General features: G+C 60.4%; 175 protein-coding genes and 6 pseudogenes. 77 read left to right on the top strand and 104 right to left on the bottom strand.

What is annotated here, in order from left to right:
• From KHO31_RS20580 to KHO31_RS20560, 5 genes and pseudogenes are all read right to left on the bottom strand, one after another.
• A pseudogene (locus KHO31_RS20580) lies at positions 1-279 on the bottom strand (ABC transporter substrate-binding protein); the annotation flags it as partial.
• Positions 280-419: 140 nt separating this feature from the next.
• Positions 420-1910 carry an aldehyde dehydrogenase family protein gene (locus KHO31_RS20575; RefSeq protein WP_236071365.1) on the bottom strand — a complete coding sequence of 497 codons (1491 nt, stop codon included), beginning with the start codon at positions 1908-1910 and terminating at the stop codon, positions 420-422.
• A complete protein-coding gene (locus tag KHO31_RS20570; protein ID WP_211624048.1) occupies positions 1907-3601 on the bottom strand; it encodes a 5-guanidino-2-oxopentanoate decarboxylase in 1695 nt (564 codons plus the stop codon). The genes KHO31_RS20575 and KHO31_RS20570 overlap by 4 nt, the downstream gene beginning before the upstream one ends.
• Before the next feature lie 589 nt (positions 3602-4190).
• Positions 4191-5153: a substrate-binding domain-containing protein gene (locus KHO31_RS20565; protein ID WP_211624047.1), complete on the bottom strand. Its 963-nt coding sequence runs from the start codon at positions 5151-5153 to the stop codon at positions 4191-4193.
• A gap of 61 nt (positions 5154-5214) precedes the next feature.
• Positions 5215-6585 carry a leucine-rich repeat-containing protein kinase family protein gene (locus KHO31_RS20560; protein WP_201074205.1) on the bottom strand — a complete coding sequence of 457 codons (1371 nt, stop codon included), beginning with the start codon at positions 6583-6585 and terminating at the stop codon, positions 5215-5217.
• A 213-nt stretch (positions 6586-6798) separates the two neighbouring features.
• Here KHO31_RS20560 and KHO31_RS20555 point away from each other — a divergent pair, with 213 nt between their 5' ends.
• The 6 genes and pseudogenes from KHO31_RS20555 to KHO31_RS20530 all read left to right on the top strand — a co-directional run bounded on the left by KHO31_RS20555 (position 6799) and on the right by KHO31_RS20530 (position 9385).
• Positions 6799-7425: a methylated-DNA--[protein]-cysteine S-methyltransferase gene (locus KHO31_RS20555; protein WP_236071363.1), complete on the top strand. Its 627-nt coding sequence runs from the start codon at positions 6799-6801 to the stop codon at positions 7423-7425.
• 297 nt (positions 7426-7722) lie between these two features.
• Positions 7723-8049, top strand: a complete 327-nt coding sequence (locus KHO31_RS20550) for an ArsR/SmtB family transcription factor (RefSeq protein ID WP_201074203.1) — start codon at positions 7723-7725, stop codon at positions 8047-8049.
• Positions 8050-8063: 14 nt separating this feature from the next.
• Positions 8064-8400: pseudogene (locus tag KHO31_RS20545) on the top strand (arsenic resistance protein); the annotation flags it as partial.
• The gene (arsC, locus tag KHO31_RS20540; protein WP_211624046.1) at positions 8397-8819 is read left to right on the top strand and encodes an arsenate reductase (glutaredoxin); all 423 of its coding nucleotides are present in this window, start codon (positions 8397-8399) and stop codon (positions 8817-8819) included. The pseudogene KHO31_RS20545 and the gene arsC, both read left to right, overlap by 4 nt.
• 39 nt (positions 8820-8858) lie before the next feature.
• Positions 8859-9032, top strand: a pseudogene (locus KHO31_RS20535) (arsenical resistance protein ArsH); the annotation flags it as partial.
• A 47-nt stretch (positions 9033-9079) separates the two neighbouring features.
• Entirely contained in the window at positions 9080-9385 is a 306-nt protein-coding gene (locus KHO31_RS20530; protein ID WP_201074200.1) for a panthothenate synthetase, read from the top strand.
• Positions 9386-9481: 96 nt separating this feature from the next.
• On the opposite strand, the gene KHO31_RS20525 is transcribed toward KHO31_RS20530, so the two are convergent.
• A complete protein-coding gene (locus KHO31_RS20525) occupies positions 9482-10306 on the bottom strand; it encodes a GNAT family N-acetyltransferase (protein ID WP_211624050.1) in 825 nt (274 codons plus the stop codon).
• A 198-nt stretch (positions 10307-10504) separates the two neighbouring features.
• On the opposite strand from KHO31_RS20525, the gene KHO31_RS20520 reads away from it, so the two are divergent.
• On the top strand, positions 10505-11107 hold the full coding sequence (locus tag KHO31_RS20520; RefSeq protein ID WP_201084973.1) for a phosphatase PAP2 family protein: 603 nt from the start codon (positions 10505-10507) through the stop codon (positions 11105-11107).
• A 111-nt stretch (positions 11108-11218) separates the two neighbouring features.
• Here KHO31_RS20520 and KHO31_RS20515 read toward each other — a convergent pair whose 3' ends face one another.
• Positions 11219-12805 carry an alpha/beta hydrolase family protein gene (locus KHO31_RS20515; RefSeq protein ID WP_201084972.1) on the bottom strand — a complete coding sequence of 529 codons (1587 nt, stop codon included), beginning with the start codon at positions 12803-12805 and terminating at the stop codon, positions 11219-11221.
• Between the two features lie 195 nt (positions 12806-13000).
• Positions 13001-13708: a dienelactone hydrolase family protein gene (locus KHO31_RS20510; protein WP_211624044.1), complete on the bottom strand. Its 708-nt coding sequence runs from the start codon at positions 13706-13708 to the stop codon at positions 13001-13003.
• A 262-nt stretch (positions 13709-13970) separates the two neighbouring features.
• Here KHO31_RS20510 and KHO31_RS20505 point away from each other — a divergent pair, with 262 nt between their 5' ends.
• The 5 genes from KHO31_RS20505 to KHO31_RS20485 all read left to right on the top strand — a co-directional run bounded on the left by KHO31_RS20505 (position 13971) and on the right by KHO31_RS20485 (position 20350).
• Positions 13971-14948: an ABC transporter substrate-binding protein gene (locus tag KHO31_RS20505; protein ID WP_211624042.1), complete on the top strand. Its 978-nt coding sequence runs from the start codon at positions 13971-13973 to the stop codon at positions 14946-14948.
• 138 nt (positions 14949-15086) lie between these two features.
• Complete coding sequence (locus KHO31_RS20500; RefSeq protein ID WP_211624041.1) at positions 15087-15485, top strand: hypothetical protein; 399 nt, start codon at positions 15087-15089, stop codon at positions 15483-15485.
• 61 nt (positions 15486-15546) lie between these two features.
• Complete coding sequence (locus KHO31_RS20495; protein WP_211624040.1) at positions 15547-17712, top strand: hybrid sensor histidine kinase/response regulator; 2166 nt, start codon at positions 15547-15549, stop codon at positions 17710-17712.
• Positions 17709-19721, top strand: coding sequence for a hybrid sensor histidine kinase/response regulator (locus KHO31_RS20490; RefSeq protein WP_201074191.1), 2013 nt, complete (start codon positions 17709-17711; stop codon positions 19719-19721). Before KHO31_RS20495 ends, KHO31_RS20490 begins: the two co-directional genes overlap by 4 nt.
• A complete protein-coding gene (locus KHO31_RS20485; protein ID WP_201084969.1) occupies positions 19718-20350 on the top strand; it encodes a response regulator in 633 nt (210 codons plus the stop codon). Before KHO31_RS20490 ends, KHO31_RS20485 begins: the two co-directional genes overlap by 4 nt.
• A gap of 652 nt (positions 20351-21002) precedes the next feature.
• Here KHO31_RS20485 and KHO31_RS20480 read toward each other — a convergent pair.
• Positions 21003-21434: an Lrp/AsnC family transcriptional regulator gene (locus KHO31_RS20480; protein ID WP_201074187.1), complete on the bottom strand. Its 432-nt coding sequence runs from the start codon at positions 21432-21434 to the stop codon at positions 21003-21005.
• A 216-nt stretch (positions 21435-21650) separates the two neighbouring features.
• On the opposite strand from KHO31_RS20480, the gene KHO31_RS20475 reads away from it, so the two are divergent.
• Positions 21651-22727 (top strand): ornithine cyclodeaminase, encoded by a 1077-nt coding sequence (locus KHO31_RS20475; protein WP_211624039.1) that lies wholly within the window; start codon positions 21651-21653, stop codon positions 22725-22727.
• 57 nt (positions 22728-22784) lie between these two features.
• Positions 22785-23723 carry a citrulline utilization hydrolase CtlX gene (gene ctlX / locus KHO31_RS20470; protein ID WP_211624038.1) on the top strand — a complete coding sequence of 313 codons (939 nt, stop codon included), beginning with the start codon at positions 22785-22787 and terminating at the stop codon, positions 23721-23723.
• Between the two features lie 54 nt (positions 23724-23777).
• Here ctlX and KHO31_RS20465 read toward each other — a convergent pair whose 3' ends face one another.
• Both KHO31_RS20465 and KHO31_RS20460 read right to left on the bottom strand, forming a co-directional pair.
• Complete coding sequence (locus KHO31_RS20465) at positions 23778-25019, bottom strand: NAD(P)/FAD-dependent oxidoreductase (RefSeq protein WP_201074182.1); 1242 nt, start codon at positions 25017-25019, stop codon at positions 23778-23780.
• 151 nt (positions 25020-25170) lie between these two features.
• The gene (locus tag KHO31_RS20460; RefSeq protein WP_201074180.1) at positions 25171-25959 is read right to left on the bottom strand and encodes an ABC transporter substrate-binding protein; all 789 of its coding nucleotides are present in this window, start codon (positions 25957-25959) and stop codon (positions 25171-25173) included.
• Positions 25960-26199: 240 nt separating this feature from the next.
• On the opposite strand from KHO31_RS20460, the gene KHO31_RS20455 reads away from it, so the two are divergent.
• The gene (locus KHO31_RS20455; RefSeq protein ID WP_211624037.1) at positions 26200-27171 is read left to right on the top strand and encodes an ornithine cyclodeaminase family protein; all 972 of its coding nucleotides are present in this window, start codon (positions 26200-26202) and stop codon (positions 27169-27171) included.
• A gap of 200 nt (positions 27172-27371) precedes the next feature.
• The gene (locus tag KHO31_RS20450) at positions 27372-28016 is read left to right on the top strand and encodes a helix-turn-helix transcriptional regulator (RefSeq protein WP_201074175.1); all 645 of its coding nucleotides are present in this window, start codon (positions 27372-27374) and stop codon (positions 28014-28016) included.
• A gap of 161 nt (positions 28017-28177) precedes the next feature.
• Here KHO31_RS20450 and KHO31_RS20445 read toward each other — a convergent pair whose 3' ends face one another.
• Positions 28178-29899, bottom strand: coding sequence for a hypothetical protein (locus KHO31_RS20445; protein ID WP_236060735.1), 1722 nt, complete (start codon positions 29897-29899; stop codon positions 28178-28180).
• Between the two features lie 122 nt (positions 29900-30021).
• Here KHO31_RS20445 and KHO31_RS39365 point away from each other — a divergent pair, with 122 nt between their 5' ends.
• Positions 30022-30165 carry a hypothetical protein gene (locus KHO31_RS39365; RefSeq protein ID WP_236071359.1) on the top strand — a complete coding sequence of 48 codons (144 nt, stop codon included), beginning with the start codon at positions 30022-30024 and terminating at the stop codon, positions 30163-30165.
• A 1642-nt stretch (positions 30166-31807) separates the two neighbouring features.
• Here the strand turns inward: KHO31_RS39365 and KHO31_RS20440 are convergent.
• On the bottom strand, positions 31808-32689 hold the full coding sequence (locus KHO31_RS20440; RefSeq protein WP_211624033.1) for a LysR family transcriptional regulator: 882 nt from the start codon (positions 32687-32689) through the stop codon (positions 31808-31810).
• Between the two features lie 115 nt (positions 32690-32804).
• Here KHO31_RS20440 and KHO31_RS20435 point away from each other — a divergent pair, with 115 nt between their 5' ends.
• Complete coding sequence (locus tag KHO31_RS20435; RefSeq protein WP_211624031.1) at positions 32805-33683, top strand: NmrA/HSCARG family protein; 879 nt, start codon at positions 32805-32807, stop codon at positions 33681-33683.
• Positions 33684-33864: 181 nt separating this feature from the next.
• Here the strand turns inward: KHO31_RS20435 and KHO31_RS20430 are convergent, their stop codons facing one another.
• From KHO31_RS20430 to KHO31_RS20400, 7 genes are all read right to left on the bottom strand, one after another.
• Positions 33865-34311: a hypothetical protein gene (locus tag KHO31_RS20430; RefSeq protein ID WP_211624029.1), complete on the bottom strand. Its 447-nt coding sequence runs from the start codon at positions 34309-34311 to the stop codon at positions 33865-33867.
• 211 nt (positions 34312-34522) lie between these two features.
• Entirely contained in the window at positions 34523-36325 is a 1803-nt protein-coding gene (locus tag KHO31_RS20425; protein ID WP_211624027.1) for an NAD(P)/FAD-dependent oxidoreductase, read from the bottom strand.
• A gap of 81 nt (positions 36326-36406) precedes the next feature.
• Positions 36407-37549, bottom strand: coding sequence for a sigma-54-dependent Fis family transcriptional regulator (locus tag KHO31_RS20420; protein WP_201074165.1), 1143 nt, complete (start codon positions 37547-37549; stop codon positions 36407-36409).
• A gap of 234 nt (positions 37550-37783) precedes the next feature.
• On the bottom strand, positions 37784-39022 hold the full coding sequence (locus tag KHO31_RS20415; protein ID WP_201074163.1) for an MFS transporter: 1239 nt from the start codon (positions 39020-39022) through the stop codon (positions 37784-37786).
• A 15-nt stretch (positions 39023-39037) separates the two neighbouring features.
• Complete coding sequence (locus tag KHO31_RS20410) at positions 39038-39592, bottom strand: GAF domain-containing protein (protein WP_201074161.1); 555 nt, start codon at positions 39590-39592, stop codon at positions 39038-39040.
• A gap of 34 nt (positions 39593-39626) precedes the next feature.
• Complete coding sequence (locus KHO31_RS20405) at positions 39627-41039, bottom strand: MFS transporter (RefSeq protein ID WP_201107789.1); 1413 nt, start codon at positions 41037-41039, stop codon at positions 39627-39629.
• Between the two features lie 52 nt (positions 41040-41091).
• Entirely contained in the window at positions 41092-42876 is a 1785-nt protein-coding gene (locus KHO31_RS20400) for a gamma-glutamyltransferase family protein (protein WP_201084963.1), read from the bottom strand.
• Between the two features lie 226 nt (positions 42877-43102).
• Between KHO31_RS20400 and KHO31_RS20395 the strand changes: the two genes are divergently transcribed.
• Positions 43103-43780 carry a FadR/GntR family transcriptional regulator gene (locus KHO31_RS20395; RefSeq protein WP_201084962.1) on the top strand — a complete coding sequence of 226 codons (678 nt, stop codon included), beginning with the start codon at positions 43103-43105 and terminating at the stop codon, positions 43778-43780.
• Between the two features lie 33 nt (positions 43781-43813).
• On the opposite strand, the gene KHO31_RS20390 is transcribed toward KHO31_RS20395, so the two are convergent.
• From KHO31_RS20390 to KHO31_RS20360, 7 genes are all read right to left on the bottom strand, one after another.
• Positions 43814-46612 (bottom strand): bifunctional diguanylate cyclase/phosphodiesterase, encoded by a 2799-nt coding sequence (locus KHO31_RS20390; RefSeq protein WP_201084961.1) that lies wholly within the window; start codon positions 46610-46612, stop codon positions 43814-43816.
• Positions 46609-47403, bottom strand: coding sequence for a substrate-binding periplasmic protein (locus KHO31_RS20385; RefSeq protein WP_201074151.1), 795 nt, complete (start codon positions 47401-47403; stop codon positions 46609-46611). Before KHO31_RS20385 ends, KHO31_RS20390 begins: the two co-directional genes overlap by 4 nt.
• A gap of 414 nt (positions 47404-47817) precedes the next feature.
• On the bottom strand, positions 47818-49299 hold the full coding sequence (locus tag KHO31_RS20380) for an efflux transporter outer membrane subunit (RefSeq protein WP_236071354.1): 1482 nt from the start codon (positions 49297-49299) through the stop codon (positions 47818-47820).
• A complete protein-coding gene (locus KHO31_RS20375; protein ID WP_201074149.1) occupies positions 49296-52607 on the bottom strand; it encodes an efflux RND transporter permease subunit in 3312 nt (1103 codons plus the stop codon). Before KHO31_RS20375 ends, KHO31_RS20380 begins: the two co-directional genes overlap by 4 nt.
• Positions 52604-55711 carry an efflux RND transporter permease subunit gene (locus KHO31_RS20370; RefSeq protein WP_201074147.1) on the bottom strand — a complete coding sequence of 1036 codons (3108 nt, stop codon included), beginning with the start codon at positions 55709-55711 and terminating at the stop codon, positions 52604-52606. The genes KHO31_RS20375 and KHO31_RS20370 overlap by 4 nt, the downstream gene beginning before the upstream one ends.
• A gap of 18 nt (positions 55712-55729) precedes the next feature.
• Positions 55730-56971, bottom strand: a complete 1242-nt coding sequence (locus tag KHO31_RS20365; protein ID WP_201074145.1) for an efflux RND transporter periplasmic adaptor subunit — start codon at positions 56969-56971, stop codon at positions 55730-55732.
• Between the two features lie 172 nt (positions 56972-57143).
• The gene (locus KHO31_RS20360) at positions 57144-57386 is read right to left on the bottom strand and encodes a hypothetical protein (RefSeq protein ID WP_201140232.1); all 243 of its coding nucleotides are present in this window, start codon (positions 57384-57386) and stop codon (positions 57144-57146) included.
• A gap of 304 nt (positions 57387-57690) precedes the next feature.
• Here KHO31_RS20360 and KHO31_RS20355 point away from each other — a divergent pair, with 304 nt between their 5' ends.
• Entirely contained in the window at positions 57691-59199 is a 1509-nt protein-coding gene (locus KHO31_RS20355; RefSeq protein ID WP_201140234.1) for an MFS transporter, read from the top strand.
• Positions 59200-59263: 64 nt separating this feature from the next.
• Here KHO31_RS20355 and kdgD read toward each other — a convergent pair whose 3' ends face one another.
• The 3 genes from kdgD to KHO31_RS20340 all read right to left on the bottom strand — a co-directional run bounded on the left by kdgD (position 59264) and on the right by KHO31_RS20340 (position 63057).
• Positions 59264-60181, bottom strand: a complete 918-nt coding sequence (gene kdgD, locus KHO31_RS20350) for a 5-dehydro-4-deoxyglucarate dehydratase (protein WP_201140236.1) — start codon at positions 60179-60181, stop codon at positions 59264-59266.
• Between the two features lie 69 nt (positions 60182-60250).
• Positions 60251-61600, bottom strand: a complete 1350-nt coding sequence (gene gudD / locus KHO31_RS20345) for a glucarate dehydratase (RefSeq protein WP_201074139.1) — start codon at positions 61598-61600, stop codon at positions 60251-60253.
• A gap of 125 nt (positions 61601-61725) precedes the next feature.
• Entirely contained in the window at positions 61726-63057 is a 1332-nt protein-coding gene (locus tag KHO31_RS20340; RefSeq protein WP_201074137.1) for an MFS transporter, read from the bottom strand.
• A 429-nt stretch (positions 63058-63486) separates the two neighbouring features.
• Here KHO31_RS20340 and KHO31_RS20335 point away from each other — a divergent pair, with 429 nt between their 5' ends.
• Complete coding sequence (locus KHO31_RS20335) at positions 63487-64197, top strand: FadR/GntR family transcriptional regulator (RefSeq protein ID WP_201074135.1); 711 nt, start codon at positions 63487-63489, stop codon at positions 64195-64197.
• A 97-nt stretch (positions 64198-64294) separates the two neighbouring features.
• Here the strand turns inward: KHO31_RS20335 and KHO31_RS20330 are convergent, their stop codons facing one another.
• From KHO31_RS20330 to KHO31_RS20320, 3 genes are read right to left on the bottom strand one after another with little or no spacing between them, the layout of a single operon-like run.
• A complete protein-coding gene (locus KHO31_RS20330) occupies positions 64295-64630 on the bottom strand; it encodes an AtuA-related protein (protein WP_201074133.1) in 336 nt (111 codons plus the stop codon).
• Position 64631: 1 nt separating this feature from the next.
• Entirely contained in the window at positions 64632-65990 is a 1359-nt protein-coding gene (locus tag KHO31_RS20325; RefSeq protein ID WP_201074131.1) for an acyclic terpene utilization AtuA family protein, read from the bottom strand.
• A gap of 33 nt (positions 65991-66023) precedes the next feature.
• Positions 66024-67328, bottom strand: a complete 1305-nt coding sequence (locus tag KHO31_RS20320) for a CitMHS family transporter (protein ID WP_201074129.1) — start codon at positions 67326-67328, stop codon at positions 66024-66026.
• A 99-nt stretch (positions 67329-67427) separates the two neighbouring features.
• On the opposite strand from KHO31_RS20320, the gene KHO31_RS20315 reads away from it, so the two are divergent.
• From KHO31_RS20315 to KHO31_RS20305, 3 genes are all read left to right on the top strand, one after another.
• Positions 67428-68339, top strand: a complete 912-nt coding sequence (locus tag KHO31_RS20315) for a LysR family transcriptional regulator (protein ID WP_201074127.1) — start codon at positions 67428-67430, stop codon at positions 68337-68339.
• Positions 68340-68549: 210 nt separating this feature from the next.
• On the top strand, positions 68550-69056 hold the full coding sequence (locus KHO31_RS20310; RefSeq protein ID WP_236060725.1) for a DUF2844 domain-containing protein: 507 nt from the start codon (positions 68550-68552) through the stop codon (positions 69054-69056).
• A 29-nt stretch (positions 69057-69085) separates the two neighbouring features.
• Positions 69086-70411, top strand: a complete 1326-nt coding sequence (locus KHO31_RS20305; protein ID WP_211624026.1) for a DUF3443 domain-containing protein — start codon at positions 69086-69088, stop codon at positions 70409-70411.
• 80 nt (positions 70412-70491) lie between these two features.
• On the opposite strand, the gene KHO31_RS20300 is transcribed toward KHO31_RS20305, so the two are convergent.
• Positions 70492-71343 (bottom strand): IclR family transcriptional regulator, encoded by an 852-nt coding sequence (locus KHO31_RS20300; protein ID WP_201074123.1) that lies wholly within the window; start codon positions 71341-71343, stop codon positions 70492-70494.
• Positions 71344-71486: 143 nt separating this feature from the next.
• On the opposite strand from KHO31_RS20300, the gene KHO31_RS20295 reads away from it, so the two are divergent.
• The 5 genes from KHO31_RS20295 to KHO31_RS20275 all read left to right on the top strand — a co-directional run bounded on the left by KHO31_RS20295 (position 71487) and on the right by KHO31_RS20275 (position 78116).
• Positions 71487-72695 carry an acyl-CoA dehydrogenase family protein gene (locus KHO31_RS20295; protein WP_201074121.1) on the top strand — a complete coding sequence of 403 codons (1209 nt, stop codon included), beginning with the start codon at positions 71487-71489 and terminating at the stop codon, positions 72693-72695.
• An 8-nt stretch (positions 72696-72703) separates the two neighbouring features.
• Positions 72704-74953 (top strand): acetate--CoA ligase family protein, encoded by a 2250-nt coding sequence (locus KHO31_RS20290; protein ID WP_211624024.1) that lies wholly within the window; start codon positions 72704-72706, stop codon positions 74951-74953.
• 156 nt (positions 74954-75109) lie between these two features.
• The gene (locus KHO31_RS20285) at positions 75110-76504 is read left to right on the top strand and encodes an MFS transporter (RefSeq protein ID WP_236071351.1); all 1395 of its coding nucleotides are present in this window, start codon (positions 75110-75112) and stop codon (positions 76502-76504) included.
• A 172-nt stretch (positions 76505-76676) separates the two neighbouring features.
• Complete coding sequence (locus tag KHO31_RS20280) at positions 76677-77483, top strand: alpha/beta fold hydrolase (RefSeq protein ID WP_211624022.1); 807 nt, start codon at positions 76677-76679, stop codon at positions 77481-77483.
• 405 nt (positions 77484-77888) lie between these two features.
• Positions 77889-78116: a hypothetical protein gene (locus KHO31_RS20275; RefSeq protein WP_201074115.1), complete on the top strand. Its 228-nt coding sequence runs from the start codon at positions 77889-77891 to the stop codon at positions 78114-78116.
• A gap of 152 nt (positions 78117-78268) precedes the next feature.
• Here the strand turns inward: KHO31_RS20275 and KHO31_RS20270 are convergent, their stop codons facing one another.
• Complete coding sequence (locus KHO31_RS20270) at positions 78269-80497, bottom strand: NADP-dependent isocitrate dehydrogenase (RefSeq protein WP_201107792.1); 2229 nt, start codon at positions 80495-80497, stop codon at positions 78269-78271.
• A 406-nt stretch (positions 80498-80903) separates the two neighbouring features.
• Here KHO31_RS20270 and KHO31_RS20265 point away from each other — a divergent pair, with 406 nt between their 5' ends.
• Positions 80904-83096: a TonB-dependent siderophore receptor gene (locus KHO31_RS20265; RefSeq protein ID WP_211624020.1), complete on the top strand. Its 2193-nt coding sequence runs from the start codon at positions 80904-80906 to the stop codon at positions 83094-83096.
• 56 nt (positions 83097-83152) lie between these two features.
• On the opposite strand, the gene KHO31_RS20260 is transcribed toward KHO31_RS20265, so the two are convergent.
• Positions 83153-84070, bottom strand: coding sequence for a LysR family transcriptional regulator (locus KHO31_RS20260; protein WP_211624018.1), 918 nt, complete (start codon positions 84068-84070; stop codon positions 83153-83155).
• Positions 84071-84197: 127 nt separating this feature from the next.
• Here KHO31_RS20260 and KHO31_RS20255 point away from each other — a divergent pair, with 127 nt between their 5' ends.
• Complete coding sequence (locus tag KHO31_RS20255) at positions 84198-85859, top strand: MFS transporter (protein ID WP_201140240.1); 1662 nt, start codon at positions 84198-84200, stop codon at positions 85857-85859.
• A 413-nt stretch (positions 85860-86272) separates the two neighbouring features.
• Here KHO31_RS20255 and KHO31_RS20250 read toward each other — a convergent pair whose 3' ends face one another.
• The 5 genes from KHO31_RS20250 to KHO31_RS20230 all read right to left on the bottom strand — a co-directional run bounded on the left by KHO31_RS20250 (position 86273) and on the right by KHO31_RS20230 (position 105889).
• On the bottom strand, positions 86273-87115 hold the full coding sequence (locus KHO31_RS20250) for a formyltransferase family protein (RefSeq protein ID WP_211624016.1): 843 nt from the start codon (positions 87113-87115) through the stop codon (positions 86273-86275).
• 102 nt (positions 87116-87217) lie between these two features.
• Positions 87218-89437, bottom strand: a complete 2220-nt coding sequence (locus KHO31_RS20245; protein WP_201140256.1) for a TonB-dependent siderophore receptor — start codon at positions 89435-89437, stop codon at positions 87218-87220.
• 45 nt (positions 89438-89482) lie between these two features.
• Entirely contained in the window at positions 89483-90862 is a 1380-nt protein-coding gene (locus KHO31_RS20240) for a lysine N(6)-hydroxylase/L-ornithine N(5)-oxygenase family protein (RefSeq protein ID WP_211624014.1), read from the bottom strand.
• A gap of 78 nt (positions 90863-90940) precedes the next feature.
• Positions 90941-95983: a non-ribosomal peptide synthetase gene (locus KHO31_RS20235; protein ID WP_211624013.1), complete on the bottom strand. Its 5043-nt coding sequence runs from the start codon at positions 95981-95983 to the stop codon at positions 90941-90943.
• Positions 95984-96025: 42 nt separating this feature from the next.
• Positions 96026-105889: a non-ribosomal peptide synthetase gene (locus KHO31_RS20230; protein WP_211624011.1), complete on the bottom strand. Its 9864-nt coding sequence runs from the start codon at positions 105887-105889 to the stop codon at positions 96026-96028.
• 275 nt (positions 105890-106164) lie between these two features.
• On the opposite strand from KHO31_RS20230, the gene KHO31_RS20225 reads away from it, so the two are divergent.
• Positions 106165-107934 (top strand): cyclic peptide export ABC transporter, encoded by a 1770-nt coding sequence (locus tag KHO31_RS20225; protein WP_201084945.1) that lies wholly within the window; start codon positions 106165-106167, stop codon positions 107932-107934.
• A gap of 102 nt (positions 107935-108036) precedes the next feature.
• On the opposite strand, the gene KHO31_RS20220 is transcribed toward KHO31_RS20225, so the two are convergent.
• The 7 genes from KHO31_RS20220 to KHO31_RS20190 form a co-directional block, all read right to left on the bottom strand.
• A complete protein-coding gene (locus KHO31_RS20220) occupies positions 108037-109074 on the bottom strand; it encodes an ABC transporter substrate-binding protein (protein ID WP_201074085.1) in 1038 nt (345 codons plus the stop codon).
• Positions 109075-109127: 53 nt separating this feature from the next.
• Positions 109128-109967, bottom strand: coding sequence for a siderophore-iron reductase FhuF (fhuF, locus tag KHO31_RS20215; RefSeq protein WP_201074083.1), 840 nt, complete (start codon positions 109965-109967; stop codon positions 109128-109130).
• The gene (fhuB, locus tag KHO31_RS20210; protein ID WP_211624009.1) at positions 109967-112075 is read right to left on the bottom strand and encodes a Fe(3+)-hydroxamate ABC transporter permease FhuB; all 2109 of its coding nucleotides are present in this window, start codon (positions 112073-112075) and stop codon (positions 109967-109969) included. Before fhuB ends, fhuF begins: the two co-directional genes overlap by 1 nt.
• Positions 112072-112950 carry an ABC transporter ATP-binding protein gene (locus KHO31_RS20205; protein WP_211624007.1) on the bottom strand — a complete coding sequence of 293 codons (879 nt, stop codon included), beginning with the start codon at positions 112948-112950 and terminating at the stop codon, positions 112072-112074. Before KHO31_RS20205 ends, fhuB begins: the two co-directional genes overlap by 4 nt.
• Entirely contained in the window at positions 112947-114029 is a 1083-nt protein-coding gene (locus tag KHO31_RS20200; RefSeq protein ID WP_236071349.1) for a TauD/TfdA family dioxygenase, read from the bottom strand. The genes KHO31_RS20205 and KHO31_RS20200 overlap by 4 nt, the downstream gene beginning before the upstream one ends.
• Before the next feature lie 54 nt (positions 114030-114083).
• Entirely contained in the window at positions 114084-114341 is a 258-nt protein-coding gene (locus tag KHO31_RS20195; RefSeq protein WP_201074077.1) for an MbtH family protein, read from the bottom strand.
• Between the two features lie 131 nt (positions 114342-114472).
• On the bottom strand, positions 114473-115144 hold the full coding sequence (locus KHO31_RS20190) for an RNA polymerase factor sigma-70 (RefSeq protein WP_236071348.1): 672 nt from the start codon (positions 115142-115144) through the stop codon (positions 114473-114475).
• A 223-nt stretch (positions 115145-115367) separates the two neighbouring features.
• On the opposite strand from KHO31_RS20190, the pseudogene KHO31_RS20185 reads away from it, so the two are divergent.
• From KHO31_RS20185 to KHO31_RS20175, 3 genes and pseudogenes are all read left to right on the top strand, one after another.
• Positions 115368-115559, top strand: a pseudogene (locus KHO31_RS20185) (glycerol-3-phosphate responsive antiterminator); the annotation flags it as partial.
• Between the two features lie 25 nt (positions 115560-115584).
• The gene (locus KHO31_RS20180) at positions 115585-115893 is read left to right on the top strand and encodes a putative quinol monooxygenase (protein ID WP_201084941.1); all 309 of its coding nucleotides are present in this window, start codon (positions 115585-115587) and stop codon (positions 115891-115893) included.
• Positions 115893-117053 (top strand): iron-containing alcohol dehydrogenase, encoded by a 1161-nt coding sequence (locus KHO31_RS20175; protein WP_201085000.1) that lies wholly within the window; start codon positions 115893-115895, stop codon positions 117051-117053. The genes KHO31_RS20180 and KHO31_RS20175 overlap by 1 nt, the downstream gene beginning before the upstream one ends.
• Before the next feature lie 329 nt (positions 117054-117382).
• Here the strand turns inward: KHO31_RS20175 and KHO31_RS39855 are convergent, their stop codons facing one another.
• Complete coding sequence (locus tag KHO31_RS39855; protein WP_328822730.1) at positions 117383-117943, bottom strand: hypothetical protein; 561 nt, start codon at positions 117941-117943, stop codon at positions 117383-117385.
• Here KHO31_RS39855 and KHO31_RS20170 point away from each other — a divergent pair.
• Together KHO31_RS20170 and KHO31_RS20165 are read left to right on the top strand one after the other, a co-directional pair.
• Positions 117837-118991, top strand: coding sequence for a collagen-like triple helix repeat-containing protein (locus KHO31_RS20170; RefSeq protein WP_328822729.1), 1155 nt, complete (start codon positions 117837-117839; stop codon positions 118989-118991). The genes KHO31_RS39855 and KHO31_RS20170 overlap by 107 nt on opposite strands.
• Positions 118992-119068: 77 nt before the next feature.
• Positions 119069-120337 carry an isoprenylcysteine carboxylmethyltransferase family protein gene (locus KHO31_RS20165; protein WP_201074069.1) on the top strand — a complete coding sequence of 423 codons (1269 nt, stop codon included), beginning with the start codon at positions 119069-119071 and terminating at the stop codon, positions 120335-120337.
• 210 nt (positions 120338-120547) lie between these two features.
• Here KHO31_RS20165 and KHO31_RS20160 read toward each other — a convergent pair whose 3' ends face one another.
• A complete protein-coding gene (locus tag KHO31_RS20160; protein ID WP_211624003.1) occupies positions 120548-121435 on the bottom strand; it encodes an EAL domain-containing protein in 888 nt (295 codons plus the stop codon).
• Between the two features lie 434 nt (positions 121436-121869).
• Here KHO31_RS20160 and KHO31_RS20155 point away from each other — a divergent pair, with 434 nt between their 5' ends.
• Positions 121870-122148: a transposase gene (locus KHO31_RS20155; RefSeq protein ID WP_201074065.1), complete on the top strand. Its 279-nt coding sequence runs from the start codon at positions 121870-121872 to the stop codon at positions 122146-122148.
• 89 nt (positions 122149-122237) lie between these two features.
• On the opposite strand, the gene KHO31_RS20150 is transcribed toward KHO31_RS20155, so the two are convergent.
• The 6 genes from KHO31_RS20150 to KHO31_RS20125 form a co-directional block, all read right to left on the bottom strand.
• Positions 122238-122645 carry a histidine kinase gene (locus tag KHO31_RS20150; RefSeq protein WP_201074327.1) on the bottom strand — a complete coding sequence of 136 codons (408 nt, stop codon included), beginning with the start codon at positions 122643-122645 and terminating at the stop codon, positions 122238-122240.
• Between the two features lie 87 nt (positions 122646-122732).
• The gene (locus KHO31_RS20145) at positions 122733-123488 is read right to left on the bottom strand and encodes a COG4705 family protein (RefSeq protein ID WP_211624049.1); all 756 of its coding nucleotides are present in this window, start codon (positions 123486-123488) and stop codon (positions 122733-122735) included.
• A 416-nt stretch (positions 123489-123904) separates the two neighbouring features.
• Positions 123905-124603: a response regulator gene (locus KHO31_RS20140; RefSeq protein ID WP_201074063.1), complete on the bottom strand. Its 699-nt coding sequence runs from the start codon at positions 124601-124603 to the stop codon at positions 123905-123907.
• Between the two features lie 25 nt (positions 124604-124628).
• Positions 124629-126011, bottom strand: a complete 1383-nt coding sequence (locus tag KHO31_RS20135) for a sensor histidine kinase (RefSeq protein WP_201140270.1) — start codon at positions 126009-126011, stop codon at positions 124629-124631.
• A 161-nt stretch (positions 126012-126172) separates the two neighbouring features.
• The gene (locus tag KHO31_RS20130; protein WP_201140272.1) at positions 126173-127570 is read right to left on the bottom strand and encodes a sensor histidine kinase; all 1398 of its coding nucleotides are present in this window, start codon (positions 127568-127570) and stop codon (positions 126173-126175) included.
• Entirely contained in the window at positions 127560-128237 is a 678-nt protein-coding gene (locus KHO31_RS20125; RefSeq protein ID WP_120296568.1) for a response regulator, read from the bottom strand. Before KHO31_RS20125 ends, KHO31_RS20130 begins: the two co-directional genes overlap by 11 nt.
• Positions 128238-128507: 270 nt before the next feature.
• On the opposite strand from KHO31_RS20125, the gene KHO31_RS20120 reads away from it, so the two are divergent.
• The 4 genes from KHO31_RS20120 (at position 128508) to KHO31_RS20105 (ending at position 131780) form a co-directional block, all read left to right on the top strand.
• The gene (locus KHO31_RS20120; RefSeq protein ID WP_201074057.1) at positions 128508-129527 is read left to right on the top strand and encodes an ABC transporter substrate-binding protein; all 1020 of its coding nucleotides are present in this window, start codon (positions 128508-128510) and stop codon (positions 129525-129527) included.
• Between the two features lie 39 nt (positions 129528-129566).
• A complete protein-coding gene (locus KHO31_RS20115) occupies positions 129567-130361 on the top strand; it encodes an ABC transporter ATP-binding protein (RefSeq protein WP_097395642.1) in 795 nt (264 codons plus the stop codon).
• A gap of 16 nt (positions 130362-130377) precedes the next feature.
• The gene (locus KHO31_RS20110; RefSeq protein WP_201140274.1) at positions 130378-131241 is read left to right on the top strand and encodes an ABC transporter permease; all 864 of its coding nucleotides are present in this window, start codon (positions 130378-130380) and stop codon (positions 131239-131241) included.
• Positions 131242-131471: 230 nt separating this feature from the next.
• Positions 131472-131780, top strand: coding sequence for a DUF4148 domain-containing protein (locus KHO31_RS20105; RefSeq protein ID WP_201074053.1), 309 nt, complete (start codon positions 131472-131474; stop codon positions 131778-131780).
• 277 nt (positions 131781-132057) lie between these two features.
• Here the strand turns inward: KHO31_RS20105 and KHO31_RS20100 are convergent, their stop codons facing one another.
• The 7 genes from KHO31_RS20100 to KHO31_RS20070 form a co-directional block, all read right to left on the bottom strand.
• On the bottom strand, positions 132058-132306 hold the full coding sequence (locus KHO31_RS20100; protein WP_201074051.1) for a hypothetical protein: 249 nt from the start codon (positions 132304-132306) through the stop codon (positions 132058-132060).
• Between the two features lie 181 nt (positions 132307-132487).
• Positions 132488-133303, bottom strand: a complete 816-nt coding sequence (locus KHO31_RS20095; RefSeq protein WP_201107809.1) for a hypothetical protein — start codon at positions 133301-133303, stop codon at positions 132488-132490.
• A gap of 36 nt (positions 133304-133339) precedes the next feature.
• Positions 133340-134158 (bottom strand): hypothetical protein, encoded by an 819-nt coding sequence (locus tag KHO31_RS20090; RefSeq protein WP_201074047.1) that lies wholly within the window; start codon positions 134156-134158, stop codon positions 133340-133342.
• 234 nt (positions 134159-134392) lie between these two features.
• A complete protein-coding gene (locus tag KHO31_RS20085) occupies positions 134393-135439 on the bottom strand; it encodes a phytoene/squalene synthase family protein (RefSeq protein WP_201140276.1) in 1047 nt (348 codons plus the stop codon).
• Positions 135440-135548: 109 nt separating this feature from the next.
• A complete protein-coding gene (locus tag KHO31_RS20080; RefSeq protein WP_236555252.1) occupies positions 135549-137462 on the bottom strand; it encodes a feruloyl-CoA synthase in 1914 nt (637 codons plus the stop codon).
• 43 nt (positions 137463-137505) lie between these two features.
• On the bottom strand, positions 137506-138957 hold the full coding sequence (locus KHO31_RS20075) for an aldehyde dehydrogenase (protein ID WP_201074043.1): 1452 nt from the start codon (positions 138955-138957) through the stop codon (positions 137506-137508).
• Between the two features lie 100 nt (positions 138958-139057).
• Positions 139058-139885, bottom strand: a complete 828-nt coding sequence (locus KHO31_RS20070) for a p-hydroxycinnamoyl CoA hydratase/lyase (RefSeq protein ID WP_201084934.1) — start codon at positions 139883-139885, stop codon at positions 139058-139060.
• Positions 139886-140052: 167 nt separating this feature from the next.
• On the opposite strand from KHO31_RS20070, the gene KHO31_RS20065 reads away from it, so the two are divergent.
• The 8 genes and pseudogenes from KHO31_RS20065 (at position 140053) to KHO31_RS20035 (ending at position 148948) form a co-directional block, all read left to right on the top strand.
• Positions 140053-140523 (top strand): MarR family winged helix-turn-helix transcriptional regulator, encoded by a 471-nt coding sequence (locus KHO31_RS20065; protein WP_407945947.1) that lies wholly within the window; start codon positions 140053-140055, stop codon positions 140521-140523.
• A gap of 467 nt (positions 140524-140990) precedes the next feature.
• On the top strand, positions 140991-142151 hold the full coding sequence (gene mhpT / locus KHO31_RS20060) for a 3-(3-hydroxy-phenyl)propionate transporter MhpT (protein ID WP_236060810.1): 1161 nt from the start codon (positions 140991-140993) through the stop codon (positions 142149-142151).
• Positions 142152-142222: 71 nt separating this feature from the next.
• Positions 142223-143362, top strand: a complete 1140-nt coding sequence (locus KHO31_RS20055) for a porin (RefSeq protein ID WP_201074039.1) — start codon at positions 142223-142225, stop codon at positions 143360-143362.
• Positions 143363-143372: 10 nt separating this feature from the next.
• Positions 143373-145106, top strand: a complete 1734-nt coding sequence (locus KHO31_RS20050; RefSeq protein WP_201138769.1) for a tannase/feruloyl esterase family alpha/beta hydrolase — start codon at positions 143373-143375, stop codon at positions 145104-145106.
• 129 nt (positions 145107-145235) lie between these two features.
• Positions 145236-145346: pseudogene (locus KHO31_RS39360) on the top strand (response regulator); the annotation flags it as partial.
• A gap of 122 nt (positions 145347-145468) precedes the next feature.
• On the top strand, positions 145469-146905 hold the full coding sequence (locus tag KHO31_RS20045; RefSeq protein ID WP_236060713.1) for an MFS transporter: 1437 nt from the start codon (positions 145469-145471) through the stop codon (positions 146903-146905).
• A 16-nt stretch (positions 146906-146921) separates the two neighbouring features.
• Positions 146922-148121: a CaiB/BaiF CoA transferase family protein gene (locus KHO31_RS20040; RefSeq protein ID WP_201074037.1), complete on the top strand. Its 1200-nt coding sequence runs from the start codon at positions 146922-146924 to the stop codon at positions 148119-148121.
• Positions 148122-148123: 2 nt separating this feature from the next.
• Positions 148124-148948 carry a citryl-CoA lyase gene (locus KHO31_RS20035; RefSeq protein ID WP_201084932.1) on the top strand — a complete coding sequence of 275 codons (825 nt, stop codon included), beginning with the start codon at positions 148124-148126 and terminating at the stop codon, positions 148946-148948.
• Here the strand turns inward: KHO31_RS20035 and KHO31_RS20030 are convergent.
• Positions 148936-149700 (bottom strand): IclR family transcriptional regulator, encoded by a 765-nt coding sequence (locus KHO31_RS20030; RefSeq protein ID WP_201074033.1) that lies wholly within the window; start codon positions 149698-149700, stop codon positions 148936-148938. The genes KHO31_RS20035 and KHO31_RS20030 overlap by 13 nt on opposite strands.
• A 283-nt stretch (positions 149701-149983) precedes the next feature.
• On the opposite strand from KHO31_RS20030, the gene KHO31_RS20025 reads away from it, so the two are divergent.
• The 11 genes from KHO31_RS20025 (at position 149984) to KHO31_RS19975 (ending at position 164614) form a co-directional block, all read left to right on the top strand.
• Positions 149984-152341, top strand: coding sequence for a type VI secretion system Vgr family protein (locus KHO31_RS20025; protein WP_201140278.1), 2358 nt, complete (start codon positions 149984-149986; stop codon positions 152339-152341).
• A 4-nt stretch (positions 152342-152345) separates the two neighbouring features.
• Complete coding sequence (locus KHO31_RS20020) at positions 152346-154706, top strand: M23 family metallopeptidase (protein WP_201084930.1); 2361 nt, start codon at positions 152346-152348, stop codon at positions 154704-154706.
• The gene (locus KHO31_RS20015) at positions 154703-155191 is read left to right on the top strand and encodes a hypothetical protein (RefSeq protein WP_201074027.1); all 489 of its coding nucleotides are present in this window, start codon (positions 154703-154705) and stop codon (positions 155189-155191) included. Before KHO31_RS20020 ends, KHO31_RS20015 begins: the two co-directional genes overlap by 4 nt.
• A 312-nt stretch (positions 155192-155503) precedes the next feature.
• The gene (locus KHO31_RS20010; protein WP_201084929.1) at positions 155504-156256 is read left to right on the top strand and encodes a hypothetical protein; all 753 of its coding nucleotides are present in this window, start codon (positions 155504-155506) and stop codon (positions 156254-156256) included.
• A gap of 135 nt (positions 156257-156391) precedes the next feature.
• Entirely contained in the window at positions 156392-157087 is a 696-nt protein-coding gene (locus KHO31_RS20005; protein ID WP_201084928.1) for a hypothetical protein, read from the top strand.
• 250 nt (positions 157088-157337) lie between these two features.
• Positions 157338-157973: a hypothetical protein gene (locus tag KHO31_RS20000; RefSeq protein ID WP_201084927.1), complete on the top strand. Its 636-nt coding sequence runs from the start codon at positions 157338-157340 to the stop codon at positions 157971-157973.
• Positions 157974-158046: 73 nt separating this feature from the next.
• Positions 158047-158607 (top strand): hypothetical protein, encoded by a 561-nt coding sequence (locus KHO31_RS19995; RefSeq protein WP_201084926.1) that lies wholly within the window; start codon positions 158047-158049, stop codon positions 158605-158607.
• A gap of 149 nt (positions 158608-158756) precedes the next feature.
• Positions 158757-159311 carry a hypothetical protein gene (locus KHO31_RS19990; protein WP_201084925.1) on the top strand — a complete coding sequence of 185 codons (555 nt, stop codon included), beginning with the start codon at positions 158757-158759 and terminating at the stop codon, positions 159309-159311.
• Positions 159312-159313: 2 nt separating this feature from the next.
• The gene (locus tag KHO31_RS19985) at positions 159314-159574 is read left to right on the top strand and encodes a PAAR domain-containing protein (RefSeq protein ID WP_201084924.1); all 261 of its coding nucleotides are present in this window, start codon (positions 159314-159316) and stop codon (positions 159572-159574) included.
• Positions 159532-160923, top strand: coding sequence for a hypothetical protein (locus KHO31_RS19980; protein WP_236071347.1), 1392 nt, complete (start codon positions 159532-159534; stop codon positions 160921-160923). Before KHO31_RS19985 ends, KHO31_RS19980 begins: the two co-directional genes overlap by 43 nt.
• A complete protein-coding gene (locus KHO31_RS19975; RefSeq protein ID WP_201084923.1) occupies positions 160904-164614 on the top strand; it encodes an ImcF-related family protein in 3711 nt (1236 codons plus the stop codon). The genes KHO31_RS19980 and KHO31_RS19975 overlap by 20 nt, the downstream gene beginning before the upstream one ends.
• 33 nt (positions 164615-164647) lie before the next feature.
• Here the strand turns inward: KHO31_RS19975 and bla are convergent, their stop codons facing one another.
• Positions 164648-165583 carry a class A beta-lactamase gene (gene bla, locus KHO31_RS19970; RefSeq protein WP_201074014.1) on the bottom strand — a complete coding sequence of 312 codons (936 nt, stop codon included), beginning with the start codon at positions 165581-165583 and terminating at the stop codon, positions 164648-164650.
• Positions 165584-165682: 99 nt separating this feature from the next.
• On the opposite strand from bla, the gene KHO31_RS19965 reads away from it, so the two are divergent.
• Entirely contained in the window at positions 165683-166561 is an 879-nt protein-coding gene (locus KHO31_RS19965; protein WP_201074012.1) for a LysR family transcriptional regulator, read from the top strand.
• Here KHO31_RS19965 and KHO31_RS19960 read toward each other — a convergent pair.
• Together KHO31_RS19960 and KHO31_RS19955 are read right to left on the bottom strand one after the other, a co-directional pair.
• Positions 166558-166812, bottom strand: coding sequence for a hypothetical protein (locus KHO31_RS19960; protein WP_201074011.1), 255 nt, complete (start codon positions 166810-166812; stop codon positions 166558-166560). The two genes, KHO31_RS19965 and KHO31_RS19960, sit on opposite strands and share 4 nt — an antisense overlap.
• Positions 166813-166858: 46 nt before the next feature.
• Positions 166859-167362, bottom strand: a complete 504-nt coding sequence (locus KHO31_RS19955; protein ID WP_201074010.1) for a lecithin retinol acyltransferase family protein — start codon at positions 167360-167362, stop codon at positions 166859-166861.
• A gap of 461 nt (positions 167363-167823) precedes the next feature.
• Here KHO31_RS19955 and KHO31_RS19950 point away from each other — a divergent pair, with 461 nt between their 5' ends.
• The 3 genes from KHO31_RS19950 (at position 167824) to KHO31_RS19940 (ending at position 170845) form a co-directional block, all read left to right on the top strand.
• Positions 167824-168111 (top strand): hypothetical protein, encoded by a 288-nt coding sequence (locus tag KHO31_RS19950; protein ID WP_054035641.1) that lies wholly within the window; start codon positions 167824-167826, stop codon positions 168109-168111.
• Between the two features lie 5 nt (positions 168112-168116).
• Positions 168117-168887, top strand: coding sequence for a PP2C family protein-serine/threonine phosphatase (locus KHO31_RS19945; RefSeq protein ID WP_211624002.1), 771 nt, complete (start codon positions 168117-168119; stop codon positions 168885-168887).
• A gap of 377 nt (positions 168888-169264) precedes the next feature.
• Entirely contained in the window at positions 169265-170845 is a 1581-nt protein-coding gene (locus KHO31_RS19940; protein ID WP_201074008.1) for an isocitrate lyase, read from the top strand.
• 96 nt (positions 170846-170941) lie between these two features.
• On the opposite strand, the gene KHO31_RS19935 is transcribed toward KHO31_RS19940, so the two are convergent.
• The 9 genes from KHO31_RS19935 to KHO31_RS19895 all read right to left on the bottom strand — a co-directional run bounded on the left by KHO31_RS19935 (position 170942) and on the right by KHO31_RS19895 (position 183583).
• Positions 170942-172300: a sigma-54 interaction domain-containing protein gene (locus tag KHO31_RS19935; RefSeq protein ID WP_201074007.1), complete on the bottom strand. Its 1359-nt coding sequence runs from the start codon at positions 172298-172300 to the stop codon at positions 170942-170944.
• The gene (locus KHO31_RS19930) at positions 172297-175353 is read right to left on the bottom strand and encodes a peptidase domain-containing ABC transporter (protein WP_201074005.1); all 3057 of its coding nucleotides are present in this window, start codon (positions 175351-175353) and stop codon (positions 172297-172299) included. The genes KHO31_RS19935 and KHO31_RS19930 overlap by 4 nt, the downstream gene beginning before the upstream one ends.
• 86 nt (positions 175354-175439) lie before the next feature.
• Positions 175440-176192 carry a peptidylprolyl isomerase gene (locus KHO31_RS19925; protein WP_201074004.1) on the bottom strand — a complete coding sequence of 251 codons (753 nt, stop codon included), beginning with the start codon at positions 176190-176192 and terminating at the stop codon, positions 175440-175442.
• A gap of 37 nt (positions 176193-176229) precedes the next feature.
• On the bottom strand, positions 176230-177603 hold the full coding sequence (locus KHO31_RS19920; protein ID WP_201074002.1) for an HlyD family efflux transporter periplasmic adaptor subunit: 1374 nt from the start codon (positions 177601-177603) through the stop codon (positions 176230-176232).
• On the bottom strand, positions 177581-180190 hold the full coding sequence (locus KHO31_RS19915; protein ID WP_201138760.1) for an FHA domain-containing protein: 2610 nt from the start codon (positions 180188-180190) through the stop codon (positions 177581-177583). The genes KHO31_RS19920 and KHO31_RS19915 overlap by 23 nt, the downstream gene beginning before the upstream one ends.
• Positions 180191-180412: 222 nt before the next feature.
• Positions 180413-181918 carry an efflux transporter outer membrane subunit gene (locus tag KHO31_RS19910; protein ID WP_407945946.1) on the bottom strand — a complete coding sequence of 502 codons (1506 nt, stop codon included), beginning with the start codon at positions 181916-181918 and terminating at the stop codon, positions 180413-180415.
• 226 nt (positions 181919-182144) lie between these two features.
• On the bottom strand, positions 182145-182429 hold the full coding sequence (locus KHO31_RS19905) for a hypothetical protein (RefSeq protein WP_201073998.1): 285 nt from the start codon (positions 182427-182429) through the stop codon (positions 182145-182147).
• A gap of 285 nt (positions 182430-182714) precedes the next feature.
• On the bottom strand, positions 182715-183149 hold the full coding sequence (locus KHO31_RS19900; RefSeq protein ID WP_201073997.1) for a DUF4399 domain-containing protein: 435 nt from the start codon (positions 183147-183149) through the stop codon (positions 182715-182717).
• A 47-nt stretch (positions 183150-183196) separates the two neighbouring features.
• Positions 183197-183583, bottom strand: a complete 387-nt coding sequence (locus KHO31_RS19895) for a DUF4399 domain-containing protein (protein WP_236060808.1) — start codon at positions 183581-183583, stop codon at positions 183197-183199.
• A 509-nt stretch (positions 183584-184092) separates the two neighbouring features.
• On the opposite strand from KHO31_RS19895, the pseudogene KHO31_RS40035 reads away from it, so the two are divergent.
• Positions 184093-184896 (top strand): annotated as a pseudogene (locus tag KHO31_RS40035) (caspase family protein); the annotation flags it as partial.
• Positions 184897-185418: 522 nt separating this feature from the next.
• Positions 185419-186099: a formylglycine-generating enzyme family protein gene (locus KHO31_RS40030; RefSeq protein WP_407945948.1), complete on the top strand. Its 681-nt coding sequence runs from the start codon at positions 185419-185421 to the stop codon at positions 186097-186099.
• Between the two features lie 84 nt (positions 186100-186183).
• On the opposite strand, the gene KHO31_RS19885 is transcribed toward KHO31_RS40030, so the two are convergent.
• Positions 186184-188343: a serine/threonine protein kinase gene (locus KHO31_RS19885; RefSeq protein WP_201140293.1), complete on the bottom strand. Its 2160-nt coding sequence runs from the start codon at positions 188341-188343 to the stop codon at positions 186184-186186.
• A 415-nt stretch (positions 188344-188758) separates the two neighbouring features.
• Here KHO31_RS19885 and KHO31_RS19880 point away from each other — a divergent pair, with 415 nt between their 5' ends.
• The 5 genes from KHO31_RS19880 to KHO31_RS19860 all read left to right on the top strand — a co-directional run bounded on the left by KHO31_RS19880 (position 188759) and on the right by KHO31_RS19860 (position 192284).
• Complete coding sequence (locus tag KHO31_RS19880; protein WP_201073983.1) at positions 188759-189046, top strand: hypothetical protein; 288 nt, start codon at positions 188759-188761, stop codon at positions 189044-189046.
• A gap of 88 nt (positions 189047-189134) precedes the next feature.
• Positions 189135-189419, top strand: a complete 285-nt coding sequence (locus tag KHO31_RS19875; protein ID WP_201073982.1) for a hypothetical protein — start codon at positions 189135-189137, stop codon at positions 189417-189419.
• A gap of 183 nt (positions 189420-189602) precedes the next feature.
• Positions 189603-189830 (top strand): hypothetical protein, encoded by a 228-nt coding sequence (locus KHO31_RS19870; protein ID WP_201073981.1) that lies wholly within the window; start codon positions 189603-189605, stop codon positions 189828-189830.
• A gap of 485 nt (positions 189831-190315) precedes the next feature.
• On the top strand, positions 190316-190600 hold the full coding sequence (locus KHO31_RS19865) for a DUF3303 domain-containing protein (RefSeq protein ID WP_201073980.1): 285 nt from the start codon (positions 190316-190318) through the stop codon (positions 190598-190600).
• 31 nt (positions 190601-190631) lie between these two features.
• Positions 190632-192284 carry an MFS transporter gene (locus tag KHO31_RS19860; RefSeq protein ID WP_236060707.1) on the top strand — a complete coding sequence of 551 codons (1653 nt, stop codon included), beginning with the start codon at positions 190632-190634 and terminating at the stop codon, positions 192282-192284.
• Positions 192285-192976: 692 nt separating this feature from the next.
• Here KHO31_RS19860 and KHO31_RS19855 read toward each other — a convergent pair.
• From KHO31_RS19855 to KHO31_RS19785, 15 genes are all read right to left on the bottom strand, one after another.
• On the bottom strand, positions 192977-193657 hold the full coding sequence (locus KHO31_RS19855) for a heparin lyase I family protein (RefSeq protein WP_201140295.1): 681 nt from the start codon (positions 193655-193657) through the stop codon (positions 192977-192979).
• An 88-nt stretch (positions 193658-193745) separates the two neighbouring features.
• Entirely contained in the window at positions 193746-194510 is a 765-nt protein-coding gene (locus tag KHO31_RS19850) for a WecB/TagA/CpsF family glycosyltransferase (RefSeq protein WP_201084916.1), read from the bottom strand.
• Positions 194497-195693, bottom strand: coding sequence for an aspartate-semialdehyde dehydrogenase (locus KHO31_RS19845; RefSeq protein ID WP_201084915.1), 1197 nt, complete (start codon positions 195691-195693; stop codon positions 194497-194499). The genes KHO31_RS19850 and KHO31_RS19845 overlap by 14 nt, the downstream gene beginning before the upstream one ends.
• Before the next feature lie 14 nt (positions 195694-195707).
• A complete protein-coding gene (locus KHO31_RS19840; protein WP_201084914.1) occupies positions 195708-196820 on the bottom strand; it encodes a glycosyltransferase family 4 protein in 1113 nt (370 codons plus the stop codon).
• 80 nt (positions 196821-196900) lie between these two features.
• Entirely contained in the window at positions 196901-198187 is a 1287-nt protein-coding gene (locus tag KHO31_RS19835) for a VpsF family polysaccharide biosynthesis protein (RefSeq protein ID WP_201140297.1), read from the bottom strand.
• Positions 198184-199263 (bottom strand): glycosyltransferase, encoded by a 1080-nt coding sequence (locus KHO31_RS19830; protein ID WP_211623998.1) that lies wholly within the window; start codon positions 199261-199263, stop codon positions 198184-198186. Before KHO31_RS19830 ends, KHO31_RS19835 begins: the two co-directional genes overlap by 4 nt.
• Entirely contained in the window at positions 199260-200570 is a 1311-nt protein-coding gene (locus tag KHO31_RS19825) for a lipopolysaccharide biosynthesis protein (protein ID WP_201140301.1), read from the bottom strand. Before KHO31_RS19825 ends, KHO31_RS19830 begins: the two co-directional genes overlap by 4 nt.
• A gap of 109 nt (positions 200571-200679) precedes the next feature.
• Positions 200680-201924, bottom strand: a complete 1245-nt coding sequence (gene wecC, locus KHO31_RS19820; protein WP_201140303.1) for a UDP-N-acetyl-D-mannosamine dehydrogenase — start codon at positions 201922-201924, stop codon at positions 200680-200682.
• 30 nt (positions 201925-201954) lie between these two features.
• A complete protein-coding gene (wecB, locus tag KHO31_RS19815) occupies positions 201955-203133 on the bottom strand; it encodes a non-hydrolyzing UDP-N-acetylglucosamine 2-epimerase (protein ID WP_201140305.1) in 1179 nt (392 codons plus the stop codon).
• A gap of 20 nt (positions 203134-203153) precedes the next feature.
• Positions 203154-205406, bottom strand: coding sequence for a polysaccharide biosynthesis tyrosine autokinase (locus tag KHO31_RS19810; protein WP_321207667.1), 2253 nt, complete (start codon positions 205404-205406; stop codon positions 203154-203156).
• Positions 205407-205450: 44 nt separating this feature from the next.
• Positions 205451-205903: a low molecular weight protein-tyrosine-phosphatase gene (locus KHO31_RS19805; protein WP_201140307.1), complete on the bottom strand. Its 453-nt coding sequence runs from the start codon at positions 205901-205903 to the stop codon at positions 205451-205453.
• A complete protein-coding gene (locus tag KHO31_RS19800; protein WP_236060705.1) occupies positions 205900-207009 on the bottom strand; it encodes a polysaccharide biosynthesis/export family protein in 1110 nt (369 codons plus the stop codon). The genes KHO31_RS19805 and KHO31_RS19800 overlap by 4 nt, the downstream gene beginning before the upstream one ends.
• A gap of 196 nt (positions 207010-207205) precedes the next feature.
• Positions 207206-208621 carry an undecaprenyl-phosphate glucose phosphotransferase gene (locus tag KHO31_RS19795; RefSeq protein ID WP_201140316.1) on the bottom strand — a complete coding sequence of 472 codons (1416 nt, stop codon included), beginning with the start codon at positions 208619-208621 and terminating at the stop codon, positions 207206-207208.
• 715 nt (positions 208622-209336) lie between these two features.
• Positions 209337-210065, bottom strand: coding sequence for a carboxypeptidase regulatory-like domain-containing protein (locus KHO31_RS19790; RefSeq protein ID WP_201140318.1), 729 nt, complete (start codon positions 210063-210065; stop codon positions 209337-209339).
• 20 nt (positions 210066-210085) lie between these two features.
• Positions 210086-212461, bottom strand: a complete 2376-nt coding sequence (locus KHO31_RS19785; RefSeq protein ID WP_201140325.1) for a YjbH domain-containing protein — start codon at positions 212459-212461, stop codon at positions 210086-210088.
• A 903-nt stretch (positions 212462-213364) separates the two neighbouring features.
• Between KHO31_RS19785 and KHO31_RS19780 the strand changes: the two genes are divergently transcribed.
• Both KHO31_RS19780 and KHO31_RS19775 read left to right on the top strand, forming a co-directional pair.
• Positions 213365-213520, top strand: coding sequence for a DUF3309 family protein (locus KHO31_RS19780; protein ID WP_201073954.1), 156 nt, complete (start codon positions 213365-213367; stop codon positions 213518-213520).
• Between the two features lie 589 nt (positions 213521-214109).
• Complete coding sequence (locus KHO31_RS19775) at positions 214110-214481, top strand: hypothetical protein (protein ID WP_201073953.1); 372 nt, start codon at positions 214110-214112, stop codon at positions 214479-214481.
• A gap of 84 nt (positions 214482-214565) precedes the next feature.
• Here the strand turns inward: KHO31_RS19775 and KHO31_RS19770 are convergent, their stop codons facing one another.
• On the bottom strand, positions 214566-215186 hold the full coding sequence (locus KHO31_RS19770) for a LysE family translocator (RefSeq protein WP_201140327.1): 621 nt from the start codon (positions 215184-215186) through the stop codon (positions 214566-214568).
• Between the two features lie 395 nt (positions 215187-215581).
• Between KHO31_RS19770 and KHO31_RS19765 the strand changes: the two genes are divergently transcribed.
• Positions 215582-216055, top strand: coding sequence for an Lrp/AsnC family transcriptional regulator (locus KHO31_RS19765; RefSeq protein ID WP_201073950.1), 474 nt, complete (start codon positions 215582-215584; stop codon positions 216053-216055).
• A gap of 49 nt (positions 216056-216104) precedes the next feature.
• On the opposite strand, the gene KHO31_RS19760 is transcribed toward KHO31_RS19765, so the two are convergent.
• Entirely contained in the window at positions 216105-217340 is a 1236-nt protein-coding gene (locus KHO31_RS19760) for a YbfB/YjiJ family MFS transporter (RefSeq protein ID WP_201084904.1), read from the bottom strand.
• 349 nt (positions 217341-217689) lie between these two features.
• Between KHO31_RS19760 and KHO31_RS19755 the strand changes: the two genes are divergently transcribed.
• Positions 217690-218169 (top strand): hypothetical protein, encoded by a 480-nt coding sequence (locus KHO31_RS19755; RefSeq protein WP_201073947.1) that lies wholly within the window; start codon positions 217690-217692, stop codon positions 218167-218169.
• A gap of 12 nt (positions 218170-218181) precedes the next feature.
• The gene (locus tag KHO31_RS19750) at positions 218182-219018 is read left to right on the top strand and encodes a 4'-phosphopantetheinyl transferase family protein (RefSeq protein WP_201140329.1); all 837 of its coding nucleotides are present in this window, start codon (positions 218182-218184) and stop codon (positions 219016-219018) included.
• On the opposite strand, the gene KHO31_RS19745 is transcribed toward KHO31_RS19750, so the two are convergent.
• The 10 genes from KHO31_RS19745 to KHO31_RS19700 form a co-directional block, all read right to left on the bottom strand.
• Positions 219015-219710, bottom strand: coding sequence for a 4'-phosphopantetheinyl transferase family protein (locus KHO31_RS19745; RefSeq protein WP_201140331.1), 696 nt, complete (start codon positions 219708-219710; stop codon positions 219015-219017). The genes KHO31_RS19750 and KHO31_RS19745 overlap by 4 nt on opposite strands.
• Positions 219711-220072: 362 nt before the next feature.
• Positions 220073-220501 (bottom strand): hypothetical protein, encoded by a 429-nt coding sequence (locus tag KHO31_RS19740; RefSeq protein WP_201140333.1) that lies wholly within the window; start codon positions 220499-220501, stop codon positions 220073-220075.
• Positions 220502-220524: 23 nt separating this feature from the next.
• Positions 220525-221934, bottom strand: coding sequence for a hypothetical protein (locus KHO31_RS19735; protein WP_201140335.1), 1410 nt, complete (start codon positions 221932-221934; stop codon positions 220525-220527).
• A gap of 12 nt (positions 221935-221946) precedes the next feature.
• Complete coding sequence (locus tag KHO31_RS19730; protein ID WP_201140337.1) at positions 221947-222237, bottom strand: PAAR domain-containing protein; 291 nt, start codon at positions 222235-222237, stop codon at positions 221947-221949.
• 1 nt (position 222238) lies between these two features.
• Positions 222239-223552 carry a hypothetical protein gene (locus tag KHO31_RS19725; RefSeq protein WP_236071345.1) on the bottom strand — a complete coding sequence of 438 codons (1314 nt, stop codon included), beginning with the start codon at positions 223550-223552 and terminating at the stop codon, positions 222239-222241.
• A gap of 94 nt (positions 223553-223646) precedes the next feature.
• Positions 223647-223934: a hypothetical protein gene (locus KHO31_RS19720; protein ID WP_236071343.1), complete on the bottom strand. Its 288-nt coding sequence runs from the start codon at positions 223932-223934 to the stop codon at positions 223647-223649.
• Between the two features lie 135 nt (positions 223935-224069).
• Entirely contained in the window at positions 224070-225392 is a 1323-nt protein-coding gene (locus tag KHO31_RS19715) for a hypothetical protein (protein ID WP_236071341.1), read from the bottom strand.
• Positions 225393-225486: 94 nt separating this feature from the next.
• Positions 225487-226179: a PAAR domain-containing protein gene (locus KHO31_RS39355; protein ID WP_236071339.1), complete on the bottom strand. Its 693-nt coding sequence runs from the start codon at positions 226177-226179 to the stop codon at positions 225487-225489.
• 1 nt (position 226180) lies between these two features.
• Positions 226181-227503, bottom strand: a complete 1323-nt coding sequence (locus KHO31_RS19705) for a hypothetical protein (RefSeq protein WP_236071338.1) — start codon at positions 227501-227503, stop codon at positions 226181-226183.
• Positions 227504-227597: 94 nt separating this feature from the next.
• A complete protein-coding gene (locus tag KHO31_RS19700) occupies positions 227598-228236 on the bottom strand; it encodes a PAAR domain-containing protein (RefSeq protein WP_236071336.1) in 639 nt (212 codons plus the stop codon).
• Positions 228237-228356: the final 120 nt, after the last annotated feature.

Below are 228356 nucleotides of genomic sequence, written 5' to 3'. Positions count from 1 at the left end.
GCGGTCGCCCGCGGCCTTGACCTTGGCGACCATGCCGGACGTGCCGTCGGCGCGGTCGGCGATCACCTTCGCGCCGGTTTTCGCCGTGAACGTGGCGGCGATGTTGCGCAAGGCAGCGGCGCCGGTGTCATCGGACCACGTCAACAGACGCAGGGTCTTGCCGGAGAAGTTCTGTTCCTGCGCTCTTAGATTGACGAACGGCATGGGCAGCGCGGACGCTGCGAGTGCTGCACCCAGCGTCTTGATTGCCTGTCTTCTACCTTTTTTGATGTCCTGCATCATCGTCTCCCGTGTGAACAACGCTACTGTCTCTCCCCTCTCCTAACGCGCTTGCGTCGGGACAGCGGACTATGGATTTCCTAAATACACCTAACAAACTTAATCTCTGCCTGAGAACCGTTAAAAATTCTCACGCGCTGTCACTCGCCGTTTCGAGTTGACAGAATCTGCTTGATTTCCTGGAATGCAGCGAGGCCGAACGGTCCAAGCTCACGACCGAGGCTGCTGCGCTTGTAGCCGCCCCAGGAGGTCTGGGGGAAAATAAGCTGCGGGGCGTTGATCCATACAACACCCGCATCCAGCGCATCCGCAACGCGCTTTCCGCGCGCTGTGTCGCTCGTGACGACGGTGGCTACGAGACCAAACTCGCTGTCGTTAGCCGCATCGATTGCGTCCTGCTCGCTGTCAAAGCTGCGTACGCACAGCACCGGCCCGAAGATTTCCTCGCGCCATACGCTGCTGTTAGTCGGCACATCGACGAAAATCGTAGGTCTGACGAAGTAGCCGGCACCCGTCACCGGTTCGTCACCGATCACGAGCCGCGCACCTTCCTCCTTGCCTCGCGCGATATAGCGCTGCACACGTTCGAACTGCGCACGGCTCGTCAACGGTCCCATCTGAACGCCAGGCACGAAGGGATCGCCAACCACCGTCCGGGCGGCGCGATCGACCAGACGTTCAACCAGGGCGTCGGCTATCGATCGATCGACCAGCACGCGGGATGTTGCCGAGCACATTTGCCCGGCATTGAAGAATGCGCCACCCGTCACGAGATCCACAGCGAGATCGAGGTCCGCATCGGCAAACACAATAATCGACGACTTGCCGCCCAGTTCGAGACTCACGCCTTTGAGCGTGTCGGCCGCCGTCTTCATCACCGTCTGGCCAACCCCGGTGCTACCGGTAAACGAGACTTTCGCGACCAGCGGATGCGCGGCAAGCGGCGCACCCACGTCCACGCCGGTACCCGTGACGACATTGAACACGCCAGGCGGCAAGCCGCATTCGGCCACAATCGAGGCCAACTCCAGTTCGGGCAACGGCGTGATTTCGGACGGTTTGAGCACTACCGCGCAGCCAGCAGCAAGCGCTGGCGCAAGTTTCCACGCGGTTGTGACCATCGGAAAATTCCACGGCACGATAAGCCCGACAACACCGGCCGGTTCACGGCGGATAAGTGCCCGATGTTCCGCGCTTGGGATCGTCACCTCGGATTCGCCATTGACGTCAAGACCTTCAGCCAGGCCGGCGTAGTACTCGAACGTTGCGATCACATCGCCGACGTCGATCCGCGCTTCCTCGAGGGGTTTGCCGTTGTTCTGCGACTGCAGCGTGGCGAGCCGCTCGCTGCGGGCTTCGACACCGCGAGCAATCGCTCGCAGATAGCGCGCACGAGTCGAGCCGTTAGTATTCCGCCACGACTTGAAAGCGCGAGCAGCGGCACGTACCGCGCGATCGACGTCGTCGGCGTTACCGGCGTCAACATGCGCGAGCACCTCCTCGGTCGATGGATTGAGAATGGCAAGCTGTGCGCCACCGGCAGCACTGCACCAGCGGCCATCAATGTACAGTTGTGTTTGCAACTGCATTTCGTCTGTTGAATCGACGTGCGATACCTGCGGCGTACTCATGCGGGCACCTGCTCAAACCAGTTGCTCTCGCGGATTTCAATCACCGTCGGAACGTTGCATTGCGTGGCGCGTTGCAATTCGCTGACAAGCACCTCCGGTGAATCTACGCGAACCGCGGCGCACCCGAACCCTCGCGCAAGTGCAATGAAGTCCGGCGTATAGATATCCACGCCGACTGGCGTAATGTCCCGCTCCACCATGTACTTGCGGATCTCGCCGTAACCGAAGTTGTTCCACAACAGAACGATCAGCGGGACCTGCGCTTCGACAGCACTCGCGAGTTCCGGCAACGTGAATTGCAGGCCACCGTCACCAATCAGGCAGACAACCGGACGATCCGGCGCCGCGAGCTTCGCGCCGATACCGGCGGGCAAACCATAGCCAAGCGTTCCATATCCGGTCGAAGAGTTGAACCATGACCGCGGCGCGGGCGCATCGTGAGTGAAGTTGCCGGCATAAACAGGACGCGTCGAGTCACCGACGATGATCACACCGGGAAGCGCGCTCGTGAGCGTGTCGATCAGACGCTTTTGCGACAGCGTCGGGGCGTCGTAACCCGCCGCCACCGCAGCGCGTGTGGCCGCGACGCGGCGCGCGCCCCACCCTTCTCGTACAGGGGCGGGTGGTCGTTCGCGCAACGTCGCGCACAGTGCTGCGAGCGCCTGTTGCGCGTCGGCGGTAATCGCGAGATCCGGGTGGAAATTGCGCATGAGTTGCTGCGCGTCGATGTCGATCCGCACGAGTCGCCCATTGATGGCGAAGCCGCCATCAAACACGACGTCGTAGTCGGTTTCGCCCAGCTCCGTGCCAACCGCAAGCACGACATCTGCCTCGGCAACCAATGCACGCGTCTCTGGAAGCGATTGAGTCGAACCCACCAGCAGCGGATGGCCGCACGGCAGCAATCCTTTGGCGTTGATCGTCAGCGTAACGGGTGCCTGCAGCCGCTCCGCCAATTCGCGCAACTCGTCGGCGGCGCCCACGGCGCCGCCCCCTGCAAGAATCACCGGCCGCTGGGCGCCCGAAAGACAATTCGCGGCGTCGGCAATCGCTCGCGCGTCGGCGGCGGGTCTGGCGGGCAACACCACCGGCGCGATTTGCATCCCACGCGCCGGCGCGACGATCACGTCCAGCGGAATTTCGATATGCACCGGTCGCGGCCGTGCACTCTCGAAAACCGCGAATGCTCTGGCGAGCACCTGGGGCAGTTCGTCGGCACTCAACAGCGTGTGGGAGAACGCGGTAAGGCCAGCGAACACGCCTTGCTGGGACGGCAACTCGTGAAGACGGCCGTCTCCGCTACCGAGTTGGCGCCGCGCATTCACGCTGGAGACGACGAGCATGGGGATCGAATCGGCATACGCCTGGGCCATCGCAGTCGCAATGTTTGTCATGCCCGGCCCGGTGATGATGAAACACACGCCTGGCTTGCCGGTTACGCGGGCATAGCCGTCGGCCATGAAGCCTGCTCCCTGCTCGTGGCGCGGCGTGACGTGACGGATCGAAGAAGCGTCCAGGCCACGATAGAGTTCAACGGTATGGACGCCCGGGATGCCGAACACGCACTGCACTCCGTAACCTTCGAGTAGCGTAACAAGTGCCTCGCCACAGGTCTTGCCTGACGTTAAGGACAAGCAAGTCGTTTTGGTTTCGATCTGGCCGAGGCTGGTGGTACTGTCCGGAAAGTTCATTGGTCGTCAGGCTCTTGATTGGTTTGAACCAGACAGTGGCTGGCTCCAATAAAACTGTTCTTCAACATTCGCTGAAGGCGGGCTACGCAGATTGCTCGGTCGCATCGCAACTCGCCGGTGCGCGGACTACGTTTTCATTGAGCGAATTCTTGCCGTTCGAAGGGACGAGAACAATCGATCATTTTTCATGCAGCGCATGAACTCAATGCATAAGCAAGGGGAAACCCTGATTGGGAAAGCGTTATCGGGTGTGGCGTTTGCCGCGGTCAGGTCGGCTCCAACCCATTCCCAACGCTCATTGCTCCACGCCGGAGGTGCGGCCATCAACATCAAGGTCCAGAGCGATACCTTGGTAGCCGCGATAGCCGAGTCGCTTGAAGAACTTCAATGTATGAAATGTGCGAGCAAGCGATAGCGCGACGCGAGTTCGTTGCGAACTCTCTTTTACACATTTTAGAAGGATTACTTATTATTTACGGGTGCATCGGCGCAATCGCATTTGGTGATCGCCTATGTATTCGTTGTTCGTGCGGTTAAGACCGTTGGGGTATCTGGGTTCTTGCAGGGTCGGAGATCGCCCCTTTTCACCTCAGTGACTCACGCCCGTCACCAGTTGCAGCGGCGTTTCAATGACCCGCGACAATTCGTTCTGTTTTGTCTGTTCAGTGACAGCCTTCAACGCGACGTCAACGCCGAACACAGCTTGCCGGCCGGCAAACTGATTCATCGTCGCGAGCACGCGGCCGTCGGCGAGCAGCGGCTTGATCGCGTCGCTATCGTTATACCCGGTGACATACACACCACCGGTTCTCCCGGCATCGCGAATAGCATCGACCGCACCCATTGCCATATTGTCGTTACCGCACATCAACGCACGGATCTGTGGGTAGTCGACCAACATCCTCGACGCAACGTCCCTTCCTTTCCCATAGTCCCAGTCGCCCGCTTGTATGTTGACGATCTTCATGCCGGCCACATTCATTGCGTCCTTGCTGCCGGCGGTGCGTTGCTGTGCATTGCGGTCAGCGGAAATGCCTTCGATGATCCCAACCTGATCGCCCGTCTTGAGCCGCGCAGCAAGATAGTCGCCCACCTGCTTCGCGCCCTTGCGGTTATTCGGGCCGACGAAGGGCACAGAGATGCGGGCAGCATCCTGCGACGCGTCATCAAGCGGGTTATCGATCGTAACCATGATGATGCCGGCCTGGATCCCCCGCGCCACGATAGCGGTCAGCGCCTTCGAGTCAGTCGGCGCGACGACGATCGCGTTCATCCTGGCCTTGATCAACTCGTCCACCATGCGGATCTGCGCAGCGGTGTCACCCTCCGTTGCGGTTCCGCGAATGGTCAAGCCGAACTGCGACGCATAGTGCTTCTGATAATTCTGTGCAGCGTTCACCATCGCTATCGTGAACGGATCAGACATCGACTTCAACACGAGGGCGATCTTCAGTTTGCCACCCTGCATGGCATCGGCACGAGCCGCACCTGTCAGGCCTGCCGCAGCAAGCGTGCCGGCAAGCAGCACGCGGCGGCGCATCCTCTGCGTCATTGAATTTCTCTCCTTGGACCACACGGACGAATAGTTGCGTGGCGTCCCTACAAAGACCTGATCAACCCGAAGCCGACGCTGCGGCGTCCCGATTGCCGGTGCCCATTAACTGCCGCAAAACGGAAGCGATTTCGTCGAACAATGGCCGGCTGCCAATATCTTCGCTCAAGCAATTCTGTTTCAACGCCACCAGCTTCGCTGCGATGTCCGCTTCGGCATTCGGCCAGTCGCATCGGTCGATCAACTCCTCCAGCAGACAACCATACGCTCTCACTTCGAGACGCTGCAGCGCGGCGCTGAGGTCTCGATCATCGGTGGCATAGAAAGACGCCGCACCAAAATCGCCCAGCAACGCGCGTCCCTGTCCACAGTGCAGAATATTGTGTGCGTACAGATCGCCATGGATGACGCCTTGCCGATGCAGATGGCACGCCGCCGACGCCATGCCGTATGCAATGCTCAACGCCGATGCCAAATCAAAGCGCGTATCCGCGCCGTAGACGTCGCGGGTGCATGACTCGAGGCTCGGTGGTCCGGCAAGGTTGGTGAATTGCGGATCGATCAATTCCATCACCAGGCCATGTGCGTCCGCCGGATGGTCCTTCACCTTGCCCACCACCGGAATCAGGTTCGGATGATCGCCTGCACGAATGCAGGCTGCCATCTCGCAGTCCGGCAATCCATCGCTCGTTACCGCACCCTTGAACAACTTGACCGCCACCGGCCTGCTCGCATCGTCATCATGAGCAAGCAGCGCGGCACGATAAATGACACCGGACGCACCCTCGCCTAACTGCTGTTCAAGTTTTAACTCGTCCCATCGGATATCTGCGATCGGTGTATCGCTCAGTGCCGCCGTTTCCAGCGTTTCGCTGAACGAATTGCCGGCGAAAGCCAGCCAGGAAAGGCGTGGCAAGCGCAGCAACCACGCAGGCAGTCCGCTGAGTTGATTCGCCGCGAGACGCAGCAGTTCGAGCCGCGAGCAGGCAGACAATTCCTCGGGTAGCGTGCGCAACCGGTTGCCGGCAAGCATCAGCTTCTGCAGTTGCGCGCAGGCGCCGATTTCTGGCGGCAGCGCTTCGATCTCGTTGTCGGTGAGAATCAGCCAACGCAGCAGCGGCGGCAGCGACTTACCCGAAACCTCTCGGATACGGTTTGCCTTGAAGCCGACCATGCTCAGCTGCGAACACGCCCCGAGGACCTCCGGTAACTCAGTGAACGGGTTGTCAGACGCAAAGATGGTGTGCAGCTTGCTCAAGCGCGGCAGATCGTCAGGCAACGTCGAGAGTGCATTGCCCGATAGATCGAGAATTTCCAGCGTGTCCGCCAGATCGAAAATTTCGCGTGGAAACTCGCTCAGCCCGCACGCGAGTTTGAGTCGGCGAGTCCCCGCCAGTTGTCCGGCACGCAGTTGTTCGAGAGTGCTTGTCACAGGTGTAGAGAAGATATCCGGTTGCCAGTTAGCGAAGTGCCGAGGGTATCAATTCTACTGAGTCGCAAGCCCTGTGCAGAATTGGATAGCAAGATCCGGCGTGACCTCAGCGAGGCCGAGGTTTAAGCTGTCAGGTATCGGAGCCATTGCGCAGCGCGTTTGCAGCCTCGCATTGAGCCATCCCAGCCTCCAGCTAGCCAGGAACGACGCAAAGTGACATACGCATACAAGTTGATGGATTCGCCCGTCGGCGAGCTGAAGCTCGTCGCAAATGGGAACCGGCTCGCCGCCATTCTGTGGGAGAACGACAAGCCGAACCGGGTGCGCCTGCCGGAACTAGTCGAAGCGGATGACCGCCCGGTCCTGGTCGAAACAGAGCGGCAACTGAACGAATATTTCGCAGGAACGCGAGACCGGTTCGATCTTGAACTCGACTTCCAGGGAACGGACTTCCAGAAGAAGGTTTGGGCTGCGCTCCTGACGATCCCGTTCGGTGAAACGCGCAGCTATTCGGACATCGCCACGCAAATCGGGAACATCAACGCGGTGCGGGCGGTGGGTGCGGCGAACGGTAGAAATCCGATCTCCATCGTGGCGCCGTGCCATCGGGTGATCGGCGCGTCCGGCGACCTGACCGGCTTTGCAGGCGGACTGACGAACAAGATGTTGCTCCTCTCGCTTGAGGCCGGGCAGACTTCGCTGGAAGCGGCCGCGGATTCGACTGTGGCGGCGACAGCGGCTTCCGGCGCCACGCCGGAAATGGCCGGCCGGGAAACGCCGGTGAAACCGGCACGCCCGGCGCCGAGCCGCGGGACGCAGACCTCGTTGTTCGGCAACTGAGCGGATTCGAGGTACTGCGCTGGCCTCGTGCGGTGACGTTGAATACCTCGTGATAGGCCGCATCGTCCGCAGCGCCTTAACGGCCGCACAATTCAACGTTCCTTCATCGATTGGGCTACGCCGAAAATCCCGGCCACGTGCGCTTACTTGACTCGATGCAGTAAGCGCCAGCGCTTCAGTGCGGTTCCGAGAGCGAGAGGGGTTTGGGCGAGGCTGCCCATACCCACGGACTGTATTCGCCCAGCCATCATTTCAACAATACTTGAAATATGGAACCGATCGGCGTATCGTTTGGCCATGGACTCGAACCTCGTTGTACGCGCCCTTGGCGCGCTCGCTCATGAATCGCGGTTGGCGATCTTTCGTTTGCTGGTCGTCGCCGGGCCGGATGGCATGGCCGCCGGCGAAATCGCGCAGCAGCTCGGGCTTTCCCCATCAAGCCTCTCGTTCCACCTCAAGGATCTGTCACATGCCGAACTGGTGAAACCGCGGCAGGACGGGCGCTTCATCATCTATTCGGCGAATTTCGACGCGATGACGGGCCTGATCGCCTTTCTGACTGAAAACTGCTGTGCCGGTGCACCATGCGCCGCAAGCGACCTTCCCGGCTGCTGCGAAACATGAGCACCACTAGCACCGTGGCTCGCGCCGCACGGCCGGCCATGGTGTTCGTCTGGTCGCAACGCTGCAAGGGCGATCCGTATTTCACGCTATCGCAAGTAGCGCTCAACGACGCCATCATGATCGTGGCATTCGCGCCGCTCGTCGCCCTCCTGCTGGATCGGCGCAAGCAATTTCTTCGAGCTTGCGGTGGCCACGGCGATCAGCCTGTTTGGATTTCATTCGGGCGCGGCGCTTGCCACGGTGGTCGGCGTGCTGATCGAAGTGCCGGTGATGCTGCTGGTGGTCGGCGTCGTCAACCGTTCGCAGCACTGGTACGAGGCAAAACCCAGCGTCAAAGGACAACGTGTATGAGCGTCACGATCTATCACAACCCGGATTGCGGCACCTCGCGCCATACGCTGGCAATGATTCGCAATGCCGGCATCGAGCCGCACGTCATCGAGTATCTGAAGAGCCCTCCCGATCGAGCCACGCTGAAGAACCTGATCGAGCGTGCGGGCCTCACCGTGCGCGCCGCGCTGCGCGAGAAGGGCTCGCCGTATGCCGAACTCGGTCTCGCGGACGCGTCCTTGAGCGATGAGCAATTGCTCGATGCGATGCTCGCACATCCGATCCTCATCAATCGCCCGATTGTGGTCACCCCGCTCGGGGTGCGTCTATGCCGCCCTTCCGAAGTCGTTCTCGATATCCTGCCCGCGGCGCAACAAGGGGCTTTTACAAAAGAGGATGGCGAGCAGGTGATCGATAGCGCAGGACGGAGGGTGCGTTAATGCCCGGTAAATCAGATCGACTGGCTACCGCTCGAAAGCGTCGACGTGATGGAGGAACTGTACAAGTTCACATTGCTGGTGCGCGACCGTTCGGACTACCTGACCGATCGCTACAGCGAACGCAAGGAAGCGCAGCCAGAACTGGCGAGCACATTGGCGGCCGCCGCGATGGATCATGACGTGATCAACGCAAACACCAACGCCGACGCATAAAACTCCTATTCTTAAGAGGCCCTTTGGGCATCAACCAGGAGGATGACATGCGCATGCTACTCAACATACGAATTCCGCACGAACCGTTCAACACGCTGGTGCGCGATGGCACTGCCGGCGAAGTGATAGGGAGAATACTCGAAGAAATAAAACCGGAAGCCGCCTACTTCACCGAGCAGAATGGAACACGCGGCGCAATACTCATCGTGAACCTCGACGATCCATCGGGAATTCCCGCACTCGCAGAACCATTTTTCCTGAAATTTAACGCGGACTGCGAAATGCGCGTTGTCATGTTGCCTCAGGACCTCATGAAAGCCGGACTGGAGAATCTCGGCTCAAAATGGAAGTAGCGCATACGCACGTATCAAACGGTATGTTTGCCGCCTGTGGTTCATAAGACGCACCGCAGACGGCAACGCAGACAAAGGCGCAAACCTGCGCCCGGATCATCCGAGTTCGAATGACGTCACGCCGAACATACGTTCGATTTGAATAGCGGGCGGTTCCTGTGTGTACATCCGCGCCGTCTCGAAGACGCTCGTCATGCCATGCCGCTCGGCCAGCGCAACGGCAGCGGGATGGGTCTCCGGCACGTCGAGAACAATGACCTCGCCCGGCATGCGCGCCACCAACGCATCGAACAGATCGCTGGCGATCTCATCGCTATCGGCGAAGAGCGGGCCGATCTTGCATCCCGCTCTACAACGGCGTAGTACGCCATAGCCCGCAACATGACCGTCGTGAACGGCAGCCAGCGCAATGACGTCAGGTTGTCCGAGCCACACGGCAAGAAAACGCTCACGTGCGGCGGGAAAGCAAAAGCGATCGTAGTCAAACAGCCGCTCGAACGGCAGCGCCGATGCATTCAAAATGGTCGAACGCGCCGCGTCGTGCGCGACGGCTTGAACGACCCCCTGAAAGCGAATGTTGCGATACGCAAGCCGAAAGCCAGACTTTCTGTAATTCGCCTGTTGAGCAATAACACCGTCCAATCCGACATTGCGGTTGCGCAGATAGTCCATGCCGTGCTGCCAGACGCGCATGCCGAAGCCTCTACCGCGAAACTCCGGCTTCACGATATACAGGCCGATAAAGCCGAAATGTTCGCCGTAAGCGACCGCGGAAATGCAGGCAACCGGCTCGCCGCGCCACACTCCGATAAAAAAGCCATTAGGGTCCCCGGCGCGAAAGCATTCGGCATCATGCAGGCCAGGGTTCCATCCTTCCGCCGCAGCCCATTCGACCGCCAAAGCCACGTCGTCGGCCGACATGGTGCGCAGGATAAAATCACCACTCGCGTTCAGATCTGTCACGATCGCCTCGCCTTTTTGCCGATATGGATCGACAGATTACACGGCCCGTCACCGGACGATTCTGTCAATCGCTTCCGCCTGCACCTAAGCTGCCCCTAAGCTTGATCCGCTAAGATCGGCAGTTCGATTCAATACACGCCCTTAAAACTTCACCGCATGAATACACTCGAAGCGTTCAATCAGGCGCTGTTTCTGATGATCAACGCCACGCCGTCGACGTCAGCCTGGCAAATCGACATGGCGTGCTCGATCGCCGTGTATGTCATTTATCTCGTGCCGCTGTCCCTAATCGCGATATGGCTCTTCGGCGACGAGCATCAACGCGAAGTCGCAGTACGCGCGTTTTGCGTGACCCTGCTCGCCCTCGGCCTTAGCCAGATTATCGGTCTGGTCTGGCCACATCCCCGGCCTTTCGTGATCGGAATCGGCCGTACGTTTCTGGAGCACGTGCCCGACCCGTCGTTCCCGAGCGACCACGGGACCATCTTCGCCAGCATCGCGCTGACCTTGTTGATGGGCGGCTTGAGACGTTACGGCGTGGCGATCCTGCTGTCCGGTCTCGCGGTAGCGTGGTCGCGCGTGTTTGTCGGCGTCCACTTCCCGCTCGACATGCTGGGCGCCGTCGCCGTGGCAGCCCTGGCGTTCCTGCTGATCGCACCGCTGTGGCGGTGGCGCGGCACCATGCTGACGCGCGGCCTGGTCACGGTGTACCGCAAGCTGCTGGCGTGGCCGATCGGGCGCGGCTGGTTGTCCTCATAGGCCTGCGTGAAGGCGCGGGCCTTCACCATCGGCCTTCGTTGGCAGCCTTCGTTGCCAGCCTTCGTTCCGGTCGCGTCTATCGGTACAACGCCTGGAGGGTCGTCACTCGCCTCAGAAGTTGGTGAAGAAAGCCCGAGCGGCGACCATGCAGAACGATGCGACCAGTTCCCCGTGATAGGCCTGAAGGACAGCCGACGCGCCGCCGTCGGTTGCACCGCCCGCCACAGCCTGACTCGCGAGCGTCGCTTTCGCATTGGCAAAACCCTGCTTGATCGGCGCGTACGGATCATTGGGCCCCGCAACTGGAGAATCCACATCCAGGACCGACGTAAGCCCAGCCGGCACTTTGGCGTTCTGCCAGTAGGCCTGCTCGATGCGCGCGTTGAAGAAAAACACGGTGGGGTCCGAGCCGCCGCCGCACAACAGAACCGGCGCACGCGGCAGCCAGTTGCGTAGGTCATTGCGCTTGAACGCCTGGCGTAGCGGATGCATTGGATTCGCCGCCGGCGTCAGGGCAACCGTGGTATTGGGAAACGCACCATCGGGATTGGCTGCGGCGTCTTCCAGAAGACCCAGGCGATAGGCGTTGCGCACGAGATTGGCGTTGCCGAATCCCGCAGCAAACAAAGGTGTCAGCGAGGGCGGAGCGAGGGGTGGCGACGTTGGCGGCGTCATCGAAGCATATTGCGGCGCGGGAGGAACACTGCTGAAGAGTTGCGTCGAAGGCAGTTTCCCCTTCGCAAATAACGTATCGAGAGGCTGCAGGCTCGGCAGGAGATTCTCGATGCCCGGGGCATACGCCGCTTCATAGAAGTCGGCGGGCTTGCCGTAGATGTTCCCGTAAGCACGCTGGTAGCCCGTCACGATCAAGGTCGTGAAGAGCGTCGAGCCCAGGTTCACCTCGCCTTCGATGAGCGCATCCGCGGTGGCGGCGAGCGCATACGGACCCGATCCCGGCGCGGATGCCGTAACCTTGACGCCGGCCGCCTGCAATGCGCGATGCGTCGCCAGTGCCACGAAGCCGCCTTGCGAATAGCCGGTGACGAAGAGCTTGCCGTTCTCGCGCGTCCTTCTTTCCGGCTTCGTTTCACTCAGTGCGACCCGCGCCGCCCGAAGCGAGTCGACTACATCGGCGGATTGCTGGTCGGCGTTCAGATAGGGGTGATACGTGAGATCGGAGCCGGCATAGCCGGCGTAGTTAGTCGCCACCACGATATAGCCCTGGGCCGCATACATGGCGGCAACGCTAATGCCCTCCCCAGCGCCGTCACCGTTGCCCGGATCCGTTTGCGTGATATCGGCGATGTTGTAGTTGCGGTATGCGGTCGTGCCGTGAGCATAGAGCATCAGCGGACGCGGCCCGCTGCACGCAGCCGACCGGCCGCCCGGAATCATCAGTGCCCCGCTGGCGGTGGTGGGCTCGCCCGCGCCGCCGATAGTCCGGTAGCGGAAGGTCACCATCTCCACGCTGCAAGCGGGCGCGCCGGCGATCTGCGCGAGTTGCTGACCGGATGCATTCGACGCAAGCAATTTTGAAAACGCTGCGGCACTGAGCCGTAACGTGACGCGATGATCGAGTAGCTGGCCGCGGGCTTTGCAGCCCTCATCGCAACCGGAGCCGGCTTGCACATAAGCACTGGCGCCCAACGTGAAACATGTCAGCAGCACGAGGGCCGCGTTTCGTATCGCTACAGGCATGTGAGGCTCCGTCTTGTTGGTATTTCTTGTTGGTATTAATTACGGCGGTTGGGCTGCCTTCAGAGTGAGATGAGTATAGGTAAACAGATTGATGCGCCGCCAGCCTCATCGTTCACGCGTTTTGCCATGGAATGCTTCATGAGGATGCTGTCCACGCTGCCCGGACAGCATGCGACTGGCGACTGCGCTTGCGTGCTACTTCCAGAGCGTGCGGCCGAAGAACGTCAGCGTGCGGTCCCAGGCCTGCTGCGACCAGACCGGATCGAACTGGGTCCTGGAGATACGGCCCGGCCCGACTGCCGTTTCGTTCGCGAACGCGTGGTACGCGAGATAGCGATGAAACTCGACGTCGACATTGGCCGCGGTGAGTTTGGCCTCCAATGCGTCGACCGTTTCAGCCGGAAAGAATTCGTCTTGCGTCGCCCAGTGACCGAGAACCGGAACCTTGATTTTCGATGCGTCGATGTACTCGAGCGGAGGGAAGCCGTACCACACCACCCCGGCCGACACTTCGGGGATATTGCATAGCGCGAGCAAAGTGAGCGCGCCGCCCATGCAATAGCCGGTCACGCCGACGTTCGCCGAATGCTGCTTCAGATACTGGACGGCGCCCCGCACATCCTGAGTCGCGGCGTCGCCGAAGTCGAGTCCGCTCAGCAAATGGTTCGCCTCCGCCTCTTCAACCGTCGACTTGCCGCGGAAGAGATCAGGCACCAGCGCCAGATAGCCGGCCTGCGCGAGCCGGTCCGCCACGCCGCGAATCTGGTCGTTCAAACCCCACCACTCCTGAATCACGACGATGGCAGGCGCGCCCTCCGGTTTCTCCGGCTTGGCCAGATAACCCTGGACATCCTTGCCGTCAGGGCGGCTAAACGTGATCATCGATCCTGCAGTCTGTTTCATCGGTTGCTCCTCGAGGTAGGCGAAGCCACTAGCATAGCGCCAGTGTGGCAGGTCCTGCTGAACCCCGCCCGGTCGAGCGGATCGACACGACTTAACCATACTGATCCGGCAAGAAAACCGGCTAGCTCACCCGCGGCGCCCTCATTCAGGCAAGCAGAACTCCCGAAAGAATCCGCCTCCACACAGCAACTATTGAAGGTGGCCAAAGCAGCCACTCGAACTCATACTGCCGCTTACACGTCGCTTCCGGTTCAGGCCACACATGTTCGTCCTCGATCACTTTAATGGAATCTGTCGATCCAGATCACGCGGCCGCATCAAACTATCTGTGGTGCTCTCCTTCATTGCCGGTGCGCTGTTGAGTCCGGCCTTCGGCGGCACCGTAGCGCCCAATCCGTCGACCGTTGCGGCGCACGCCACCCCGACTCACGTCCGAATTCTTCGCGTATCCGGGGACGTTGTGAGAGAGGGCCGGTGGGCCTTTCTTATCACCGCGCTGAACCGCACCGTCCCGGCCTATGGCCCATACGTCATAGACACCTATTTTTCACCGATGTCGGCCCAACGCGAGATCGACGAGGTGATATCGGGCCGCCTGATCAACGTCCTGGCGAGCGAACCCGGACACCCGGAGCTCGACGCCGCTGCGATTCCGGTGCCGATTCCCATCGACCGTGGCCTGCTCGGCTATCGCGTGGCATTGATCAATCAAGACGAGCAGGCGAAGCTCGACACGATCCACGACCTCCAGGGTCTGCGCACACTCAGCGTCGGCCAGGGGCAGGATTGGGGCGATGTCCCTGTCTATCGCCTAGCCAGTGTTCCGCTTGTCACCGCAAGCCGTTATGACCTTCTCTTTCCGATGCTGGCTGACCACCGCTTCGATATCTTCCCGCGCGGCGTGGTTGAGATCACGCGCGAACTGAAGGCCTTTCAGCCGCGCTATCCAACTATGAGAATCGATTCTCACCTCCTGATCCGATACCCGTATGCGCAGTTCTTCTACGTCAGCAAAACCGAGCCGCTGCTGGCGAAGCGGATTAGAGACGGCCTCGAAGCCATGCTGAAGGATGGAAGTTTTGAGGCGTTATTCCGCGAACACTTCGGGCAAGGAATCGCCGATCTGCACCTCGAGCGCCGCGTGCTGATCGATTTGAAGAATCCCCTGCTCCCGGCATGGGTGCCATTGGATCGCAAAGAACTCTGGCTCGATCCGTTCGACGAAAAGAAACAGAATTGATTCAGTGGACTATAGACGTTAAGGATTTCCTGACCCAAAAATCAGGGAACCAGCCGTGCATAGTCCGGACTGCCTGACGGCGACACGTGGGCCGAGCGTTTAAAGTGGTCCATCACATACCGTCGCCGGGCCACCGTCATGACCGACTATTTTTTGCCGCGCGAGAATACAGTTAAACGCATCGACAAGCTGTGCGTACGTCTATTCGAGCTTTGGTGTGAAGAAAGAAAACCGGTGCCGCTCGCCTATCTTTTGCACTGCTGGCCGTTGACCGGTCACGATCCGGTTGCGGTCAAGCGTCTGGCCGATGCCATGTCGGATCTGTCCCGATTCCAGCCGGGGAAACTCAGTACCCGTGAGTCGATGATGGTCCACGAAGTCATCGGCAGTGCCCACGAAATCGTTGGGGAGCCGTTGCCCCATGGCGCCGCTGCCGCGAACAGCGCGAGCACCATGTGGAAGCGAGTATGGCTCGCCAACGCAGCAGGTCATTCGCAGGCGCTTGCCGGAGCAGATTTCCTCGACGGCCCCTTATAGACCGAGATTCGGCTACGAGTGCAAAATATACCGACAAGAATCACAGCACTCGCGGGGAAATATGGTGGTGAATAGCGTTGGTTCACTCTTTGCCTCGCCCGGCCGATTCCGCCATAGCGTGGTTCTCCGGCTGCTGGCCACCGTGCTGCTGTTCAGTTGCGCGGTAACCTTGTTGCTGACCGCGCTCCAGCTCTATCGCGACTATAGCCGCGGCGTCGAACTGATCGAGACCCGCCTATCGGACATCGACCGAAGCAATCGCGACAGTCTTGGCGAGGGTCTGTGGCAACTCAACCGGACTGAACTTCAGCTTCAACTGAACGGTATCTTGCGGCTTGCCGACATGTGCGCCGCCGAGGTGCGCGAGACCGGATCGAGCGCGACGCCGATGGTGGTGACGGCTGGCGAACGCAGGACGGGCGCCGTGATATCCCGCGAATTTCCGATTTTTTACCGTATCCACGGCGCCCAGCAGAAGATCGGCACGCTCTATGTGCAAGCGACGCTGGCCAATCTCTATCAAGCGCTGACACAAACCGCGCTCGTCATTCTGGTCAGTCAGGCTACCTATACGTTCATCGTTGCGCTGTTCACCATCTACATCTTCTCGCGCCTCGTTACCCGGCATCTCGCCACGATTGCCCGGCAGGTCAGCGAATACGATTTCCGTGCGGCGCCAAAGCCGTTCGTCCTGCCGCGCCGCCGGCCGCGCCGGCCGGACGAGCTCGATCGCGTGGTAAGCGCGTTCAACAGCATGGGCGCACGGCTGCACGACGCCTATCTCGCCGAGCGCGATGCCACGCTGCAGCGGGAAGCGCGGCACCTGGCAGAAGCCGCCAACCGGGCCAAGAGCGAATTCCTCGCGAACATGAGCCATGAACTGCGCACGCCGCTGAACGGCATCCTCGGCTATGCGCAGATCTTGCTGCGCGACGGCAGCCAGAGCGAGCGCCAACGCAATGCGGTCGAAGTGATCCACCGTAGCGGCGAACATCTGCTGACGCTGATCGACGATACGCTCGACTTCGCGCGTATCGAAGCCGGCAAGCTGCGCATTGAGATGGCCGATGTATCGCTGCCGGGCGTCCTCGATGCGATCCGCGACATCATCGGCATGAAGGCAGAGCAAAAGCACCTGCGATTCCTATGCGAGCTGGCCCCCGACCTGGGCTGCGCGGTGCGGGCGGACGAGCGCCGCTTACGGCAGGTTCTGCTTAATCTGCTGGCGAATGCGGTCAGATTCACGGACGCAGGCTGGGTCAGCCTGCAAGTCACCCGTGCGCCTTCAGGCGCAGTGCGCTTCTGCGTGCAGGACTCAGGTATCGGCATTCCGGCCGACAAGCTCGGCGCAATCTTCAGGCCTTTCGAGCAGACCGGCAGCCCCGAACGGCGCGCCGGTGGCGCGGGACTCGGTCTCGCGATCAGCCAGCAATTCGTGCGCGCAATGGGCGGCGAAATCCGCGTGGAAAGCGTGGTCGCGCACGGGAGCGCCTTCTGGTTCGATCTCGCGCCGGCCGTTGCCGATACGTCCACGGCGCCCACCGACCCGGCAGCGCCGACCGCGCAGCGCGTGACGGGTTATACCGGCCCGCGCCGCAAAGTGCTGGTGATCGACGACGAGCCCGTCAATCGAGCCGTGGTGGTCGAGTTTCTGGATCAACTCGGCTTCGACACCCTGGAGGCCGCCGGCGGCCACGAAGGACTCGCGCAGGCGCTAAACGGGAAGCCGTCGCTCGTCATGACCGACATTCTGATGCCGGACATGGATGGACTCGAGACGACGCGCCGATTGCGTCGATTACGAGGACTTGGCGATATTCCGATCATCGTCGTATCGGCGAATCCTTCCTGGAGCGACGAGAAGCGAAGCGCCGACGCAGGCGCGAACGCTTTCCTTGCCAAGCCGGTCGACTTCGGCCGGCTGCAAGCCCATCTGGCGGACTTGCTGGTACTGAAGTGGATTTACTCGCCCGTGACGCGTTCGCCCCAACCTGACGCACCACGCGCAAGCGCTCCCGCCTTGCCCAAAGGCGAGCTCGACAATCTGCATCGTCTCGCCCGCCTGGGCGACATGCGCGCCATCGCCGAATGGGCCGACAGGATGGCGACGCTCGACGCGCGCAATCTCGCATTGACAACGGAGTTACGCGCGCTTGTGAAAGGCTATCAGTCCAAGGCCATCCTGCTGCTCGTGGAGGAACATCTCGAGAGGATGCACAAGCCATGAATGACACGACGATCGTGGCAGAGCCGGCCACAATTCTGGTTGTGGATGACGCGCCGATCAACATCGGCGTCGTGGTCGAAAGTCTCGAGAATAGGGGCTTCCGCGTGCTTGTCGCGCTCGACGGCGAGGAGGCGCTCGAACGTGCGCATTTTTCGCAACCCGACCTGATCCTGCTCGACGTGAAAATGCCGGGTATAGACGGTTTCGAAACCTGTCGCCGGCTCAAGCGCGACGAGCAGACCCGCGAAATTCCGGTGATTTTCATGACGTCGCTCGCCGATACGGACGACCTCGTCGAAGGATTCTCCGCGGGCGGCATCGACTACGTCACTAAACCGTTCCAGGTCGCCGAAATGCTGGCGCGCATTCGCACCCACCTCGCGTTGCGCGCCATGCACAAACAACTCCGTTCGCAAAACGACAGTCTGTCGAGCGAGGTGGCGGTTCGGCAACAGGCGCAAGAAGCGCTCTCACGCGTGCGCGACGAACTCGAAATCCGTGTCGCCGAGCGGACCGATCAACTCGCGCGCGCGAACGCAAACCTGCACGTCGAGATCGACGAGCGCAAACGAACCGAAACGAAACTCGTGTCGAGCGAAGCGCGTTTTCGCACGATCGTCGAAACGAGCCCGGTACCGTTGTGCATTACGTCCATGCTGGATGGGCGGGTCCTATATATGAACGGGCCGTTTCGCTGGCTGTTCGGTTTCGGCGCGGACGATTGCACAGCCACCTACATGGGCGACTTCTATAACGATCCGACAGAGCGCGACAGGACGGTCGAACTGCTGCGCGCCGAAGGCGGATTCACCAACGCTGAAATCCAGTTCAGGAATGCGAAGGGTGAACGCTTCTGGGCGGTGGCGACCGCTCGCATTGCGACGTTCGCCGACGCCCCGGCGATCTATGTCGGCCTCAACGACGTCACGGCGCGCAAACAGGCAGAAGAGAAATTGCGCGCCAGCGAAGCCAGTCTGGCGAACGCCCAGCGGCTGGCCAAACTTGGCGACTGGGAATGGAATGCGGCCGCCGGCGTGACGCACTGGTCGTACGAGATGTACCGGATCCTCGGTCTCGAGCCGACGGGCGTGAGGCCGAGCTATCGAACACTGCGTGCCGCCATTCACCCCGAGGACCGGGCCGCTGTCCGGCAGGCCGTGCGTGCGGTCATCACCGACCGGCAGCCGCATTTCCTCGATTGCCGCCTGACCGGCGCTGACGGCGAACCGCGCATCGTGCAGCTTCACGTCGAAGCCTCCCACGAAGGGCCGGGCTACCCGCTCAAGCTGGTCGGTACGATTCAGGACATGACGGAACGCAAGCGTGTCGAACAGGAACTGCTCGAATCGCGTGAGCGGCTGCGCGAATTATCCGCGTACATGGAGGCGGTTCGCGAAGAAGAAAGAAAACGGATCGCCATGGAAATCCACGACGAACTCGGACAGTTGCTGACCGCATTGAAAATGGATGTATCGCTGTTGCGGATGCGGCTCAACAGCGATTCGGAAGCCGCCAGAAAGACCGAAGACATGCGCGAACTGGTCGAGAAGACGATCTGGATGGTGCGCAATGTCGCCAGCCACCTCAGACCGGCTGCGCTAAACTTCGGCATCCTGTCGGCGCTCGAGTGGCTCGTGGACGACTTCGTTCGACGTAATCGCATGCCGTGCCAGTTGTCGATTCATGGCAGCGAACCGGTTCTGCCGGATGCACATGCAACAGCCGTATTCCGCATCGCGCAGGCCTCGCTCACCAATGTTGCGCGCCACGCTGACGCTTCGCGAGTCGACGTCACGCTAACCGGCGACAACAGTGAGTTAGCCCTCCATATCAGCGACAACGGGTGCGGCTTCGATCTGCCCGCGGCGCGCCGGCGCTATTCCTACGGCTTGCTCGGGATGAGCGAACGCGCGCGGTTGATTGGCGGCACATTGCAGATCGAGAGCGCACCCGGCGCGGGCACGGTCGTCTCCATTCACGTCCCCCTCAGGACAGGGAAAAGCACATGATAAAAATCCTCATTGCAGACGACCATGCGATCGTGCGAGGTGGCCTGAAGCAGATCATCGCGACCACCACCGACATGATCGTCGCCGACGAGGCGGCCGAGGGCGCCGAAGTGCTCGACAAACTACGCGCCCGTTGTCCCGACCTGTTGCTACTTGATATGACGATGCCGGGCATTAGCGGCATCGACCTGATCCGGCGCATCAGGGCTGAGTACACCAGCCTGCCGGTGCTCGTGCTGAGCATTCACAACGAGGCCCAGGTCGTCTCTCGCGCCCTGCGCGCCGGCGCGACCGGCTACCTCACCAAAGACAGCGACCCGGAGATCCTGCTTACCGCGATTCGCAAGCTGGCCGAAGGCGGAAGATTCATCGATCCGAAGCTGGTGGACTCGATGATCTTCGGCACGCACTCCGGCGACACCCCACCGCACGACATCCTGTCCGATCGTGAATTCCAGGTGTTGCAAGCGCTGGCCGCGGGAAAGAGCATCAACGATATCGCGGAAGCGTTCGCGCTCAGCGCGAAGACCATCAGCACACATAAAATGCGCCTCATGCAAAAATTAGGACTTAACAATAATTCGGAATTGATTCGCTACGCGATCCGCCATCACATTAGTATGGAATAGAATTCAATTAAGGAAATCCCTATGCAAATATCGGAATTCCCTGACTGTGGATTCGGCAATGCACGAGTGACCTGTTTTTTTGACATCTTTATGCTGAACTGAGGCTTTTGGTTTATGATCTGCCGCAGTGAAGCCAGCCCACTTAAAGATAACCCTGTTCTGCCGGGCCGCGCCGCTACATTGTTAAATTTAATATGCGGTAAAAATGGCTATGTCTCGCACTACCATCTGCAAAATTGACTGATTGACGTCTCTCAGGTTCTGGCATGCAATCCTCGGACGCCAGAGTCTTTTCAGCCGACACAATGTGTCGGCTTTTTTTTGCCGATTTTTTATCGGAATAGAAATCTCACGCGGCCTATTTCGAGTCCATTAACTAAACAGAGAAATTTCATCTCTCGCAAACCTTTGCAGGGTTAAGTACTTTTCGAACAAGCGCCGTTATACGCGCTAGATGGAGAGCACTGCCGTGACCGGTGGACAGAGTCGTCAGAATTGAGAGAGAAAGATTGATTAACTTTTTCGTATAAAGTGCATGGCATTTATTTGTATGAACAATAGGCGATTGCCTTTACACCTTCCATGCTATCGGCCCCGGCGGCAAAAGCGCGGGCTATTGAGAGGGCGAATGAAGGCTGGATTTCCTGCCAGCTCACATCTTGTGCGTCGATAGAAAGATACTGGTTTCGGTGCTCGCGATTCCGTCAATCAAACGGATCGCGCCGAGCACCCGGTCGAAGTTCTCCAGCGAGTCCGCCCGCAACTCCGCGATGAGGTCCCACCGCCCATTAGTGCTGTGAATGGTCGCGACGTTGGGATGGCCGCGCAGCACCTTTAGCACGTCGGCCGCGCGGCTGCCTTCCACAGCAATCGACATCAGCGCGCGAATCCGGTGCGCCTCGGCCGCCGGCTTCAGCCGCACCGTATAGCCCACGATCACACCACTTTCCTCGAGACGCGTGAGCCGGTTCTGCACCGTCGCGCGCGCCACGCGCAGTTGCTTCGCAAGTGTCACCACTGGCATGCGTGCGTTGTCGCGCAACAGCGAGATGAGCTGCCTGTCGATGTCATCGAGGTTGATCATGGTGGTGACCCGTGTGGCCGGCAACGGCGTTCGCCGTCTGCACGTTCCTGGTGAAGCCTTTGTACGGCAATGTACAAAACGCCATTTAAGCTGAGCATTTTGCCACTTTAGTGGTGAAATTTGCGACGTTTGCTGTCTTTTTGTTGGCGAGGTCGGAAGGAATAATTTCGTTACCGCTCCCGAACTGGAGCCCGCATCGATAACGGAGACATGACCATGACCCGCTTTCTCGACGTACCCGCCACGTACCGACTCGTCGCCGATATCGGCGTGCCGCGATTCCTGAGCGAACTCGCTGAAACCATCCGCGCCGACTATCTTCGATGGCGCGAATTCGACAAGTCTCCGCGCGTTGCATGCCACTCCCAGGCAGGCGTCATCGAATTGATGCCCGTCGCCGATTCGAACCTGTTCGCCTTCAAGTACGTGAACGGCCACCCGATCAATGCCGAGCGCGGCATTCAAACGGTGATGGCGTTCGGCGCACTTGCATCTGTCGATACCGGCTACCCGCTGTTCCTCTCCGAACTCACGCTGACCACGGCCCTGCGCACTGCGGCAACTTCCGCGCTCGTCGCACGAAACCTGGCCCGCCCCGACTCGCAACGCATGGCCTTGATCGGCAACGGCGCGCAAAGCGAATTTCAGGCGATCGCGTTTCACACACTGCTCGGCATCAATGAAATTCGCGTGTTCGATGTCGATGCGCGCGCAACCGATAAGTTGGTGCGCAATCTTGCCGCATGGCCGGCACTGCGCATCGTCCGCGCGACTTCGACCGCCGACGCGGTGCGCGGCGCCGATATCGTCACAACCGTCACCGCAGACAAAACCTATGCGACGATCGTCACGCCCGACATGATCGAGCCCGGCATGCATCTGAACGCAGTTGGAGGGGACTGCCCCGGCAAGACCGAGTTGCACGCGGACGTGCTGCGGATGAGCCGGGTAATCGTCGAATATGAGCCGCAGACGCGTATCGAAGGTGACATTCAGCAACTCCCCGCCGATTCGCCCGTGACCGAACTGTGGCGAGTGCTTGCCGGAGAAGTGGCTGGCCGGGAACACGCGGATCAGGTCACCGTGTTCGATTCCGTCGGCTTCGCACTCGAGGACTACTCGGCGCTCCGCTATCTCCACGCACTTGCACAGCGGCACGACGTAGGCATCGATGTCGCGTTGATCCCGACAGCCAGCGATCCCAAAGACCTGTTCGGCGGTCTGATGCGAACGGCAGCCACGCCGGCCGCCCTCACCCCAAAACAAGCCAACGCGTTCGCATTCGCGCGCTGATCGAGTCTGCCATCCAGCCGCTTCGCCTCACATTTCCGCAACCCGCTAACGAACCCCATGAGCCTTCTGTCGATGCAGGCGCCCGCCGCCGTTGTCATGATTCGCCCTCATCGCTTTCATCCGAATCCGGAGACAGCGGCCGACAATGCTTTCCAGCGTGCCGGCCACGCCCTCGATTTAACAGAAGCGGCCGCGCTCGCCGCGGCGGCGCGCGACGAAGTCAGCGCCGCGGCGGCAAGCCTGGAAGCGGCAGGCGTGCGCGTTCATGTGTTCGACGATAGCGGGAAGAACGAGACACCCGATTCGGTCTTTCCGAACAACTGGTTCTCGACGCACGCGGGCGGTCACGTGGCGCTCTTTCCGATGCACTCGGTCAACCGCCGACGCGAGCGCAGAAGCGATGTGATCGAGATGCTCAAGACGGAGTACCGCGTGCAGGACGTGATCGACTACTCCGGCCTGGAACGCGACGATGTCTTTCTGGAAGGCACCGGCGCGATGGTGCTCGACCACGTCGCACGCGTTGCATACACAGCGCGCTCGCATCGCGCCGACCCGGTGGCGCTCGAACGCTTCTGTACGCATTTCAACTTCGAGCCAATGTGTTTCGATACCGCCGACGCCCACGGCCGTGCGGTCTACCACACCAACGTCATGATGAGCGTGGCGACCGGATTTGCGCTGATCGGGCTGGATCTGATCCGCGACGACAGGCGCCGCGGCGAGATACACAAGCGCCTGCTGGAGAGCGGCCGGACTGTTATCGCGCTCACGCACTCGCAGATCAGCAATTTTGCCGGGAATGCACTGGAGTTGTCGGGGAAGGATGGCCGTGTTCTCGCCTTGTCAGAACGGGCCATGTCGTGCCTGACGGCACCACAGAAAGCGCTCATCGAGCGTTCCGCGCAATTGCTGCCGTTGCGCGTGCCGACGATCGAACTGGCTGGCGGATCGGTGCGCTGCATGCTCGCCGGGATCCACCTGGCTCGGCGTTGAGGCGATCGTTGCCGGGACGTCGCTTCGCCGCAGCGTCAGCGACTGTACGGTTATTTACCGGAACCGCTCAGGACGAAACGGAAAGGGATCGGCAAAAGGCTCGGCACCCGTCATCATTTCCGCCAGCAAGCGGCCCGTCACGGGCCCGAGCGTCAATCCGTGGTGGTTGTGGCCAAACGCGAACCAGAGTCCTCGATGGCGTGGCGCTCGCCCAATGACAGGTCGCATGTCGGGCGTACAAGGACGCAATCCAAGCCACGGCGCTTCGTCCAGCCTGCGGCCCAAACCAAATACCGGGCGGGCAATGCCCTCGGCACGTGCGAGTTGAATACCCGTGGGCGCGGCATCGCGCCGTGCGATTTCAACGCCTGTCGTCAAGCGTAACCGGCCTTCCATCGGCGCCACGACGTACCCGCTCTCTGTGTCGACAAGCGGCACGGAGAGCATCGCCTTGGTGGCTTCGTAGTGCATGTGATAGCCGCGTTTCGCGCGCAACGGGATGCGATAACCGAGCGGCGCAAAAACCTTGTCGGACCACGGGCCGAGCGCGACGACCACCTCTTTGGCACTGATCCTGCCTTGCGTCGTCTGCACGGTCCATGCATCGGCTTCCAAACGTACGGTGGTCGCCTCTCCAATCAGAAGCGTGCCGCCGTCGTCCTTGAACAGTCGGGCATATCCCTTCGTCAACGCCCCAGGATTGGAAATACTCTTCGGGTCCTGCCAATGCAAGGCGCCGCAGAAACCCGCTCCTAAGCCAGGTTCGCGCGCCAGAAGCCGCGCGGCGTCGAGCGGCGCCACGCGCAATCCATATTGACTCGCCGTCACTTCGGCGGCTGCCGCCTGCCGTTCAAATTCCGTTCGCGTGCGAAATGCTTCGAGCCAGCCACCATCATGAGCAAGCCTTTCGAGGCCCGCGCGTGCGATCAGCACGTCGTGCTCGGCGACGCTCGCCCGGATCAACGGGAGCATGTCGCGCGCGGCGGCCTCGAGCCGCTCCGGGGACGACTCCCACCAGAACCGCGCCAGCCACGTGGCGAAAGACGGCAACGCCTTGTAGTCCCAGTAGAGGTCGGTCGACCGATTACGCATGTAGCGCAGCAGCGTACCGAGATCGCGGGGAAAGCCGTAAGGGACCACCGACGAGCGCTCGATCAGACCTGCATTGCCGAAACTGGTCTCTTCACCGGGGCCGCGTCGATCGACGAGGGCCACACGGCGCCCGCGATCCTGCAGATGCAGCGCGGACGACACGCCGACGATCCCGGCTCCCAGCACGATCACATCGAAATCCATAAGCTCGCTCGAATGCCCTTATTTGACGCATGATGGACTCACGAGCCTGCCTTCGACAACGCACGCCCGAGTCCGGCAAAACTCGCTACAAGGTCTGACGGTCCGGCGCGATCTGGCTCGCACCGGGTCATGAACGCATTACTTCGCCGCATTACTTCGCGATAATGTCGCGCTTGAAATACTTCTGCGAAAGATTGCTGAGCGTCCCGTCCTTCTTTAAAGCGTCGAGCGCGGCATCGATCTTTCCAGCCAACGCCTTATCGCCTTTGCGCAAGCCGAAGCCCGTTCCTTCGCCGAGCGTTGCCGGATCGCTGAGCGGCTGGCCGACAATCGCATAGTCATGGCCCGACGGCTTGTTCAGGAACCCATCCTCAACAGTCTGCGCTTCCTGGACCGCAGCATCCAGGCGTCCAGCCACGAGGTCGGCGTACACCTGATCCTGGTCCTGATACGAGACGATCGATACGCCGGCATTCGCCCAGTGGGCCTTGAGGAAATCCTCCTGCGACGATCCCTGCAAGACGCCGACGCGTTTGCCCTGCAGGCTCTTTACATCCGGCAGCAAGGGGGAACCGCGCTTTGCCACCATCACGATCGGCACCACGTAGATGGGCGGCGTGAAATCGATGGACTGTTTGCGCTTGTCCGTGATGTTCATCGCGGAATTGATGACGTCGAATTTGCGCGCCTGCAACGCGGGAATCAGGCCGTCGAACGAATTCTCCACCCACTCGCATTTCACGCGCAGCTTCGCGCAGACCGCAGTGCCGACGTCAACGTCGAATCCCTGCAGTTGCCCGGTCGGCGACTTGCTCTCGAACGGCGGATAGGCCGCCTCGATGCCGAAACGCAAGGTGCTTTGAGTCTCCGCGCTAACGGTACCGACCGAACCGATTAACGCAGCCGCGACGAAAAGTGAGAGTGAAAGCTTCAGAGGCATGGTGGTTCCCAGTGTAGTTAAAGGGTCGCAAATTCAGGGCACGAATGGTCGCTAACTGCGCAACCTCAAGAAGCCGCGTGAGATGCAAAAGAGACTGGCTCTCACACTCGCTCTGGACCCACAGTCTATTCTGGACACTCACAAATGCAAGCGATTTTCAAAATAAAAGTCCAGACTGGACTTTTTGACTTTAGAATTGCGCTGACGCCGCAAGCCGGCAACGATGTGGAGAGCAGGCCCATGAGCAGCACAAACACAGTATTCCCGTTGATCGTCCAGCAGGACGCGGTGCGCAACGCGCTGCCTCATCTCGATGTCCGCGGCGCGTTGACACGCATGTTTCTCGCCCTTGCGAACGACTCCGCGGTGCAACCACCCCAGACCTTCACCCCCTTTCCGCAAGGAGCCGGCGATTTCATTACGTACCTCGGGGTCATGGCGGACGCCAAGGTATTCGGCGCGAAGTTGTCGCCGTACATCGTGACTGAATCGAAACCCGTTATTACGGCGTGGACCGCACTGATGTCGATGGAAACGGGCCAGCCTTTGATGTGGTGCGATGCGGGGTTGCTCACCATCGAGCGCACTGCCGGCGCGACCGCGCTCGCAGTGGATCACCTTGCGGTGGCCGACGCGCGCCGGCTTGCCATCGTCGGCGCAGGCGCGGTGGGACAGGCGCATTTGCGCCACCTCGCGGCGCTACGGCCGTGGGACTCGATCAGCATGTTTTCACCCGAGCTTACGGGGAATGAATCGAAGCGTGCCGCGCTCAGTGCGCTTCATGAACGCGTGCTGGTTTGCACGAGGCTTGAAGATTGCGTGCGCGATGCCGATGTCGTGGCGTTGTGCACGTCCTCAGGCACACCGGTACTGTCGGAAAACATGCTGACGAAGCCGGCGCTCATTACGTCGATCAGCACGAACGTCGCGAATGCACACGAAATTCCGCCCGCGTGGCTTCCGGACATGGACGTCTATTGCGACTACCGTCAAACCACGCCTGCCAGCGCGGGGGAAATGAAATTGGCGGCGCAGTTGCACGACTGGTCGCCGCAAAGCGTGCTCGGCGACCTGTCTGAGTTGGTGTCCGGCAAAGCCAGCAAACCCTCCCGGCGGCAACACGCGTTCTTTCGCTCGATTGGACTCGGACTGGAAGACGTGGCGATCGCCTACGAACTATTCAGGCACGTAGCCGGGCAACGAGGCGATTGAGAAAGCGCAATCTGGCAAGCCGGCGAGCGTCCTGTGAGAAATGAAAATACGGGCTGTCTTCTCCCTGGTTCTTAACGACCGGGTTGAGCGCTGCCGGCTGGCGGGTGCGTCGCTCATGGCAAAATGGCGCACAACAAGCGGATTCGCAGCATCGTGGCGCAACACGTTGCAGACTTTCCGAAAACTGGAATTTGCCCCCTATGCGCAAGACTAAGACAACGGCCGCACGCAAGCTTCTTCTGGATCGATATGGCCGTGTCGCCGACGGTATCGCGCTGCTCTTTTTTCCCTACGTCGAAATCGTTATCCATGACTTGCAAAGTCAGACCGTTGCTTACATAGCGAATAACCTGTCCAAGCGCGAACTGGGCGACGAATCGGCACTGGAAGAAATCGACCATTCGGCGGAATCAGGCACGATCGGTCCATACGAAAAGATCAATTGGGATGGCAGGCGGATGCGCTGTGTCAGCACAGTACTCTTCGACGATGCTGGCGCTGCCGTTGGTGTGATGTGCGTGAACTACAACATCGCGGTCTTTGAAGACATGAAACATGTCATCGACCGCGTAATCTCCGGCGCCGGCGTAATCAAGCAGCCCGAGGAGTTATTCAAGGACGACTGGCAGGAACGTATCAACACGTTTCTCCACGCGTGGCTTCAGGAGCGCCAGCTGGCGCTGAACTCACTGACCCGCGACCATCGTCGCGAACTGGTCGAAGCGCTTTGGGCCGAAGGAGCGTTCAAGGGGAAAAGTGCTGCAAACTATGTGGCAAACGTGCTGGGGATGGGGCGCGCGACCGTGTATCAACACATTAGAGATCTACGAGACACGGCGGCCTGAGAAAGCGCGGATAGGTGCTGCTAATTTCTGATTATGGTGATGAGGCTGCTGCGCGGCCTGATCGCTGCGTCGGCAATGAGCCGGGCGCCCGGCCCTTAGTCTTAACCGGTTGATCGACGCGCCACCGCTCTACCCAGCGGCGCGTCGATACTACTCAGCCCTTATTGGCCAGTATATCCGAGCGGAACAGTCGCATTGGCCTTGGCAACCGTCGCATTGCTCGAGACGATGTACTGCGGCACCTCGGTGAGGGTCAGCGTGACCTGGCCGTTGGTATAGGCAAGCGTGCTGGTATTGCCGTAACCATCGATCTTCGTCACGTTGCCCGATGTACCGGCGCTGTCGACCTGAAGCGTATAGCTCGTCGAGTAGGTCTGGCTATAAAGCCCACTGCTCGCAGGCCATTGCGCATTGCTGTGCGCCCACGCAGCTGTCACCACCTTGCCATTGCCGAGTTGCTGGAACGCATACGCAAAGGTTCCGGACGGTGCACCCGTGACCCGGCCCAATGTATTCGTGCCGTCCAGCACACGCGTCATCGTGGCGAAGGCCATTGCTTCGGGCTTCGGCGAGAGGTTCGTCGCGCCGAACGCGCCTTGCGCGTCATTCAGGTCGAAGAACGAGCCGTATCCCACTTCGCCCGGATAGTCGGGACCGTAGAACAGCGTCGTCAACTGTGCACCACCGCCAAGCGTAATGATGTGCGACCGCACGCCAACCGCGGACTGGGCAAACAGCTGGTTCTGCGACGGCACCGTGGGACCGTAGTTAAGACCCGGATCGTAGCTCGTGCCTGCTTCTGTGACGAAGAGCTTCATGTTCGGCTTACCCGCCTGCATGACCGAACGCAACTGCGAGATCTGGTTATCGAGTGCATTCGCCTGGTTCGCCGTATTCGGGTCGGAGTCCTGCAATTCAGGCGGATGAGCCGGAAACGTGCCCGCATTCCAGTAGCCATGCGTTGAGACTGCATCGATGTAATTCCACAGTCCCAGCGCACCGAGCGTCTGCAGATAGCCAGTTGTGCAGGTGTCGCAATTCGCGGGGAACGGGTTGGTGGGGCCCATCACGACGGCATTCGGATCGGTCGAGTGAATGCCCTGGTACGCGGCCTTGTACATGGCGACGAAGTTCGCATTGCTATCCGCCCAGCCGAGGCTCGGCTCCCACGTCACCTGATAGTAATTATTTTGTTGGTTCGGGTAGTTCGCAGCACGAATCAGGCTCGTATCGGTACCGACCTTGGCCATGAAGCTCTGGAACTCAGGCATGTTCAACGGCGCGTAGTAGCTGTCGTTGAACTGACCCGTCTTCGAATCCCAAGCAGGCAGTCCGTCAAGACGCACGATGCGCATCTGATCAGGATTCGCCTTATAGAACGGATCGAGGTCGTTCACGCTCGGCGTGTACGTGTTGGGGCCGTTGGGTTCCATGGCCGATACTTCGCGGTCGTCGATGGTCCACGAGATGCCCAGATCATGCAGCGCGGCGATGTTGCCGTTGAAGCCCTGCATGCCGAAACGGTGCTGATCCTGATGCGCATACGTGACGGTGCCCAGTACCGGCGTCAGGTTCGGCAACACGCCGAACGTCGCGATACCCACAGGACGCGTTCCGGAGTTCGGCAACGTTCCGCCGTTCGAGCGCAGCGTCGCGGTAAGCGCGCCATAGCCGGACCACGTCGACGAGCACGGGATCGAGTTGGTTTGCACGCCGGCGCTAACCGCAAAACTTCCTTGCGTCTTGATCGCGCCGTTCGAGTCCGCTACGGACCAGACGACCGTATCCGCGCTCGGCGCGTTCGTCGTAATCGTGAGCTTGAACGCTGCGTTGTTCTGGAAAACGCGCAGGCCGTCGGTGGTGGGGGTGTCCGCGCTGATCACGCCGTTGGCGGTTCCGCCAGCCGTGTGTGTCGGCGTGCCGCACGAGAGGGTCGAACTGCCCGGAGCCGGAGTGGGAGCCGGAGTCGGAGCCGGAGTCGGAGTCGGAGTCGGAGTCGGAGTCGGTGTCGGAGCCGGAGCCGGAGCCGGTGCCGGTGCCGGTGCCGGAGTCGGAGTCGGAGTCGGAGTCGGAGTCGGAGTCGGAGTCGGAGCCGGAGCCGGTGCCGGTGCCGGAGTCGGTGCCGGAGTCGGAGTCGGTGCCGGGCTAGCCGAAGCCGCTCTCATCCAGCATGATTTGCCGTAGCCGTATGCGGGGTCCGTCTGCGAAACCGCGCCGACATAGCATCCGACACCGTTGCTGAAGGTAGCAGGGGCCGTCAACATGACCGACGGCGAGTTGGGCGGAACTGCGCCGAACACCACCGAGCCTGTTCCGAGGAAATTGCAGGTGCCGTTCTCTTGCGCGCACAACTTGTATTGCAGTCCTGCGACGGTGATGGTGCTTGTTGCAGCCTGTGCGTTCTCTGCACCAAACCATGCAAACACTGTTGCTGCGGCAACCCCCAGCAGTTTGAAATTTCTCGTCATTGTCCGTATATATCGCTAAAAGCAGGTTATCCCCGAGGAATGAGCAAGATCGATCTAAGTCGTCCCGCTTTGGCGTTCTTTTGAGTACTGAGAGAGTTGAAGCGGCGAACGCGATGATTGCGTTCATTGCTGATGAAGCTGACGCTTCCAATGTGCCGTTATCCGCTGGCAGATACCGTTAGGTATTCGAACGCAGGCCGACCGCCTTCGCGGCGACCACATGCTTGCCATTTCGACCTGTCACCGTTCAACAGATCAATATTACGTAATCCTTACTATTTACCCGAACGATTCACTCGTCGAAGTTCTACCAGTGGTTACACCCTTTGATCTGCCACGCCGAGCATTCAGATCGGCATGTAGCTGCGATTCGCGCGGTACACACCCGCGGTACACACCTATAGCGTGACAAGTTCTGTCAACATCCCGGCTAACGTCACAATCGATTCGATTGACGCACGGACAAAAAACATTCAAAAATGATTTATGGCGTGCAGACGGAGTGGCCGATAACATCCGACCCGTTTCGCGCTAATGGTCCAGCGCACCGTCTAAGTGACAAACAAATTTCCGCTCAGGGCGGGCAATCAATAAATTCAGGATATCTGACAGATTAATCAGACCATTTCGCTTTCGGTCTTGACGGACCATGCCAGTGCGAATCTGGTTATCCACCGCAAGCCGAATCGAGCCAACGACAGAGCAGCTGCGGCCGAAACCCGAAATTAATTGGGTTGCGGGCCTAATTCCACCAATACTGCACTTGTGAACGACACCGACAGATAGCGCTCAGGCGCGACCGATTCGCTCGCCACCGCGTTCTCATGAGGAAAGCTGACCCAGCGCCGCTAGAGCGCCTGCCCACGCAACCTTTACTGGATCGACGATACTTCGGCGCATGCCCGGTATGACTTACAGCAAGATTTTAGGCAGACGAATTATAAACGTTTCATCCGTGTAACGTGGCAACGACCCAAGGTGATAAGTAGTAGTTCAAAGAATCTTCCAAGAAACGCTCCCGACGGTTTTCCAAAGGTAGGGAAATGGAAAATCTCTGCCTCACCGACGTGCTGAAAACGCAAGTCTTTGACTCTTGCCGAAGGACGAAGCGCGGTCGGAACCACGGACAACCTCATTCATTTTCATATTATTAATATCAAATTGCTCAAGCGGTCGACTATCTGTCTGCGATGACTAAAAAACGCTAATTCAGTGAAGTGTGGAACACGCGCCGCGTCGTATTTCGTCTGAACATTTATAGATCTGTCCCGCCGGCATGCTTCGCAAGTTTCTGCGCGCTGACTCTGTTCAAGGATCGCCCCATCAGAACCTGACTGAGTCCGGTTTCAACATGTCCATGAACGCCCGCACCTTCGCACTCAACAAACGGCGCGAACTATAAAGCGCCCAGATTTCCACGGGCGAGCCCGCCTCCGCCCCCCAGCAAACGAGCCGTCCCGTCTGCACATCCTGTTCGACCAGCAAGCGAGGCAGGAGCGCCACTCCCACGCCCTGCAGCACCGCCTCGCGCACCATCAACAGCGATGACATCCGCAGCACCGGCATCGGCTTGATTACGCTCACACCGCCGCCTTCCGTGCACATGTTCCATAGCACACCGGACGACGCCGCCACCGACATGACCGCCGGCACCTCCAGTTCGCCTGCCTCGCTAGCAGGCGTCGACGGTATCGACATGGTCGGCGACGCGACCACGAGGCGCTCATCACCGAGAATGCGCCGCCCGACGAGTTGTTCGTCATGCGGTGGATCGATACGAATCACCAGGTCATAGCCGTCCTCTACCGGATCCGCAACGCGGTCTTCTGCAATGACTTCGAGTTCGACCTGCGGATAGGCAAGCGCAAAACGCGCGGCGATCTGGCACAACGCAACATGCGCAAAAACGACCGGCGCGCTGATACGCAACCGCCCGCGCGGAACCGGCGCACGCGACGCCACCGCTTCACCCGCTTCCTGAATCTCCGTCATGAGCCCACGCGTGCGCTCATGGAGTGCGAGACCTTCCTCAGTCAGACGCAGCCTGCGCGCGCCCCGCTCGATCAGCCGCACACCGAGGTCCTCCTCCAACTCGGCCACACGCCGCGACAGGGTGGCCTTGGGACGGTCGAGCGCGCGACTGGCAGGCCCGAAGCCGCCGTGCAGCGCGACAGCATTGAAATCTGCCAGCGACGTTAAATCCATGATCGTTCCATATGTGAGACGAGATGTCTTAATTCTGGCACTTTCGGCCACCTAATGGAACGACTATTGTTCGTCTCACGGACTAACCCAGTCCATTCAACCCCAGGAGAAAATCATGGCAATCCTTGTAACTGGCAGCACGGGCGTGATCGGCACGCAGGTTCTCAACCATCTGAACGGCAGCGGCGCCGAAGTGCGTGCGCTCACCCGCTCGCCGGAGAAAGGTCAATTTCCCGATGGCGTTACCGCAGTCAAGGGCGACCTGTCCGACATCGACACAGTGCGGCGCGCAATGAACGGAGTCAGCACGTTGTTCCTGCTGGCTCCCAACGCCGCGGACGAACTGACACAGGCGCTGCAGACCCTGAGCGTCGCGCGGGAGGCGGGCGTCAAAGGCATTGTTTATCTGTCGGTTTTCAAGGGCGCGGAGTATGTCGATGTGCCTCACTTCACCGGCAAGCACACGGTCGAGCGCATGATCGAGCACTGCGACCTGCCGGCGACGGTGCTGCGCCCCGCCTACTTCATCCAGAACGACGTCAGGCAGAAAGACCCGCTGCTGACGCACGGTGTCTACGGCATGCCGATTGGCGGCAAAGGCATTTCCATGGTCGATGTCCGCGATATCGGCGAAGCCGCTGCTCGCGAACTCCTACGCCGCGAACGCGCCGCCAATCCGCTGCCGCGTGAAACGTACGAACTCGTCGGCCCTGACGCGTTGACATCAGACACCATCGCTGCGATATGGGCGGAAGCACTGGGACGTCCGGTCCGCTACGGCGGCGACGATCTCGACACGCTCGAACAGCGTCTCAAGGCGGTCGCGCCGGGTTGGCTCGCCTACGACATGCGCCTGATGATGCGCCGGTATCAACAGGACGGCGCAGTCGCATCGAAAGCGGAGGTCGATCGCCTGGCTACGCTGCTCGGGCGGCAGCCGAGAGCCTACCGGGACTTCGCGAATGCCACGGCCGCCGCGTGGGCGAAAGGCTGATTGATCAGGATGGGCGAAGACCGCTGTTGAAAGACTGGCGCGCGAGCCGCGGGCGGTGCTGAAAGGTCCCGCCCGCTAGCACGCATACGTTCGGCCACGATCAGCGCTCGCGATTGCCGTTCAACCGTTCAGGTCAAAAATTCGATTGTCCGCGTCGACTCGATCAGATGACGCACCGGCCTCAATGCCCGTTGCAGAAGACCGCGGTGAGGAGAAACGGAATGACTTCGTGAACGACAGCATCGCTGCCCGCCCGGCGTACGCTCGCCTCAACCGATGTGGCGGAGCCGGTAACCACCACACCGTACGTTGAGGACTTAACCGGCTCGCCACTGCCCTGTTTGAAGATGGGATCGTTTTGCTCGTACCCGAAGACGCTATAAACGTGAAAGCCGAAGGCTGTCAGGTTGCTGCCACGCGTGGGTCGAAATGCGTTGACTGAGTTCGCTTCAATACGCATTGGCTTTGGATCGATCGACTGTTCGTCCAGAAGCGGTGCGATGAAATCATGCGGGCTCGATTGGCAGTCCAGCCGTGGATCGAGCGCATAGGCATTGCACACGGTCGGAAGGAATCCCACGCCCAGCGACGTAAGCGAGGTCAGCATGCAGAGAACGGACCGTTTCATCGTAATGGCGCGATGGTTCTGCTGGGTTACGCGAAAAATTCGAGGACATGCGGCAGCAGATCGTTGAGGCCCCAGAATCGTACGGCTGACCCGGCGAGTCTGTACGCTGACGCTCAGATCGATCCAGTCAGCCGTCGATGCGCGTCGCGCCCCCACCCAGCATGCGTAACACAGGAATCGAAGGGGCGCGCGCACCGATCATACGCAGGTGTCAGGAAAGATGATGCACTTCCTGCAGGCCATAAACCGGCGTCGCAATTCCCTCCATGCGCGCCTTCAATTGCAGAGATAGATATTGGGAGTAGTGGCGTGACTGATGCAGGTTGCCGCCGTGGAACCACAATGCCGGCTGCTGCGTGGGTTTCCACATGTTCCGTTGTTCGCCTTCCCAAGGCCCAGGATCCTTTGTCGTATTCGAACCCAGTCCCCACACCTTGCCCACTTTATCCGCCACGTCGCGCGAGATGAGATCGGCGGCCCAGCCGTTCATGGATCCATAGCCGGTTGCATAGACCACAAGATCCGCCTCGAGCTCGGTGCCGTCGCTTAGCAGGACGCCGTGCTCCTTCAGTTCGACGACATCGACGCCGCTCTTCAGCTTGATCTTGCCGTCCGCTACAAGGTCGGCTGCGCCAACATCGATGTAGTAACCCGACCCGCGCCGAAGATACTTCATGAAGAGCCCCGAGTCGTCATCTCCGAAGTCAAGCATGAAACCCCGTTTTTCCAGACGGTCGTAGAACGCCGCGTCGCGCTCCCTGATCGCGTCGAATACGGGCTTTTGAAATGTGTGCAGGATCTTGTACGGGATCGACGCAAATGTCAGGTCGGCTTTCGACGTCGTCATGCCTGACGCCACCGCGCGCTCGGAGTAAAGATCGCCGAGCGCAAACTCCATCAGCGAATCCGACTTCACGATATGCGTGGACGAACGCTGAACCATCGTGACGTCGACGCCCGCTTCCCACAACGCCGCGCAAATATCATGCGCAGAGTTGTTCGCGCCGATCACCACCACTTTCTTACCCTTGTACGCGTCGGGTCCCGGATGTTTCGACGAATGATGCTGTTCGCCCTTGAACACATCCATGCCTTTGAATGAGGGAAGGTTCGGCTTACCCGACATACCTGTAGCAAGCACGAGCTGTTTTGGCCGCAGCGTTAGTGTCTCACCGTCGTGCTCAACCTCGACCACCCATTCGGCTTTCGCTTCGTCGTATCGCGCCGACTTGCAAATAGTCGATCCCCAATAGTTCAACTCCATAACTTTGGTATACATCTCAAGCCAGTCGCCGATCTTGTCCTTCGGTGTAAACACCGGCCAGTTGTCGGGGAACGGCAAATAGGGCATGTGGTCATACCAGACCGGATCATGCAGACACAGCGACTTGTAGCGGTTACGCCAGGCATCGCCAGGACGCGGATTTTTATCGATGATGATCGTCGGCACACCCAGCTGGCGCAGACGCGCACCCAGTCCAATCCCACCCTGCCCGCCACCCACGATCAAACAGTAGGGTTGCTCCGCGCGACCGAGCGCTTGCGCTTCGGCTTCGCGACGTTCTTTCCAGCTCGTTCGATCCATGCGTGCGCCGTGATCCGCCCCCATCGGGCGCCGGTTGCCTTTGGGTTCCTCATGGCCTTTCAGTTCACCCATGGTGGTCAGCAAGGTCCAGATCAGGCCGTCCTTCACGCGGATAAAACCACTGCCGCGGGCGGCTTCCGTTTCGAACGTGATCCACGCTTGCGCTACGCCACCGGCTTCGGTCGGCACCTCATTTTCAGCAACCCTCAGCCTGGTAGGTTTAATGGCGTCGAGTTGTGCATCGAGCATGGCGCCGATCTGATCCTGGCCCTCCATGGTTTTGATATTCCAGGTGAAAGCAACGAGATCGCGCCAATAGCACTCGGGTTGAAACAACGCGACAGCCGCAGCGGTATCACCGCGTTTAAGCGCCGATTCCATGGATTCCAGAACATGTGTAATAGTCTGGCTTGCATTATTTTCAGGCATGGCTGCTCCTCCATTCGATATGGATTAGTGAAACTTCGAAGTAATGCGCGGGTTCTTTGCCCGCTGGATAACGGTGGACCGCTAGCGCCGGTGAGGCGGGACGATGCCGAACTTCGCGATCCGTCTATAAAGCGTCGCACGCGAGATGCCCAAGGTCCTGGCCGTCTCGTCCGGGTGCCATTTCGCATCCGTCAGAGCCGCGACGATGCGGTCGCGCTCAAGGGCGTCGATATCGGTGAGTGTGGGTTGCGCCTGGGCGGCGGGGTCCCGGGGTTTCGGCGCAGGTTGCCGTTGCGCGCGAATGACGGGTGGACGAACGCGCGCATAAAGAGGCGAGCCGTTGCCCACAAATTTCATCGAGACCATGTCGCGCCCGGGCCTGACATCGAGCAGACGTTCGGCGCGGACATCGAACAGCTCGGAGACAGGTCGCGGCAGCCGATCAAGGCCGGGCACGCACTCTTTTGCCCGGCGATTTGCGGCGACTGCATTCCCGCGAGCATCGAAGGCGATCAGAATCTCCGGTTGCGCTTCCACATAGTGGCGATTCCGGTGCGCCAGCAAAACCCAGTAATGCGTCGTGGCGTTGAGAAAGAAACTGTCTTCGATCAATACCGCGCTATGGCGCACGATATGGTTGATCAGACGCTGGCTCTCGCGTTCGTCAGGCGAGCGAATCGCCGATGCATCCAGCACGCCGATCAGTTCGCCGTCCAGTCCGAAGATGGGTGAAGCACTGCAGGTCAAGGAGGTAAAAGCGGCACGGAAATGATCCGTTTTATGAACCGTGATCGGTTGGGAATCGAGCAACACGGCCGCGACTCCACAGGTTCCCTCTTCCTGCTCGGACCAGCACGAACCTAAATAAAGTCCCGCACGTTTGAAGTCGTGGCGTCGATCCCGGTCAACGCGATAATCGATCGTCACGCCCTGAGCGTCAGTGAGCATCACGCAGTAGTCAGCTTCGCGTACCGTCTCATGCAGACGCGAGAGACACTCGCCTGACGCCCGCAGAACCGACTCTTCCCGGTGTTGTACGTCGCGCAATTCCGGCGCGCTCAGAATGCGCGGACCCTTTGTCAGGCCGGGATCGAGATGATATTGCTCCAGCGAGCGCCAATAGGACGAAACCAGCCGCGTAGCATCGCCGCCGCGATCAGGCATCCGGCCTTCGATCAACCTGCGGATCCGGTCGATGTGTCTCACTTGCGGAACATAGGGCATGAATGTCTCCGGTCAGCTGGGCGCGCGTCGCTGAGTGGCACGCTCAGGATGACTTTTAGCATGCGGGTTCCGGAAGATCACACTGCAGTGCAGCATCGGGCCGGATGAGACGTTTGTCTCAGTGTTCTTTTCGATTTGCGCTTCTACTGGCGCAGTGTTTTACAGCCGCCACGCGTCAAGATTTTGCTACCCTTGCGGCGGCTGCGATGCCGCGGTCCAAAGGCTGATCACAGTTTAACGCTGTGTGTCATACAACCGGTCTGGAATAAAAAACGCGGTTACGCCGCTTAGAAAGAAAACGCCACCGACCACGAGAAATCCGATGCCGATGGAAAACTGGGTGGCAATGTAGCCAATCACGATGGGCGCCGCACCCGAGCAAAAGCGACCGAGGTTATAGGAGCCGCCCACGGCTGTCCCACGGATAGATGTAGCGAAACTCTCGGACATGAAGGTGCCAATCGTCCCCAGCGGCACACCGTACAAAAACCCGAAGACAAGCATCAGGCACGCAATGTTCTCGCGCGTATGCCAGAAGATAATCACCGGCAGAAAGACTGCGGCGCCTACGCAGCCAAGGACATAAACACCACGCCGGCTCCAGCGGTCACCTAGCCATCCCGCCACGATCTTGCCAATGAAGGCGACTACGAAAGTGCCGATCATGTACCCGGCCATTGCGCCGAATTTGATGTGCAATTCCTTTTCGAGGTAAGTCGGCAACCAGTTGTTCAGACCGTAAAATCCGGACAGCGCGAATACGGAGGCTAAGGTCCACAGGATGAACAAGGTTCGCGACTGCCGGTTACTGAAAATCAGATAGTAGCGGTTGGTGCGATGCCCACGTTCGCCCTTGCGGTCGGCCACGCGGCTCGCCTGCCATGTTGCCGGTTCGGGCACGGCAAATTTTATTGCCAGCGCCAGCAGCACAGGAAGTGCCGATACGTAGTAGAGCGTACGCCAGCCGTAGTGCGGCAAAATCCAGTTGCTCAGCGAGATGACAACGATGTAGCCCGCGGAAATGCCCGTTTGCAAGATTCCAAGAATCAGTGAGCGCCGTTCCATGGGCACGTATTCGGCAACGAGTGTGGAGACCAGCACCATGCAACCGATGCCCAACGAACTGATAAACCGTACGACCGCAAATTCCAGAAAACTGTGCGTGAACCCCAGCAGGCCTGCTCCGAGCGAAAATAGCGCAAGTGCCCAGGCTACAACCCGTACCCGCCCGACGCGATCACTAGCCCAACCGCCCAGAATGCCGCCTATGGCCATGCCAACGAGGGTCAAGCTGCCCAACGCCCCCGCTTCGACATTGCTCAATCCAAATTCGTCCTTGATTCGCGTGAGCGTCAGCCCGTACATCATGACGTCTGCACCATCGGCCAGTAACGCAAGGTAGCTCAGGATGAAGACAAACACCCAGGTGTTCTGGGACTCAGCGGATCGGGTCAAGGCGGTTCTTGTAAGCATTTGATCGTAGTGAAGTCAGAGACGCATGACGCTATCGATGTGCATTACGTTGCACCTGATTAGCGCGGGCGCAAGGAAGGAGCCGATCAGCATGCCCATTTCTTCGTGCCTACTCGTGTACCACCCTTCCTTGTGCGTCATGTTCATCGTGCCGACGCAGACCCCGTCGTACGCGATCGGAATGTTCAATATCGATCCGAGTCCCATGCCAGTCATCACAGCGTGATCGTCGAACGCCTCCCGGATGCCTTGCGTCGTTTCTGCGCGAAATGGCCTGAGTTCCTGCAATACCTGGTTTGCCCACGCGGTGCCGTGTTTTCGCTTACGGCCTCCCACCGGGTACACGTCCGGCATGTTTGTATAGATGCGCTCGACCTCCTCGCGTTGCGCGTCGTAAGACATGATCGTGAAAAGGCCGAGGCCGATCACGCTCGCGGCCAGCGCGTGAACTGCACGGAAAATCTCCGTGGGTTGATTCTTCAGACGCATGACTATTGCAAGTCGTTCAAGGTCTGCAATGTCCAGCATTTGCAGGACTGGCGAGATTGGATCGATCGGATTGCCTGGCATTGTCTGTCTGTAAAGGATGGGACATCTCGGGCGCTCAGCCGCGCATTTCGGTCGAACCGAGCGAGCCCGATAAATCCTGGGGCAGGCCGGCGCCGTCCTCTTCAATATCTTCGAGCGACCGGTTGCGGGTCTCGATTCCCAGGAAGAACACCACACAGGCCCCCACTAGTAAGACGGTGGTGGTCATGGCGAACACGCCCAGGAATCCGAGCACCGGATAGATAAGGCCGACCAGAATGGGGGCGCTCACCGAGCCGATCCGGCCGAAAGACGAGGACGATCCCGTACCGGTTGCTCGCACAGCGGTCGGAAAAACTTCAGGGGTGTACGCGTACACGCCGGCGAACGCGCCATTCATGAAGAACGACAGGCAAATGCCTGCAGCCATGATCTGCAACCCGGTGTGGGAAAACGCAAGCGTAATCGCCGCAATCCCGCCCAGCAGCATGTAGGACGCCACGACACCCTTTCGACCGAGCCGCTCATTGAGCCATGCCGCCGAGAAATAACCGGGAATCTGTGCCCCATAAATCGCGATCGAGTAACCAAAGCTTTTCGTCATGGTGAGCCCCTCCTTGAGAAGCAGGCTCGGAATCCAGGAGAAAAACGAGTAATACGCGAACGCGACCGAAAACCACATTAGCCAACTCACTGCGGTCGTACGCGCCAGTCGCGGCGACCACAGCGTCAGCACATTCTGCAGCGCGTTGCCCTTTGCGGGCGCCGATACAGGCACCGTGCCAAAGGAAGCAATGGGCATCAAATGGATGCCTTTACTTGCAAACCATGATTCGATTGCACTCACGATGCTGTCCGCCTCAGCCGCCCGCCCCTGGCTTTCAAGCCAGCGCGGTGATTCGGGCAGGGTTCTTCGCCACCAGAGAAGCATGACGACGGGCAACGAAGTCGCCACCGCCAGATATCGCCAGCCATCGGCAAAGTTGCGCACGACGGTGAAGCCGAGAATGGACGACCCCAGATAGCCGAACGACATGAAGCCGACCAGTGCGCCGCAAAAGATGCCCCGGTAACGCCGCGGCACGAACTCAGCCAGGAACGGCGCAATCACCACCGTCTCCGCGCCAGATCCAAAGCCTGCGACGATGCGTAACGCGAAAAATGTGTGCCAGTCAGTCGCGGTCGCGCTGGCGAGCGACGCACAGCAATAGATCGCCAGCGCGCTCATCATGATGCGGCGACGGCCGATCACATCTGCAAGCACACCCGAGAGAAAGGCCCCAAAAAAATAGCCGATGTAGGTGCTGCTCGCGACGAGGCCGGTCTCGGCACTCGTGAGGTGCCATAGCTTGCTGACGACGGGTAGCAGGAACGCAAGCGATGACGAATCGAGTCCGTCAAACATATACCCTAGCCCGCCGATCAGCAGGAGCTTGCGATGAAAGCCTGATAACGGCAGCCTCTCAAGACGGGCGGCAATAGCAGACACGGCATTTTCTCCCTGACGGAAATGGATACGATTGCTGGGACGAACGCGAAAGTTATCGCCCGATTGCGTATGCCTGCATCTGACGAGGTGTTGCTGCACCACGCATCAAACCGTTTCTGATGCCGACTGCGCAAACACGGCCCAGCGACCAGGGCTCGGCCACGGTCAGGTCATGTCCAAGCGCCCGTAATGCGGCAAGCGTGTCTGCCGGAAAATTGGACTCGGCGGACATCTTGCCCAGTTGCATCGAACGCGGATAAAAGGAGCCGGGGAAATGCGCCGTCTGGAACGAGGGTGAATCCACGGCAGCCTGGAAGTTCATGCCGGCATGCACGTGCCGGAGAAACAGCTGGATCGACCACTGATCCTGCTGGTCGCCGCCCGGTGTGCCAAATGCCGCGTACGGTTTGCCCTCACGGGTGACAAGCGTGGGCGAGAGCGTCGTGCGAGGGCGGCGCCCCGGGCCGAGCGAGGACGGCAGCCCCTCCTCCATCCAGAACATCTGCGCGCGCGTGGTCACGTTAAAGCCGAGACCGGGCACGGCAGGCGAGGCCTGGAGCCAGCCACCCGACGGTGTTGCCGAGACCATGTTGCCCCACCGGTCGACCACGTCGAGATGAACCGTATCGCCGCGCAGTTCAGGCAGCGGTGCAAACGTCGGTTCACCCTGGCCGAAACCGCCGGACTGTTGCCTTCCGGCATTGGCCATAATCAGTGCGGCACGTCGCTCGCTATCGCCCAGCGTGCCAGGACGAAATTCGAACGACGCGCGACCTGGATCGATCAATCGACGACGCTCGTCGTTGTAGGTATCACTCAGAAGCACATCCATCGGCACATGCGCAAACGCGGGATCGCCATAAAACACCTCACGATCGGCGAACGCGAGCTTCGAGCATTCAATGATCGTGTGCACGAAATCCGGTCCCATCGGGTCCATTGCACTGAGATCGAAACCCTTAAGGAGCGCGAGCTGCTGCAGGAACATCGGTCCCTGGCCCCATGGGCCAGTCTTGTGAACGCGTAAGCCCTCATAGTCGTATGAGACCGGATCTTCATAGGACGGCTCCCAACGCGCGAGGTCATCTGCATTGAGCAGACCATGGTTGCGCTGGCCGGAGGTATCGAGAACGGCGGTTGAGCGGAAATAGCGGTCGATCGCCTCGGCCACGAAACCGCGATAAAAGACCTTGCGGGCAAGCTCGCATTGTTCGGCACGATCACCGCGGGTATTGGCCTCTTCCAGAATGCGCCTGTACGACTGCGCAATCGCCGGATTCGCAAACAATTGGTTCGGCATCGGCGCGTCGCCATTGCGCAGCCATTGCTCAGCCGAAGTGGGCCATTCGCTCCGGAAGAAATCCTTGATTGCCAGAATCGAAGACGTCATCCGCGGGAGAACCGGATAGCCGTTCTCCGCATAGCCGATCGCATAGCTCAAGACCTCCTCGAGCGGCAGTTGCCCATAGTCGCGCAGCATGACCATCCAGGCGCCAAATGCTCCAGGTACGACAGCGGGCAACAAGCCCGTACCCGGAACGACTTCCAGACCCAATTCACGCATGCGCGCTATCGTCATTCCCGCTGGCGTCACACCCTGCCCGCACAGTACGCGAACACGTTTTTCGCGAGCACTGTAGAACACGACCGGCAACTCGCCGCCGGGACCATTCAGGTGCGGCTCAACGATCTGCAGAACAAAACCCGCCGCGGCCGCCGCATCGAACGCATTTCCCCCTTTCTCGAGAACGGCCATTGCTGACGCGCTCGCCAGCCAGTGCGTCGAGGCCACCATGCCGAATGTGCCAATCAGCTCCGGACGGGTTGTAAACGACATGCGCAACTCCTTTTTGCAATGACCAGCGATCTGTTATTTATGAACCAATCGACATTGGTACGAACGCCATAAACGATGAGATTACGGTGAACAGCGCCCGGTTGCACGCGGTGTTAACCCGATATGATGCATACACTATCAGATCAAAAAACGTCCACATGCTTCACCTCCGATGGTTTGTCTATGGTATGTTATGAACCAATAAACATTGGTTCGCGCAAGGAAAATGGAAGTTTCGATACTGGACAGACTGCTGACCTATATTGCCGACCATCAACTCAAGGACGGCGATGCACTGCCGCCCGAAAGAACGCTCGCGGAAGACCTTAAAGTCAGCCGGCGGGAGCTGCGCTCGTCGCTTGCATCACTGGAGGCGTCAGGACGTGTATGGCGCGGCGTCGGCCGCGGCACCTATCTGGGAGCGAGGCCGCTGAAATTCGCCCCGACGCTACGTGGACTTCGTGCGGGCGCCAGTCCGGCAGACATCGCGGAAATGCGCCTGCTGTTCGAGCCGGCACTCGCACAGCTCGCCGCCACAAAGGCAAGCCGGGACGACTTGCTAGAACTTGAAAAATGCGCGCGGAAAAACGCCGCTGCAAAAAATGATGAAGAGTGGCAACAATGGGATCATCGATTTCATTTGCTGATCGGGCAGGCCACACGCAATCCCGCACTCATTTCCCTGATGGAAGTGATCAACGGCATGCGTGTCAAACCCGAGGTGCGTGAGAAGACCTCAGCCCAGGAAACACGCCGTTTTTTCGCCCAGCAACACCAGGATATCGTCAGCGCGATGAAGGCCCGCGATGGTGAAGCAGCGGCCCGATGTATGCGCGAGCACCTGCTCAACGTTCAGTGGCGTGCTTCCGCCGGTGGCGACGAAGCGGCCCTTCGCCGCGATTGAAGAGCCTGCGCCGCTATCTTCGATTCAGATTGCTCAGGATACGGTACCTGAATCAACGCGTCTCTCATCACGCCCTGTCGACTGATCTTCCGTCCGGGCATGGGAATTGAATCTGCTCACAAACTGTTCAAAGCCCTGAATCGGCAGCGGTTTGCAAAAGAGGAAACCTTGATAGGCATGGCATCCGGCTACGGCAAGAAAATCTCTTTGTGCTTCCGTCTCGACGCCCTCGGCAATGACACCCAGGTCAAAACTTCGAGCAAGCGCCACGATGGTTCTCGCGATGTCAGCATCGTTGGGGTCGACCAGAATGTCGCGCACGAACGACCGGTCAATCTTTAACTGGTCTAATGGCAAGCGTTTCAGGTAAGCCAGCGAAGAATATCCCGTCCCGAAGTCATCCAGTGAGAACGTCACGCCTCGAGCTCGCAAGGCGGTCATCTTTTCGATAATGTCCTGCACGTTCTCAACGAGAACACTCTCGGTCAGCTCGATCTTCAGCCTGTCCGCCCTCGCCCCAGTCCGGTTGATGACCGCGAGCACACCGTCTACGAAGTCCGGCTCGCGAAATTGCCGGGCGCTTACGTTCACGGCTATCGACAGATGCGCCATCGATGGCCGCGCCGCCCACAGGGCCAGTTGCGCGCACGCGGACGCCAATACGGTTCGCCCCATCTCGAGGATCAGCCCCGACTCCTCGGCGAGCGGAATAAACTCGCCCGGAGGTATCAGGCCGCGCTCAGGATGCTCCCAGCGCGCAAGCGCTTCCGCACCGGTTATGCGATCGCCGTCGACAACCTGCGCCTGATAGTGAAGGACAATCCGGTTCTCCTCAATCGCGCTGCGCAGCCCCACCTCCAGTTCGGCTCGCCTCAGCACGGCCGTCTGCATCGCAGGGTCGAAGAAGCACATGGCATTGCGGCCGCGCTCCTTCGATTTATACATGGCGAGATCGGCCTGCTTGAAAAGCTCGTCGGTGGAAGTCTGCTCCCCATTGAATACGGTCACGCCTATGCTGGCGGTACTCCGGAACTGGACGCCATTGAGCTCGTAGGCACACCCCAGCACGGTGAGAATTCTTTCCCCCGCCGCCTCGGTTTCCGCTGTCGCCACCGCCTTGTCCAGACTCAGATTGCCCAGCACCACAACAAACTCGTCACCGCCGACCCGCGCGACCGTGTCGCCCTCATCGACACTGCTCGACAGGCGATTCGCGACCTGTCGCAGGAGCAGATCGCCTTGGTCATGCCCGAGCGTATCGTTCAGCGTTTTGAAGTGATCGAGATCGATGAACATAAGGGCGCCGCAGACCTTGTTCAGGTGGCTCGCCACCATTGACTGCCTGAGGCGATCCAGAAGCAGCGCGCGATTGGGCAGGCGGGTAAGCGTGTCATAGAAGGCAAGTTCCCGGATCTTCTCCTCCGACTTCTTGCGCTCCGTAATATCGCGGCCGCTGGTACGAAACCCGATGAAGTCTCCCTTCTGATTGCTGATCGGAACCCAGGAGACCGACAGCCAGAGAATCGATCCATCCTTGCGCACGCAACGGAATTCAAGATCGTCGCCGCGAAAGCCCTGAAGCCCCTTTTTGAATTCCGGCGCAACACGCGAAATGTCCTCGGGATGGATCAGCGTGCGGGCGAAGTCGCGCATCGCCATACATTCGGCGACGGTGTAGCCCGTGTAGTGATCGACCGACGGATTGATCCAGCGAGGTTTGCCGTCCGGCCCCCACCAGATTTCCAGGTTCACCGTGCAGTCGGCAATGGCGCGAAACTTCTCTTCGTTTTCGCGCAACTCCCGCGTCATCGCCGACGCCAGCCGTATGGCACGCTCACGTCCCGTCATCATGAGCCACGTGAGAAGCGCCAGCAGCAGACTCAACCCCGTGCCGGCGCCTGCAATTAACGCCTCCGCATTACGTCCTAACCGGGATCGAAATTCGTCGAAGGCGCTCATCGACAACATCCAGTCGTGCCCGTCCACGACCAGATATTCGTTGGCGGATATGAGTGCGGGCCCGTGCCGGTTGTTTGCATCTGAAGTGCGATGCAGCAGCGCTGCCTCCAATGGCTCTACGCCATCGTAAATGGCCAGCGAAACGCCGGGTGGCTGTTCACCGTAGAGACTGGCCATCACATCGCGCATACGGAACGATGCATAGACCCAACCAATAATGTTCGCCCGACGTTGCGCCAGGTTGTCCTGCGCCTTGCCGGACGCGTAGATCGGCAGGTACATGATGAACCCCGGCCGAGGGTCTGCTCCCATGTCGACCGTAAGCCGCACCTTTCCCGAGAGGGTCGCCATGCCGGAGTCCCGGGCCTTCTCCATCGCAGACCGCCGTACCGGTTCGTCCCAGGCGTCAAAGCCAGGCGAGCTGCGTGCGACGCTAATAAAGGGTTCGCGCTGAATGATCGGGGCATAGTCCTGGCGCAGCCCGTCGGGATGAATCGCGTAGTCTGGAATACCGCCCTGCCGCATGCCCGCTATATGGTCCGCTTTACGCGCCACGGGCACCCATTCGATCACCCCGACGGCGTGGACCCCGGAAAAGTTCGCGTCAAGATTGAGCGCGCTCACATAGCGCCGGAACCTGTCGCGATCGATCGTTCCGTTCGCGGCAAACAGGCTCTGCACGCCTCGCAACATAAGCTCGTAGGTCGCCATGCGTTGTTCGACGCGACCTACCGCATCACTCATGGTGTAATTAAACTGAGTGCGAAGCTCTTTGCGAGTCGCTTGCCGTTCGTGATTCCATACGATCCAGGTCACGCAGAGCGACGCGGATAAAACCAGCAACGGCAGCAGGACTGAGCGTACCCTGATCACGGCGACGCCTTGAAGTCGACCATGGAGTTGGCCAGATCTGGCTTGAAGTACTTTTCGAAGATGCGACGCACCGTTCCGTCAGCACGCATTTCATCGACCAGCGCCCGCCATTTCTCCCGTTCGGCGGCCGGAAGCGCTTTCTTCGACATGATCAGACCGTGCGGCACCGAAGGATCGTTGAACTCAAGGATCGTCGTCACGTCGCGTATCTTTTTCTCTTCCAGCGCGGGGTAATCGAAGGGCTCGATAATCATGCCCTGGATCTGCCGAAGAATAAGCGCCTGGTAGAGGGGCTCGAGGCCGCCCGCCTGGCTTACCCGGTTTTCCGACGTCAGCCGGTCGACCAGTTCGTTCGCCGTTGCGCTGTAGCGAAAACTGCGGATCACGCCGAGCTGGGCGTGTTCATTGTGTTCGAAGTCCGCGACATTCTGGATACCGGCGTCCTTGCGCACGAGCAGATAGTATTTATTACTGAAGTACCACGCAAACGAAGCATATTGATTGCGTTCGTCATTCGCAATTCCAGAAAGACTGAAATCGAGTGCACCCGACTCGATCAGTTTCCAGATACGTGCGCGTGACATCAGACTCACCTTGATCTGGCAACCGCTACGCCGGATCAGCTCATCTGCGAAGTCTTTGTCGATACCGGTGTCGGTATCCAGCGAATAGAGCAGACCGTGATCGTGCAATCCAAGCGTAAACGGCCGGGAGCAATCCGGTCCGCCTGCGAAAGCATTACTGACGAAACACACTGCAAAGAACACCCCGCCAAGCCAGTTTCGAATCACAACGCCTCCGTAGCGGAACGACGACCAGTTAAATTCTTATCCGCGATCACAATCCGACGGCATCTTCAGCCAGGTTTTATACCAGCACCTGATTTTTATTACACATTTCGGGATGCTTTCCTGACCCAATGCGTCTTCGACATGCTGCGATCGTTCGAAATTTTCTTTCGCAAAACCTCTATACGCATTGTCGACAATACTCGGCCGTTCTTGAGGGCACCCCGAACGATTTCTTGCCGCGTAATCGCCGGATTTGTCCGGAACCCGTGCGGGTCCCGCTGGCCGACATGAGTCGGTATTCTCCGCTATTTCCAGGACCGGCAGGCGGCCGTTAATAATCAATCTACGGTTCCATTGCGTAAGTCTGCAATACGCATTTCGCGAAGTAACGCGACTTACGCTCAACCAGCAAAATCACGGATTCCCTGCCGACGCTCCGGAACGGCGCGGGTCATGAAGTTCGCTATCCGACCAGCCGCCGCCCAGGTCGCCGATCAGCGACACGGCATCGAGCAGGCGCTGCTGCTGGACGTTCAATGCGGTTTGCTGATCGTTTAACTGGGTCGTCTGGGCGACGGCCACGGTGGTGTAGTCCACAGTGCCGGCCTGGTATTCGTTGAACGCGATCTCGCTGCCGTGGGTCGCGTCGCGCACGGCAGCGTCCAGCACCTCGGCCTGCTGGGCAAGAATCCGCAACCCGGAGAGGTCGTTCTCCACGTTTTCGAATGCCTTCAGCACAGTGCCGCGGTAGTTGGCCAAGGACGCCTCGTACGCCGCCCTGGCCGCGGCCACCTCCCCGCTACGCTCACCGCCGTCGAACAGTGTCTCAGTGGCACTCGCGCCCAGCGACCACACATGATTGGCGATGTGTAGCAGGCCCGCCAACGGCGACTGCGTAAAACCGTCCAGTGCCGAGAGCGAAATGTTCGGGTAGTAAGCCGCCACCGCAACGCCGATCGCCGCGTTCGCCGAGGCCATCTGGCGCTCGGCGGTGGAAATGTCCGGCCGGCGCTGCAGCAGGGTTGAGGGCACGCCGGCCGGAATCGTGGGCAGTGTCGGCAGCGCCGCGCTGTGAGGGATGGACAGGTCTTCCGGATTCTTGCCGACCAGCACCGCAATCGCGTGCGCATACTGGGCCCGCGCGACGCCGAGCGCGATCAGGCTGGACTGGGCGTTTTCGAGCTGGGTGCGTGCGGTAATCAGGTTGGACGGCGGCACCGTGCCCGCCTGGTCCTGATCGGCGACGACGCGCAGATACGCCTGATAGGCATCAACCGTGTGCTGCAGCAGGTCGATGTTGGCGTCGGTGATCCGCAGATCGATCACCGCGGTGGCGAGCGCGGTCTGCTCGGAGAGCGTGGCATTGGCGAGCGTCGCTTCGCTCGCCTGGGCGGTCGCGGCGTTCTCTTCGATGTTGCGGCGGACCAGTCCCCAGAGATCAGGCGCCCAGCTCACATTGCCTTCGAGCGAGCCCGAGTTGTTCACCGACTGGAAGTTGCCGAACCCGGCACTGGCGCCGCTGTTGCCCAGACTGCCGGTCGAACTGCGCTGCCGGGTGACCGAGCCGGTGACACCGACCGTAGGAAACAACGCGCTACGCGCGATACGCACCTCCGCGAGGGCCTGCTGGTAGTTGGCGTAATCCTGACGCACAGTCTGGTTGGAAACGGACACCATGGGTTCGAGCTGATCCAGCAGCGGATCGTTAAAGCCGGTCCACCAGTCGCCCTTGGGTCCTGCGGCGTCCGGCTCGGCTTCTGTCCATCCGGGCGGCAACTCCAGATAGGTCGCCGGCACAGGGACCGGCGGCCGGTGGTAATCCGGGCCAACCATGCAGCCACTCACCAGCAAGGCGAAGGTCGCGGCCAGAAGGGTGCGGGGAGTGTTCATCTTCATGCTCTCGTATCCGTTCGGCGGTTCCACGGCAAGCCGTCGGACCACCTGACAAGCTTGAAACGCAAGCGATCGAGATAAAGGTAGATCACCGGTGTCGTGTACAACGTGAAGACCTGACTCACGAGCAGACCTCCCATTACGGTGACGCCCAGTGGCTGGCGCAGCGAGGCGCCCTGCCCGATGCCTATCGCTAACGGCACCGCGCCGAGCACGGCCGCCGCGGTGGTCATCATGATCGGCCGTAGACGCACCACGGCGGCTTCATGGATGGCCCGCCTCGCGTCCATCCCTTCATTGCGTTGCAACTGGATGGCGACGTCCACCATCATGATCCCGTTTTTCTTGACGATGCCGATCAGCAAAATGATGCCGATCAGCGCGATCACAGAGAACGGCGTGCCGAACACGAGCAGCGCGAGCGTCGCGCCGATCCCGGCCGATGGCAAGGTGGACAGGATGGTGAGCGGGTGGATCGTGTTCTCGTAAAGCACGCCCAGTACGATATAGACAACGACCAGGGCGGCCAGGATCAGCAGCGGCACGGTGCCCATCGACTGCGCGTAGGCTTGCGCCGCGCCGGCGAACGCACCGTGGATCGACGCCGGCATGTTGATGTCCCGCTCGGCTTTCTCGATGATCGCGCCCGCCTGGCTGAGCGAGCCGCCACCCGGCAGGTTGAACGAGACGGTCCCGGCCACGAGGCCGCTCTGATGGTTGACCTGCGTGGCGGTGTGGCTGTTGGCGTAGGTCAGCATCGTCGGAAGCGGTACCATGGTTTCGGCCGCGGTGCTGTCCGCGCTGCCGCTGGAATTGCCGCCCTTGCTGTTGGAAATGCTGTTGGTGAGCTGATTGGCTTCGGCGTCGGCGTTCAGCGCGTTCGTGTTGCTGCTGGCGCTTTGCGACGTGCTCACGGCCACGGCCTGCTTGGGCGCGCTGACGGTGCCGCCCGGCATCTGCGTCTGTTGCGTGCCACTCGGGTTGCCGGCGGCCGCGCTCAGGAAGATCTGGTCGAGGGTTTGCGGATACTGCCAGTATTGCGGCGCCACCTCCATCACCACGAAGTATTGATTGAGCGCGTTATAGATCGTCGAAACGGTGCGCTGGCCGAAAGCGTCGTAGAGCACGTTGTCGATCTGGTTCGGCCGGAAGCCATAGCGTGCCGCCGTGGCACGGCTGATATTGAGGTAGGTTTGCAGACCGTTTTGCTGCAGATCCGAGTTGACGTCGAGCAGTTGCCCGCGGTACTTGCCGAGCTCGGTCACGAGCTTCGGCACCCAGGTAAACAATGCGTCAGCGTCGTCGCTGGTCAGTGTGTACTGATACTCGGCCGCTGCCTGCCGGCCGCCGATCTGCAAGTCCTGCTGGGCCTGCATGAAGAGCCGCGCGCCCGATACCGCATTGAGTTTCGGGCGCAGCCGGTTGACCACCTCGGTGGCCGACCGATGCCGCTCGGCCAGCGGCTTGAGTTCGATAAAGACGTTGGCAGTGTTCAGCGCGCGGCCGCCGGTAAAGCCCGCGACCGAGGCCACCGCGGGGTCCTGTTTAACGATCGACTGCAACTGCGCGAGCTTCTTTTCCATCGCCGGGAACGAGATGCCCTGGTCGGCGATGATCTGCCCGATCAGGATGCCCGTGTCCTGCTCCGGAAAAAAGGTAGCAGGCAGCAGCCTGAACAGAAACACGTTGAGCACGAGCAGCGCGATCAACATGAGCCCGATCAGCAGCGAGTGGTCGAGCACGGCTTCCAGCGAGCGCGAGTAGGCATTCTTGAAGCGCTCGAACTGCGCTTCGAACCAGCGCGCAAAGCGCCCCTGTGAGTGCTTCGCATGCTGATGGCTCAGCACATACGCGCACATGGTCGGCGTAATCGTCAACGAGATCAGCAGCGAAAATAGAATCGCGATGGACAGCGTCACCGCGAATTCATGAAACAGCAAACCGACGATGCCAGGCATCAACAGGATCGGCAAAAACACCGCGATCAGCGACAGGCTCATCGAGATGACCGTGAAACCCACCTCGGCGCTGCCGCGCAGCGCGGCCTCTTTGGGGTCGAGCCCGGCTTCGAGATGGCGCACGATGTTCTCCAGCACCACCACCGCATCGTCGACCACGAAGCCGGTGCCGATCGTCAACGCCATCAGCGAGAGGTTGTCGATGCTGTAGCCGAGCAGGTACATCGGCCCAAACGTGCCGATGATCGACAGCGGCAAGGCGACCGCGGGGATCAGCGTCGCACGCGGCGAAAGCAGGAACACGAAGACCACGCCGACCACCAGCATCACGGCGATACCGAGCGTACGCTCGGTATCGCCCACCGAGGCCCTGACCGATTCGGAGCGGTCGATTGCAACGTTGACGCGGATGGCGCTCGGCAACGCCGCCTCGATCGAAGGCAGGCGTGCTTGAATCTGCGCGACAGTCTTGACCACATTGCTGCCCGGCATCGGATAGACGATCACGAGCACGGCCGACTTGCCGTTGTACAGCCCGGCGTTGCGGATGTTTTCGTTCGAGTCGATCACCTGGGCGACATCGCGCAGCAGCACCGGGGCACCGTCGCGGTACGCGATGACGACGTCACGGTAAGGCGCGGCCTTACTGATCTGATCGTTGGACAGGATCTCGTAGCGCTGCTCGCCCTGGTCGATGTGCCCCTTCGCGCTGTTGGCGTTCGCGGCGCCGATCGCCGCGCGCACGTCTTCGAGGCCGATGCCGTAGCTGTTGAGCTTGCCCGGCTGCAACTCGACCCGCACCGAGGGCAACGCACCGCCGCCCAACGTGATTTGCCCGACACCGTCGATCTGCGAGAGTTGCTGCTGGATCACCGAGTCGGCGGAATCGTAGAGCTGCGCCTTGGTGAGCGTGTCCGACGTCAGCGCGAGCACCATGATCGGCGCCCCCGCCGGGTTGTACTGGCGGTAGGTCGGGTTGCTGCGCAGCGTGGTGGGCAGGTCGGCGCGGGCTGCCTGAATGGCCGCTTCGACGTCGCGCGCCGCACCGTTGATATCGCGGTTCAACCCAAACACGACGACGATCATCGACGAGCCGACGTAGTTGGTCGAAGTCAGCTGGCTCACGTCGGCGATCGTGGCGAGCCGGCGCTCCAGCGGCTCGGCCACCGTGGAGGCCATGATTTGCGGACTGGCGCCCGCCATGTTCGCCTGCACCACGATGACCGGATAGGCGATGTTCGGCAGCGGCGCAACCGGCAGCCGGAAATAGGCGAGTACGCCCGACAGCAGGATCGCGACGGCCAGCAAGGTCGTCGCGACGGGCCGCCGGATGAACAGCGCCGAGATGTTCACGGCTCGCTCCGCGCTGCGCGATCAGCGGCCCTCTGGCGCACGCGCTGGGCAATCCGGTCGAAGCAGAGGTAGATCACCGGCGTGGTGAACAGCGTCAGCATCTGGCTCAAGGTCAGGCCGCCGATGATCGCGAGGCCGAGCGGCCGGCGCAGTTCCGAACCCGTGCCGGTACCGAGCAGCATCGGCAACGCGCCGAGCATGGCGGCGAGGGTCGTCATCAGGATCGGCCGGAAGCGTAACAGCGAGGCTTCGAAGATCGCGTCTCGCGGCGATTTGCCGTGGTTGCGCTCGGCATCGAGCGCGAAGTCCACCATCATGATCGCGTTCTTCTTGACGATGCCGATCAGCAGCACGATGCCGATAATACCGATCACGTCCAGGTCGCTGCCTGCCAGCATCAGCGCGAGCAAGGCGCCGATACCGGCGGAAGGCAAGGTGGACAGGATCGTCACCGGATGGATGTAGCTCTCGTAGAGCACGCCCAGCACGATGTAGACGGCGACCAGCGCCGCGACCAGCAGATACACCTCGCTCTGCAACGAGTCTTCAAACGCCTGGGCCGCGCCCTGGAACGAGGACGTAATCGACGGCGGCAGATTCACCGCCTGTTCGGCCTTGCGTATCTGGTCCACCGCCGTGCTCAACGAGGCGTCCTTCGCCAGGTTGAACGAAATGGTCACGGCGGGGAACTGGGCCAGATGGCTGATCACGAGCGGCGACTTCGTGACCTTGATCGTGGCGATTCCCTTGAGCGGCACCTGGCCGGTGCTGCTGGTCTGGCTGGGCAGATACAGGTTGCCGAGCGACTGCAGATCGGGCAGCGCCTCGGGCTTGGCGACCAGAATGACCCGGTACTGATCGGACTGCTCGAAAATGGTCGAGACGATCCGCTGGCCGAGCGCATCGTAGAGCGCGTTGTCGATGGTCGCCGCCGTGATGCCATAGCGCGCGGCCAGTTGCCGGTTGACCTCGACATTGACGCTCAGGCCCAGGGTATTCAGATCGCTGGTCACGTCGGTGATCGCGGAGATCTGCTTCATCCGCGCAATCAGCGCGGGCACGTACTGGTCGAACGTCTGCTGGTTCGGCCCTCGCAGCACGAACTTGTACTGGTTCGGCGAGACGGTGGTGTCGAGCGTGAGATCCTGCTCGGGCTGGAGATACAGCTTGATGCCCGGTACGTCGGCCACCTCCTGTTGCAGGCGCCGGACGATCTGCTGCGCAGTCAGCGAGCGGTCGTCGCGGGCCCGCAGATTGATCAGGAAGCGGCCGTTGTTCAGCGTGGGATTGGTCCCGTCGATGCCCACGTAGGAGGTAACCGAAGTGACGTTGGGATCCTTGAGAATGGCCTCGGCCAGTGCCGCCTGGCGCACCGCCATCGCTGTGTAGGACACCGAGTTGTCAGCCACGCTGATGCCCTGGATCACACCGATGTCCTGCACCGGAAACAGCCCCTTGGGAATCACGATGTACAGGATCGCCGTGAGCACCACCGTGCCAAGCGCCACCAGCAGCGTCAGGGTCTGGTGATCGAGCACCCAGCGCAGCCCGCGCTCGTAGGCCGAGAGCGTCTTGTCGAACAGGCCCTCGCTGATGCGCTCGAAACGGCTCGGATGCCGTTGGGCCTGCGCGCGCAGAATCCGCGCACAGAGCATCGGCACCACGGTCAGCGAGACCACGGCCGAGATGACGATCGTGACCGCGAGCGTCACCGCGAATTCGCTGAACAGACGCCCGATCACCCCGCCCATGAACAGCAACGGGATCAGCACCGCGATCAGCGAGACCGTCAGCGAAAGAATCGTGAAGCCGATTTGTCCGGCGCCTTCAAGGGCCGCCTCCAGCGGACTCTTACCCTCCTCCAGATAACGCACGACGTTCTCGATCATCACGATCGAGTCGTCGACCACGAAACCGGTGGCGATGATCAGCGCCATCAGCGAGAGGTTGTCGATCGAGTAATTGAGCTCGTACATCACCGCCAGCGTGCCGACCAGCGAAACCGGCACCGAGATGCTGGGGATGATGGTCGCCGGCACATTGCGCAGGAACACGAAGATCACCAGCACCACCAGCACCACCGCCAGCACCAGTTCAAAGGCCGCATCGGAGACCGACGAGCGGATCACGCCGGTGCTGTCCGAGACAACGCTAACCTGCATGCCCGCCGGCAGCGTGGATTCCAGCGCGGGCAACTGCTTCATGATCTGGTTGACCGTGGCGATCACGTTCGCCCCCGGCTGACGCTGCACGTTGAGCACGATCGCCGGCGTGTGGTTGAACCAGGCGCCCCGCTCGACATCCTGCGGCGCCTGGGTGGCCCGCGCGACATCGCGCAGGTACACGGGCGCGCCGTTCTGGTAAGCGATCACCGTGTCCAGATAATCCTTCGGGTCGACGATCTGGTCGTTGGCGTTGATCGTGTAGTCCAGCTCCGGACCGTCGAAATTGCCCTTCGGCTGACTGACGTTGACGTTGGCAAGCAGCGTACGCAGGTCGTCGAGGTTCAGGCCGTAGGCAGCCAGCTTCTGCGGGTCCGCCTCCACCCTGACCGCCGGCACATTGCCGCCGGCGAGGCCGACAAGGCCCACGCCCGGCACCTCGGAGATTTTCGTGGCTAGCCGGTTGTTGGCCGCATCCTCCAACTGGGTCAGCGACATCGATTTGGACGTCACTGCCAGAGTGAGAATAGGCTGGTCCGCGGGGTTCACCTTCGCATAGGTGGGCGGCGCCGGCAGGCCGCTCGGCAGGTAGCTGTTGGATGCGTTGATGGCCTGCTGGACGTTCTGCTCGGCAATGTCGAGACTCAGCGAGAGATCGAACTGCAAGGTGATGACCGACGCCCCTTCCGAGCTATAGGAAATCATCTGTTGCAGGCCAGGAATCTCTCCCAACTGCACTTCAAGCGGCGCAGTCACGGTGGTCGCCATCACGTCCGGGCTCGCGCCTGGATAGAAGGTCTGCACCTGGATCGTCGGGTAGTCGACGGCGGGCAACGAGGAGACCGGCAGAAAGCGTACCGCGACCAGCCCCACCAGCACGAGGGCGATCATCAGCAGCGACGTGGCTACCGGCCGAAGGATGAACAGGCGGGAGAGGTTCATCGGCTCGTCGTCCGCCGCTTACGAGGCTTGCGAGACGCTGGCCGGCACGCTCTTCCCGGGGCCTTGAGGCACACCGGAAGAGGACGCGGCCGATGCACCGCCGGCCGGCACTGGCTGCTTCACCGGGGCGATCTTGATTGGCGCGCCGTCGCTCAGCCGGTCCATGCCGTCGGTTACGACCGTGTTGCCCGCCGCGAGGCCGGACACGATGACCGTGTGCTTGCCGTCGCTCGGGCCCAGTGTGACCTTGTGCACGGACACCGTATGGTTGGCATTGACGAGATAGACATAATCGCCCGGCGCACCGCTCTGCACGGCCGGCGTCGGCACCAGCACGGCGTTCTGCAACGTGTCGACCAGCAGCTTGACGTTGACGAACTCGCTTGGGAAAAGCGCTTCGTCGTCGTTCGCGAACGTCGCGCGTAGCGAGACCGTGCCGGTGCTGGTAGCCATCTGGTTGTTGACGGCATACAGCGTACCGGTCGCCACCAGCGTGCTGTTGTCGCTGCGGTAGGCGGTGACCGGCAGCTTCGCACCGGAATTGACGCGTTGCAGCACCGCGGCGAGCGAGTTCTGCGGCACGGTGAATTCCACCGTGGTCGGCTTCATGGTGGTAATGACCGCGATGCCCGGCTGGCTCGACGCGGTGACGTAGTTGCCGGGGTCGACGAGACGCAGGCCGACCCGGCCGGCAACGGGGGCGGTGATACGGCAATACGCCAGGTCGAGTTCGAACTGCGCGATGTTGGCCTTGTCGGCCTTGATCGCAGCCTCGTTCTGTTGGACGAGGAACCGCTGATCGACATAGGTCTGCTCGGCGATCGACTTTCGCTCGTTCAACTGCGTGTAGCGGACAAGGTCGGAGCGGGCTTGAGCAAGGGCAGCCTGGTCCTTGGCCAGTTGAGCCTCGGCCTGCTGTTTGCTGATCTCGTACTGGCGCGGATCGATCTGGGCGAGAAACTGCCCTTTCTCCACGTCCTGGCCTTCCCGATAGCCGACCGCTGTCAGATAGCCGCTCAATTGAGGCAGCACGGTCACCGTTGCCACGGGCGTAACCGTGCCCAGTTCGCTCAGGACGACCGGCATCTCGCCCTGGGTCACGGCGGCGACCGTCACGACCTGCGGCTCCGCAACGGCCTTCGGTGGCTTTTGGCGAAACAGGTGCACAAGGATCAGGGCGACCAGCGCCAGCACTATCACCGCGAACAGGATTCGCCCGCGTCGGGAACGCTTCGGCTGCGTGGACGTCACTTCGCTCATGCCAACCTCCGAAAACAGCAACTGCCCCACAAACCCAGGGCGCGTCGATTCACCGGACCGGAAAGATTATGCAGTTGAAGTCTAACCAACTGTCGCGTTGTTTTAGGAACATTGTTCTGTATGGATATTCCAATTCGTCACGACAGGCGCTGACGTAACATCGCGTAACACGTTAGTGTGCTTTGTTAGAAAAATCGGCAAGCGTCATCAGATGGGCGAGACGGTGCGGCGAGCTTAACGCGAGCGAGGTCGACAGGATGACAACGGCGATCGTTGTGGGCGCAACCGGGCTGACTGGCTCGGCGTTAGTGAGGCAGTTGCCGGACGATGAGCGGTTGACTTCCGTCACGGCACTCACGCGCCGTTCGATTGGCCTGTCGCACGTGAAACTTCCCGCTGCGAGGTGCTGCAGCATGGAGCGATCTTGAGCGGCTACAAAGGGCGGTATGCGGCTGTCAACAGACATCGCACATCAAACGGCGCTCGCATACGGCACCTTGCTGTGTGCCGCTTTTTCCCGGCTAAAACTGCTGGGAATAGTTTTCACTAAGGGAAAACCCGTATAATGCACGCCTAGAGGTCAGACAACTATAAGACATAATAGTCGTCAAGGCCTTTGCTGCGTCGTGCCGCGCAGCGCCTACCCTGAAAAGCCCTTCTCTCCCTGCCCCGTGAATCCGACCGCGACTGCCCTGCCTTTCCGAAACGCCCTGCTAGCCATGCTCGGCATCGGCCTCGTCAACATGCTGGTCGCACTCGACCAGACCGTCGTCAGCACCGCGTTACCTTCGATCGTCGCCGAACTGCATGGTTTCGAGTACTACGCATGGATTGCCAGCGCGTATCTGTTGGCGTCCGTGGTGACCGTCCCTGTGTTCGGCCGTCTCGGCGACTACTTCGGCCGCAAGCGTTTCGTGATCGCCGCTGTCATCACGTTCACGGTGGCGTCGGTGCTCTGCGGCGTCGCGAACGACATGCTGTTCCTCGTCATCGCGCGCGGTTTGCAAGGAGTCGGCGGCGGGATGATGGTCGGCACGGCGTTCGCGTCGATACCTGACCTTTTCCCCGATCCGCGCGCGCGGGTGCGCTGGCAAGTAGTCATGGCGGCCGCCTACGGGATCGGCACCGCGGCGGGGCCGTCGCTGGGCGGCTGGATGAGCGAGCATTGGGGCTGGCGCTCCACCTTCCTGATCAATTTGCCGGTCGGCGCTGCGGCGCTCTATTTCATCTGGGCGCATCTGCCGAACTTCCGGCGTCCGCTTGAGGGCGACGTCAGGATCGACTGGCTCGGCGCAGCGCTGGTCGCCGCCGTGCTGGGCGGCCTGCAGGCGTTCATCGAAGCGGTGCCGAAACACGGCCTGACGCCCGGCAACCTGGCGCTGGCGGCCTTCGTGATCGTGGGCGCAATCGCGTTGCTAGTGTGCGAGAAACGCGCCACGCACCCGATCATTCCGCTCGACCTGTTCAAGGATGCGCAACTCGTCACGCTATTCATCCTCGGCTTCCTGTCCGGCTTCGTGATGTTCTCGCTGATCTTCTTCGCGCCGCTGCTGTTGCAAGGCGGCTTCGGGCTGTCGCCGCAACAAGCCGGCCTGCTCGCTACGCCGATTGCCGCCTGCATCGCCCTCGGCAGCCTGCTGAATACGCGTATCGTCATTCACATGAAGAAGCCCACGCGGATTCTGTCGATCGGTTTCGCGCTGCTGCTGTTCGCCTCGATCGCGTTGGCGTTTGCCAATCCGGAAACGCCGCATGTATGGATCGAATTGCCGATGGCGGCCGTCGGCATCGGCCTGGGTTTCATCCTGAACAATCTGAATGTGTTCGGCCAGGAGATTGCCGGGCGTGAACGCTTCGGCATCACGACGGCACTGCTGCAGTCCACGCGGATGGTCGGTGGGATGCTGGGCACCAGCATTGTGGCAACCGTGGTGCAGCATCACTACCGCGACGTGGTCACGCGCACGATGAGCGTGCTCGGCGAGCCGGCCGTATCGCAATGGCAGCCGCGCTTCGTCGACTTGCGCATCCTGATCGATGAGGCATTGCGTCTGAAACTGATTGCGGATATGAAGCCGTCGGGACTCAATACGCTGGCGCTGATCGACACGGCACGCGATGCACTGGTGCAGTCGATTCATATCGGCGTGTGGCTGACGGCGGTGGCGGCACTCGCGGCCGCGTTGCTCGTGCAGCGCATCTCGCACGTTGTGTTTCGCCAGAGTTGAGCGCGGCGGTGGCCGCGCTCTGCGCCGCTTATTGGACGGCTTATCGGAACGCTTATTGCGCGGCTTATTGCGCCCCGAGCTTCCTGATCAGCACGTCGAGTTGGGCCATTTCTTCTTCGGTCAGATCGGTCAGCGGTGCGCGCACCGGACCCGCGCTGTGGCCGACCAGCTTCGCACCGGCCTTCACAATACTGACCGCATAACCCTGGCGGCGGTTGCGGATCTCCAGATACGGCAGGAAGAATTCGTCGATCAGCTTGCCGACGGTGGCGTGGTCGTCCGCGGCAATCGCGCGATAGAAATCCATCGCGGTCTTCGGAATGAAGTTGAAGACTGCTGACGAATACACCGGCACGCCCAGCGCCTTGTAAGCCGCGGCGTAGACTTCCGCGGTCGGCAGGCCGCCGAGATACGAAAACCGATCGCCAAGGCGGCGGCGAATCGTCACCATCGCCTCGATTTCACCCACACCGTCCTTGAAGCCGATCAGGTTCGGGCAACTGTCGGCGAGACGTTCGAGCATGTCCGCATTCAGCTTCGAATTCGCGCGGTTATAGACGATCACGCCCATGTTCTTCACCGCCTTGCACACCTGTTCGACGTGCGCGGCAATCCCTTCCTGCGATGCCTCGGTCAGATAGTGCGGCATCAATAGCACGCCGCTTGCGCCGAGTCGCTCGGCTTCCTGTGCGTATTCGATCGCCACGCGCGTCGGGCCGCCCGCGCCCGCGAGAATCGGCACCTTGCCTCTGCAAGTCTCGGTCGCCGTGCGAATCACGTTCGTGTAGTCGCTTTTGGTCAGCGAGAAAAATTCGCCGGTGCCGCCGGCGGCAAACAGTGCAGTCGCGCCATACGGCGCGAGCCATTCCAGGCGCGCGGCATAGGTATCGGCGCGGAAATCGCCCCGTTCGTCGAAGTCGGTAACGGGAAAGGACAGCAGGCCTTCGGAAACGATCGCTTTGAGTTCTTGAGGTGAGGTCATAGCGTGAATAGCGTAAATGGTGGGTGAAAGCGGGCGGCCATACGGGCCGCCGTTCAAATCATGAGAGACTCAGCGCACCAGACACGGGCGCTTGTTATCGAACTTCCAGTTCGGAATCAGGAACTGCATGGCAACGCCGTCGTCGCGCGCGCCCAGGCCATGCTGCTGATACAGCGCGTGGGCCTTCTCGATCTCGTCCATGTCCAGCTCGACACCGAGGCCGGCGGCCTGAGGCACCTTGACCTTGCCGCCGACGATCTGCAGCGGCTCACGCGTCAGACGCTGACCGTCCTGCCAGATCCAGTGCGTGTCGATCGCCGTGATCTTGCCGGGTGCCGCTGCCGCGACATGCGTGAACATCGCAAGCGAAATGTCGAAGTGATTGTTCGAGTGCGAGCCCCAGGTCAGGCCCCACTCGTTGCACATCTGCGCCACGCGCACCGAGCCCTGCATGGTCCAGAAGTGCGGATCGGCAAGCGGAATATCCACGGACTGCAACTGAATTGCGTGACCCATCTGCCGCCAGTCGGTCGCGATCATGTTGGTCGCCGTCGGCAAACCGGTTGCGCGGCGGAATTCGGCCATCACCTCGCGTCCCGAGTAGCCGTTTTCCGCGCCGCACGGATCTTCCGCATAAGCCAGCACGTCGTGCTGGTCGCGGCACAGGCGCACCGCTTCCGCGAGCGACCAAGCGCCATTCGGATCGAGCGTGACGCGGGCGTTGGGGAAGCGTTCAGCGAGCGCCGTGACCGCTTCGATTTCGGCGTCGCCGGGCAGCACGCCGCCCTTGAGCTTGAAATCGTTGAAGCCATAGCGCGCTTGCGCCGCCTCGGCAAGCCGCACCACCGCTTCAGGCGTCATCGCTTCTTCGGTCCGCACGCGCTCCCAATCGTCACGCCCTTCTGCGCCACTGGCATAAGGCAGATCGGTTTTCTTGCGGTCGCCGATATAGAACAGGTAACCGAGCATTTCCACTTCGTCGCGCTGCTGGCCTTCGCCGAGCAGGGCCGCGACGGGCACACCCAGATGCTGGCCAAGCAGATCGAGCAGCGCGGCTTCGAGCGCGGTCACCGCATGAATGGTGGTGCGCAGGTCGAAGGTCTGCAGGCCGCGGCCGCCTGCATCGCGGTCGGCGAATTGCGTGCGTGCTTTGTTCAGGATAGCTTGCAAATTACCGATCGACTGGCCGACGAGGAACGGACGGGCATCGTCGATGGTCTTGCGGATGCTCTCGCCGCCCGGCACTTCGCCGACGCCGGTATGGCCGGCACTGTCGCGCAGAATGACGATGTTGCGCGTGAAGAATGGGCCATGCGCGCCGCTCAGATTCATCAGCATGCTGTCACGGCCGGCGACGGGTACGACACGCAGCTCGGTCACGATCGGCGTAGCGTTCGATTGGGATGAGTTTGTGGACATGAGAATGGGCCCGGTTGAGTTAGCGAGCCAGCAAGTGGGCGTCCGCGCGCTGGATAAGCGTGCTCGGGACCCGTGCCGGAGAGAAAGTGGGAAATGCGTTATTCATGGTCGACGATTTTCGCCAGTCAGTGTGCTTTGCTATGCAAAGCCTCCGGCAGCGCGTCGCGGTTCACGCGGCGATTGCGTGCGAGGAAGCCGGCCGCCGCCGCGATCAGCGAAGCCACGCCCAAGGCATACAAGCCGCCCGTAATCGAACCGGTGTGCTGCTGCAGATAGCCGAACGCGGCCGGCGCGAAGAATCCGCCGAGGTTGCCCACCGAGTTGATCAGCGCAATGACCGCGGCAGCAACGCGTGCGTCCAGATAACCCTGTGGAATCGGCCAGAAGAGCGAAGAAGCGGCCTTGAAACCAATCGCCGAGAAGCAGATCGCCACGAACGACAGCACCGGATTGCTCGAAGTCGAGGCGAACAGCCCGCACGCCGCGATCACGAGCGCCACGGCCAGCCACGCTTGCTGGAAACGCCATTTCGCCGACAACACCGCGAAGCAGTACATCGCGACCATGGCGATGAGCCACGGGATGGTATTGAACATGCCGACTTCGAAGTCCGAGAGTCCACCCATCTTGCGGATGATCGTCGGGAGCCAGAAGGTGGCCGCGTAAATGGTCAATTGAATCGCGAAGTACAGAAAACAGAATAGGAGAATCTGCGGGTCTTTCAGCAGTTTCATCGAGGGCAGATGCGCGCCACCGTGCGCCTCGCGCTCGGCCTGCTCCGCGGCGATCGAGCTTTCGAGAACGGTCTGCTCCTCAGCCGTCAGCCACGAGGCATCGCGAATCCGCGACTTCAGCAACATCCAGCTGACACCGCACAGCACGATCGAGAAACCGCCTTCAATGAGAAACATCCATTGCCAGCCGTGCAGGCCGAGTCCGCTAATGGACAGCAGGCTGCCGGTAATCGGCCCGGACAGCACCGACGCAAGTGCGGAGCCCGAGAGAAAAACCGCGACAGCCTTGCCGCGGTCTTTCTGCGGCAGCCATTGCGTGAAATAAAACACCACGCCCGGGAAGAAGCCGGCCTCAGCGATGCCGAGCAGGAATCGCAGCACGTAGAAGGACGTATCGTTCCAGACGAATGCCATGGCGGCTGCGACAAGCCCCCAGGTGCCCATGATGCGAGTCAGCCAGGCGCGCGCACCGTACTTCTGCATCAGCACATTCGACGGCACCTCGAACAGCGCGTAGCCGACAAAGAACAAACCGCTCCCCAGACCGTAAGCGGCGGCACCGATGCCGAGGTCCGTCTGCATGTGGGAATTGACGAATCCAATGTTCACGCGGTCGATGTAGTTCGCGATGAACATGATCAGAAAAAGCGGCAGCACGTGCCGCTTGACCTTCGAGACCGCGGACTCAAGCGGATCGGCAGCGGTGGCGAGAGCAGATGTCAAGGTTGTCTCCGGTTTCGGCCACGCCAGCGGCCTGATCGAGCGCATCGCGGCGCATTCGAACAGGCCGGGTCATCCGTTTTCGAAATGCGTGATACGTTGTCTGACGACAGTTTATCCGTTTCCGCCCGCTGGTTCCAATGCGGTGTTTACCCTGCCAATCCAGCCATGCGCATCGGGGACCGGCTGCCGAAACAGCATTTCAGTGCTCACATGAGTAAAATGAATTAAGACGTCCGACAACATGTAAGATACGCACTTGCCGAACAGACCATGACTGGCCATTGCGTCATTCCAACCTGCACCAGGAGCGTGAGATTCAGGTCGTTATCGTTCGGACTGACGCTATGATGGCTATGTCGATGCGTCACGTGGCGTCACTCCCACACGCAACGTGTGAATTTCCAGCCGATTAGTCAATAAGCCACAGAAATGAGCAGCCTAACTGAGAAGGTGGTGGCCACCCTTTCCGATGAAATCCGCCGCGGCACCCTAAGGCCGGGAGACCGCATCCCGACAGAAGTCGCGATGATGAAGCAGCTCTCCGTGAGCCGCTCCGTGGTCCGCGAGGCGATTTCGCGCCTGCAGGCGGCCAAAGTGGTCGAGACGCGTCACGGCATCGGCACGTTCGTTCTGGAGCCGGCCACGGAACAGTCCATGCAGCTGCACGCCGCCGACCTGTCCAGCATGCTGGACGTCATGGCTATCATCGAGTTCCGTATCGACGTCGAAGCAGCCTCGGCCGCGCTCGCCGCGGCGCGGCGCACCGAGCAGAATCTCAAGCAGATTCGTGCCGCGCTGGCGCGCTTCGAGTCCGAACTCGAGCGGGGGAGTACCGACACGGTGGCGCACGACATCGAGTTTCATTTGCAGATCGCGCGTGCAAGCGGCAATCGTTATTTCTTCGATGTGCTCAGCCAGCTCGGCCGCGCGGTGAGCCCGCGCACGCGGCTCGGTACCGCCGAGATCGCGGAACTCGACCATATCGAACTCCTGCACAACGTGCTCAGCGAGCATCAGATGATCTATCGGGCAATCGAACGTCAGGACGCGGATGATGCGCGCGCCGCGATGCGGATGCATTTGAGCAATAGCCGCGAGAGACTTCGGCGCGCGCACGAGCTGAGTAAGGCGAGCGGCTGAGCCGGTCGGCCGTGATGCGTGCGCTCAATGATCGCCCGCCTCGCCGACCTCGACCCGCTTAACGCTTCAAGAGCCGCCCGGCTGCCGCACCAGCGGACTAAGGAGCCGACGCGTCTCCAACCGCTGGAGGCTCCTCCACATCCAGGCCCATCAAAGCCGAACTCAATGATTTGCCATGCGCATCGAGCGCAAGCGAGCGCGTCACACCTCCGCCAAGCGCATGGCCGAGTACGAAGTTGAACGCGGCGATGCCAGGCAATTCATAGCGCACGACTTCGCCGCGCACCACGTCGCTCAGATGCACCTTGACCCGCTCCGGTGTCAACACCGCCCGCAGATGCTCATAGTGCTTCGCGTCATAACAGATGACCGAGATATTCAGCGTATTGCCCTTGTCGCCGGTCCGCGAATGAGCAAGCTCACGTAGTTTCATGTCACGCCTCCACGAGCGAGAATGTCGGCTTGGCGTGCTCGCGCGGCAGCAACACCGATTGCACCGCGACGACTTCGCGCGCCGACCTGGTCACACCGCCACCGCCCGCCGGGCCGTTCGTGTAAAGCGTCTCCACCTCGTTGCCGATCCGCACTGCGTGCGCCAGCGATCCGGTGCGCCCCGCGACCCGGGCCCGTACTTCATAAGGCTCGGCGTAACCGCTGGCCAGCGTTTCGCCATGCAATGCGTTCACGCCGATCAGATCGAAGCGCAATTCACGCGTGTCGACACCGGTCAGCGCAAGCCTTTCCCGCACGATATCGAGTGCGAGCCGGGCACGTGCCAGCGCGCCGGGACCCCCGTATGAAATCTGCCCTTCGCCGATATAGCCGTCGAAGTAAGCGACCGACACCTTCAACGTATCGGTACGCGGCGTACCGCGTCCACCGCTCACGCGAATGCGATCCGGCGCTTCCTGCGCGACTCGCACCTGCGTGAAATCGGCGACCACGTCGGGTTGCAAATAGCGCTCCGGATCGTGAATCTCATACAGCAATTGCTCTTTGCAGGTGGCCTCGGTCACCCGGCCGCCGGCCTGCGCGAGCTTGGTGATGACCACCGAGCCGTCCGGCGCGACTTCGGCGATGGGAAAGCCGAGCCGCGCGAGATTGGGAACGTCCTTGAAGCCCGGATCGGCAAAATAGCCACCGGTGATTTGCCCAGCGCATTCGAGCAGGTGGCCGATCACGGTCGCCTGGCCAAGCGTCTGCCAGTCGCCCATCTGCCAGCCGAATTCGTGGATCAGCGGCGCGACGAACAACGACGGATCGGCGACACGTCCGGTCAGGACGATTTGCGCGCCGGCCGCCAGCGCCTCGACAATCGCCGCTGCGCCAAGATACGCATTCGCGGACACCAGGCGATCCTTATAAGACGCGACGCGTTCCCCGGACTCCACGAAGCGGAAATCACCCTGCCGCACGTCATCGAGCACGTCGTCGCCGGTGACGGCGGCAATCTTCACGTCGCCGAGACCGAGCGAGCGCGCGACCTCGGCAGTTTTGCGCGCCGCCGCGAGCGGATTGGCCGCGCCCATGTTCGATACGATCCGCACGCCGTTGCGTATCGCAGCGGGGAGCACGGCCCGCATGCGCGTTTCGAGCAACGGGTCGTAGCCGAGCTCAGGATCTTTGCTGCGCGCCTGCTGCGCGATTGCAATGGTGCGTTCGGCGAGGCACTCGAATACGAGGTAGTCGAGTGCGCCGTGTTCTGCCAGTTCGACCGCGGGCTCGATGCGGTCGCCGGAATACCCCGCGCCCGCGCCGATTCGCACCGTTCGTCTATGTGGAGTGGCTGTCATGGTGGTCACATCCGTTCAGTAGAGCCGTGCAGCTCACAGTGAGAATATCCCCAGCACGACGCACGCAATCGTCATCACGATCGAGGCGCCGAACAGCAAAGGGAACGTGAATTTCTGATGGTCGGCGAGATCGATGCCGCACAGGCCGACCACGAGGAACGTCGCCGGCGTCAGCGGGCTGACCGGAAAGCCGGTCGTCATCTGGCCGAGCAGCGCAGCCTGGCCGACATGCACGGCGGGCACGCCGAGTTGGCCGGCCACTTCGGCGATCACCGGCAGCACGCCGAAGTAGAACGAGTCGGGGTCGAACAGCATGCTCAGCGGCATCGACATCAAGCCGAGCGCGACGGGGATATGGCCCGCCATCGCGGGCGGCACGAAACCGACTGCCGCCTGCGCCATGGCTTTCAGCATGCCGCTGCCCTGCATCACACCGGTGAAGACCCCGGCCGCAAGCAGAATGCCGGCCATCATCAACGCAGCACGTGCGTGAGCGTCGATCCGCTTACGCTGCATGTCGACGTTCGGATAGTTCACCATCAGCGCGATACACAGCCCGACCATGAACATGATCGCCGGCGGAATCTTCTCGCCCATCACGACCATCGTACCGAGTACGACCAGCGTCAAGACGATGTTGAACCAGAAGTTCTTCGGCCGCCGCAAGGCTTGTTCCTCGGGTGTCAACTCGCGTTTTGGCATCGGCACGGAAGCGCTCGCCGCCGTGAGGCCGAGCCGCTTTTCCTCGCGCCGCCCGAGCCAGAACGCCATGCTGAAGACGAACACCAAGCCGATCACCTGCACGGGGATCAGCGGGTTGAACAAGGCCGAAATCGGCAGATGCAGCGACGCCGACGCGCGGATCATCGGCCCCGTCCACGGCAGAAAATTGATGCCGGCGGCCATCGAAACCGCCGCAGCCAGCACGCGCCGGTCCATTTTCAGGCGATCGTAGAGCGGCAGCATCGCGGGAATCGTGACGAGAAAACACACCGCGCCGGAACCGTCCAGGTGAATCAGCAGTGCCAGCAAGGTGGTGCCCATCACGATGCGCGTGGGCCGCGTGCCGACGGCCCGCAAAATACGGTCGATGATCGGATCGAGCGTGCCGGCGTCGGTGATGGTGCCGAAGTACAGAATCGCGAATACGAACATCCCGACCACGGGCGCGAGACTCTTGAGCCCGTCGATCACGAATTTGCTTGTCTGAAAGCCGAAGCCGCCGATGAGCGACGCCGCAATCGGCACGATGATGAGCGCCACGAGCGGCGACATCCGTTTCGACAGAATCGCGCCGAGCAGCACGACGATGGTAGCGAGCCCCAGTAATGGCAGCATGTGCTTGTCTCCAATGTTGTTTTCTACTGCGATCCAGCGTAAGTTCGAAGCAGCAATAAAACAATTGAAATGAATTGATCGCAGCAATTACAAATCATCATGGATCTGAATCTTCGGGACATCCGCGCGTTCATCGCCGTCGCGCAAACAGGCAGCTTCACGCGGGCGGCGACACGCTTGCATCTTTCCCAACCGGCCTTGACGGTGCAGATTCGCCGCCTCGAGGAAACGCTGGGCATGCGGCTCTTCGATCGCAACAGCCGCAATGTCGCGCTCACGCCGACCGGCCGCGAGCTGCTGCCGCTGCTGCAGAAATCGCTGCACGACATGGAACATGTGCTGGTCGACGCACGTGCGCTCGGCGAGGGAACCAGCGGTACGGTGCGGATCGCGTGCCTGCCGACTTTCGCGGCCAGCGTCTTGCCCGAACTCGTACAAGAGATGAAGAAGGCGGTGCCGCGCGTGAGCTTCCATGTGCGCGACGTGGTCGCCAGCATGGTCAACACACTGGTACGCAATGAAGAGGTCGATATCGGGCTAACCGGCGGCGAACTGGACGACACCGGCTTCGAGGTGCTGCATGCGGGCATTGATCGCCTGGTGGCGGTTTTTCCGAAGCGCCACGCGCTGGCACGGCGACGGCGCATCACGCTGGCCGACCTCGCCGCCCTGCCGCTCGTGTTGACCGCACAAGGCACGAGCGTGCGGGCCGTGGTTGACGGCGCCTTTGCAAACGCCCGCTGTGTGCCGGAGATCGCGTGTGAGCCGACCTACATGATGAGCGCGGTCGCCATGGTGCGCGCCGGGCTCGGCGTGACCATCCTTCCGGCATCGGCCCGCGAGGTCAGAGCGGAACCTGATCTCGTGGTCCGCCCCGTCGACGATCCGGCGTTCACCCGCCCTATCGCCCTCATCAAGAAGCGCGGCAGGACCCTGCCCCCCGTCACGGAAACCTTCGTTGCGGTGTTGATCGAAAAGCTCGGCAAGATTTCAACGTCCGGGCAGACGTGAGATCGAGGCACGGCAGACAGGCGCTGCGCAATATGAGGTTTAAAGTCCGGCTCGCCTGGTTTCCGGCAAGCGGCCTTTCACTTTCAAACAGAGCCCAAATCGCCTCGCTATTCGTCTGCTTTAACCGGGCCGTCACACGCTAGTATTAACTTCGCGCGGGCGCGAGGAAACGTTCGCGTGCATTTTCCGAAAAACTTCGAAAAGCAAAAAATGATAATCAGTAAATTTCGAATGCTCGTGGTGGCCGCGGCCTCGTTCGCCACGATCGCTCCAGCGTACGCAGGATTAGGCGGCGCACCGACTTACCCCGTAACGGCCGGCAGTACCCGCGCAGGAGCGGCCAGCCAGGGCGGCGCCGCAGTGGCACGCTACGCGGCAAGCGCCAATGCGGCTGCGCCGGCTTACACCGTGAGTCAGACCACGCTGCCGTCCGGCACGGTGGTGAACGAGTACATCGCGGCGGGCAACACCGTGTTCGCATTGAGCTGGGAAGGCCCGACCATGCCGCCGCTCAACACGCTGCTCGCCACTTACTTCCCGTCTTATGTACAGGCCCTCACCGACGCGCACGCGACGCAAGGCGCCGGCTACGGGGCCGCTGTCGTGCGTCAGGCGGCTCTGGTCGTGGAGACCGGCGGCCATATGGGCGCCTTTGTGGGTCGAGCCTATCTGCCGCAAGCGTTGCCGCAAGGCCTTAGCGCTGACGATATCAAGTAAGTCTATTAAAACTAATCGAGAGAATAAAAGTGCGCAAAATCGCATGGATCATTGCCGCGGCGCTCGGGCTGAGTCTGGCTGGCTGCGGTGGGGGTGGCGGCGGGGATAGCAGCAGTAACAACAACACGACGATAAACGCACCGGCCGGCGCAAGTTCGCCCACAACGACGAACGGAACCAGTTCTTCGTCCAACACCAATAACTCGACGCCCAACGTCCTCGCGGCCGACGCGACAGCGGTGCCGACCGCCGCCGGTCCAGGCAACACGGTAGCGGTAACGGTAACCCGAACGGGCATCCACAATCAGCCCATGGTCAGCGTCACGCTCTGTACCGGTGGGTCTAACGCCCAAGCTAACTGCGCGACGATCCCGAATGTGATCGTCGATACCGCGTCGTTCGGGCTGCGCCTGGTTAGCTCGGCCATTCCGACCACCACCCTCAATGCGCTCGCAGTCGAAAAAGATCAGACGAGCAAGCTCCCGCTCGCGGAATGCGCGTTGTTCGGCAGCGGCTACGCATGGGGTACCGTCCATCTCGCAGACGTCGCGATTTCCGGTGAGATCGCCCCGAATTTGCCGATCCAGGTGATCGGCGATACAGCGCTGACCGTCCCCGCGCCGACCGAGTGCCAGGTTGGCCGTGCGCTGGTCACCACGAGCGATCTCGGCGCAAACGGTATTCTCGGCATCGGCGTAAGCCCAACCGACTGCGGCCTGGCGTGCCAGCAGGCACCGGTATCGACGTACTACTACACCAACGCCGGCACGGTTACCTCGGTGCCCCTCAGCGGACAGATCGCCAATCCGGTCACCCTGTTCGGGCAGGACAGCAATGGTGTAATTCTGGAGATGGCTCAGGTTTCCGACACCGGCAGCGCAACGGCTCAGGGCACGCTGGTGTTCGGTATCGACACGCAGGCCAACAATGTGTTGTACGGCACAGGCGCCACGCTGATGACGACGAACGCGAACGGCGACTTCACGTCGACCTACAACGGGGCCACACTGACGAAGACGTTCTTCGATTCCGGATCGACAGTATTGTTCTTCCCGGACCTGTCGATCCCGATTGATAGCTCGTCCGGCTATTACATACCGACCGCGACCGTCGGCCGGACGTCGACGCTGGTGGGAGCCAGCCCGGCGAGTGTGTCGCTCGGTTTCAATATTGCGAACGGAGCGACGCTGAACGCATCGGGGAATAACGCGTTCAATAACCTCGGTATCTACATGACCCGTCAGTTCGACTTCGGCATGCCATTCTTCTATGGCCGGCACGTGTACTACGGCATTTCGGGCAGCACGTCCAGGGGCGGCGGTGCCGGGCCGTATGTAGCGTACGTTTCGAGCTAAGCGATGTGGTGTCCTGCGCGGTGGATATCGGCGGTGGTATCGATATCCATTTGCGCGGGACACGAAGATTGCTAAAACGCCTAATAAATTCCCATCGCCCCTTCAATACTCCGCACCATCGAAACCAGCCGCGGCCCGATATCGCTTTCCAGCTGATTCTCCTTCAGCAGATAAGAAGGCACGCCGCAGTTGAACACCAGAATCTCGCCGTCAGCCGAAGGTTTCATCGGCACGGCGACTGCGTGTACTTCGCGTCGCAAGTCGCCGTACGAGACGCAAAACCCGCGCTCGTAGAAGTAATCGATGCTGCTCATCACGCGCTCGCGAAACGTCTTCCATTCATTCGGCGCCTTCACCGCAATCTCATTGCAAAGCGCTTCGCGCCGCTCGGCCGGCAGCGCTGCAAGAAGCGCGCGCCCCATCGCGGTCCGCACGATCGGATAGCTTAGGCCGATATCCGCCGGCATCCCCAAAGGCGTCGTGCTGCGGCTGCTTTCCAGGTACACGACATTGAGCCGGTCCCGCATGCCGAGCGAGACCGAACCGCGAATCTGATCCGCCAGCTCCTTCATCGAAGGCCGCGCGATCTGCCGCACGCTCAAGCTCGCGAGCAACGGATAGCCCAGCGACAACACAGCCGAACCGAGCTGAAACTTGTTGTTCATACGATTGACGCGCAAGTAGCCAAGGCGCGTAAGCGTGTAGGTAAAGCGCGAGATGGTGGCCTTGGTCATGCCGGTGCGCGCCGCCAGTTCCGCATTGCCGAGTTGCGATTCGCGCGGCGTAAAGCAATGCAGGATGTCGAGCCCGCGCGCCAACGTGGTGGCGAACTGCCGGTCGCCGTCGAATTCGTCGGGCACGTAGCGCGCCTTCGAATCCAGATAGTCGCTTGCCAGCGCCGCCGCCTCGGAACGCTTGTTGTTGGCTGCCATGATCGTCTCCCTCTGGATAGCCCATTTTGCGCCACCTGTTCAGCATATCCAAACTCTGTTCTGCAGAGTCGAACAAATCACGCCGACTGCCTGTAAATCTTCGATAGTGAAGTCATAAATCGACTCACATGACGGAGACAAGCATGACCAGGAACCCCTCACATTTCGACTCGATGCTCGCCGACGTCGCGCGTTTCGTTCGCGAAGAAGCGATTCCGCGCGAAAACGAGATCGAGCAGGCGAATGCCGTGCCGGCGGATCTCGTCGAACGCATGCGCGAACTCGGCTATTTCGGCTGGAGCATTCCGCGCGATTTCGGCGGCGCCGGACTGTCGACGGAGCAGCTCGTACGCGGCGCGTTCGAACTCTCGCAAGCCTCGGTGGCATTCCGTGCGCGGGTCGGCACCAATACCGGCATCGGTTCGGAAGCGCTCGTCGCCGACGGTACCGACGCGCAGAAGCAGCGCTATCTGCCGCGCCTCGCCTCGGGCGAACTGACCGGCGCTTTCGCGCTGACCGAAGCGGACGCCGGCTCGGACGCCACCGCGTTGCGCACCACCGCGCGACGCGACGGCGATCACTACATCCTCGACGGCAGCAAATGTTTCATCACTAACGCGCCGATCGCAGACCTGTTCACCGTGATGGCTCGCACTGATCCTGCCACGCCTGGCGCCGGCGGCATTTCCGCCTTTCTCGTCGAACGCGGCATGCCGGGTCTCTCCACCAGCGCGCCTTACGACAAAATGGGCCAGGCCGGTTCGCCCGTCGGTGACGTGGTGTTCAACGCTTGCCGCGTGCCTGCGGCCAATCTGATCGGCGGCGTCGAAGGTCAAGGCTTCCGCACCGCGATGAAGGTGTTGAACAAGCAGCGCATTCACCTGGCAGCGCTATGCACCGGTCCTGCCATGCGGATGCTTGAAGAAGCCGTTGCTTACACCTCGAAGCGGGAGCAATTCGGCAAGCCTGTCGCCGAGTTCCAACTCGTGCAGGCGCTGATCGCCGAATGCCAGACCGAAATTTTCGCCGCGCGCTCGATGATTCTCGAAACCGCCCGCAAACGCGATGCGGGCGAGGACGTCGCGCTGGAAGCATCGATGTGCAAGATGTTCGCCTCGGAGATGTGCGGACGCGTCGCGGATCGCGCGGTCCAGATGCTCGGCGGACGCGGCTATCTTGCGGGCAATGCGGTCGAGCGGTTCTACCGCGATGTGCGCGCCTTCCGCATCTATGAAGGCACCACGCAGATTCATCAGTTGAACATCGCGAAGATCACGCTGCGGCGCGCGGCTGAACGGGATCAGGCGAAACAGAAGGACGGCGTTCAAATCGACGCTGCGCGTGCCGCATGAGCGCCGCTATGAACACCGTCACACACGCCACCGCGCACGTCGCAAACACGCTCGACATTCAACGGCTCGTCGATCCGCGCTCGATTGCGATCATCGGCGCCTCTAACGATCCGAAGTCGATCAGCGGCCAGCCCATGCGCTTTCTCATGCAGCACGGTTATCAGGGCACGCTGTATCCGGTGAATCCAAAATATGCCGAGATTGCCGGCGTGGCGTGCCACGCGAGTATCGCCGCATTGCCCGCGATTCCCGATCTCGCGTTGATCCTCGTCGCGGCGCGGCGCGTGCCCGACATGCTGCGTCAATGCGGCGAAAAAGGCATCGGCTTCGCGATTATCTACAGCTCCGGATTCGCTGAAGCAGGCGAAGCCGGCGCCGCGTTGCAGCGCGAATGCGCGGACGTCGCGAAGGCGTTCGGTATCCGCGTGATCGGTCCGAACTGCCAGGGATTCGTCAGTACCGGTGCCGGCGTCTACGCTGGATTCGGCGCACCGTTCGGCGTCGATTACCGGCGCGGTGGCTTGTCGCTGATTTCGCAAAGCGGCGGCTTCGGCTGCGCGCTGCTGCTGATGGCCGACGAACTCGGCATCGGCTTGCGGCATTTCATCACCACCGGCAACGAGGCCGACGTCAGCCTGCTCGATCTGGTCGACGCCTGCATCGCGGACCCGAAAACGTCGCTGATCGCCGCGTATATCGAAGGCTTGAAAGATGCGCGGCGTCTCGTCGACGTCGCCAACCGCGCGCTCGACGCCGGCAAACCGCTGCTCGCCTGGAAAGTCGGCAACACGGCCGACGGTGCCAAAGCAGCCGCGTCGCACACGGCGAATCTGGGTGGTGCATCCGCGCTCTATCGTACGGCGTTCCGCCAGACCGGCGTGATCGAAGTCACCGACGTCGCGGACCTCGGCGACTACGCCAGAGCGTTCGAAGCCAAACGCCTGCCGCGCGGCAACCGGATCGCGGTCGTCACGCTCTCGGGTGGTGCCGGCATTCTGATCACCGATGCCTGTGCTGAACGTGGCATGTCGGTGCCCGCGTTGTCGGCGGCCACGCTCGAGCGGCTCAAGCCGATCGTGCCCGCGTTCGCCTCGTTGAACAATCCGATCGATCTCACCGCGGGCATCCTCGCCGAGCCGAAGATCTTTGCCGACGCACTGCAGATCATCGCCGACGATCCGAACATCGATGCCATCGCGATCATGGCAGCCGCAGCGAGTGGAGAAGTGGCACGCGCGATGGCCGAGGCGATCGTGCGCGTCTACGACGCCACGACCAAGCCGATGATGCTCGCCTGGAACGCGCGCCGCGATATGGCCGCCGACGCATACGAGATGATCGAGACGCATGGCGTGCCGCTGTATGCGACGCCGGTGCGTTGCGGACGCGCGTTCGCGGCGTTGTCGGACTACGCGCAGGCGCGGCGGGCACGTGCAGTGGCGCGCAGTGCCGCACCGCATGCACTGGTGCAATACGATGTCGAGCAAGCCCGCGCGTTGCTGGCTGCTAGTCAAGGCGACCTGACCGAACATGCTTCGCAGACCTTGCTGCGCGATTACGGCGTCGAGACGCCGAGAAGCGCGCTCGCGCATAGCCGCGACGAAGCATGCGCCATCGCGCGGTCGATCGGCTTTCCGCTCGTGATCAAGGTGCAGTCGCCCGACATTCCGCATAAGACGGAAGCTGGCGCCGTGCGAATCGGCATCCGCGATGAAGCGACGCTCGCCGATGCCTTCGACGAAATCGTTGCGAACGCGCGCCGCCATGTGCCCCATGCACAAATCGAAGGTGTGCTGGTGCAGGAAGAGATCCGCGATGCGATCGAAATGATCGTCGGCATCGAGAACGATGCGTCTTTCGGACCGGCTGTGATGTGCGGTCTCGGTGGGATCTATGCCGAAGTGCTGAAGGATGTGGCGTTCCGGCTGGCCCCGGTCACACACGCCGACGCTCACGCGATGATCCGCGAATTGCGCGCCTTCGCAATGCTCGATGGTGCGCGCGGCAAACCGCCCGGCGATATCGAGGCGCTGGTCGAGACGATCGTCGCGCTCTCCGCGATGGCGCTCGACCAGCAGACGAGCCTGAAGGAGCTGGATATCAATCCGCTTTTCGTGCTGCCTGCGGGCAAGGGCGTGCGGGCCGGCGACGCGTTAGCGCGCTGCATGCCGCGCGCGGCCGACGCCATCGATGTTGTCGGCGCCGCCGACGACATGCACGAAAGCGAGCATTGCGCGCCGGCCGTCGTGGACGGATAGTGAAGCGGTGCCAGGCCGCTTTGAGACCGGATGTCGCTGATTTGCCGCGCTACATGCAGTGTTATGCATCGCGCTAAAACCGCACCACGCGCGGCAATACGCATCGCAACATGCGCAGCGACACCCACCGCAGTTGGCATTCTTCGCGAGACCATCATGCACGGCTATTCGCATTCAGGCACATCGACCACGGACGACCTCACGGCCGTCGAAGTCGAACGCACTTACCGCAAGATCTTTTTCCGGCTGATTCCGTTGCTGTTTCTCTGCTACGTGATCAGCTATATCGACCGCGTCAATATCAGCTTTGCCAAGCTGCAGTTCATGCACGACCTCGGCTTCTCTGAGTCGACTTATGGCTTGGGCGCAGGGCTTTTCTTCATCGGCTACGTGCTGTTCGAAGTCCCGAGCAATCTGTGGATGCAGCGCGTCGGCGCACGCCGCACGTTGTTGCGCATCATGTTCGCGTGGGGGCTGGTATCGAGTCTGATGATGTTCGTGCGCACGCCGACGCAGTTCTATGCAATGCGCTTCCTGCTCGGCGTGACCGAAGCGGGCTTCTTCCCCGGCATCATCTTTTATCTGAGCTGCTGGTTTCCCGGCGCGCGGCGCGCACGGGTGACCGCGTTTCTGATGATGGCGACCGCGGTAGCGGGGATCATTGGCGGCCCGATGTCCGGGTTCATCATGACGCGGCTCGCGGGTGTGGGCGGCTTGCCGGGCTGGCAGTGGCTGTTCCTTCTCGAAGGCGTGCCAGCGGTGACGCTCGGAATCGTTGCGTTCCTCACGCTCGGCGACAGGCCGGAAGATGTCAGCTGGCTCGACGAACGCGAGAAAGCGCTGGTGTCGCGTGAACTCGCCGCCGATGAGAAGACCAAGCAGACCGGCCATCTCGACGGACTGCGCGGCGCACTCGCGAACCCACGTGTGTATTTCGCGGCGCTCGTCTATTTCGCGGTGATGATGCCGTTCAACGCGATCGGCTTCTGGGCACCGACGATCATCCGCGATATGGGCGTCGCCAACGTGCTGGACATTGGGCTCCTGTCCGCGCTCGTCTTCATTGCGGCTGCGCTCGGCACCTATGTGGTGGGCGCCAGTTCCGACCGGACCATGGAGCGGCGCTGGCACGTCACGGCCAGCGCTTGCGTGACCGCGCTGGCATTCGCGCTGCTGCCGGCCGCCGGTCATAACGTCGCGCTCGGTGTGGGTTTGCTGGCGCTGGCGGCGGCTGCGTCGTACGGCTCCTTTGTCGTGTTCTGGACGATTCCGCAGACCTTCTTGCCGCGTTCGTCGGCGGCCGGCGGCATCGCGATGATCACGAGTCTCGGCGGTACCGGCGGCTTCGTGAGTCCGGCGTTCGTCGGCTGGGTCAAGACGCAGACCGGCAGCGCGCAATATGGGCTGATTGGACTGGCGGTAGTGCTGCTGGCAGGCGTTGTGTTGATGCTGGTGGTGTTTCCGGCACCGGGGAGAAGCGTTTCGAATACCACAGTGGCTGGCAATTCGAATGTACCGCCGCAGCATGGACTCGGGCAGACGAATCATTGAACGCGTCTGGCAAGGCCGGCCTCTCCGCCGGCCCCGCCGGACCGCGCCCGGTATTGACGCTGCCCAAGCAGCGTCCGAACGCGAAAATTCGTAGCCTGGTTGATTTTCTGGTCGCGGCGCTGGCAACCTAACAGATCTTTGGGTTGCTGCGCTCACCAGGAAGGAACCGCTCATGGAATTCCACGACGACGACCTCACCCATTTCGAAGCCCATGGCGCGACCCCACTGCCGGCCTCGAACGAGCAGGGCTACGTCGAGCACGAAGGCGCGCGAATCTGGTACGCGTCATATGGAACCGGCGAGCCGGTGATCCTGCTGCACGGCGGTCTGGGGCACAGCGGCAACTGGGGCTATCAGGTTCCGGCGCTGGTTGGCTCCGGGCATCGCGCGGTGGTCGTCGATAGCCGCGGCCATGGGCGCAGCACCCGCGATGCGCGCCCCTATATGTACGAGCTGATGGCGTCCGACGTCCTGGCCGTGATGGACACGCTGCAGCTCGACCGGGCCGCGATGGTGGGCTGGAGCGACGGTGCCTGCGTCGCCCTGGTGCTGGGTCGCCAAGCCCCGGAGCGCGTCGCGGGCGTGTTTTTCTTCGGCTGCAACGTGGATCCGAGCGGGACGAAGGAATTCGTGCCGACGCCGATCATTGATCGGTGTTTCGGCAGGCATGCCAAAGACTATGCGCAACTCTCGGCCACGCCCGACGACTTCGACGCATTTGTCGGCGCCGTCAGCGAAATGATGAGAACCCAGCCCAATTACTCGGCACACGATCTGGCCGGGATCCGTGTGCCGGTTGCGATCGTCCAAAGCGAACACGACGAGTTCATCAAGCCGGAACACGCCGACTACCTTGCCCGCAGCATTCCCGGCGCGGCGTTGACTCTCCTGCCTGGCGTGAGCCATTTCGCCCCGCTGCAACGGCCAGCGCAATTCAACCGCGTCATGCTCACTTTTCTGAAGCGGGTTCTTCCCTGAACGGAGCGATCACGCGCGGCGTTTCGCTGCGCCACGTGCATGACGGCCCACTATTTGACCGGGACGCCAAAATTTCACGATGCGGAATGAGCCCTTGCTTCGTAAAAAATCGTGCTGCGTGGCACAAATCGGCCATTTCGCAATGTCGCCCCACGTTGCACATCGTAAAATGATGATCGCAAGCCATTATTTTTAAACGATATTTTTTGATCGAATCAACCGTCTAACAACCCCTTGCGCCGTGACTCGCTGACGTAGACTCTTTTACAAGAGCCGACGCTTCAGGGACGCAGCGAAAAGGGTGCAGCGAAAGACGGGACGAAAACGCAGTCGCAGTGAGTCCCCCGCCCCTACCTGAAGCCGCCACGGCATTACAGTTTTTAATTGGCAATTGGGAGACTAAAAATGAAAGGCTTTCGCTTTGGCTCGACCCAGGGAGCGTTCTACATCATGCCGGGTCAGGATGGTTGGGAGGCAACCTACGGCAACGAAACGCTCGGAGAGTTTTCCTGCCCGGAACAGGCCGCCGATGAAGTCGCACGCGGCTTGAGCTGCACGCATCTGTCCGAAGGCGACACGTCGACGCTCGAAATTCCAGAAAAGCTCTGCGATTGGGAAATCGTTCACGTGTGAGGGCAGGCATGACCGCCACTCATGTAGGACGAGTAGAAACGACGATGGCGCTCCTGAAGAGCGCCATCGTCTTGCTTACTGCTTACTTCAGTGCCTGTTTCGGTACCTTGGGCAACCGCCTCAGTACGTCATTCAGCACCTCATCGAGTACCTTAAGCGATCGCGTCCACGATCTTGTTCAGCGTAGCGCTCGGGCGCATGGCCTTGGTCGTCAGTTCGACATTCGGGCGGTAGTAACCGCCGATTTCCACCGGCTTGCCTTGCGCTGCAGCCAACTCTTCGATGATCTTCGCTTCGTTGTCAGCCATCGCTTTCGCTACGCCGGCGAACTGCGCCTGCAATGCAGCGTCTTCGGTTTGCGCAGCGAGTGCCTCAGCCCAGTACATCGCCAGGTAGAAGTGGCTGCCGCGGTTGTCGATACCGCCAACCTTGCGCGCCGGCGACTTGTCGTTGTCGAGGAACTTGCCGGTTGCCTGATCCAGCGTCTTGGCCAGAACCTGCGCCTTCGGGTTGTGGTACGCGCCGCTCAGGTGTTCAAGCGAAGCCGCCAACGCCAGGAATTCGCCGAGCGAATCCCAACGCAGGAAACCTTCTTCGACCAGTTGCTGAACGTGCTTCGGTGCCGAACCGCCGGCGCCGGTTTCGAACATGCCGCCGCCGGCCATCAGCGGAACGATCGACAGCATCTTCGCGCTGGTGCCCAGTTCCATGATCGGGAACAGGTCGGTCAGGTAGTCGCGCAGCACGTTGCCGGTCACCGAGATCGTGTCCTTGCCGGCACGGATGCGCTCGATCGAGAACTTCGTCGCTTCGACCGGCGTCATGACGCGGATATCCAGACCGCTGGTGTCGTGGTCCTTCAGGTATTGCTCGACCTTCTTGATGATCTGCGCGTCGTGCGCGCGTGCCGCGTCCAGCCAGAAAATAGCCGGCGTGCCGGTGGCGCGTGCGCGGTTGACCGCGAGCTTGACCCAGTCCTGGACCGGCGCATCTTTGGTCTGGCACATGCGCCAGATGTCGCCAGCTTCAACCGCCTGCTCGATCAGCACCGTACCCGCTGCGTCGGTTACGCGAACCACGCCGTTTGCCGCGATCTGGAACGTCTTGTCGTGTGAACCGTATTCTTCAGCAGCTTGTGCCATCAGACCGACGTTCGGCACCGTGCCCATCGTGACCGGGTCGAATGCGCCGTTCTTCTTGCAATCTTCGATCACAGCCTGATAGACATCGGCGTAGCAACGGTCCGGAATCACAGCCTTGGCGTCGTGCAGTGCGCCGTCCGCGCCCCACATCTTGCCCGACTCGCGAATCATGGCCGGCATGGAGGCGTCGACGATCACGTCGCTCGGCACGTGCAGGCTGGTGATGCCCTTGTCCGAGTTGACCATGGCCAGTTGCGGGCGTTGTGCGTACTGTGCCTTGATGTCGGCTTCGATTGCTTCGCGCGTGTCGGCCGGCAGGTCTTTCAGACGTGCATACAGGTCGCCGATACCGTTGTTCGGGTTGAAGCCGGCTTGCGCCAGTGCGTCGGCGTGCTTGGTCAGCACGTCTTTGTAGAACACCGACACCACGTGACCGAAGATGATCGGATCCGACACCTTCATCATGGTGGCTTTCAGGTGCACCGAGAACAGCACGCCCTTGCTCTTCGCATCCGCGATTTCTGCTTCGATGAAGCTGCGCAGCGCGTTCTTGGAGAGCACCGAAGCGTCGATGATTTCGCCCGCTTGCACGGCCGTCTTTTCTTTCAGGACCTTCGTCGAGCCATCAGCGGCGATCAGTTCGATCTTCACTGCGCCCGCTGCTGCGATCAGCGCCGATTTTTCGCTGCCGTAGAAATCGCCACCACTCATATGCGCCACGTGCGACTTCGAGTCTGCGCTCCACGCGCCCATTTTGTGCGGGTGCTTGCGTGCGTAGTTCTTGACCGACAACGGCGCGCGGCGATCCGAATTACCTTCGCGCAGCACCGGGTTCACCGCGCTGCCCTTGATCTTGTCGTAGCGCGCCTTGACGTCTTTCTCTTCGTCGGTCTTCGCTTCGTCCGGGTAGGACGGCAGCTTGAAGCCCTGGTCACGCAGTTCGCCGATCGCGGCCTTCAGTTGCGGCACCGAAGCGCTGATGTTCGGCAGCTTGACGATGTTCGCTTCCGGACGCGTGGTAAGCCCACCCAGTTCGGCCAGATCATCGGAACCCTTCTGTTCCGCGGTCAGGTAGTCCGGAAATGCAGCAATGATCCGGCCAGCAAGCGAGATATCGCGCGTTTCAACGATCACGTCGGACGAGCGCGTGAACGCCTTGACGATCGGCAGCAGCGAATAAGTCGCCAGAGCAGGCGCTTCGTCGGTCAGGGTGTAGATGATCTTCGGCGATGTGGACATGTTTGATGCTTTGCTAGGTGAAGTGATAGACAGAGCGTTCGTGGCGCTGAGCCCGCGAGTTGCGACGAAGCAGCAAAAACGCAGCGCGACCCACGGCACTACTTTTTACGGCCCGACCGTGAGTATATGCGTGTTTTCCTCTACTCGCTGCTAAACAAACATATCCCCGCACCGTCCAGAACAGGGCGAAGCCCCGCCAGACAAGGCTTTGAGCCAAATGCCCCATGTCTTAAGACAGATGTCTTATAGATGACTTGCGATGCGAAATAGATTGTTAATGCGAATCATATGCATTACCATTCGTACAAAATCGCAGTCTGAAGCATTCGTTTAACCACCACTCGCTCGAACCCAGCCGTTTCGCACATCTTTGGTGCGCGGCGCTACGCTGCCCAATTCAAACAACATGCAGAAACCATTTGTCGCCGACCGCCTAGCGCGGCCAACGTTTATGCGCGGCCACCGTCGTACTCCGTCGCTACTCAGCGCCGGGCTCTTTGTCAGTGTCGGTTTATCGTTGTCCACGCTGTCATCGTCAGGATGGGCGCAGGCGGCGCCGGCCAGTGACGCCGCCGCCACATTGCCGGCCGTGAGCGTCTCGGCAACGAAAGACACCACCGTCGCACAGGCTGACACCGTCAGCGCCGGCGCACTGGGTTCGCGCAAGCAGGTGGACACGCCGTTCTCGACACACGTGATGACGAGCGACGAGGCGCAGGACCTGATGGCGACGACCGCCAACGATCTGTTCAAGTACGACCCGGCGGTATCGGTCAGCAGCGAGAATGCGATCAGCGAAAACTCGATGTTCAACGTGCGCGGCATGCCGATCGACACGCTGAACAGCATCAAGGTCGACGGCCAGACTTTCCCGTCATGGGACACCGATCTCTCGCTCGAACCGTTCGAACAGGTCGAATTGCTCAAGGGCCTGTCCGGCTTCATGTACGGCTTCGGCTCGCCGGGCGGCATCGTCAACTACGTGCTGAAGCGCCCGACCGACGATCCGTACCGCAGCATCTCGATCGGCTACAAGTCGGCCGGCGTATTCAGCGAAGCGGTCGATCTGGGCGGCCGCTTCGGCAACGACAACCGTTTCGGCTACCGCCTGAACCTCGTCAACGAAGACGGCAACACCGCTGAAGACCACGGTCATGTGCGCCGCCAGGTGGCCTCGCTGGCCTTCGACTTCCGCATTACGCCGGACCTGACCTTTAGCGCCGACGCGTTCTATCAGAAGCGCAAGACCAACGGCACGCTATTCGGTCTGATGTTCGGCAGCGGCCTTGGCATTCCCGACGCAAGCACCGTCACTCATGCGTTGACGCAACCGCAGAATTACTACCAGACCGAGATGGCCTCGTTCGGCACGGGGCTTGATTACCGCCTCTCCGAGAACTGGCATGCGAGCGTGAAGTACCGTTTTGCGAAGGAAAACCGCACCAATTCGGATAGCTTCCTGTTCGTCACCGACAACGCGGGCAACTATTCGAACACGCTCTATGCGGCGATGACGCGTTACTTCTACCAGAACGTCGACGCGATGGTGCAGGGCAAGTTCAACACCGGCAGCGTCAAGCACGATGTGGTGGTCGGCGCGGGCTTCGAGACCCAGACCAGCGAGTACAGCAACAGCGTCGGCTGGAATAACGGCTACTTCCTCGGCAACGGCAATCTGTACAACAGCACACTGTTGACCAACGATGAAGTCAGTATCGGCTCCGAGCTTTATCGTCAGCAGCGCACCACGCAGGCCGCCGTGTACGCGAGCGATACGGTGCAGTTCACTTCACGTCTTTCCGCGCTGGTCGGCGTGCGATACACGCAATATCAACAGCACGTGTACGACCCGACGGGTGCGGTGACGTCGCAATACAGCGCGGATCCGGTTACACCGACCTTCGCGCTGATGTTCAAGACCGATCCGTATTCGACGGTGTACGCGAGCTATGTCGAATCGTTGGAACAGGGTGGCGCGGCATCGAACACCAACCTCAACTACCCGCAGACGTTCGGCCCGCTGAAGAGCAAGCAGTATGAAATCGGCTTCAAGACGGACCACAGCAAGTGGGGCGCCAATCTCGCGCTGTTCCGTGTCGATCAGGGCTACAACTATACGAACTCGGCCAACATCTTCGTGCAGGATGGCACGAAGCGCTATACCGGCGTCGATGCAAGCGGCTGGCTTGCGCTGACGAGCGAATGGCGCGTGATGGGTGGCGTGATGTGGCTCGACACGAAGGCCGTCGATGTCGACGATCCAACCGTCGAAGGCAAGCGCGTGTATGGAGCGCCGCGGTTCACCGTAACCGGCCGTGTCGAATACAACCCGTCGTATTTGCGTCCGTTGACGCTGGCGTTCGGCGGCAAGTATGTGGGCAACCAGGCGGTCGACGCTGCTAACTCGCAGTTCGTGCCGGCTTATGTCACTTACGATTTGAGCGGCCGCTACGAGACGAAAATTGCCGGCAAGGATGTGACGTTCCGCGCGGGAATCAACAATCTGTTCAACCGACGGTACTGGACCACGGCGTGGGGCTACTACGTGGCGCCTTCGCCGACACGGACTGCTGTGGCTAGCGCTACTTTGCAATTCTAAGCAATCCGCGCGAAGGGAGGAGCGGCCGTGACAGCAGCGGGCGCGTCTCCTCCCAGTCAGTTCGCCGATGGCGCCCCGACCATGGCGGGAATCTCAGCGACAAGCGCATCGATCGCGCAGCGCGTCTTCAACGCGAGATACCGACTCTTCGGCCACACAACGTGGATCTCCTGAGAAGGGCGAAAGCAGTTCTCCATCACGCTCACCAACTGACCCGTTGCCACATAACGCGCCAGCAGCCAACTCGGCAACCACGCCAGCCCGAAGCCCGCGATCGCGGCATCCACGATCCCCTGCATGTCATCAAAACCAAGCTGCGGCTCGACCTCCGCGCGCCGCATTTGCCCGTCGACATCAAGCACATTCCACGGCTCGAGAACGCCGTGGCGTGAATAAGCAATGATCGTATGCCCGTGGAATTCATCCACACGGCGCGGCGTGCCACACCGGGCCAGATACGCCGGCGCGGCGCCAATGCTTGCGTACTGAACGCCCAGTCGCCGCGCCGCCAGACTCATGCTATCGACTAGTGGACCGATCCGCACCACGAGATCGAAGCCCTCTTCTACGACATCCACAAAGCGATCGGTGATCGAAATGTCGATCTTCAATTGCGGATGCTTACGCGCAAGCCCAAGCAGCACCGGCGCCACGCAGTGATGACCGAAGGCTTGCGGCACGCTTACCCGCAGACGTCCTTTCGGTTCGCGACGCCCCGAGTCCAGATCGGCTTCAGCGGCCTCGAGTTCAGCGATCGCACGCACGCAACGGTCGTAATACGCTTGCCCGTCCTCGGTGAGACTCTGGCTGCGCGTCGTGCGATTGAGCAGACGCACGCCGAGACGCTTTTCGAGTCGCACGATGACTTTGCCGACGGCCGAGCGCGTCAGGTTCATGCGGTCGGCAGCCAACGCGAAACTGCCGGTTTCGACCACGCGCACAAACGTCGTCACACCGTCGAGAATGTCACTCATACCCTCACCTCATTGGTTCCTCGCAGGACGCATTTCTGGGATTTACTTGCGTCAATCGGGACTTTAATTCCCTCTATATTACACAGTCCATGGTGGCCAAGCCCATCGACTACTGAGGTGAATTCCTATGTCCAGATATAGAAACGCGCCGCCGAGACACGACGAACGACCCGGGGCGGTGGCCGCCAATTCGAGCACCACGGAGCAAACGACGACTCGCTTTTCCATTCGCAAGAACACCCTGGCGTTGGGCGCCGTGTGTCTCGCTTCACTAATGTTCGGCCTTGAAATCTCCAGCGTGCCGGTCATCCTGCCCACACTCGAGCGGGTCTTGCATGGCGACTTCAAGGGCATGCAATGGATCATGAATGCGTACACGCTTGGGGTGACGACGGTGCTGATGGCGACAGGAGCGCTTGCGGACCGATTCGGCCGAAGACGTATTTTCGTGATTGGGATCGCGCTATTCGGCATCACCTCGTTGATCTGCGGTTTCGCGCAGAGCGTGCCGACGTTGATCGTCGCGCGATTGCTGCAAGGCGCGAGTGGGGGCGCGATGCTGATATGCCAGGTCGCCGTGCTCTCGCACCAGTTTAGCGAGGGACCTGAACGCGTCCGAGCCTTCAGCGCGTGGGGCATTATTCTCGGTATTGGGTTGGGCTTTGGACCGATCATCGGCGGGATGATTGTTGCCGTATCGGGATGGCAATCGGTCTTCTGGATTCACGCGCTGCTTGCCGCCATAACATTGACGCTCGTTTTCGGCGGTGTCCAGGCGTCACGCGATCCGCACGCGCACACGCTCGACGTTGCCGGCATCGTCACGCTTTCGCTGGCGGTGTTCGGCCTCACGTACTACATCACACAGGGCTCGGACCTTGGTTTCACGAGTCTTCGCGCGCTCCTGGTTCTAGCGGCAACGGCTGTCGCCTTGGTGGCTTTTCTGTGTGCTGAGCGACTCAGTGCTCGTCCGATGTTCGACTTCTCCGTATTCAGGATCCGGAAATTTTCGGGTGCGCTGATGGGCTCCGCGGGTATGAACTTCAGCTTCTGGCCGTTCATGATTTATCTGCCGATCTATTTCCAGATCGGCCTCGGCTACGACAGCGTGAACGCAGGATTAGCGCTACTCGCCTACACGCTGCCGACGCTCCTCTTTCCACCGCTTGGCGAACGGCTTGCTTTGCGTTACGGCTCGGGAATCGCGATACCTGCCGGCCTGTTTACGATTGGCCTTGGTTTCATGTTGATGAAATACGGCAGCAGCGTCCCGCATCCCGGCGTATTGCCCATGTTGCCGGGTTGCATCCTCGCCGGCGCCGGCCTCGGCCTCACCAACACGCCTGTTACCAACACGACGACTGGTGCGGTTCCCGCCGAGCGAGCGGGCATGGCATCCGGGATCGACATGAGTGCGCGGATGATTACGCTTGCGATCAACATCGCGTTGATGGGAGTGATATTGATTGCCGGCATCCTGTTCCATCTGAAGACAAGACTGCCGGCGACGATCGACACCCGCCTGCTCGCACGACTCGCCGAAAAAATCGCCGCGGGAGATGTCGAAGCCGTCAGAGCGGGAATTCCAGCATTGGCGCAAATCGATCCCACTGGAACCGCTGTTCACGCTGCGCTGATGGCAGGTTTTGGCTGGGTGATGCTATACGGCGGCATCGGGGTATGGGTACTCGCGACACTCAGTTTTGTGATTTCGGGAAGCGCTTCGCGAAGGCTGAGAAGAATAGGAAGGCTCCCGACACAGCAGCCCGTCCGATGCGACTCCTGCTAAACCGCAAACGATCGACAGGCCGCCGTCGAGCGGCCTGAGTGCGTGGCTACGTGAGTACGTGAGTACGTGAGTGCAATGGAAATTCTTTCGCGCCCGACCGATCGGTGTTGAGAAATGTTCTTCGGCGCGCGCAGCGCCGCTGGAAGTATGACGGCCTTGTCACTTACGCCGAATGTGCGAGAACACAGATTCCAGATGCACCACGATCCCCTCCGAGCCAGGGGACCCGCTTATGAGCTAGCGGTTTGAGCCGCTTTCTTTTGCCTACTTTTCTTTGCGGCATGCAAAGAAAAGTAGGTGCCGCCCCGCACAGGGGCGACGCTAATAAACCACCAAGAAATCAAGGAAAGGCCAACGCCGTAGGCAAACAACCCCCACTCCGCCAAAGGCAAAAACCCCAAAAGCACCCCCCTTCAAACCTCAACCTGGACATCATGTCCAGCCACCATCGCCAGCCCCTCATTCAACGCAGGAAACAAGCTACGATTAAAATTATTCCATCGTAATTCCAAAATCGTATCGTCTTTGTCGATCTCAGTGTTCAGCACATCATGAATCACCTCCCCCGAATCGATCCCATTATCGACATAGTGAAACGACGCGCCCGTGAGATAAAGCGGCTCCACCGCCACAGTCTCCATGGTCGTCCAGTCGACGACCTTCTTACCGCGCGCACCATACAAAGCATCAAGCGTCGCATACGCCCCACGCCGCTCATACGGCGATTCCTCCCGCGTCACACCCGGATGAATATTCACGATCTTGCGATAGAACGGCGCACCTGGCCGCACCAATTCATCGAGAATGATCAACAGCCCATCCAGCACAACGATATCGGCTTCCAATTCGCTCAATGTATCGAGCAGATGTTTTTCAAACTGGCTCTTACCCGCCACACGCCCCGCCGCGCCAAGCGGCTCGCGCCGATACGCGGACGGAATCGCGAGTAACAAATCGTTGACGGCCTTGCCTTGCACACGCAAATTCGGCGGATAGAACCAGCGCTTGCCCGGCTCATAGGAGAAGCCATACTCTTTCAGTTTCTCGCGGTCCAACGCGGACCCCGCGTCGTCGTCATAGATCACTTTCTCCAACGAGTACTGCTCGCCGAGTTCGGTGTCATTGAGCGCCTCCACAAGCGACTCCAGCACTGATTTCATATATCGCGTGCCGCTCTTATACGCGATATCCTGCCCCGCCTTATCGGCGGCTGCGTTCCTCAGAGACCAGATATAAACGAGTTTTTTCTTCGGCATAGTCGGTTCGAATGCGTATCAATAGTTGCAGATGAGATCAAAGCAGCAGGCGTTCGCAAAGCACACGTGGAGCACCTCGATCCGTCGCGAACGCCCTGCGGCTTACCAGTCGTACTTCGCCGTTGCGATCACCGTGCGCGGGTTCCCATAGAAGCAGGTATTCATCGACTGGCAACCGCTCACGAAGCGTCGATTGAAAATGTTCTGGCCATTCACCGCGAAGCGCCAGTTGCGCATCTCGTAGTGAATCGCCGCGTCGTACACCGTGTAGCTCGGCACATACAGCGAGTTGTCGGCGGCGCCCGCCGTGCCGCTTTGATAGCGGATCCCCGCGCCCACGCCGAGGCCGGCGAGCGGCCCAACGTGCCACGTCCAGTCGCCCCACAGCGAAGCCATCTGACGCGGGCGCGGAATATCCACGGGCCACTTGCCCAGGGTGTTGTCGCCAGCCTTGATGTTTTTCACGTCCTGGTACACGTACGCGGCGATCACCGAGAAGTTACGCGTAACGTTACCCACGCCGCTCAATTCGATGCCTCGCGAGCGCACCTCGCCCGTTTGCACTGACGTGCTACCGGTCGGATCAAGCGCGAGATCGGGCGTGACGACGTTAGTCTGGTTGATCTGATAGACCGCCGCGTTCAGCATCAGATTCTTGCCGGCCGGTTGCCAGCGCAAACCCGCTTCGATCTGCTTGCCTTTGGTCGGCTCGGCAATGCCGCCGCCCGCGATCTTCACGCCCACCAGCGGATTGAACGAGGTCGAATAGCTGATATACGGCGAAAGTCCGTAATCTCCGAGATACACCAGCCCGACGCGCCCCGAGAACGCCTGGTCGTTCTGCGTGAGCCGCGTGCCGCCCGCAAGATCGTTCTGCGTGGTGTCGCTCCAGTCCTGGCGGCCGCCGAGTGTCAGCACCCAACGCTGCCACTTGATCTGATCCTGCGCATAAACGCCGAACGCATTGAGCGTCGACTTCGTATCGGTGCGAGGAAACGCAGCGGATGTGCCGAAGATCGCGTTGGTGATCGGCGTATACACCGGGTTGTACATATTCAGACTCGGCCCGGTCGCCATCGACTCGCTATCGGTCGTCGACTGCCGGTTGTATTCGAAGCCGACCAGCACCGTATGGTCGAGCGGACCCGTGCGGAATTTGGCCAGCGCCTGGTTATCGACGTCGAAGCGGCTGTAGTTCAGCTGATACAACCCGACATAACGCAGCAGCGACGCTTCTGTCGGATCGGCCGGATCGAGACCGCCGCCGAACACCTGCCCCTGATCGAGCGACAGGTGCATCAAGCGCGTGTTCTGTCGGAACGTCCAGACCGGATCGAACTTATATTCAAACTGATAACCCACCGACCACTGCTTCTTGCGGTAATGCGAAAACTCCGGATCGCCCGTATAGAGATCCGGTGAAATCTTGCCATTCGGATTCGGCAAAATCGTCCCCTGCGCCGGCAAAAAGTTGTTCGACGCGTCACCCCAATCCTGCAGATAGGTTGCCTCGACGGTCAGCGACGTCTTCGCGTTCGGCTGCCACTTCACTGAAGGCGCCAGCGCCACGCGCTGCTCCGGATTCGGCCCGGTCTGCGAATTGCCATCGCGCCCCACACCCAGGAAGCGATAGGACAACGTGCCGTCCTTATCGACCTTGTCGCCCACATCGAAAGCCAGTTGCTTGCGCGCGTAATCGCCCAACTGCATCTCGACTTCACGAATGCGCTCGCCGTTCGCCAGCTTGCTCTGTACGTCGATGATCGCGCCCGGATCGCCCTGGCCGTATAGAACGGAAGTCGGACCGCGCAGTACCGTAATGCTGTCGATCATGTACGGATCCACGCGCCAGCTCGAGAGATTGAGCGTATTGGGCACCTGCAACCCGTCGACGAAAACGGTCGGCGTAAAGCCGCGCAGCACCGAATACCAGTCGGAGCGTACATCCGCGCCATACGTCGAAAATCCCGGAACGTAGCGCAAAGCCTCATTGACGGAGGTCGCGCCGGTTTCCTCGATCTGCTGCGCGGTGACGACGTTAATCGTCTGCGGGATTTCGTTCAGCGCTGTGTCGGTCTTGGTACCGGTGCTGCTGCGGCGAGCGACAAGGCCGACCGTTGCCTCGCTCTCTGCAGCTCCTTTGACGCTGATCGAAGGCAGCGTATTGGCTGGCGTTGCGTCCTGTTGTGTTGCATTGCTCTGCTGCTGTGCGTCGCCCGCTGCCGACTGTTGCGCCTGCGCGTGCCCGGCTGCCGCCGCGTAAAACGCCACGCTTGCCGCGGCTGCGATCGCACGCCGACGCGTGCCTATTGCCCACTCCATCTCTCGATGCTCCAGGTTGTTATGCGGCCAGTCGGCCGCGCTTTATCAAAGAGCGAAGGCCATGCGGCCCTTGCTCGTCCCGTTTTCTTCTGTTTGTGTGGTCCGGCTGGCCGACCGGTCTTGTGATGTGTGGCGTGCGAGCGATGCGACGATTTCGTCGGCGCGCAGCGCGAGAACCGACAGCAGCGTGTCGGAAAGCCCGTGGCTGTCTTCGCAGCAGCCTTGCAGGTAAATGCGTGGTTTGAAATTCTTCGGTGTGCCGAGCCGGTAATCACGTTCGACGTTGCCCTGCGCGAGCGCATCGCCCAGATGGGGCGCGAGTCCTTCGAGCAATTCGACATGCGTGTCGCGGCGATACCCCGTCGCCAGCACGAGCGCATCGAATTGCTCGGCACGAGCGTGACCGCTGAGGCGATCGCGCAGCGTGAGTTCGATCTGACCATTGGCCGTGCGCACCGCTGTCTCGATACACGTGTTCGCCAGCAGCCGATGGCGCGGTTCCGCCGACACGTTCTGCATATAGAGCATTTCGTAGATCTGCTCGATCAGCGGACGGTCGACCACCGCATAGTTGGTGTCGCGAAAGCGCTCGATCAGCGAGCGGCGGCCTTCTCTCGGCTGCGCGTAGACGATGTCGGTAAAAGCCGGGCTGAAAATCTCGTTGACGAACGGACTGTCGTCGGCGGGTTTGAGCGCGCTCGATCGGATCACGAGACTCGCGTCGACATGCGGATAGCGGCGCGTCAGATCGACGAACACCTCCGCCGCGCTTTGCCCCGCGCCGATCACAGCCACGCGCTTGCGCGGGCCGTCCGCATCACCCACCACGCGGTCGATCGAAGTCAGATACTTCGACGAGTGCACGATATTGTGCGAACCGAGCGCGGCAAAGGCCTCCGGCACCTGAGCGCCGCCACCGATACCGACCGACAGCGCGCGCGTCACGCGCTGCCATTCGCGGCCCTCTTCGTCGCGCGAGAACACGCGCAGCGCGTCGACTTCGTTCGCATTGCCGGCCGCCCTGATCGCTTCGATACCGATCACGGTCTGGCCGTAATGCACGCGTTCATCGAACGATGCCGCTACCCAGCTGAGGTAATCGTGGAATTCGACACGCGTCGGATAGAAGCTCTTCAGGTTCACGAAATCCGCCAGCCGTCCTCGCTCGAACAGATAGTTGATGAACGTGAAGCGGCTCTTGGGATCGCGCAGCGTGACGAGATCCTTGAGGAAGGAAATCTGCATCCGGCAGTCGTCGAGCAGCATGCCGCGGTGCCAGCCGAACTCCGGCTGGCGCTCGATAAAGCAATGTGCGAGGTCCACATTGCCCACGTTGCCGGCCTCTTCGGCGAGGCGCACGGCAAGCGCCAGATTCGACGGCCCGAAGCCGATGCCGATCAGATCAAATACGGTATCTCTGTGCATGTCGCAGGTCCTTATCGGTGTGAGCCGGCGCGCCGGAGGCGCTGGCCGGAGAAAAATGTTTGGCGGGTAGCGTGGGCTTTAACCGGCATCCCGCACCTCGGCGACGGTCGACGCCCCTGCAACGATCCGCGCGCTCAGGCCCGCGAAAGTCGGCGCGGCGAACACGTCGGCAATCGAAATTGCGTGCCCGGCTGCTTGCGCCGCGTCGACAAAGCGCACGACGTCGAATGAAGTCGCACCGGCCTCGAACAGATCGTCGTGATGCGCAGGCGTGTTGCCTTCGAAGAGATCGCTCCAGACGCGTTCGAGCGCCGCAGCGTGTTGGGTTGCTTCGTCGTGAAGTGCGCCCGGCATCACGTCTTCAGCAATGGCAGGCTTGGCAAGTGCAAAGTGCGCTGACGGCGCGCCGAGCGCTTCATGCGGCGCATCGACGAACTGCTGCACCACATTCATGTAGTCCGCAGTCAACGCTTCAACAAACCGGCCGTCGACCAGTTCGTCCGCGTACGAAAACGCGCCCGTCACGCGACCATCCGGATGCTCGACCACGTCGAGTTCCAGTTCGAACACGACGCAATGCCGCACGTCGTTGAAATCGTTGAGCGCGAGACCGGCCCAGTCGCGCTCCGCGGTGCCAGTGGGGCGCAGGTAGTTGAACATCACCGAGAAAAGCGGATTGCCGGGTTGCGGGCGAGGCGCGCGCAACCCGGCGACCACATCGGCGAAGGGCGTGTCCGCGTGCGAATAGGCAGCGAGGGCCGCGTCGCGAACATCGGCCAGCAACGTGACGGGTGTGTCTGTTCTCGCGAGCCGTGTGCGTACGACCACCGCGTTGATGAAGAGCCCGAGCGCGCGGCGCGCGGCTTCGCCCGTCAACTCACGCGTCGATGCGAGCACGCCGACCGGCTGATCGGTTGCACCGGTGGCACGATAGAACGCGACGTTCAGCGCGGCGTGCAGCAGCATCGGCAAGGTTGCATGGACTTCGAGCGCCATCGTGCGGGCGCGCTGCACGACGTCCGGGGTGAATTGGAATGCGAGACGACCTGCGGTCCAGCGCGGCGTCGCGGATCGCCCCGACGGCGGCGAAGGTAAAACGTGCGCGGGCGCGTCGGCCAGCACGTCACGCCAGAATGACAGGCGCGCGCGGGGCGCCGCGACCGGAAGCACCAGCGCGTGAGGCAAAGCCGAAGACGGGCCCGAAGCCGCAGGCGACGCACCACGCACGATCGCCCCATATATCGTGCGGACTTCTTCAAGCCACAGATCGATCGACTGCCCGTCCGACACGATGTGATGCACGACCAGCGACAAGACATGATCGTGCTCGTCGAGACGCAATAAGCGCACGCGCCAAAGTGGTGTGTCGTCGAGCAGGTCGAACGGGGTCAGCGCGTCTTCGTCGGTGAGCGTAACGGCGGCGGCCTCGCGTGCGGTCTCTGTGGCTTCGAGCGAAAGCAGATCGATCACCGGCAGTTCGAAAGGTGTCGGCGCCGCGATCCGTTGCGCCGGCAATTCCCCTTGGCGTTCGACCAGGCGCGTGCGCAACGCGGGATGTCGCACAGCAGCCCCAGCAAACGCTTCACGCAATGCATCGACATCGAGCGGCCCGCGCAGTCGCAACGCAACAGGAATGTTGTAGGCCGCGCTGTCCGGTTGTGTCCGGTACAAGAACCACAGGCTCAACTGCGCCGCCGACAGCGGCATCACACCCGGTGCGCCGGCAAGCACGTGCGGATTCGCCGCCCCGCTTCCGAATCCGGACCGCAGCCCAGACTCGACATTCACCTCGACCACCGCCTCACTCCGCGCCACGGCCATCACCCGCTGCGCGTACTGAGCAAGAATCGGCGCTTCGAAGAGCGTACGCACCGGCACATCTCGCGCGAGCCGCTCGGCTACGCGCGTCGCCACACGAACTGCCGCGAGCGAATGCCCGCCGAGTTCGAAGAAATGATCACCACGACCGACTCGCTCTACGCCCAGCACTTCCCGGAAAATCCCGGCGAGTACCGTTTCGAGCCCGGCCGCGGGCGCCTGATACGTCCGCGCGACGCGCTGTGGTGCCGGCAATGCAGCCCGGTCCACCTTGCTGTTCGCATTGCGCGGCAATGCGAACAGCACAACGATATGCGCGGGCACCATGTAATCGGGCAACGTGTGGCGTAAATGCGCGTCGAGTTCGGCTGCGTCCGCACGCGTGTTGCGCTCGCGCCCTTCGGCGCTCAGCTCCACATACGCCACCAAGGCCGCTTGCGCCCCCTTGCCGTGCACGATCGCCACCGCTTCGCGCACGTCGTCATGCGCGGCCAGTTGCGCCTCGATTTCACCCAACTCGATACGCAAGCCACGCAGCTTCACCTGATGATCGACGCGGCCGATAAAGTCGAACACACCGTCAGCGCGCCGCTTGACGAGGTCGCCCGTACGATAGAGCCGTGCTCCTGGCGCACCGAACGGGTCCGGTACGAAGCGTTCCGCGGTAAGCGCAGGCCGATCAAGATAACCACGTGCAACGCCCACGCCCTCGCCACCCAGATACAACTCGCCGATCACCCCCACCGGCAGCGGATTCAGGCGGGCATCGAGCACATGGGCGGAGCGAGCGCCGACCGGTGTGCCGATCGGCAGATACGCACTGTCGGCGAGTTTCGCGGCGTTGTCGGTCGGATAGAACATCCACAGCATCGGCGTGATGACGGTTTCGGTCGGACCGTAACCGTTGACGATGCGTGCGTTCGGAAACGCGCGGCGCATCAGGGCGAAGGCTTCGCGTGAAGTCGCTTCGCCGCCCACCGTCAGCGATCGCAAGGTCGGCGGCGCGCCGTGTGCCAGCGCCCATTCGGCAAGCTGCGTCGCGCAACCAGGCGGCACGTAGATCATCGTCACGCCCTCGCGCACCATCATCCGGCAGGTCTGCGCGGGCGGCCATAGCGTGTCGGCGGTGATGGCCACCGCGGCGCCGGACATGTACTGCGAGAACCAACCTTCGTGCGCGCCGTCGAAATTGACCGACTGGAACAGCAGGAAGACATCGCTTTCACTCGCGCCATAACGCTCGGCAATCGCCGCACAGTGCCGAGCGAACGAACCATGATCGACTACGACGCCCTTCGGCTTGCCGGTCGAGCCCGAGGTGTAGATCACATAGGCCGCCTGGTACGGCGAGACGGTGGGCAACACGATCGGCGCGATCGAAAGATCGTCACGCTGCGGCTCCTCGTCGATCAGCCAGAGATGCAAGCGATCCGACGTCGGCAACGCAGCCAGGCTGGCGCGCTCCGTGACGACATGGGTGATCTGCGCATCGTCGAGAATGTGTGCGAGACGCTCGCGCGGATGGCTCGGGTCGAGCGGCACGAAGGCGCCGCCTGATTTCAGCGCAGCAATCAGGCCGACCAGCAAATCGACCGAGCGGCTCAGCGCCACCCCGATGCGCATCTCCGCACTCACGCCGGCTGCAACGAGGCGTTGCGCAAGCCGCGTCGCGCGTGCGTCCACTTCGCCGCGTGTGAGCGAGCGTTCGAGATCCGCTACGCCGCGTGCATCCGGGCGAGCGCGAGCATGATCGGCCACGCGCTGATGAACCGGTTTGAATGCTTCCTGAAGATCGACCGCCGTGCTGTTCCACGCATCCAGTTGGGTACGCTCGGCTTCGGGCAGCCATTGCAAATCGCCAACCGCCGTCTCGGGTGCCAAAGTTGCATTCGACAGCAACGCAATGAAGCGCGCAGCTAGCCGCTCGACCGCGTCCGCCTCGAAGAGATCGAGCGCGTAGATGAAGTAGGCATCGATGGAACCGTCGTCGCGTTCCTCGAAACTCAGCGTCAGATCGAACTTGGCGAACGGCGCGCCCGACGGCAACTCCGTCATGCGCACGTCGGCAAGCGAAGGCAAACGGCGACGCGCACCATAGGCCGCCATCACCTGAAACAGCGGATGGTGGCTCGCGCTGCGCATCACGCCGAGCGCCTCAACCACCTGTTCGAACGGCACGTCCTGATGCGACTGGGCGTCGATGACCGTTAGCTGGGTCGCGCGGACTAGCGCCGCGAACGATTGCGTTGCGGGAACGGGCGTTGCGAGCGTCAACGTGTTCACGAAGAAGCCGACGAGGCCGGCCACCTCACCGCGCTCGCGATTCGCGGCAGGCACGCCGATCTGAATTTGCGCTTCTCCCGAGGCACGCGCAAGCAAGGCGTTGAGTGCCGCGAGCAGCACCGCGAACGGCGTTGCGCGCTGCGCATTGGCGAGCGCCTTGACCTGTTGGACGAGCGCGGCATCCAGCACGAATCGATACCGCGCGCCACGTGCGCTCCGTTGGGCCGGACGCGGCGCGGCACCCGGCAGCATCAGCACATCGCGGCTCGCGTCCAGCCGGGCACGCCAGAAATTCAACTGCCGCTCTCGCTCGCCTGCATCGAGCCAGCGGCGCTGCCACAGTGCGTAGTCCGCGTACTGGATCGGCAACGGCGCCAGCGACACAGCCTCACTCTTCGCATACGCGTGATAGAACGACGCCAACTCCGCGAGCATCACGTCCGCGGACCAGCCGTCCGACACGATGTGATGGGTCGTCAGCGCGAGCCAATGCGTCGTCGCGTCGAGCCGGATCAAATGCGCGCGCATCAGCGGGCCGAGCGACAGATCGAAGGCCTGGGCTTCATCCGCTTGCGCGATGGCGGCCGCGCGTGTCGCTCGCTCATGCGCCGGCAACGTGCTCAAGTCGCTCGAATGCCACGGGCAGCGTGACGGTGCATGGACAGTCTGCAATACACCGTCCGCGCCTTCGGTGAAAGTCGTGCGCAACGCTTCATGGCGCGCGATCAACGCATCGCACGAAAGACGCAGTGCATTCGCATCGAGCGCACCGTCGAGCCGCAAGCGCTCGGTGATGTGATACGCCGCTGGCTCGTCGATCATGCGCGCGTGCAACCACAGACGCGTTTGCGCGAACGAAGCCGGCACGCCAGCGGTCCGCTCGCTCCGCTGTGGAATCGGCAACACGCGAAAATCGATGCCGGCCGCGTCGAGCTTCGTGAGAAACGCCTTGCGCTGCGCGTCCGGCAGGAGCGCGAAACGTGTCGCGAGGGAAAGCAGGTCCGGTTTGGGTGTCGTCATGCTAGGTTGTCTCAGTGCTTGTCGGCGTGATGGCGTGACGGTTCATTGCAGTTCCAGTTCGTCGAGGAGTGCATCGATCGCGCTCGCGGCGTCCTCTCCGGCGCCCGCATCGCGCTCGGCCAGCGCGCGATCTATCGCCGCAGCACAGCGTTCCAGTGTGCGTTCGTCGAATAGCGTGCGCAGCGGCAGGATCAGCGTCCAATGCAGGTTGGCCTGTGCGTTGGCTTGCGTCGCGAGCAGCGAGTGACCGCCAAGGGTGAAGAAGTCGTCGTCGTGGCCGACCGCCTCGAGACGCAGCACACGCTTCCAGATCGCGGCGAGTTCGCGTTCGGTATCGGTTTGCAGGGACGCCGCCGCGCCCTCGTCGGAGGAAAGGCCGCGAACCGGTGCGGGCAGCGCATGGCGATCGCACTTACCGTTCGGTGTCACCGGCAGCGCGTCAATTTCGATCAACTGCGCGGGCACCATGTACGCGGGCAACTGCGCGCGCAAAACATCGAGCAAGGCATGCGTGTCGATCGTGTTGTCCACGCCTCGCGCGACGTAGCCGACCAATTGCTCATCTCGTACGATTACCACCGCGTCGTGTACGCCTTGCTCCGCACGCAGCAAAGCTTCGATTTCACCTGGCTCGATGCGTTGACCACGCAGCTTTACTTGCGTATCGATACGGCCGAGATAATCGAGCGCACCGTCTGCGCGACGACGTGCGAGGTCGCCAGTCCGATAAAGACGTGCGCCTTCAATGAACGGATCGGGAACGAAACGCTCCGCGCTCAGCGCGGCACGGCCGAGATAGCCGCGCGCGAGTCCCACGCCCCCCAGGTAGAGTTCGCCGACCGCACCTTGCGGCAAAGCTTGCAGCGCTGTATCGAGCACATGCAGTTGCAGGTTCGCAATCGGATAACCGATCGGCACGGACACAGCGTTTGCATCAGCTGCATCGCAGGTCCAGTGCGAAACATCGATAGCGGCTTCGGTCGGGCCGTACAGGTTATAGAGCTGCGCGTTCGGCAAATGCTGTGCGACGCGCGCCACCAGTTCCGGTGCGAGCGCTTCGCCACTTGCCACGATCCGCTCGATGCTTGCGCAGCGAGTCGCAGCTTTGAAATCTTCCAGATAGGCAACGAACGCGGCGAGCATCGACGGCACGAAATGCAGTGTCGTGACGCGATGCGTTTCGATTGCCGCGACCAGACGCGCCGGATCGCGATGATCTCCCGGCGCCGCAATCGCGAGTTTCGCGCCGACGGCAAGCGGCCAGACGAACTCCCATACCGATACGTCGAAGCCGAACGGCGTCTTGTGCAGCACGACGTCTTCAGCGCCCAGCCGATAGGCGTCCTGCATCCACGCAATCCGGTTCGCGAGCGCGCGATGCGTATTGCCCGCGCCTTTCGGCTTGCCGGTCGAACCCGATGTGTAGATCAGATAGGCGAGTTGTTCAGGCGCGACGTCCACCGGTGCGGCAAGCGTGGTCCCCGTGCTGAGTAATTGGTCGACTGTCAGAATCTTGACGCCGATGCTTTCGACCGCGGCGATAACACGCTCACGGAGATGTGGTTGCGTTAGCACGACTGCCGGGTTCGCGTCGTTGAGGAGATAGGCGATACGTTCAGCCGGGTAGTCGGGATCGACAGGCAGGTAGGCCGCGCCCGCTTTCAGCACGCCAATCAGCGCGACCACCATGTCGAACGACCGCTCGACGCATAACGCGACCGCCGTATCCGGCCGGACGCCCGCTTCGATGAGCGCGGCCGCGACCCGATTGGCGTTCGCATCGAGCGCACCGTAGGTCATCTGCTGCATGCGTCCTTGCGGATCGATGAATTCGAGCGCGATTGCGTCGGGGCGCGCGATAGCGGCCAGCTCGAACTGGCGGTGCAATGGTTGTTGCTCCGCTTGCGGCCAAAATTGTGTGGTTGCGTTGGCGTTCGCCAGCGTGACGAGATCGTCCGCGGTCGCAATCGAGATCGTGCCTAGCGGTGCGTGCGGATCGGCGATCAAACCGGCCATGCATGCGGCAAACGCGCGATGCAAAGCGGCCACGCGTGCTTCGTCGACTTGTGCGGCGTCGTAGCCATAGTCAATCGTGAGCGTCGCGCCGGCTTCGATCACCAGGGTGAGCGCGAAATCGGTTGCTTCGATATTGCGCAGATCACGCAGCTTGAGCGCGCGTTCGTCGCGTCCTTGCCAGGCTTCGTCGACCGGATAGTTTTCGAATACGACCAGCGTGTCGAACAGCGCGCCGCCACCTTGTCCGGCCCATTGCTGGATTTCGTAGAGCGGCGTGTGCGCGTGCTCCGCAGCAGCGGCGTTGTCGCGCTGCAATTCTTGTAACCACGATGACGCGCGGCGTTGCGGCAACGGCGCAGTAATGACCGGCAGCGTGTTGATAAAGAGGCCCAGCACGGTGTCTGCATCGGGTAGCGCGTCGGGCCGTCCTGCCACGGTCGCGCCGAATGCGACGGCGGTGTGATGCGTCATCCGCTGCAGAGCGAGCGCCCAGGCGCCCTGCACCATCGTGTTGACGGTGACTTTCAGACGGCGCGCAGTTTCAGTGAGACGTATCGTGGTATCGGCATCGAAGGATTCACGGCACGTGAGATGTTGCGTCACACGCGGGCCTTCCGATGCGTGATCGCGATCATGTTCGCGCTCACGGTCGGCGATCAGCGTCGGCTCATCGATTAGCGCAAGACGTTGCATCCAGAACGCGCGTTCGCCCTCAACATCGCGCGCCGCGAGCCATGCGATGAAATCGCGGTAGCGTGTTTTGGCCGGCGCGGCGAATGGCTGCGGACGCCGCGGCTCGATATAGTCGCGCAGCACGTCGGCGAAGAAACGCGCCGTGCTCCAGCCGTCGAGCAACAGGTGGTGACGGGTCCAGACGAGGCGCCATGCGTCATCCGTGACGCGGATCAGCGCGACACGCATCAAAGGCGGCGAGGTCAGATCGAAACCGCGCGCGCGGTCGTCCGTGAGCCAGGTTTCAAATTCGGCGAGCGCACCTTCACCTCGATTGCGCCAATCGAGAATCTCGACCGGCATGCGCGCCTGGCGATGCACAATCTGCATCGGCGTGGCTTCGTTCGGCGTGAAACCAGTGCGAAGGATGTCGTGGCGCGGCACCGCGCCCTCGAACGCAGCGCGCAAGCGCTCGACATCCGGCTCGATCAACGTCGCGACCAGTTGATTCACATACGTCGATTGCTCGGGCGCGAACAGCGAGTGAAACAGAATGCCGTGCTGCATTGGCGAGAGCGGGTAGATGTCGTCGATGGTGCGCAGATCGAGCGGCAGGCGCTCCAATGCGGCCTGCGTGAGGCCGCCAATACGCGCGAGCGGATAGTCGCCAGGTGTTGCACCGCCACCGTGTTGCGTGAGACGCGCCGCGCATGCGACGGTCAACCCGGCCAGCGCGGTTTCGAAACGCTGCGCGAGCGCACCGATAGTCGCGCGCTCGAACTGCGTCGCGCCGTATACCCAATGGATTTTCAGCGTGCGTGTGGTGTCGCCGTCGATATACGCGTGAATCGCCAGCGCGTTGCCGATCGGACCCGCCGGATCGCGCTCGCGGCCCGCGCCGCCGAAACGCGGCACCAAAGCAGCCTCACGCGGTGCGTCGAACTGGCCGAGGTAGTTGAAGGTGGCATGGGGTCGCGGCACTGCGGCGAGCATCGCGCGCGTCGTCGCGTCACCGTAATGACGCAACACGCCGAAACCGAGCCCCTTGTTCGGCACCGCGCGCAGCGTGTCCTTGATCGCGCCGAGTGTCGCAGCCGGTGTGCTTTCGACGGTGAACTGCACCGGATAGTGGCTCGTCAACCAGCCGAGGGTGCGGCTCGCATCGGCGTCGTCGAACAACGCCTCGCGGCCATGGCCTTCGAGTTCGATGCGGCAACGAGACATGCCGAGCGACTGCGCCAGCGCCGCGATCAGTAGCTCGATCATCTGCGTGCGGTAGGCCGCGTTTGCCTCCGTCAATGCGGCGCGCGTCAGATCGGCGTCGATCGTCTGAATCACGGTTTGCGCGTCCGCGTTAGTCGCCGTGGCTTGCGGATGGTCGAGCGGCAGGTCGTCGTAGGGTGCCGTGAGCGCGGCCCAATAAGGCACTTCGGCGGCAAATGGCGAGTTTGTGACGTCGAGCGCCGCGCGAGCCAGCCGTGCCGCCCATTCCTGCGCGCTCGTGCCCGTCGACGCAAGACGTACCGTGCGGCGCTCGCGCGCTGCGCGATAGGCCGCGTCGAGATCGTCCAGCAACACGCGCCACGAGACGCCGTCGACGATCAGATGATGAAGCGCCAGATAAAGCTTCGTCGTCCCATCAGGCAACAGCGCGGCGAGCGCGCAGACAAGTGGGCCTTGCGTCAGATCGAGCGTGCCCTGCAACGCGTCGAATTGAGCGAGCGCATCGCTTTCGTCACGTGCGGAGGCAACTGCGAACGGTAGTACCTCGAACGCCTGCGCGGCGAATGTGATCTGCCATTCGCGGCTGGGACCACTCGGGGCGAAACGGTGACGGAAAATCTCGTGATGCGTCAGCAGTGTTTCGAACGCGCGGGCGAAGGCATCGGAGTCGAACGGCACCTCGGTATCGAGTTCGATCGATTGGTTCCAGTGATCGCGCTGCGGAATGTCCAGCGCGAAGAAGCGTAGTTGTGCGGGAGTAAGGGTCGTGACCTGTTCGTACGCTGACGGCGACACCTGTACTTGAGATGCTGGTGACAGGGAATGCGCTTTCGACGCAGCAGCTGCGGCTATGTCCACCGTAGTTGCAACACGTGCAAGTTGCGCCAACGTCGGCGCGTCGAACAACTGCTTCGGTGTAAAGCGCACACCGCGTTTGCGCGAGCGCGCGATCACCTGCAACACCAGAATCGAATCGCCGCCCAGTTCGAAGAAGTTGTCGTCGCGGCCCACGCGTTCGGCTTTGAGCACCTCCTTCCAGACGGCGGCAAGTGCTTCTTCCGTTGCCCCTTGCGGCGCATCGCCTTCAGAAACGGACGGCGTCGGCGTGGCGGCAAGCGCGCGCAACGCTGCCCGATCGACTTTGCCGTTCGCGGTCACAGGCAACGCGGCTACGACCAGCAGCACAGCCGGCACCATGTAATCCGGCAGGCGCGCGCTCAACGCCGCGTGTAACGCCGGTTCGTCGAGACGCGCACCGTTGGACGAAGCAACGAACGATGCCAGGCGCAAACGCCCTTCATGCTCCACGGCAAGCGTCTCCGCCTGAGCAACGCCCTCGAGCGCACGCAGTGCGGAACTCACCTCGCCGGGTTCGACGCGATAGCCGCGAATCTTCACCTGATCGTCGAGCCGTCCAAGAAAATCCAGCCGACGGTCGGTGCGCAGCCGCACGCGGTCGCCCGTCCGATAGAGACGCTCGCCCAGCGCAAACGGATGCGGTATGAAGCGCTCGGCGGTTGCCGCGGCACGGTTCAGATAGCCACGTGCGAGGCCTGGGCCACCCAGATACAGCTCGCCAATCCCACCGGGCGGTACGCTCGCGCCGTGGTTGTCGAGCACACACGCATAGGCGTTTGGCAGCGGCAGGCCAAGTGGCACGGATTGTGTGACATCGCTCGCTTGTCTGGAATGAACATTCAGTAAGCGTGGTGCAGTTTGTGCCTGCGCAGACGTATCGAAAGTCAACGCGCCGACTGTCGCTTCCGTCGGGCCGTAGTGATTGATGACACGGCAAGTCGGCTTAAGCGCCGCGATCCGTTCGACAAGCGACCACGGCAGCGTCTCGCCGCCCATGACCAGCGCGTGCGCGGGCAGCACGTCGGCCGCTTGCTGCGCATCGAGCAGCGCATGCAGATGGCTCGGCACGATCTTCAATACCCCGACGTCGCGTGTGCGCATCTCGTGAGCAAAGCGATCGGGATCGAACGCGCATTGAGCCGGCAGCAGATGCAGCGTGCGGCCCGAACAAAGCGCACCGAATAGCGTCGTATGACCGAGGTCGGCGCCGACGGTAGAGACCATCGCCATCGATGCGTCAGCTGCAAAGGCAAGTTCGTCCAGCATGCCGACGACGTAATCGGCTAGCGCGCGATGCGAGACTACGACGCCCTTGGGCGCGCCGGTCGATCCTGATGTGAAGATCAGATAGGCGGCCTGGTCGGGCAGCGGTGCCGGCGGGGAGGCGTTGGCGGTACGGTTGGCGTTGGTATCGGTGTCAGCCGCCGCACTGGCCTCCGCGCTGACGGCTGACTCCGCTTTCGCGTTGCCGCTCACATGCGCAGTAGCGTCGGCATTCGCGCCCAAACTCGATGAACACTGTGCGAGCGAGTCGATATCGAGTGTCTTTGCAGCGCCCACTGCATGGGTGACTTGCCCGCCCTCTGCGGTCAGCACCCATTGCGCGCCACAGGCATCCACGGCAGCCACCAACCGCTCGTGCGGCGCAGCCGGATCGAGCGGCACCGCGTAGGCGCCTGACTTCATCACACCAAGCAGCGCAACCGCGAAACGCACCGAACGCTCGATGCTTACCGCAACCGGCTGCTCTGCGCCTACGTTGCGTTGCTGCAAGGCGAGCGCAATACGCCGCGATGCGTCATCGAGTTCAGCGAACGTGAGCTGCGTGTCGGCGTCAGCAAGCGCGACGCGGTGCGGCGTTTCACTCGCGTAACGTGCGAAAAGCGCAAGCACGCTATTCGCCTCAGGCTGAAGCGCCCGCCCCTGTCGCGCGGCGCTATATCCAGCCCCATCCGAGCAATCGAGTTCTGCAATCGCGCGTTGCGGATCCCGCACTGCGTCGGCGACCAGCGCGGCATAGCTGTTGAGCCATGCCTGCGCGGTCGCCTCATCGAGGCCGTCGAGCGCATACGCGATCACCAGTTCAATGCCACGCGGATCGTCAGTGAAATCGAGTGCAAGATCGAAGCGGGCGGCGAGATCGAGCCCCGGCGACATCCGCACGGACGCGCCCGGCAATTCAGCCGTCAACTGCAGATCGAACTGCTGCGCGAATTTGACCTTGAGCCATTCTTCGCCACGCCGCACCGGCGGCTTGATGGCGTCGAGCACCTGATCGAACGGCACGTCCTGATGCGCGAAGGCATCGAACGCCGAACGGCGCACGCCGTCGAGCAGCGCGGCGAACGATTGGCCTGGCGCGACACGCGCGCGCAAAGCAAGTGTGTTGAGGAACAGGCCGACCAGTGGCGCGGTTTCCGCGCGCTGCCGATGCGCAATCGGCGCGGCGACCACGATGTCGGTTGCGCCGGTCAGTCGATAGAGCCAGGCGTCGAACGCAGCCAGCAGCACGGTGAAGGGCGATGCCTGTGCACGCCGTGCGGTTTCACGCACCGCGGCGGAGATTGCTTGCGGCAGCCGCAATGCGAGCCTGCCGCCGCGAAAGTCGCGTTGCGGCAAGCGCGCGCGGTCGAGCGGCAATGCGAGCGGTTCGGGCGCAGCGCGCAATGCATCGCGCCAATATGCGAGTTGCCGTTCGCCTTCGCCTGCTGCGAGCCAATCGCGCTGCCATTGCGCATAGTCGGCGTATTGGACCGGCAACGCGAGCAACTGCGGCGTGCGTCCCGTCGCGAACGCCGTGTAGGCCGTTTGCAGTTCATCGAAGGCGCAGCGCGAGCTCCAGCCGTCGCTGATCGCGTGATGGGTCGTCAAGAGGAAGCGTTGCGCATTGTTGCTCAGCGTGATGAGCGTGGCGCGCACTAGCGGGCCATTCGATAGATCGAACGCTGCGCCGACGTGTTGCTCCGTCAACTCCGCGAGCCGCGACACTCGCTCGTCCTCAATGTGGGTGTGCAGATCGATTTCGGCAATCCGCACTGGCAACGCTGCATGAATGCGCTGCATGACGATGCCGTCGTCGGTTTCGACGAGCGTGGTGCGCCAGGTCTGTTGACGTTCGATCAGGCAATCGAGCGCGCGTTGCAGTGTGCCGAGGTCGAGCGCGCCTTGCACGTCCCATTGCACGGCGACGTGATACGCCGACCCGGCGTCCTGAGTTTGCGCGAGGACCCAGAAACGCTGCTGCGCAAACGAGGCGGCACGGTCAGCGAACGCGGCCGTTGTAGGCTGTAGCACGGTGATCTGCTGGTGCCGGTTCGTAGCCGATTCCGCTTCGCTGGTATCGATCAGCGCCGCGAGAGTCGCGAGTGGCTGATCGTCGAACAATGCATCGAGCCGTAGATTCACGCGCCATTCAATCCGGATCGCTGCCTGCAATTGCATCGCCGCGAGCGAATCACCGCCGCGTGCAAAGAACCGGTCCGTGCGGCCGATCGGTGCGGGATCGTTCAGGAGCGTTTGCCAGATATCCGCAAGGCGCTGCTCGATAACGGTTTCGGGCGCGGCAAAATCGGCTGCGGCAGCTACCGGCAGTGCCATCACTACATCGCGCAGTGCAGCCCGATCGAGCTTTCCGTTCAGCGTATAAGGCAGACTTGCGAAGCGGGCGAAGCGATGCGGCAGCCACGCTTGCGGCAAATGCGCGGCGAGATGCGCCTGCAATGTGGCGTCGCTGAGTGCTTCTCTCAGCACTACACAGGCGATCAGTTGCGTCCTGCCGCCCGGTGTCTCAGCCAGCACAGCCGCATCGGCGATCGCCGGATGCGTCAGCAGGCAAGCCGCGATCTCACCGGGTTCCACACGAACGCCGCGCACTTGCACCTGATCGTCGATGCGGCCGAGATAGTCGAAGGATCCATCCCTGCGTTCGCGCGCGAGATCGCCAGTGCGATAGATCCGTTCGCCAGGTTCGCCGTTGGCGTCCGGTAAAAAACGTTCCGCAGTGAGCGCCGCGCGGCCATGATAGCCACGCGCGAGGCAGACACCGCCGAGCAGCAGTTCGCCAGCCTCACCGCGCTGCGCTGTGCCTTCGATACGGGCCACCCGGCGCCCGATCGGCCAGCCGATCGGCAACGACGCGTAGCCGTTTCCCGCTTCGAGCGCTGGCGTCGTATTCGGGTCGACCGGCCACAGCATTGGCGAAATCACCGCCTCGGTCGGTCCATAGCCGTTGACCAGCCTGATCGACGGGAACACGCGGCGAATCTCATCGAAGCTGTCCTGCGACATCGCTTCGCCGCCGAACAGCAGCACGCGCAGCGAAGGCGGCACGCCGAGGCGCTCGCAAACGTTCGCGAACTCGCGCAGATAAGCAGGCGGCAGCGTGGTGTTGGTCACACCTTCGCGCAGCATGAAGGAATGCGTGGCTTCCGGCGGAAACGGCGGCGGATCGCTGATCACCACACTGCCGCCCACTGCGAGCGGCACCAGCCATGCTTCGATCGAGACGTCGAAATTCACCGAGGCGAAATGCAGCACGCGATCGGTGCTGTCGATCGGCAACGATTCAGCAAGCGCGTCGCCGTGCGCGGCAAGCGGCCCGTGTTCGACGGCCACCGCTTTCGGCGTACCGGTCGAGCCGGATGTGTAGATCATGTAGGCAGCCGCGCGCGGATGCGCCGGCTCGTCATCGCCATCGAAACGCGCCACGTCGGCCCCTGTAGCAACGTCTGCCAAAGCATCGTTTGCGACGTCGAAACACTGCGCGAAACGCGCGCGCATTGCCGCATCGGCGGAAGCATCGACAATGCCGTGAGCGAGACCCGCGTCCTGCACGATCCAATCGAGGCGCGCCGCCGGATGACGTGGATCGAGCGCGACGAACACGCCACCCGCCTTCAGTACGGCGAGCAGTGCAACGAACAGATCGCACGACCGCGCGACACACACGCCAACGCGCACCTCAGTCGTGACGCCTGCCTCCCTCAGTTGTGCGGCCAGCCGAGCCGCACGGCTATCCAGCTCGCCGCGCGTCAGCCGCACGGTACGCGGCGTGAACGACGCCAGCGCGGGCGCATCGGGTTCGATACGCGCCAAAGCGCGGATTCGGTGGTGCAATGCAATCGGGAAGCTCGTCATGGGCGTGAAATCCGTTAGAACTGGCCGCGTCGGCCAAGTCGCAGGCCGCAATGGGCCGCTTCATTGGTGTGACGATCCGCGCTTGCAAATCTTTACCGCCGCTTTCTATTTATTCGGACTGCATCGTTTTAATTCAGCACGCGGCGATAGACGGTAAATGTTTGCAGCGGCCATTCGTCTATCAGGCGAGGGGCGTGTCTTTGCGCCCCGTTGATTTGCCGCCCGTATGCGCTGCATTTCACCGATCCATTGCGACCCACTGCGACCCATTGCCGATGACCGCTGCCAACGAGCGCTACGACGCGCCGCCCTCGCCTTCTCCCTCAACCACTGCTAACGCACCCGGCAAACCGGCCATGCGTCTGATCGTGGCGTTGCTCAAGCGCTCGCGTGGCGCCTTTGCGATCGCGCTCACCGCCTGCGTGCTGAACGGCATCGCGAGCGTGCTGCTCGTCGCGACCCTGAGCCGCGCGCTGTCGCAACCAGGCGCCGCCGACATGTCGCTTGCGATGCGTTTTGCGCTATGCGCGGTGATTGCGCTCGTCACGCGCGTCATAACCGGCGTGCTGTTCGCGCGACTCTCGCAGGACACGATGGCGCAGTTGCGCGAACATGTCGCGCGGCGCGTCGCCGAGGCGGAACTGCGCGACGTCGAACGGATCGGCGCGGCGCCCGTGCAGTCGGTACTGACCGACGACGCCACCAACGTGTCGATGCTGTTCTTCGCGCTGCCCAATCTCGTGATGCACGGCTCGATCGTGTTCGGCTGCCTCGGCTATCTGGCGTGGCTCTCCTGGCCGGTCTGCCTGCTCGCGGTCGCCGCGATCCTGGTCGGCTCGTTCGGCTATCACGCGGGCGACAAACGGGCCATCGCCTCGCTCGAAGCCGCCGGCCGCTCGCAGGACAAACTGTTCGGCTATCTCGGCGCGCTGTTCACGGGCGCGAAGGAACTGAAGCTGCACCAGGCCCGCTCGCGGCAATTCGTCGACGGTCAGCTCGGTTCGGCGATCGACGAAGTGCGCGACCACCGGCGCCAGGCGTTCAGCGCCTACGCGGTCGGAGTCGGCTGGATCGTGTTCCTGTTCTACGTGTTTCTGGGCGTCGCCGCCTTCTGGCCGGCGCTGGGCGTGCACGCCGATGCGCCGTCCGCGTCGGGCTACGTGGTGGTGTTTCTGTTCATGCTGCTGCCGCTGGACGGCTTGCTGAACAACGTGCCGACACTGAATGCCGCGCGCGTGTCGCTCGATCGCATCGAAAAAGTGATGAGCGAGTTCGGCGCGCTGCGCACCGCGCCGCCGCCGGATGAAAATGCGTCACACACGCCGTACCAGACCCTCACATTGCGCGACGTCACCCACTCGTATTTCCATGAGCGCGACGAGCGGATGTTCCGCGTCGGGCCGGTCAATCTGACTTTCAGGCCCGGCGAACTGGTGTTCATCGTCGGCGGCAACGGCAGCGGGAAGACGACGCTCGCAAAGGTGCTCACGGGTCTGTACGAACCGGAGGACGGCACAATCGAACTGGACGGCAAGCCGGTCGGTTTCGCCGAACGTGCCGCGTACCGGCAGCGGTTCACTGCCGTGTTCAACGACTTCCATCTGTTCGACGCGTTGCTGGGTATCGTCGATCCGAACGCCGCATCGCGCGCGCAGGCCGACGCCCGCGCAAATGCACTGGTTGCGAAGCTGGCGCTCGACCACAAGGTGCAGGTGGTGAACGGCGCGTTCTCGACACGCGCGCTTTCCACCGGTCAGCGCAAACGGCTGGCACTGGTCGTCGCCTATCTGGAAGACCGGCCGTTCTATCTGTTCGACGAATGGGCCGCGGATCAGGACCCGCAGTTCAAGGCGGTGTTCTATGAACAACTGCTGCCGGAATTGCGCTCACGCGGCAAGACGGTGCTGGTGATCAGCCACGACGATCGCTACTTCCATCTCGCGGATCGCGTGTTGAAGCTGGATAACGGCAGTATCGTCAGCGAGACTTATGGCGCGGCGCAGGAGGTGGAGAATGATGCCATTGCTAACGGCACAATGGGATGAATTGAGTTGAGTGAAATCCGCGCTGAGCGTGTCTGGTCGAACGCTCAGCGCATAGCGATACAGACGAAGCCAGTCGAGTAACGCCTCGACGTTTTCAACCGCCTACTCGCTGACGGACGGCGCCGGCAGAGAAAGCAGTGTTTCCGTCATCGTATCGGCCATCCGCAGCGCGGACATCGGGCCGCCAAATCCCCAGATATTCCGCTCGACGAGACCCACGCGCCCCGCGCTGCGAGCAGGCACGAAGCGCCAGATCGGCGAATCGAGTTTGGTCGCGAGCGGTACACCGGGTTCGGTTGCGCTGACGAACAATACCGTGAGGTTCGGCTTCTTCAACAGATCCTCCGACGTTACATAAGACGTACCTTCACGGGTCGGTTCGGCAGGCCACAAGTCGAGGCCAAGCGCGTGGGCAACACCGGCCGCCGTGCTGTTGCCGGTAAATGCCCAGTAACGGTCAGGCAATCCCAGCTCCTGCAGCCACGCTACCTGTTCGCCCCGGCGACCGGCTTGCGCGAGGCGTTGTGCGTCGCGTGCAAAACCCGCGTCGACCGTGGCCTCGACCGCGCGTGCCACCTCCTCCCGTCCCGTCAGGCAGCCGATGGTGCGGAGAATTTTTCGGCCCCAATCGAGTTGGGTCACGCGAGCACCGTCTTCCGTGAAGTTCGGACCGTACTTGAATAGCACAGTGGGGGCGATTCGTTCGAGCGCCGCGAAGATCGGCGCATGGCGCAGGCCGACGCCGAGGATCAGATCCGGCTTGGCGGCTGCAATCGCCTCGAGACTCGGCTCCTGGCGTGTGCCGATGTCCGCTACCGAGGCAAGGCGTGCATCGTCATAACCGATCCACACCGGGTAGTACGCGGGATCGGCCATGCCGACCGGCGTGATGCCGAGCGCCGCCAGATCTTCGGCAAACATGAATTCGAGCACGACGATGCGTTTCGGGCGCACGGGCAACGAGGGGCTGGCTTGCGAGACGCTCGGGTTGTCGTCGAGTGATGTGCAGGTTTGCTGCGCGCGACCTGGATTGATTGCATCGGTTTCGTTAGCAGCACGGCGAGCGCGAGTCGCCGCTGTTGCATCGCCAACGCCGCTCTGAGCGAAAGCATTGGAGTGAGTGAGCAGCGCGACCGCCATCGCGGTGGTTGCACAAACTCGCTTGAGCCGGTGCACTTTCCTTGCGCGGTTCGTCAATGCGAAGCGGCCTGCAAGGCGATTTCCGCATCGCTCATCGTCAACAGCAAGGGGCAGCGTCCACACAGTTGCGTCTCTCCAGGAATTTCATAACGTACGCAGCACACTCGCCGTGCGCTAAATGGGTTCGGCAAGCTCGCGGCACGCGGTGTGGCTTGCCGTACCGGTGTGCGCAGAGGATTGGCCTCGCCATCGGAGGCGAGCGGGCCGAAGAGCCAGGCGGCATCTGCGGTTAAATCGACCTGAGGCGCGCATTGTTCGAACAGGTAATCGAGCAGGTTGCCGGCGTTGCTCCACAAGACGCGCGGTGCGATTTTCGTCATCGCACTGAGTGTCTCAATCACCGTGCCTAGATGATCGACGAGTGGCGCGTACCGGCGTGCAGGATCGATTGCACGTGGTTGCAATGCGTCTCGCGAGAAATAAAGCGCGACAGGCAGGCCGCGCCGCAGCACGACATGGGTCTTTGCCGGCGACATATCGAGCGGACGGCTCAACAACGCCGCAACCACAAAACCGGCGGAAGCCGCGAAACCGAAGTAGTACTTGCTCCATTGCGAGAGCAGCGCACGTGCGTGGGTTTCGCGCTCACCGCCATAGAGCTTGACCATGGCATCGAGAAAATCGGCACGGTAGGCCGCTAATTCCGTTATGGCAATGACGACTGGCTTGCCGGTTTCGTCCTCGGCTAATGAGGATTCGTCGGTCGCGTCGGGCGTGCCGAGCCACACGTGCTCCAGATAATGCGCGATCGACTCCGGTGCGAAGTCAGCAAAACATTGCGCGTACGCGTTGTGGCTGCTTGCGACCGCCGATGCATGATCTCGTTGTCCCATCACCGTGTGCCCCGCTTCTCGCGCCGGGCCTCTACGATCAACAACGCGAGCAGATAAGGCGCGCCGATCAACGCTGTCAGCACACCCGCAGGAATTTCGCGCGGCGCCAGCAGCGTGCGTGCCGCGATATCAGCGACCACCAACACCAGTGCACCGCATGCCGCGGCAAGCCAAAGACGCGTGCGATGCGCACGCGCCCCCAGCATCGACGCAAGATGCGGCGCCATCAAGCCGATAAAGCCTACCGGCCCGACCGCCGCCACCGCCGCGCACGCAGCCAGCGTCGCCACGGTCAGCACCAGAGGACGCAGCACACCGATCGGTAAGCCGAGCGCGGCCGCCTGGTCGTCACCGAGCGCGAGCAGATCGAGCGGCCGCGCGAGCAGCGCAAACACGGGTACCGCCAACACGCACCATGGCAGCAGCGTCGTCACTTCGCCCCAACTGCGCCCGTAGGTGCCGCCGACCAGCCACACCACGAAACGCGCGGGTTGCACGCTTTGCTGCGTGATAAGCCATTGGGACAGCGTGGTCCAGAGCGTGCCGATGACGATGCCTGTCAGCGCAACAGCGAGTGGCGCATAGCGATGCCGGCGATTGAGCAGCAAAGTGAGCGCCAGCGTCACGCCGCCACCCGCGAGCGAGGCAACGGCCAGCGTCGAATGTCCTGCGAGCGGCCACGCGACGAGCGCCGCGAGCGTCGCAAGGCCCGCGCCTTGCGTCACGCCTAGCACTTCCGGCCCGGCAAGCGGATTGCGCACGATGCTCTGCATCAGCACCCCGCTTGCCGCCAGCAAGGCACCGGCCAGCAACGCACAGATGAGCCGCGGCAGACGCAAATCGAGCAGCGTGTGCGCGAGCTCGTCGCGCTGATCGAACACGGCTAACCAGCGATGCGCGCCGATCATGGTCGGGCCGAACGACGCGCCTGCGCAGACGATCAGGATGCCGGATATCGTCAGTACGGTTGCCGTCAGTGGCCATGGCCACGCATCGAGCATCCGCACAAAGCGCGTCCCGCCGCGTACGGCGGGCCGGTCCTGGCCGGCATGCAACGCGCCCGACCACGCCGCGCCGCTGCGAATCATCGCCAGCATCAGCGGCGTGCCGACGAAAGCGATCGCCACGCCGGTCGAGAGGGTCGCGTCGAGATCGAGCGCCTGCACCGCGCTATCGGTGAACAGCACGAGCGCGCCGCCCACCAACGCTGACAAGGGCACGAGCACGGTCAGCCGCGAAGCCTTCGCGCCGCGCGCCTGCCGCAACAGATTCGGTGCGATCAAGCCCACATACGACAGCGGTCCCGCTACGCTCACCGCAACGCTAGCGAAACCGACCGCCACGACCATCGCCGCGAGCCGCGTCGCGTCGACGCGTACACCCGCCGACGCGGCAGCGTCGTCGCCGAGCGCGAGCGGGTCGAGCGGATGAATCACGAATGGCAACGCGATGAGCGGCAACACGAGCCAGGCGGCGGCAATCTTCAGACCCGCGGCGCCCGGTTGATAAAGACTGCCGCTCGCCCACAGCGACACGCCGACGATGCTTTGCTCGAAGAACGCGAGAATCAGCGTGGTGAGCGCGGAGAACAGCAGCATGCAGACACTGCCGGCGAGCACCAGCCGCAACGGCGTAGCGCGCCAGCCGCCTGCGGCTGCGGCCACGCACGCGGCGGCAGCGAGGCCGCAAACGAACAGCAGTGGCACCGACGCCACGCCCGCCAGCGACGGCACCAGCATTGCAGCCAGCAAGCCGAGTTGCGCCCCGCCGGTGATGCCGAGCAGATCGGGCGACGCTAGCGGATTGCGCGTCAATGACTGGAACAACGTACCGGCGACAGCGAGGCAGCCGCCCGCGATCAACGCCGCCAGGATGCGCGGCACGCTCAGGTCGAACAGCAGGATGCCGGCGAGTTGCGCGGCGTCGCTGCCCGCGGGCGCGGCGAGCCATGCGCGAAAGCCGGGGGCGAGGCGCAAGGCGGCCACCACGACAATCAACGCGACGAGCGCGCCACTGATCATCCCTGCACGGTTTTTCACGGGCGCACGCCAGCCCTCGATGGCAGATTCGCGACGACGCAGGCGTTTGCGCGCGGCAAGCGTCGTCATGCGGCCAGGTCCTTGCTCGTGGATGCGGAGGCGCTCAATGTCTCCTCGTTGAATTCAGCGCCGGCTATGTCAAAGGCATTGCCCTCGTAGGCCGGCACGCACATCGGCGCGCCCGTCTGCGGGTGCGCGATCTTGAGCATCGGCACACTGAAGGTTTCGTTCAGATGACGCGGGTCGAGCATCGCATCGGGAGACCCATGGGCGATGATGCGGCCCGCGCGCATCAGCACGATTTCGTCGCTATAGGCCGCCGCCTGATTCAGATCGTGCAGCACCCAGACGATGGTCAGGCCGCGTTCGCGATTCAGGCGCCGCAACTCACGCAGGATGTCCAGTTGATGGTGAATATCGAGGTACGTGGTCGGTTCGTCGAGCAACACGATCGGCGCCTGCTGCGCGAGCGCCATCGCGATCCATGCTCGCTGGCGCTCGCCGCCTGAGAGCGCGGCGACATCGCGCGCGGCGTCGGCGGCGAGTCCGCTGGTGACGAGCGCTTCGTCGATGGCTGCGTGGTCCGCGTGCGACAGTCCGCGCAGCCAGCCACCGTAGGCATAGCGGCCGTACGCTACCAACTCGCGTACGGTCAATCCGGAAGGAATCTGGTTGAATTGCGCGAGCATCGTCAGCGTGCGCGCCAATGCGCGTCGCCGGTATGAAGCGAGCGGCTTGCCGTCGACTTCAACGCTACCGGACAGTGCCGGTTGCAACCCGGCGAGTGTGCGCAACAAGGTGCTTTTTCCGCAGCCGTTCGGTCCGCACAATGCGGTGACGCGGCCAGCCGCGATCGTCAGGTTCAGACCGTGGAGCACGACATGATCGCGGTAGCCGACCGTGAGTGTTTGCGCCGCGAGTGCCACGCCCTGCGTTTTCGTCATTGCGCGGCCATCCGCTGGTCGCCTTCGCTTCGATCCGCACCCGTGCCTGAAACTTTGCCTATATCCGCGCCTGTGCCTTTGCTGCGGCCTTCGCTATAGCTCTGCGCCATCGCCACGACCACCTTGCGCGGTCCGTCGAACGGATCGCGCGCGTGCGCCGTCAACATGTTGTCGAGCATCAGCACGTCGCCCGTCAGCCATGGAAACACAATGCGCTGCTGATCGAGCACGCCGCGGATCTCCGCGAGCGCATCCGCTTCGAGCGGCTCGCCGTCGCCGTAATAGACGTTGCGCGGCACGTTTTCAAGTCCGACCGAATCGATCAACGCTTCCTGCATGTCTTCATCGAGCGACGAAAGGTGGAACAGATTCGCCTGGTTGAACCAGACCATCTCGCCGGTGCGCGGATGGCGCGCTACCGCCTGACAACGCTCGCGCGTGCGCAACAGCAGTTCGCCGTCTTCACTGTCGCGCCATTCGCAATCGATGCCACGCGTGCGGCAAATCCGCTCGACCACACTCGGGTCGTCCGAACCGAAAGCCTGTTCCCACGGCAGATCGAGCCCTTGCCCGAAGTTGCGTACATATAGCAGCTCGCGCTTTGCAAAGCGTGCGACGAGCGCCGGGTCGAGTGCGCGATAAATCGCGCGACTGTCGGCAATCGGCGTCGCGCCGCCGGAACGCGCGGCGAGCGCACAGTGGAACCAGATGCGCAGCGGCCACTCGCGCGTGTACGACTGCTCGTTGTGCAGCGGAATCGAGCGATGCGGCGGATATTCCGTCGACGTGTACACCGCACCTTCCACCTGACTGCGCGGCGTCGAGGCGAATTCATAGCCGATCAGCGGATGCCCGAACGAACCGGCGAAGCTTTGGAAGGCATCGATCGAGGCCACGCGAAAGCCGGTGAACAGCACGCCGCCGGCCCGCTCGAGCGTGTCGTCGGCGATCGCATGCAGCAGCGCCGCGGCCTCTTCCAGTGAAATCTCCGCGCCCGCGCGCGGCGAGACGACAGTCGGCAGCCCAGGCACGATCGATAAGTCGGCGAGCGTGGGCAACGGCATCGAAAGCATGGTCATGCGAATTCCTCTTGCAGAAGCGACGTGGCCCGGCGCTGATCCGGGCCGGCCCGATTACGATGCACTCGCCTTCGAGGCGGCCTCGTCCATATGACGACGCAAGCTGGCCGGACGCATGTCGGTCCACACAGCGTCGATATGCGCGAGGCAGGTGGCTTTCGCGCCGCTCACGCCTACTTCGCGCCAGCCGGCCGGCACGGCGCGGAAGGTCGGCCAGATCGAGTACTGCTCTTCGTCATTGATGACGACCGTATAGACGAGATCGTCCGACTCGCCCGCTGCGGCGGAAGGGGTTTGCTGTGCTTGCGTCATGATGAATGGCTCAGTCGATGAATGGTCAGGATGCCTCATCAGATTGCCGATGAGGCTACCCCGGAACAGCGGCGGGCGCATCTCGCTCGCCCATCGCCTCTACTCAATTGACGTTTGATGCGCGCGCTTTTTTACCGCCGGCGGGCGCGGCCGCTGCAGAACGCGGGACCGGCCTCGCCGCGATTGCAGGCGTCGAGGCAGTCGGCGCAATGTTTTTCGGCATCGCGCACCATGAAATGCACCAGCGTTTGCGAGACGTCGAGCGCGCGCGCCGTGCTTTGCAGCGTTTCCTCGCGCAAGCGCACCATCTCGAACGCCGCGCGGCTGCGCGGCGGCAGTTGCTCGAGTGCGTTGTAGACGTGCCGCAGCGTGTCGCGCACGAGCAGCGCCGCTTCGGGCGAAGGCTCCGGCGAAGGCACATGCAGGCCGTCGTCTTCATCAGCGTGATACGTGTTTTCGAGGCTCTGGCGGCGGAAAGCATCGATCGACGCATTGCGCACCATGCGAGTCACGTAGGCCACGGGTTGCCGCACGGCATCCTGATCCGGGAAGTCGATCAGTTTGATGAAGACGTCGTGCACCACGTCCTCCGCGAGACTCGCGCAGCCCACGAAGCCGCGCGCCAGATTGACGAGCATCGGCCGGTTGGCGATCAGCACGTCGAGCAGCGTGCCCTTCTTCCAATCGACCGACCGGGCGTGACCGTGCGCCTGCCGCCGACCCGGAGGACAGGCGACGCCGGCGCTGAGAACCGACATCGGTATCGCTGTTGAAGGCTCCCGCCGGATGAGCACCTCAGTCATAGATTCGCTCCGCATTTCTCAAGGAAGAGCGCCAATCTAACGTAAACGCGAATCATTCTCAATCAAGATTTGGAATAGCCTTACAGTTTCGATAGGTTTGTCTGGTGAATTGCGGCGCTCCAGTCGGACCGACGAAAATGGCGCTCTGAGGGCGCTGCCCGGTGGTCCGCACTCAGTAGTCAACAAGTCGTCAATCAGTTTGGTCCGCTATGAATGACACGCTCCGAATCTGGTACAACTGATGTCTGCGCCGATGCGCTCGCATCTGTCCGCGCAAGACCGCAAGGCATTGCCGCCAATCGTCGCATCGGGCTTCGCCTGCAACAGAGGTGAAGTGCTCGACGAGTTGAAGAACGGCGCCGTCGCGGTATCCACCAGCGACACCGAATTGTGGAATCTGAATCCTGAACGTTGAAGGTCCCATCTTGTTGGAGTAATCGATGGCTAGTGCTTATCTGCAGGTAATCGCGCATTATTTCGCCAAACCCGGCAACGGCGACGCGATTGTGAAGCCCCTCACGGAACTCGCCGCGGCGACCCGCGCGGAGCCCAAAAATCTCTACTACGAATTCTTCCGTTCGCCGGTCGATGCCGATCATTTTGTGATTCTCGAACAGTACAGCGACGCCGATGGCCTTGCGGTGCATCGCGAAACGCCGCATTTCCAAAGACTCGGCTTCGGCACCATCATTCCGCTGCTCGACCGGCGCGAAGTCACGAGCCACATGGTGTCTGGGGACGCAGCATGATGAACGCATTTCGGTTTCAAACAGTACCGACCATGGTCGTCGAGTTTGGTGCCGCGCGCCGTCTCGGCGCTTTGTTGCGCGCGCAATTTCCCTCACTCACACGCCTGTGCGTGGTGACCGATGGCTTTCTTCACAAGAGCGGGCTGCTGAATCCGGCGCTCGCCGATCTCGCGTCGCATGGCTGGAATGCCACCGTGATCGACGACGTGATTGCCGATCCGCCCGAGCACATCGTGCTCGAGGCTACGTCGCGTGCGCGCGAGGCCGGCGCAGAAATCGTGCTGGGACTCGGCGGCGGTTCGTCGATGGACGTGGCGAAGCTGATCGCCGTGCTGGCTCCGCAGGATCAGCAAGCGCTCAGCGACATGTACGGAGTGAACAAGGTCACGGTGTCACGCTTGCCGCTCGTGCAGATGCCGACCACCGCGGGCACCGGCTCCGAAGTCACGGCCGTATCGATCGTGACGGTGGGCGAGGCGAAGAAAATGGGCGTGGTCGCGCCGCAACTGGTCGCCGATCTGGCAATCCTCGACGCGGAACTCACGCTCGGGCTGCCTGCTGCCGCGACCGCGGCCACCGGCGTCGACGCGATGGTTCACGCAATCGAAGCGTACACGTCCGCGCATCTGAAGAACCCGGTGTCCGACATGCTGGCGGTGAAGGCGCTCGACCTCCTGTCACGTAATCTGTTGCCCGCTTGCGAGAACGGCCAGAACCGCGAGGCGCGCGAAGCAATGCTGCTCGGCGCGGCCTTCGCCGGTCAGGCGTTCGCCAATTCGCCCGTGGCCGCGGTGCATGCGCTCGCGTATCCGATCGGCGGCATTTATCACGTCCCGCACGGTCTTTCGAATGCGCTTGTGCTGCCGCATGTGTTGCGGTTCAACGCCGAGGCAGCGGCGCACCTGTACGCGGAACTCGCGGACGTGATCGTGCCGGGTATGACGGGCAGCGCTGAGAGCAAGACGCTGGCATTGATCGAACGGCTCGAACAGATGATTGCCGCGACCGCGATTCCAGCCCGGTTGCGCGACGTCGGCATCGAACGTAGCGGGCTCGAACGGATGGCGAGCGACGCGATGTTGCAAACGCGTCTTCTGGTGAATAACCCCCGGCCTGTTACCGAAGCCGATGCGTTGGCGATCTATAGCGCTGCGTTTTAATCGGCACGGGGGACAGTGAGGAGGGCAGGAGTCGCCGCGATGGTTGGCGGCGGCTCCGCGCCGTTACGCCCACCGGACACGTTACGTAGCATGCGTATGGAACACGGCTTAGCCAGCTTAAGCAGAATCGCGTTTTCCTAGCAATAAATTCTTCACATGATCATATTTTCAATCATATATGCGTTCAATTATTGACATTAAGCTGTAAGCCACGTCTGGCGCGCAATTTGCAGTGTTAAGCCCCGCCAATAGTCGTTCAACGGGGACATCATGCAAAAATTCATCGGTCGGACAGCCATTGCTGTCGCGACGTCTACATTACTCGTGCTCTACGGTTGCGGAACCAGCAATCTCAGACTTCCCAATAGCGGGCTTGGCGGGGGCGGGCTCGGCGGAACTTCGGGTGGTTCGGGCTCCAGCTCCGGCGCTAGCAGTTCCGGTGCTTCCAGCGGCTCAGGTACCTCAGGCACCTCTGGCACCAGCAGCTCGGGCACCTCCGGTTCGAGCAGCTCGGGCACTTCCAGCTCCAGCAGCTCAGGCACTTCCAGCTCTAGCAGCTCAGGCACTTCCAGCTCTAGCAGCTCGGGTACCTCGAGCAGTTCCAGCAGCTCGGGCACTTCCAGCAGCTCCAGCAGCTCGGGCACCTCCAGCAGCTCCAGCAGCTCCAGCAGTTCAGGTACCTCCAGCAGCTCCAGCAGTTCGGGCACCTCCAGCTCCAGCTCCGGTACCTCCGGCACCTCCTCCACCCCGATCGGCACCGTCGTCACGCAGGGCGGCAACCTCATCACTGCCGTCGGCACGACCGTCGCCGATACGGGGTCCAAGATCACCGGCACCTCAATCCCGGGCGTCAACGGCGCAACGACATCGAATCTCGGCGCTGCAGTCACCGATCTCGGCAACGGCGTCAAGGTGCTCGGCAACGGCACGGTCGCGGGTCTCGGCACGCTGGGCAGCTCGACCAATCCGCTTGGCCCGACCCTGACCTCCACGTCGGGTGTCGTCGCCGATGCAGGCGCGGCCGTTACGGCGGTCGGCGGCGTGGCGACGAGTCTCGGAACCGGACCTCTCGCGCCGCTCGCAGCTGTCACGTCGCCCTTGGGTACGGCTGTCGGCGGTGTGGGCAACGGCGTCATCAAAGTTGGCGCGGGATTGAACTCGGCGCTGACCAGCGCGCCGGTTCAACAGGTCGAAACGCAACTGAGCACGGTCATCAACCCGATCACACTGATGGTCTCGAATACAACGCAGACCATCGGCAACACCACGGGCCTCGGCGCGCCGCTCAACAACCTTCTGAGCACGATCGGCAACGGACTCGATTCGGCCGGTCAGAAAGTGTCCGGGGCGACTGGCGATCAGGTGGGTAAAGATATCGGCGGCGTAGTGAGCCAGCTGGGCAAGACAGTCACGAGTACGGGCGGCCTGCTGACGGGCGCGACGACCAACCCGTTGGCACCGATCGCCGGCCTGGTCGGCCCGCTTGGCGGATCGAGCGGATCGGGTGGATCCGGCGGCGGCATCGGCATCCCGCCGCTGACCGGCCTGATCGGCAATCTCGGTTCGCTCGGTGGGACCGGTAGCACCGGCAGCCCGCTCGCGCCGATCACCGGACTTCTCGGCAGCCTGGGTTCGCTTGGTGGCACGTCCAGCGCCGGCGGTCCGCTCGCGCCGGTCACCGGCCTCGTCACGACACTGACCTCGACACTGAGCGGCGCCGCGGGCCAAAGCTCACCACTCGCCCCCGTCACGGGTCTCGTTACCACGTTGAGCTCGACCGCGAGCGGCGCGGCTGGCAAGACCTCGCCGCTCACACCGGTCACCGGCCTTGTGACCGGCCTGACCGGCAGTGCGGGTAGCGGTTCGACCAGCACGAATCCGCTGGCGCCGGTAACGAACCTTGTCACCGGTTTGCTTGGCGGTGTCGCCGGTAAATAAGCAGTCATTCGACCAGCGGCCGGGACTTCAAAAATCAAAAACCCGGCCGCTATCTATGTCATGAATACGAGGATGACATGAACTCCACTCTGGATAACGTCGCGCACGTGGAAGAGCAGCGGCCACGTTCGGCGACGCCATTTTCCGTAGGCCTGCTTGGTATCGTTGCCGGCCTTCTGACACTCTGGCTGCTACGCGACAGTACCGCGCTCGACGGCGCGGGCCGCAGTACCGCCGCCTGTCTCGCGATCATTGCGACGATTACCCTATACGAGCTGTTTGTCGCACGCGTGTATCTACGCCCAAGCGCGGGACTTACCGGCCAGGCGGTTCGGCCGCTCAGTGTCGCGCGTGTGGGTTTGCGCCTTGCCGCGCTGGCTTCCGTGTATGCCGGCATCGGTCTGCTCTACTGGCTGTTGCCCGAGTATCACGGCACGTTCTATAACCCCTTCTGGTCTCTGATCCGTACGCTCGCACCGTATCTGATCGTGGCCGCGCCGCTTTACTTTGCGTGGATGGACAGGCGTCAGCGCGAAGTCGACGATGCCTATATGTTGTGGGGCCGCCTTGTGTTTTGCGGGCAACGCCCAGCCAACTGGAAGCCCGTGCGTGAAATGCTGGCCGGATGGATGGTGAAAGCGTTCTTCCTGCCGCTGATGATCACCTATCTTTCCACCGATGCGGACCATATCGGCGCATCGCTTGCGACCGCCATGAACGCGCCGTTCTCGCTCGCGACGTTCAGGTTCATGTATGACCTGTCCTTCACGATGGACCTGATGTTCGGCACCGTAGGTTATCTGTGCACACTGCGCATTCTCGATACCCACGTGCGCAGCGCGGAGCCGACCGCGCTCGGCTGGCTAGTTGCGCTTGTCTGTTATCAGCCGTTCTGGTCTGTGATTTCGAATCAGTACATGCACTACCAGGGCACGATGTTCTGGGACAACTGGCTGACGTCCATGCCCATTGTCCGAATCATCTGGGGCGCCGTGATTATCGCCCTGGTCTTCAGCTACGCGCTTTCCACCATCGCGTTCGGATTGCGGTTTTCGAACTTGACCAATCGCGGCATCGTCACCTCGGGCCCTTATCGCTTCACGAAGCATCCCGCCTACATCACAAAGAATCTTTCGTTCTGGATGGTCTCGGTGCCGTTCGTCGAACCGTTGGGCTGGCAAGTCGCGCTCACGCACTGCGTCGCGCTGGCGGGCGTGAATCTGCTGTACTTCATGCGCGCCAAAACCGAGGAACGGCATCTGATGAACGATCCCGACTATCGTGCTTACGCTGAATGGATCGCGAGGAATGGGCTGTTCGCCAGAATCGCGCGCGCGTTTCGATAAGGTGTTTATTCTACGAACGCAGTAGAGCGCATTTTTTGCATCGCAGCATTATTCAATGACGCGATAAGTGGGATCGGCATTTTTTACCACTGACAATCAGTTGCCGTCAGACGCAGACGAAAGCGTCATGACTGCCAATCTTCAATGAGCACCGGATACTCAGTTCAACGACGTCGCGAACGGGACGTTACGTAACGTCGCGTGCCGTAGTCACGATTCGCGGCTTAGCGCCAGCGCATTGGCCAGCCCTGCCTTCGGGCGTGATAGCAGGAAGCCTTGTACCAGCGCGTCCGGCCATGAGCTCAACCATTGCAACTGTTCTTTGGTCTCCACGCCGTTCACCACAATCTGCACGTCGAGCGAATGGAGCAGATCCAGTAACGCCGATATCACCATGCACGCACGAGGATCACGCGGAACCGCAGCCATCAGGTCAGGCGCGATCGTGACGGTGTCTACGTCGAGTGCACCGAGCAGCGCGAGCGAAGACGCGCCATTGCCCCACTTGCCCAGCGAGATGCCGGCTCCTGCAGACCGAAGGCCGGAGGTCAAGGTACGCAAAGACAGCAGACGTGCCGCGTCAGCGCTATCGGGCACTTCGATTACCAGCAGATTAGGCGGCACGCCATACGAGCGCGCGATGCGCGTGAGGTCGTCGGCAAAGGATTCGAGCACGGCCACTTGCGCCGGCACCGTGATCGCAATTGGCTGAAGCGCAGCCGTCGACGAGGGGCAATCGCGCAACTCTCTGCACACGCCGTCGATAACGAACAGCGCCATTTCCATTGCGACCTGCGGGTGCTCGAGCGGCATCATGAAAATGCCAGGAAGCAACAGGCCGTAGTCGGGATGCGTCCATCGCACTTGCGCTTCGAGGCGCGCTGGCGCGCCACCTGCCGCGCGATAAGCGCCTTGAAACACGAGATGAAACTCGCCCGCGCGCAAGCCTTCGCTGACGCGGTCTTCGAGTTCGCTCAGCGCCATGGAATCATCGCGCGAGTCGTCCCAATCGGTCTGCTCGACGCAAGCGGTGCGCGTGCCGAATGTAGTTGCTGTAGTTGCGAGCGATACAGACTTTCTATAGTCGAGCGTTAGCATGGCATAAGCGATTTATTTAACCTCGCTAACGTATGCACGTGTCATGCCAAGTAACGCGTTCGCTGTGCAATCAAACGGCGAGACTCGCTAATGTCCCTGTTGAATAAGGGTTTGCTGCGCGATAGTCAAACCTGGCGAAACGTAATTTTTCATCCCCGAACGTTTCCATGAACGCGGATGTTACGTAGCGTTCCGTCTCAACGTTACGGTACATCTTGCAGTGAATTGAACGCGGCGATTACCGCAAATCTGCCCTTTCATTAAGTGAGCAACAGCGTCGTGAATTGAGCATAAGTTCACGATACAACAAACGATAAATCAGGTTCCCGCACCGCAACAAGAACAATTGACCGAGTAAAAAATATTCACTAGCATCGGCATTAACGCAGCATGTAGCGACTGCGAATTCCTCACACAGTCATTCAAGGCGGAAGATGCTTCAGATTCCTCTCACCGACGTCGATTGGGCGCGCGTCCAGCATCTTTTTCCCGTGGTGCCGTCTGGTCGCGGGCGGCCCCGTCGCAGCGATCGCGAGATTCTCAACGCGATTCTCTGGCTGCAACAAACGAAAGAAAAGTGGCACAGGCTACCGGCAACTTTCCCGCCGCAACAGACCTGTTATCTTCGGTATATGACCTGGAAAAAAACGGGCGTTCTGGAGCGGGTGAATGAGCGCCTGCCCCTGTGCGACCAGGCGCTGTCGACCTGCTGAACCCAGCATAAGCATTACTTCGCATACCGTATCGATTCAGGGGCGAACCGCTGGTTCACTGATGGCCGCCACTCACGTCCGTCGGGTCGTCAGGCCTTGCCGTTCATCCGATCCATCACCGTCAGCAGATCGGCGAGCGACTGCTTGCATTCCACTGCGTTTGGCGTGCTGGCGCGTAACGCGCTCAGCGCGCGGTCGATTGCTTTGTCGACGGTGTGCCAGTCCGCTGCGGCACGAGGCTTCAGTGAAGGCTCGGCGTCATCCCATGCGAGTTCCAGATCTTTGATGCGCGTCTTGCCGCCCGCGAGGTTGCCTTTGTCGACCAGGGCCGCGGTGTCGGCGGCGATCTTGCGAAACTGCGACAGGTCGCCGAGCTTCGACGTCGTGGCAGGTTCTGCCGCTTCGGCCGACGGAAAGCCAATTCTGCCTGCTTCGTGATGTCCGAAACTGAGAGCAGAGATAGCGATGAAAGAAGCGATGACGGTTTTGCTGAGCATGCGTTGATTCATGATTGTTCTCTTCCGTTTGATCCGATATACGATTGAAAAAAGGACGACGTCTACGACTTCTCGAACGGAGCGCGCTCAAGGTTCACGTGCTGCGATAGCGCGCATAGACCGTTGTTCGACTGCACTCGCAAAGATGACCAGCACGACGATCGCACACAGAAACAGCAGGCTCGTATTGATCGTGCCGAGACCGATACCGCCGTAAGCGCGCGATTGCGAAAGCAGATCGCCAAACGAAGCGCCCAACGGCCGCGTCAGAATGTAGGCAAGCCAGAACGTCAGCACCGGATTTCCACCGATGTAATAGACGGCACCCACCAAAGCGATGAGCGCGCTGAATGCCACGACGCCGATCATGAAGCCGAGCCCCAACGCTTCTGTCGCGAGATCGCCGGCTGCGGTGCCCAGCGCGAAGGTGAACAACACTGCAGCCCAGTAAAAAAGCTCCCGCCGCCTCGTGTAAATGGTGTGAATCGACAGCGTCCGCTCACTGCGATACCAGAGCGCGAACACCACAGCCAGCGCGAGGGAAAACACGATCGTGCTGACGTAAAGACTGACGCCGAGCTTATCGGTCAGTGCATCGGTAATCTGCGTGCCGACCACGCTGACCAGAACCACGGTCAGCCAGTAAACCCACGGCACATACTTGCGCATGCGAAGTTGCACGGCCAATGCTGCAACCAGCAACGTGAGCATCATCCCACCGGTGAGCGCGGTGCCGAGCCCCACGTGTACGGCCAGATAATCTGCGCCGGTTTCACCGACGGTGGTCGCCATGATCTTGATCGCCCAGAAGACAACGGTTGCCTCGGGCACTTTGTTGCGCATCTCGGCAACACGATAAGTCGAGGTCTCTAGCAAGCTGGTTCTCCCGTTAATAAGCATTTAATTCGACGTTGCGAGCAGGCGCGCTCGCGCTCACTCAATGCGCCGAATATGCAATGGGGAACCTTATGAAAAGCTTATGGCGGATGCCGGTGAGATCGCCGAACCACAGTGGGGAAATGGCGGCTAAGAGGCGCTTTGATCGAGTCTTAAGAGACGCTTAAGGACTTCGAATAAATCAAAAAATCTACTGCTCAAGCACACCAAATCGAGGCCGATAGACAGAACGCAGTACACACGTTTTTCTATCAGGAGATTTGAATGTCCATTCAGGCAATCGGTCAAAGCGCCGTACAAGCACTCAGGAAGTTCAGCTTGATGGTATGGATCGCCGCGCCGAACCGGCGGCGGTTCTACAATTACAACGCCCCGGCAAATGATTCGCACGGCACTTCTTCGCGCAGAATGTAGCCGAGCCCGCGCAGGGTCATGATCTTCGCGCTGGAGCTCGCAAGATGCTTGCGCAAGCGGTGAATGTAGATGTCGATGGCATCGGCGCTGGGTTCGTCGTCGAGCGTGAAGACCTTGTCCATCAGCGTGGACTTCGAGACCGTCTTGCCCTGCTTCAGCATCAGCGTTTCGAGGATGGCGTGTTCGCGCCGCCGTAACGGTAATGGCTCGCCCTGCAGTACGAACTCGCGCGAATCGAACAGATAGCGCAGATCGCCGCAGTCGATCGACTGGCCCTTGTCGCCAGCCGCCTGGCGGCGGATCAGCGCCTTGATGCGCGCCACCAGCTCGCGCGCCTCGAAGGGCTTGACGACGTAGTCGTCCGCGCCGGCCGAAAAGCAGGCCACCTTGTCGTCGGTCGAGCCGTTGGCGGTGAGCATCAGCACCGGCACGTTGTCGCGTTTGCGGCGCAGGCGCGCCAGTACTTCCTTGCCACCGATGCCCGGCAGCCGCAGATCGAGCAGTACCGCGTCGTAGCACTGCACGCCGAGCAGCGTCTCCGCACGCTCGCCGTCCTGCGCCCAGTCAATCGCGAAATTCTCGACCTGCATCAGGTTCATCACCCAGCGTGCGAGGTCAGCGTCGTCTTCAACGAGCAACAGTTTCATCATTCTCCCCTTATGTGGCAGCTCATCAAACCGCTGCCGACCACAGTCGCATCTCGACGGTAGCGACCAGGCCGACACCGCCCTCTCCCGGCTCAATCGTGACCGTGCCGCCTTGCCGGTAGGCGATCTCGCGCACGATCGGCAAGCCGAGGCCGGTTCCGTCGGCGTGACTCGACGCGCGATAGAAGCGCTCGAACACGCGCGCTCTCGCTTCAGCCTTGATACCCGGCCCGTTATCGATCACACGCACGATCGCCATGTCATTGCTGTGCCGCGTGTGCACGGTGACGCGGCCGCCGGGTTGCGTATAACGCAACGCGTTGTCGACGAGATTGGTCACGAGTGCCGCGGTCAATGCCTCGTCTCCGGTCACATATAAACCGTCTTCCAGCTCAGCGCCCAGATCGATTTCACGCGACTGCGCGAATGCAATCAGCTCCTCCAGCACACCTGCGATCAACGCGCTCAGATCGACCCGTTCGCGCACATTGGCGGGCGCCGCGGACTCAGCCTGAGCGAGGAGCAATAGTTTGTTGGTCAGCGTGGTCAGCTTGCGGCTGCTTTTATGCATGCCGGCCAGTGCTTCGGTGAGCGGCACGTCCCGATTCTCACGTTGCCGCGCGAACTGGATCTGCGTGACCAGCAGCGCGAGCGGCGTGCGCAACTGATGCGCCGCGTCGGAGATGAATTGCCGCTGAGTCGCGGCCTGCTGGCCCATGCGCGCGATGCACTGGTTGATTGCTTCGACAATGGGCCTTAATTCGACATGCAATCGCGCCACGCGTATCGGTTCAAGTTGCGACGCGTTGCGATCGGAAACGTCGTCCTTCACCTTCATCAACGGCCGCAATTCGAAGGTCAGGCCAAGATAGACGAACACCATGGCGAGTACCAACGTGAGTACCTCGCCGAACAGTTGCGGACGCAACAGGCGCCACACCATGGCATCGCGCGAGCCTTCCGTCTTCGCGACCGCTACGACAACTTCCTCGGTGCGGCCCGAGTCGTAAAGCTGCCGCACGTAGGCGGCCGCGCGCACGGCGCGGCCGTCGTCGAGATGGGTGGAGTAGACCATGGGGACGTCGCCCACGCCGCGCGGCACGGGCAAATCGAGGCTGCCTGCCAGCAGACGGTGGCCGCTCGCTTCGACGCGATAGAACACGCTGTCCTGTTCCGGCGACTCAAACAGTTCGAGCGCGGCCGGCGGAATCTGGATCGAGACGTTGCCGTTATCCCAGTCGATGTCCTCGCCAATGATGCGCGTCGACGATAGCAACGCGTTGTCCTGAACCAGATCGGCCGTGGTCTGCGCATTGCGATACGAAATCATGCCGGAAATGGAAACGAACGCTGCCAGTGGCAGCAAGAGCCACCACAGCAAGCGTCCGCGCAAACTGCCTGAAAACACGATTCGTCCTTCCTCACTTCCAAAAAAATTCCAGGGGCGCGATTCCTACTCGACGTTTTCGCCCACGCGCTTCCTGTCCCGATTGCGCGTTTGCCCCGACTCACTTTAAAGCCGCCAATTTAACGCGGCTGAATTAACCTGACCGACTTGGCACGACTGACTTAGCCGGGCAGAGATCCTTCTTCCGCCGCCGCGCGTGGAAACGAGACGATCATGTGCACGCCTTTGCCGCTCTCACCGGGCTTGAGCGTGATCTCTCCATGATGCGCGTCCGCAATTTCGCGCACGATAGCAAGGCCAAGGCCAGTTCCTTCGGTATCCGCCGACGCCCGGAAAAACGGTTCGAACACGCGGCTGCGCGACTCGGCCGGAATGCCGGGGCCGTCATCCAGCACCGACACGGCGACTGAATCGGCATGAGCACTGACCGCGACCGTGACGTGTCCACCACTGCCGGTATAGCGAATCGCGTTCTCCGCGAGGTTGGCGATCAGCGCCTGAAGCAGGCCGCGATGCCCGGCCACCGGCGCGGGGCCGCTCAGTTCTGCGCCAAGATCGATGTCCCGGGCCTGCGCAAGCAGGGCCAGATCTTCGACCACTTCCATTGCCAGCGGCACCAGATCGACAGTTTCCACCGCCAATTGTGTGTTGTCGGCGGCCTCGGCCTGGGCGAGCAACAGCAGCTTGTTGGTGAGCCCGACCATCGATCGATTGCTGCGATGCATCGCGGCAAGCGCTTCGTCGAGCGCGGGATTCAGGCCGTCCTGCTGCCGTGCGAACTGCAACTGCGTGCCAAGCAGCGTGAGCGGCGTACGCAACTGGTGCGCGGCGTCGGCGATAAAACGCCGTTGCGCGGCCACCTGCACGCCGAGCCGCGCGATACATTGATTGATCGCTTCGACGATAGGCCGCAACTCGGTATGCAGGCGCTCGACGCGAATCGGTTCGAGCTGCATAGGATCGCGGTCGGCGACCTCTTCCTTCACTTTCATCAAGGGCCGCAACTCGAACGTGAGGCCGATGCAGGCCAGCGCGACTGCCAGCACGATCATCTCGATCTGCCGCACGAGTTGCGGCTGCCACAGTTGCTGCGCCATCGCGTCGCGCGAGCGCACCGTCTTACCCACCGTGACCCGTACCCGGCGCGTCGCGCCGTTGTCGTACATCAGCCGCACGATCCCGACCGCACGGACGGGCTGGCCATGGAGTTCGGTGTCGTAGTGATCGGGCGAGTCGGGCGAGCGCGCCGCGCGCTGTGGAAAATCCGGTCTGCCCGCGAGCAACCGGCCGTCGTCGACGCTCACGCTGTAGAACACCTGATCGCGATACGGCGACACGAACACTTCGAGCGCGGCAGGCGGCACGTCCACGCGCAGAAAGCCGTCCATCCATTCCACTTCACCTGCGATCATCCGCGCCGACGAAATTAGCTGGTTGTCCTGCACGAGATCCGCTGTGCGCCGGGCGTTGTCGTACTCGGCCTTGCCGGTGACGAACACGTACAGCGCGAGTGGCACCAGCAGCCACCACAGCAGACGCATGCGCAGGCTATTGGTCATCTTCTTTCTTGCGCAGCAGGTAACCGAGCCCGCGCAACGTGACTATCGCAGCCGAACTGCCGTCGAGTTTCTTGCGCAACCGCGAGATGTAGATTTCGACCGCGTCCTCGCTCGGCTCGTCCGCGAGCGTGAAGATCGCGTCGACCAGCGCGGGCTTCGTCACCGTCTTGCCCAAACGCAGAATCAGTGTTTCGAGCACCGAGCGCTCGCGCGGCGTGACGTTCAGCGGCGCGCCCTTAAGCGTGAACTGGCGCGTGTCGATGTCGAACGCGAGATCGCCGCACACCACCTCGCTGGCTTTCGACGGCGACTGACGCCGGATCGCCACCTTGATCCGCGCGATCAGCTCACGCACTTCGAAAGGCTTGACCAGGTAGTCGTCCGCGCCGGCGCCGAGCAGTTCCACTTTTTCGTCGATCGAACCGCTCGCCGTCAGGATCAGCACCGGCGTGGCGTCTCCGCGCTGGCGCAAACGGCGCAGCACGTTCTTGCCGGACAGCTTCGGCAAATTCAGATCGAGCAGGATCACGTCGTAGTGATTGGTGCGCAGCAAGCGGTCCGCTGAGTCGCCGTCCTGCACGGCGTCGAGCGCGAACGCCTCCTGCTCCAGCATCTTCGCGAGCCAGTGTGCCAGCGTGGGGTTGTCTTCGATGAGCAGCAGCTTCATGGCGGGAACGGCAAATGAACGGCAAAAGTCAGGACGCCGATTGTGCCGCAAAACAAGGGCTTTGCGCGCGGCTTGCGTGGTTTGTGGCCCACGTTATGGGGTTTGCCAGGGGGTGGCGATCCGGTTGCAGTGGGTTTTCGGGTTAACACCCATGATTTGCTCACCGCCCCGAAAGCTGCCAGAAGGTTTCCAATTTCTATAATCCCCGTCATTCATCCAGAAAGCGCCGCATCCGCACATCGCGGCGACCAAACCTACGGAGACTGCACCATGCGTACCTTGCGCCAGATTGCCGCTGTGTCAGGTGTTGCGTTCACCCTTGCCGCCGCTTCTGCCGCGGCTCACGCCGAGAAGCTGACGATCATGGTCGGCGGCGCCACCAAGATCATCTATCTGCCGGCCAAGCTCACGGAGCAGCTCGGCTATTTCAAGGACGAAGGCCTCGACGTCGAAATCCTCTCGCAACCGGCAGGCGTCGACGCGGAAAACGAACTGCTCGCGGGCGCGGTGCAAGGCGTGGTGGGCTTCTACGATCACACCATCGACCTGCAGAGCAAGGGCAAGGAAGTCCAGGCACTGGTGATTTTCGGCCAGGTGCCGGGTGAAGTGGAAATGGTCTCCACCAAGGCCGCCGAAACGCTCAAGAGCATGGCCGACGTGAAGGGCAAGACGCTGGGCGTGACCGGCCTCGGTTCGTCGACCAGTTTCCTCACGCAATACCTCGCACAACGCGCGGGCGTGCCGTCCACGCAATACACGCTGCTGCCGGTGGGCGCGGACAACAGCTTTATCGCCGCCATCAAGCAGAACCGCATCGACGCGGGCATGACCACCGAGCCGACCGTCTCGCAGTTGCTGAAGACCGGCGACGCCAAGGTGCTGGTCGATATGCGCACGCTGGAAGGCACGCGCGCCGCGCTCGGCGGCACGTATCCGGCTTCGAGCTTCTACGTGCAGCGCGCATGGGCCGAGTCGCACAAGGACGACGCAGCGAAACTCGCGCACGCGTTCGCGAAGACGCTGAACTTCATCGCAACGCATAGCGCGGAAGAGATCGCCGCGAAGATGCCGAAGGACTACTACGGCAACAACAAGGACCTGTACGTCGGCGCGCTGAAGGCGTCGCTGCCGATGTTCACCAAGGACGGCAAGATGCCCGCCGACGGCCCGGACACCGTCCTGAAGGTGCTGTCTGCGTTCAACCCTTCGGTGAAGGGTAAGCATATCGACCTCGCCAAGACCTATACCAACGACTACGTGTCGTCAGCGGTCAAGACCGCGGCGAAGTAACGCCCTTTCAACATCAAAAGAACTGCGAGGCACCAGCCGATGAATCAACCTATGTCACGCGATACGCCCGCCATCGAGATGCGCAACGTATCGTGCCGTTTCATTTCTCCGGACGGCAAAGCGACGATCGCATTGCGCGACTTCAGCATGTCGGTGGCACGCGGCGAGTTCGTCGCGGTTGTCGGCCCGACGGGTTGCGGCAAGTCCACCACGCTCAGCATGATCACCGGCTTGCTGAAGCCCACCACCGGCGAAGTGCGCGTAATGGGCGCGCCGGTGGACGGCATCGATCCGCGCATCGGCTTCGTGTTTCAGGCCGACGCCGTGTTTCCGTGGCGCTCGGTGATCGACAACGTCGCAGCCGGCCCGCTGTATCGCGGCCGCTCGAAATCCGCCGCGTACGACGAAGCCAACGAATGGCTGCGCCGCGTGGGCCTCGACAAGTTCGGCAAACACTACCCGCATCAACTGTCCGGCGGAATGAGAAAGCGCGTGGCACTCGCGCAAACCTTCATCAACAAGCCGGAAATTCTGCTGATGGACGAGCCCTTCTCGGCGCTCGACATGCAAACGCGCACGCTGATGCAGGACGAACTGCTGCAACTGTGGGGCGGTGCCGGCTCGGTGGTGTTCGTCACGCACGATCTCGAAGAAGCGATTGCGCTTGCGGATCGCGTGTTCGTGTTGACCGCGCGCCCGGCGACGCTGAAGAAAGTGTACGAAATCGATCTGCCGCGTCCGCGCGTCACGTCGGAGGTTCGCTACGACCCACGTTTTATCGAAATCTCGCGCGACATCTGGCACGACCTGCGCGAAGAAGTGCAGATCGGTTAATCAAGGAACGGCAAACATGTCTACGACCTCTCAACAAACGATGCCTTCGGGCATCGATCCCGTGACACTCGCACAAGTCGAACGCGTCGCGCAAAAACGCATCCGGCAACGTCATGCGCTGGTGATCACGCTGCGCATTGTCGTGCTGGTGGTTGTGCTCGGCGGATGGGAATTGTCCGCACGCCTGAAGTGGATCGATCCGTTCTTCTTCTCGATGCCGAGTGCGATCTTCGCGCAGATCGTCGACTGGTTCGTGAACGGCACGTCGCAAGGTCCGCTCTTGACGCAGGTGTGGGTCACGCTTGAAGAAACCGGGCTCGGGTTCATTATCGGTTCGGTGGCGGGCATCTTCTGCGGCATCCTGCTCGGCCGCAACAAGCTGCTCTCCGACGTGTTCAGCCTCTACATCAAGATCGCCAACTCGATTCCGCGTGTGGTGCTCGGCTCGGTGTTCGTGATTGCGCTCGGTCTCGGCATGGCATCGAAGGTGGCGCTGGCGGTCGTGATGGTGTTCTTCGTCGTGTTCGCCAATGCGTTTCAGGGCGTGCGTGAAGCCGACCGCTACATGATCGCGAATGCGCAGATTCTCGGTGCGTCGCGCCGTCAGGTAACGACTTCTGTGGTGATTCCGTCGGCGTTGAGCTGGATTCTTGCCAGCTTGCACGTGAGCTTCGGCTTTGCGCTGGTCGGTGCGGTGGTGGGCGAGTTCCTCGGCTCAAAGCAAGGTATCGGCCTGTTGATCTCCACGGCGCAAGGCGCGTTCAATGCAGCCGGTGTGTTCGCGGCAATGATCGTGCTGGCTGTGGTCGCACTGGCTGCGGACTACCTGTTGACTACGGTCGAACAGCGATTGTTGAAGTGGCGGCCTGCAGCAGTTTGAGTTGACCATCAGGTTGTATAGGGAGAAAGGGCGCCGTTGGCGCCCTTTTTTGTTCCACGCAGCGCACAAGGGTCTATCGAGCAAAGCACCCTTCGTTTATCTCAAATCTCGCAACAAACCTTACCTGAATTGACGGTTACTCCGGCCAGATCGCAAAACTACAATGCAATCACTGACTACGAACAAGATCGCTCGTAGCAAGACAAAGACCGAACTGGAGGTAGTTCATCATGAAATCGCTCATTCAAGCTGTTGTTATCGCCGCCGTGCTGGCCGCTCCTGTTGCCTCGTTTGCGCAGTCCAACCAGCCCGTGAGCCGCGCCCAGGTGCGCGCAGAACTGATTCAACTCGAAAAGGCCGGCTACCAGCCGGGCCGTGCCGACCCGTACTACCCCGCTGACATTCAGGCTGCGCAAGCCCGTGTCGCCGCGCAAAACGGTGCCGCAGAAAGCGGTTACGGCGGTGCGGTGAGTGGCTCGTCGCAGTCGGGCCACCCGGTTCCGGTGAACGGTCCGAAGTCGGTGTACTTCGGCAACTAAGCGGGTCACCAGGCTGGCAACCCAGCTGTGCAGCGGAACGAAGCGCAGAGGCCACGCAGTTTGCCCTGATCGTCCGCCAAGCGCGCAACACAACCGCGCGCCCTGATTCAAACGAACTGGCCCGCGACCGAGCATCCCCGATCGCGGGCCAGTTCTGTATTCGATACCTCCGTCATCGGGTTCCCGATGACTTCGCCTGGACCTTCGCGGTCTAGGCGCTTTTTCTTGATGTATTGCTATGCCTCGGCCGAGTCTCATCGGCACCAGGCTGCTTGCGTCATTCGCGGGCGATCAGGTCGCCCACCTGGCCACGACCCGTGACGAGACAGCTCGACAGGAAATTTTCACCCTGACTGCTGGCCCCGGCGTCGCCGAAGCCCTTTTTCAATGCATCCGACTTGACCAGCTCCGCGCCTTGGTGGCACGTAATGGTCCCCATTTCTCCGGCTTGTGCGCGCATCAGCGCCCTATCCGCCATCAAATAGCCAAGCAACAACACCACAGCAATATTGAACGCTTGTCGCATGGATCGTCTCCTCTTTTGAAGAGACTAACGCGAACCATCGATGCAGGATGCTAGGGGTTTCCCGATCGGTGGCTATTCAATGATGCAGATTAAATCAAGCGGTATTGCCACGTTGAACGGCCCACGGCGTTTTTATTCAGTACGCTTGCCCACACTGCACGTGCGCTGCACGCAAAACACGCTAGCCGTTGGGATACTGCTGGGCGATCAGGTTCGTTCGCAACGTAGCGAACTGGTTCATCATGTCGTTCAACAGATAGAGATCGCGACGGCGATTCACCGGCTGTGACGCCTGTGCATCGTAGTCGACCGGCAACGTCACGCCTTGGGCCGCATAAGCGTTCATGCCGTGGGCGCGCGACGTCTGAATCGCGCGCTTCGCCTGGTCGCGGTGCGTCACGACCGCCACCGTACCAAGCGCCGCGGCAGTGCCTTGAAGCGCGATGATCGCAGCGGCTACATCGTCGAGCGCCGGATAGCTGATCGTGCCATTGCTCGCGACGGTAGGCGGTTTGACCGATTGAAGGTTCGCGCTGCTCATCTGGTATTTCGACGCGAGCACGCTGGCCACTTCCCATTGCGCGTACACCATCACCGGCTTCGACTGAACCAGCTGATGCACGGCATCCGCGATCTCTTCGTTGATTGGGCCGGGCTGCGGCAGTTGCGATTGACCGGTTCCGCCAGTGGAACTAGCGCCGCTTGCAGCAGGCCGGTCACCGAAGCTGTACGCGACGATAGAGCCGATCTGAGCAACCGGAATCGAGGGAAGATCCCAGCTAAAGAAGATGTCCTGGAGATACGGCGCTTCTGTGTTCGCAGTCGCGGAATCGTTCAGCTCTACAGTGAGCTTGCCGAGCATTTGACGTTGCAGCTCGGCGTCGGAAACGAGCGCGTCGCTAGCCCAGGCATTGCTGCTCACGGCAAGCATAGCGGCCGCGGCCGGCAACGCGGCGGCGGTCGATGTCGAAATCAGAAATTTACGGCGGGATGACATGAGTTGCCTTGCTGTTCTGTGATGACGTTACGTGTTTTAGCCTTGCGGATAGGCCTGGGCGATCGCGGTTAGGGCCTTGCCCGCCAATTGCGCAAACATGTCATGCACCAGATAGAGCCCGCGATTGCGAGTCCACGGCTGCCCCGACAAAGGATCGTAATTGACCGGCAGCGTCACTTCCTTCACCGCCGACGCTTTCATGCCGCGGCCCACGGACGTCAGAATGCAACGCTTCGCATGGTCGCGATGGCCCACCACGGCCACGTTCCCCATTGCCGCGGCGCCCCCTTCGAGCGCGACGATAGCGGCCGCCACGCCATCGGTGCTGAGGTAGGTGATCGAACCGTCGCTGGCAATGACCGGTTCGATGGAATGCAAATTCGTGCTGTTCATCTGATACTTGGACACGAGAAAGCGCGCGATTTCCCACTGCGCGAAGACCTTCACCGGGTTCAACTGATAGATCTGATGCACAGCATCCGCGAGCTCTTCGTTAATCGGCCCGGGATCGGGAAAGGCGGCCTGATTGCCGCCGTTGCTCGACGTGTTGCCGCTCGCCGCGTTCGGCCGGTTGCCAAAGCTATATGCGACGATGGTGTTGACCTGGGCTGCGGGAATCAACGGAAGGTCCCACGTAAAGCCCACATCCATCAGATACGGCTCGATCGTGCTGCCCGTGGTGGTGTCGTTGAGCTGCGCGTTCAGCTTGCCGATCATCTGCGCCTGCAGTTCGGAGTCGGAGATGGGCGTGTTGGTGGAAAGGCTATTGCCGCCGCATGCGCCAAGCGTGGACGCCAGAATCGGCAGCGTCGCCGCTTTGGATGCGGAGGCAAGGAAGGTCCGTCGGGTTTGCATGGCGTGCTGATAACCTGAAGCTGATCGGATTGATTGGTATCGCGTAAGCGAACTGATAAGACCGGCGATCCACGCAAGGCGTGAATTTCGCAAGTCCGTTTCCGAACAGCACTTTAATTACCAACTATGACAACGCCGTTAATTTGTAAGGGTTTCCTGTGGGGCGTGCGTTATGGGTCAACTTTCCCCGTCATTGCCATGGATACCTAACCATCTGTGAAACAGACCAGCCGATCAGAGCCGAGTCTCAATCTGCTTGATCCGCGTTTCAACCGCCTTGCGCACCAGGCCATTCGAAGGCACCAGCAGCAGCGAAGAAGCAATCATCTGATACACATGATTGCGCCGGACCTTGGAGACCTTGGCCGGGTCGAGCCAGGCATCGTTATCCACCAGCAACAGCAGCGTCTCCAGGCCGATCAGGATCGGCCACAAACACGCGAGGCGCAAACGCACCGACCACGCGGGAATCGCCAGCGTGTAGTCCAGGGCCTCCCGGAAGTGATCCAGAGTCTTGCGCACGAGTTCGATCATCAGCGGCCGGGCGCGAACAGAATTCGCCGGCTGCAAGAGGTCTTGCGCGCTCAGAGCATATTGATCGAGCATCGTCTGCGGAAGGTAACAGCGGCCGATGCGCAAGTCCTTGCCGCAATCGCGCAGGACGTTGGTCATCTGCAGCGCCTTGCCGAAACGCACGCCGCGGCGCGCCATGGTCTCGGGACGCTCTTTCAGCGTGCCAGGCATGTGTGCGTAGGTCATGGTAGTCCAGAATTCGCCGACGCAGCCCGCCACCAGGTAGGTATAACGGTCGAGTTCCTCATACACGCGCAGCGCGGCGATCTGGCCTGAACGTTCATCGGGGAACGTGCGAAGGTCGAATTCCATGCCATCGGTCAGCGTCGACACGATCTCGCGTACCGCCTTGCGGTCGGATTCGCTGAGTTGTGACAACACTTCTAGCGCGGGACCGAGCGATTCGAGCAGGACCTTTTCATCGGACTGCACCTGTTGGCCCGCCACTTCGGCAGCCATCCGCTGGAACAGCGCGCCGTCGTCCGGGGCGCCGTTGACCTGGTCGCGCAACGACAGCAGCAACGCAAGGCGTTGCTCAGGCGAGATTAGCGAGGTGTCCGCAATCGTATCGGCCGCGCGCGCCAGCAGGTACGCGAGGCCGATCGGATCGCGCATCCCGACGGGCAGCACGCGCAGGGTGAGATAGAAGGAGCGTGAAACGCCTTTCAGGAGCGGGCCAAGAAGAAAGGCCCGGGTCGGATTCGGCATGGATAGGATCAGGTCGGTATTGGGCAAAAATCAGGCGCTGCCGAATTGTATACGGCGAAGCGCGTTTGCCGTGCGACAAGGGACCTAGGGGGAGTGAGCGACGCGTGCCTCAGGTCGCGCCGCAAGCGGCCGCGTAGATCACGGCGGGATCGCGCTGCGCCGCGTCGTACATCGCTTCGACGAGCGCGGCTCGATGTGTCAGCACCGCACGCTGATTGAGCGAGCCTTTATCGGTGATCTCGCCGAGATCGAGCGAAGGCGCGATATCCATGAGCCGGATCCGGGCGATCGTAGTTGCACCGCCGGTCGCACTGCGATTGAGCGTCTCCAGTAAAGCCGCAAAATGCGCCCGCACGACGGGTGCCTCGACCACCTCACGCGCGCCCGCCGACAAAGGTAGACCCGCCAGCCGCCGGCAATCGTCGAGCCGCGGAAACACCAGCAAACTCACATCGTCGCGATTCATGCCGGCGACCACCACGTCCTGCACATACGGCGCGCCTTCGGAAATTACGCGGGCCCGCATCGGACCGACGCTAACGAAGGTGCCCGAACTCAGCTTGAAGTCTTCAGCGATGCGTCCGTCGAACAGCAGCCCGAGTTCCGGCCGCTCGACATCGACAAAACGCAACGCGTCGCCGCTGCAGAAGTAGCCTTCTTCGTCGAAAGGGTTGTCCAGCTCTGCAGAATTCGCGCGCCAGTAGCCGGCCATGACATGCGGGCCGCGATAGCGCGCTTCGAGCTTGTCACCGACCGGTACGAGTTTGACCTCGCAGCCGGGCGCCGGTGAGCCGACATAGCCGGCGCGCATGATCGGGCCGGTGGTGAACAGGCAGGACGGCGCGGTCTCGGTCATGCCGAGTCCGGCCATGATGCGAATGCGCTCGCCGCAATACTTCTCGGTGACGCGTTCGAGCCGGTCCCACGCCGCTTGCGAGAGCCCCGCCCCCCCGAAGAAATACACCTTCACGCGCGAGAAGAACGTCTCCCGCAATTGTGCGTCCTGCTCCAGTGCGATGGCCAGCTCTTCCCAGCCCTTCGGCACGTTGAAATAGATCGTCGGTGCGATTTCACGCAGATTGCGCAGCGTTTCTTCGAACTTTCCGTTGACCGGTTTGCCGTCGTCGATATAAAGCGTGCCGCCGTTGTAGAGCGCGATGCCTGCGTTATGGCTGCCGCCGAAGGTGTGGTTCCACGGTAGCCAGTCGACCAGCACCGGCGGCACACTCGCGAACTCAGGAAACGTTTCGAGCAGCATCTGCTGGTTGCTGCACAGCATGCGGTGCGTGGTCGGCACGGCCTTGGGCAGTTTGGTCGAGCCAGACGTGAACAGAAACTTGGCGATGGCGTCCGGGCTCACCGCTGCGTGAACGGAATCGACCGTACCGGGCGTCGTATTCAGCAGATCGCTGAATGAAGTCACGCTGCGCGCCGCCTGCGGCTCTTTGGGCCCCGTTGCAGCGACGACTTCGACGTCGGCCGGCACCACTGCATCGATTGCCTTGGCAAAGGTGTCGTAGCCGGTTGCGAAGACCAGACCCGGAGTGAGCAGATCGATCGTATGGCGCAGCTTGCCGTAGTCGCCGGAAGCGAGCGCATAGGCCGGGGAAATCGCCGCATACGGAATGCCGGCCCACATCGCGCCGAGTGCCAGTTGCACGTGTTCGAGATCGTTGCCCGAGAGAATCACAACCGGACGCTCAACAGAAAGATCTCGCGTCAGCAGCGCTTGCCCGATCGCGCGAGCACTGTGCAGCGCTTTCGCGTAGCTCAGGCCGATCCATTGACCGTCGCTGCCGCGTCGCGCCGCCAGCCAACGCTCCGGATGCTCGCGCGCGCCGCTCGCGAGCCGGTCGGTCATACGTTGCGGGTGTTCGCCGAGCGGTTCGGTAGCGCGCAAATACCATGTATCGCCGTGCCGTTGTGCGTGCAACGATGATGCGCCGATCGTCGTCGCGCGGTAATGCGCCGGTGCGTTGTCTTGCGCGCCGGGGGGATGCGGTTGTTTCGGCTCGGAATGCAATGCCTGTCTCCTTGCTTCGATGCGACTCGTCGATCGCGGACGATCAAATCGGATAGTGACGCGGGCCGGTTTGAATCGTGATCCAGCGCAGGTCCGTGAACTCGGCGATCGACGCCTTGCTGCCAAAACGCCCATAACCGCTCTTCTTCACGCCGCCGAACGGCATCTGCGCTTCGTCGTGCACGGTCGGTCCGTTGATATGGCAGATGCCCGATTCGATGCGTTTCGCCACATTCAGCGCGCGCGATATATCGCGGCTGAATACCGCCGCGGAGAGACCGTATTCGCTATCGTTGGCAACCTGAATCGCTTCCTCGTCACCATCCACACGCTGCACCGTCACCACCGGACCGAACGACTCCTCAGCATAGAGCTTCATCTCGCGCGTCACACCGTCGACAATCACCGGTTGCATCACGGCGCCTTCAACCGAGCAGCCGACCGGCAGCTTCGCGCCCTTCTCATGCGCATCTTCAACGAGTGCCTTGATACGCCGTGCGGCCGCCACACTTTCGAGCACGCCGAGCACTGAATCGGCCGCAGCGGGATCGCCCGCCTTCAGGGTCCGTGCTTTGGCCGCGAGCTTCTCCACCAGCGCATCGGCGATCTTGCGGTCGACAATCAGCCGCTCCGTCGACATGCAAATCTGCCCCTGGTTGAAGAACGCGCCGAATGCGATGCCGTCCACCGCCGCATCCAGGTCGGCGTCGTCGAGCACCACAACGGGCGCCTTGCCGCCGAGCTCGAGCAAGGCCGGCTTCAGATGCTGCGCGGCATGTTGCGCGACGATGCGTCCAACCCGTGTCGAGCCGGTGAAATTGACCCGCCGCACCGCCGGATGAGCGATCAGGCGCTCGACAATGCCCGGCGCATCGTCGGCCGAATGCGTGATGACGTTCACCACGCCGTCGCCAAGCCCGGCTTCCTGCAACACGCTGCCGATCAGCCGATGCACACCCGGACAGCCTTCGGAAGCCTTGAGCACGACCGTGTTGCCGCACGCGAGCGGCATGGCGATTGCCCGTGTGCCGAGAATCACCGGGGCATTCCACGGCGCCATGCCGAGCACCACACCGCACGGCTGGCGCACGGCCATCGCGAGACTGCCCGGCACGTCCGACGGAATCACATCGCCGTCGATTTGCGTGGTCATCGCGGCGGCTTCACGCAGCATGTTGGCGGCCAGCATTACATTGAAGCCGTACCAGTTCGGCATGGCGCCGGTTTCGGCCACACCGGTTTCGATGAACTGCGCGGTGCGAGCATCCATCAGATCCGCCGCGGCCAATAGACGTTTGCGGCGTTCAGTCGGCGCCAATGCCGACCATGCCGGGAATGCGCGCGCCGCCGCAACGACTGCCGCGTCTGCATCAGCCAACGTGGCGGCAGCCGCACGCGAGGCCGCCACACCGCTCGCGGGATTGATCCGCTCGAAGGTTCTGCCGTCCGATGCGCCGCGGCTCTCGCCGCCGATCAACAATGTTACTTCGTGCATATCTGTTGTCTCCTCGCTGTGTCACTCGTCTCGCCAGTCTTCACGCGCGCCTCTTGCTGCGCGTGCATCTGCCTGAATCTACCTTAGCGCCCGCAATACTTCAGCGCTTGTAGGTTTGCAGACCCGGCTTGATCGCCTTCTCGTCGAGGAACTGCTTCAGGCCCTGCTCGCGGCCGCCTTCGGGATCGCGCAGTTGCGCCTGATCCAGCTTGGCGTACAGGTAGTCTTCATTCTGATCCCAGGTCAATTCACGGCAACGCTTGAAGCCGTTCTTGGCTGCGCGCAGCACTACCGGATTCTTTTGCAACAGCTTCCCTGCGAGAACGCGCGTGGCTTCGCGCAGTTCGGCACGTGGCACACTACTATTGACGAGGCCCATCTGCGCGGCCTCCTGACCCGTGAACGTCTCGCCGGTCATGATGTAGTAAAGCGCCTGACGATGCCCGACGGTATCCGCCATCGCCTTACTCACCAAATTGCCCGGCGGAATGCCCCAGTTGATTTCGGAGAGGCCGAACACGGCTTCGTCAGCGGCGATCGCGAGATCGCACGCCACCAGCGGCGAGAAGCCGCCGCCGAAACACCAACCGTTGACCATCGCGATGGTCGGCTTCGCGTACATACGCAGCAACTGCCATTGCCAGCGGCATGCGTCGCGGCGAATCTTTTCCTGCAGGATTTCCGGGCCGGCGTCGACTTCGCGGAAATATTCCTTCAGATCCATGCCCGCGGTCCACGCGTCGCCCTCGCCCGTCAGCACGAGAACCTGTGCTTCGGCGTCCAGCTCGACTGCCTCGAGGACCTCAATCATTTCCTTGTTCAACGTCGGGCTCATCGCGTTGCGCTTCTCGGGACGATTGAACGTGACCCATGCGATTCCCTCTGCAACATTGACCTTGACGGTTTCCCAACGACCTTCGTAATTCATCTGCTTTCTCCGTGAACGTCGGCCGCGACGGCGGCCTGATGAACATATTTAATATCAGGCTACCTGAGATGTAAAGTGGAATTTCGCGGACTCAGTGCAAACCCCTATCGGTCGAATCGGCGGCGAGGCGCGCTAAGATGCGGGCTAGACCGAACCTCCTGCCCACCATGAGCAAAAATCAGAATTCGCCCGTCGAGCCCGTCACCACGCGCACCCGTCGCTCCAATTTGCGGCTGGCCTATGTGATCGGCAGTCTCGACCGCATCCTGCGGCGCCGCATGACCGAGGCACTCGCCCCGCTCGGTCTGACGCTCGCGCAATTCACCGCGCTTTCGGTGCTCGATGCAAAGGGACAGGCGTCCAATGCACAAGTTGCCGAGCGCTCCTTCATCACGCCGCAATCCGCCAACGAAGTGATGAACGCAATGGCGAGCCGGAACTGGGTCAGCCGCGAACCGGACCCGACGCACGGCCGCATCGTGCTGCTGCAACTGACCGATGAAGGGCGAGCCGTGCTGCGCGAATGCGAGCAGGCCGTCAAGGCGATCGAGAAGCAGATGATGGAAGGCCTCGAGCTCGATGCGGCCGGCGCGGTACAAACCCACCTCGAAACTTTCGTGCGCAACCTGCGCGGCTAACTGTCCCGTCTCTGCAAATTGCTAGGTGTTTTCACCGAAGCTTTTACGCTTGCATTATCAGTCTACCTGATATTAAATCCGCTTCACGATGCAGCGTTTGGAGACGCGTTGCATCGCTTCGAGGCAAACGGACAGCAACGCAGACATCGAACCGATGCGCCGCGCGCTGCGGCTTTTGCCGGGCTGTTCTCAAGCATCCCATCAAGACCGCGAAGGCGGCCTGAATCCCGTTTCACCGAGGCTGCCTGGATCACCAGAGCGCCTCGGCGCTGAACGAGTACAACCGCTTCTGTGCCAGGCCGGTGCACCTGGCGGCGACTCGACACCTGCCGTTCTTCATCGACACCGGAAAGCCACGCATTTTAATAAGGATCACTAACGTGAAAAGAACCGGAACACTACCCTCGACAGAAAGTCTTGCCGGACCGGCGACGTCCAGCCGGTCGAACACCTTCGTCACACTCGGCTTGTGTTTTGCCATCGCGCTGCTCGAAGGGCTCGACCTGCAGTCGGTCGGCGTCGCCGCGCCGCGAATGGCACGCGAGTTCGGTTTGTCGGTCGGGCAAATGGGGCTCGCGTTCAGCGCTGGGACCTTCGGCTTGCTGCCGGGCGCGATGTTCGGCGGACGGCTTGCCGACCGGATCGGCCGCAAGCGTGTGCTGGTGATTTCCGCCTGCCTGTTCGGCTTGCTATCGATTGCGACCGCGCTGGTGAGCGACTTTCACACGCTGGTAATCGTGCGAGTACTGACAGGCATCGGCCTGGGCGGCGCACTGCCGAATCTGATCGCGTTGTCATCCGAAGCGGTCGAGCCGCGTTCGCGCAGCACTGCGGTGAGCGTGATGTATTGCGGCATTCCGTTCGGCGGCGTGATCGCTTCGGTGATCGGCGTGCTGAGTGCTGGTGACACCGAGTGGCGGCACATCTTCTACGTCGGCGGCGCGGGGCCGTTGGTGCTGGTCCCGCTGTTGCTCCTGTTTCTCGCGGATTCGAAGGCATTCACCAAGGCTTCGCGAGACGGTCATGCGAAGCCCGCGCCGGTCGGCGAGATCCTGTTCGGCGGCACACGCGGCCTCTCGACCGTGCAGATCTGGGTCAGCTATTTCTGCACGCTGATCGTCCTCTACTTCCTGCTCAACTGGCTGCCTTCGCTGATGGCGGCAAGCGGCCTGTCGCGCGCGCAAGTGGGTTATGTGCAGATTTTCTTCAACATCGGCGGCGGCATCGGCGCGTTGTGCATCGGCATGTTGATGGACCGGATGCGCTCGGGCGTCGTGGTGGCGGGCATGTACGTCGGGATCATCGCGTCGCTCGCGGCGCTCTCGATGGCGCCCGGCTTCGGCGCGCTCGCAACCTCGGCCTTCTTCGCGGGGATGTTCGTGATCGGCGGGCAATCGGTGCTGTACGCACTCTCGGCGGCGTTCTACCCGACTGCCATGCGCGGCACCGGCGTCGGCGCAGCCGTGGCGGTGGGCCGTATCGGTTCGGTGGTCGGACCGCTGGCAGCAGGTCAATTGCTGGCGATGGGCCGCAGTTCGTCGACGGTCATCGGCGCAAGCATTCCCGTCACGCTGATCGCCGCCGCTGCCGCGTTGCTGTTGCTGCGCCGCCCGCGCGCCGACGACTGACCGGTCGTCCAGGCAAACCCAAAAGAACCCAACAACAAACTCATTCAATCAACGGTTTGGAGACACTCTGCATGCAAGCATCCACACGCCTTCTTCTTTGCGGCGCATTGTGCACCGTCAGCGGCGCGGCAGCGGCCCAATCGAGCGTGACGCTCTACGGCATCATCGACACCGGCATCGAATACGTATCGCACGCCAACGCCGCAGGACAAAGCGTTTTTCGCATGCCGGCGGTCACCGGCGAACTGCCCTCGCGTTGGGGTCTGCGCGGTAATGAAGATCTGGGCGGCGGCTATAGCGCGGTATTCACGCTGGAAAGTGGCTTCAACGTGCGCGCCGGCGATCTCGGCCAGGGCGGCCGGCTATTCGGACGTCAGGCGTTTGTGGGCATCAAGAGCCCGTACGGCACGGTTTCGTTCGGACGCCAGTACACGATGACGTATTTCGCGCTGATGGGCGCGGACCTGATCGGCCCGGACATCTATGGCCTGGGCTCGCTCGACGCCTACGTGCCGAACGCCCGCGCCGATAACTCCGTGACCTACCTCGGCACGTATGCAGGCGTGACGCTCGGCGCGAACTATTCGTTTGGGCGTGACGCGGCCGGCACCGGTAACTCGCCGGGCCAGGGCACCTGCACCGGTTCGGTACCCGGGAATGCAACGGCATGCCGCGAGTGGTCGGTCATGCTGAAGTACGACGCGCCGCTGTTCGGCGTCGCGGCTTCGTATGAAGAGCAGCGTGGCGGAAGCACGGCAGCGGCAAACTTCTTCGACGGCGTTGCGCCTATTCCACTCACGAATGCCGCCGACAAGGACATCCGCACCCACGTCAGCGCCTACGCGAATATCGGCAAGGCAAAGATCGGCGCGGGCTGGCTCAATCGCCGTGTCGACCCATCGTCCGTCACGATTGCGGACGTGCGCTCGAATCTGTTCTTCGTCGGCGCCTCGTACTTCGTGACGCCTGCGTTCATCGTTGACGGCGAGGTCTATCACATCACCAATAGCGACCACGACACGCGCGCCACGATGGGCACGCTGCGCACCACCTATCTGCTGTCGAAGCGCACGGCCGTCTATGCGCAAGGCTCGTATCTCGCCAACAGCGCCAAGGCGCGCTACTCGGTCAGCGCCGGTGGTGGCGGCACGACACCCACGGCGGGCACCGGTCAGACCGGCGCGATGGTTGGCATTCGTCATTCGTTCTAGGGGACACTGCATGAAGCACACATCCATCGCACTGGCTGCTGCGGCGGCACTAACACTCGCCGCGTGCGGCGGAAATGATGTTAGCGACCCGGCCGTCTCCAGCACGAGCGCCAATGCGCTGCCACAACTGAGCGCCGCCTCGCCCGGCACGCTCGCCGGCAATTGCGCCGCACTCGCCGCGAAACTCACGTTCGCCAACACCGTCTTCACCTCGGTGACGGACGTCGCGGCCGGCACACTCAACGTAGCCGGCAAACCGATCGCCGAGCACTGCCTGATCCAGGGCAGCATGAACCAGCGTGTGAGCAACGTCGACGGCAAAACGTACGCCATCGGCTTCGAGATGCGCCTGCCGCTGGCATGGAACGGGCGCTTCTTCTATCAGGCCAATGGCGGCCTCGACGGGAATGTTGTGACCGCAACCGGCGAAATCGGCGGCGGCGGCCCGACCAACGACGCGCTCAACATGGGCTTCGCCGTGATCAGCTCGGATGCGGGGCACAGCGCGGCGCAGAATCCACTGTTCGGACTCGACCCGCAAGCGCGCCTCGACTATGGCTACAACGCAGTCGCCACACTCACGCCGATGGCCAAACAGGTGATCAAACTCGCCTACGGTAAGGGGCCGGACCGTAGCTACTTCGACGGTTGCTCCAACGGTGGCCGTCATGCGCTGGTCGCGGCGGCACGTTCTTCGGCGGAATATGACGGGATAATCGCCGGCGACCCGGGCTTTCACTTGCCAAAAGCAGCCATCGGCGAAATGTGGAGCGCGCAGCAATTGGCGAAGGCGGCGACCGCCACAACCGCGAACGGCCTGCCCGACATCACGACCGGCTTTACCGCAACGGAGCGTCAGATGGTGGCGTCGAAGATATTGGCCAAATGCGACGCACTCGACGGCGCCAGCGACGGTCTCATTCAGGATATCAAGGCATGCCAGGCAAACTTCAGTCTGGCGACGGACGTGCCCACCTGCACGAACAACGTGCGCGACGGGACGTGTCTGACGAGCGCGCAGAAGGACGCGATCGGCAACGTCTTCTCGGGCGCACGCAACAGCGCCGGCACGGCCCTGTATTCAAGCTTCCCTTACGACGCCGGCCTCGGCCCGGGCTGGTCGGCATGGAAGCAGGCAAACTCGATCACCCTCGATCCCGCCGCAGCGGCGTTCACGTTCACCACGCCGCCACAGAGTGCGTCGGTGTTGAGCCAGTTGTCGGCCTATGCGCTGAACTTCAGCATGGATACCGACGCACCGAAGATCTTCGCCACAAGCGGCGTGTATAACGAGTCGGCCTGGTCGTTCATGACGCCACCCGACGAGACCAGCCTCAGTGCGTTGAAGCAGCGCGGTGCAAAGCTGATGGTCTATCACGGCACGAGTGACCCGGTGTTTTCGTCGAACGACACGACCGATTGGTATCAGCGGCTCATGACGGCCAACGGCGGCGACGCATCGAACTTCGCCCGTCTTTACACGATCGCCGGCATGAATCATTGCTCCGGCGGCCCGAGCACCGACCAGTTCGACATGCTCACGCCGATGATCGCGTGGGTTGAACAGGGCAAGGCGCCGGACAGCGTGGTCGCCACCGCGCGCGATGCGAGCAATGTCGTGCCGAACACGGACGTGCCGGCCAATTGGGGGGCCGGACGCACGCGGCCGCTGTGCGCGTATCCGAAAGTGGCCCGCTATCAAGGCGGCAACATCATCGCCGCGAGCAGTTTCGCGTGTAGTTAAGGTGTAACTGAGTCATTGCCGGGTTGTCGCTGAGTCCCCGGGAAACGCATCATCCTCGCGCATGATCGATGCGTTGCATGCGCGGGGGAAATACCCGCCCGTCTCCGGGCGTGCACCCTCCTTTGCAGCATCCTGTGCAGCCGGGCCGCGGATATCTCCGTACAGCCGAATCCCCTCATCGAATACGCGCGCAAGCCGCTTTCATTCGCCACCCTTCTCGCGATGCTGGAGCGGATGGCGACTAGGTACAACTCCGAATTCCTGACAGGCGCCACACGGGCTACTCTCGCCAGATTAATTAAACAGAACGTCGTTCTATTAGACAGAACGACGCGAACAAGAGACACTCGAAGGAGGATTCCATGGCAAGCAGCCTGCCGATCGACGCACCCGGGGCGTCGCCCGATTCAAGCGCCAATGCGCAGGGGCTCACGCCGGGCATCAACGCGCGCATCGATCGTCTGCCCGCAACGCGCACGGTATGGACGCTGGTGTTCCTGCTGTCAATCGGCGGCTGGTTCGAGTTCTACGATCTGTTTTTTACGGCCTACGTCGGCCCCGGCCTGGTCAAAAGCGGGCTCTACGCGACGACGACCGCGTCGTTCTTCGGAGTGTCCGGTTTGGGCGCCTTCGTGGCGGCATCGTTCGCCGGACTCTTCATCGGCACGTTCTTTCTCGCGGGCATGGCGGATCGCTACGGCCGCAAAACCGTGTTTACCGTCTCGCTGCTGTGGTATTCCGCGGCTACGCTGATCATGGCGCTGCAAACCAGCGCGCCGGCCATCAACTTGTGGCGCTTGATCGCGGGCATCGGCGTGGGCGTCGAACTGGTGACGATCGACACCTATGTCAGCGAACTCGTGCCGAAACATCTGCGTGGGCGTGCCTTCGCTTTCGTTCATCTGGTGCAGTACACCGCCGTGCCCTCGGTCGCTTTGCTCGCGTGGTGGCTGGTGCCGCAAACGCCGTTCGGCATCGACGGCTGGCGCTGGGTTGTGATCATCGGCGCACTCGGCGCGGTGGTGGTATGGGCAATCCGCCGACGCGTACCAGAAAGCCCGCGTTGGCTCGCGCAGCAAGGCCGCGCCGCCGAAGCGGAAAAGGTCATGCAGGCAATCGAAGCGAAGGTCGCGAAGCAATACGGCAAACCATTGCCCGCACCGGTACCGGCTGTCGAACCGGCCACCACCAAGGCCGCCTTCCGCGAAGTCTGGCAACCGCCGTATCGCAAACGCGCGATCACGATGCTCGTGTTCAACTTCTTCCAGGCGATCGGCTTCTACGGCTTCGCGTCATGGGTGCCGACGCTGCTGGTCTCCAAAGGCATAACGATCACGCACAGCCTGATGTACTCGTTCGTTATCGCGGCCTCGAATCCATTCGGACCGCTGATCGGCATGGCCATCGCGGACCGCATCGAACGGAAGACGTTGATCGTGTTGTCGGCACTCGGTATCGCCGTGTTCGGCAGCCTGTTCGCGATGCAAACCTCCCCCGCGATGCTGATGACGCTGGGCGTGCTGATCACGCTATCCGGCACGCTGCTGTCGGTTGGCTATCACGCGTACCAGACCGAACTGTTCCCCACGCGTTTGCGCGCACGCGCCGTCGGTTTTGTTTACTCGATGTCGCGTTTATCCGCGATGTTCTCCGGCTTCATGATTGCCTTCGCGCTGCGCCACTTCCAGGTGCCTGGCGTGTTCGCGTTGATCACGGTGTCGATGGTCATGGTGATGGGTGCAATCGGCATCTTCGGGCCGCGCACCAACAATCGCAATCTCGACGAAATTTCGCATTGAACAAGAGGCTTCAAAGATGACGCTGCCGTTGGCTGGAGTACGGGTACTGGATTTATCGAACGTGTTGGCGGGGCCGTTTTGCGCGTATCAACTCGCGTTGCTCGGCGCCGACGTGATCAAGGTCGAGCACCCCGAAGGCGGCGATCTTGCGCGGCGTTTAGGCGCCGACAAGGAAGCGGCGATGCGCAACATGGGAGCCTCGTTCGTCGCGGTAAATGCCGGCAAGCAGTCCATCACGCTCAATCTGAAAGATCCGCGCGGCAAGACTATTTTGCGCGAGCTCGTCAAAACCGCGGACGTGCTGGTCGAAAATTTCCGGCCCGGCGTGATGACGCGTCTCGGCCTCGATTTCGACGCGCTGCGCGAGGTGAATCCGAAGCTCGTGTACTGCGCGATCTCAGGCTTCGGCATGGATGGCGAGTTTTCGAAACGCCCCGCCTACGACCAGATCATTCAGGGTATCTCGGGTGTGATGAGCGTGACCGGCGATGCCGACAGCGCACCGTTACGTGTCGGCTATCCGATATCGGACACCGTGGGCGGTCTCACAGCGGCGTTCGGCATCTGCGCCGCGTTAGTCGATGCCCGCGCGAGCGGACACGGCCGCATGCTCGACGTCTCGATGCTGGAAGCCACGCTTGCGACGATGGGCTGGGTCGTGTCGAACTACCTGAACGCAGGTGTCGCGCCCAAGCCGATGGGCAACGAGAACTTCACCGCCGCGCCTTCGGGTACCTTCAAAACCGGCGACGGGCCGCTCAATATCGCAGCAAACGAGAGCAAGCAGTTCGCGAGCCTGTGTCGTCTAATCGGCCGCGCCGATCTGCTCGACGACGTGCGCTTTTCCGAACGCAACGCGCGCAAAGTGAATCGCGCGGCATTGAAGGCCGAAATCGAAGCGGCACTGGCACACGACAGCGCGGCGAACTGGGAAGCGAAATTCTTCGAAGCGGGCGTGCCGGCCGGGCGCGTGATGTCGGTGCCGGAGATCCTCGCGCATCCACATCTGGAATCGCGCGAGTTCATTCGCGAATTCGCCGGCGACGGCACCGCTGAGCGGCAACGCGTCACCCGTGCGGGCTTTCGTCTGTCCGATGCCGACACGGCGCCGACCACACCCGCACCGGTCCTATCGGCTCACACGCGTGAGCATCTCGCCTCGCTCGGCTACGACGACGCACAAATCGACCACCTACGCTCCGAAGGAGTGATCTGAACATGACGCAAGCATTCGACGCCGCCAAGCTCGCCGCCGAGTACTGGAGCACCTCGATCATCGATATTCATCCTGGCTCGATCAAGGTGCGCGGTTTCCCGATTCAGGAGTTGATCGGCAACGTCAGCTTCCCGCAGATGATCTGGCTGATGCTGCGCGGCGAACTGCCTGACGCCGCGCAAGCGCGTCTGTTCGAGGCGGCGTTGGTTGCATCGGTGGATCATGGTCCGCATGCACCGTCGATTGCGATCTCGCGGATGGCGACCAGCTGCGGTTTGCCGTTGAACGGCGCGATGGCCTCGGCGATCAATGCGCTGGATGATGTACATGGCGGCGCGGGTCAACAGGCGGTCGAACTGTACGATTCCATCGCCGAACGCATGAAAGCAGGCGCTGCGTTGGAAGAAGCCGTCGAGCAAGGTGTCGATGCTTTTACCGCTGAACATGGCAAGTATTTGCCTGGCTTCGGGCACCGCTTTCATCCGATCGATCCGCGGGCAATCCGGCTTCTTTCGCTCGTGGACGACAGCGTCGAACAGAAAAGTATCAGCGGACGATACGCCGCAATCGCGCGCGGCATTGAGGCCTTGCTCAAACAGCGCAAGAACAAACCCGTGCCGATGAATATCGACGGTGCAACCGCCGTGATCTACGCCGAGCTCGGCTTTGCGCCGGAGCTGGCACGCGGGGTGTTCTGCCTGTCACGCGCGGTCGGGATTCTCTCGCATGCCTGGGAGCAACGCGGACGCAACGAGCGCAACAAAGGCCCGATCCCGCGCCAGATGAGCTACACCTACACGGGCAAGCCCGAGCGTCACCTGTCCTGAAGTTCGGCCGCGCGCCGCTGCGCGTTGCGCATCGCGCGTGAGTCGCCGCCTAGCGCATCCGTCGCGCGTGCGGCGCAATCGAACAGCGCACCGAGATTGCGTTCGAGGAACGCCTGATCGATACGCGAGCTTGGGCCCGCGAGTGTCAGCACGCCACGCAAACTCTGGCGCACACCGAATACCGGCATCGAGATGCCGGCCGTCTCCCGATCGCGCTCGCCGATCGACACACAGTAGAAGTCCTCGCGAATTTTCTCGTACGGCTCGCCCGGCATGCCGCCGAACGCCAGCAATGCATGACCGCCCGAGCCACTTTCCAACGGCAGCACGTCGCCTTCGCGCACGTGAAAACGCACCGCATGCGTCGAGTCCACGCGATGCAGACACACACGCACCGCCTCGTCGCGCACGTAAAAGGACACGCTTTCGCCACTCGTTTCCGCGAGTTCGCGCATCAGCGGCACCAGAATATCGCCGACGTTCAGGCTGCGCTGGTACAGCGCGCCGAGCATGAAGGTCGCCGCGCCGAGTTGATAGCGGCCGTCGTCCAGACGCAGTAGCAGGCGGTGCTGGATCAGCGACCCCGCGAGCCGCAACAGCGTGCTCTTGTAGAGCCCCGTGCGCGCCGCGAGTTCGGCGAGCGTGAGCGCAACGTCGTCCGGCCTGAAGGCGAACAGAATCGCGCAAGCACGATCGATGACGGCAACGCCTTCGGTCTCCTTTGAGTTTGATTTGTCGGCAGGCGTTGGCATGAGTGAGCGTGGGTAAGCATTGCTTCGTATCGAAGTGGAAATTTTACGCCATGACACGGGGTTCGTCATGTGCGCCGATCATCAACGAATCGAAGATTTCTCAAAAAATAATAAAAAACGTCAGAAGTGCGAAGATTTGTCAAATTGGGATTTTTCTCATGTTTGTCTCATAGACGTTCACTAATCGCGGCAGGTAACCTCCCCCAGTCGAATCGCATGGGTCTGCACATTCGCTCATGTGCGCGCACCGTGCCATCCAAAAAAACGGGGACCTCACCGCCGCATGAAAAGATCGATCAACGATGTTCTACAGCATCCGAGCGCCAGGCTTAGCCAACACCTCGGTTTCTCGATCCCCACACTGGATCGGTTTCTCGATGTTCTCGAGTTTCGTCTTGTAGAAGAATTTAACGAGATCTACTCGGCCGACATTACCGTCACGTCGATCGACAAGGAGATCGACGGCGCCGCCTGCGTAGGCCGCCGGGCAAGCTTCACGATCGATGAACGCGCCGCGATCCCGTCGTTGCCGGGTCTGGTCGATCCCGTGGTCGAACCCGCGCGTACCGTCAACGGCATCGTGACGCAGTGGGAACGGGTCATGACTAGCCGCGACGAGGCTACCTACAAGCTGCGCCTTGAGCCGCGCGTCGCGCTGTACAGGGAGGTCTACGACTCCGGCATATTCAAGGACAAGACGCTCAAGGAAATGATCTCCCAGTCGATCATCGACAGGAAGCTGATCGACTCGTTCGACGTCGAGTTTCAGCTGGAAGGCGCCGAGGAACGTTTCGAGCAGGCGGTCATGTACGAGGAGACGGTCTGGAATTTCGTGGACCGTCACTGCCGTCGCGCGGGCATCTTCTGGTACTTCAAGCAGGGCCGCAAGGGAGACGGACCGCAACGCGACACGATCGTGTTCGGCAACAATCCGCGCGCTTACGTGCGCGCGCTGGAGGTGCCGCTGATGCCGGTGTCGGGTCTCTCGGGCAACTGGCATGAGGCGGTGCTGTCGATCAGTCCGATCCGCAAGCTGGTCCCGGCCGTGATCGAATTGTGGGAGCACAACTATCGGACGCCCGCGAATGAATTGAAGGCCGAGTCGTACGTCGCGCGTGACGACCGCTCCGTGTACGGCAGCGTGAACCGCAGCACCGAGCACCACCATACGGCGGAGATCGGACAGATGCTCGCCGACGCGCGGCGTGACGAACTGGTTGCGCGGCAGACCACGTTCAAGGGCACAAGCGATGTAATCGGCATGATGCCCGGCATGGTGGTGCGCCTGACCAACCATACATTGCCCGAGGCCAAGTACGGCGTAGTGATCACGAAGCTCGTCACGACCGGTAGCCGCACCCAGCCAGTCTTCAACGAGTTCGAGGCGATGCCCTCGCACCTGACGTATCGCCCCGAATACATCCCCCAGAAGCACTGGCGCTGGCTTACTGGCCCGCTGGTTGCCACCGTCGTCGGCGACGACCTGCCCTACGCAGCGCTGGACGAGCATGGTCGCTACCAAGTGCTTCCGCATTTCCAGAATCGTACCGGCAAGCGCGGCACGAGCACGATGCCGCTGCGCCTCCTGCGTCCCAGCGCGTCGTATCTGGGTGGTTTCCATTCGCCGTTGCTGAAGGACACGGAGGTTCGACTTGACGGCACGTACGGGGACGTTGACCGGCTTTTTATCAGCGGTGCGCTTCATGACTATGCCAACCCAGATGTTGTTCATGGGCTGAGGGGCTGGAACAGCCGGGCGGTATGGCGCTCGCCGCTCAACGGCGCGAAAGTCCGCTTCGAGGACCTGAAGGGCCGCGAAGGGGCCAAGTTCGCGACCGTCTACATGAAGACGTCGCTCAGCCTCGGCAATCTGGTGGACAGCCAGAAGCAGCATCGCGGTGATGGCTTCGAGATCTACACGCAAGGCTGGGGCACGATGCACGCGCCCAAGGGACTGTTTCTTTCAGCCGATGCGCTGTCCAGTCCTAACGCGCCACACCTGGAAATGCAGGCGGCGCTCAAGGAACTGCAATTGGCCTTGAGCCGCGTTACTGCGCTGGTAGATGCGACCACGCAGGCGAAGGCAACGCCGAGCGACAAGGCAACGCAGTCCAGTCTGATGGACGCGCTCGACCAGCTCAAGAGCGCGGGATTGGTTGCGAGTGCTCCGGGCGGCATTGCGCTGGTGACGCCGCATTCGATCCAGCAGGCCGCAAGCGAAAACGTGATGGTGACGGCGGGCAAACACGTCGATGTCAGCGCGGTCAAGCGCTTCACACTGGCTGCGGGCGACCTCATTTCGCTGTGCGCGCACAAGCTTGGACTGAAGATCTTTGCGGCGAAGGGCAAGGTCGAGATTCAGGCGCAGAGCGATGCGATGGATCTGTTTGCCGACAAACAACTGCACGTGGCAAGCGCCAGCGAGGACGTGCTGGTGAGCGGGAAGACGAAGGCGGTCATCGCCAGCGGCGGTGCCGCGCTCACGATTGAGAACGGCAGCGTTGTGTTCCATTGTCCGGGTGAGTTCCGGATCAAGGCTGCTTCGTTCACGTTCGAGGGACCGGCGAATGTCGAAAATGCTCTGCCCAATTTGCCGCAAAGCGAATTGACGGTTATGAACCTCTACAACATGTCGCGCTAAGACGATGATCATCAGCCCTCCTTTCCTGCCCGTTGCAGGCATGACGTCCACCAACCTCGCGCTGACCGACCCGATGATGAGCGTCGTGGACGAATTCGAACTGGCACATGGTGTCTATCCGATCGCATTCGACCGCCGCTGGCACACCGGCGTGCATCTCTACCCCGCCACGCAAAACGAGAAAGTACGTGCGATTGCTGATGGCGAAGTCGTCGCGTATAGGGTGTGCCAGCACGCCATTGATGGCGGCACCCCGCACGACAGCAACGCGGGTTTCGTCCTGCTCAAACATACCAGCGAGACGGGCGACGGCCGGACCCTGACGTTCTATTCGCTATACATGCATCTGCTGGCGTTGAGCGCTTACAGCAGCGTTGGCGTTGATGGCAATGTGTTGCCGGAATTTCTGCGCCTGCCTTCGCCTGGAGGAAGTCTGAATCCGTCGGTCGCGCCTCCCGCACAAGCCGGCGGCGGGAAAAAGGTATCGCGCAAAGACGTACTCGGACTCCCGGGTGCTTGCCACGGGCAGCGGCATATCCACTTCGAGATTTTCATGCTGCCCGAAGATTTCGATCGCTATTTCGGCGCGACGCAACTTGAGAACGCGCAACCCCATACACCGGCGGGTACCGACTACTGGGGGCATAGCTACTACATTATTCCGGCGGGTCAAACGTTTGTGGCGCAGCCGCCGGGAACGGTCAATGGCAAGTTGCACGGGATCACATTTGATCCGCTGCATGGCGGCCAGAACACGCTGCCTCTGCATGTCGAGTCGTACTTTCATAGAGGCAGCAAGTACACGAGTGTCTGGAGTGTCGCGGCAGACGGTTCGCGAATCCCACTCGTGACAAACAAGCAGGAGCCTGAGTACGAATACAAGCTGTACGAGCGGGCAACGAAACTTTATCCGACCTGTCCGAGCGACGGGTATGAACTGCTGCGCTTCGGCCGGATCCTGTCAGCCTCACCTTCCCTTCCTGCCGGGGCGGCAAAAACAACATGGATACGTGCAGCGTTCGCGGCTGGTCAGGAGGGTTATATCGACCTCAACAACGAAAAGATAGCGAAGCTGTCCGATGCCGATTTTCCGTGCCTCGCGAACTGGCAAAAGGTTAGTGAAGGCAATAGCCCGTTTGCGAGTGACGGGCTGTGTGACATCGATCGATTGAAAGCGATCCTGGGAACTGCGAAAGAACATCAGACGCAGCAGGAGCAAGGCGAGCACGAGGAGTATCAGAAGGAAGAAGCGCTTGTTCGGTACGTCCGGAATACGGCTGGTGTGCGTGATCTGTTCAAAGGGTTTGTCTGTCAGGCGCCGAGCGAGTGGGATGGAGCGAATAACGATGCGCGCTACGGAAAGCTGCTCAGCCAGCAGGGCGAATTTTATTACGGTGATAGCGCGGGGTACGGGAAGTTTATGGCGCTGCTGAAGCAGTTTCAGTTCTGGGATGTGACACATCTTCAGTCCGGTACGAAACTTTGGTTCTTTCATCCGCTCCAGTTCATTCGGTATTTCAGGAGGTGCGGATGGTTGAGTCACGGTGAGCTTACTGCCACGTTTCCGCGTCACATGTTCTACACATCATCGGGAAACCCGAGGACTGCAACCACGACTAACAATACGACCTATACCCTCAGTCGAAGTGAGGCATCGAGTCGTGTCGCGAATCACGTGACGCCATTGAATGACTGCATTAGAAAATATATAGGCTGCAGCAAACAACGACAAGCCATATTCTTGTCGCAAGCTCTACTCGAGACGGCTCAATGGAGAAATTTAGGCGAGACGAAACGACTCATGCATGAATGGGGGTTTGGAGCATATTCTTCAGCTAATCCAGCGACCCAATACTACACTGCATTTTACGGCAGAGGGATTATGCAGCTTACGTGGGCTGGGAACTATGATTTATATGGGCAATTTAAGAATTTTCCGCCTCACACTGGATCGTATATCGAGCGGAAACCGAACATTACACCAAGAATAACGAATATTTCACAGCACTATAACTTTAATCCGAGCAATCACGGGCATTTAATGCAATGGTCGCCTCGATTCGACCCGGACATTGTCGCTGAAAATCGTCCTCTAGCTTGTGATTCCGGCGGATTCTACTGGGTATCGAAGTCTTTTTCGGAGGGAATCAACATAAACCGAGTGGCCGATCGCCCCTACTCGGCAGCAAATACCGGATTCGTAAACCGCCTCGTAAACGGCGGTGCGAATGGATACGACGAAAGACAGGCATACACGGCATTCATGCTTCAATTCTTTACTGACGACGTTTCGAACACCTACGGGCAGCTAATTTCCCCTCCAGGCCGGGCCAGTATCCAACCCGATATGACAACCACTGCATGATGATTATGTGTATTTTCGTCCGAATACTTCTAACCTCCCTCGCTTTGGTTTCAGGCGGCGTTTTTGCGTCCGATTCGGCAATAACATTCTCGCCCACCCCGACAACACGGGCCACCTTAAGAGTAAACGATCATTCAGTAACATTTGATATTTCGGCTCTCAAGACAGGGGAACATCATGGGGAAATTGATATTGACACTGAAAATCAGATTCACGTTGTTGTTGACAACTACAGCTTTGACAAGCGAAAAGGATTTTCGATCTGGTCAATAGATGAAGGAATGGGCGTTTATACCATTCATAGAATATTTTTATACTCTGACATTCGGGCTACTTTTGTAGAGGCGCATCCAGCATGCGGGGATCAATTTATCAACCTTAAGGTTGATAAAAAAAGAAGGCGACTCACGAGCACGTACTATGAAGGCAATGTTCCTAAGCTTTGCATAACTCGACTACCGAAAATCGATGACATCACTCGATGAACAAATTTTATGAACACTGGCGAATCATCTGCATGAATGACATGCAAAGTCCCCTTTGAATCGTCGATCAATTAGAAAACGACGACGAGGCGACGATAGCCTCATCGGATGTGATGTTCATTGGCAAGCAAGACTATGCAGTCAACTAATATCGGCGCGCCGCGGAGCGAGATGAATATCCACTGCTGCGCAGATGTGGGGGCAGAAGATGCAAGCGTCGGTGCACACCACGCGACCAAGGAATATGCATTCGCGGAAGAATTCAAAACTCTAATTCTTAAGATCAAGCCGATAGAGAAATAGAAGAAATTTATGAAAAGATCAATTCTTATGGGCGACGCCCAAGAAGATGATGGTCACATAACCATCGCCTTATCAGAAATTATGTACGCGGGCCGACTACTCGCGTGGTTCTGCATTGGCAGCGTTGCGTCCTTAGCTACCGACGTCGTTGCGAGGAACACGTCTCCAGTTGTACGAGCACGTGCATCAACAACCATATCGGAATACGCTGTGGGCGCCTGTAGATTTCGAATTGCGAGCATGTTCGGAGGTAATTTTCGTGTCCGGTCGCATAGCTCTCCATCACAGGGAATATATGATCTGCCCGATACAGGCCCAATCGCATCACCTGTTCTGAACGGTGGATTCAGTTTAAATTGCAATAAGGCCCACGATAAGCAAATAGGCATTTCGTTAGGAGCCAAGCTGGTTAACGGTCGATGGCTACGGTACGACCCTTGGGGTGATGGTCCGGAATTAGTGCCTTTCGAGAAACTGGCACATGTTCGGACCGTGCAACTGAAGGGAAGAAACTGGATCGGGAAGGGAATTACCGTCGACGATACGACAGGCGATGAGGAGCGCCGAGGTCGAATTTTCAGTTTTTGTCTTGTTCACAACACACAGGCGTTATGTGGAACAACGCCTGTCGCATGGCTGGCGAATCCAAAAGTCAACCAACTGTGGAAGATCAGGGCGATTCTTGAGTCTATCGAGTTTGTTGACGCACCGACACTGGCCAATGCTGGTGCTGCATCCAACTCAGCAACACTCGACAACTAAAACAAGAATCACGATGCGTAGCCCTGTTCGCGTAGGCGACAAACGGAAAAACGTTGACAAGTCGCTCTGCGCGCTCGGCGATAGTCCGAGCGTCCCAACAGAAGTGAGCTTGGTGCGCCAAATGGAGAGTACACGATGATTCGTCTCGCCATTGTGACGTGTGGCCTGCTGCTAACTTCGACGACCTATGCGCAGTCGGCAGCCGATGCCGCTCACATCCGAAGCATCGGAACCAATCCTATTGATCCGAACGCGGAGGAGCGCTGTGGCATGTCAATGCGGACACCAAACCTCAAACGTGGCGATGGACAACCGATTAGTTTTGCATGTTCTGACACATATAAAAGCGGCGCTTACACGTTCATGAATATGGATTTTCAGTACGATCCGAACCTCGAACTCAGCGGTGGCTCCCACATAAGCTTCGTAGTGGACGGCTTGAGCATTGAGAAAAAAATATCGGCAGGGGGAAACAGCATATTCCGCTTGAGACTCGGCGATAAGTTGCCGACCTTGGCGCCAGACTCCGCATACAAAGAGTCGAACTGCGGTGCCCCCGTCATCAAAACTGACATCACACCCATCCAAGGAACCAACTGGCACGGCTGGATTGCCGAGGAAACGTTCGCGAGAGCTCATAGCCGTTGCAAGACGGCGAAGGAATACACGTCACGTTATCGCTGCGTTCATGTCATGGTTGGCAACGACAAAATGACGGCCCAATTAGATGACGTGTGTCTGCTACGCAAGCGCGAACTTAGCCTGGAAAATGGCTTCAGTTATGACCTCTTTATGGACATGCTCAAGACGCTTCGTTTTAAGGATTATTAATTTCACCAAGGCCGAACTCCTTCTCTCAATCAGCAACGAGTTCTATCGATAAATATTCCGCTCCTAAGTAAACGTATCTTCAAAGGAAACGGCCATGAAGTCTCCCATCCGCAAAGGCGACAAACTGGTGATGTCAGCGGCATCGGAAGTGAAGGTCACCGGCCGCCTTCTCACGTGCCCCGACGAACGGCGCGGAAAGTGGACTTAACGGCAGGGTCAAGTGTACGAAAATTATAAAAGAGGCTTTTTTGTGAAATTTTTTCAACATGTTCTTTTTTATTTTATGGCGTTGTCGTACGGGATTGTGCCTGTTGAATCGATCGCAGACGAGAAGGTTAGTGTTGAGGGAGTCTCCGGTCCAGAAATTTCAATAAAGAAATCTGGATCTGAACGTCGCTGCACAATTGACCAGAAGCCCATTAATCTCAAGCTGAGTTCCGATGGACAGTCAGCAATTGTATCGGGAACTTCGTTTATTCCAGTTAACGATTTGATGCAATGCGATCCTGCAAAAATAGTTTACGCAACGCTTGCCGCTCCTCATGTTGGATTTCTATCGGACGTAAATCTACGAGCGGGCTTGTACGCATCCCTCGTACCCGTCGCCGTGAATCCAATGAGTTTTTTAGCTGTTGTAGCAAAAATTGGCAGCAACAAAAATATTGTTAATTTGCCAGGGTTTTATCGAGTTGGGGTGCGCGCACCAAAAATTCTGTCTGAAGCGTCCTCCAATATATTCCCAGTGATTTCGCTCGACGGTCACTATATTTCCCTGGATTTGTATGGCTGTGATTTTGATGGATATATGGATGCTTTTGACATTGAATTGAACAAGAAAACTCGGATTGATCGCGCATTATGCGATAAATTATTTAATTTTCGATGACAGCCATGAACTCCCCCATTCGTGTCGGTGATTTTTTTAAAATTACGGCAAGGCGACAACAGACTTAACTTAAATGAAATTCGCATACAGGGTCCTGATAACTTATATCTGCGCTTCATTTTGCATGTTTTTAAGCGCTGCGATTGCCCATGGAAATTCACCTGAATTTTCGAATTCAGTTATTCCTCGCATGTTTCAGCGCAGCGAGATAGGTGCTAATCGCCTTGCGGAGATTGAAAGCAAGATAAAAAAATTCCCAAACTTCGATGTTGATCATCATCGAATATTAAGTATTGTCGAGTGGGGATCCGGATCAACGGGAGGCACGGTAGTTGTGGCAAGTGAGGGGGTTGGAAAATCTTCGGGTTGCTCAATCTATGAAAATATTGGAACTGGAAATTTTTATTTTATAACTGGCGGCCCATTTTGCCATTTTTTCAAAGAACCGGTGGGCCATATGACGAAAGACTTCCGAAATGTGAAGTTTGATGCTTCGATCCGGCAATGGTATGACGGCCCAGCAACTCCGATTACATTCGAGCTAATTTTTGACGCAGACCGAAATATTTTTTGCGAGCCAACCAGTCAGTCTGAAGCATTCAAATGCCACATCGATATGATGCCCTTGAAGTGATAGCGTCGTCGTTGAGCGTGGGGGGAGCTTAGGAGAAAAATCCGAGCGGCAAGCCATCCCCATGAAAATGCATCTAAATTTTAGTTAGATTAAATAATCAGCCAAGTCTAAATATTTACATGTCAAATAGGATTATAAAGAAAATTACCATGTGCTCACGCGCCACAGCTTATCTCACCATGGGTATTATTGGCCTTGGATTTGCATTTGAAAGTTTTTCAAAAGATTCAAAATTCGTCGACATTCGCATATTGGAGACCAACAAATTAGATGCAAAAAGTCTTGATGAAATTGAAGGTCGCTTGAAGAAAATTCCTGATTTCAGCAACCACACACAGCGAATATATCGGGTTGTTGAATGGGGTTCCGGGTCGAATCATAAGGTCTTGATTGCTGCTCGCTCCGGCCCTGGAGGAGGAACCGTGGGTTGCGGATTCTATGAGCAAGACACCGATGGAAATTTCGTCTTTTTGATCGGCCAACCATATTGTAAATTTACAAAAAAACCAGATATTTACATTAGGGAAGGCATTCAAATAATCCGATTTGGAATTTCAGATAGACAGTACTTTGGCGGCCCAATATTTAATGAAAGTTACAAATTTATTTTCAACTCCGAGATGAATTTTTTTTGTCATCCGGACAGCGAGTCAGAAATTTTTAAATGTCCGGCATATCTGAACAAATTTCAATCGGAAGATTAGCAATGCGAAACCCCATCCGCAAAGGCGACAAGCTGGAAAACGGCGGTGAAGTAACAACCGCCTCATCGGAAATGATGTTCTTGGACAAGCTTCTGGCATGCCAGGGCGACGAGGCACTCTGCACGCTGCATGGAAAGACAACAATCGCCGAGGGCAACCCGTCGTTTCCCGGCAAGGGCGGCAAGCCAATCGCAATGCACTACCACCGCCGCACATGCGGATGCCGACTACTGTCGTCGCTGCAAAACGTGAATATCGCCTGACGATGCCGGTCGATCTGTCACCTGCAGGACCACCACGTGCCTACCCGACGAACCAACCGCGTCTTGTACCGTGGCTCATCGGATGGGCACTGTACAACGGCATTGGCTCAGCAGTGGCGCTGCTGCTATGGCCGGCTGGCACGCCCGCGAGCGGGCCGTGGTTCTGGTTCTGCGTCGTGGGTATCCCCAACGGCCTGTTTTTCATCACGCTGGGCATCGCGCGCGCCGGATACGAAGCATTGTGGTTCCGGGCGCACTACTGGAACATGCACCGGCGCAAATGGCTCACTAGCCGCGTGCGCTATGCGCAGCAGCCGCTGCAAGTACTCGGCGTGGGATATTGCCTGCCGCTTGATGGCAAAGAACTGGCGAAAGCGCTTGCCGGGACAACATCTGTAATGAAGCCGCAGGCACCGCGCAGCGGATCCGGAACGGTCGTGCATGGCCGGTTCGCCGATGACGATCCGCTCCTCGCGGAACCGTCCGAAACCGCGCCGCCGTCAGCGGATGAAGAGGCCATGTCGGACGTTGCCACACAGGAACCGACAGATGCGCCCGTCCTCACTCACGAGGAGGTTCCGCCCGTCGTGCGGATGCTTGCCCAGACTCTCGACACGCTCGGCCCAAGCCTGCACGCCTTGTCGCAGTACGGCCCGACGTACGCGCCCACCGTGCGGGTACTCGCTTCTGCGGAAACGGCCAACACCCGCGTAGAGCAAGTCCGCCACGCCCTGCAGGTTGCCGGACTACCTGCACTTGAGTGCCTGGCCGCGCCAGCCAGCGACGGCCTGATGGTGGCCGACGCGTGGCTCGACGCGGGCGAGAAACGCCCGCTGCTGGTGATCGCCGCCGAATGGCATGAAGCGTTACCGTCCGTTGGCAGCACCGAAGGCAGCATCGCAGTGCTGCTCGGTCCCGGCGTGTTCGTCCTGCCCGAGCCGGTCAAGGTCGTGGCTACCCTGCATCGCCCCGTGGCAGGAGAACTGACTGTCCTCGCCGACATACTCGCGAACGCCGTGCTGTGGGGCAACGCCGACGCGCCCGCCATCCACCCCGCCTGGATCAGCGGACTCGAAGACTCGCACGAAACAGATCTACTTGCCGCACTCAAGAATGCGTCCCTTACCGGCGTCACGGAGCTCGAATCGCAGCGCCGCGCCGATAGTCTCATCGGTCGCGCGGGCGCGGCAGGCGGCTGGCTCTCGATCGCAGCAGCGGTCGAAGCGGCGACTACCGGCCCGCACCTGATCCTTCACACACCCCAGCACACGCAGACCGCGCAGGCCGCGATCCTTTACGTGAGCCCCGCAATGGACCCTACCCCACCGCATGACGAATCCAGCGAATAACATCAAGACACTCGCATTGGGCGACGAATCCTCCGGCGCACCGGGGGGCACCCTTGCCATCTGGGGGCTAATCGTGGTCGCCGTCGTGCTTGCCGTGCTCGCGCTCGGACTGGTCTGGCTCAAGGGTGATCTGCTTAACCTCACGACGCTGGACGCTCGAAAGAGCGCGACGATCTGGATTCTGTTCTTGCTGCCAGCGGTCGTGATCCTGCATCTGGCCGCGCTGGGACTGGGCGCGTACAGCATGGTGGGCCGGCTGTTTCGCCAGGACACCGGCGATCATTCAAAAGCCGCCGAGCCGAGCGCGACACTCAAACGCGATGCGCGCCTGCAATACCTGTCTGAAGAACTGCGGACCTCGCACGGCTGGTTTTGGCGCTATCGCCTGCCATGGCTGCTGGTGAGCGGCAGCGACAAGCTGGTCGAAACAGTCGCCCCCAGCCTCAAGCAGGCCGGCGTGCTACATGTCGCCGACGCGATTCTCGTGCATGCGGCACCCGACGGCATTGACGCCGGACTGTGGCGCAGACAGCTCAGGCAGTTGCGACGCAGGCGTCCTGTTGACAGCGTGGTGCAGGTCGCCCAGGTCGACAGCGCGACCCGGCCCGACGCGGAACTGCCACGCTCGCTTGCAACGATCGCGACGGATCTCGGCTGGGCTGCGCCCATCACGTTCCTGCATGCCGTGCCGACGACCGGTGGCCAGCCCGAGACGTTCCAGGCGATCGGCGCGTTGATCCCGGGTTCGCCTCTCCGCACGGACAAGGATTCGGCTCGTCAACTCGAAGCCCAACTCGCCACAATCGAACTGCAGACGGCAATGGTTGGTGTGCAGTTGTGCTGCGAGTCGCCCCGCATGCCATACCTCGCACAGGTGTCGAAATACATCGGCGAACAGCGTGAGCGGATCGTGACAGGCTGGGAGGCGCTGATCGTATCGAGGTGGCGGCGCGCCCCACTCGTCAGCGTGATGTTCGCGCCGGTATTCAAGGTGACAGGCGCCGCACCCGTCGTCACGCCGGCGATCGCAGCTTCGACCCGGGCTATGACGACCCAGGCCACGCCGAGCGGCACGACCGGTGCAGCCAACGCCAGCACCAGCGTCACCGACATGACACTGCGAATCCAACCGGCCTCCCTGCTACCCACCTGGCAGGAGATCGCCCGTGACGTGCGTCGCCAGCACGGCAAACGCGTCGGCTTCTACTGGCCTAACGCGCTGGCCGCGCTCGTCATGGCCCTCGCGATCGGCTGGTGCGTGGCGATGACGATCTCGTTCATCGGCAACCGCCAACTCATTCAGGATGCGCGGGCAAGCGCCGATGCCGCCCTCGCGGCCGCCCCTGGCACCCCGGCAGCACTGCGTGCGCAACTCGTCTTGCAGCAGCAGATCGACACGCTCGAGTACCGGCGACAGCACGGTGCGCCGTGGTACCTGCGCGCCGGCCTGAGCCGCAACGACGCGGTGCTCGATGCGCTGTGGCAGCCGTACCGGACCTCTGCGAACCGCAACCTGCAACGCCCGGTCGTGCGGGCGTTGCAGGCTGAACTCGCCCAACTTTCCCGGGTGCGCGCCGATGCGCTGCAAAGCCACGACGCGCAGCGGCACGGCTATAACGCGCTCAAGGCGTACCTGATGCTGACCGAACCCCGCCGCACCGATCCAGCGTTTCTGAAGGACCAGATCCTCGCCTCGTGGCCCGCGTCCCCTGCGATGTCCACCGGCGAGTGGCTCGACACATCGCAGTGGCTCGCCGGCTTCTATGCGGACCACCTGAAGGCGCACCCCGAATGGCGCATCAATGCATCGGAGTCCATCGTGACCGCCGCGCGCAATACGCTCGTTAACCAGATCGGTCTTGCAAACGCCGACGACACGGTCTACCAGAGCATCATCGACGACGCCAAGGGCAAGTACGCGGATGCTTCGCTCACGACCTTGCTGAACGGCGCCGATGCGCGCGGGCTTTTCACGAGCGCGCGGACCGTGCCGGGTATCTACACGCGTGCGGCGTGGGACGGCATGATCGCGGAGGAGATCGACAAGGCCTCGCGCGAGAGGCGTGTGAACGGCGACTGGGTACTATCCGGCGCCCCCAAGGGAGTCGCCGCAGTGGATGGCGGACCCGCGCAATCCGTCAACACGTCAGTCGTGCAGAAGACTCTCACGACGACAACGCCCATCGACGAGAAACGCGCGAGCGACGATCTGAAGCAGCGTCTCTCTGCACGCTATTTCGCGGAATACACCGCTGCATGGCAGGGCATGCTCAACAGCATCCAGTGGCAACCGGCAGCGAATCTGAACGGGGCGATCGACCAGCTTACCCGCCTCGCAGACGCGCAGACCTCGCCGCTGATTGCACTGATGAAGTCCGTGCAGTACGAGGCGCAGGCGGGCCGCCCGTCGCAGGCGCTGAGCGATACGCTGGTGCGCAAGGCCAAGAGCCTGATCCCCCAAGGGGATTTCCTGCGGGGCGTCGGCAGCGACGACAAAACCCAGGCGACGCTCATGAACCCGCTCGACAAACCGTTCGGTCCCCTGCTCGCGCTGATGGGTGACACCGGCACAGACAGTGGCACAACCAGTGGCACGGGCGCGAACAACGGAAGCAACGCGTCGAAGGCACCCGCGACGCTCAATGGTGTGAGCCTCGCGCACTACCTGACGGTCGCGACCACAATGCGCCTGAAGCTCCAGCAGATCGCGGCCAGCCCCGATGCGCAGGCGATGGCGCGCTCGCTCGCGCAGGCCGTGTTCCAGGGCAAGCTCTCGGAACTCGCCCAGGCACGCGACGACGCAGCGCTCACAGCCGCAAGCCTCGGCACAGCGTGGGCAGGCTTCGGCGACGCGCTGTTTGCACGTCCACTCGACACCGCATGGCAAACCATTCTGCAGCCGGCCGCCGCGAGCCTTAACGAAGCATGGCGCGCCAGCGTCACAGCACCGTTCAACGCGGCCATGAATGGACGGTATCCGTTCTTCGACACGAATGCCGACGCGTCCTTCGCCGAACTCGGACGCTATGTGCGTCCCGACACCGGCCTCATTGCCCGCTTCATGACGACACAACTGGCGGGCGTATTAAAGCAGCAAGGCGACCAGTGGGTGCCGGACGAACTGCGCCCCCAGGCGCTGCAATTCGATCCGGCGTTTCTCGCGGCAATCCGGCTACTTCCGACGCTCGGCGCGCGGCTGTACGCGCAGGGTGACGCAGGCTATCGCTTCGAGATCATGGCGTTGCCGTCGGTCAACGTGACGCGCACGGAACTCGTCATCGACGGCACGCCGCTCTCCTACTTCAACCAGCGGGAATCGTGGACCGCGCTCACGTGGCCGGGCAACGGTCTGAACGGGCACACAGGCCTGATGTGGGAGATGGTCAACGCCGGCCTGCGCCAGGCATTCGACGCCACCGGCGACTGGGCGTTCCTCCGGCTGCTCGCGAAAGCTCAGGTCAAGCCGCTCGACAGCACCCGTTACCAACTGACGTGGGATCAGCCGGATGCCGCCCCCCTGCGCTACGTGCTGCGCACGCAGGTCGGTGCCGGACCGCTCGACCTGCTGAAGCTGCGCGGCTTCAGGATGCCTGAGCGGATTTTTGTCGCACAGGGGCTTGCTTCAGGCGTCGTCGGTAAAGCTGGATCGGTGCCGGCGCTTCCACCGTTGCCGCCGGAGATGATGCAATGAGTGACGAGGACACACTGAGCAGGCCCTACACCATCAGACGGACGCCACCACCAGCGCGCCGACATTAGCAATCGCCGCATTGCAGCGCGCCGCATCGCCGCTCGTCTCCGTGAGATAGACAGTCACGAGAATCGGCCCGCGTCCCGGCGGCCAAAGAATCGCGATGTCGTTTGCCGTACCGTGATCGCCCGTGCCGGTTTTATCGCCGACACCCCAATCCTTCGGCAGCTTCGCGCGAATCCGTTCGCCGCCGGTCTGATTGGCGGCGAGCCAGGCCAGCAGTTGCGCACGCGATGACGAAGACAACCGCTCGCCCAGCAGCAGCTCGCGCAGATTGCCGAGCATCGCGTTGGGCGTGGTGGTGTCGCGCGGATCGCCGGGCGTTGCTTCGTTCAGCGTCGGCTCGTTGCGGTCCAGACGCGTGATGCCATCGCCGATGCTGCGCGCGAACGCGGTCAACGCGGCGGGGCCGCCAAAGCTAGCCAGCAGAAGATTGGCCGCAGTGTTGTCGCTGAGCGTAATAGCCGCCTTGCACACGTCGGCGACACTCATCCCTGCTTCGCCGGTGCGTTCGCGGGTGTGCTGGCTGGTCGCCGGCGAGTACGGCACAAGATCGCTTTTGGAAAACACGATCCGCCGCTCCAGATCCTCTTGTCCGTGGTCCACACGCGTCAGCACAAAACCCGCCGCCAGCAGTTTGAACGTGCTGCACATCGGAAAACGCTCATCCGTCCGCAAACCGGCATGCAAGCCGGACATCGTGTCGACGATCGACACACCGAGCCGCCCACCGCTTTCCACTTCGATCTGCGCGAGCCGTTGACGGATCGCGTCCGCCCTGGCCACGCCGCCGCCCTGCCTTGCAGCACCCGCCTTCACCACTTTCCCGAACGCGCCGCCACTCCCAACCGCAACCCCAGCTATCGAAACGCCGAGCATCGCGCCCGCGAATTTCCGTCTTGTAATCATCGCCGCTCCTTATGTGAAGCCGCAACTATCGGTTTTCCTGCGCCCGCTGGCAAACGATGATAAGTTAGTCGATCCCCAAGAAAATCTTATGCCTTCGCCATGAGACCGTATCTCCCGTTGAATGCGCTGCGCGCCTTCGAATCGTCCGCGCGACATCTGAGCTTTACGCGCGCCGCGCTCGAATTGAATGTCACCCAGGCAGCGGTGAGCCAGCAGGTCAGAACGCTGGAGGAACGGCTAGGCACCGCGCTCTTCAAACGTCTGCCTCGCGGACTGGCCATGACGGACGAGGGCCTCGCGCTACGCCCGGTCCTCACGGATGCGTTCGATCGCATCGAGGCCGTGCTCAAGCAGTTCGAAGGGGGCCACTTTCACGAGGTGCTGACGGTCGGCGTGGTAGGTACTTTCGCGGTAGGCTGGCTGATGCCCCGGCTCAAGTCGTTTCGCGACGCGCATCCGTTTGTCGAACTGCGGCTGCTGACCAACAACAATCGGGTCGATCTCGCCACCGAAGGTCTCGACTTCGCCATTCGTTTCGGCGACGGCACCTGGCCAGGTTCGCTCGCCACCCGGCTGCTCGATGCGCCGCTCGCGATTCTGTGTACGCCTGAGATCGCGAGGCGTCTGTCCGATCCGACGGATCTCGCTAACGAGACCTTGCTGCGCTCCTATCGTGTCGACGACTGGATGAACTGGTTCGCGGCAGCCGGCATTCCACCGCGGCCGATTCGCGGACCGGTGTTCGATTCGTCGCGGCTCATGGTGGAAGCCGCCATGCAGGGTGCGGGTATCGCGCTCGCGCCGGCGCTGATGTTCGATCGCGAGATCAACACGGGGCGGCTGGTGCGCCCGTTCGAGGTGGAAGTGCATGCCGGCAGCTACTGGCTGACATGGTTGAAGGGCAAACCGATGACACCGGCGATGCTGCTGTTCAGTCAGTGGATCGTCAAGGAAGCGGCTTCGCCCACCCCCGGCTAGCAAGCTGCCACGTGACGATGGCCGTTCATGGCGGGCCGCTCGGCTTGCGGCGGGAACACGTTCCACGAGCCGTCGTCATGACGAAAGAAGAAGATCGACAGCAAGCCGCCTGGCCGAAGTGCTTCGACGCAAACGTAGCGCTGATGCTGCGACGCGCTGTGGCAAAACCGCACGACACGTGCGGGCATGGACGGCGTCGGCGCGAGCCATTTGTCGACTGCCCAGTGCAAGGTCTTTTCGACGGCAACCATGATGATCTCCTTGAATCCTTGAATTCTTGAACGGGTTTCGGCCCGCTCACGCGAGCTGGGCGGCAACCTGACCATTCTTCGCGGCGCGTTCGACAAACGCCTTCACCAGACACACCAGCGTGAGCATGCCGGCACGGGGATGCGTCAAGCAGCAATGCACCTGTTCGCTGCGGCTTTCGCCAAGCAGGCACCACGCGCAGAAGTGCTCGCAGTTATTCGTCAGCAGGCGGTAATGGTTTTCGCCGAGGCGGGAGCGCGCGCGGCGCACGGCTTCATCGCCGACGTAACGGGCGCTCGGGGTCGGGCGGATCGTCAATGGATGACCGGCGGCGAAGCGGTTTAATTCCACTTCCTCAACCGGACCGCGATGCGCCGAGCTCGCAAAACCCGCGTAATGAACCACGCGGCCATTGCCGACGTAAATACCGTGATGTTCGTAACCGCTCCGCTGCGTGACCAGATGCGCGCCGATCGGCAGATCGATGGTCGACGCTTCATTGCAACGTGCGTCGCGGCCTTCGCTGCTCGTCGGAAGAGGGTTCGTGTTCATGGCTGGCCTCGCTTCGATAATCCAACACTGTTGCGAGATCTTTTGCATCATCCGGGCCATGTGCGGAAAAGCCTTTATTTAAAGGGCTGGCAGGAATTTCGAGGCGTTTTTAGTGCAGCAGCTGTCAGTTGCGAGCCGACACAAATTCAGCCAGTGTGTTGGCATACGTCGATCATTTTGGGGTGCTGGCTGAGCCGCAGCGAGTGTATTGGGCAGGGTCCGGGGGTCAGGCCGATGTGTTGGGTCCCGCACCGGTGCGCACGCGCCGATGTTGGCTGCATCCCGACCAATGCAGCTCCGTACGAAGACGCTCGGCATAAGCAAGCGCCCGGAATCGCCGCCCCATCAACGCGTTACGAGAAAGCCCGCTGGCGAGCCGCAAATTGGCATGGCACTTGCACCATCACGTTCAATTCCTTTTTAACCGCGCGCCCGACGCACGCGGCCAACCGGAGAACGACATGGCTTCCATTACAGTCAACGACCTCTCGCTGAACCTCGCACTCGACCGTAAAGCGATGGCGGCGATCCGCGGCGGCGGCGGTGCGCCGTGGGTGTACGGCTGGATTCAGCCGTATGTGCGGGAAACGCCGAGCATTGGTCCGGTCGTGAACCTGTACGACATTTCAAACAACTTCTATGCTAACCAGATGATCAACACGTTCCAGTCGGTCGATGTGCGCAACACCGGCGCGAACTCGAACATCAACGTGTCCCCGGACGCACGCAGCAGAAACGATACGGTGTAGCCCTTGTGACCTGTCCGAGCCATTTTCGATGGACGTCGTCCGCGCGCTCCGACGTCGGACGCGTCCGTGAAATCAACGAAGATGCCTGCCTCGCCCAGCCCGAACCCGGGCGCTGGGCCGTCGCCGACGGCATGGGCGGGCACGCGGTCGGTGATCTCGCGAGCCGGCTGGTGATCGATGCGCTGAGCCGGCTCGCGCCGCCGCGCGCCATGAAAACCTGCATCGCCGACGCGCGCACGCTGCTGCAAACAGCCAATCGCCAACTGCGGGACGAAGCGGCCCGCCGCCAGGTGCAACGGATCGGCAGCACAGTCATCGTGCTGCTCGCGTGCGACCGTTTCTGCGGCTATCTATGGGCCGGCGACAGCCGTCTGTATCTATACCGTGAAGGACAATTGCGGCAACTCACGCGCGATCATAGTCAGGTGCAGGAACTCAAAGCGCTCGGTGTGATTACCGACGAAGAGGCGCGGCATCATCCGGCGCAGCACATGATCACGCGCGCGGTCGGCGCAACGGACGTGCTCGAACTCGATGACGATGCAATCGAAGTCGCGGACGGTGACGTCTTCCTGCTATGCAGCGATGGACTCAGCAACGAAGTCAGCGATGCGGAAATATTGGCGGTGCTGACCTCGGTGGCGTGTGAGCGCGCGTCCGATGAACTGGTTGAGTTAGCGATTGCGCACGGTGGACGTGACAACGTCACCGCCGTGGTGGTGCAAGCCGAAGATCCGTATGCGTCCGACAAAACCCTGCTAAACCCTGCGCCTTGAAAGTGCGCAGCGCGTTTCATCGCGCGTTGGAGTGTCGGTTCGTCGAAACAGACGTCTACACAATCATCCCGCTAGCAATCCTTGCTCAAGCCATCCGTGCTTGTCCGGCCTCCAACAACCGAAAGCGCGTTTCACATTGCGGGATTCACTTCAAATTTCCGCAGCATCATTTTCCCGCTGCGTGAAAACATGTTTTACATCGCAAAAATACATGCGTATCTCATTGAAAAATAAGCATAAATTACGTCTTATGTCTTATATAAGACTTCACCGAAACGCAGCAAACGGCGCTACTATTTAGTCATGCAGTTCGCTTCGACATACGTAGCGGCACACGCAACCAGTTTTCAAATGCGCTTTGCTCTCAGGAGATACACATGACTCAATATCAAGACGACATCAAGGCAGTTGCTGGTTTGAAGGAGAAACAAGGCAGCGCGTGGAATGCCATCAATCCCGAATCTGCCGCACGCATGCGTGCGCAGAACAAGTTCAAAACGGGCTTGGACATCGCCAGGTACACCGCCAGGATCATGCGCGCCGACATGGCCGCCTACGATGCCGACTCGTCCAAGTACACCCAGTCGCTGGGCTGCTGGCACGGCTTCATCGGCCAGCAGAAGATGATCTCCATCAAGAAGCACTTCAACAACACCGACCGCCGCTACCTTTACCTGTCCGGCTGGATGGTCGCCGCGCTGCGCTCCGAGTTCGGTCCGCTGCCGGACCAGTCGATGCACGAAAAAACCTCCGTTAGCGCGCTGATCCGCGAGCTGTACACCTTCCTGCGCCAGGCCGACGCCCGTGAACTGGGCGGCCTGTTCCGTCAGCTGGACGCAGCCGTTGGTGCTGCCAAGGCCGCCATCCAGGAAAAAATCGACAACCACGTCACCCACGTCGTGCCTATCATCGCCGACATCGACGCGGGTTTCGGCAACGCCGAAGCAACCTACCTGCTGGCCAAGCAGTTCATCGAAGCGGGCGCATGCTGCATTCAGATCGAAAACCAGGTGTCCGACGAGAAGCAGTGCGGCCACCAGGATGGCAAAGTCACCGTGCCGCACGAGGACTTCCTGGCCAAGATCCGCGCCATCCGCTACGCCTTCCTGGAACTGGGCGTGGACGACGGCATCATCGTGGCCCGTACCGACTCGCTGGGCGCCGGCCTGACCAAGCAGATCGCCGTGACCAACACGCCGGGCGACCTGGGCGACCAATACAACTCCTTCCTCGATTGCGACGAAATATCGGCCGACGCACTGGGCAATGGTGACGTCGTCATCAAGCGCGACGGCAAGCTGCTGCGTCCCAAGCGCCTGCCTAGCAACCTGTTCCAGTTCCGCGCCGGCACGGGCGAAGCGCGCTGCGTGCTGGATTGCGTCACCGCGCTGCAAAACGGCGCCGACCTGCTGTGGATCGAAACTGAAAAACCGCATATCGCCCAGATCGGCGGCATGGTCAGCGAGATTCGCAAAGTCATCCCGAACGCCAAGCTGGTGTACAACAACAGCCCGTCGTTCAACTGGACCCTGAACTTCCGCCAGCAGGTGTATGACGCGATGAAGGCCGCAGGCAAGGATGTGTCGGCATACGACCGCGCCCAGCTGATGAGCGTGGAATACGATCAGACCGAACTGGCGATCGCCGCCGACGAAAAGATCCGCACCTTCCAGGCCGACGCGGCGCGCGAAGCAGGTATCTTCCACCACCTGATTACGCTGCCGACCTACCACACCGCCGCGCTGTCGACCGACAACCTGGCCCGCGAATACTTCGGCGACCAAGGCATGCTGGGTTATGTGGCTGGCGTGCAGCGTAAGGAAATCCGTCAGGGCATCGCCTGCGTCAAGCACCAGAACATGTCCGGCTCGGACATCGGCGACGACCACAAGGAGTATTTCAGCGGCGAAGCGGCCCTGAAAGCGGCGGGTAAAGACAACACCATGAACCAGTTCTGATACCTGTAGCACCGCAAGCAAAACGCCAACCCATACAGGTTGGCGTTTTTTTATCCGGCTAGATAGCTCGCGGGGTTCTCATCAAACCAGTCAGCCTCAACTATCGCTGTCTTCCTCGTCGTGCTCGTCCGCACCGTTTTGGCTCGAGGGCGGCGCATTCCGATTGCGGAAGTCCTTCGAATGCAGGCCATGCTTCTTCAGGAGCATTTGCAGATGCGAGCGGTTCATATCGATGCGTCGTGCCAGTTCGGCAACCGTGCCGCTCACTTCGCGAAGGCCACGCTCCAGGAAGGCCTTTTCCGCGTCGTCGCTCGCCGCGCGCTTGGCGTCGCTGAGCGACATCAGATTCGCCACGCTAATCGGCTCCTGTCCCGTCGCCGTGGCCGCTTTGGACAAAGCCGCGGCTGAACCGGGCGCGGCCGGCCGCATATCCACTGGCAGATGATCGATATCCGCCATCTCCCCAGCCAGACACGACACACGATACATCACGTTGCGCAGCTCGCGAATATTACCCGGATACGCATAGTTCAGCAGAAAGTCCCGCAGACGCGGCGTCAACCTGACGGGCCGGCGTTTTAGCGTGCCCGCGGCCTCGTCGCCGAACCACGCAATTAGCAGCGGTATCTCATCGCGTCTCTCGCGCAACGGCGGCAACGTAACGTGAATCACGCTGAGACGGTAGAACAGATCCTCGCGGAACTTGCCCTCCTCGCTGAGCTGCCGCAGATTGCGATTGGTCGCCGCGACAATGCGCGTATCGACGGCAATCGTTTCATCGGAGCCCACGCGTTGAATCTCGTGAGCTTCCAGCACGCGCAGCAGCTTGACCTGGCCTGCCAACGGCAATTCGCCGATTTCGTCGAGAAAGATCGTGCCGGTATGCGCGCTTTCGAATTTTCCTTTGCGGTCATTCGAGGCTCCCGTGAACGCGCCCTTGCGATGTCCGAACAATTCCGACTCCAGCAGATTGTCCGGAATCGCACCGCAATTCACGGAGATAAACGGCTTGTCCGGACGCGAGCCATTCGCGTGAATCACTTTTGCCATCAGCTCTTTGCCTGTGCCGCTTTCGCCGTCGATCAACACAGGCAAATCGGTCGGCGCCGCCTTTTCCGCGATTTCGAGCGATTCAAGCAAACGCGGATTGTCGCCGAACGTCCCTTCGAAAATGAAACTGCGCTCGATCAATGCCTTTCTACGCGCGCCACGCGATTGATCCGCGGATGCGGCAGGCTCGGCGGCCGTTGCCGCTTGCACAAATCGCTCCTTGTGCGAGAGCTGCATGACCTCGTCGCGTAACGAGGTGGCTTGCCGGAGCAGCTTGTCGATGTCGGCGCGTTCGAGCCGGGACGACCAGCGCAGCGTCGAGCGCAGAATCTCGATGCGCTCGATCAGACCTGCGTACGAAATCGCCGGGCTGGGCTCTTCTACCTGGTCGAGGATCTTCATCACGCACTCAATTGTTTCTGGACCAGCTGGTAATACATGCCGCCACGCTGGATCAGTTCATCGTGACGGCCCTGTTCGACGATCGCACCTTCATAGAGCACCAGAATCTTGTCCGCACGCATGATGGTGCTGAGCCGATGCGCAATGATCACGGCGGTTCGTCCCTTCAGAATATCGTGCATATTGCCGAGGATATTGCTCTCCGATTGCGAGTCCAGCGCCGAGGTCGCTTCGTCGAATACCAGCAGACGCGGATCGTGATACAGCGCGCGCGCAATACAGAGCCGTTGGATCTGCCCGCCGGATAAGCCAATACCGCGTTCACCGACAATCTGCTCGTAGCCGAGCGGCATCTTGCTGATGAACGCGTGCGCGTCGGCCATTTTTGCGACTTCCTCGATGCGGCGCCGTTCGGGCGCGTCGTCTCCGCTTGCAATGTTCTCGGCAATCGTGCCGGAAAACAGCAGATTGCTCTGCATCACATAGCCAATCTGTGCGCGGTAATAGGCCTTGTCAACCACACCGAGGTCGTAGCCGTCGATCGTCATCTTGCCTTCGCTTGGGGCGTAAAAGCCGACCAGCAGTTTGGCGAGCGTCGTCTTGCCGGACCCGCTGCGGCCCACAATTGCCACCAGTTCGCCGGGCTTGATGTCGAAGCTGATATTTTCCAGCACATACGCCGAATCGTCCTCGCCGTAACGGAAATACACGCCGTTGAGACTGATTTCGCCTTGCAGTTCCGGCAGCATCACGCGCGAAGGCAAATCCTGCGGCTTCTGTTCCGGCTCGATATCGAGGACGTCACCGAGGCGTTCCATCGCCACGCCCGCGTCGTTCAGCATGCTCCACAAGCCGACCAGCCCCATCAACGGCCCCAGCACGCTGCCCATGAACGCGTTGAAGGCGATCAACTGGCCGATGGTCATTTCGCGCGCCAGCACCAGATTCGCGCCGACCCAAAGGATGGCGATCGTCGTCGCCGCATTCAGCAACTGGCTGCCAAGCCCGATGAGAATGCTGAAAGCATGCGCCCGGTATTGCACTTCGAGCGCCTTCGCGTATTTCTTCTCCCAGCGCAACCGTACCGGCCGCTCGATGCCCATGCCCTTGATGGTCTCCACACCGGCGAGCGCTTCCATCAGAAATGACTTCGATTCGGTCGATGCCGTGAACACCTCACGCGCATAGTTCTTGATCTTCGGCGTGGCCAGCGCGGTCAGCGCCATGATCGGTATCACGAACGCAATCAGCACCAGCGTCATCTTCACGTTGTAGACGAACATGATCGTGAAGTAGATGAACACCATCAGCAGATTCAACGCGGTGGTCACCGTGGATTCGGTGAGAAAGGCGCGGATCGTCTGGTTCTCCTGGAAGCGCGCGAAGATGTCGCCGGTTTTCCGTTTGGCGAAGAACGAAAACGGCAGCGACATGGTGTGCTTGAAGAACTGCGACATCATCGCGAAGTCCATATTGCGCACCATGAAATTCGCCAGATATGCGCGAATCGACGACATCAATTGCGAAAATACATTGGCAATGATCAAGCCGCCAATCAGCAGATGCAGCAGGCTGACGTTCTGATGCACGATCACGCCATCGAGAATGTTCTGGATGATCAGCGGTGGAATCACGCCGAGCACCTGAATGACGAACGTAGCAAGGAACAGGTGGCCGAGAATCTTCTTATACGGCCTGAGGTAACCGACAAAGCGTATCCACGGCGAACGCGCGGCCGACATCTGCAGGAGATTCGGTCCGCCCGTAAAAAGCAGACAGGTGCCGCTCCAGCCACGTTCGAAATCCTCAACCGTCATTTTCCTGAAGCCGAGTGCCGGGTCGGCGACCCACACGTATTCCTTCGATAGCCCGTACACCACCACATAGTGGTATCCCTCCCAATGCACGATGAAGGGCAGATCGAAACCGCGCAATGAATCGAATGTGCATTGCACGCCGCGGGCGGTGAAGCCGAGCGATTCTCCCGCGCGCGCGAGACTATCGAGCGTGGCGCCTTGCGTCGTGACGTTGGCGAGTTCGCGCAGTTTGCCGAGCGTCATCGGGATGCTGTAGTGGCGGCAGACCATCGCGAGACACGCGGCGCCGCAATCCATTTCTTCAGCCTGTTCAACCAGCGCAAAACGCTTGATAACCTTTTCGCCGAACTCGGGTTTGGTCTGTAAATCGAGCATCAGCGGCAATTTGCGCCGCTGTTCGAGCCGCTTTTGCCGTTGCAGTTCGCGGTCGCCGTAACGAATCCGCTCATCCAGGACTTCGCGCAGCTTCGGATTGCGTTCGAGGATGAAATGGACGGTGCGTTCGGGGATGACCAGCAGCCGTGTATCGGTCGCCGCCACCACCGACGCCATTTGCTCCTGCCGCATCAAACATGCTTTTTCGCCGAAGATCTCACCTTCGCCTAGCGTCGCGAGCGTGTAGTCGTGGCCTTCCTCATGACGGACAATGCGCACTTCACCTTGCCGCACCACGTAGAGCCGCCGGTCGTCGCGTCCGTCCTGTTTGAGGATTTCCTTGCCGGCGGCCACCCTTTTCACGCCAACGCTGCGCACATACTCTTCGAGTTCCGCTTTATTGAGCTTGCCGCGCAGGTCGAATAACTGCGCAACGAAGCCGCCGGCCGAGCTGATCGCCACGTAGCTCGCGACAAATGCCAACGCGGCCTGATTGCCGGCGATCACCGGCTCGATCACGGCGCGGGGAATGAACAGCAACTCGGTTTTCGCGGAGGCCCGCACCGACGCTTCATGCACATACGCGCGCAACATCGCAATGTCGGCAAAGATCTCGCCGGTCTTGCGCACGCCCATACTGGTTTCCTTGCCGTGTTCCTCGGTGAAGATACGCACCGAGCCCGAACGAACCACGTAGAGACCGTCAGCCGTCTCGCCCGCCGAGCACACCGTTTCGCCGAACGAGTAGAAGCGTGCCTGCGCATATTCGGCAAGACGCTCGATCTCGTCGCGCGAAAACGGCGAGAGAATTTCCACCGAGGTGAGAAATTCGGCTGCGGAAGGCGCGGTCTGGGGTGCATCCATGTGCTTGCGGACCTCGATTCGGCTTTACTTCACTCTGTGTTGCTTTGCGCTTCTATGTTTCGCTGCGGCGCGGTGCGATATACCTGTTAGCGCGCTTCAATCACGTGCTCCTGCGCGCGCGCAATCAGCCAGCCCTCACGCAGCAGACGCCTGACTTCGGCGGCCACATCCGCATCGAGCGTCGCGGGATACTTAGCCGTCACGGCGAAAATCTCGAAGCAAGTGCGATCCGCCGACGGAAACGGTCCGAGCAGATCGCCCACCGCCGCGTTGAAAATCTTCGCCTCGATATCCGGCTTCAACGATCCCCGCAGCACCTTGCCGATCACGCCACCGGCTTCGCGCGTATCGGCGATCGAATGCTCCCGCGCCATGTCGGCGAAACTCTCCGGATCGTCGTGCAGGTACGAGATCATTTCCTTCGCCTTGCCTTCGCTGTCGAGCACGATATGACTCACCTCGATCGCGTCGAACTTCGGCGAATTCAGCGCGAAGTAATCCTTGATCGCCGCCTCGTTGCCCACCACGTCGAGCATCTTCTCCTGATACAGCCCGTCCGTAATGAAGGCCTCGAACTCGTCGAGACTCACAGCAAGCGCATCGAGGTACTGATTCATATCCGTCGCGCGATGCAGGCCGCGCACGCGGCGGAACTGATCGGCACGTTGCTGGATTTCGTCCGCAGTGACGGCAATGCCCTGCTTTTTCGCCGCATGCACCGTGAGCTTGTCGCGCACGATCTGCTCGATCAGGCTCTCGAACTGGCCGGTCAATTTCAGAAGACGAATGAACTCGGAAACGTCCACGACTTCGTCATCGATTCGCACTATCGCGGTCATGTCATCCGCTCCTTTGATTGACGTGTAATCGGCGCGCTCAACCTGCCACCTGCCTGAACGGATCCAGACCCAGATCGATCAGTCGCCGTTCGCGCACCACGATCTCCGCGCTCGCCGTCATCCCGTAGCGCAGCGGATAACGGGTGTCGGCGATCTGGTAGTAGTTCTTGTCGAGCGTGACGCGGCCTTCGTATACCGGCTGCTTGTCCTGCAACGAAGGTTTGGTGGCCGGCGAAATATAGGCGAGCGTGCCGCTGATCAGCCCATAGCGCTGATAGGGGAACGCGTTAAATTTCAGCTTCACCGGTTGGCCCTCGTGCAGAAAAGCACGATCGTGTTCGGCGATTTCGATCTTCAGTACGGGCTTCGCATCTTTCGGCGCGATGCCGCCAAGCGGCGCGTTCGCCTGTATCTTGTCGCCCCGCTGCGTGGAGGTCACGTCGGTGATGACGCCGGAGACCGGTGCGAGGATCAGCAGGAAATTGTCTTTGTCGATGTTCTCGAACCGAATTCGCGCGGCGGCTTCGGCCACGAGGCGCGCGGTTTGCAGTTGAAGACGCAGCTTGTCTTCAGCGTCGGTGATGTCGCGAATGGCTGAGTCGTACTGGAGTTGGAGGTCAGTGGTCTGCTGCCCGCTGGTTTCGAGTTGAGCATTTGCCTGCGCGTATTCATGGCTCAGGCGGAAATCCAGCTCCGCGAGTTTCGATTGTGCGACGCGGTAGGCGTTATCCGCTTCCATCGCGGCGGTTCGCTTCTGCTCCACCTGCAACTCGGCGATACCGCCGCCACCTGGCTGCGCGAAAAGCTGCGAGTAGCGATCCAACTCCTGATGCGCCGCCTCTCGCGTGCGGCGGGCGTTGTCGAGCACGCTGCGCGCTTCGTCGAGTTCGGCCTTCTGGCCTTCGGCGAGCTTGGTCGTGCCTTCGGAGACGCGATTTTCGTGCTGATGGGCCTCCACTTCCATCTGCGCCTTCAGTGCTGCGGCCTTGCGCTCCATCAGCGCCTTCTTCTCGGGGAACTGCTTCCAGTCGCGCTCGGCGTCTTCCAGCTTGAGCTGCGCCTGCAGCGCGTTGCTCGCGGCCTCGATCGCGCCACGTGCATTCAGCCGCGCCAGCACGTCCCCCTTCGATACGGGCTGCCCCTCGGCGATGTACAGATCGGCGAGTTCGCCGTCGATCGGCGCGTAGATGCGGCGCACTTCGGATTCCGGTGAAAGCGTGCCTTGCGCGCTGACGATCACATCCGCGCGCCCCACGAACGACCACAACAAGCCGGCCACCACCAGCGCGACCATCGCCCAGATCAGCGCGCGCGCGAGCCGCACCGGTTCTGCGGTCAGAATCGCGATGCCTTCGACGCTGTGGTCCTCCAGCGCCTCCGACAGCGGCCTAGGGTGATTGTCGCGTTTCACTCTGCTCGCCTCCAATCAACGCCAGCTTCGCCTTCAACAGCCCGGGGTCCAGCACCATGCGCAGCTCGGTCAGCGAGCGACGCTGCAATTCCGCTTCGGCATCGATATCCGCGAGCAAGCGGTCGAAGTCGGCGGGATGATCCGCTTTCAGTTGCGTATAGATGCGCATGCCTTGTTGCGCGGCGGATTGCGCATCGGAAAGCAGACGCGCCTCGCTGCGAAAGCCGGGCGAAATCCCCGCTTCCAGCCGCAGCGTGCCGCCGATCGGACCACTCGCCCGATACTGTTTCCAGAGACTTTGCGCGCGCAGCATCAGATCTTGCGCACGCGCCAGCGCTTTGTCGTGCAAAGCGGCGACGTCCTTCTGGATCGATTGCACGAACCACGCGTCCGCTGTCGGGTCGAGACTGGCGTAAAACGACAGCAGCCGTTGGTCATAATCCTTGTCGCCGCGCGTCTTCTGCAAATCGGTGAACTGGCCGAGCAGCGCTTTCTTGTGCGCCAGTTCCGCCGCGATCACGTCGGACCACGGGCCGGCAGGCATGGCTTGCAAACCCGCCAGCGCCTGCTGGGCGTCGCCGCGCAGCCACGCCGCGCTCGCCGCGTCATGGCGCTGGATAACGTCCGTCGACGGCAGGCGGCTCGCGGCCAGTTGCTGAAATTGCGCCTGAAATGGCGGGGTGCTGAAATGCACCGTTTTCAACAGGGCGAGCAACGTCGTCAGTTGCCGACTGAGCGCGGCGTTCAGTACATCGGTGTACTGGCGCAAATCTCCCCGTACACGATCGAGCCCGGCGAGACGCGGATAGCGCTGCGCGTAATCGTCGAGTACGGCGGGCAGCGCATCAGGCTTGTCACGCGCCAGTTCGGTGCGAATGGTGCCGTTCAGGCGGTCGATGGCGGCGAGGTACACCGAGTCGTCGCTTTCCAGTTTGCGCAGATGGCTCAGCGCCTGCGCGTACGGTTCCGCAAAAACAGGCACATACGAAGCGATACGGTCGAGTGCGCGTTGATGGCTCCTCGCGTCATCGTCCCAGCGCTGCAGCAGGCCGCTGATAGCGGCTTCGTCGGCGTACATGCGGATCGGTGCATCCACCCCGCCACGCCCCACGACGAAGCGCTCCAGGTCGCCCACCCATTGCAATTCGCCGACCAGAGCCGCGCCGTCCGCATTACTTGTACTCAACGATCTCATCTCCTTGAGCCGCGCGTCGGCGTCATCGAACTGCGTCTTTTGCAGCGCGTTCAGCCAGCCGGGGAGGTTCGCCTTCAGCAGCGCTTCGCTCGCCAATGCACTGACTTTTGTGTCAGCGGGATGGTTTGCCAGATAGCCGTTTGCCGCCGTCACCGCGCTGGTGTAATCGCCGCTTGCCAGCATATTTCTCAAGTCGCGCTCCGATGAGCCGCGCATGTAGAGCGTCAGCGCAATAGCGACCAAAATGGCGAAGGCCACACCGCTCGACCACGCGGCGCGACGCATCATCGTGTGATCGCCACCCGCGAATGCCTTGCTGAGTTCGCCCGCGAGCAGACGCCAACGCTGCGGCCGGCCCTTCGCTGTATTCGTGCCTTGCTTGCCATGTGTGCCGTTTGTTCTGTTTATTCCGTTCGTGCCGTTCATGCCATTCGTGCCGTGCGTGCCATTTGCGCCGCCCGTCAGCGTGTCGCGCTTTGCTTGCGCAGATGCGGCCTGCGCCGCCTCATTGACTTCGTCCTCGCGTTGTAGCCCCGGGTCGACGCAAAAGATATCGAGGAACGAATGCGCTGCGCCAACGAACGTGGTCTTGTCGCTATCGGCAGCTTCGTCGACAGCGGGGTTGAGGAGTAGCTGGGTCACGGTCGGCTCGACTTCAGGGGGTTTCTGCAGCGTCACCCTGTAGACGAAGTGGTCGCCGCCAAATGCAAGGACGTCTCCCTCGACAAGCGGCAGCGCGGTTTCGTCGAGCCGCTTTCCGCCGACGAATGTGCCGTTGGTGCTGCCCAGGTCTTCCAGATAGAGCTCGCCGCCCTTCAGAAAGATGTGCGCGTGGCGCCGCGAGATGTAGTTCACCTGATGCGGATAGCGGTCCTTATAGCGCGAGAAGACTTCGTCCGCCTTGCTGATGAGAAAGGGGAACGCCTGCACGTCGATTGGCAGAAGCCCGAGGTCATCGCGCTGTGGCACCAGCAGCAGTCCGGGTGCGGGTGCCGCACTCGCGGCGGCGACGATCCGTGCGCGCGGCTCGATGCTCACGCGATAGCAAAGCTCGCCTCCGAAACACAATTCGTCTCCGGCACGCACTCGGGCAGGGGCTTGCCGCACTGCGATGCCGTTGAGCGTCGTGCCGTTCTTACTGCCGAGGTCGGCAACATAGACGGCGCCGTGCTCCGTGAAAATCCGCGCATGGCGGCGCGACAGGCGGGTAATCCGGTCGGTGGGGTAGTCGGTAAAAGGCACCTCGCTGCGCCCGATCGCGAACAGGTTATCGACGATCCGGATCGCGTCGAGTGCGGGACGCTGCGCGGACGCAACCGGCGACAGCACCACGTCGAACGTGGCGTCCAGTGTCGCGCGCATCTCAGCAATCGAAGCTTCGCCGGCGGTCATTTTATCTGGATCACTAATCGTTTACCCGCTGCGGCGAGAACGCAGCAGGAACGGATTGAAGAACTACGGCGAATAGCAGCTGTTCCAGGGAACCGCACAGAGACCGGCTCCTTACAGATTTTAAGTCACGCATGGCAAGTGTCAATTTTCCGATCGTCGCTTGTAAGGGCCATTCATGCGTCATACGCAGCCGAAATACACCGCGCCGCGCCGTGGATTAGCTCAGTGTTCCTTTACTTCTGCCTGCACATTCACATTCGGCCAACCGCCACCCAGCGCCTTATAAAGCAACACGGTGTCGGACAGGATCAGCTGATGGTTGGACAGCAGTTCCTGCTGCGCTTCCAGCAAGGTCCGTTCGGTTTCGAATACTTCCAGCTGCGACACCACGCCGAGGCGCAATTGAGACTGGATCTGATCGGCAACGATCTGCAGACGCGATACCTCCTGCTGCAATTCCACACGCTGCGCCTTGTGCGAATTCAGATTGACCAGCGCGTTTTCCACTTCCTCGAACGCCCCCATGACGACGACGCGGTACTGTTGTTCGGCGACCGTCGATTGCGCTTGCGTGACCTTCACATGAGCCCGCACGCCGGGATCGAGCAGCGGAATGTTGATGCTGGGCATAAATCCGTAGGTGAACGATTTCAGCAAATCGGTCAGCGCGAAACTCGCGGTGCCGCCGTGGCCGGTCAGGTTGATGGTGGGCAACTGCGCGAGCTTGGCCTCGCCGACCAGGTTGTAGGCTTCCAGCACTCTGAACTCGGCGGCCACCACGTCGGGACGCCGCGCCAGGAGTTGCGCGGGCAGGCCGTCGGGCACCACGGGCAGTTGCACGCGCTGCTGCAAATGCCCTTTCGGCAACTGGAACTCGCCCGCCGGCACGCCGAGCAGCGTGCATAGCGCGTTGTTCGCGACATCGCGCGAGCGGCGCAGTTCGAGCAATTGATTCGTCAGGCGGTTGATCTCGGCCTGCTGGCGCAACACCTGAGTTTGCGGCACGAGGCCGTTCTTGCGTTGACCGTCGTAGATGGTGAGAATCTGCCGGTTCGTGACGAGCGTTTGTTGCTGCTGTTCGATCTGATCGTCGAATTGCAGGATCTGGAAATAAGTACTGGAGACGTTCGACACCAGCTCCAGATAGCCGGCGCGCCAATCCGCTTCGCTTGCGTGAAATTCGGCCTTTTGCGCCTGCACGCCCTTCTCCACCTTGCCCCAGATATCGATGTCCCAGCTCACCTGCGTCGCGACGTTGTACTGTTTGGAAAACGTCTGACCTGTGCTTTTTTCGAAATCGGCTCCGGCGCCAAGATCCATGGTCGGCAACGCGCCTGCCTGGGCCTCGCCGATCTGCGCGCCGGCCACGTTGATCCGCGCGGCCAGCACCTTGATATCGAAGTTGCCTGCTATCGCTTTGGCGATCAGCGTGTCCAGATACGGATCGTGGAAGCCTTTCCACCAGTCGGGTTCGATGGTCGCAGCCGCCGAAACCGGCGAGCCTTTCTGATCCGACCACGACGCCTTGGCGGGCGTATCGGGCCGCTTGTAGTCGGGCATGCTGACGTCGACACACGCGCACAGCGACAGCGCGCACGCCGTCGCGGCGCAGAGTCCGCGCAGCGCTGAGCCCGTGCGGCTCGCATTCGCCGGTCGACGGTCGGCACAGCACTGTTCCGAGGCCTTGAAAAAGCGCTGACGGACCCATGAATCAAGCAACGCTGACACGATTTTCTCCGATGACACCGGCTACGCTGCACGAGGAGAACGCGCTATTTAAGTAAAGCATGTCCTGCCCGGCTTCACCATCGAAGCGATACAGGAAGGTCGGCGCGGGGATCGAGCGGTGACGCTGGGGTCGTGTGGAAAGAACGATTGGAAGCGAAATCTTTTTGACGCGCGGAGCTTGCGCGTCCCGCGGAGGCCTGAGCGCCTCCGCGGCGGCCTGAGCCGTTCAATACACGTTGATGTTGTTGCTCGAGCTCACATGCGGGTCGATCGTGGTGGTGACGCCGGCGACGAAGGCTGCGTTGTTGCCGTTGGCGTTCTGGATGTTCATCGACGTGCTGATCAGTTGCGTGGCGTCGACGTTCTTGCTGTTGTTCGGCGTGTAGACCGGCGAAAAGTTGAAGAACGACGACGACGGATAGCCGTAGCCGAGGCCGCCACGCACGGCGCTCATGGCCTTGCTGTCGAGTTGGGCGGTGATGGACAGGTCTTTGATCATCAGCGTGTTCATGGTAAATCTCCTGGAAGGGAAACAGCACAGTCTTGCGGTTGGGTTCGAGCATCTTGTCTGCTCGAGTGTCACTAATGCATGGGCTGTGCCAGTTTTGATTTCCGCTCTCAAGAAATCTTCTGAATGGCTGTAGATAAAGGACTTCGGGGAGGGTGTGCCGGGGGATCCAGCGCGACGGCTACGAGACGGTCGATTGGATCTGGTGGATCGCAACCAACAACGCGCGCGGCGGTGTTGGCTGCGGCGTGACACTGAAGCGGGAAAGCCGCTCGCGCCAATACTGCGTCAACGCGCAATGACGGTGATCTTCTTCGAGTAGACCGGCGGGTTGTGCGGCATATGCATGTCGTCGCCCATCAGCAGTTGCAACGTGTGCTTGCCAGGCGGCAGTTGAATCATCGTTTCCGTTTCACCCGCACCGAAATGCAGATGGTTGCGGTCGTTTGGAATTTCCTGGTCCATCGGCGGCAGGTCGGTATCGATCAGCAGATGGTGATGCCCCGTGTTCGGATACTTGACGCCTTTCGGCGCCACACCCATATAGCGCAAGCCGAACCATACCCGAAACGGCTTATTGGCCGGCACCACCTGCCCGTCGTTCGGATAGCCGATATAGACATGCGCGCCGGCCGGCGATGGTGTCGTGCCGGCCGTGGCGAGAGTCGGCGAGACCAGTGACGCCAATGTCACCAGTGCCGCGAGCGCGATGATCCTGTACATGATGATCTCTCCGTCCTGACGGACCCGCTTTGAATGCACGGGACGCGCTAGTCTTTTAGTACGGTGATGGTGATCTTCTTCGAATACACGGGCGGCACGTGCGGTATGTGGTTATGGTCGCCGAGAATGAGTTGCAAGGTGTGCTTGCCGGGCGGCAACTCAATGCGCGCGTCGGTCTCACCCGCACCGAAATGCAGATGATTGCGGTCCGACGGAATTTCCTGGTCGAGCGGCGGCAAGTCAGTGTCGATCAGCAGATGGTGATGACCGGTGTTCGGCACCGCGACGCCCTTCGGGCACACGCCCATGTTGCGCAAGCCCATGCGCACCCACAGCTTGCCGCCGTGAATCACCGCGCCATCCGACGGCCAGATGATGTATTCCTCGGCGCCGGGCGGCGAAGGGGTTTGTTCGGCAAGCGCGGATTCGGACATTAACCCGATACCGAACAGGAGAGACAGCGTGGCGCACAAAGCCGTGCAGAGCGTTGCAAGACTCGTCTTCGTTCCATGACGAGTGTCGAGTACGCCGGGTGTGAGGGTTATTCGCATTGCGCACTCTCCCGAGGAGGGGTCATGGCTGCCTCGGCTGCGGAAAGGGCAGGCCGGGCGCTCCCGCTGAATATTGCGGGCGCTCGCGTGATTTCACGTGGCGGGTTCACGTGGATGAGCGGCCGCATTACTAAAACGGCCGTACTGCGCTACTTTGTGAATTAGCTTAGGCCGTAACTTGCCAAAAAGATACGCCACACTCGTTAACCGTATAACGCATTGACGATGCGCGGACAGTTGTGGCGCGCAAACCGCGTGCTATCGTTATTTATAGGTTGTCGATGGAGAGTCGATAGCGGCGTCCACGCTGCGCTCGGTCTACTCCAACGGCTGACGCGGGCGTCGCGGTCGTCGAAACCCTATGTTCTGTCCGGAACAAACAGGATACGAATATGTGGCGAACATTCCTGCTGGTGTGCATGGCCGGGGCAATCCAGGTGCATTGGGGCAGTGCTTATGCCGCAGCGCAGCGTGACGGAGCCGAGCATGGCGCCGCTGCTGCGCGTACGGCGGTTGCGCTCATCGCGCCGCTCACGCTGCAAACCGCCAATACGCAGCCTGCTCGCGTCGCGCTGGTGGTCGGCAATGACACGTACATCGATCACGCAGACCCGGTTCGCGGTAATGCGCCGCGCGACGCTGAAGCCATGCGCGACGCACTGCGCGCGCGCGGCTTCGACGTCATCTTGCGCACCAACGCAACACCGCCACAAATGTGGCAAGCCATCAGCGAATTCCGCCGACGTCTGCAAGCAGGCGGTATTGGACTCTTCTATTTCGCAGGACACGGCATACAAATCGGACCGCAGACGCTGCTTGTGCCCGCCGGCCTCGATGCACGCGCGCCGGCAAGACTGATCAGCGAGGGCGTCGATCTGGCTACGGTCTTACGGGCGATGCAAGCGCCGCGCGCCGACGCGCTCAATGTCGTGATTCTCGACACGTGCCTGAACAATCCATTCTCCAGCGACGTATCGTTCGATGCGTCCACGCTGCCTGCCAATACCGTGGTCGCTTACGCAACGGCGCCCGGTGGCTTCGCAGCGGACGGCATGCATCACGGCGTTTATACGTACGCATTGCTGCGCGAACTCAACGACACGCCTGCATCACAGGATCTGGCTGGATTGTTTCAACGCGTGGCGGCGAGGGTCAGCGAGGTCACTGGCGGTGAGCAAACACCGTGGATCGCGTCATCGCTGGTTAAGGCCGCGAGTCTGAGTGAACCGGTATCTCGCACGGCTATTGCGCCGCTCACAGCCGCTACACGCGACGACCCACTTGTCGTGCTGCGCAGCAGAGGCATCCTGCCGAAAGACAGCAGCGAGCAATACGAGATTACCTTCTGGAATTCCATTAAGGACAGCAACTACCCGAGCGACTATGAGGCCTATTTGAAGGCCTATCCGAACGGCCGCTTCGCCGCGCTCGCCCACGCACGCATCGACCGGTTGCGCGCCGCGGCATCGGCGAGTGCGCCATCGGCATCGACGTCAGCCACATCATCTGCTGCACCGCAGGTCGCACCGGCACCGCAAGCGTTGCGGCCAGCCGCACCGGCCAGCGTCACATCGCAGGACCACCCGCGTGCCGCCGCGCCACCACCAACTGCAACGACCGCCCCACCCGCGGCCCCTGCCGCGCCCGCGGTCGCACAGAAGGCCGTGGCGCATCCACCTGGCGCCGGAGAAAGCCGCGATTGCGCCACCTGCCCGATCATGATCGCCTTGCCTGCGGGCGCGTTCCCGATGGGCAGCAACACCGACGACCCCTCCGAAAAGCCCGTCCATCACGTGACCATCGGTGCGCCGTTCGCGATCGGCAAATACGCGGTGACCGTCGAACAATGGAATGCGTGCGTTGCAGCGAACGCCTGTCAAAAGCTGACGCCCGAAAGCAATACGATCAAAGCCGCGCCGGCACGCGACCTCAGTTGGGACGACGCGCAACAGTACGTGAAGTGGCTCAGCAAAGTGACCGGCAAACCGTACCGCTTGCCCACCGAGGCCGAGTGGGAATACGCGGATCGTGGCGGCACCACGACGGCATATTGGTGGGGCGATCAGATGCGCAAGGGCAACGCCAATTGCAAGGACTGCGGCGATCCCTGGCATAAGGAAGGGCCCGAGACCGCCGGCTCGTTCGCACCGAATCCGGTCGGTCTGTATGACATGAACGGTAGCGTCTGGGAATGGGTCGCCGATTGCTGGCACAACTCTTACCAGGGCGCGCCCGCCGACGGCCACGCGTGGGACACTCCAAGCTGCGACATGCGGGTGATTCGCGGCGGCTCGTGGCGCGAAGGTGGAAGCTACATGCTGAGCGCGACACGCTTCAAGTACAGCGCGAGCGTGCGTCAGTCGCAGGATGGCTTCAGGGTGGTCAAGGATCTTAAGTAAGGCGGCTGCTTTTGGGGGTTTGCGTATGTTTCAGCGGCCGCGAGTGCTGCCTGGGCTGCCGACCCGACGCTCCCGGCGAGTCGCTTAAGGTGTGCGCGGCTTCGTCGTGATCGGTGCGAAATCCGCGACGATGTGATCCTGACCGTACTTGCCGGCGATCTGCGCGAGCCGCGTATCCAGTGCGCGCAGATAATCGGCACGTGACTCGCTTTCGGGCCGCGGCTTGTCGAATAGCTGCACAGGCGTAATCAGCAGCACCACCATCTCCGATCCAAACGGCTTCGAAATGATCCAGTCACCGGCGCTGCCGATGGTGGCTGCGTAGTGCGGTGGGGCCTGATTGTCCTTCGCACGCGGACTCGGCACCATGTGCACGACGCTGCCGTCGAGCTGGTAGTAGTCGAGGTTCACGTACGAGTCGTAAGCCGGCGTGGTCACGTCGACGACCAGCGGATCGCCTTCGCTCAACAGGCCTCCGGGCGGCCGCACATGCAGCGACGCAACGTGGCCTGCTTGCCAGTTGCGGGTCCAATAGGGGGCGAGCGCTTTGATCGTGTCGCATTTGTCGTCGGCGAGCGGTTCGACCTGGAGCGCCAGCGTATCGACGCCTGGCAACGCGGCCAACGTGTCCTTCAAGCGCGCCGCGCCGTAACGCTGCGAGACGTAGCCGCGCACCGTCAAGGCATGGTCTTGTGCCGATGCGGATAGCGCCGAACATGGAACCTGCGCCAGCACCGGCGCGACGGCGGCCAGGCTCAGCGCGGGTTTGGGCGCAGGCGGTGCGGGAGCTTGCGCCGGGGTGGAGGCCCCGAGCGGCGCCGCGGTTGACGCGGCCGTTGACGGTGGCTCAGGCGCACTCGCCGCCGTTGCCGCAGTAACAGGCGCCGCCGCCGAAGCTCCCTGCTCCGGTGATGCCTCCGAAACCGCCGCAGCCGGCTGCGCGCCGCTTTGACGATTCGGCGCGGACCGCAAAGCAAATACACCCACTGCCGCGGCACACACCACGGCGAAACCCGCGAACCCCGCCTTAACCAACGTACCCGACTTCTCCGCACGCGCTTCGTTGTCGAACTCCGCAATGAAACGCACGACACTCGGCATGCGGGTGTCGCGATCGAACGAAAGTGCGGCCCGTAACGCGCGCCATTGTTTCGCGTCGAGATTGGGCGGGCGCTGCGGCTTGAAGTCGGCATTGCGAGCCTGCGTCGCCGACAATCGGTCGAATGGATGGTGGCCCGTCAACAATTCGTAGGTAATACAACCGAGCGCATAGATATCGTCACGCGGGTCCGGCTCGCGATGTTCGATCATTTCCGGACTCGCATACGCTGGCGTCAACGCGCCGAGACTGCCGGGGTCGAAGACCGTGGCATCGCTCTCCTCCTCCGGCCGCTGAAACACGCGGGCGATGCCGAAGTCGATCACCTTCACCTCGGCATTCGTCGTGAGAAAGACATTGGCCGGTTTGAAATCGCAATGCACGAAGCCGTGCTCGTGCGCATAAGCCAGCGCGTTGCACATGCCGCGCACAATCGGCAGCGCGGCGCGAACCGGCATCCCCTTGTAGCCCGGCGTGCGCAATAGCTGGCTCAACGGCTTGCCGGTCAGGTACTCCATCGTCAGATAGACGATCGGTCCGTCGCGGTCGAAGTCGTACACCGCGATGATGTTGCGGTGCGCGAGCACCTGTGCCTTGCGCGCCTCCCGTTGCAGCGCGACGAGCGAATTCGGGTTGCCGCGGAACTGGAGGTTGAGGACCTTGATCGCGAGATACGGTTTGCGGTCCGAGGCCTCGAGCTTGCGCAAATCGAGCGCCTTGTACACCGTGCCCATCCCGCCGACCCCCAGACATTCCTCGAGGACGAAGCGGTTGTTCAGCGTATCGCCGGTGCCTTTGATCTGATCATGACCCGCTGCGGCAGAGGCGTTCGCTGCGCCCGCCGAGCTTGAGGTGTTGGCCCCGCTCGCAGAGCGTACCGACGGTATCTCGACGGTGGTCTGTATGCCGGTTTCCTCACCGCCCGCCGCCACGTTCGAGACGCGCAACTGCTCGATGCGGCGCCGCACTTCGGCGTAAAGATCGTCGGGTAAAGGGGCTTTGCGGTGCGCGGCGCCGAGCATCTCCAACAGCTGCGTGGGACCGAGTCCTTCGGTCGTCAACGTGCTGTCGAGCTGAGCGACGAACTCGTCACGTGACAGCTCGCCGTTCTGATAGTCGCGAATCACATGCGCAAGGCTAGCCATTTGTGCGAAGCGCCCCCGCTGCCGGTGGGCCGGATCGCATGCGACCGGAGCCCATCGGGCTGATAGAAAACCTGTCGTAACCAGTTACATGTGCCGCTTCGATACTAGCCCCCGACCCGCGCTTTCGCAAACCAGGATTGCCCCGTTGCGCGCACTGCCGGCGAGTGTCTTGCGACAACCAACAGAATCCGGTGCGTTGTTGGGTACGCGCCGTCAGCCGCCAGTCGCCTGCCAAGGGCCGCCCTGCGGCTACGAAGCCGCGATATGGCGCGAAAGCCTTATGCATAAGGTGTTCGTCGATTTTATTAGGCGGTACGAATAAACCTGGCACAGCCCATGCATTAGTGACACTCGAGCAGACAAGATGCTCGAACCCAACCGCAAGACCGTGATGTTTCCTTCCAGGAGATTTACCATGAACACGCTGATGATCAAAGACCTGTCCATCACCGAACAACTCGACAGCAAGGCTATGCGCGCCGTGCGTGGCGGCCTCGGCTACGGCTATGGCTACCCTTCCACCTCGTTTGTCAACATCAGCCCGGTAGTCGCGCCGAACAACAGCAAGAATGTCAACGCCACGCAGTTGATCAGCAATGAGCTGAGCATCCAGAACGCCAACGGCAACAACGTCGCGTTCGCAGCAGGCCTCACCTCGTCGATCAATCCCTGCGTCACGTCGAGCAACAACATCCACCTTTAAAGCTTGATCCGGCGAAGCGAAGAGGCCCTCGGCACTCTCCGCTTCGCCCCGATCACGCCCGTCTTCCGCGCACCTTTGGAGAATCACCATGTCATCCCTCATGATTCGCGATCTGTCCCGCACCCGCGAGCTCGACCGCCACGCAATGTCGGCGGTGGCCGGCGGCACCGGCAGCAGCGTGCCCGGCCTGCCGTCGATGTCCGGCCTGAGCGGTATCGCCAACGTCAACGTCTCGGTGGACCAGAAACTCACCCAGATCCAAACCGTCAACGTTGCCGCCCTCAACAACATCGGTGTGATCGGCGCGGGATTCGTGCCGTTGAATCTGAATGTCAGCCCGTCGCTGTGGGGCGCCAATTACGCCAATGTTTAACGGCATGCAGTAGCGAAGGACCGGGGACTTCCCTACTGCTGCCAGCTCGCATCGAGCAGGCGAGCCGCAAGCAGATTTCCTATACTGATAGTGCGACGAGACCTCCGCACACTTAAAGACACACCCGGGCGACGGCTGAAAAATCGCATCAGCCGCCCGCTCGATCGCTTTCCTGGAGCCGTCATGGCAAAGCTCGTCATCAAAGACCTCACCGACAGCGTCGAACTCGACCGCCAGGCGATGGCCGCCATTGTCGGCGGCGCACGAATCGGTGCACATGCGAGCGTCACCGCGCAGGTGGTGCCGGGTTCCGCACGCGTTGTCGACTATCCGCCGGGTTTTCCCGCGGCACGTCAGACCGTTGCCGATGTGCCCGCCGCCACAGTGCCGCGCAAGTCGCCGCGCAGCTAGACCCGGGCTCAGACATTCGAAGCAACGGCACGCGCTTAACGCGCGTGCCGTTTGCGTTTGACGCATACGCGCCTTTTCCGCTCGACATTCGCATGCGTGCTGGTCGTGCCGGCACGCTACATGACGCATTTCAAGCCTGATCGATACCGACATCTTCGACAGCCGTATCAAAGGGTTCTTCTTGTAGGACGCACGAGACGTACGTAATTGGAAACAGACGCGCCCGCCAAGCCTTCCCGCCGGCGACCGCATGGTTCGATCGGCCTGGCGAATGTCCGCACGCGGCGACGTTGGCGATCTTGTGCTCAACTATGATGTTTAGGATGCCACGTGGTTTCATGCCGTTCGCCGATAGCGCGCGCCATCCGAATAGCCCCTTGGCGCAGAAGTGACTGCGGCGCGAGCCATGCAAAAGCGTCGCAGAGCACGAGTGGCGATGACGGCGCGCCACGGGCCTCGCCGCCAATTTATATTGGAGACACGCAATGAAATTCATCGTGCAGTGGAATGGCCTGCCGACAGCGGAAAACTCCGTCGTTGAGCGCTTTATGAAAACCGGTGGCAAGGCGCCGGAGGGTATCAAATTGCTGGGGCGCTGGCATGCGATCGGCGGACTGCATGGTTTTGCAGTCGTCGAGGCCGACGATTCGCGCGGACTATCGGCGCTCGCGCTCGAATGGGGCGATCTGCTGACGATGAGCATCGTCCCCGCGATGACGGACGAGGACCTCGGCGCAGCATTGGGTGCGCATCAGGCCACGCGCAAGTAAGTACCCAAATAAGTACGCAAACAAGACCGTCATGCCGCCCAGTCTCGACACGCCGCCACCCAGCGGACAACTGCTGCCGTTTCGCGAATCGCTGCTGGCGATGCTCGGCATTGCATTCGTTTCGATGCTGGTAGCCCTCGATCAGACCATTGTGGGCACGGCACTGCCGCGCATCGTCGCCGATCTGAAGGGCTTCGATCTGTACGCATGGGTCGCGACGGCTTATATGCTGGCTTCGGTGATCACCATTCCGATCTTTGGGCGGCTGGGTGACCTGTTCGGCCGCAAGCCGTTTCTGATCGCCGCGATTTTGTTGTTTACCGGCTCTTCAGTATTGTGCGGCCTCTCCACCAGCATGCTGTTGCTGGTGATTTCGCGTGGTCTGCAGGGCATCGGCGGCGGCATTCTGATCGGCACGGTGTTCGCCACCGTCGCCGATCTGTTCCCCAATCCGAAGCTGCGGCTGCGCTGGCTCGTGTTTGTCACGTCCGCGTTCGGCGTCGCCAATATGGTCGGGCCGACGCTCGGAGGCATCCTCACGCAATACGGCGGCTGGCGGCTGGTGTTCTTCGTCAACGTGCCGGTCGGTCTTGTGTCGCTGCTGTTCGTGCAACGTTTTCTGCCACCTCTGCATCACCTTCGGCGCAAGGGCCCCGTGCGGCTCGACTGGCTCGGCGCGTTCGTGCTCGCCGTCACGTTCGGTGCGCTGCAATTGCTGATCGAGCTGTTTCCTATGCACGGTGTCGACGCGATAACCATCGTGCTGGCCGCCGTGACGACGGTTTGCGCGCTGACGCTATGGCTATGGGAGCGGCGCATCGCCTATCCGATCGTTCCGGTCGATATGCTGCTGGACCGCAAGCTCACCGCGCTCTTCACGATGTCGGTGCTCGGCGGTTTCGCGCTGTTTTCCCTAGTGTTTTATGTGCCGCTGCTGTTTCAGGGCGGCTACGCGATGTCCGCGCACGATTCGGGCATGCTGATCACGCCGCTGCTGCTCGGCACGACTGTCGGCAGCGTGGTGAACAATCGTATCGTCACACGAATCCGTCGCGCGAACGGCATCATGTATGTCGGTTTCGCGCTGTCCGCGCTGGCATGTCTGGCTGTGATCGTTCTCAGGGGTACCGAGCCGCATCTGGTGTGGATGTCGTGCATGGGCGTCAGCGGGCTCGGGCTCGGCCTGGTAGCGACCAGCCTGACGGTCTGCTCGCAACAGATCGTCGCGCGCGATCAGCTCGGTGCGGCAACTGCGTTGCTGCAATCGCTGCGTACGTTCGGTGGCATGCTCGGCACGGTGATGACGGGCGCGTTGCTCGGGCATCTGTATACACAGGGGGTGCATCGCTCGCTCGCCTCGTATCAGGCGACGCAGTGGTTCAAATCGTTCGCAAGTCCTGAGCTGCTGGTGGACCGGGCGGAGCAGGCGGCGTTGATTAATCGGTTAGTGAGCGCCGGGCACGCGGGCGACGCGATGATGAATTCTGCGCGGGATGCGCTCGTGCAGTCGATTCATATCGGCATTCTGGTGGCTGGCGCGGCCGCGTTGACCGGGTTGTGCCTCGCGTGGTTCGTGCCACCGGTGCGAATCAGTTATCCGGAAACAGAGCTGGAGTTGGAGTTGGTGCCAGGCGGAGGCTCGACGCAAGCCGATCCGCTTCCGCCGCGGGGTAATGTGCTTTAACGGTTGTGGGTTTGCACCCGGGCCCCGACGTCGCCCGGCGCCTCTCCATTGCGTCTCCGTTTTTCTATCTGCGTCTTCAGGTGTGGAGACACTCACTTGTAGCGTTTGACACGTGATGCATTGAAGCGATTGCGCGACTAGCGTTACCTTTGCTTGAAGACCAACAAAGCTACAGAACGAAACCGTGACGTGATCGGAAAAACCTTTAAATGAAGAGATATTCTACGAAATTCTCGCACGAGCGATCGTCGGAAAGCTTGACCGAACGATTGTGTTTTCTTACCATTGGCGACGCCGCGTGCGCACCTGCTACCAACCCGCTTTCACCCAGGGGCGCCCATAAAACAAGGCCAAAACTAAACAACGAGGTCTTCCGGGGTTTTTGCATGACAATGGATGAAGACATCGCGCACGTCGCGCGTGTGATGGCGCCATCGCTGCGCGCCTTTCGTGGTGAACCTGTGCTGCCACCAGCATATTGGCGAAAGCGGCTACAGCGCATACAGGACGAATTCCCGTTGACCCAATTGCAGACGTTTCAGATTGAGAATCTGCTCGGGGAGTTGGATCGGTTTGAGGCGGAGAGAGGGATTTAGTGCGTCGGCAATCAGGATACTGATCGGTGGGGGCCGGTATGATGTACGCGAGACTATCCCGGACCTGGCAACTGCCCGGGAAGCGAGTGAATGGGTCTACTGGCGTGTTCCGGATTTTTCGCTGATCTCCACGTTCCCATAGTACATCGTGCGTTCGCTGACATCGGACGGACGCGTGACCCACCACCACTTATAGATACCAATCTTCAAATATGCGCTCTTTTCGTCCGGGTACGAATTGGGTAAGCCAAGCGCATTCACGACACGCACGCCATCTTTGAAGAGATCTGTTATCGCGCCCTCACCTTTGTCATCCGAGCGATATCGGAGGACCCAATTGACTACCTTACCTTCGTCCAAGACCGGCGTGCCAAAGGAAAACGATCGAAGCACCTGGTTCGCGCCCCCTCTAACTTCAACTTGATAGCGCCCGCCGTCCAGCATCAATGAGAATGGCGGCGATCCAGTATTTCTACTTTGATGCACTTGCGTGATGATCTCCGGCTGCAACGAATCAAGCTTGTAATTCGGCGGAAGCATCGTGGACCAGCGAACTTCATATTCCTGCCCCAGTGCAAAACGTGCCACCGCCCCGAACACCACTTCGGCACGCGGAGTCCCGCTAGCCACACGACTGAAGTCCTCTGATCGACGCATCGAGATCTTCAGGAAGGACCCACCGAATTCAGGTATGGCAACCGTCGAAATTGAATCCCGCGCGGGAGCCTGGACCGACAGCCTCGGATCGAGCCCGTCACGCCAGGCGCTGCGATACACGACTATGTCCGCATTACGTGACATATCGGCTTGCGGGACACTTCCGCACGCCGACAGCCCCAGGAGCACACTTGCGATACCCAAACGCTTATTCGCCATGTTCGGCCGCCGTCCGATTGAATGTCGAAGCGATTCGCGCTCTCAGCAGCATTAACGCAAATCTATTATTGGTAACAAAGTAGCGCTTCCACATACGTCGCGGCTCCTGCAACACTCGATAGGCCCATTCCAGGCCACTGCGCTGCATCCACAGCGGCGCGCGACGCACCTTACCAGCAACCACGTCAAACGTGCCACCGACACCCATGACAAAATCCACACCTAGCCGGTGCTTCCATCGATTTATAAAGCTTTCTTTCTTTGGCGATGTGATTGCGACAAACAGCAATTTGGCCCCCGAACGCCGGATCGCTTCGACCACGCTTTCTTCATCATCCCAGAAGTAACCATGATGATATCCAGCGATCTTCAATCCGGCATATCGCGTAGAGACAACAACGGCAGTACGGGCCACCACCTCATCGGTAGCACCTAGCAAATACACCGGCAGTCCGCGATCCGCGGCCATCTGCAAAAGGCGTTCGAAAAGGTCAACGCCAGCGACTCTTTCGGGCACTGGAAAGCCCAACAGTCGCGCCCCCCAAACCACGCCCATTCCATCAATGTTGACGATATCGCAGGCGCGAACGGACTCGGCTAACTCCGCGTCCGTCTGCATATGAACCAACTTCGCGACATTAACGACAACATGTTGCGTGAACTCACGTCGATCAATCCGTGAACCAATCCATTCGACCGTCTCGTCCATCGTGGGGGTATTCATCGAGCAAGAAAAAACCTCAATACGCTTCATCGCTTTCCCCCGATCCATCTGAAGTGTGTCCCGCGTAAAGACTCAATGCGTAGAAGGCCCACGCCTGGGTCCAGCGCAGATAATTGATGCGATTCTTAAGCCAACGTCCCTTCTGGTAAACAAAGCGCTGTTCGCGCATCAGATAGAGGGATTCGTGAGCGCGAGACAGAACCAAGCGAGCCAGCCCAACATCCTCTTTTGTTCCGCTCACCTTGATCAGCGTGACGACAGCCTGCGCGACCGAGTGTGTGTCGAGTGGCCAGATGCGATCGCTGTAATATTTGACGGTGCCGTCGGCAAGAAAAAATTGCCGTCGGTAGTAGTCCATGCCCTTGTCGATGGCGTCGGAAAACTCATCTGTTTTCAACGTCTTTTGAAGAAGATCAAGTGCCTCGAGGTTATAGCCGGTGTGGAAACCATCGATAAACGCGTGATGCGCTCGGGTCCCATACGTCCACGCGCCGTCATGGCGCTGCATCGAAACGGATTGGCGCGCTACGCCCAAAGCACGCCGACGCATTCTGTCGTCGCCGACCTGCGTAGCGGTCCGCGCGACAAGCGCCGCGGACCACAAACTAGCGTTGTGAACAAATGCGTTTTCGCCCGGTATATAAGCGTAGTACCCACCGCCCATGGCACTGACGTACAAACTATCCAGGAACAGCCCCGCGTCACTGGACGCATCCGTAAAGCGCGGAAATCCTGTCAAACAGCCGAGTGAATGCAGCGCCGCAGAGACGTAACAGGTAGTGATGGCATTGGGCTTTCCGCGCGGCACATAGAAGGCTCGCGCGGCCCAATCGAAGTGATAGCCCCACGCATAGTGGCCCCATTCACGGCGATCGACGCTTTGGGTCAGCAGCCAGTCTCCTAGCACAATGGCCTCATCAAGCTCATCACTGCATTGACTGACTCGATAGCGCTCCAGTAGTCCAAGAATTATCAACGCGACGCCTTTTGGATTGCGTCGCTTTGGCACGCCGACAATCGTTCGGAAATTCACAGGAGAACGCTTGTGCAATTGCAACCACGCAATTCTCGCGAACGAAAGACGATTTCCGCCGAGGCGATCAAACAGAACGCTATTCAGCGCGTCGAATGGATCATGCCCCTGAAAATCATCCCGCCGGCTTTGATCTAACAACGCGTCGGCGATCGACTGTGGGTTGAAGCTGTTATTCATAGTCTGTGGCATCTTCAGAGTGTGACACCGTCGTAAACTGAAGCCAGGTGCAGAGCCGTCTGCTGCATCGTAAAGCGATCGAGAAACCGCTGCCTCGCCGAGGCACCTAAGCGCTCACGTAGCGCACTGTCGTTGAGAAGCTGCCATAGTGCGTCGCGCAAACCGTCCCTGTCGCCGGGGATAACCAACAATCCATCTTGCCCAGAGCGAATCGCGTCTATGACCCCTGGAATTTGCGTCGATACAATAGCCGTACCGAATGCCATCGCCTCGACTACGGCAACTGGAAAACCTTCGCTGTGCGACGGAAGTACAAAAATCTGCGTATCCGCGAGCAGCCGAGCTTTAACGTCTCCTGCGACCCACCCTTTGAACACCACGCGATCGGTGAGTCCATGAACCTTTACCCAGTCGTCGAAGGCAGATACGTCTCCAGCACCACCAACACATAACGTGTACCGCATATCTGACTGGGGCAAAGCGGCCAAAGCTTGAAGCAACGTAAGCAACCCTTTCGACTCGCTAAGTTTCCCAAGAAACGTGATTACAACCTGTAGCGATTCAGCTCGCTGATCCGAACATTCGCCCAGCGGATCCGTAATTCCGTTGTAGACAATCCGACATTTCTCTGCAGTCGTCAGCTTCGACGAAATAAACTGCTTTCGTGAATTTTCAGAAAGACAGATAACGCATATCGCCCCCCTCACAATCAAGCGGACAATTGTCCGAGCTGGTCTCAGCAAACTCTCGTAGTAGCTAAGAAATGCACCGCTGTGAACGTGGATTACGTATTTCCTGCATAGAAGCTGGCATGTCAGCGCAAACACCGACTTCCTTAACAGAGACCCCTTTATCGACGAATGAATGTGTACCAGATGGACATCGTCAAACAACGTCAGCCAGACAAATCGGAACCATGCGCCAATGAACCTTCCTACGCGGCCACCACCCGAAACGCCACAACTTGAGATGAAAATATGGCGATACCCGAGTTCTTCGAAACCTGCCTGATAAGACGCATAGGTTCCCAATACGGCCGCAATTCCGCCTTGGGCGGCCGGGTCCGGACCGATCTGGATGATAAGACGCGCCTTATCGGATCTTCTTGAATTCGATCTTCTATGCATCTCTCATTCCTTTCGTATCTAACCGTTTGCGCTCAATTTTCGCATGGCTTAATATCGAAAACTTGTTACGATATTGCGCTTCATTGGTTCGCGATCATTCCAAAACTCTTTCGACCTTGAATTTTTGAATATGCTTTGCCAGGCACCTGTATTGAAGCTTGAGAGAATTCGTGTGTAATCGACCTGCATCTAACCCACCACAAACCCATCATTAGAAGATACAGTGCTGGCGTCTTCGTCATTAACGAGTTATTCGTCAATGCTGTACACACGAACACAAACAGAACCGTAAGCAAACGCCGCCGTCCAGCCGCGGGTACATCGATAAGGAATGTTTTGAAAGTTCTATACACACAATAGAAAATAACCAAAGTCAGAAATCCACCGAACGTGAGCACGTACCCAACCATGAAATTCTCGACTACGCTTACGTCAGATTGGGCCATCAAATGGGCGATGGCGTCCGATCCGTTACCTAGCATAATTTGCGTCCAATTCAAATGGGTCAGAATGTCGAGCGCCTGAAAACGCGTCTGAGTGCTGTCGTCATATGCTCCAACTTGCGCAATTCGATCTCCGACAACGCCCGAAAAGACAAACCATGCCAATCCAATAGCACCTAGCGCGCCGCCGACTATCAATATCAACACCTGCTGCACCGACCGCAGTCCGAAACGAGTGAAGGTAATCGCATTGACAAGCAGGTAGACAGCAAGTGCACCGCGTGCCCCGAAGGCGAGAAGAGCACCAACCGTCAGACAGAAAATCAATGTGGAAGTCAACCGCCGCGCATAGGCCTGCAGCGCAACTGCCACGGTCACCACAATGAGCGCATTGTTCAACGGGTGGCCTTGAAGGGCTGTGGAACGAAAATACGATCCGTACCACACATCCATCGGTATTAAATTGACTTTAAGAACCCCTTCGCCCATGGCAAGGAGACACTCCACGATAAGAAACAGGAACGCAATTGTCGAAAGCCGCGCGGCAAATAGCGGTGAAATAAGGGGCAACGCCGCAGCCACGATAAATGCCGCGATGATAGTGTCCACCGTGAACCCCATCGATTGGCTGTCACCTACCACTGTCTTCACCAGAACAATCAGTGCCAGGATCCCAGCGCCCAGCACCGCAGTACGGAACTGCCGGATTTGCAAGCAGCGACCAAGCGCTTTCCTCCCGCAAACAAGCACTAAAAACGCAGCAGAGGTTAACAGCGTATAAGGATGAAGCTTGAGGCCGGCCGAATACGCATCCGCAGAATAATTCAAGCCGAGATTGTTTAACGCGGCGCCGCTCAAGAATAATGAGAACAGGGCAGCGAGCAAGATCAAATATCCAGCCACGATCGACCGTCTGATTTTCATGCGATCAACCCCGCTACTTTTGCGTAATTCGCGCCAATCACGTCAAGCGAAAAATCTTGCGACCGGGCAGTCTGCGCCTCGCGATCAACTGCGGTCTCAAGAGCATTTACGATCGCATCGGCCAAAGCCGTATCATCATCGACCGGTACCAGCACTCCGTACCGCCCGTCTGCGAGGATTTCATCTGGGCCGCCGCACGCTGTGGACACGATGGGAAGGCCAAATGACAACGCCTCAACGATGACGTTTCCAAAACCCTCCGTACGCGACGAACATACAAAGAGCCTGGCCTGCTGATATTCATCGGCGACGTTTCGAGAGAAGCCGGGCATTGCAACAGTCGCCCCCAGGCCCAGTCGATCAATCTGCGCCTCGAGTTCTGCGCGGCACGGTCCCTCTCCTACAATCAACAGTCGGACGCCTTCGACACGGTTACTGACATTCCCAAAAGCCGAAATCAGGACGTCAAACCCTTTCTCCTTAACGAGCCGTCCCACCGCGAGTATCGTGCGGTTTGTCACGTTATGCATTCGATCCGACAACGCGTTTTTCTGGATGCAACACGGGTTGTTGATAATCACTATTTTTCCAGCGACCTCCTTGCTTAAGCGTCGCCGCAGATCTCCGGCGACGCTTCCCGAAACCGCTACGATACTGTCGCTCCTCTTATAGAGTCCCCTGAGAAGGGCAAACTTCAAGCGCTCCTTTACTCCCACACAGTTGAAGCGTTCATACGACCGATGCTCGCTCACGACAAGGCGGGGACGCCCTTCAAGGCCTATGTTTGCGAGCAGCGATATCAGGTTGGCGTAAGGAAGAAACGACACCACCGCGCGAACCTCAATCTTGCCGAGAAGTGTGCGGAACTCCGCAACGCGGCGAAGGTGTCCGGCGGACCGAGCCACAATGACATCCACACCCTGCGGAAGATCATAGGAAGGTTCACCGTCGTAAATGAAAAAGGCCGTCGAGTTTCCCTGTTCGACAAAGTATCGCGCGACGTCCACGGCCACGCGCTCCGCGCCACCACCTCTCAACGATGGGATGTGCAACAACACGTCATAGCACTGCTTCATGATCGCCTCAACGAGAACGAGCGTATTGCGCCCACATTGGTCGAATACATACCTGCTGCGAATACGAGCATCGCCACACTCGCGGATGCAATGCCGGTCAAAATGCTGTGTGACATGGATAGCACCCACAGTTGACCACATACCTCGCCTGCTATCCCCGATATGATGGAGACTAAAGCCAGACGGACAACACCGTCTGTCAGTTGCTTGAGATTGACGAACGATCTGGAGAACGTGGCACTCGCCAGTAGAGAGAGTACGTTGGCGATCAATAGCCCGCAAAGAAGGCCATTGAGTCCGTTCCAACGCGTGCCAAGGTAAACGGCAACTGCCGCTACCACGAGCGTGACCAGATTAATCATCATTAGCGCCCTCGTTCTGGAGAATAGGTGATACGCCTGATCAAGAAAATGCGCTCTGAAAGCACCGACGATCGAAATTGCCAACAACGGAAGAACGTATGCACTCGCTGCCCTACCAATTTCGTCTCCAAGCAAAATCGGGAGTACCGTCAGACGGGCACAATAGAACGACGTTGAAATTGCGAGTACGCCACCCAACATCAACAGCCCCACGCGCGCGTGTAGCCTCCTATAGTTATCTTCCGATCGACATTCCTTCTGTCTCAGCAACCACGGGTAGGCAGGCGTTACAACAAGTAGGCATCCCGCAGAAATTACATTCGAAATAAGCGCCATCGCGGCCGCATACACGCCCACGACGGCGGGAGCCACAAACTCCGCCAGAACCGGACGATCGAGCCTGGTTAGCGCAGTAGTCGCCACGAACACCGGCACCAAGGGAGCCCCATAGTGCAACATCAAGCGAAAATATTGGGCGCTGAATCGACCGCCCGCTCCCAGCAAACCCTTGCGCAGACCACACAACGCGGCCGACACTGCAAACACGAACGTAGAACTCAAGAGAATCGATACGATTGAATGAGTCACATTGTATGCAGCAACGCCTGCGATTGAACTTCCAATCGTTATGCAGAGTGCTCCTACCGAATAACGCAGGCTAGCGTCCGCGGCGCGCGCGAGTTCTTGCGCATACAATGCCGCACTCTTGCCGATACCCATCGCGATCGTCGCTGTCCATATTACTGCTCGCATATCAGGTGCCACGATCTGAGCGGCGCCCAATGCCAACAGGACCAAACACGCCAGTCCAACCCACGTCACATGGTAGGTGGTTAGATATGAAGCGATATCTGTCCTTTCGGAAGACGCCCAAAATTTGACGACAGCGAGCCGATGCCATTGGAACAGCACTCCCTGCAACGCTTCCACAAGCGCGAGATTCACCGCAAGACGCCCGTACTCGGCTGGTCCGAGCAGATGGGCGTACAACACCAGCGACAGAACGCCACCCACCAGAGAAGTTGCGTATCCGACAACCAGACCGAGTTCTCGCCTAACCATGGGACAACAAACCCCTAGTATCGATTACCACTTTCGCCTGTAACCGTACCGGATCGACACGCTTGAACTGCGCGTGGTCAACCAGGATCACAACTATATCGGCGTTAGCAAGAGCACTGTTCAGATCACAAAGCCGAACCTTGCCCGCCAATACTTCAGGCAAACTTCTGATATTCGGCTCGACGACAACCACCTGATCGACAAACCGCTCTGACAGTTGGTGCGCGATATCCAATGCGGGACTCTCGCGCAGATCATCAATGTTCGCTTTAAAAGCCAGCCCGAGACACGCGATGACAGGTTCCTTGAACCGCGTCGCCGCTCGCTCAACGCGATCCAGGACATAGCGCGGCTTGTCGTCGTTCACAATCCGCGCCGTACGAATCAATCGCGCCTGTTCCGGCGCTGAGTCAACGATGAACCAGGGATCAACCGCGATGCAATGGCCACCAACGCCAGGTCCAGGCTGCAGAATACTTACCCGCGGGTGTCGATTTGAGAGCCGAATCAGCTCCCACACGTTTATGTCTAGTCCATCACAGATTACTGAAAGCTCATTCGCAAAGGCGATGTTCACATCGCGAAATGCATTCTCCGAGAGTTTGCACATTTCCGCCGTGCGCGCGTCAGTCAGGACGCATTCACCTTGAACAAAGGTCTGATAGAGTTCGCGTGCCATCTCGCCGCAGCGACGAGTCATGCCGCCGATCACGCGGTCGTTCTCCACGAGCTCTCGAATGACGTGGCCCGGCAATACCCGCTCCGGGCAGTGTGCGACGCGGATGTCCGAGTCCTCCCCAAGCTGTTGCGGAAAGGTTAAGTCGGGACGACACTCGGCCAGCCACGCGGCCATTTTTTCGGTGGTCCCGACCGGCGACGTCGACTCGAGTACGACGATGTCGCCCTTCTTCAGAACCGGAGCAATAGAACGACTGGCCGCTTCGATATAACTTAGGTCCGGCTTGTTCTCGTCCCGGAAAGGTGTCGGTACTGCGATCATAAATGCGTCAGCGGGCTCCGGTGTCTGCGTCGCTCGCAGATAACCCTGGGTAACCGCGGCATGAACGAGCATATCGAGCTCTGGTTCAACGATGTGAATTTCACCCTTATTGATCGTGTCGACCGCTCGTTTCGACACGTCAACGCCGATAACAGTTTTGCGGCGTGCGGCAAATGCCGCCGCAGTGGGCAGGCCAATATAGCCGAGCCCAATGATAGAGATGACATCGAATGACATAGCGTTGGTCTCGTCGCTTGATATTGATTTTTAGGGTGAAACAATTTCCGCTTGATGCTCGGTTAGTGAGAACCCCAGCGCTTCGCTCAACGCCACAACAATACGCTCGCTTGCATTGCCGTCTCCATATGGATTGTGGGCCCGGCTCATCGACAGGTATTCGTCTTCCCGCTCAAGAAGTCTGAGCACTGCATCCGTTATCCGTCGTGAATCGGCACCAACCAATCTAACCGTGCCTGCCTCAACCGCCTCCGGCCGCTCGGTGGTGTCTCGCATCACGAGGACCGGTTTTCCGAGCGACGGCGCTTCCTCCTGAATGCCGCCAGAGTCCGTCAGGATCAGCCACGCCCGTGACATGAGAAATACGAACTGCAGGTATTCCTGTGGCTCTATAAGCCAAATGTTTTCGACATTTCCGAGCAGCCGTAATACGGGTTCACGGGCATGCGGATTGAGGTGCACTGGATACACGATCTGCAAAGCCGGCTGCGAAACGGCGATTTCCCTTAGCGCAGTGCATATATTCTCAAAACCCGCGCCAAAGTTCTCGCGGCGATGCCCGGTCACCAGAATCATTTTTCGCTGAGTGTCGAGGAACGCAAATTGCCTTTCAAGTTCATCCGTCACCATACTTTCGTCGGCGAGTCTGCATAGCACAATCAGCAACGCGTCTATAACAGTATTGCCGGTAACGACGATCTTCTCGAACGGAACGCCTTCCCTCAGAAGGTTCTCGCGCGATCTGGCAGTCGGCGCAAAATGATAGGAAGCGAGTGCACCCGTAAGCTTGCGATTTGCCTCCTCCGGCCAAGGCGAATACAGGTCACCCGTTCTCAGTCCGGCCTCTACATGGCCTACTGCGATACGCCGGTAATACGCCGCTAGCGATGCAGCTAGCGTTGTTGTCGTATCGCCATGTACCAGCACAAGATCAGGGCGAAAATCTTCGAGTACGGGCCCAAGCCTGTTCAATATGCTCCCGGTAATATCACTTAACGTCTGCCCCGGACGCATGATGTCAAGGTCGTAGTCGGGCACGATCTCAAACAGATCCAATACCTGATCGAGCATTTGGCGGTGCTGCGCAGTAACGCAGACCCGACACTCGATACCACTGGTCTCGCGCAATCTACGTACGAGCGGCGCCATCTTGATTGCTTCGGGGCGCGTGCCGAACGTGACCAGAACTTTTTTTCTAACGATGTCCATTAGCGGCTCCGAATGTTCTGTCAATTGGCCTCGGAACCTACTTCTTGCGCGGTGCTACGATATGCATAGCCGCCGTAGTCACCGTATTGGGCAGAACGTAAGCTAGGCTTGAATCCGTTGAACACAACACCCGTTACTGTTGCCCCCACTCGCTCGATTCGCTTGACCGACTCCAGAATTTCGCCGTTGCTTGTTATGCCCGAACGTGCAGCAAGTAGCACGATCCCTGCAAATCTGGCAAAGATTGTTGCGTCCGTTACCGGCAACACAGGTGGCGCATCCAGCAGCACAACGTCGTAACGTTGTGAAACTTCTGCCAGGATAGTCGCAAGACTGGCGCCAGATAGCAACTCGACGGGTTGCGCGGAAAGGGGGCCATTAGGCAAAAAATCGACGTTCGGCGAAAGACCGGTAATGATTGTTTGATCGAGTGGCACGCCGTCTCGAAGAACGTTGCTCAAGCCTTTCCGTCCAGGCACCCCGAAGTCCGCCGCAAGGCGCCCGCGACGCAAATCTACGTCGACGAGCAGCACCCTCTTTTTCGACATTCCTAACAACGTCGCGACATTAGCGGAGATGAAGGATTTGCCGATACCGACCGACGGCCCGGTCATCAAAACTATGTTGTTTTCGCGGCGCTCGAGAAGTGCAAATTGAAGCGCCGTGCACAGACTCCGTAGTGCTTCGACCGCCGGCTCCTGAGGACGTGCAAGTGCAAGTATGGATGGCACATGACGATCGCCACGCTCGCTGAGTATCGTCAACGGTCGTTGTGCATCGCTAAGCGGGATTGTCGCAATGACATCCAGCGACGCCTCGCGTTCAATATCCATTGGGTCTGTCAGTCCACCAAACAGTGCCGCGCGCGCGAATGCCGTGCCGATGCCCGCCAGCAACCCGACAAGCGTCACCAAGGCAACGACCAGTAGCCTTTTCGGTTTAACCTGCTTATCAGCAATGACCGCGTGGTCGATGACACGGACATTTCCGATCTTGCTAGCGGTCGCCAGCCGCAATTGCTGCATGCTGTTAAGCAAGCTGACGTAAAGACCGGTCTCGACCGTGACATCCCTGTTAAGGCGAACCAGGTTTTGCTGAGCATCCGGAAGTCGTTGAATCGACAAGTTGAATGTCTCAATGTTCTCCTTCGCCGCAGCGATTTGCCGGTCCAACGCTACAACCATCGGATATTGCGGGCTGTACAGCGTAGCTAACTCCTGTCGCTTCTGTTGCAATTGAAACAGAGATGATTGAGCATCTACCGACTGGCCCAGGACGGCCTTGGCTTGCTCACTCAGGTCAACCATCTTGTGTCGATTCTGATAATTGTTAAGTCTGTCTTCTGCTGCACGCAAGGTGAACTCTACGTCCGGCAACTGTCCTTTTAGAAACGAAAGTGACTTCTCCGCAGTCGCCGCCTTCCGTTCCGCGTTCTGGGTAACGTAGTTCTCAGCAATTCTATTCAGCACGGCTGCGGCAAGTACAGGATCCGAGTTGTCATAGGTCACTCCGATAATTCCAGACTGATCTTTTCCCATTTCCGCAATCGTCAGATCCTTCCTCACGTCGTCTAATACCTGAAGTCTCGAATGACGTTTAATTTCGAAAGTCGAATTTGCGAGACCGCGCAACTCAGACACGAGCAAGGTGATCTCACCAAACTTCGTCTTTACTATCAAAGGTACGCCGATTGTCCCAATTTCATCCGCGTCGAGATCATTACCAGAGAACCTATAGCGGTTTGCGCCCAGTTGGACAACGGTGAAACGGTCATCTTCAAACTCTTTTGGCACGTCGAATCGCGGGACGGTGATACTTTCGGTTCCCCAAGCATAGCCACCAAACCCAAATATTCCCGGATTCGACAGCGAATGACTGTGACGCGCGATATAGGCGCCCAGCACGGGGACGTACTTCGGCTTCGCCTCAATGTATAGTCTCAGATCGTCGACCATACTTGCCGTCACAAGTCGCGAGTCCAGGATCTGCATTTCACCGTCGTCCGTCGACTTGATGTCGAACAACGAACTCAGGCCGCTCATCAGATTTCCCGCAGCTGCCCCGGCGAGGTCTGAGTTATCCTCAACCTGAACTGTAATGTCGCCACGATAGATCGGTGTCGCCAATATGGCGTACAGTAGGCCGCCCAGTCCGAACGTTAGCGTGATCGCCACGATAAGCTTTGCGTTCTTTATAAAGAGATCTAGAAAACCACGAACGTCGATCTCATCCTCGTCACGCGAAAATTGATTTTTCATTTTTTGAGAACTCATATTCACTTCAGTTTTCCGGCGCTCATCGACTCGTTCCCACGCAATCAGGAGCGGCGACTACGCGAGAGATCTACGATCCGCTGGGTCCAGTCACCAACGCCCCGTTCGATCAGCGTGATCGCTTGTTCGTAGACGCGTCTCTGTCGCCCATACGGATCCGGAACATCCATCCGTTCAGCCTCAGCCATCCGATAAACCCGACCGCGTGCAATTGGATAGAACCGCTCGATCGCCTGCTTTTGAGCAAGCTCCATAACCAGAATCAAATCTGCGGTACTACACATACGCTCATCGATTCGCCTTGCACGCTGTTCGGACATGTCTATCCCTTTAAGAGCCAGCAGCTCTAAAGCGATCGGGTCGATCGACGCGCCCTTCGTTGCCGAGAGACCCGCCGACCGGATCACAACGTCAGTCAATTCCCTCTGCAGTAGCCCCTGCGCGATCGGACTACGACAAAGGTTTCCTTCGCAGACTATGAGTACGGTATCGATCATTTCGTCACAATCGCAGTGGTTAGACCAGCATTGATGGCAGGCAGAAGCAAACTCAGCACGCGACTAAAGCGCACGAGGCCGTTGCCGTCGACATACACCACATCTTTGGGTTGCAGTTCGAATTGATTCGCCAGGATCATCGATACGGGTGAATGCGCATCCAGATGAAAAACCTCCGGCTGCGAGTTGAGCGATCCACGTATCACATATAACTGCGCGGCGTCCGCGCTAGCGGTATTCAAACTACCGGCCTGAGAAAGGGCGTCGCTCAATGTCAGCTTGCCGCTCTTCATCGGAACTGCGGTAACGGGTCTATTGACCTCGCCCATGACATAGACGCCGTTGTCGTCGCGGGACACAACCCTTAGCAGGTCGCCGCTTTTGAGGAGAATGTTCGAAGGGTTCTGATCGCTCTCAAGCATCCTCGAGAGGTTTAGGCGGTATGACACACCATTGCGCACCAGAATCATCCGGCTTTGGTCAGCGGTCGTGCTGAAACCTCCGGCGCGGTTAATCGCTTCGTAGAGTGTTAGCGGAATATCGTTGACCGGCACAGCGCCCGGTGTGTGAACTTCACCATCCACATAGATCTGCTTGGCGCGAAAGGATGCGACCCGAACAGTGAGTTGCGGCTTAATGAAGATCTTCGATAGTTCGACGTATACCGCTTGTTGAGCCTGTTCGACGCGAAGACCAGTTACATGTATCGAGCCGGCATACGGAAACTGGATGTTTCCGCTGTTGTCGACCACAAAGCCCTGTGCTGGATCGTACGGCCGGGCGTTGCCCTGATTCTGCGCGCCCAACGCGGCCGCTAATTCCGGATGGTCCCAGACGGTAATCTGCAATACATCGCCGGGTCCGAGCGTGTACGGCCCAGGCTGGCCAGATAGTTCTCGCGTCTGATCCACGCTCGTCTGATCCGCGTTGTCGTGCAGCTTCCTGATCAATGCCGTATTAATGTCAATGATCGGAATCTGCAAATCTGCTTGCTGTCCCTGAGCATCAGAACTTCCGGTCGGCAGAGTGGCCGATGCAGGCATCCGCATGCCGGGTGCGACGGCGCATGCCGCGATTCCAAAGCTAAGTGCCACGCAAAAAATCATGCGAGCTCCACGACGACATTGATGCCGCGTACCAGCTTCGAAGAATTTGTATGAATGCCCCATAAGATCAACCCTCGTATATCTTCAATTTTTTACGTACGCCGAATATCATCACCCGTGCTGGCGTTGATATCGTTAGCGAGACGCGCTGGCCATTTTTATAGTTATCTGCACCGCCAAACCTGTCCCGCGTGCGTCAATACGCGTTGTGATGCGTAAATCCGTGCGTGATAGTCGCCAAAACAATTTTCATGTCCAAACCGAAAGACCAGTTCCGCAAGTAGTACAGGTCATGCTCGACACGTTTCTGCATCTTTTCAATCCGATCAGTCTCTCCGCGGAAGCCGTTCACCTGGGCCCACCCCGTGATCCCGGGTTTGATCCGGTAGCGGTGGATATAGCCGTTCACAACCGTCCGATAAAGCTCGTCGTGTTCGATCGCGTGGGGCCGCGGGCCAACCACGGACATTTCACCCCGTAGAACATTCAGAAATTGCGGCAACTCGTCGAGACTCGTGCGCCGTAAAAACGAACCCACTCTCGTGATTCGCGTGTCGTTGCGCGAGGCTTGCTTGACGACGCCAGGCTCTGAGGCATGCAGTCGCATCGTCCGAAACTTATAGATCTTGAATACCTGTCCGTCCGCGCCCTTTCTCCGTTGCGCGAAAAGAACGGGACCGGGCGACGACAACTTCACCGCGATCGCTACCGCGAACATCAACGGAGCCAGACAGAACAACGCGGCGACCGCGAATGCACGATCGAATATTTCTTTCTTCAATAGCGCATGCGAAGACAACGGAGACGCAACCAGATTGATGGCCGGCACGCCGATGAGATCGATGATGCCGCTATCGAAAAGTGCCAGGCTGCTTACGTCCGGAAGGAAGCGGATATTCACTAGGTCGTCACGGAATTCGGCCATGCAGCGCAGAATCATGCTTTCCTCGGAAAGTGGCAGCGCAAGCCAGATTTCCTGCAGTCCTTCCGCTCGAACAAAATTCGCAAAGTCAGAGAGATCATCGAACAACGGCGCTTCCACATGAGGGCGGTTGGCGCTCGGGCACACATCGAATGCAGCTGATACCCGGAAACCACTGGCAGGAGACGCCTGAATGTTGCCAACGACCTGCTGACAATGGGAACCGTGGCCCACAACTGCGACTCTGCGTAGGTTCATGCCAGCGTTGCGCACACGGCGGAGAAACGCATAGGTAACAGATCGGCAGACAATCAGTGCGGCGCCTGTCGTGGCGGTCCAATACACGAACCAAAGCCGCGATATGAAGTCAGTCCTATGCAGTGAGAACATCAAAACGAGTCCGCACCCCTGCGTGACCAGCCATGCGAGACATATCTGTCCAGTCAAGCGAAGCACAGAGCGGCCTCGCCACGATTGATAGACGCCAAACACCGGAAATAGCGCCAATGCGAAGGCGGCGGCAAATGCGATAAAGGCCGTGTCAACATGTCTTACCGTCAGATCCTCGAAACGGATCTGCGACGCGGTGATCGCACCACCGACGATCAACGAAATATCGAGGACGCGTGCGAGCAATCCTTGAAATCCCGCGCGCCCCTGCCTTTCATGTGCAAGAAGAGTAGCGTTCATGCTTTAGGCTGTGTCCTGTCCGCTTCCGATCGCAATCTGTCCGTGCCGGAATAATCCGTTCGGTCAAGCAATCGGACTCTCAATTTTTAGTAATCCTTCATTCTTTCGAATCAGCGTTTCAAAAAACTGGTCTCACTGATTCCGGAAGGGACGCGCTCGGCGACTAAGCTGATTGGCTAAGGAGCAGGTGGCAGACGGCGTCGCGGTTCTTCTTTACGGTCGAATACAGAAATCCGTCGCTCACCGTTCTGAAGTGCATCGCCGTGCTCGGTGATTTTCCTCTGGCGCGTGCTCCAGGAGGACTGGCCCACCCCGAGCCAGATCGAGCTTTTGAAAGAGACACTCATTTGCTTTCCCCGTTATCTTTAGTCTGCGTCTTTGGCGCAGCGCTACTACTAAAGCAGCAAATGTGCCAACTTTCGACGGCCCTTCAAAAACTTCGCTATTCAGGCTGGGGGCCGCGCCCCTCATGGCGTTACAGGTGCATGTGGAACAATCTGCAGTGCGCGGAACACTGGGTTCCCGGGTCTCGTAACGTAACGGCGCGCCGTAACATCACGACCCGGGATACAGTTGAATGGCATTCGATGCCGGCAGTGCTTGGTAGTTGTATCTGCAACCAATTTCCGTGGCGACTTCCCACTTCTCACACTACCGCCGTCGACGGACGATCACTCTTTAACTGATCGATGCCAATCCGCACACGTCTCCAGTGCTATTTGGTTGTCGTGCCAGTGCCACCCGTGCCGCCCGTACCACCAGTTGCGCCGGCATTGCTTCCGCTAGAAATCGGTGAGGCCGCCCCTGCCGTCACCGCGGCCGCAGCGAGAGATGCAGCCGGCTGACCATCGCTAGTTATCGCCCCGGCGGCCAGCAACGTATCGAGGTCTGCGTCCGCACCCGGTTGGCCCGGCGCAAAGGAAACGGTGAGGAACGACGATGACGAAAGCGTGATGCCGTATTTTGTCTTCAGAAGCTGTGCAACGCCTGCTTCTGCGTTCGCAATCACTGTTGGGTTGGCCAACGCCGACTGGTACGAAGCATTAGTGGTGATGCCGGACAGTAATCCGTCGACAGTCGTTCCAAGTTGGCCAGCAAGGTAGCTGAGGAGGAGCTGCGTCAGCGGCGTGACATTGAACGTGCCCGACCCCGAGGCAAGCGAGTGGATCGTTATTGCGCCACTCGAAGCAGTGATTGCACACGGGCCGTCGAACTGGAATGTCGCCGAATAAGCACCATTTGCGTTCGCACTGGCGCTGCCCGTTCCGTTCTTGCAGGCCAATTGGATGCTAGCGTTAGCCAACGCAGCACCCACGGCGGCCGTGCCACTGATCGAACCGTTCGCAGAGTTCCCTCCGCCACCACATGCGGCCACGAGGGTCGCCGATAGGACAATTGATCCAAACTGCAGCGCACGCAGCTTAGGCGCGTTAAAAAGCTTCATCTCGTCTCTCCAAAGGGAAGTCAATCACGATTAACAGGCGATGACATCTGCATCTCGCCTATAGCCGGCAAACCGCTTTCATATCTGTCATGCGTGGGCGCCCCACCATGTGTTGAGCGAGGCGTATCGTTGTGAGAGGCAGGTGTTCGCGTCTGATCATCGGGACTGGCGTAGCGAAGATAGGCATCTCGCATCCGATAAAGCTGACTGGAGAAATACTCGCCACTGAAGCGCCCTTGATTCAGCAAGAATTGTTGTGTGCTGTACGGAAAGCTCATGTTCTCGGCCGCATTCCCGGACAAGTAATTTGTGGTGCCGACGCGCGACTGGAAATCAAGCGCAAACTGCTCGGATCCATACACCTGAGTAATTCCCGGCTTCATGCCCTGACGCAGTGTCAGCGGGAAGCTGACCGATGCGCCCACGAAGCTGCCTTGACCGCTGTGTTCACCATGTACGCTGACGGCCACATCGTCGAACCACCGCGTGAAGGTGATCAACGGGCCTTTGTCACCGGCAACGTACCGCGCCACGCCTGCTTCAACCCATAGTTTCCACGCGGGCTGTACCCATCTATAAGTAAGCATCGCGTTCTTTTCGCTGGGCAACGTGTCGTGACCGGGCTCGTGATGCAGATAGGCAAGCCGCAATCGAACAAGGTCGGGTCGGCCGGGGACAAACAATGTCGTCTCGTTCTGAACGCCAACGTAGTCGAAATCGAACTTTCCAACCGCGGCGACGTTGAATATCTGCGGGGTAATCCAGAAGCTTTGCCCCAAAGCGACAGTCGACAGGCCGCCACGCAAACGGTAGCCGCTAAAGACGCGACCGTTGTCCATGTTCTTCGTGTTGTACAGCGGCGCGATATAACTTGCGTAAAGCTCCGCCCCACGCCACAGGGGCACGAATCCCTCTATGTTGGCTCCCAGTGAGACGTCGAAATTACCGTACTCGGTGCCGTAGAGATAACTCGCAATCGGTTCGATCTGGATGCGTGTGAGCCCGTGTTTATGCTCGTCGCCGTGCCATGCGACCGAATCCGCATCGTAGGTAGGTCGTGTACGCATCGTCACTGATGGGGTGGCTGCCGTAGGTGCATCATCCTTAATGAATTGCGCGAACGCCTCGCGGTCGACGCTCACCTCACCCAGCGGTTCGTTTGCTTTCTTGATTACAACCCGGATTTCTTCAATTCCTTGCGGCGCGTTAATGCTGGCCACACCCAGGGCAATGCCAAGCGCGTCCGCTTCGTTCTGGTTATAGCGATGGTTTTCGTACTCAACGATCAGGTCTCGCCCTGCGATACCGACACGAACACGCTCGAGTCCAGCCGCAAACAACCGCGCAGCAATTCCGTCAAGCGCTGCGGTATCCAAAGCACCTGAAAATGTATCGACTTGCTTTTCCGGCGCGGGGGTCGACGCAGCGCTTACCAAAACCGATGCATAGGCCTGCAACGGAGGAACATAGACAATCGGCCCTGCAGCAAGCGCTGCCGTGTTGTCGATCGAAGATAAATTCACCGGTCTGAGGCTGGCACGTCGAATAATCTCTGCGTCAGCGGCATCCTCAATGGCAGCGCCAGAAGAGGCCTGCTGCTCTTTGCAAAGACCACTAGCGCAACTTGCTGCGTCGAATCGCCTGCCAAGTGGAATCTGGATCGCGATCGAAATGGACGTACGCGGCGAAACGCCATCGGTGGAACGCAACGACCGGGTCACCGTTCCAATCAGATTGGCGTCAGCCAACCAGCTAATGCGCGGGGACTGATAGCGCAAACCGGCATACGGTGTCTTGGAGTCATCTTCCGCCAGAAGCGAGAAGCCGGTCTTCCAAAGCGACAGCTGCAGTCCGCCAAACAATCCGTCGAGTCTGTCGCCCTGTCCGTAGCCAACGCTCAATGTAGCTGGGCCGAACGCTTGGGATACGACGCCATAAGTCGACCGGAAGGAATGCGTTCGTCCGCCGACGTCAGTGATACCGAAGGCAATAGCCGGCTGATATTTGAAGAAATTCGGCACCTCCACTTTTACATCGGCCATCAAATGCCGAAGAACCGTGTGCTCTCCATTCGTGAATACCGCTGCGCCATCCGTCGGATAATTCGCGAGACCGCCCGACACCTCAACGTAGGGCAATATTCCAAAGGCACCCCAGTAGATCTGCGATCCCGTCGCCTGCTTTCCAAACCGCGGATCAATGTAATCGTTGTACTGCGCCTCCGCCACGCCCTCAGGCAATGCAAAGGCGTACGGAATAACCAGCCCCCCGGCTTGTCCAAGAGAATTGAGTGCGGGTTCCACCGCCTGCGCCGATACCGAGAATGCCAAAGTCGCTGCAAAAGCAACTGCACTGAGCGAAAATCGAAAGTCTTGCAAACGCGTCGGACGGATCATGTTTAGCGATGCCCACGCTGACGTGCGTGTTCGCCAAGCAGACCGATCGTTGCTCTCTGCTCCGCAAAAATTGCCGTATCCATTCTTTCTTATCCCCGCGCAGGTCTCTCACGCCAAACGTTCTTGTCGAGCGGCTCAACTCGTGTCCGCTTCAACAGCTCATGCGTCTCGTACTTCAATCACCACACTCTTCGCGACAGCAACACTGCCCCGGCACGCGAAGAAGCGCGCAATGCAAATCATCTGGATTTCAGTCGTCCAGCGCGAATCCAAACGACTGGACGTTCACGAACTACGATGGGGAATTTCTTGCAAGCCGCTCGCACCCGTCTAACCTGGGTACTCAGGCAAAACGCCGCTACGACGAGATCCGAACAGAAGATCACGCCGCATGTGCGTTGAGGAGACCGACCTTGTAACCCCCGACCAGGCCAGTCGTTGACTCGAACTTCACCGCCACTTACTGCTTGTGTTGTCTGTGTTGTGCAACGCGCGATCTATAAAGCAGTAAGCATGCCAATCTTCAAATTTCTTTTACGATGGCTCGGCACGCATCGGGCAAACCCTTGTCATGTATACGTTTTGCTCTGACATTTGGCCTTGAAAAAGCCGGCAGGGAAATGGTGAATTCGTGTTCGGTAACGCGCCCGTTACGTAACGTCGCCCGTAACGACTCCGTTCGATCAAGCGATCAAGGAGGGCGTTGCGCCGTATGGAAAAAGCCGCACGCACGCGAAAAATCAACGGGCGTTTTAAACAATCCGCGCCCACGGTTTTCGCTTTTGGGCACATGGTTTGCTCAACCCGAGACATCGATATTGCCTTTTCGCAAGCGCGCCCAACTGCGCGCTGCACGGCTGTCGTGACAGGCAGGTCCTGTCAAACCAAGCGGAGGTCATTGATATGTTGGGAACCATTCTTCTGATTGTGCTGATCCTTCTCCTCATCGGTGCATTTCCGACGTGGCCACATAGCCGTTCGTGGGGTTATGCGCCAACTGGCGGTATCGGCATCGTGGTGATCGTCGTGATCGTGCTGGTCGTCGCAGGCGTGATATAGCGAAATTGAAGTACTCGGGTCAGCAGTTCAAACCGAGCCGGCCGCCGGATATCGATGCAGTTCGCTGCATCGATATCCGGCGGTTTCGTTATGTCGACCGTCGATGCACTTCACGTTGTCATGCGGGAGAACGCAATGGAAAAGTTACTCGGACATCAGGCTGCTTTGATCGCAGGCGCCGGTTCCGACATCGGGTTTCTGGTCAGGCACACGGGATGCTGAGTCACCATCGTATTCAAACCTCAATACGAAAGGAGATCACATCATGCCTTATCTTCTCGGCTGGCTTCTTGGCGTCCCGCTGATCGTTCTGGTCATCCTGTACCTCATCTTCCACTAATCCTTCGCAACATAGGCAGTTCACCTGAAGGTCATTCCGCGTGAGGCCGCCTGTGCGAGCGGCCGCGCTTCCCGAGACGCTCGCACCCCGGGGCGTCGTCCTCCGCCGGTGAGCGCGAATCCGCGCTTTGGCGCCCATGCCTTTCCCCTTGCGCTGAACAAAACGGTGCGTAAAACTAGGCCTCTTAGTCCTCGCAAATGCCATATCTGCATACGCACGCACAGGCTGCGTACGAGCAAGGAGGGACCGATGGCAAACAACGAATACACACTTTCACATCAGGACGTGGTGAAGGCAGTGATCATTCATCAGAATATTCATGAGGGCTTCTGGACGTTGAACATCAATTTCAACGTCGCCGCTACTCATGGTCCGCAAGTGCCGGACCCCTGTCTCGCCGTGACGATCAAGGGCATCGGCATCATGCGGGCCTCGCCTGCCGATCCGCTCGCCATCGACGCCGCGCTTGTCAATCCGCCTGCGCCTGAACATGTCGAAGGCGCTGCGCAGATAGCGGTCGCCGTCAAAGGCACGCATGAAGGCGGCATGCAATTCTGTCGCGACGTCTATCGCAATGTCGCGGTACAAAGCGCGGTCAAAGCGCCGACCAAACCGGGTTGAACGCGACCTGTCATCTGTCTCTCAAGCGATGGGTTTCATCGGCAACGGCATGCCGTTGATTCTGGCGGTGGCCAGTTGAGTCGATCAGCGGACCGCCGCCATTACCGCGCCCATGCCGACCAGCAAACTGCCCATCAACCGATTGACCGCACGCAAGCGCTTCGGCCGTTGCAACACCGTCCGCAAGCGGTGCGAAAACACCGCCGTCGATGCCACGCCTAGCGCAAACACCAGCGCAAACGTCGCAGCCAGCAAGAGATACTGCTGATTCGCGGACCAGTGCACCTCATCCGAAGGCGCGCTAATGAACTGCGGGAAGAACGACGGGAAAAACAACAGCGTTTTCGGATTGAGCCCGGACGTAGCGAACCCACGCCAGAACAGACTGCGTTGTTGATCCGTGCCGGTGGCCGCCGCGAGGCTGCCGCTGCGCCATTGCTTGCAGCCGAGATACACGAGATAGATCGCACCGGCCCAGCGCAGGGCGATCAGTGCGCGCTCGTCGATCAGCAGCAGCGAGTTCAGGCAGAGCGCGGTGAACGCCAATTGCAATAGCACGGCGCAGGTGCCACCCCACACGCAAGGCAGCGCGGCGCGCCAGCCGGCGCTGAGCGCCTGACTCATCGTCAGTACATTGACCGGACCAGGGGAATAAACAAGTACGAGGGAAGCGAGGAGAAATGAAACGTACAGCTGGATCGACATCAGTGGGCCAGGTTACTGCTTCGCCAGTCGAGCGCGCCGCCGCCGCGCTCGAAGATCGTTCAAGGACGTCGTACGGACGGTCGGTGCTGGCAAGCATTCGGTTAGAAAAATGCGTCCATGCCCGGCGAGCGCGTCTTCCGGCGCGGGTGACGCCGGAATTCGCCCGCGTGCCACCTTCCTGTGAAGGCAGCGAGACACCGGATGGCAGCTTGTGGCAGCGCTTGACCGCAGGCCCGGAGCCCGCGGCCCGGACGGTTGTCCCGGGCATGAATGCACCCTGAAAATATACCCGGACGCAGGCTGGATATGCTTCCTAAAGCCATGCGCCTACCCGCCTATTGAAGGACGATCTTCCTTTAGAATGGCATTTGTCCGAACAAGCTTCCGAGAATGTCATGACCACCCGAAATCGCCCACTGGACAACCAGGATAGAAAGATCATGCGCGAGCTGCAGAAGAACGCGCGCCTGAGCAACGCCGAGCTCGCCGAACTGGTGGGCATGTCGACCACGGCGTGCTGGAATCGCACGCGTCAATTGGAGACCGAGGGGTACATCCGCGGCTACGTCGCCTTGCTCGATCAACAGAAGCTCGGTTTCGCCGACGTGGTGCTGCTCGAAGTCACACTCGATCGTCACGAAGATGATGCTCTCGCCCGCTTCGGCGCCGAGCTGGCAGCGCTAACTGAAGTGCTGGAGGCGTATCTGGTGTCGGGCGATTACGACTATCTGGTCAAAGTGGCGGTCGACGGAACGGCGGGCTACGAGCGGTTTCTGCGCGAGAAGCTCTACAAGATCGCCGGTATCCGTCACAGCCGCTCGATGTTTGCACTGCGGTGTATGAAGAGCATTCCGTCGGTGCAAATTTAGGGCGTTGGTGGCCTGGCGCGCGGTGCGCCAGCGCATCGTTGATGCCGGTTCAGACTCCGCGCAAAGGCTTCTGACAAGCCGCCAGCACCGCACCGGCCGCGAGCAGCAACGCGGAATAAACCAACCCGCGTGCGAGACCCGCGCCATCCGAAACCCAACCGATCACCATCGGCCCGACGATCTGTCCGAACGCGAACACGATCGTGAATGCGCTGATGCCCTTGGCCCAGTGACTCAGCGGCAAATTGTGGCGCACGAAAGCCGTGGTCGACGCGACGGCCGAAAGAAACGTCGCGCCGAACAGCACGCCGGAGACAAACGCCACCCACGGTTGCGTGAACAACGCGGGCAACAGCGTCGCCACCGCGAGCAAGGCGTTGAGTATCGCGAGCGCGTGGCCGCCGCGCATGCGGTCGAGCAGACTGGACCACAAGCGCGCCGAGACGACCGTCGCCACGCCGAGCAACAGATAGAAGCCCGTCACCACCGCCGCGCTCATGCCCGCATTGCGCAGCAGCGCGACGATGAACGTCATGTAGCCGATATAGCCGACGCCGAACAGTCCATAGCCTGCCAGCGCGAGACTGAAACGCGGCCAACGTGGCACGTCGGCGGCATTGGAAGCATGCGCGGTCGAAGGTCTGGCCGCATGTGCGCTTTCGATTTTCCTCGCGGCGCCGATGGCGATCACGGCGAACACGGCACACGCAAGCGCCAACGCGAACCACGCAAACTGCCAGCCATGCGCGACGTTGAAAATCGTCAGCGGCACCAGCACCGACGAAGCGACGATGCCCCAACCGGTGCCGCCGTAATACAAGCCGAGCACGAGCCCCGCATCGTGCGGTCTCGCGGACGCCAGCCGCGCCGCCAACACGCCACCGCTGATGAAAACCGCCGCGCTGCTCACGCCGGTAATGACGCGCAACGCGAGTAACGAATGCGTGTCGGCAAGCAAACCGCTGACGGCCATCAGAACCGCAGTGGCAACGCACCCGGCGCCGAACAACACACCAGCCGACCAGCGGCGCGCGAGTGGCGGAAAAGCCAGCGCACCCAGCAGATAGCCCAGGGCGTTAGCGGTATTCATTGCGCCCGCTTGAGCGAAGCTCCAGCCAAGGTCGAGTTTCATCGATGGCAACAGCAACGCGTAAGCGAAGCGCGCAAGACCCAGCGCGATCGCGCTGCCTAACGACAGGCCGATGGCCAGCATCAAGGTGGGCACGCGCTGCGCCGCTTCGGTGGACGTGGCCGTCGATGCGGCGTCGAGAGATTTTGTCGGCATTGGCTAGCGTCGGTAGACAAGGATGCGGCGGGCTTGCTGCGGCATGTCGCCATCATATCTGTGGGCGCCCTGTTCGGCTGACCGTTAGTTGCGGATCTGACGTCCGACGTTTGGCTGCAAGACCGCCTGGCCGCTTGTTGGCCCGCCGATCCGCAATGCGACACCCTGTCCAATTCATTTTCTAAATGCGAATGATTTGCATTTACTGGCTATTTAGCCCATCATGGCGCCCATACCATCAGCCGAACACCGAAATCATGATCACCCATGCGCTGGCCGGCGACGCGACGTGGCCCTCCTCCGATCAGACCGGCGCGACTCATTGGACTGTGTCCATCCAGGAGCATCGATGAACTTCCGCTCTCACTACAGCAGCCGTCCCGAACTGGTCGACGATCACGTCACGGATACCACGGACGCGCCTGACCGCACGGTCCTCAGCGCAGTGCGCACCTGGCTGCGGCCGGCTTGCGAAACGGCGCGCGGCGGCGTGCACTGGCGCGACATCCTGAGCGGCGTGGGCTTGCGGCAAGACGGCATCGAACATTTCGATCTGCTGATGCGTTCGCTGATGCGCGTGTCCTATCGTCCGCTCGACATGCGATGCCGCTGCGCCAGCGATCTCGGCAAGGACGAAGCCGTGATCCTGCAAACCATCGCGTTGCTGCAAAAAACGCACAGCGGCGCTGCATTGCGCATGCTGAGCGAATGGCTGCCGGGGCCGGCCGTCAGCGGCGTGTTGAAGCTGATCCGCTGGTTCGCCATCGATCTGCTCGATGCCGGTGTCGAACTCGACGTACAAGCGCGTCGCGTCACGTATATGCATTGAGGACCCGGGGGTATGTCATTGGAACTCGCTTATCTCGCTGCGTCGCGTGTGCGCGACAGCATCGACTCGCAGGCGACGAATCGCGCAAACACCTTGCAAGCCGATCAAGCCGCACACGCTGTTCGAACAGCACACGCTATCGTCAGCGCGGCCGCGCCGCAATTCGTCTCGCGTCCGCTAACGCGTCACTATCCGCGCAGCGTGGCCGTGCCACGCGCGGGTGAGTTGCATCTGTGGCGATTTCGCTGCGAATGGCTACCGGTGCCGGTACAGGAAGGCGATGTGTGGTTGTCGAAGGGTGAGCGCGAACGCGCACGGCTTCATCCAAATTCGGCGCTGCGCAAACGCTTTGTTAGCGCACGCGTAGTGACGCGCTGGCTCGTCGCGAATCTGTTCGACTGCGAGCCGCGTGCCGTCGATTTGCAGGACGACGGCAACGAGAAGCTGCGCGCGCGTCATCCGCACGACGGTCGCGGCATCACGATCGATATCGCATATGCCGGCATCTGGATCGTGATCGGCATTGCGTCGGCGACGCTCGGTTTGAGCGTCGTCGTACCCTCGCCGGGCGCCGCGCTCGACGAGACACCGGAAGACTCACGCCGACGCGCGCGTTACGGCAGCTTGTGCAATGCGTTGCGCTATGCACCCGTCGATGTCGATCTGGATCTGTTGTCGAGCGATGGCGTAGCCTGCGCGTTCGATCTCGCAGAGCATGGCCGCTGGCATGTGCTCGATTTGCCGATGTCGGGCAAGATTCGCGCGGCGGTTGCACTCGCGCAGCCGGTCACGCAGGTGCATGCCTTTGGATGGCCTAAGGCGTTGGTGTTTGGAGAGTCAAACGCCTAGCGTGGTGCTGCCGTCGACCACGCCACGCATGCGGAATAGCCGTCTGGCGCCGCAATCCAGCGCGCAGCAATCTCGCGCATGTCATCCGGAATCTCATTGCACAGCGTCACCTGCATGCTGTCGCGCGGCAGCACCGTCAGATGCTGCAGGCCGCGTGTGATGCCCACGCCTGTCGTTTTGACGAGCGCTTCTTTGGCGACCCATGCGTCGTAAAACGCAGCCAGCTGCTGCTCAACGTCAAGGCGCTCGATCCACGCCGCTTCGCTCGCATCGAGCGTCAACGTTACGATCGAACGCCAATCGAAGCTATCGTTGAGCCGTTCGATATCGACTCCGACACGCCGCTTTGACGACATCGCGATGAGCCCGTGCGAGCCTGCATGCGATACGTTGAAATCGAGCGAGTGGGAATCGGCCAGATGAGGGCGACGGTTTGCATCTAGCTTGAATCGAACGGCGTGTGCCGCCATGCCAAGATATCGCGCGAGTTGCCCGCGCAGCGCCGCGCGCACAGACGCGAAGCGAAGCACATCCTCGTGGCGCCGAAAGGTAGCGGCTCTCGCTCGTTCGTCGTCGCTTAGCGATGCAAAGGCGGCATCCTCCAACGACGCGTCGAAAGCGAAATCGACGCGCCACAACGAAACGTCGGACGGGCAGTCATGCGGTAACGCAAGAGGTTCGATCGAATACATCGCGAAGGTTCGGGCGTTAGACACGCGGTCGTAAGAGAATATGCGCGACTGTACCCGAATTGGCATCCTCCCCTATCTGACGGAAGGGGATTCCCGCGTCATGGAATGCAACGCAACATCATCTCAAAGGGACATGGGACCTACGCTTTCCACGTGGGCTGACATCGCAAGCCCGGCGGCCCGAACATTAAGCGCAGCGTCGATGTCGCGATCGTGGATTGACCTGTATTCCGGGCATCTCCATGTACAGACTTTCAACGACATGTCTTCCGATACGAGCTAGCAGACGGTCGTTATCTTCGCCAGCAGGCCAAGCCAGCACAACGCAATGAAGCGGTTGATCCCGTTCAACGGTTGAATGCTCATGACCTCTTCCTGAGTCGCAATTCTTCGGCCTTCATCGCCCGCTGATATGCTTCCATGCGCCGCCACGTATCGACAAAGCGCACCTGCGGGCGTTCACGGTTCCGGCTGATCCACCACGGCCTGCCCTGCTTCACGTACCAGCGCCACACCGCGGCTTCGCAGATTTCGTGTTCCGTATCGGGACATACCCCGTCAATGAAGTCGTCGAAGTGCAGCGCATGGGCAACACCGTCCTGCCAGTGACGCCACAGGTCATCCGCAATGAATCCCATCGTGAACCCCAGCAGGATCAGCGGGTACTGTATCCATGCCGGATCACCCAGGTCCTTTGCGGCAAACCATCCCACCACGTTCGTGTAGATGGCCGTTATGAACATGCCTGCCCAGGTGAACCTGATGAAAGGCGGAACCAGCAGAATGCGCATCCGCCGCAGATCTCGTGTGGGCATCATGAACCTTCGTGGCACACGCGCCAGACTTCTTCGGCAAGCATCCTGGACCGGAAGTACCTCTGCGCGAAAAATCCCGCAATACCGACCACCACGATGACAACGCCCGCGGTCTTCAGTCCGTTCCAGCTCACGCTGTCATCGAGTAGCAGCACGCCAAGCACGCTCATGCACACCAGGACAATCTCGGCACATGGAATGATGGAATACGCATAACTGTCCTTCCATGGCAGATTCACCGGCTGCGCTTCCCTGGCGACGAGACTGAACGCCACACCCTTTTCACCTGGTAACGCCACGAGTTGAGCGCCCTGTCCGAAGTGCGCCATCCTGGCGGCGAGCGCATACAGCAGCCACCGCGACACCGGAGCCTGGGGGCCGATTGCCGTGTCGAGCGCATGCGTGGAAACCTCCAGACCGCTTTCCCTAACGGCGCCCAGGGTTGCGTGCTGCGCGAGGCCCTTCAGACGGCTATGCCAGAAACTGCGGATGCGTTTCGTCTCGACCTGCTCCGCCCTGAGCAGCAGCGTCAGCGCATCCTCGGCCTGATCGGCTTCGGTCGCAATCCCGCGCAGCAGCCACGCCTGTGCCTTGAGCTTGCCCCGCTGGTTGTACATGAGCTGATGCGAGCCCAACAGCAGCGCTACGGCAAACTCCGAGCAGTCCTTCGGCACATCGGGGCCGCCATCATTCAGATGCCACGCCAGTACAAGCCGGTAATACGGATCGCTGTCGGCCGGGAACCACTTTTCCGCAAACTTCGGCTCCGTGATGGCCTTCATGCGGACAATGCGCGGCGCTCCGGGCAATTCCAGCTTCTTCCATACGGCGCGAACGATGTCGGACGATTCATCCCGGTCGCCCTGCATCATGAGCAGGAACGAATCGCTGCGCATGGCCCCAGCCAGCTTCGGCGCGAGCGGCACAAGCAGTTTTTCCAGCACGGCATGCAGCCGGGATTCAGCCCCCGTCTCATCCATGTCGAGCGCCATGACCTTGCCGGGATTCTGTGGCGGCGTACCGTCCAGGCCCAGCATGCGCTCGGCCAGTTCCGGTTCCGGCGTGAGCACCACGCTGTCCAGCACGGCGACGCCGCAGCGGCCTTGCTGCTGCCATGACCTTCGCTGCCGCCAGCGTTCCTGATTCACAACGGCTGTCTCGAAGGCGTAGAGTCCGTGGGCACTGTGATAAATGAATGCGCATATCGCCCCCCAGAAAACCGGCCCGATCAGCAGGACTCCCCGGAAAAATTCCATCGAATTCACCGATTTGCCCTTCGGCCACGTAGCTACGGTAAGCGCCAGCGCAACGCACTCCACGATGATGAACAGCACGAGATAGATCCAGACGGGCGGAGGCTCTCCCGCCTCCCGTTCATCTGGTATCGCCTGGTCCCAGCGAAAACTCATCCTTCCTCCGTGTCAGCTTCCGTACGTCCAGTCGCGCTGGGAGGCAATCAGCATCGGCGGCGGGCTGCAGCCACAGCGGCAGAAGTCGCCCTCCAGCGCAGGCAGCTTGCCGTCCAGGCCGTCGTCCTCGGCACGCGGGCCATTTGGGACAACGTGACCGATGGAGCCACAGGCGGGGCACTGCACGCGTGCCCCGATGTAACTCATGCCGCGATCGTCGGGGCCAACGTTCTCGATGCTGTCGAGCACGGTGCCGTTTGCTGTAGTGCGGTCCAACCGGAGAATGCAGGCGCGTTCGCTCATGTCATATCCCCAGCCATTCCCAATCGGCTCCGTCGTTTCTGACGGGCATGCTCTGTCCGTGACGCAGGGTAACGATGCCCGCGAGGTCGTAGCGATACGACCCGGCGGTGGAGAAACTGCCCGAGTGGACACGTGCAAGCCAGCGGCCACTACGTGGGCAAACGGTCCCTGCCTGGCAGACGTGTTCGGTGCCTTCAGTGATGTGGAACGACCACTGCTTGACGGGCGTTGGCGCGCTGCCCTCCCATACCCATTGCACCGGCCCGTTGAGTTCAGTGCCGCTGGCGGACGCCATCAGCATTTTTACGTTGTCCTTCGTAGCAACGTCACCGACCTTGAACGGCACGAGCTGCAGGCTGCGATAGGCACCGTTGTCTGCCAGCCGCACAGCACGGTACAGGCCGTCCTCGGCGAACGTCTCGCCAGGCGTCACCGGCCGCGAGGACATATCCTGGCGATGTGTTGCCTCCCACTGCTCGCGTTCCTCTGGTGTCGAGGGATAATCGCGGTCGAAGGTCACGCGTGTGGGGTTCTTGTAGTCCGAGTGGAAATCAACATAGAGCAGACTGGACTGGATTCCGGTGACTCCCATACTCATAAATGCACCGGCATATAAATCGTAGCTCCCTGCCGAGAATTTATCGATCTTGTTCGTTTTCATCTTCAAAACCACGGCACTATGCGGTGCAAGATTGACCTCGCCACCAGGAAACTGTGCCGGATCGACTAGAGTCTGCCCAGCCAGACCAAGGCCGAATTTTGCGGAGAAGCCGCTCTTCGTGTCACTTATACCCAAGCTGTCCTTACCCATTCTGGCGTCCCACTTATCGGGCGTCTTGAACCTGATCTGGTAGTCGCCGCCATTCGTGAATCTGACGGACACCAGAAAACCATCCTTTTCGCGATCAATCGATACCAGTGAAACGTCGAGTTTCACGATTTTCCGGCCATCCAGAATCCCTGAATTGGTAAGCTTGTCCACCAGATCGCCTATCTTGATCGCAACCGGGCGGCTGAAATCCGTCATATAACTGCTCCGCATCTCTTCGCCACACTTCGCAATGTAAAGATCAGGCAGCGTCACATCGCTTTTGGGGTCTTTCGGAGAACAGAGCAGTTCGGCCATCTGCCTGGCGGATTCCAGATTTTCACCGTTCAGCTTCAGCTCATATATCCCAACACCGCTGATATTCCTGTTTCCGTCAGAATCACCAATCTGTACCCGAAGCACATCCCCCGAAACGGATACTTCGTTGTTTCCATATTTATTGATGCTGCCATCTGCACCGCCATTTGTCGTGTAGCTAAATTGCATTGTCTGATTCTCCGGGTTCACAGCCTCAGCATGGACATTGCTCCCAAACGCGAAGCACAACAGGGCCGCTCGACCCAATAATTTGATCCAGGGGCTACGCGTCATAGCCGATCCTCCACAACTTGTTCGTCGCGAGCGAAAACTGGCGCCGCACATATTCAAGGTAATAAGGCTTGATGGTCGCGCGACCATTCTGCAACGGCAGGTTGACACCATAGCCCATCAGGTTTTTCTGCGAACGCCCTTGCCACTCCAGGGTTTCCGCCTTCGCATCGACCAGCGAAAAATCGATCTGCTCATCCTTGATATGGGATTCGTGAAGCCAACCATCCAGATCGAAATACTCATCGGGAAATTCGCGACAATGTGACCGATGGAGCAACAGGCGGGGCACTGCACGCGAGCCCCGATGTAAATCATTCCGCGTTCGTCGGGACCAACGTTCTCTATACCGTCAAGCACGGTGCCGTTTGCGGTAGTGCGGTCCAATCGGAGAATGCAGGCGCGCTCGCTCATGTCATACCCCCAGCCACTCCCAATCGGCTCCGTCGTTTCTGACGGGCATGCTCTGTCCGTGACGCAGGGTGACGATGCCCGCGAGGTCGTAGCGATACGACCCGGCGGTGGAGAAACTGCCCGAGTGGACACGTGCAAGCCAGCGGCCACTACGTGGGCAAACGGTCCCTGCCTGGCAGACCTGTTCGGTGCCTTCAGTGATGTCGAACGAGTATTGCTTGACGGGCGTTGGCGCGCTGCCCTCCCATACCCATTGCACCGGCCCATCAAACTCCGTACCGCTGGCGGACGCCATCAGCATTTTTACGTTGTCCCTCGTAGCAACGTCCCCGGCCTTGAATGGCACGAGCTGCAGGCTGCGATAGGCACCGCTGCCTGTCGTGCGCACCGCGCGATACAGACCGTCCTCGGCAAACTTCTCGCCAGGATTGACCGGGAAATACGACAAGCGAGTCCGCTGGTACGCTTCCCACTGCTCGCGCTCCTGCGGAGTCGAGGGGTAGTCGCGGTCGAAGGTCACGCGGGTCGGGTTCTTGTAGTCAGAATGGAAATCGACACGCACCAGACTCGATTGGGTCCCGATGACTTCCATGTTCATGAACACGCCAACATTGAGATCATAGCTACCCGCGACAAATTTACTGACGGATGTTGTTTTCATCTTAAAAGTCACCGAACTATGCGGCGCAAGAGTGACCTTTCCATCAGGAAACCCGACCGGATTTTCGAGCAGCTTACCCGCCAACCCAAGACCAAATTTAGAATCATGTGATCCAGTTTGGTAGCCGTTTACACCCAAGATATCCATATCCTTGCCAATCCTGGTATCCCACTTATCAGGCGTCCTGAACTTGATCGGGTGGTCTCCGCTATTGATAAACCTGACGGACACCAGAAATCCATTCTTGGCACGCTCAATTGAAACAAGTGAAACATCGAGTTTCACAAGCTTTCGCCCTTCCTGAATCCCCGCATTTGTTAACGAGTCCACCAGATCAGCAATTTTGCTTGCGACATCGCGACTAAAGTCTCTTATGTAACTGCTTCTCATCTCCCCACCACATTTCGCTGTGTAAAGATCAGGGATCGGCACGTCGCTTGCCGGGTCCTTTGGAGAGCACAGCAATTCCGCAAGTTTCCTGGCATCTTCCAGATTCTGGTTTATCAGTTTTAACTCATATATACCGACACCATTGATATTTCGATCCAATGAGGAGTCACCAATTTGAACGCGTAAAGTATCACCCAGAACTGATATTGCATTGTTCCCATATTTATTGATACTGCCATCCGCAGCCCCATTTGTCGTGTAGCTAAATCGCATCGATCGATTCTCCGCGTTTACAGTCTCAGCGTGTGCGTTGCTTCCAAGCACAAACAAGGCGAGGGCCGCATGCCAAAAATGCCTGATCCATGAATTACGAATCATAGCCAACCCTCCACAATTTTTTTGTCGCAAGCGAAAACTGACGCCGCACATATTCCCGGTAATATGGCTTGATAGTCGCGCGACCATTCTGCAACGGCAGGTTGGCACCATAGCCCATCAGGTTTTTCTGCGAACGCCCTTGCCACACCAGGGTTTCCGCCTTCGCATCGACCAGTGAAAAATCGATCTGCTCATCCTTGATATAGGATTCGTGAAGCCAGCCACCCTGATCGAAATATTCATCGGGAAAATTGAAATAATGGCCGCACTCATGCGCTTCGACATTCGCCATTGGATAATCATGTATGTCCCCCTTGTCATCCAGCCATTTCTGCCCCTCCCCCCATGACGACGTATCCGCCCGAAGAACAAATGGAAACAGGTGATTCGAAACATGCGGAGTAAATCCAGCGTGCTGGGAGGCAATCAGCATCGGCGGCGGGTTGCAGCCACAGCGACAGAAGTCGCCCTCCAGCGCAGGCAGCTTGCCGTCCATGGCGTCATCCTCGGCACGCAGACCATTCGCGACAATGTGACCGATGGAGCCACAGGCGGGGCACTGCACGCGTGCTCCGATGTAACTCATTCCGCGTTCGTCGGGACCAACGTTCTCTATACCGTCAAGCACGGTGCCGGTCGCCGTAGCACGGTCCAACCGGAGAATGCAGGCGCGCTCGCTCATGTCATACCCCCAGCCACTCCCAATCGGCTCCGTCGTTTCTGACGGGCATGCCCTGTCCGTGACGCAGGGTAACGATGCCCGCGAGGTCGTAGCGATACGACCCGGCGGTGGAGAAACTGCCCGAGTGGGCACATGCAAGCCAGCGGCCACTACGTGGGCAAACGGTTCCTGCCTTGCAGAAGTGTTCGGTGCCTTCAGTGATGTCGAATGACCACTGCTTGACGGGCGTTGGCGCGCTGCCCTCCCATACCCATTGCACCGGCCCGTTGAGTTCAGTGCCGCTGGCGGACGCCATCAGCATTTTTACGTTGTCCCTCGTAGCAACGTCACCGACCTTGAACGGCACAAGCTGCAGGCTGCGATAGGCACCGTTGTCTGCCAGCCGCACAGCACGGTACAGGCCTCCCTCGGCGAACGTCTCACCAGGATTGATCGGCTGGAACGACATGCTGGCGCGGTGCGTCGCCTCCCACTGCTCGCGCTCCTGCGGCGTCGAAGGATAGTCTCGGTCGAATGTCACGCGGGTCGGATTCTTGTAGTCCGAATGGAAATCGACGCGCACAAGACTCGACTGGATTCCAATGACCTCCATGTTCATGAATGCACCAGCATTTAAATCGTATTCGCCAGCGGCAAATTTTTCGATGGATTTAGTCCTTAACTTGAACACTACGGAGCTGTGTGCCGCAAGATTTATCTCCCCATCAGGAAATTGTGCTGAGTCGACAAGAGGCTGGCCGGCTAGCGCAAGGGCGAATTTATCTTTCCGCGAATTAACCTGCGAACCATTTACACCCAAAATATCCATATACTTGCCAACTCTAGCATCCCACTTATCGGGTGTCTTAAACTTGATCGGGTGGTCTCCGCTATTGACAAATCTGACGGAAACCAGGAATCCATCCTTGGCACGCTCAATTGAAACAAGTGAAACATCAAGTTTTACAAGCTTCCGTCCATCCTGAACCGCCGCATTTGTTAACGAATCCATCAGCAGGAGGATTTGTCGCCCAATGGTACGGCTAAAATCTCTCGCGAAGCTGCTTCTCATCCCATCATTACATTTTGCGACATAAAGATCGTAGGTTGGCCAATCACTTTTTGGGTCTTTCTGAGAACACAGCAACTGAGCAAACTTCCTGGCCGACTCCAGGTTTTCGCCTTGCAACTTCAATTCATATATCCCAACACCGCTGATATTCCTGTTTCCGTCAGAATCACCAATCTGTACCCGAAGCACATCCCCCGAAACGGATACTTCGTTGTTTCCATATTTATTGATGCTGCCATCTGCACCGCCATTTGTCGTGTAGCTAAATTGCATTGTCTGATTCTCCGGGTTCACAGCCTCAGCATGGACATTGCTCCCAAGCGCGAAGCACAACAGGGCCGCTCGACCCAATAATTTGATCCAGGGGCTACGCGTCATAGCCGATCCTCCACAACTTGTTCGTCGCAAGTGAAAACTGACGCCGCACATATTCCAGGTAATATGGCTTGATAGTCGCGCGACCATTCTGCAACGGCAGGTTGGCGCCATAGCCCATCAGGTTTTTCTGCGAACGCCCTTGCCACATCAGGGTTTCCGCCTTCGCATCGACCAGCGAAAAATCGATCTGCTCATCCTTGATATAGGCTTCGTGAAGCCAGCCACCCTGATCGAAATATTCATCGGGAAAATTGAAATAATGGCCGCACTCATGCGCTTCGACATTCGCCATTGGATAATCATGTACGTCCCCCTGGTCATCCTGCCATTTCTGCCCATCCCCCCATGACGACGTATCCGCCCGCAGAACAAATGGAAACAGGTGATTCGAAACATGCGGAGTAAATCCAGCGTGCTGGGAGGCAATCAGCATCGGCGGCGGGTTGCAGCCACAGCGACAGAAGTCGCCCTCCAGCGCAAGCAGCTTGCCGTCCATGGCGTCATCCTCGGCACGCAGACCATTCGCGACAATGTGACCGATGGAGCCACAGGCGGGGCACTGCACGCGTGCTCCGATGTAACTCATTCCGCGTTCGTCGGGACCAACGTTCTCGATGCTGTCGAGCACGGTGCCGTTTGAGATTGACCCGGTTCAACGGACAGATTTGCAGTTGGGTTTAGTGTGATGTTGAACCTCCCGGGAGTGTTGAGTCGCGGGTTGTCCATGGCCGGGCGGCGGGTCGCCTGT

Source organism: Paraburkholderia domus, assembly GCF_905220705.1.
In the GTDB taxonomy this organism is placed as follows: domain Bacteria; phylum Pseudomonadota; class Gammaproteobacteria; order Burkholderiales; family Burkholderiaceae; genus Paraburkholderia; species Paraburkholderia domus.
Note: the sequence above shows the minus strand (reverse complement) of the source record. Positions and strands in the feature narration are given on the sequence as shown.

Bases quoted from the DNA above. Each gene is read 5' to 3' on its own strand.
- KHO31_RS20575 (WP_236071365.1), bottom strand. From the start codon at position 1,910: ATGAGTACGCCGCAGGTATCGCACGTCGATTCAACAGACGAAATGCAG.
- KHO31_RS20570 (WP_211624048.1), bottom strand. From the start codon at position 3,601: ATGAACTTTCCGGACAGTACCACCAGCCTCGGCCAGATCGAAACCAAA.
- KHO31_RS20565 (WP_211624047.1), bottom strand. From the start codon at position 5,153: ATGACGCAGAGGATGCGCCGCCGCGTGCTGCTTGCCGGCACGCTTGCT.
- KHO31_RS20550 (WP_201074203.1), top strand. From the start codon at position 7,723: ATGGACTCGAACCTCGTTGTACGCGCCCTTGGCGCGCTCGCTCATGAA.
- arsC (WP_211624046.1), top strand. From the start codon at position 8,397: ATGAGCGTCACGATCTATCACAACCCGGATTGCGGCACCTCGCGCCAT.
- KHO31_RS20530 (WP_201074200.1), top strand. From the start codon at position 9,080: ATGCGCATGCTACTCAACATACGAATTCCGCACGAACCGTTCAACACG.
- KHO31_RS20525 (WP_211624050.1), bottom strand. From the start codon at position 10,306: ATGTCGGCCGACGACGTGGCTTTGGCGGTCGAATGGGCTGCGGCGGAA.
- KHO31_RS20520 (WP_201084973.1), top strand. From the start codon at position 10,505: ATGAATACACTCGAAGCGTTCAATCAGGCGCTGTTTCTGATGATCAAC.
- KHO31_RS20515 (WP_201084972.1), bottom strand. From the start codon at position 12,805: ATGCCTGTAGCGATACGAAACGCGGCCCTCGTGCTGCTGACATGTTTC.
- KHO31_RS20510 (WP_211624044.1), bottom strand. From the start codon at position 13,708: ATGAAACAGACTGCAGGATCGATGATCACGTTTAGCCGCCCTGACGGC.
- KHO31_RS20505 (WP_211624042.1), top strand. From the start codon at position 13,971: ATGTTCGTCCTCGATCACTTTAATGGAATCTGTCGATCCAGATCACGC.
- KHO31_RS20500 (WP_211624041.1), top strand. From the start codon at position 15,087: ATGACCGACTATTTTTTGCCGCGCGAGAATACAGTTAAACGCATCGAC.
- KHO31_RS20495 (WP_211624040.1), top strand. From the start codon at position 15,547: ATGGTGGTGAATAGCGTTGGTTCACTCTTTGCCTCGCCCGGCCGATTC.
- KHO31_RS20490 (WP_201074191.1), top strand. From the start codon at position 17,709: ATGAATGACACGACGATCGTGGCAGAGCCGGCCACAATTCTGGTTGTG.
- KHO31_RS20485 (WP_201084969.1), top strand. From the start codon at position 19,718: ATGATAAAAATCCTCATTGCAGACGACCATGCGATCGTGCGAGGTGGC.
- KHO31_RS20480 (WP_201074187.1), bottom strand. From the start codon at position 21,434: ATGATCAACCTCGATGACATCGACAGGCAGCTCATCTCGCTGTTGCGC.
- KHO31_RS20475 (WP_211624039.1), top strand. From the start codon at position 21,651: ATGACCCGCTTTCTCGACGTACCCGCCACGTACCGACTCGTCGCCGAT.
- ctlX (WP_211624038.1), top strand. From the start codon at position 22,785: ATGAGCCTTCTGTCGATGCAGGCGCCCGCCGCCGTTGTCATGATTCGC.
- KHO31_RS20465 (WP_201074182.1), bottom strand. From the start codon at position 25,019: ATGGATTTCGATGTGATCGTGCTGGGAGCCGGGATCGTCGGCGTGTCG.
- KHO31_RS20460 (WP_201074180.1), bottom strand. From the start codon at position 25,959: ATGCCTCTGAAGCTTTCACTCTCACTTTTCGTCGCGGCTGCGTTAATC.
- KHO31_RS20455 (WP_211624037.1), top strand. From the start codon at position 26,200: ATGAGCAGCACAAACACAGTATTCCCGTTGATCGTCCAGCAGGACGCG.
- KHO31_RS20450 (WP_201074175.1), top strand. From the start codon at position 27,372: ATGCGCAAGACTAAGACAACGGCCGCACGCAAGCTTCTTCTGGATCGA.
- KHO31_RS20440 (WP_211624033.1), bottom strand. From the start codon at position 32,689: ATGGATTTAACGTCGCTGGCAGATTTCAATGCTGTCGCGCTGCACGGC.
- KHO31_RS20435 (WP_211624031.1), top strand. From the start codon at position 32,805: ATGGCAATCCTTGTAACTGGCAGCACGGGCGTGATCGGCACGCAGGTT.
- KHO31_RS20430 (WP_211624029.1), bottom strand. From the start codon at position 34,311: ATGAAACGGTCCGTTCTCTGCATGCTGACCTCGCTTACGTCGCTGGGC.
- KHO31_RS20425 (WP_211624027.1), bottom strand. From the start codon at position 36,325: ATGCCTGAAAATAATGCAAGCCAGACTATTACACATGTTCTGGAATCC.
- KHO31_RS20420 (WP_201074165.1), bottom strand. From the start codon at position 37,549: ATGCCCTATGTTCCGCAAGTGAGACACATCGACCGGATCCGCAGGTTG.
- KHO31_RS20415 (WP_201074163.1), bottom strand. From the start codon at position 39,022: ATGCTTACAAGAACCGCCTTGACCCGATCCGCTGAGTCCCAGAACACC.
- KHO31_RS20410 (WP_201074161.1), bottom strand. From the start codon at position 39,592: ATGCCAGGCAATCCGATCGATCCAATCTCGCCAGTCCTGCAAATGCTG.
- KHO31_RS20400 (WP_201084963.1), bottom strand. From the start codon at position 42,876: ATGTCGTTTACAACCCGTCCGGAGCTGATTGGCACATTCGGCATGGTG.
- KHO31_RS20395 (WP_201084962.1), top strand. From the start codon at position 43,103: ATGGAAGTTTCGATACTGGACAGACTGCTGACCTATATTGCCGACCAT.
- KHO31_RS20380 (WP_236071354.1), bottom strand. From the start codon at position 49,299: ATGAAGATGAACACTCCCCGCACCCTTCTGGCCGCGACCTTCGCCTTG.
- KHO31_RS20370 (WP_201074147.1), bottom strand. From the start codon at position 55,711: ATGAACCTCTCCCGCCTGTTCATCCTTCGGCCGGTAGCCACGTCGCTG.
- KHO31_RS20365 (WP_201074145.1), bottom strand. From the start codon at position 56,971: ATGAGCGAAGTGACGTCCACGCAGCCGAAGCGTTCCCGACGCGGGCGA.
- KHO31_RS20360 (WP_201140232.1), bottom strand. From the start codon at position 57,386: ATGCTGCAGCACCTCGCAGCGGGAAGTTTCACGTGCGACAGGCCAATC.
- KHO31_RS20355 (WP_201140234.1), top strand. From the start codon at position 57,691: ATGCTCGGCATCGGCCTCGTCAACATGCTGGTCGCACTCGACCAGACC.
- kdgD (WP_201140236.1), bottom strand. From the start codon at position 60,181: ATGACCTCACCTCAAGAACTCAAAGCGATCGTTTCCGAAGGCCTGCTG.
- gudD (WP_201074139.1), bottom strand. From the start codon at position 61,600: ATGTCCACAAACTCATCCCAATCGAACGCTACGCCGATCGTGACCGAG.
- KHO31_RS20335 (WP_201074135.1), top strand. From the start codon at position 63,487: ATGAGCAGCCTAACTGAGAAGGTGGTGGCCACCCTTTCCGATGAAATC.
- KHO31_RS20330 (WP_201074133.1), bottom strand. From the start codon at position 64,630: ATGAAACTACGTGAGCTTGCTCATTCGCGGACCGGCGACAAGGGCAAT.
- KHO31_RS20325 (WP_201074131.1), bottom strand. From the start codon at position 65,990: ATGACAGCCACTCCACATAGACGAACGGTGCGAATCGGCGCGGGCGCG.
- KHO31_RS20320 (WP_201074129.1), bottom strand. From the start codon at position 67,328: ATGCTGCCATTACTGGGGCTCGCTACCATCGTCGTGCTGCTCGGCGCG.
- KHO31_RS20315 (WP_201074127.1), top strand. From the start codon at position 67,428: ATGGATCTGAATCTTCGGGACATCCGCGCGTTCATCGCCGTCGCGCAA.
- KHO31_RS20310 (WP_236060725.1), top strand. From the start codon at position 68,550: ATGATAATCAGTAAATTTCGAATGCTCGTGGTGGCCGCGGCCTCGTTC.
- KHO31_RS20300 (WP_201074123.1), bottom strand. From the start codon at position 71,343: ATGGCAGCCAACAACAAGCGTTCCGAGGCGGCGGCGCTGGCAAGCGAC.
- KHO31_RS20295 (WP_201074121.1), top strand. From the start codon at position 71,487: ATGACCAGGAACCCCTCACATTTCGACTCGATGCTCGCCGACGTCGCG.
- KHO31_RS20290 (WP_211624024.1), top strand. From the start codon at position 72,704: ATGAACACCGTCACACACGCCACCGCGCACGTCGCAAACACGCTCGAC.
- KHO31_RS20285 (WP_236071351.1), top strand. From the start codon at position 75,110: ATGCACGGCTATTCGCATTCAGGCACATCGACCACGGACGACCTCACG.
- KHO31_RS20280 (WP_211624022.1), top strand. From the start codon at position 76,677: ATGGAATTCCACGACGACGACCTCACCCATTTCGAAGCCCATGGCGCG.
- KHO31_RS20275 (WP_201074115.1), top strand. From the start codon at position 77,889: ATGAAAGGCTTTCGCTTTGGCTCGACCCAGGGAGCGTTCTACATCATG.
- KHO31_RS20270 (WP_201107792.1), bottom strand. From the start codon at position 80,497: ATGTCCACATCGCCGAAGATCATCTACACCCTGACCGACGAAGCGCCT.
- KHO31_RS20265 (WP_211624020.1), top strand. From the start codon at position 80,904: ATGCAGAAACCATTTGTCGCCGACCGCCTAGCGCGGCCAACGTTTATG.
- KHO31_RS20260 (WP_211624018.1), bottom strand. From the start codon at position 84,070: ATGAGTGACATTCTCGACGGTGTGACGACGTTTGTGCGCGTGGTCGAA.
- KHO31_RS20255 (WP_201140240.1), top strand. From the start codon at position 84,198: ATGTCCAGATATAGAAACGCGCCGCCGAGACACGACGAACGACCCGGG.
- KHO31_RS20250 (WP_211624016.1), bottom strand. From the start codon at position 87,115: ATGCCGAAGAAAAAACTCGTTTATATCTGGTCTCTGAGGAACGCAGCC.
- KHO31_RS20245 (WP_201140256.1), bottom strand. From the start codon at position 89,437: ATGGAGTGGGCAATAGGCACGCGTCGGCGTGCGATCGCAGCCGCGGCA.
- KHO31_RS20240 (WP_211624014.1), bottom strand. From the start codon at position 90,862: ATGCACAGAGATACCGTATTTGATCTGATCGGCATCGGCTTCGGGCCG.
- KHO31_RS20235 (WP_211624013.1), bottom strand. From the start codon at position 95,983: ATGACGACACCCAAACCGGACCTGCTTTCCCTCGCGACACGTTTCGCG.
- KHO31_RS20230 (WP_211624011.1), bottom strand. From the start codon at position 105,889: ATGACGAGCTTCCCGATTGCATTGCACCACCGAATCCGCGCTTTGGCG.
- KHO31_RS20225 (WP_201084945.1), top strand. From the start codon at position 106,165: ATGACCGCTGCCAACGAGCGCTACGACGCGCCGCCCTCGCCTTCTCCC.
- KHO31_RS20220 (WP_201074085.1), bottom strand. From the start codon at position 109,074: ATGGCGGTCGCGCTGCTCACTCACTCCAATGCTTTCGCTCAGAGCGGC.
- fhuF (WP_201074083.1), bottom strand. From the start codon at position 109,967: ATGGGACAACGAGATCATGCATCGGCGGTCGCAAGCAGCCACAACGCG.
- fhuB (WP_211624009.1), bottom strand. From the start codon at position 112,075: ATGACGACGCTTGCCGCGCGCAAACGCCTGCGTCGTCGCGAATCTGCC.
- KHO31_RS20205 (WP_211624007.1), bottom strand. From the start codon at position 112,950: ATGACGAAAACGCAGGGCGTGGCACTCGCGGCGCAAACACTCACGGTC.
- KHO31_RS20200 (WP_236071349.1), bottom strand. From the start codon at position 114,029: ATGACCATGCTTTCGATGCCGTTGCCCACGCTCGCCGACTTATCGATC.
- KHO31_RS20195 (WP_201074077.1), bottom strand. From the start codon at position 114,341: ATGACGCAAGCACAGCAAACCCCTTCCGCCGCAGCGGGCGAGTCGGAC.
- KHO31_RS20190 (WP_236071348.1), bottom strand. From the start codon at position 115,144: ATGACTGAGGTGCTCATCCGGCGGGAGCCTTCAACAGCGATACCGATG.
- KHO31_RS20180 (WP_201084941.1), top strand. From the start codon at position 115,585: ATGGCTAGTGCTTATCTGCAGGTAATCGCGCATTATTTCGCCAAACCC.
- KHO31_RS20175 (WP_201085000.1), top strand. From the start codon at position 115,893: ATGAACGCATTTCGGTTTCAAACAGTACCGACCATGGTCGTCGAGTTT.
- KHO31_RS20165 (WP_201074069.1), top strand. From the start codon at position 119,069: ATGAACTCCACTCTGGATAACGTCGCGCACGTGGAAGAGCAGCGGCCA.
- KHO31_RS20160 (WP_211624003.1), bottom strand. From the start codon at position 121,435: ATGCTAACGCTCGACTATAGAAAGTCTGTATCGCTCGCAACTACAGCA.
- KHO31_RS20155 (WP_201074065.1), top strand. From the start codon at position 121,870: ATGCTTCAGATTCCTCTCACCGACGTCGATTGGGCGCGCGTCCAGCAT.
- KHO31_RS20150 (WP_201074327.1), bottom strand. From the start codon at position 122,645: ATGCTCAGCAAAACCGTCATCGCTTCTTTCATCGCTATCTCTGCTCTC.
- KHO31_RS20145 (WP_211624049.1), bottom strand. From the start codon at position 123,488: ATGCGCAACAAAGTGCCCGAGGCAACCGTTGTCTTCTGGGCGATCAAG.
- KHO31_RS20140 (WP_201074063.1), bottom strand. From the start codon at position 124,603: ATGAAACTGTTGCTCGTTGAAGACGACGCTGACCTCGCACGCTGGGTG.
- KHO31_RS20130 (WP_201140272.1), bottom strand. From the start codon at position 127,570: ATGACCAATAGCCTGCGCATGCGTCTGCTGTGGTGGCTGCTGGTGCCA.
- KHO31_RS20125 (WP_120296568.1), bottom strand. From the start codon at position 128,237: ATGAAGCTGCTGCTCATCGAAGACAACCCCACGCTGGCACACTGGCTC.
- KHO31_RS20120 (WP_201074057.1), top strand. From the start codon at position 128,508: ATGCGTACCTTGCGCCAGATTGCCGCTGTGTCAGGTGTTGCGTTCACC.
- KHO31_RS20115 (WP_097395642.1), top strand. From the start codon at position 129,567: ATGAATCAACCTATGTCACGCGATACGCCCGCCATCGAGATGCGCAAC.
- KHO31_RS20110 (WP_201140274.1), top strand. From the start codon at position 130,378: ATGTCTACGACCTCTCAACAAACGATGCCTTCGGGCATCGATCCCGTG.
- KHO31_RS20105 (WP_201074053.1), top strand. From the start codon at position 131,472: ATGAAATCGCTCATTCAAGCTGTTGTTATCGCCGCCGTGCTGGCCGCT.
- KHO31_RS20100 (WP_201074051.1), bottom strand. From the start codon at position 132,306: ATGCGACAAGCGTTCAATATTGCTGTGGTGTTGTTGCTTGGCTATTTG.
- KHO31_RS20095 (WP_201107809.1), bottom strand. From the start codon at position 133,303: ATGTCATCCCGCCGTAAATTTCTGATTTCGACATCGACCGCCGCCGCG.
- KHO31_RS20090 (WP_201074047.1), bottom strand. From the start codon at position 134,158: ATGCAAACCCGACGGACCTTCCTTGCCTCCGCATCCAAAGCGGCGACG.
- KHO31_RS20085 (WP_201140276.1), bottom strand. From the start codon at position 135,439: ATGCCGAATCCGACCCGGGCCTTTCTTCTTGGCCCGCTCCTGAAAGGC.
- KHO31_RS20075 (WP_201074043.1), bottom strand. From the start codon at position 138,957: ATGCACGAAGTAACATTGTTGATCGGCGGCGAGAGCCGCGGCGCATCG.
- KHO31_RS20070 (WP_201084934.1), bottom strand. From the start codon at position 139,885: ATGAATTACGAAGGTCGTTGGGAAACCGTCAAGGTCAATGTTGCAGAG.
- KHO31_RS20065 (WP_407945947.1), top strand. From the start codon at position 140,053: ATGAGCAAAAATCAGAATTCGCCCGTCGAGCCCGTCACCACGCGCACC.
- KHO31_RS20055 (WP_201074039.1), top strand. From the start codon at position 142,223: ATGCAAGCATCCACACGCCTTCTTCTTTGCGGCGCATTGTGCACCGTC.
- KHO31_RS20050 (WP_201138769.1), top strand. From the start codon at position 143,373: ATGAAGCACACATCCATCGCACTGGCTGCTGCGGCGGCACTAACACTC.
- KHO31_RS20045 (WP_236060713.1), top strand. From the start codon at position 145,469: ATGGCAAGCAGCCTGCCGATCGACGCACCCGGGGCGTCGCCCGATTCA.
- KHO31_RS20040 (WP_201074037.1), top strand. From the start codon at position 146,922: ATGACGCTGCCGTTGGCTGGAGTACGGGTACTGGATTTATCGAACGTG.
- KHO31_RS20035 (WP_201084932.1), top strand. From the start codon at position 148,124: ATGACGCAAGCATTCGACGCCGCCAAGCTCGCCGCCGAGTACTGGAGC.
- KHO31_RS20030 (WP_201074033.1), bottom strand. From the start codon at position 149,700: ATGCCAACGCCTGCCGACAAATCAAACTCAAAGGAGACCGAAGGCGTT.
- KHO31_RS20025 (WP_201140278.1), top strand. From the start codon at position 149,984: ATGAAAAGATCGATCAACGATGTTCTACAGCATCCGAGCGCCAGGCTT.
- KHO31_RS20020 (WP_201084930.1), top strand. From the start codon at position 152,346: ATGATCATCAGCCCTCCTTTCCTGCCCGTTGCAGGCATGACGTCCACC.
- KHO31_RS20015 (WP_201074027.1), top strand. From the start codon at position 154,703: ATGATGATTATGTGTATTTTCGTCCGAATACTTCTAACCTCCCTCGCT.
- KHO31_RS20010 (WP_201084929.1), top strand. From the start codon at position 155,504: ATGAAAAGATCAATTCTTATGGGCGACGCCCAAGAAGATGATGGTCAC.
- KHO31_RS20005 (WP_201084928.1), top strand. From the start codon at position 156,392: ATGATTCGTCTCGCCATTGTGACGTGTGGCCTGCTGCTAACTTCGACG.
- KHO31_RS19995 (WP_201084926.1), top strand. From the start codon at position 158,047: ATGAAATTCGCATACAGGGTCCTGATAACTTATATCTGCGCTTCATTT.
- KHO31_RS19990 (WP_201084925.1), top strand. From the start codon at position 158,757: ATGTGCTCACGCGCCACAGCTTATCTCACCATGGGTATTATTGGCCTT.
- KHO31_RS19985 (WP_201084924.1), top strand. From the start codon at position 159,314: ATGCGAAACCCCATCCGCAAAGGCGACAAGCTGGAAAACGGCGGTGAA.
- KHO31_RS19980 (WP_236071347.1), top strand. From the start codon at position 159,532: ATGCCGACTACTGTCGTCGCTGCAAAACGTGAATATCGCCTGACGATG.
- KHO31_RS19975 (WP_201084923.1), top strand. From the start codon at position 160,904: ATGACGAATCCAGCGAATAACATCAAGACACTCGCATTGGGCGACGAA.
- bla (WP_201074014.1), bottom strand. From the start codon at position 165,583: ATGATTACAAGACGGAAATTCGCGGGCGCGATGCTCGGCGTTTCGATA.
- KHO31_RS19965 (WP_201074012.1), top strand. From the start codon at position 165,683: ATGAGACCGTATCTCCCGTTGAATGCGCTGCGCGCCTTCGAATCGTCC.
- KHO31_RS19960 (WP_201074011.1), bottom strand. From the start codon at position 166,812: ATGGTTGCCGTCGAAAAGACCTTGCACTGGGCAGTCGACAAATGGCTC.
- KHO31_RS19955 (WP_201074010.1), bottom strand. From the start codon at position 167,362: ATGAACACGAACCCTCTTCCGACGAGCAGCGAAGGCCGCGACGCACGT.
- KHO31_RS19950 (WP_054035641.1), top strand. From the start codon at position 167,824: ATGGCTTCCATTACAGTCAACGACCTCTCGCTGAACCTCGCACTCGAC.
- KHO31_RS19940 (WP_201074008.1), top strand. From the start codon at position 169,265: ATGACTCAATATCAAGACGACATCAAGGCAGTTGCTGGTTTGAAGGAG.
- KHO31_RS19930 (WP_201074005.1), bottom strand. From the start codon at position 175,353: ATGGATGCACCCCAGACCGCGCCTTCCGCAGCCGAATTTCTCACCTCG.
- KHO31_RS19925 (WP_201074004.1), bottom strand. From the start codon at position 176,192: ATGACCGCGATAGTGCGAATCGATGACGAAGTCGTGGACGTTTCCGAG.
- KHO31_RS19915 (WP_201138760.1), bottom strand. From the start codon at position 180,190: ATGACCGCCGGCGAAGCTTCGATTGCTGAGATGCGCGCGACACTGGAC.
- KHO31_RS19905 (WP_201073998.1), bottom strand. From the start codon at position 182,429: ATGAACACGCTGATGATCAAAGACCTGTCCATCACCGCCCAACTCGAC.
- KHO31_RS19900 (WP_201073997.1), bottom strand. From the start codon at position 183,149: ATGTACAGGATCATCGCGCTCGCGGCACTGGTGACATTGGCGTCACTG.
- KHO31_RS19895 (WP_236060808.1), bottom strand. From the start codon at position 183,583: ATGTCCGAATCCGCGCTTGCCGAACAAACCCCTTCGCCGCCCGGCGCC.
- KHO31_RS40030 (WP_407945948.1), top strand. From the start codon at position 185,419: ATGATCGCCTTGCCTGCGGGCGCGTTCCCGATGGGCAGCAACACCGAC.
- KHO31_RS19885 (WP_201140293.1), bottom strand. From the start codon at position 188,343: ATGGCTAGCCTTGCGCATGTGATTCGCGACTATCAGAACGGCGAGCTG.
- KHO31_RS19880 (WP_201073983.1), top strand. From the start codon at position 188,759: ATGAACACGCTGATGATCAAAGACCTGTCCATCACCGAACAACTCGAC.
- KHO31_RS19875 (WP_201073982.1), top strand. From the start codon at position 189,135: ATGTCATCCCTCATGATTCGCGATCTGTCCCGCACCCGCGAGCTCGAC.
- KHO31_RS19870 (WP_201073981.1), top strand. From the start codon at position 189,603: ATGGCAAAGCTCGTCATCAAAGACCTCACCGACAGCGTCGAACTCGAC.
- KHO31_RS19865 (WP_201073980.1), top strand. From the start codon at position 190,316: ATGAAATTCATCGTGCAGTGGAATGGCCTGCCGACAGCGGAAAACTCC.
- KHO31_RS19860 (WP_236060707.1), top strand. From the start codon at position 190,632: ATGCCGCCCAGTCTCGACACGCCGCCACCCAGCGGACAACTGCTGCCG.
- KHO31_RS19850 (WP_201084916.1), bottom strand. From the start codon at position 194,510: ATGAAGCGTATTGAGGTTTTTTCTTGCTCGATGAATACCCCCACGATG.
- KHO31_RS19845 (WP_201084915.1), bottom strand. From the start codon at position 195,693: ATGAATAACAGCTTCAACCCACAGTCGATCGCCGACGCGTTGTTAGAT.
- KHO31_RS19840 (WP_201084914.1), bottom strand. From the start codon at position 196,820: ATGCATAGAAGATCGAATTCAAGAAGATCCGATAAGGCGCGTCTTATC.
- KHO31_RS19835 (WP_201140297.1), bottom strand. From the start codon at position 198,187: ATGAAAATCAGACGGTCGATCGTGGCTGGATATTTGATCTTGCTCGCT.
- KHO31_RS19830 (WP_211623998.1), bottom strand. From the start codon at position 199,263: ATGAAGCAGTGCTATGACGTGTTGTTGCACATCCCATCGTTGAGAGGT.
- wecC (WP_201140303.1), bottom strand. From the start codon at position 201,924: ATGTCATTCGATGTCATCTCTATCATTGGGCTCGGCTATATTGGCCTG.
- wecB (WP_201140305.1), bottom strand. From the start codon at position 203,133: ATGGACATCGTTAGAAAAAAAGTTCTGGTCACGTTCGGCACGCGCCCC.
- KHO31_RS19810 (WP_321207667.1), bottom strand. From the start codon at position 205,406: ATGAGTTCTCAAAAAATGAAAAATCAATTTTCGCGTGACGAGGATGAG.
- KHO31_RS19805 (WP_201140307.1), bottom strand. From the start codon at position 205,903: ATGATCGATACCGTACTCATAGTCTGCGAAGGAAACCTTTGTCGTAGT.
- KHO31_RS19800 (WP_236060705.1), bottom strand. From the start codon at position 207,009: ATGATTTTTTGCGTGGCACTTAGCTTTGGAATCGCGGCATGCGCCGTC.
- KHO31_RS19795 (WP_201140316.1), bottom strand. From the start codon at position 208,621: ATGAACGCTACTCTTCTTGCACATGAAAGGCAGGGGCGCGCGGGATTT.
- KHO31_RS19790 (WP_201140318.1), bottom strand. From the start codon at position 210,065: ATGAAGCTTTTTAACGCGCCTAAGCTGCGTGCGCTGCAGTTTGGATCA.
- KHO31_RS19785 (WP_201140325.1), bottom strand. From the start codon at position 212,461: ATGATCCGTCCGACGCGTTTGCAAGACTTTCGATTTTCGCTCAGTGCA.
- KHO31_RS19780 (WP_201073954.1), top strand. From the start codon at position 213,365: ATGTTGGGAACCATTCTTCTGATTGTGCTGATCCTTCTCCTCATCGGT.
- KHO31_RS19775 (WP_201073953.1), top strand. From the start codon at position 214,110: ATGGCAAACAACGAATACACACTTTCACATCAGGACGTGGTGAAGGCA.
- KHO31_RS19770 (WP_201140327.1), bottom strand. From the start codon at position 215,186: ATGTCGATCCAGCTGTACGTTTCATTTCTCCTCGCTTCCCTCGTACTT.
- KHO31_RS19765 (WP_201073950.1), top strand. From the start codon at position 215,582: ATGACCACCCGAAATCGCCCACTGGACAACCAGGATAGAAAGATCATG.
- KHO31_RS19760 (WP_201084904.1), bottom strand. From the start codon at position 217,340: ATGCCGACAAAATCTCTCGACGCCGCATCGACGGCCACGTCCACCGAA.
- KHO31_RS19755 (WP_201073947.1), top strand. From the start codon at position 217,690: ATGAACTTCCGCTCTCACTACAGCAGCCGTCCCGAACTGGTCGACGAT.
- KHO31_RS19750 (WP_201140329.1), top strand. From the start codon at position 218,182: ATGTCATTGGAACTCGCTTATCTCGCTGCGTCGCGTGTGCGCGACAGC.
- KHO31_RS19745 (WP_201140331.1), bottom strand. From the start codon at position 219,710: ATGTATTCGATCGAACCTCTTGCGTTACCGCATGACTGCCCGTCCGAC.
- KHO31_RS19740 (WP_201140333.1), bottom strand. From the start codon at position 220,501: ATGCGCATTCTGCTGGTTCCGCCTTTCATCAGGTTCACCTGGGCAGGC.
- KHO31_RS19735 (WP_201140335.1), bottom strand. From the start codon at position 221,934: ATGAGTTTTCGCTGGGACCAGGCGATACCAGATGAACGGGAGGCGGGA.
- KHO31_RS19730 (WP_201140337.1), bottom strand. From the start codon at position 222,237: ATGAGCGAACGCGCCTGCATTCTCCGGTTGGACCGCACTACAGCAAAC.
- KHO31_RS19725 (WP_236071345.1), bottom strand. From the start codon at position 223,552: ATGCAATTTAGCTACACGACAAATGGCGGTGCAGATGGCAGCATCAAT.
- KHO31_RS19715 (WP_236071341.1), bottom strand. From the start codon at position 225,392: ATGCGATTTAGCTACACGACAAATGGGGCTGCGGATGGCAGTATCAAT.
- KHO31_RS39355 (WP_236071339.1), bottom strand. From the start codon at position 226,179: ATGAGCGAGCGCGCCTGCATTCTCCGGTTGGACCGTGCTACGGCGACC.
- KHO31_RS19705 (WP_236071338.1), bottom strand. From the start codon at position 227,503: ATGCAATTTAGCTACACGACAAATGGCGGTGCAGATGGCAGCATCAAT.